The sequence below is a fragment of the Caballeronia sp. LjRoot34 genome (assembly GCF_964253815.1).
Classification (GTDB): domain Bacteria; phylum Pseudomonadota; class Gammaproteobacteria; order Burkholderiales; family Burkholderiaceae; genus Caballeronia.
Window position 1 is genome coordinate 288,358 of the sequence record NZ_CAXUSB020000002.1, and the last position, 222,430, is coordinate 510,787.

Sequence of the window (222,430 nt, forward strand, 5' to 3'; positions counted from 1 at the left end):
TCGTGCAAGAAGACGGCGACAGGAGCACCGGGCTGGCCGGCATTCAACCATTGATACTCGAGACGAAGCGATTCCCGGTCGCCCGTTGCGGGCAGATCGGCCAGGCGGATTGCAGGGATGTGCTGATCTAATCGGTCCATGACTCGCAGCCAGGCAATGGAGAGGGCGGAGAGGGGCATTCAGGCATCAAGGGCCGGCTCGCGTGATTTAAACCTCTGGATTTTATCAGTCGCGGTTTTCGGCAGGTCTTCGGCGACCAGGATCTCGCAGCGCCGCAGTACTGGCCGTATCGGCGATGTCGGTCCCCTGCGCTTACGCGCAGAGCAGCGTTACGCTGGTCGGCATTATCGACGCTGGTATCACGTACTTCAGCAATTTGAATGGGCACGGGACCTTCGTGGCGAACGACGGCTCGATCCAGTCGAATCGCTGGGGTGGTCAGGCAGCGAAGATCCTGGCGGCGGTATCGGGCGGCGCGGCGGCTGTGTCTCTCGGCGGTGCCCCGGCACCCGTATTTTCCAACGGGCTATATGTCGGATCGGGAGATTCGTCGACGGCAATCCAGATCGGCATGCGCACGAGGCCTGAAGCCGATGCAATAAAGCTCGCGCATTGAAGCCGGCGCAGCAAAGCGCTTCAAGGAAGGGGCTTTCGTCAAATCGATGATTCTCGATCAACGAAGGCCCTTGGATTTTTCCGGGTCAGTCGGCCGGCCGTCTGTCGGCGAGCGCGCGCTTGCATTCATCGAGGACGCGCAACACCAGCTCCGATTGATAATTGAGGTCGTCGCTGTCCAGAATCTCTTCCACGGCATCGCGGGCCCAGTCGGCATCCACGAGTTCCGAGTGGCGCTGGGCGAGGTCGGCTGCAATGGCTGACAGCTTCGCGATGGCGAGCCATTCAGCCTGGCGCTTATGCCTGTCCAGCCACTTGTGAGCCGCTTGTACGTGAAAAGCCGCAGTGGGCCAGGAGCCGTTCAGATAATAAGCGCCGAGGCTTCCGCAGGTAAGCCAGCAGAGCAATTCCACGCGGTCGGTCGGGCTGAGATTGTGGCGTACATCGTTCATGGCGGAGCTCACGAAGATGATTGACGTGTGCCGGACGTTCTGATTCCGGCATGAAAACGATAGCACGCTACGGTGCAATGCGGAATCCTCCATTTCCGCCGGGCGTTCGCCGGCGAACAGGCGCGGCAGCGAGCTTGCTCCCGGCCGAGGGGGCGCCGAGCCATCTCAGCCGGCTTTTGCGTGGCGGTGCCGGGAAAGGTGCTTGAGCGGGGCGCCTTCGTCGACGCATGGAGGATCGTGTCTCCACTCCCCCGGTCATACGCCTGTTCTTGCCGATGTAACGTCCGCAAGCAACGCCGGGCGACGCTTCAGGATGCCATCGCCGCAGTCATTTCTCCATAGGACGACTGCAGCCGGTCGATCTTTTCCCGCAGGTCGTCGAGCCGGTACGTGGCTTTGTTGGCCAGTTCCCGTACGCTTTCCAATAGATGCTCGCACAAGGCGGAATGCCGGGCCGCCATTGAATCGAACATCAGTGCCTCCACGCCTTCTGATTGACCCGCTGCCGTCGTGACGTGGACCGGAAGCGCCACTCTCTGGGCCGTCCTCATACGTTCGGTCACGGCGGCGAATTTCTCGACGGGACCGATGGCCGTGAGAAGGGAGGCATCGACTTCATCGAGCGCCGCTTTCAGGTCGAGCGCGTTCTCTTCTATCGAGAGGGTTAGTCCTTCCACCTTTTGCGGCGTCATATAACCTCGCCTGGCGAGGGTTTCACTTGCATTGACAATCGCGGCTGTAATTGCCGATACCGCCACTCGCTCCGTCTCAACACGGCTTTTGAGGTCGGTGCATTCCGCAATGACCTCATGGAAGGCATTAAGGTGTGTTTCGATCACTGGAGTAGTTAGCATAGTGATAATCAAAAGTGGACAAAAAATGACAAAAAACTGTTTCATGCGCCAAGGTAAGCATGCAACGTGCCAATCACGACAGTGAGATTTATCGAGAGCCGTTGCTAGATTCGACGCTATCGCGCAGAGGCAGGCAGGAGAAGGAAACAATGCGTCTGAATAGATACCATTTCGGACGATCCGATAATTTCGGTCAATTTTGCTTATTCGGGAGCCTGTAGCTTCCATCGAAACGAGAAAATTTCCGGTCCGATTGGCAGTAACGTTTACTGCGTCGAAATAGATTTTTTATGCGTTGCAGTTTATAAACTGCCTGCGCTCACGGCCGGATACGGGATTTGATAATCCTCAAGCCGGGTTCGAGAAAAGAAACCGATATCTGGATTTTGAAAGTGCGTAAATTATTCACAGATGCCATGAAGGTTCTTCAAAATGGAAACAATTAAAACGTTTGCATGTTTTCGACAGGTATTTCGTCTAATGACCAGAAGAATCAAACCGGCAAGTTATCCCAGACCGTCGCGCATTTTGACCCATCTCGAGAAATGGTGCAGGGATCGCTATGGATTGGCCGGCACCTGCTACGCCGGCGGGGATATGCATTCGCGGTTGAAAAAGGCCGCACGAAGCGGTCTTCACGGATTTTAACGCGCGGCGGTATATGTCGTGATTTAAGCCCGATCGGTATATTAGTACACATATTGTGAAACGCGGCGCAATCCATGGCATGGGTCGTCCTCTCGTGTAATGAGGCCTGTGTGAAAAACTGTTGATTAAAAATAGAAATTTGAAACAATACCGTGAATTGATAATGTGCCCGGAAGCCGTGTTTAAAACGTTTAGATAATCAACGTGTTCTGTTTAGCGTCACAATTACGTTATCCGTGATGAATGGCCGCTTGAGCCGCATGCTGGAGAATTAGTTTTTGGACCGCGCTGGCTTGCAAGCAGCTCGTCGATGAATGCAGCAGATCGCCCAGCCTGCGTTCGACGCGCCAGCCCGTTCTGTTCTATCTTGTGTGACGTTGTTCAAGCCGCCGGTAGCCTGAGCGTTATCCATGAGAGATCTCCAAACGCTTGCGCGACCAACGTGAATTGCGCAAGGATTATTCTCTTGAGGTCTAACTCGTGCGGGCGCCCCTGCCTTCCACTCTATCGACCTCACCCAAGGAGCGAAAAATCAGCTATTCGAGCATGTGCCGGGTGAACCCATGACGCAGCGCGTGCGCGCAATCTGGCGCCTCGCGACGCTGTTCGTGCGGGAAAGCCGCGCAAAGTCCGCCGCCGATGCCCCTATCCATCGCGTCTTGCGCTCGTTTGCCGCCGGCGTGCGTAGCCGTGGCGCCACCAGTCTGGCCCAGCGGGTGCCGGTGCTGCAGAACCTGTCCGGTGTGCTGACCATGGCGTCGGGCCTGCTGGCGCAACATCCGGGGTTGGCCGAGACGGCGGTGCGCGTCGCGCTCGCCGAACTGGATACTCTCAAGGCGCCGCTGAAAGACGCGCCGCTGCGCCGGGCTCTGGAGTCTGCGTTGCCGCCCGGACGGGCTGCCGCATTGATCGATGTGGACGCCGAGCCTGAACGCTGTGGAATAGCGCAGCAGACGCATCGTGCGCTGATCATGCTGGATGCGCCCCCTCGCATCAACACGAGCGCACCGCCGGTGGCCGTACGCGTCACGTTGATCCGTATCGATACACGCGCTGAACTGGTGCAAGACCTGGATGTGGCGAACTCGGCGGCGCGTTTGGCCGGGCGTTTTTCACGTGAGGTTCGGGAGCAGAACGTGGGCGCGCTGATCGCACGCCTGACGGAGTCGGTGACCGGGATGCTCGATTTGCGCCAGCGCGCGGCCGATCAAAGCTTTCTCCGCTACCGGTTGCGTGAGGTGAACAACGACTCGCGCGTCGTCGTGCCCGAAGTACTCTGGGATTTTTGCAGCGACACGGCGCTCGTCACGCGCGCCGTGCGCAGCGTGCCGCTTTCGGACGCCGATGCGCTGCGCACCCACGGCCTGGACCCGGCCCAATTGATTGCCACGTGGATCGAGGTTTTTTTCGAGACGGCGCTCAGCGAGGGCGTGTTCCATGCCGGTCTGGAAGCGGCGGGTGCCGCGGTCAGCATCGAACCGGAAACCTTTGGGGCGCTCGTGCTTGACGGAGATTCGCCCCTCACGTTTTTCGCCGCGCACGAGCGCAGTTTCCTCGTTGCCGGGTCGAACGCGTTGTTGCACGGCGATCACAAGGCGGCTGCGCGTGAACACATGCGGCATGGCCGGCCCGACGAACACGAGACGCAGCATGCGGTGCGTGTGGAAGCGACGTATCGGCGGGAGGCGGAGCGTTTTGCCGGCGATGCCCATCGGCATCGGACAGCCGCCGATCTTTTCACCGCGCTGGGCAAAGGACCGCTGGAACACGCCTTTGGCGACGCCCATACGGGCATCGCGTCCCGGGCGGCGTTGCTTGCGCGCTCGGCGCAGAGCATCGAGGAAATGGCGCGGCGGATTGCTCCGGATATCGACGTATGGCCGATCGCGCGCAAAGTGATCATGCGTCTGGCGCTGGATCAGTTCAGTTCGCACGGCCTCGTCGCGCAACTGGCGAAGGAAGCCGTGCACTGGCCGCACGCGTTGCCGCGCGTGCCGAATCTGCTGGCGGATTGGGTGACGCGACAAAACCGCCGCAATGCGGATTCGCGTTCCGAGCGGTAGCTGTGCTTTGATATTCCGGTCGCTCGGAGCGGATAAAAAGCTGGAGAAGCATCACAAGGAACGTCTGTTGCTCGACTGATGGGACCTCAAACCATCAGGATAGGAGCACACAATGACCACGACACAACCGACCACTACGCAACGCGACCTCGATAACAGCAAACCGCTTGAGGACTCCGGCACTGGTGGTGACACACACCAGGCAACGAGGCCATCGAGCGCGAAAGCAGAGCCCGGCGAGCCTGATGGCCGCAATCTCACGCAGGACCCAAAGCAGACTGCCGAAGTCCCGCTCGGCAGCGGCAACACACCCGAAGCGAGTGGCCGCGGTGGGTTCGGATCGCACAGTTCAGAGCCGGAAGGGGTTTCGAAACAGACGTCGGTCGATCCCATGCCCGCGACCAATGACAAGGACGACAAGCCGCCGAAATAACGGAACCGCGCCCGATCCCTGGAGCTGGTCTGAAAATGAGCCGGTCAGGACACAAAAAAACCGGCCGCACTTTTCAGCACGGCCAGCCGTTTTTCACCCAACCTATGGCGCCCAACTTACCGTTGCCGTGCCCAGATCGCGCCGAGCACGAATCCGATTGCACCTGCTACGAGCACGCCATTGATCGGCTTTGCGATGACCGCCTCACGGACTTGGTCGATGGTTTCGCCGTAGTTAAGCTGAATCTTGCCGAGCACCTGGCGCGCTTTGCCTTCAGCCTGCGTCGCCGTGTCGCCGGTCAAACCGCCGACCGCATCCTGCACCTTGCCCACGACGGTTTGCGCCGCGCCTTCTACCTGATCCTGCACCATGGTGCCTCCCGTTCTAGTTGAAGCGGTTTATCGAAGAATCCGGCTAACCGGAGCGTTTGGTTGAGCAGGGATCGTGCCCAGGCGCCGCGCCTCCCTACGCGGATTGCCCTCAGGCCGTGCCGATCAGCCGCGCGACGATTTCGACGAGTTCATCGATGGAAAGCGGCTTCCGATGGAATTCGAGGTGCGGGTGCGTGACCGCCGGCGTGCGCGCGGCGGCGCTGGATAGCACGACGGGAATCTGCGCGAGGGTGTCGTCGGCGGCGAGTGCGTGACATAACGCGACGCCGTCCATGGTCGGCATCATCCAGTCCGTGATGATCAGGTCGGGAGGATTGGCACGCACTGACTCGAGCGCCAACAAGCCGTTTGATGCCGTACTGACCTCGTATCCTTCCATCTGAAGCACAAGCCGCCAGGTGGTCAGCAGGTCAAATTCATCGTCTACGACGAGGATCTTTTTCATGTCCGCGTGCCGGAGTCCGGGTCGGATGGCGTGAACGGGATCGTGCCGCGCGCCGATAACAATGTGGTCTTGCCGATGAAACCGTCCGTGAGACGCAAGCCATTTTCATCGATGACGAAGCGGCGAATGGACGAATCGTGGGCGCTTTCGCGCTGCTTGATAACAGAGATGATCCGGTACAGCGACGTGGTTGTCTCCACGTATCGCATCAACACGATGTTCTCCGTCATCGCCGACGCGCGGATCGAGCCCCCATGCGCCATATCGGCATAAAGCGGCAGCTCCTCGGTGAGCAGCGTCGTGATGCTTTCCTGGCGCAGCCGGTGCGTCAATGCGTTCAGGAACAGCCCGAAACGCTCCATGCGGTTCGCCGAATCGTGGAATCCCTCAATCCCGTCCACCACCAGCCGCGACGCGCCCGCACGCTTCACTACCGCAATCAGCTCGGCCGCCAGTTCGTCGATGGCGAGTTCCACCGACGGCCGCCATTCGACGATCAGACGGCCGTCGGCGACTGCATCGGCAAGATGGATGGACACGGATTCCGCCTTGGCGACCAGCCGCTCCGGCGACTCGTAAAAGCCGAAATACACGCAGCGCTCGCCGTTAGCTACGCCGGCTTCCAGAAATTTCAGCGACAGCAGCGTCTTGCCGATCCCCGATGGCCCGATCAGCGTCGTAGTCGAGCCGTTCACCACGCCGCCGCCGAGCATGGCGTCGAAGTCGGGGAAGCCGAACGCCAGCTTCGACTTCAGGTCCGGCGCTCCTTCAAGCAGCTTCGCGCGTGCTTCCAGGCGTGGGAACGTGACGAGGCCGTCGGCGGTGATCTTGAAGAAGTGGCGTCCCAGCAGATGATCGCGGCCGCGCAATTTATGCACTTCCACTTCGCGCGCGCGCCGCATGCCGGTGGCGAAACGGTTGAGTTCGACCAGGCCGTCCACGAGCGTATGTTCCGGATGCGGCTCGTTGCCCGACAGCGGCGCGAGGATCAGCGTGGTGCAGCCCGCGGCCGTCACGAACGCGCTCAATTCGTGAATGAACTGCGACAATTCCAGCTCGGTGGAACTGAATTCGCGGGCGCTGCGAAAACCGTCGATCACCATGAAACGCGGGCGGCTTGTCTTGATGGTCGACGCGATCAAGGCGAGGAAACCGTTCAGGCCGTCGCGCATCAGTTCGTGGTAGCCGGAGACGAACAGCATTTTGTCCGAGATAGCGTCGGCGTTATAGAACGACAGTCCTTTCAGATGCGACAGCAGCTTCGAATGCGACTCCGCGATCAGCGTGATGTACAGCACCGGGTCACCCTCGGCCACGCGATGAAAACCGATCTGCGTGGACAAGATGGTCTTGCCCGCTCCCGCCATGCCTTCGATCAGATACAACCCGCCCTTGATCAGGCCGCCGCCGAGTATGTCGTCAAGGCCGGGCACGCCGGTTGTCACGGTGTTCCGGTCGGAATCGGTCTGGCTGGATGGAGTGGCTTGGTCGGTCATGGAGATCTCGTGTGCCGTCGCTCGGCTCGTTCGTATGTCGCGTAGAAACGGATTATCGCCGAGATGGCGGGCGATGTCGGAATTTGTAAATTTTCATGGAGGCGTCGATTGAATCGACCGGATTAAATCGACCGGAATCGGGAGTTGAGAGCTTGATCCGAGCCCGTGCCGCATCAGCCTGATTGCGCGCACTTTTCGCGCCCGGTCGCGTTTGTCGAGTTGTGTCGCGCCACCGGCTGGTGATTTGCACTGGCGTGTTCGGGGTGCTATCTGCACGCACGAGCCTCGACGTTTTACGTATCGAAGAGCCCGATGTGCGAGGGTTTGCGCCTGGCGTGGCATCGCATGGCATAGGGACAGCGCGCGTTTTCCAGGTCAGCGACGAAACGGGCGCATTCGCCGGCCTCAGCATGGGCTTGAACGGATTGTTCACGGCATTCGTGATGCCGGTCTTGTTGCCGATGGTTTTGCGCTGGATCAACTGACCCGCGGAGAATTGAAACGATCAAGGCCGTATAGGAGAAATTCGGAACTTCCTCATGGTTCGGACGGCGCGGAGATGGTCTCATCTTGGCTGGTCGCGAGCGCTGTTATCAGGCGCACGCGAGTTCCTCTCCTGTCTCACGCCTGTCACGAGTACGCGGTTCAGCGGTTGTTCGCGCGCAGGCATTTTTTGCGCGAGTCTTTCTCATGTCCTTGCATGTCTGTTCATTTCATTCACATTCATTCCGTTCAGTTTTCACGACTGCCAGCCTGGTCGCGTTGGGTGTTTTGTTCCAGGTCTCGCCGAGCATGGCGGCAAGGTCCGTCGATCCACGCATCTACTCGGGCGCGCCGTTCGCTTTCAAAGCGGATCGAGGAATCTTTTCCGCAGTGCCGACACACCCGGTCGATGCGCGCATCTTCTCGCCCATCAGTTCAGCCGGCGACCAGTACGCTCGAACGGCCGTTCAGGAGCACGCACGCCTGCGTCACGATATATAAAACACGGCGGGAATTCCGCAATGCTTATGCAATGCCCCGTTACATGAATCGCTTCATGAATCGTTTCAAACCGGTAAGTGTTTTCAGGCGATGATGAGACTTTAAAAAGCCTCTTCATGCATTTTCCGCTTTAGCTTTTCTATCTGCCATAATTCCGGTGCTTTCGCATTCTTAATTGCGTTCAACCCGGAAATTCCATGAACTCCAACACTACAACGAGAGGCGGGGCACTGGTCTTGGCATGGTTCGTCCTGTGCGGCGCAGCGTGTGCTGCCGGGCCCGCAGCGCCCATGCTAGGCAATGCCCCGGCGGCCGATGCACTCGGGGACTCAAGCGCGCGCCGCAGTCTTCTGACCAACGGCGCGGCCGACGAACCGCAGGCAACAGTGAATGGCAACATCGCGGAACTGCAGCAAATGATTCGCGACGGAAAGGTGACGGAATTGCGCACCACGTATAACGGCAGCTATGGCGCGAGCATGCTGTTTTACCCCGATGAAATGACGTTTTATATTGCATTGTTTCAGCAAAAGAAATTCTGGCGCGTGGTCAAGACTCAAGTGGATTCGCGTGCGGAAACAATATATGCGGACTTTGCCAAGAACAGCGCGGCGCTCGCCGATACCGAGATCCGCCGGACCAAGCTCGAAGCCGAAAAGAACTTTGCTGACCGGCTGATCGCAGTTCAACAAGGGCGCGCGAATCGTCTGCAGGCGGACCTCGATGTCGCCCGGGCGCAGCAAAGCCAGGTCGCCGATCGGCAGGCCGAGCAACAGGAAGCGATCCGTTCGCTGCGGGCGCAACAGGATGCCGCGCAAGCGCAATTGCGTGCATTGCAAACCAAGGTGCAGGATCTTCAACGCCAGTCGGATGTCGACCTGATGCCGTTGCCAAAGTGAAGCGTGCCTGACGGATCAGGCTTCCTTATCTTGCCTTTTCTGCCTGCGCTTCGATAGCTTGCAGCGCATTTCAAACTGTGAAAAAGCGGCCGCATTCGCGGCCGCTTTTCATTCCCCGCGCAGTAATGATGCGTCAAAAGTTTTCTGATTGTTCACGTTTATGGGTTGTTTCCGAAATCGCTCGAAAGTGTTTCATTAATTAGGAATTATCCAGTTAGGAATGCTAGTTTCTGCGTGCTAACATGCCGCGCGATTTCGGATTCCAGATCATTTTCAAGATCCAGGTCGAAGGCTTGAGGCGAATAAGGTGGCTGTGAAAATCGGGTAACTGTCTGATGGCCCATCCAGTACGCATTTGTCTCGATATTTCAGTCACACGTCAATTTAAGAATGGTAAACAAGATGTCCAATAAACTAATCGCTGCAGGTCTGTTGTCAATCGGCGCGCTCGCTGGCTGCTCTACTGCTTCGGGCCCGACTTTCAACGCCAACGAGATCCAGACGGCCAATGGCGCGCAGGTTTATCGCGTTGAATGTCATGGTTTGTTCGAAGGCGTGGCAGCATGCGTGAAGCAGGCGCAGAAAATTTGCGGCGACAAGCCCGCGTACAAGCTCGAAACCATGGAACGCCTGCGTGCCGCCCCGTCTGAAGACGCGGCCGATCCGCGTATCCTGACGTTCCAGTGTGGCGCGCCCGCGCAGCCGGAAGTCGCACCGGCGCCCGCACCGGCTCCGGTGCCGCAGGCCGCGCCGGAAATGCCCCGCCAGATCGATTTGAGCGGCGACGCGAATTTCGCTACCGACAGCGCCACGCTGACGGAAAAGGCGAGCAACACGCTCGACGAGTTCGTGTCTGCTGCCCAGGGCGTGACGTTGCGCCAGGTCGCAGTGGCGGGCTACACGGATTCGACGGGTTCGGCAACGCATAACCGTCAGTTGTCGCAACGCCGTGCGGAATCGGTGATGCAGTATTTGAAGAGCCATGGCCTGCGTTCGCAAAACTACACGGCGCAAGGGTTTGGCGCGGCGAATCCGGTCGCATCGAACTCGACCGTCGCTGGCCGTGCAAAGAATCGCCGCGTCGAAATTCGCGTCAGCACGCAGCAATAATCGTGTAGCTGTTTCAACGCCCCGGACGCTGTTTCCAGGCGTCCAGAAGCGTAAAACCCCCGCAGGCGCGTTGCGCCTGCGGGGGTTTTTTTGATGCCCATATTCGATCTATCGGTTGCGTTTCAGAACAGGGTGAGTTGCGCGCGTCCCGGGCCGCCTTCAAGGGTCAGCAGATGTTGCTTGCGCTCGACGCCGCCCGCGTAGCCGGTCAGCTCTCCATCGGCGCCTATCACGCGATGACACGGCACGATGATCCCCACGGGATTGCGCCCGTTCGCTCCGCCCACGGCTCGCGACGCCCCCGCGGCCACGCCCATCCGGCGCGCAAGATCTCCATAGGTCCAGGAGGTGCCGAACGGGATCTCTTGCAATGCCGCCCATACACGCTGCTGGAACTCGGTGCCATTGAGCCGCAACGGTACGGAAAACACCGTGCGCTCACCGGCGAAGTACTCGGCGACCTGTTCCTTCGCCGCCATGATCGCGCGTGACTTCGGCGTTCCCGTATCGATGAGACCGGCGGGGAAGTGCTTCTGGCCGACGAAGAACAATCCCGTCAGGCAGTCGTCCTCCGCGCGATACGCGAGGTGGCCCAGCGGACTCGGTGCAATGTGGCATTCGATCAAGATACGTCTCCGGCCAATTTTCTTAACACTCAGATGAACGGATTATCCGTCTTGCCCGCTGGCTTTGGCGGTTCATCGGCGAGTTTCACGGGTAAGCCTGCGTCATTCTGCAAGGCATCGACGATAGCGTTCACCGCCTTTTGCAGCGCAAGCGCGGTACTCAAGCCGGTCTTGTCGCGTGCGATTTCCAGGTCGCCGGAAATGGAGAGGCGCGCGGTGTCGTTGGCTATCACGAGCGCGTCGCCGTTGATGTTGAGCGTATCGGTATCGTTGGCAAATGGCTTAAACACCTTTCAGTCCTCCAATGCGTTGGTCTTTCAGCGTGTCCGGAATGCCTGGAAATTGCAGCCCGCTCATGGCTTCAAGTTCATGGACCGTCTTGACCGTGTATTCGTTCGTCGGCGTGTTGTCGACCACCACGGCGAACGCCAGGTCGCGGCCCGGTAGATACACTACCTTATACAACTGCGTGGGCACGAGCACGTGCGACTCACCAATAGTCTGCAACTGCCGTCCGGAAAACAGGGGCCCTGTGACCACGTAGGCATCGCCGGATTGCTCTACCAGGCGCCGCACGGACTGTTCTATGCGCGACCAGATGCGCCGGTTGTTCGACGGATTTTGCGGGACGACGTTCGCGAGCGAAAACGATTCCGCCATGCTTTGCTTATTCCAGCGATCACCGGCCGGGCTCATGTGGCCGCGATCGTAGCCGCTCTTCTTGTAGTCCGAGAGCGTGGCGCTGTTGCCGGGCGGCAGTTTTTTATCGACGAAAAAACGGTTGGTCCGGGTGTTGTCACGGGCATCGTCCATGTGCTCCGCCGTCAAGTGTTCCGCCGACCACAACGGCCCGTGTGTCACGCCGGAATGCAGGACAGCGAAGTCGGAATAACAGAGTTGCTGCGTCGAGACGCGCATCTTCGCATTGGCGACAATGGGCGCGCGGCCACCGGGGCTGAACTGGGAACAGTCGTTGGCCGCGAAGGCGTTGAGGGACAAGGTAGCGCCGAGCGCGGCCAGTAATGGTGCAACATACGGTGCAAAAAGCGTGAAGCGGATTTTCATGCGGCGTGCGGGGGTTGGGTTTCGTCGAGGCGGGAGTATAAGGCGCTGGGGACCATCACGCGACGATGAGATGGGTGGTATCGACGGTATCCATGCTGTCGGCGGCCAAGACACGCAAAACGCGCACGCGATAAAATTCCCCCGCCGTCGCCGCGCGCATGCGTGCATCGTGGGGCCGCGACGGTCCCATCCGACTTTGCTGGTTTTTCCCTTGTTTTCCATTTGCGAGCTTCCGCGCCCATGACTTCGATTAGCCGCATGCTTTGTGCTGTTTTAGCTTTAGCCGTATCGATTGCATCGCCCGCTTTCGCCGATGACCCCGCGTCCTCGCCATCGGTCGCTTCATCTCCGGCACCGTCCGACAACGACGGGCCTGCGTACGGCCCCGAACTCCAGGGCTTCGACTATCCGTATCCGGTCGGCCGGTTCGCGATTTCATCGCAGCGGCAAATCGTACGCATGGCGTATATGGACGTCGCGTCCAAGCGTCCTAACGGACGGACCGTCGTCCTCCTGCACGGCAAGAACTTTTGCGCGGCGACGTGGAAGGAGAGCATCGATGTGCTCACCGAAGCGGGGTATCGCGTGATTGCGCCGGACCAGATCGGCTTTTGCAAGTCGACCAAGCCGGTGCGGTATCAGTACACGTTCCAGCAACTGGCGCGCAATACGCACGCGTTGCTTGCGGCGCTTGGCGTGAAGAAAGCGACGCTCGTCGCGCATTCCACGGGCGGCATGATTGCGGTGCGATATGCGCTGATGTATCCGCAAGAGACCGAGCAGCTTGTGCTGGTGAATCCGATCGGGCTGGAGGACTGGAAGGCGAAGGGCGTGCCGTCCATTTCGATTGATGACTGGTACGCACGCGAGTTGAAGACCAGCGCAGACAGCATTCGCAAATACGAGCAAGCCACGTATTACGCAGGTCACTGGGACGCACGTTACGAGCCGTGGGTGCAGATGCTGGCGGGAATGTATCGCGGGCCGGGCAAGGACGTGGTCGCCTGGAATTCGGCCTTGCTCTACGACATGATTTATACGCAGCCGGTCGTGTATGAATTCGGGCAGATCAGGACGCCGACGTTATTGCTGATCGGCGATAAGGACACAACCGCGATTGGCAAGGATCTCGCGCCGCCGGAGATCCGGCCGACGCTCGGGCGTTATCCGGAGCTGGCTAAACGCGCGGTGGAGGCGATTCCCGGTGCGAAGCTGGTCGAGTTTGCGGAGTTGGGGCATGCGCCACAGATGCAGGACCCGCGCGCGTTTCATCAGGCGTTGCTCGCCGGGCTGGCTGCGCTTGGTGAGAATGGCAATTGAGCGGGTGCTGATAGAAACCCTCTGTCAATCCCTCATGCACACGAAACCATGAAGACGTTCCTGCTGTATGTCGTGACCGCCATCGCCGAGATAGTGGGCTGCTATTTCCCTTACCGATGGTTGAAGGAGGGCGGTTCGCCCTGGCTTCTTGTCCCCGGTGCGCTGGCGCTCGCACTCTTCGCATGGTTGCTTACCCTGCATGCGAGCGCCGCCGGCCGCGTGTATGCCGCGTACGGCGGCGTGTATATCGCCGTGGCGATCATGTGGCTATGGATCGTCGAACGGATTCGCCCGACAAGCTGGGATCTTGCCGGCGTCGCGATCGCGCTGGCCGGCATGAGCGTGATCGCGTTTCAGCCGCGCGGGTGAGGTCGGGGGCCGGAGCGACGCTAGGCGTCGAACCGGTCAGGCCTCCAGCGCCAGCAACGCAAACGTCGCGAGCCAGTGCTCGCCCATGTAGTCACCCGCCACATGCGCCAGGCCTTCTGCAAGGTGAGCGTTCGCTGTGGCGTCAAGCAAGCCGATACGCACGTCGCCCGCCGGCAGCCCACGTGCGAGTGAACGCTGGCACCACGCGCGGCTGAGATTCAGGCCGTCGAGGTGGGCGAGCTTGCCGTCGCTGCGATCGGTCACGGTGGCCGGCACGAACAACGTCGCGGGTTCGCTCGCATCCAACCGGGGCAGGAAGCGGTCGAACCAGCCGGCGAATTCGGCTGCGGGCAACACTCGGTGCATCAATTCAGCCTCCATCAGCGACGACGATAAAAACTCATCGCCGCCCGGTTCCCACGCCTGACAACCCGCATCGTTCAGATACCAGCGGCGCGCGGTATCGGCGATCAGCGTTTCGAACGCCGTGTCACCCACCTGACGTGCGTAACCGATAGCCAGCGTCAGCGCGAACGCCGTATTGAAATGCGTGCCCACCCGCAGCGGATACGTCAATTTCGGCAGGTACTCCGTGAAACGTTCGACAAACGCGTGCGCAAGCGGCGCCAATGCCACGGACCAGCGTTGGCCTTCTGCTGACTGCATCGAGTGAAGCTGGCCAGCAAGCGAGAGCAGCCACGCCCAGCCGTACGGACGCTCGAAACCACGTGCCTCCGGACGCTGCAAGTACGCGACTTCGGCGGCGACGTTGGTAGCGGTGAAATGCGAGTCGATCAACGCGCGAATTTCCGGTGCTTCCGGTAACGCGGGGAAGCGGTCGACGAGCCGCGCGATCAACCAGTATCCGTGCACGCACGAGTGCCAGTCGAAGCTGCCGTAGAAGATCGGATGGAGGGCGCGCGGGCCTTGTGCATCGGCGGCGCTGCCCATCACGTGGTCGAGCTTGTTCGGGTATTCGCGGGTGAGGTGGCCCAGTGCGAGCCGGGCGAATTTCGATGCCAGGGCGGCATCGAGCGTGTGCTGCGTTTGATGGGACTGCGGGTTCATGCGGTTCTCCAGAAAAACCAGGCGTCCGCAATTATGGCAAAGACTTCGGCTCAGGGGCCGCATGAATGGAGAGCCGCCACACGGTGCCAGGGCACTGTTTTCGGTTACTTAGGGTAATGAATAAATTCTTTCAATTTTGAAAATTGTAAGGTTCGTTCTGAACGTTTCATGCTTCCCATTGGCTGCAAACCGTTGATCCAATGGGAATTCAAAGCTGAAAAAGGTTTTGCGAAATTTCGCTCAATTCGTTTTCTGACAAAAACTTGTTCACCGATGTGCGGTGGGCTTCGTTGGAACGCTCAGGCAACTAACCTGGCTGGCATCGCGTCGAGTGCGGCCACGGTCCTGCGCAGTCCCTCGAAGATACGGTCCGCGACCTTGGCCGGAAAACCCTGCGGCAGCTCAGCCGACACACGCTCGATAACACCGGGCGTCTGTGCAATCAGCCGCTCGATGATCGGCTCCGCATCCTGTCCATACGAGCATCGCGGCGCCATTGCGTTGAAGTGGCGGCGCTGGATATCGCGAAAAGCGTAGTGGCGGTTCTTGCCCGACACAGCCATGGCAAGCCGGGCCCTGAACCACGACCACTGGTTCGCTCCCTTCCCCTCGACCGGCCAGATGGACATGACGTCATAAAGCGGAGTCAGTCGATACCGTCCGCCCGCGAGAAGCCGGATGCTGAAGTTCTTCGCGTGCCCGTCCGGGGCCGCCAGCAGCCAGAAGAGGATCTGCGTGGTCAGCAGCGTTTCAACGTCCTTCCTAGCCGTCTCGGACTGCTGGAGCACTTGCGCCAGATCGATCACGCCCGGGCCGCCTTCGTTCTCATACTTCTTGTGCGAGGGCAGCCCCATCACCTGGCAAAAGTCCTCTTGCGGCAACCTCAAGATCCACTTGCCGCTTGAGTGCATCTGGCGGTCGAAGCGTTTTACGCACAGCACGCGTTGCTTGCCGAAGGTCTTGATCTCCGTTTCAGCGACCGGTACGCCGTAGGCCTGCAGGAGATGCATGCACAGCCATTCGTTTTCCACCGATGTGGTGAGGTCCGCGCGCCGGTTGCCCACCAGGCCGAGTGGAAGCTTCAGGATATGCGTGGTAGGCGTGGCGCCGTGGGGTTTCATCCACTGGCCCTCGTGCCAGAGAAGCGCCGTCTTTTCCTGCGCGCCGGCGAGGGAAATCCGGAAGTCGTCTTCGTCGTCCTGGGGGCCAAAGGTGCCGCTGCCCGCAGTCTGGTTCAGGAGTGTCTCGATTTCCCCTTCACTGAGCGGGGTGCCATCGATCTGTTCGACACCGGTGGGCTGCTCGTCGATGCCCAAAAGCTGGACCGCGCCGACGCAGTCCCGGCCAATGGCCTGCAACAGATCAAATGCATCCAGCGTATCCGTCCGGAATCGCTGGCCGATTCGCTTTCGAATGGCTTCGCTGTCCGGCAGCAGGTTGTCGAAGTAGTTAAGTACGCGCTCGCCTTTGAGCGGGGCGTTATCGAGCGGGATGGGGAGCGACAGCGAAAGGGGGCGGCCAATGTCGGAGGCGGCCCACGCGGGGTTATAGGCGAGTTCCATCGGGCCGCGAGTGGGGATGCGCCAGATGCCCATCCGTACGCCGTTGACCCATACCGAGAGTGCTCGGGAATGTGGCTTGCGTCCTGCCATTACCACTCCAGCGCAGGCGCGGGGGAGGGTGGAGCGGAGGAATCCTTGTCCAGAACGAGGAGTTGCAGCTCGTATGCACCAAAAAGCGTCAGCAACTGATTGAGTGTCAGCGCGCCGGAATCGGTCTCGAGCGTTGATATGCGACTTTGGCTGATGCCAAGCCTCGCGGCCGCTTCGGCTTGGGTGAGGCCCGCGCGCCGGCGGCCAGCCGCGAGAATCTGACCCATCTGATAAGGCGTTGCGATGGTCTGTTGCATGACAATTATCTCTCACACGAATAAACGCAATTTATTCGTTTGGCAGATATTTGTCAATTATTCGTGTGGAAGATATTCGGCAATTATCTGTCACACGCATAATTGTCATTTATTCGTGTGAGAGATATTTTTCACAAGCCGCTCCGACATCGCACGATGCCGAGTGTTGAGCAGACTGAGTGGATCTAGCTTCCGCTTCCTGAGTCCTCAATTCCGCGCACTTCTTTTCACGCGGGGTTGCCCTTAAACCACGCGTTTTGTGTCGATTCTGCGGGTTTTTACCGCCTGCATAGACAAAACGCGCATTATTGAGATAACGGTAAGATTGCGGTCAGATGCCCACCTAGGCGACGCCCCTGATCACGATCCGGCTCGTCGCCGTGATGACGGGCTCGCCAGGACCTAAGCGTCAAGCGCATGTGACCCGCTGCGCGGCGTTTGCGAGTCCGTCTGCTTGGAGACTAGCCCATGGAAGATTTCGATGAAACGCTGTACCTCGTGTGGCAAGCCAACCTGAATGTGCTTGCAGGCTCGCCGGCTGGCGGCGCGAGGATTGCCCGCATGATGAGTTTTTCCCCGTCGTACATGAAACTGATCCTGGCCGGAAGGCGTGATTTCAGTGAGGAGTTCGTGCGCGGGGTGGAAACCGTCACCGGCTTGCCGCCGCGCTGGCTGGACGAGCGCCGCGACCGGCGCGACATTCCGCCCGAGACCCAGCGCGCAATGGATGAGGAAACGCCCGCTGCCGTTTTTCGCGGCAATGCGCACCCGGCGCCCAAGCGGCCCGTCCTGCGTGGGCCGGAGCCGCTCCTCTCTCAGATGGAGGCGACCCGGCGCATCGCCGACCAGGCGCTCCAGCAAGTGGAGACGCATCGGCGGGACCAGATGTTCCGGCGCAACCGCGACCTGTTATTGGCCGACCTGCGGCGCGTGGAGCGACAGCTTTCGATGGTCCAGCTCGATGGCATCAATGCGAAGGCGGAGGATTTGCGCGTGTCGGGAAAACTGGACGACCCGGTGAAGGCCGATCTTGCCGGACGGATCGAGCAGATCGACAAACACCGGGCAATGCTGATGCAGCATGTGGAGAAGCTGGCCCTGCTACTGACCGGTCTGGACGACTAGAGCGGCTAACGCGTCCGCTTGCCGTGGCTGTCGTGATCGTTGCGAGGCTTCGGCTCGGGCGCAGGTTCATGGTCGACCGAGATCGCGACCGGATCACTTGCGGGAAAACTCTCGTCCAGCGCTTCGTCCAGGGCGGCCTCGCGATGATTTGCGTCTACCGGCGCTTCCGGCTTGCTGTGCGGTGGTGTTTTCGCTTGCGGCATGGCAACACTCCTTCAATGGACCGGCAAATTTCACTATAGCAGCGCGACGGTGTGTGCGTTGTCATGCACTGGCGTCGACGCCGGTACGCATGCCGCGATATGCCGCCGGCCGCACCCCCGTCCACTTCCTGAATGCGCGATGAAATGCGCTGGGTTCTGCGAACCCGAGCGCATGCGCGATCTCCCCGATAGTCTGCGTCGTGTCGGCAAGCCGCGCGATGGCGAGATCGCGCCGCAACGCATCGCGGATCGACTGATAGGTCTCGCCCTCTTGTTTCAGGCGGCGTCTCAACGTGGCTTCGGCCATGTTCAGCGCCGCCGCAATGCCTTCGCTATCCGGCCAGTCGATGGGCGGCGCCGACCGCAATTTGCGGCGAATCCGCGCGGCGAGCGAATCGGGATTGCGATATTTCACGATGAAATTGGCCGGCGCCTCGCGCAGGAAAACCTTCAGCGTGGCGGCCGTCTGAACGACTGGCAACATGACGCAGTCCGGCGCGAGATCGACATACGACGCGGGTTGGTCGAAGAACATTGCATCGCAGAACATCAGCCGGTATTCGGCGGCTGCCGCCGGTTCCGGGCAGCGCAGATGCGCGGCCAGCACCGGGATGCGACGGCCGGCCAGCCAGCACAACAAACCATAGATCATGATGAACGCGGTTGCGTAAGCGAACATCGGGCGCGGTGAGCGGGTTTCAATGCCGGTGTCGACGAGGCGAATTCTTACGCGCGTGGGGCCGGTGTCGATTTCGCATCGCAGGTCGTCCAGCACGAGCCGCAGGAAACCCGCGATGCGGGTCAGCGCCTGCCCAGCGTCGCGCGAACCCAGCGCCGCATGACAAAGCAGCGCGAAGCTGCCACGGCGCATCGGATGGCTGTCCTGGCCGAAGAATTCATCGTCGAGCACGTCTGCGACGGCGCTCCACAAGCGGCCGTATTGCGCCGCCGATACGCGGGCGAGCGGTGCCGCGAGCGTGGCGGGGTTGATGCCCGCTCGCTCCAGTAACGCGACGCGTGCCACGCCACGGCGCTCGGCGCACCGCAGCGCTTCTTCGACGAAATCTCCCGCTATGGTTCCGCGTTCGTTGCCTTGGCCGCGTGGCGTCCTGGGAGCGGGCGGAGCCGCGGTCACGGCCGGCCGGGGCCGTTGAACATGCGGGCTTTTCTGTGTTGGGGTAGTCGTTGGGGTAGTCACTAGGTGGCGCATTCGCTCAGGAAGCTTGATCGTTTCAGGCATCGGCAGACGGGCGCGTCGCGCCTAGAATCTGGCGTGAGGCTATTTGCCATCGCTTCACGCTTAAGCGCAGCAGTGTAAGCCCAGTGCGTTTCCCTGTATTTCACACGAGCCAGACCATCATGATCGACAGCTTCCTGACCGATGACCAACGCATGATCCGTGACGCCGCACGCGACTTCGCCACCGAAGTGCTGGCGCCGCACGCGGGCCAGTGGGACCGCGATGCCGCTTTGCCGGACGAAGTGGTGCGGCAACTCGGCGAGCTCGGCTTGCTTGGCATGATCGTGCCCGCGGAGTGGGGCGGTACGTTCACTGATTACGTGGCCTATGCGTTGGCTATCGAAGAAATCGCGGCGGGTTGTGCCTCGTGTTCCACGCTGATGGCCGTGCACAATTCTGTCGGCTGCGGACCGATTCTCGCGTTCGGCACTGAAGCGCAAAAAGCTGAATATCTGCCGAAACTGGCAACCGGCGAGATGATCGGCGCGTTTTGCCTGACCGAGCCGCAAGCCGGATCGGAGGCTAATAATTTGAAGACGCGCGCTATCGAACGCGACGGCCAGTGGGTGCTTTCCGGCGCGAAGCAGTTCACGACGAACGGCGCGCGCGCGGGCATGGCGATCGTGTTCGCCGTTACCGATCCGGAGCTTGGGAAAAAGGGTTTGTCGGCATTCATCGTACCGACGAATACACCGGGCTTTAACGTCGGGCGACCCGAGCACAAGATGGGCATCCGCGCCTCGGACACCTGCCCGATTTCACTCGAGGACTGTACGATTCCTGCGGCCAACCTGCTGGGCGCGCGCGGCGAAGGGTTGAAGATCGCGTTGGCTAATCTCGAGGGTGGGCGAATTGGTATCGCAGCGCAGGCGGTGGGCATTGCGCGCGCGGCCTTCGACGCGGCGCGCGCTTATTCGCATGAGCGCGTGCAGTTCGGCAAGCCGATCAAGGAGCATCAGTCGGTAGCCAACCTTCTCGCCGATATGCAGACCAGCCTGAACGCGGCGCGTCTGCTTGTGTTGCACGCCGCGCGCATGCGCACCGAAGGTTTGCCGTGCCTGAGCGAAGCGTCGCAGGCGAAGCTGTTTGCATCGGAGATGGCGGAGCGGGTTTGCTCGCAGGCTATCCAGATTCACGGCGGTTATGGGTATCTGGAAGACTATCCAGTCGAGCGTCATTATCGCGATGCTCGCATCACGCAGATCTACGAAGGCACGAGCGAAGTGCAGCGCATGGTGATCGCGCGGCAGCTTTAGAGTGCACGGAGATTCAGTGTGACGATGTCCAAACCACGCTGATTGACGCGGTCAGTTCGGACGGTTCGAAAGCGGCGAAGCCTTGTATGAAGGCTTCGCCGCTTTTTATTGCTCCCGGATAGGCTCACCGCTCGCATCCTGCAGGTTCTCACCGGTCGTCGTATTTCGATCCTGGAAAGAAAACGAATGCCCGGGGAGTCGATGATCAAATCCAGAACGAGGATATTTATAAGGATAGCTATCTATTTAACAATCGCCCGCACAATGAAAGAGGCAATCTGTTTCTCGTGACAGCCGGCGGCTGATTTCTTCAGGCTTCGTCCGGAATTGTTCAGACCAGAAGGCGTGAGTGGGAGCAGATTTCTAGGTGTATACCCCAAATCTATTGCATTCAAGTTATCGATATACCGATAATGTTGTCATGGATGTGAAAACTGCAGTGCGCGTCTTTGACGTGATCAACCTGTTTGCCGAAGTCCGGCAGCCGATGATCTACAGCGAGATTGCGCGTCGAACCGAAATCCCTTTGTCGAGTTGTCATGCGCTTTTGCAGACGATGGTGGCGAAGGGTTATCTCTACGCGCCGGGCGTAAAAGCAGGTTATTACCCGACGCAGCGCTTGTTGCATGTCGCCCGCGACATTTGCAGCGAGGACCCGCTGACGCTGCTGTTCCAGCCGTTGCTGACAGCATTGCGTGACGCGACGGGCGAAACAGCTGCGCTCGCGACGCTCGCGGGCACTCGGGTTGTCTATCTCGACGTCATGGAATCACGCCAGAAGATTCGCTACAGCGACGAACCTGGCGGCTTCATGTACGTCCACGCCAGCGCGGCAGGCAAGGCGCTGCTCGGCGCGTTGCCGGTGGATGCACGCCGGCGCCTGCTTGACAATTGCGAGCCGCTGAGCGCATCGACGGACGGTTCGGTGATCGATCGCGCGGCGCTGGAGGTTGAAGTGGAACAGGGCGTGACGCTTGGCTGGCATCGTTCGACCGGGGAGAACGTCGAGGACGTTGCAGGCCTGGCGAAGGGATTCTCGATCCACGGCGAAGCGTTCGCGCTTGTTATCGGCGGCCCGAAGGCGCGCTTGCTGAAGAACCAGGAGCACGCGGTCACGGCGCTCCTCGATATTTTCGACCGGATACCGCAGACGTTGATCGGCTAGCGGCTGTGATGATGTTGGTCGCGCCGACGGCTCAAGACGTCGTGCAAGGAGAAGAACATGCAGGATCAGAGGCGCTGGAAGAACCGGCCTGACGGTTCAAACTGGGGCGATTTCGGCCCCGACGATCAACTCGGACGACCGAACCTGATCACCACGGAACAAGTGCTGAAAGGTGCGCGCGAGATTCGTGCGGGCCTGAGTTTCTGCCTGTCGCTGCCGCTCGATTATCCGGGCGACAGCAAGCTGAATGTGCGTCGCCATCCTCCGGTTTTGCGGCCCACGACCAAGGATGGCCTGTCCTATGTGAACTTTCCGTTCGCGCGCCTGGAGGAGCAGGCGACCGACGTGGTCAGCGACGATCAAGTCCTGATGAGCCTGCAATATTCCACCCAATGGGACTCGCTTGCGCATGTGGGCGCGCTCTTCGACGCCGACGGCGACGGCGTGGCGGAAAGCGTCTACTACAACGGCTACAAGGCGAACACGGACATAGTCGGGCCAATGGAATACCGTCGCGACGACGCGTTTGCGCCGCACGTCTGTGGCAACGAACATAGCCACGCAGAAGCGCTCGGTATTGAAAATCTCGCGGTGAAGGGCATGCAGGGACGCGGCGTTCTTGTCGATCTGGTGGCGCATTACGGGCGCGAGCATCGTACCGTGGGTTACGACGACCTGATGTTCGCCATTGACGCAGACAAGGTACAGATCGATCGCGGCGATATGCTGCTGCTGCGCACCGGGTTCGCTGAACTGGTTCTGGAAATGAACCGTCATCCCGATGAAGCCGTGCTCAACAGTCAGTGCTGCGCACTCGACGGCCGCGACCAGCGGCTGTTGCAGTGGCTGACCGATTCGGGCATTGCCGCGCTGGTGGCGGATAACTATGCGGTCGAACGTTATCCGGCGCGTCCGGCGGAAGGTCACTATCCGCTGATGCCGCTGCATCATCATTGTTTGTTCAAGCTCGGCTTACCGCTCGGCGAGCTCTGGTATTTGCGCGATCTGGCGGCATGGTTGCGTGCCAACGCTCGTTCACACTTCATGCTCACGGCGCCGCCGCTGCGTCTGCCGGGCGCAATGGGTTCGCCCGTGACGCCGATCGCAACCGTCTGATTTCATAAAGCACACGATATGACACGAGAACGAGTTTTGATTACCGGCGGCGCGGCCGGAATCGGTGCGGCCTGCGCCGAACGCTGTGAAGCAGACGGCTTCGAAGCCGTTGTGATTGACCGGGTGGGCAGCGGGTTTATCGCTGATCTTTCGGATACCGAAGCAACCGCGAAGGCACTCGATCAGGCGCTCGCGGGAGGCCCGATCACGCGGTTGGTCAACAATGTCGGCGTGGTGGTACCGGCCGGCGCAGGTGAGCAAAGTCTCGAAGAACTCGAGCTCGCGTGGTCCCTGAACGTGCGTTGCGCCATGCAGTGCATGCAGGCGCTGCTGCCGGGCATGCAGGCCGCGGGTTTTGGCCGTATCGTGAACATGTCTTCGCGCGCGGCGCTGGGCAAGGAACTACGCACTGCATACTCGGCGACCAAGGCCGCGTTGATCGGCATGACACGCGTATGGGCCCTCGAACTCGGCCGTCATGGCATCACGGCGAACGCGATTGGCCCTGGCCCGATCCGCACTGAGCTCTTCGATCGCGCGAACCCGCCGGACAGTCCCCGTACGCGGGCGATTGTGGAAAGCGTGCCGGTGAAACGCGTGGGCACGCCGGAAGATATCGCGCATGCCGTGTCCTATTTCCTCGATGCCCGCAGCGGTTTTGTCACCGGCCAGGTGCTCTATGTATGTGGCGGAATGACGGTCGGCGTGGCGGGAGTCTGAGATGAGCACGGCTGATATCCGGCGTGTGGCGATCGTGGGGGCGGGGAGCATTGGCGTTGCGTTCGCCGTGGTGTTTGCGCGCGCGGGATGGCCCGTTCGCCTGTTCGATCCAGAGGTGTCGCGCCGCGATGCTGCACCGGGAGAGATCGGGCAGCGCCTGAATGAACTAGCGCGTTTTGGATTGCTCGACGAGGCCGCTGACACGGTGGCGGCGCGGGTCCAGATGGCAGCGTCCATAGAAATAGCGGTTGCCGACGCGGATTTCGTGCAGGAGTGCGCACCCGAGCGGGTGGACATCAAGCGTGCGCTGTTTGCGCAACTCGATGCTGCCGCGCCCGCGAAGGCGATCTTCGCCAGCGCTTCATCGGCGTTAACGGCATCCACCTTTGTTGATGACTTGGCCGGCAGGCATCGTTGCCTGATTGCGCATCCGGGCAATCCACCCTACTTGATTCCCGTGATCGAGATTGTGCCCGCGCCTTTTACCGCGCCTGACGTCACGACACGCACGCTGCAGCTTTTCCGCGATGCCGGCCTGCAACCCGTGCTGGTATCGAAAGAAGTCGAGGGGTTCGTCTTCAACCGGCTGCAGGGCGCCGTGCTGCGCGAAGCGTATTGCCTCGTGCGCGACGGCGTTGCGACCGTCGAGGACATCGACACGGTCATGCGTGACGGCCTCGGCTTGCGGTGGTCTGTGATCGGACCATTCGAAACGGTGGACCTGAATACGCGCGGCGGCATCAGTTCGCACGCGCAGAAGATGGGGCCAGCATACGAACGGATGGGCGCGGAACGCGGCCAACACGATCCGTGGACACCGGAGCTGGTCGAGAAGGTGGCTGCGGCAAGGCGCGCAGCGGTGCCGCTTGAACAATGGGAAGAACGCGTGGCATGGCGCGACCGCGCATTGATGGCGCTGGCCCGCCACCGGCGGTTGGCGGCTTCAGGCAACGATACCTGAGAGCCGGGCTACCGGCCTCTTTGCGGCGAGAACGTGACTAAAAATTTCGCTTAACTAAATAATACGATAGAGACATTGCAATGCAGAAAATAACGGGATTCTTCACTGAACTGATGCGCAAGTATTTGCCAGATCCGTTTGTATTTGCGATCGGGCTGACCCTTCTCACCATGATCCTTGCCGTATTGGTGCAGGGTCAGGGCATCGTGGCGCTGACAACAAGCTGGGGCAAGGGCTTCTGGACGTTGCTCGCGTTCACCACGCAAATGGCCGTGATCCTGGCGATGGGTTACGTGCTCGCGACCGCACCGCTGACTGAGCGATTCCTCGATCGCATCGTGATGCGAGTGCATGATCCGCGTATGGCGATCATTGTTGCCACGCTGGTGGGCGGCATCGGCAGTTATCTCAACTGGGGCTTCGGGCTGGTGATCGGCGGCATTGTCGCGCGCAAGCTGGCGCTCAGTGTGAAGGGCGTGCATTACCCTTTGATCATTGCGTCGGCCTATAGCGGTTTCACGCTTTACGGTCTCGGATTATCGGCAAGCATTCCCGTGCTCATCTCAACCAAAGGTCACCCGATGGAAGCGCAGATGGGCGTGATTCCGCTCTCGGAAACCATCTTTTCTCCGACCATGCTCGTGACCAGCTTGGTCGTGCTGATCACGCTGCCCTTGCTCAATGCATGGCTGCATCCGAAGCCGGGCCAGCCTGTGACCGAGATTGACCGCACGCTTGAGGAGCGCACGCGAGCAGCCCAAGCGGCTGTTCCCGCCGACGCCGGCGACGAACACACGTTCGCCAGCCGCCTGAACAACAGCCGCTTGCTGAGCGGCTTGATTGGATTGATCGGCGTGGTCTACGTGGTGCTGTATTTCCACGGCGGCGGCACGATGGATCTGAACCTGATCAACTTCATCATCCTGTTTCTCGGCATCATCTTGCTGGGCACGCCGATCCGTTACGTGGAGAAACTCAACGAAGGCATTCGTACGATCAGCGGCATCATCCTGCAATATCCGTTTTACGCGGGCATCATGGCGATCATGGCGTCGTCGGGACTGGTCAACACGTTTTCGGAGTTCTTCGTCAAGATCGCGACGCCGCATACGTTGCCGTTCTGGGGCCTCATCAGCTCGTTCTTCATCAATTTCTGGATCGTCGGGGGAATCTGTGGGTGAAATCGATGGATTCAGGCGGCGTTGAGGAAACAACATAGCTTTCGGCAGGTGGCATCGAAGAGGCCTTGCTCGCGCTCAGAGCGGTCATCCAGGAGTGGGCCACCGTCTTGCTCGTCGATATACCGTAACAGTATTGAGCGGGCGTCCAGCCTCCTGAGTTCGCGGTAAAGCTGCCGCTCTTCAACGAGACGACCACCGAGCATCCAGATGAAGTCCCGATGCTGGTGCAGGGTTTTTCGGCTGTAACCGCTGTCCAGAAGATGCAGGAGATACGGTGTGAATATCTTGACGAGATCCTGTCCGAACGGAATGTCCTGTTGCTCAAAGCTCCAAGACTTGGGCCAGTTTTGCAGGTCGGGAACGAGTCGTTCAAGAGCGCTTGATTCGGGTGTGACAATGGCGGTATTACCGACGATTTTTCGCTTGCTAGCCATGCTTTTGACCCGCTTGCTCAATTCCTGTCATCATTTCCCCGGTTTCGTTTATGAAGGGGCGCGGCTGTGCGACAGGACGCAGACCATTGAGATTGACGTGCGCCCACGTAAGGGATCCAAACCAGTTTGTTCGTGCTGCAACGAGCGCGCAAGCGGCTACGATACGCTCGGAGAACGTCGCTTCGAGTTCATCCCAATCTGGGGTTTTGCCGTCATTCTGCTGTATTCGATGCGTCGTGTCGATTGCCGTCGGTGTGGCGTAAAGGTTGAGACGGTACCGTGGGCTATCGGCAAGCATACGTTGACCAAGGCATACATGCTTTTTCTGGCCCAGTGGGCTCGTAAGCTGTCGTGGAAAGAAACCGCGCTGAGTTTCCGCACCAGCTGGGAGAAGGTCTTCAATGCCGTGGAATGGGTAGTCGACTGGGGGCTGAATCATCGTGAGCTCGGGACGATTCGCGCTTTCGGCGTTGACGAGATCCAGTATGGCCGAGGGCACCAGTACCTCACGCTCGTCTACCAGATCGAGGCCGGCCGCACGCGACTGCTCTGGGTCGGACAGGAACGTACTAAGGAGAGCTTCGCGAAGTTCTTTGCGATGATCGGCAAGCCGCTGTGCGAGAAGGTCGAATTCGTGTGTTCCGACATGTGGAAGCCCTATCTCGAAATGATAGCGCGTCATTGCCCGAACGCCCTGAATATCCTCGACCGTTTCCACATCGTTGCCAAGATGAACAAAGCGATCGATGAGGTGCGAGCCGATGAGGCCAGGCGCATGTCGCGTGATGGCTATGAGCCTGTTCTCAAAAAATCCCGCTGGTGCCTGCTTGCGCGACGCGAGAACCTTACTGGCAAACAACGCGTTCGCCTGCGTGACCTACTCCAGTACAACTTACGTAGCGTACGTGCCTATCTGCTCAAAGAAGAATTCCAGCAACTCTGGGACTACATCTCTCCTGTCTGGGCGGGCAAGTTCCTCGACCAGTGGTGCAAGCAGGTGATGCGCTCACGCATCGAGCCGATGAAGAAGTTTGCCCGGACCGTGCGCTCGCACCGGGATCTGATCCTCAACTACTTCCGTGCCAGAAAGCAGTTCTCCAGCGGCGTTATCGAGGGGCTGAACAATAAGGCCAAAGTCACTATGAGAAAAGCGTACGGCTTCCGAACCTTCCGAGCCACAGAAATCGCGCTCTATCATGCACTTGGCAAGCTTCCCGAGCCTCCATCCACCCACACTTTTTACTGACGAACCCAATTTCTTCGCACCTTCAGGCGGCGGTCACTGGGTCATCCAGGGGCCGTTCATGATCGAGGCGGCGAAGGCGATTGGCGCGTCCGTGGGGCATACGGCCACTGCGGTCATGCTCGGCAACGCCTGGAACGACCTGATCCAGCCGTTCTGGATCCTGCCGGCGCTCGCGTTGTCGAAGCTCAAGCTGAAGGACATCATGGGTTATACCGTCATCATGATGTTCTGGATCGGTATTGTTTATACCGTCGCGATTCTTTCGTGGGGCTAGGCGGTTCAATCATCTTCCGGAGGTCCGATCATGTTGTTCCTGGTTCATATGGTGGTACAGATTCCCCTCGATGCCGACACCGAGCTCATCGATAGCCTGAAGGCCGACGAGAAAGCGTTCTCGCAAAAACTGCAGCACGAAGGAAAGTGGCGTCACTTGTGGCGCGTGGCTGGGCAGTACGCGAACTACAGCGTCCTCGACGTCGGGTCCAACGACGAGCTCCATACGTTGCTTAGCTCGCTGCCGCTCTTTCCTTACATGGCGATCCAGGTCACGCCGCTTGCGCAGCATCCGTCGGCTATCGCGCAGAACTAGAACCGAGTTCGATAAAAGGAGTGTCATGGCGTTCATTATCGAAACGTGGGACAAGCCCGGTCACGCATCGGTGCGCATTCAAGAGCGCGACGTGCACCTGGCCTATCTCGAAGCGAACAAGGCACTGTTGCTTGCGTGCGGCGCGAAACTCCAGGACGACGGCAGTAACGCGGGCGGCGGCTTGTATGTAGTCGACCTCGAGACGCGTGAGGAAGTCGAACGTTTCATCGCGAACGACCCGTTCGCGCTTGCCGGTTTATTCGAGCGCGTGACGATTACACGCTGGCGCAAGGCCTATGTAGACGGCAAGGGTTATTTATAGGCCGTGCTGCATTGCTTTCATGCGGCTCGCCATGGTTCGACCCGGCAAGCGGCGTGACGCTCGGCAAGTCAAACAATTCTTTCAACATCATTTCTGCTGGCTGACTGTTCCGCGCGTGTTCCCGCCGCTGCGGCTTATCTGTTTCTTGACGCAAGCATCCTGTCCTGGCGGCCGATCTGCCAAGGCGGTGGTACCGACGCGCACACACGCGGGGTGCACGGCAAGAAACCGCGCTTTCCGATACCCTGCAGTATTCGCAGGTAACGACTATCTCACTTCGCTGAGTCCGTTCACCCTTGCTTCAAGGAGCACGAAGCCATGCAGACCAAAACAGTCAGGATTCCCGGCCCCGATCACCCCATCACGATCGAGCCCAACCCGGCGCGCATCACCGTCACGATCGGCGGGCGTGTCGTTGCAGATACCCGCGAGGCACTGACGTTGCGCGAAGCGTCGTACCCGGCGGTTCAGTACATTCCGCGTAAGGACGTCGACATGTCGCTGTTGCAGCGCACCGACCACGCGACCTATTGCCCGTACAAAGGGGACTGCTCGTACTACAGCATCCCGCTGGGTGGCGAACGTTCCGTGAACGCGGTATGGACCTATGAAGACACCTATCCCGCGGTCGCCCAGATCAAGGACCATCTGGCTTTCTATACGGATCGGGTAGACAAGTTCGACGTGCAACCGGCCGGCTGACACAGGCATGCGGCGTCGCCCGCGCGGCCGCATGCATCGGCGATGCCACGCGCCTTCAAAAGGACGAACGACTCACCAAGCCGTCCTTGATTGATAGCCGTTCGTGCACGCTTTTGCCATTCGACGTATTTTATCGATGACGCCACGAGCGCAGCGTTTGCCTTGGCCGTCGAGGCACTCCTATCAACGCTGGAACGAAAATCCCATGACCACGCAACGTCGCTTGCGCCTGGGCGCTTTCATGCGCCCGGCCACCATTCATACTGGAGCCTGGCGCTACCCCGGTGCATTCCCGGACGCCAACTTCAATTTCGCACATCTCAAGCGTTTTGCGCAGACGCTGGAGCGTGGTCGTTTCGACGCCTTCTTCATGGCAGACCACCTAGCCGTGCTCAACATGTCTAGCCAGGCGTTGAGGCGAAGTCACACAGCCACATCGTTCGAGCCGCTGACATTGTTGTCGGCGCTTGCGGCGGTGACCGAGCGCATCGGCCTGATCGCGACAGCGTCCACCACGTTCGACGAGCCTTACCACGTCGCGCGCCGCTTTGCCTCGCTCGACCACTTGAGCGGTGGGCGCGCTGGCTGGAACCTGGTCACCACGGCCAACCCGGACGCAGCGCTCAACTTCGGTCTGGAAGAACATGTGGAGCACGGCGAGCGATATCGGCGGGGCCGGGAGTTCTTCGATGTCGTGACCGGTCTCTGGGATAGCTGGGCTGACGACGCCTTCATTCGCGACGTCGAAAGCGGCATGTTCTTCGACCCCGCCAAGATGCATGTGCTGAACCACAAGGGCGAGAACCTGTCGGTGCGTGGGCCGCTCAATATTGCGCGACCCGTGCAGGGCTGGCCGGTCATCGTGCAGGCGGGGTCGTCGGAAGCGGGGCGGCAGATCGCGGCCGAGACGGCGGAAGCCGTATTTACCGCGCAGACCACGCTGGCAGACGGTCAGCGGTTTTACGCCGATATCAAAGGACGGATGGCGAAACTCGGGAGAAATCCCGAACATCTCAAGATTTTACCGGCGGCGTTCGTCGTGGTCGGTGACTCGTTGGACGAAGCACTAGAAAAGCGGGCGCGCCTCGATAGCCTTGTTCATTACGACAGCGGCATCGCCTCGCTCTCGATCATGCTTGGTCACGATGTCTCAGGCTTCGATCCGGACGGGCCGTTGCCCGAGATACCTGAAACCAATGCAAGCAAAAGTGCCCGTGAGCGCGTGATCGACTGGGCCAGCCGCGACAATCTCACGATCCGCCAGCTTGCGCAGCGGGTCGGCGGTTATTCGGGGCTTGAAATGGTCGGCACGCCCAGGATGATTGCGGACCAGATGGAGCAATGGCTCGTGGAGGACGGATCGGATGGTTTCAACGTGATGTTCCCCTATCTGCCGGGCGGACTCGACGATTTCGTCGACAAGGTCGTGCCCGAACTGCAGGCAAGAGACATCTTTCGACGTGAATATGAAGGCGTCACCCTGCGAGAGAATCTTGGATTACCGAGGCCCGAGAACCGCTTTTTCAAGGCATGAAGAACAGATGACGCTGTCTGGCTGAGGCGTCATCGGGAAACAAACGTTTCTTTTCGCCAATTGTTTCGCATGCCTGAATATGATTCCATCGTACGGTGGAAAATGACGCGAACAGGCAGCGGCGATGAATACTGCGTCGAGCCCGACCGGGCCTGTGCCATTCCAGTTCTGCATTAAGATTGATGTCCCGGGGGTGCCTGTAGGGTGCCTATAGTCACCCCATCACAGGACAAACGAAGGTCATGGGACATTCACAGGCAGAGAAGGCGGCTACGCATCAGCGAATCGTCGATGTGGCGGCACGACGCTTCCGGGAACTTGGGCTGGACGGCATTGGCGTTGCCGACGTCATGAAGGAAGCCGGCATGACAGTCGGCGGTTTCTACAAGCATTTTGAATCGCGCGACGAACTCGTGACCGAGGCGCTCGAGGTTGCATTCAAAAGCCTGGACGTATGGGAAGCACGTGCAGAAAACCTCGCGCAGGCGGTACGCGATTACCTGAGCGAGGCGCATCGGGATGCCCCTGGCCAAGGCTGTGCGCTGGGCGCGTTGCTGGGTGATGTCGGGCGCAGCAATGACGCCACGCGTGAGGTATTCACTGAAAGGGTCAAGCACAATCTCGCATTCTCCGAGGGTTTGCTCGATATCGCGGACCCGGCCGAGCGCCGCGCCCGCGCAATGCTGCAGTTGAGCGCCTGTCTCGGCGCGATCGGGTTGGCGAGAGCGGTCTCTGACCCGGCTTTGTCGAAGGAGATCCTGGACAGCGTCGCAGGGCAACTGATGCCCTTGTTGCCAGGGCCGCCGGCTTGAAGGACACGCGTCGACGCGCGTAGCGCTACAGAAGGGCGTATACCGGTTTAATGGAAACAATTCTTGAAGCGGTGCGTGCATTACATTACATTCGACCCGTTGTCTGCCGGTCGGTCATCGAACATGGATCCGGGTGGCCGGCAATCGAATGCTGAATCGTGCTCTTTGGAGATTGACGATGAAAGTGCTTAACCTGATTTGCGTATCCGCAATCTTGCTTGGCGCGTCCGGCATGGCCGCGGCGCAGGGCAACGGCAACGGTGGTTCAGGCGGCGGCAACGCGCATGGCGCTGCAACGGCCGGTCCGACCACCGGGGGTGACAATAGCTCCACGCCGGGAAGTTCGAGAGGCAAGCCCCACCTCTTCAAGCACAAGAAGAAGCCGGTAACCCCCGCTCAATAACGCCGGACGCTGGAATCCAGGCACCACCCGTGTTAGCCGGTGGCGAACGCAAAAGGCTGTTGCGACTCGGGAAACCGGGCGTGATGGCCTTTTTTAACCTCTTGCGCCGTTCGAATGGCGGATTGCCCGGGAACGCGCGCTCCAGTCGACCGCATGTTCGATGCAGCTCAGCCTGCAGGACTTTTCAGCAATCATCTGCAAGTTGGCCGATGTTGCCCGTCGCACTGCGCGGCGCCGGCCGGCGATAGTTTGTCCGGTTTTGATCTTGTTCGTCTTCAACGGCCACGCCCACTCGATATTCCAGTGGGTTAGTATCGGACATACGAGTGTGGGCGCTTTTATCGGGCTTGCGAATATTCGGAAACTGATTTTTCGTGCGAAATTTGAACTCCCGGGAGCGGCGTTGCTCGAATGGGGGCAAACGGTGCGCGGCGCCGCCCTCTGGCATCATGGTGTTACCGAGCGGCGAGAAACGGTAGCATTCGGTCAGCGCAAGTTGTTTCTCCGGGACTCAATGTGAGTCCGACGGCTGCGCACTGTGTAATGCATCAAGATTCCGGCGGATATCTGCCGGAACAGTCTGAAATACTAACGTCAGGTCGAAAGAGAATGGCTACAGAACCCCAGCAGCAAAGTCAGAGCGACGTGCTTAACGCCGCCCGCAAAGAGCGCAAGCGTGTCGCAATTTTTCTCGTGAACGGGGTACGGCTGGTTGGCCACATCGAATCGTTCGACCAGTATCTGGTCATGCTGAGTTCAGCCGCCGGTATCCAGGCGGTGTACAAGCACTCGATTTCGACCATCCAGGAAGACACCGGCAAAGCATTCACTGCGGGTGCGCCACGCACGGGCGCTCCGCGGGACGCGGACTCAAAGCGTCCCGTCGCTATTTCCCATAAACGGCGCTTGCCGACGAATATGGGCGGCGAATGAAATGCCCGGTTCATGCGCCAGGACGAAACCGGCGTGTGAACCACGGTTGCTACGTAAAAGGCCGGTTCAGGTTCGCTGGACCGGCGGACCGGTGAAGGCTTGGGAAGGATGCACAGGAACGCGGCGAACATTGCTGCGCCGGCCCGAATTTACCGCAGAACATGAAAAAGGCGAAGCCCAATTGGGCTTCGCCTTTTTTCGATTGATTGTCACCATTTTGTCGCCATCTGGCGTGCCGCCCGATGGCGCTTACCTGGTCCGCTCGGACGTTCTCATCGCCCCGAGGACGTTTTCTTGCGCATCACCAGCACTGCACGCCGCCCGGTATGTACGATGTCTTCGCGCTGCTTCTCTTCAGGAGCTGGCCGCGTAGCGAGATCGAGCGCGTTGACAACCGATTCCAGCCGCGTGTCAGCAGCAACTTCAGCGTCGTCCACCTTCGCCCCGGCATCTGCGGCCAGCGCATGCCGCACGTCAACGGTACGGCACCGGACGTCAAAACCGCTCGCGCGGATAAGCGTCTCGCGCGTCTTCCAGAAAACCTCGGCGGAGCGGGTCATCGGTCGCATGGCGACGTATTCAATAATCACGGGATAACCCCGCACCCGCGGGTAAGCCGAGAGTAACTGGCCCGAACGGATGTACTGCGTGTAACGATCGATTTTTTTGGTCAGCAGCGCAAAATGCGTTGCTTCGTCGTCCCAGTCGAGGTCGTCGAAAATGCCGACGTACACGCGCTTGAACAAAATGTTCACGCCGACGTAATCGATAGTGTCCACGTCGAGAAGAGACATGGTATTTCCCCAGCGCCCGATGCCGGGCAAAGATTGCAGGTGCCTATTGTAATGGACTGCGTCATCCTAAATAAGTACGCGGAGCATGATTGCAACAGTGTACGACCTTCAGGCCTGACGACTTCCAACAAGCTCCGAAATTGAGTGTTTTGGTACGCAGATCAAACTCCGATCTTGAAATAGGAGGATACCTAAAAAGAAGTCGGATTGATTGACAGGTCAGGGCAATTGCACTAAAGGTTAAATTTCTATTCATGCCAGCCGAGGAGTTGAGCGAGATAGCGGTCGTTCGCACACGCTTTCAGACGGCGAATCTTCAGCCCCACCTTGGAAGTCGTATCGCGCTTGAGCAGGTTCATCACGATGCGCCGAAGGACAGCGAAGTTCTGCGCGGCGTTGTCCACCCGTACGCGGCACTGATCTTCGCCAAAGGCCATATCCAATACCCAGTGCATCGAATTTTCTATGCGCCAGTGGGAACGTACGGCCTGAGCGATCGTGAGTGCGTTAGGCGGGAGGCTGCTGATGTAATAACGGCGCTCGGTTGAAACGGCACCGTTGATCTCACGCGTGGCCTCGACCATCGCCACTGACCGCAGCTTCGGCCAGCGAGACAGGGCGTCCAGTGCGCAAGGCGTGTACGACAGCGCCACGCAGCGGCGTGTTTCGATGCGCCCGTGATCCTTGCCAATCTCCACATGTTCGTCGCACTCGTAGGCACCCGGCCAGCGCTCCAATGCTGCAAAGGCCTCATGGACCCGGTCCTTGAGTTTGCCCTGGTTTCCCTTGACGGCCAGCACGTAGTCAGCCTCGCCGTCCACGATCTTCTGCGCAATGCGCTGCTGACACCCCATGGCATCGATGGTGACAATCGCACCCTTAAGTAGCAGGGCGTCGAGTAGTTCCGGAATCGCCGTGATTTCGTTACTTTTGTCGGCCGTACGAACCTGCCCGAGCACCACGCCCAGTCCACAACCGTACGCTGATACCAGGTGAATCGCACGCTCACCTGCCCGATGCGAGCCACGCACGGTCTTGCCGTCGATCGCCACGACCTGATCGACAAGCGCCGGACACAGGTGGCTCATCCAGCGGATAAAGCAGGCTTCGAACTGCTTGGAATTAAGCGACGCAAACACCCGCCCGAAGGTGTCGTGAGAGGCAATGCCGTGCTCCAGCGGCACATAGCGGCGCAGCCAGTCCAGTTTTTCTGTGCCCCAAGTCTGGATCGCGACCCAGCTGTCTGCCCCGCTGAGGATCGCACACACCGCAACCATAAGCATCCCGCTCAGATCGTGAGCCGGCGTGCGCCTGCGAGGGTCTTTCAAATCACCAAACGCATCTTCAATACTCAGTGCTTCATCGTGCATCGTTTCGACCTGAAAAAGACGAAAGTAAACGCCTTTCCCGTCGAGTTAACAACCCTCTTTTTCTAACCCTTTGATTGTTAACGAGCCTTCATGCAATCGCCCTGATTGACAGGTCCCATCTCGAAAAACAAACTGGGTTCACTTTATTTAAATAGTTTGTGCGATTAGATCGGGCAGCGCACGAGCGGAACCTTATTTGTCCGGCAGGAGTAACAACATGAAATCGAAGTCAACTAAGTCCCTTTGGTCAATCAAGTCCGCATTGATCGCGGCCGCATCGTCAATGGTAATGATAACGGCAGGCGCGTTTGCCACGACTATCGACGGCACCACGTCAGTGCGTGTTGGCGGGCGCGTACAGTCGGTGGATATGGTTACGCACCAAGTTACGGTCATTAACGCGCAGGGCGGCACGGAAGCGTTCCAGGTCGGCAACAACGTGCCGAACCTCGACAAACTGAAAGCCGGCACGAACGTGGTAGGTTCGGCACAGCGCGCGGTCAGGCTGACAGTGCTTGATGCATCATCGTTGGCGGCCGTGCCTTCGCCGGACGGTAGCCGGGTCGTGGCCAGCGTGGCACGCGTCGACGGCGGGTTGATGACGCTCAAGGACACGCAAGGCGACGTACTGACGGTGCAGGCAAATTCGCCAGCGGCTGCCGCCACGGTTGTTCCGGGTACGCGTGTGCTGGTCGATCTATCGAACCCGAATTCGCTGGGTTCAGGAAAAGCGCTTAACTGAAGCAGTCGGATTCCTCCGATAGCCGGCAATTCGTCGAAACTTCATCATGTGCACTTCGTTGGTGATTCAGATCCCCGCTGGATGACGAACGGCGAATCGCCCGGGTAAAACCGGTTGATTTCGAGCTTCTACGGAAGCGCGGTAACGCGGCAATCAAGGTACCTCCGCGACCACGCGTTATCGCTAAAAAATCCATTCGGCGCAAGCCGGATGGATTTTTTTTAAGCATTGCGCGTAGCCTGCCTCTTGTTTAAAGGGCGTTGCCCAACGATAACCCTTCCATCGAAAGTTATCCTGTCAGCTATGTGGACGATCCCCACAAGATCTCCCGCAACGACAACTTTGTCTCGGTCAACTCGACCATCGAAATGGACCTCTACATGCTGCGCGCGGTGCTGAACGGCAGCGCCGATGAAGTCGTCGAACTCGCGAACACACGCTTCAGGCGAGCACGCCGGGCGCGTTCGGCCGGGGCGCGATAAAGTAACCGGCGAACGCTTGGGCGCAGGCACAGTGCGCTTAAGGCATGTAATCCCGAGACGAGGGCTTTAATGAATAACGACGATGCAACCGGCACTGTGACCGTGATGCAGGCGCTGATGTCGCGCCGCTCCATTCGCGCGTTCCTGCCTGACGTGGTCGACGAAGCCACCCTGCGCCAGATCTTTGATCATGCCCGGCGTGCGCCGTCGGGCAGCAATACACAGCCGTGGAAGGCTTATGTGCTGACCTGCGATGCGCGCGATGCGCTCTCGCGAAAGATCCTTGCCGTGTACAACGATCCCGAGGCGGACAAGCTGCACGAGGAAGAATTCGCTTACTACCCGCGCAAGTGGACCTCGCCGTTTATCGACAGAAGGCGCGAACTCGGCTGGTCGTTGTACTCGCTGCTCGGAATAACGCGCGAGGATAAAACCCGCATGAAGGCCCAGCTTGGCCGCAATTTCGAATTCTTCGGCGCGCCGGTCGGCGTGATTTTCGTCACGGATCGCAGCATGGAGCAGGGTTCATGGCTCGACTACGGCATGTTCCTGCAGAGCGTCATGCTGATGGCGCGCGCGTTCGGGCTGGATACTTGTCCGCAGGCCGCGTTCAACCGCTATCACCGGATCATCGCGGAACATCTGGCACTGCCTGACAACGAGATCGTGGTGTGCGGCATGAGCATCGGTTACGCAGATCTGTCGCAACCTGAGAATGCGCTCGTCAGCAGACGCGAAGAGGTCGACGACTTCGTGCGGTTTTTGACGTAACGGCATGACCGGTATCGAAAAAAACAGGGGTTTTGTGATTTAGTTCTTACGGATGTGCTACACGTTTTTACAAAGAGTTGGTTAAGATATCCACGCGTGTCCGATGGCTCGCGAACAAGGTCGTAAGTGTGGGAATATCTGGCACGTAGCGAAGCATGCAGGTCCAGCACGACAAACGCGGTGGACGCCCATGGCGCTGCCGCACCAAAAAAACCGCTTTTCGTGGAGAATCTCGTTATGTACCGAATCCGCATGGCTGCAATGGCTCTCGTCGTATCAGTATCAATTGCCGGGTTGACCGCCCCCGTCGCGATGGCGCAAACCGCCACTACCGACACGGGTGCTTCCACACCTAAGCAGGTGCAGAAGGCGCAACGCAAGGCTGCCCGCAAGGCCGCCCGCGCCAAGAAGAACGCCGAACTGAAGGATCTGGAAAAGAACGGCTACCAGCCAGGCGGTGACCAGACCAACTATCCGCAAAATATCCAGAATGCGGAGAAAAAGTCGGCGGCTGAGAAAGCCAAGGCAGCTTCTGCGCCCTGAACGCCAAGCTTTGGACGTACTGTGATCGCATGAAAATAACCCGCTGAAAGCGGGTTATTTTTTCCAATGCGTCGAATTCGCGGCACTTCAATTCGTCCGCGTGGGGTTCCTGGCAAAGCGCAGATTCTTTTGCGGTTCCATGCAGTGGCTTGTCATGCTTGCCGCTGTGTTCACGAAGTGCGAGCCTTGCGAATCCTTTATGGCATGCACGTTGCGAGCCTTTTGGCAGCGGCTACGCACCGGCAGATTTTTTGCTGAACCGGTAGAATCGGATGCCGCTTCGGGCCGGGCTTGTTGACGGACGCTCAGACGGTCAAACGTATCGACGTAGCGGGTCGCCGGTCTCAATCTCGGTTCAACCTACCGGCTTTATCTTCCACCAGGCGGTCTATGCGACGTTCCGCGTTTTTTATCCGCGTCATCGGTATCGGGATTCTGTTTCACGTATATATCGGCGTGCGCCTGATTCCGGTTGCACCCGTTGGCGCGCCGCTGCGATGGCTCGCAGTGCTCGCACTCGTAGCTTCCTGCTTGCTGATTCCGCTCGGCATGGCTGCGCGTAATATCAGTCAGCAACCGCTGTCCGATCGTCTGGCGTGGATCGGCCTGCTCACCATGGGGTTCTTCTCCTCACTGTTGGGGCTGACTTTTCTCCGCGATATCGTATTGCTGGTCCTGCACCTGATCAGCAGCGTGCAAAAGGATACGAGCGGCTGGCCTGGTTTCATCGCCTGGAGCGCGCTTGGCGTGCCGCTGCTCGCCGTGCTGGTGACCCTGTTCGGCATCTACAGCGCGCGGCGGCGTGCCGGGGTGAAGAACGTCGATGTGCCTATTGAGAACCTGGCTCCCGCGTTGAATGGCTTCACCATCGTGCAGATCAGCGATATCCACGTGGGCCCGACCATCAAGCGTCATTACGTCGAAAAGATCGTGGCTGCGGTCAATGCGTTGTCGCCAGACCTAATCGCGGTAACAGGCGACGTGGTCGATGGTTCGGTGCCGCATCTTGCCGCGCATACGCGGCCACTTTCCGACCTGAAGGCGCGGCATGGCGCGTTCCTGGTCACCGGCAATCACGAGTATTACGCCGGCGCGGACAAGTGGATTGCTGAATTCCGCCGCCTTGGGCTGAAAGTGCTGCTTAACGAACACGTGATTGTTGATCACGACGGTGCGCGTGCAGTCGTGGCCGGCGTGACCGACTACGGCGCGGGCAGTTTCGACCCGGCCCACAAAAGCGATCCGGCTAAAGCCATGTTCGGCGCACCAGCCGACATCGCGTTTCGTCTGCTGCTGGCCCATCAGCCTCGTAGCGCACCGGCGGCATCGAAGGCAGGGTTTACGCTGCAATTGTCCGGCCACACGCATGGCGGTCAGTTTCTGCCCTGGAATTTCTTCGTCCGGTTACAGCAGCCTTTCGTTGCCGGACTCGAAAAGCTCAACGACTTGTGGGTGTATACCAGCCGCGGCACGGGGTATTGGGGACCGCCAATACGCATTGGCGCCCCGTCTGAAATTACCCGTTTGCGTTTGGTGAACGTGAGTGGCGCGCGTCCTGCCTAAGTCCTGATTACCAGCCAGCTTCAAAGATTCAGGTTTTGCCCGGTGTCCTGAAAAGGACGCGGGTTTTGCATGGAATTCCTGTTGAATTGAAGTGATTGTGATAAAAATTAAAATTAATCCGATCTATTAAATGCTTCACCCGATTACTTGATAATCAGTAATTAATGCGGTTTCGTGGACAGAACTCCGGTGTGCGCGGTATAAATAGCGCTCGCAAATTAATGCGCTGGCGCTTCCAAATAGAATTAATCGTTCGATTCGGTGCGCGATTTAATTTTCCTTCGCCCGGAGAAACTGCATGACCGCAAAATGGACTGTGGCTTTATCGTTTGCCTTATTAACGGTGACAGCGCAGGTTGGCGCGCAAACCGATCAGCAACTTTCCAGTGCCGCAATTCAATCCGCGCTGAATGCCCCGCCAAAGCAGCTTCACGCGCAGATTGTCGGTATCGACGCGGGTGCCAGGACCTTGACGCTAAAAGGCGCGAAGGGCCGGGTGCTACCGGTGGCGGTCGGCAAGGAGGTGACGAACTTCGATGCCTTGAAGATTGGCGATCGTGTGGATGTGCAGGTCAGGGACGCGATGCTGATCAGGGCAACGAAAGCGTCAGCGAAGGGTGACGAATTGCGAAAACGTGTCGATACCGAGGTTTATGCGCCCGCATCCGGTTCTCAGGGTTTCGGCGCAGTCCACGAAACCGAGATTGTCGCAACAGTGCAGAGTGTCAATAGCAAGAATAAAACAATCACCCTGCGTGGCCCATGGCATACAGAGACGTTCGATTTAAGTTCTGAAATAGCCGCATATAAATTGAAGCCGGGCGACACCGTTCACGCCGTATTAATTTCAGCCACGGCTGTGGAGGTCACGCCCACGGCGAAATAATGCGTGGACGTGGTTGAGAATTCGCACTCCACCGTTTAAATGCGGATCAAAACCGCGCCGGCCGTGACGAGTGCACACGCCAGCACGCGCCGCGCGGTCAGCTTTTCTCGCATGAACAGCCAGCCGATCAGAACGGCGAAGATCGAACTAAGCTCGCGCAACGCTGAGACCATCGCAATGGGCAGATAGCGAAAGGCAATGATCACAATGGTGTACGCGACCATTGCGATCGCTCCACCGCTTAAGGCTTGCAGCGAGCGTCGCGGGTCGTCGAGGAACAGGCGGCGCGGGCCGCCGTATCGATAAAAAGCCATCGCGGCGAGGGGCAGGTTGAAGAGGATGTACGCCCACGCGATATATCCGAAGCCGCTACCGGCTACGCGCACGCCGATGCCGTCCACGATTGTGTAAGCGGAGATGAACGCGCCCGTCACGAGCGCGGCCGGCACACTTGCAGTGGCGAAACGGCGCTTGCGGAATGCCAGAGAAATGATACCGATCGACACGAGCGCGACGCCCGCCAGCGCGAGCGGCCGAAGATGTTCGCCCGCGAAGACGAACGCGCCAGCGAACACCAGCAGCGGCGAGAGGCCGCGCGCAATGGGATAAATTTGCCCGAAGTCACCCGCCTTGTAGGCCTTCGCCAACGCCACGCAATAACCGAGCTGCAAAGCCGCCGATGCCGCGATGTACGGCCAGCTTGCACGCGCCGGCGCGGGCACGAACAGCAACACGATCGCCGAACACACGAGGTAGGGGAAAGACATCATGCCGAACTGCCATACACGGTCGCCGCTGGTGTGCAGGAAGGCGTTCCAGGTGGCGTGCAGCAGCGCGGAGAACAGGACGAGCAAGACGATGAAAGGCTGCATCAGGACCGCGGGAAGGGTGCTGGCATGGTGCCGGCGTACGTGGCAATGAAAGGCGTTTGGTGGCGAAAAGTGGCAAACGGCGAAACGCCATTATGTCAGAGAACGCGCGCTGCCGCTGGCCGGACGAGCCGCCCTGTCATGACAGTACCGCTTGACCACCGCCTGCGCGCATTGCGTTCGACCGCGCGGCGCTTTTCTCACCTACCCGTAGCGATGCGAAACCCATGCGCATAGGTCTTGCAGCAGACTGATTACATCACAGCCGGTCAGTGCCTGATTTACCAGAAGCCGTTTGTTTCAATCGTTGCCTCAGTCTTTCAATGAAAATTCAGACAAGGGCCGTAGGGGCGCTTTCGCGTCTCACGCAACGGCTCCTCGCCAGGAAATTGATTCGATTTCGCTTCAGTCCGACAGGGTTTTCCTAATAAACCGCCGCCCATGTCTAGCGTGTTTCGACCGCTGACTCCGCTGCATGGCTGTTGCCGCGAATGTAGTGTTCCAATTGGTGGATCGTGAATTGTTGCTCGACGATCAGGTTCCTGACGAGATCGCCGATTGATACCATGCCGATCAGCAGGCCGCCGTCGATCACCGGAAGATGACGTATGCGGTTTTCAGTCATGATCGTCATGCATTCGTCTGTCGTTTGATTGAGACGAACGTATCGGATGGCTTTCGACATGACATCGCCCACGGGCGTCTCTTTTGACAACCGGTCATGCAGCACGATTTTCCGGGCATAGTCGCGCTCTGTCACGATGCCGGTGATGTGCTCTCCGGACGTGACCACGAGTGCGCCAATCTGTTTATGTGCCATCAGCTTGATGGCGTCGAAGACACTCGCCGACGCCTCAATCGTGTGAAAGGACTGATCTGTTTTTGAACTCAGCAATTGTGCGACTGTTGCCATCATGTGCCTCGATTAAGAAATAGGTTTGAGCTGTTACTCGTGTTGCGCGCATATCCGCGCTTTTCAGCCGACGTTGTCAGCCGAAGTCGAACAGGTCACCGAGAAGCGACTTCTTCTTTTTGTACGGATAACGCCGGTCGCGATACTCATCGTCGCCGTAACCGTGGCGGCGATCGCGGTCGTTGTAATGACGGCCTTCGTCATGCCGGCGCGCGACCGGGGTACTTGCCGCTGCCGCTGCCGCTTGCGCTTGCGGGACAGATTCGTCAGCGGCTCGCCCGATCAGTTTGTCGAGCTCACCCCGATCCAGCCACACGCCGCGACATGTCGGGCAATAATCGACTTCGATTCCCTGGCGGTCCGCCATCAGCAGATCCGGCGTCTTGCACACTGGACATTTCATTACCTTGGCTCCTTCATCAAAACCCTAACGAAGCCTCAATGTAGCGGATGAAAGCGTAATGTAAAATTCGTATTTTTGGCGTCGATACTTCGAGAAAACCGATGTATCCCAGCATCGCCATGGAGGCATGAATGAACTTCAAGCATTTGTATTATTTCTGGGCCGCGGCGCATGCGGGCGGCATTGCGCGTGCCGGCACGCAGTTGCACATCACGCCTCAGACGCTGAGTGGCCAGATCAAACTGCTTGAGGACGCGCTCAATAAAAAGCTCTTTAAAAAGAGCGGCCGCAACCTTGAACTGACCGATGCGGGCCGGCTTGCACTCGATTACGCCGATGAGATCTTCTCGCTCGGCGCCGAGCTGGAAAGCGCGGTCAGGCAGGAGAAGGAAGCCGCGCGGGCGCAACTGCGCGTGGGCGTGGCGGATTCGGTTCCGAAGACGGTGGCTTATCGTCTACTCGAGCCGGCATTGAACCTGTCGGACTCACTGCGGTTGATCTGTCACGAAGGCAAGCTGCATGCGCTGCTTTCGCAATTAGCCGTGCATAAGCTGGACCTGATCATTGCCGACGCCCCTATCCCGCCCGATGTGAACGTCAAGGCGTTCAACCATTCGCTCGGCCGTTCGACGCTGAGTTGCTTCGCATCCAAATCCTTGGCGGCACGCGCCGCAAAGGCTTTCCCCGCATCGCTGAGCGACATGCCGGTGCTGTTGCCCGGCACTGAGTCAGCAGTCCGAAGGAAACTCGATCACTGGCTGAAGTCGCGCACGATCTCGCCGCGCATTGTAGGAGAGTTCGACGACAGCGCGCTGACGCTCGCGTTTGGCCGCGAGGGAAGGGGTGTGCTGTTTGCACCGACGGTGCTGGCGGCACAACTTAAACGAGAGCACGGCTTGATTGCGGTTGGACACATCGAAACAATTGTTGAAGAGTTCTTCGCCATCTCCATTGAACGGCGGATCAGCCATCCCGCCATATCGTCGATCATGAGCGCGGCGCGCAGCAAGCTGTTCAATGCGTAGGTCGTGCCCGAGTCGCATGGGCGCGTCCTCCGCCGACGGACATTTCCATTTCATGGATAAAAATCTCCAACATTACATTTAACCTTCCACTATAACTGTCATACGTGTGGTCTGAAAACCCTCGCGCGCGAGCATTTCGATGAAATCGTCGCGTTCCATGATCGTTCCCCTTCTAGCGGGTCTTGGGTCACCTACTAATATAAGTTGAAACGACGCGGTGCAGGCGAGGATGCTTAGCGCCGCGTTGTGCGGCGAACGTGGTCCTCCGAGCCCCTGGTATGTGAGCGAATTTGAAATTCGCGTAAAATATGAGGATGTACTCATATTTTACGCGTTACCTTCTGTCACGCGTGCCTACAATGATGGAAGCCACTATGCCAAGTCTCGATTTGAACCCTGAACATACCGCGCTTATCTCGATCGATCTGCAAACCAGCAATCTCGCGCGTCAGCTCGCGCCGCATTCCGCCGCCGACGTGCTCGGCAAGACCGTTCAACTTGCCAATGCATTGCGTGCGAAGGGCGGCACGATCGTCTGGGTGCGCGTGGATGTAACGGCATTGCTGAGCCTTCCCGCCGACGCGCCGCTGACGCGTCCGCCGGGTTCGCCGCCACCGCCCGCGAATGCATCGGAGTTGTCGCCGGATCTGGGCGTGCAGAGCGGTGACGTCGTCGTGACCAAGCGTCAATGGGGCGCGTTTTATGGCACGAATCTCGAACAGCAACTGCGCCGCAAGGGTATTCGAACGATCGTCATGAGCGGCATCGCGACGAATTTCGGCGTGGAGTCGACGGCGCGTGCCGCGTTTGATCGCGGTTATGAACTGGTGTTCGCGGAGGACGCCATGACGTCGCTGACAGGCGATGCACACACGTTCGTGACGCGGGAAATTTTCACGCGCATGGGGCGCGTGCGGTCCACGGATGAGGTGGTGACGGGGCTGCAGGAGGGGTAATTGAAATACAGCGAAGGAGGCGACGCATCGCATCGCCCCCAATCAAACTCAGCTCTCCAGCCGCGAACCTTTCGCCAACGCCATCGCTTCAAGATCACGCGTCGATCCTTTCGCCGGCCGCCCGGCCCAGTACCCTGCCAGCAAGGATCCCGACAAGTTGTGCCAAACCGAAAACAGCGCACCCGGGAGCGCTGCGATCGGCGTGAAATACAGCTTGCCCAGCGTGGCAGCGAGTCCCGAGTTTTGCATGCCGACTTCGATTGCCAGCGTGCGGCACACGGCTTCATCGAAACCCAGCAGACGGCCGCCCCAATATCCGCCAAGCAAGCCGATACCGTTATGCAGGATCACGCCCAACATCACCAGCAAGCCGACCGACGCAATACTCTTCTGCGTCCCTGCAACCACGGCCGAGATAATCAGCAGGATTGCGATCATCGAAATGATCGGCAACGCGGGCTCGATTGCGCGCACGGTCTTGTTGAACAACTGATTGATGATCAGCCCCGCCACGATAGGCAATGCGACGATCTGGAGAATGCTCATCAGCATGCCGTGGACATCGACGGCAATCGACGCATCCACGTAAAGGCGCGTCAACAGCGGTGTGGCGAACACGCCGACCAGCGTGGACAGGGCACTGATGGTGACGGACAGCGCCACGTCGCCGCGCGCGAGATAGATCATCACGTTCGACGCCGTGCCGCTGGCAACGCTGCCGACCAGCACCATGCCTGCGGTCAGGTCGGGCGGCATGCGCAGCAATTTGGCGATGCCCCAGGCTGCGAGCGGCATCACCAGATAATGCAAACCGATCCCCGCTATGACCGGCGCCGGCCGGGTGAAAACGCGCCGGAAGTCGGCGAACGAAAGCGTTACGCCCATCGCGAACATGATGATGGTGAGTAGCGTGGTGACGTGCGGCGCAATGCCTGTGAACGTTGCCGGCGAAAAGTACGCGACGACCGAAATGAGAACGGCCCAAAGAGGGAACAAGCGGGTGACGCGCGAAAGCATGGAGAGACGATCCTGGCTGATTGATAGGGGCGTCGCCCGGAGCGCCGGGTGCATCGGGCGCGGGCGATCAGTCACGAAGCAACGAAACGAAAAGAAGGGTGTTCCAGGCTTGACCGACGGTGCTGTCGATAAATGCGGCCGGTGACGCAAGCCGTCACGGGTCCTTGTGGGACCGGCGGGCGGCGAATATGCGTCGACGCGAATTGTAACGTTTCGTCGGAAGAAACCCGCTGGAGCAGATTTCCCGCTTACCTCAGGCGCGCGACCGTCCCTGCGTCCGGCTCGCCGCCGAAATAGGTATTCAGCGCCAGTTCGAACGGCATTTTGTCGGTGGCGGCGTGGGCGAAGAGGGTCATCGACGAATGGAATTTCAGGTCGTCGGGGTAACCGAAAATTTGCTCCACCGAGCGCCCGTCGAGCGCGTTCACGATTTGCGTGAGAATCAGCAGCCGCTCGCCGAGCACGGGATGAGCGAGGTAGGCCCGCGCCTCGTCCACCGATGAAATCGCGTAGCGGCGCGCCATTTCGCTATGACCCAGTCCCTGGATCTGCGGAAACACGAACCACATCCAGTGCGTGCGTTTCTTGCCGGCCTCGAGCTCGGCCGTGATCGTCTGGAACAGCGGATCCTGCGCATCGATAAAACGCTGCAAGTCAAAAGGATCTGGATCGGTCATGCGAGCCTCCGGGGTCTTCCTGGGATATTGCCGCAAACCACGTTCCCGGCGTTTTTCGTGGCTAGACGACCACGCGGCCTCAGATCTAATCCCGGTCATCTGCGAACGATATTCCGCTTTCTGATATCTTCACGGCCATGCAAAACATCATCGAAATTTCGAATCTGTCGAAGAGCTATGCCTCCGGCTTCAAGGCGCTGAAAAACGTCACGCTGAATATCCGCCGTGGCGAAATCTTCGCATTGCTGGGGCCGAACGGCGCCGGTAAAACCACCCTGATCAGCATTGTGTGCGGCATCGTGAATGCCACGGAAGGCACGATCCGGGTCAACGGTCACGGCATTATCTCCGACTACCGCGCCTCCCGCGCGATGATCGGCCTCGTGCCGCAGGAGTTGACCACTGACGCCTTCGAGTCCGTCTGGGCGACTGTTTCATTCAGCCGCGGCCTGTTCGGCAAGCCGCCGAATCCGGCGCACATAGAAAAGGTGCTGAAGTCGCTGTCGCTCTGGGACAAGAAGGACAACAAGCTGGTCACGCTGTCCGGCGGCATGAAACGCCGCGTGCTGATTGCGAAGGCGCTCTCGCACGAACCGGAAATCCTGTTCCTGGACGAGCCGACCGCAGGCGTTGACGTCGAACTGCGCCGCGATATGTGGAATCTCGTGCGCGGCCTGAAGGCGAGCGGCGTAACGATCATCCTGACGACGCACTACATTGACGAAGCCGAGGAAATGGCCGACCGGATTGGTGTGATCAACGGCGGCGAGATCATCCTGGTCGAGGAAAAGGCCGAACTGATGCGCAAGCTCGGCCAGAAGAAACTCGCGCTGCAACTGGAAGACGAGATCGAGCACATTCCCGCCGGCCTGAGTGATTACCGGCTCCACCTGTCGGCCGACGGGAGTGAGCTGACCTACACCTACGACGCGCAGGATGAACCGGGCCGCATCATTGCGCTGCTGAAAGACCTCGCCGATAACGGCGTCAAGTTCAAGGACCTGCAAACGACGCAAAGCTCGCTGGAAGATATTTTCGTGAGCCTGGTCGGAGAGAAAAAATGAATATTCATGCAGTCCGCGCAATCTATCTATTCGAAATGGCGCGCACCTGGCGCACCATCATGGGCAGTATCATCTCGCCGGTGATTTCCACCTCGCTCTATTTCGTCGTGTTCGGCGCCGCGATCGGTTCACGCATTCCCGAAGTGAACGGCGTGAGTTACGGCGCGTTCATCGTGCCGGGGCTCGTCATGTTGTCGTTGCTCACGCAGAGCGTGTCCAACGCGTCGTTCGGCATCTATTTCCCCAGGTTTACGGGGACTATCTACGAACTGCTGTCGGCGCCGGTTTCGTATATGGAGATCGTGCTGAGCTACGTTGGCGCGGCCGCCACCAAGTCGATCATCCTTGGCCTCATCATTCTTGCGACCGCGCGGCTGTTCGTGCCGTTGCACGTCGATCACCCGTTCTGGATGATCGTATTCCTGCTGCTGACGGCGGTGACGTTCAGCTTGCTGGGATTCATCATTGGCATCTGGGCGGACGGGTTCGAGAAGCTGCAGGTGATTCCGCTGCTGATCATCACGCCGCTGACTTTCCTGGGCGGGAGTTTTTATTCCATCGATATCCTGCCGCCGTTCTGGAAAGCCGTCGCGTTGTTCAATCCGGTGGTGTACCTGATCAGCGGGTTTCGCTGGAGTTTCTACGGCACCGCCGATGTCGGCGTCGAGATCAGCCTTATCATGACGCTGGTGTTCCTCGCGGTGTTTATCGGCGTGGTCGCATGGATCTTCAAGACGGGTTACAGGCTGAAATCATAGGGAGCGTGGCTGATGCGTGACGTGCTGATCGAACGGTTCGGGCTCCAGCCGCACCCTGAGGGCGGGTATTTTCGCGAGACATTTCGCGGCGCGGACAGGGTAGCGCGCGAGCTCACGCGTGATGTTGCGCCCGGCGAGACGCGCTCCGCGTCGACGGCGATCTACTACATGCTTTGCGATGGCGCGCATTCGGCGTGGCATCGAATCCGCTCGGACGAGGTGTGGCACTTTTATGCAGGAGAGCCAATCAACGTTCATGTCATCGATACCGCGGGGCAGTTGCTCACGCATCGCCTGGGTAACGCGCTGACGCATGACGACGCTGTATTCCAGGCGGTCGTTCCGGCGGGGCAGTGGTTTGCGGCGGAGTTATGTGACCCGACGGCGTTCGCGCTGGTGGGCTGCACGGTAGCGCCGGGTTTCGAGTTCAGCGAGTTCGAACTTGCCGATATAACCGCTTTGACAAAAGCGTATCCGCAGCACGAGGCCGTGATCGGAAGGTTGGGTCCGGCGGTAGGGGCGAAGCGCTGAGCGCATGCCGGTGCATGCCACACACTGCATACAACCCATACTTGGGAACAACGTAAAAGCAGAACGAAAAAAAGCGGCGCGCTCATTTCTGAGGCGCCGCTTTTTCATGTTTCTATTATAGATTGGCCCTGACTGCGTCGCGGACGGCATCCATCATGCCGCCGTGATTCAGCGGTATGTCGAGTGAATCACCATAGACGTCCTGATCCGCTTGTGCACGTGCTTCCTGCGATTCGCGGCGTACCGGCGATTCGTAAGCTGTGTCACCTGAACGAATAGTGTCTCTGGCTTCGACGCGCTGCGCTTGATAACTCTTCACGATGAACTCCTTGCAGTGATGGAGCGGCGGGAGACTGCGATCCTACGGAACTGCCATGACAGATTTACGACTCTTGACGCTTTTCGGTGCACGACTGTAACGGCGGCGGACCGCTTGCCTCTGGCCGTGTTGCGCACCCTGCAATGAAAGCGCGGCTCTACAGTTTAATGGCGTTGCGTTACGGGATTCGTACTTCTGGCTTATGAAACGATGGCTGCACTATCAGCGTGCAGCCGCGAGTTTGGGCTTGAAACTTGCGAATGACGCAAGCGTTTGCGGGGAGGCAGGAACACACCGGAGCGGTCGATAAACGTGTCAGGCAGACAGTACGAACCAACCCGGTACTGCATTTATCCGCGTGTGTATTACCGTCGAGGGAAACAGTTAAAGCTGTTTCTCAGAACCGGCGTGTCCGGTGCACGTGTTTCACATAGCGAAAAGCACAACCGCATGATGCAGTCGTGCTTTCGTGCCATTTAACCGGGCTCCGTGGCGCGTTCAGGCGTGCTGGTCCTGCAAATCGGCGTCGCTGGTCTCGTCCTGTGGCATGGAAGCCGCAAGAATCATCGCCGATGCGTTCTGTGGTTTCGGGTCGCGCTGTGACGGCCGGTACACCGAATCGCCTCGATGAATGAGTGCGCCGGTCAGTGCGCAGGCGCCGTCAGACGTGGCCGTGGTCACGCGCCATCCCTGGTAGCCATAGTGGCAGGTTGCCGCGTCGGACCAGTAGACGATCGCCGTCGCGCTGCTCGGCCGCTCGATCACGCGCACCACAGCCTCAGGGAACGGCCGTGGCGATTGCGGCGATGCCGACACAACCCGCGGATGATCACGCTCCCACGCTCGCGTGAGCCGCTCTAGAAACGGGTGCGCGGCCTTTTGCTGCGGGGCAGGTGCTGCCGCGCGGTTGTGGGTCGCTGTCAATGAGCGGACCGTTTGCAGCCACGGGTCCGCGCTTCTCGCTAACGCTGTCATGGTTCGTTCCTGGCATGGTTCAGGGTCGAACTTACGCAATCAGCCTGCCCGGATAAATACCCTTAAGGTGAATACACTGTCTTGTTAGCGCGAATAATCGCAACAACGCTTTATGCAATAAGGCTTTGCCCGGTATCGCAATGCGGCAGAAACGCTGTGTGCGCTTCATTGAACGTTTTAATGGGTTCGATAGTGGGCCCATTTAGCGAGAGCCTCGCGTGCGGAGCGATTCTGATTTGTATGGATTACGTAAGGTGTCAAGTTTCGCCGCATGCCGTGGAATGCGACTTGCTTAGGCCATACTAGCTGTGTACTTACAACGTTGAACGAGGTGTTCGTGAAGAAAGGTCATATTGCTGCTGCAGTACTGTTTGCAAGCCTGGGTCTGACAGCCACGGCGTTTGCCCAAAGCGGCCCCGGCGGCCCGGGTAATCAAGATCGACCGCAAGAGCGTCCGGGTAGCCCCGCTATGCAAGGCCACAACGGCGGCGGTTATCAGAACCAAAGTCAAAACCACGGCCCACAAGGTGGCCCTGGTGCCCAGAACCACAACAACGGCCGTCCGCCCGTGCCCATGCATGCTGACAATGGCCCGGGACGCGCCGGTCCTGGCGGTCCGCGTGCAGAAGGCCCGCGTGATTGGCACAGCGGGGACCGCTTGCCGAGCGACTATCGTGATCGCCAATATGTGGTCGACGATTATCGCGGTTATGGATTGCGTCAGCCCCCGCGCGGTTACCACTGGGTGGGCGTGAACGGCGATTACGTGCTTGCCGCGATCGCGACCGGCGTGATAGCGCAGATCGTGCTGAGCAACGGGCACTAAGCGCTTACTCGCGGTCTTACTTGCGCCCCGCTGCCGTAGCGGACGTATCCGCGAGTCAAATTAACAAGGCCGGTCCAAACTCGCGTTTTGGACCGGCCTTGTTTCATGCCCGCGGCGTGAGCTCTCCACCGCCACCGTTGCGCTACATCCTGGCGGTATCGGTGATCGCTTTCACCACGCGCGCCAGCGACTTCAACGCTACGTCAGGCGATTCTTCAAATTGCGCACCGACTATGGCGCCATCCACCGCCATGGCCAATGCACGCGCGTCGGCCTTCGCGGTTCTCGACGATGCCGGCAAGAGCGTCCTGATAACCGCGGCCATGTCCAGCTTGTGACGCCGTGAAATATCGACCGCTTCGGGCAGGGTCCCGCCCACTTCCACCACCGCGTTGATGAACGCACAGCCGCGATACACATCGCTCTCGAACCATTCCGCCAGCGCCGGCACCAGCGCATCCGCATCTGCGCCGTGACGCTTCACGGCGTCTTCGAACCAGGTCATCCAGTTGCGATGCCTATACTCCAGGAACGCAACGATCAGATCGTTTTTCGCCGGATAGTAGCGATAAAACGTCTTCTTCGCGACGCCCGATTCCGCGATCACACGGTCGATTCCGGTCGCGCGAATGCCATCCCGATAGAACAGCGCGTGGGCCGTGACAAGAATGCGCTCTGCCGGTGACAGCTCGGCCAAAGGCTCTGTATTTGATGAATGATTGTTCATGGCGAGTCATTGTAGACAGGTCTGTCTCCTTGCGCTAGAGTGAAGGTGTAGACAGACCTGTCTACTGCCAGATCATGCTGTCGACCGACAACACAATCGACATTACATCATTCGCCGATCAACTCCCCACGATCAAAAGGAAACGCCATGGAAAGCAAACCGCCGTTCCCGCCATTCGATGCCGACACCGCCCGGCAAAAGGTCCGTCTCGCGGAAGACGGCTGGAATTCCCGCGACCCGAAGCGGGTTGCCCTCGCCTATAGCGAAGACACACGCTGGCGCAACCGCGCAGAATTTGTGTCGGGACGTGCTGAGGTGGAGGCGTTCCTGGCGCGCAAATGGGCGCGTGAACTGGACTATCGGTTGATCAAGGAATTGTGGGCGTTCACCGGATCACGGATTGCGGTGCGCTTTGCTTACGAATGGCACGATGATTCCAAAAACTGGTTCCGGAGCTACGGCAATGAGAACTGGGAGTTCAACGAAGCTGGCTTGATGACGCATCGGCACGCGTGTATCAACGACTTGCCGATCAAGGAGTCCGAGCGCAAATATCACTGGCCGCTCGGCCGCCGTCCCGACGATCATCCTGGCTTGAGCGACCTGGGGTTCTGATCGAAGCTCGGCCGGCAGTCTCTTCGATCATCGATTGCATCGACTGACTGCCGGCATGCTAGCGGCCTCGCCGCCGGTAAAAGGCCCACCATCCCGCCAGAACGGTGAAGGTCGCAACGATCGCCACCATCAGCCAGAACCCGTGTTTGTTGTCGGCCAGCGGCACTCCGCCAACATTCATGCCGAAAATCCCCGCAACTATGTTGATCGGCAGCGCCAGCACGGTAACCAGCGTCAGCGTGAAAAGCGTGCGGTTGCTTTGCTCGTCCGTGCGCGCGGCGATCTCTTCCTGCAGCAGCTTGATGCGTTCTACCAGCCCCGCAAGATCGCCCAACACCAGCGAAAATTCCTCGGTGGCATCGCGAAGATCCTGAAGGTCGAGCGTTTGCAGCCAGCGTGGCGGCCGTGCCAGCAGCCGGAAAATCGATCCCGGTTCAGGCGCGAGCAAACGCTGCAACCTGACGAGCACGCGTCGGGACGCGCCGAGTTCGGAGCGGGTGGCGGGGGACCGCATGGAAAGAAACCGGTCTTCTATCTGGTCGATGTCAATGCTCGTGCGCCGGACGATTTGTACCAGCAGATCGGCCTGGTCGCGCAACAGATGAATGAGCAGTTCGGCCGTCGACCGGAAGACCTCGCCGTTGCGTACCGATTCCCGCAGTGTATCGATGGAACGCAGCGGTTTCAGCCGCGCGGTGATGAGCAGCTTTTCGCGCGTGTAGACCCATAACGTTGCGATTTCGGAGGGTGTTACGTCGAAGTTGAACATCACGTCGTTGATGACGGCGAGCAGCGCGCCCTCCTGATGTTCTATCCGCGTGGAATGCGAGCCGTCGCGCAGGTTCTCGAAGAAGGCGTCGGGAAGCTCGAGCTGCGTGCGCATCCAGCGTTCGCTTGCGCTGTTCGCGAGGTCGAAGTGCAGCCAGACGAAGTCGTTCGAAGCGCGTTCGGCGCTGGATTGCGCCAGCCACTCGAGCGCCCCGGCGGAGTCGATAGCCACGCCCGCCGCGTCCGGGGCGAAACGAAAGCCGCACACGATGCCGGAGAAATCGGAGGCGTAGGGTAGGGCGGTAGTCATGGTGAGTCGGTCATCAGCAACGGCAATTGGAAGGGACTGCGGATTTCGATTGTCCCTGCCGTGCAATTCGAATCAAGCAACGTCCGCCTCGATTTGCGTTATTGTTGGTCAAATGCCGCGTGACACAGAAAGTACTTATGGTTGTCACGCCCTATGGGTAGACTCGCGCGGTGCAAGAGGGCCGTCGGGCGCAGCCCGACCCTTTAAGCTTCATCGGGGAAACACAAATGGAAGATCGCGTCGAGCAGGACGAACCTACGCAAACCACGGCAGACGGACTGACGCGGCTCGCGACGAGCATCGTCGAATTGCTGGGCGAGCAGGCCATCGACAGCCGTCTGGGAGCCAAATTGCTCAAGCGGCTGGAAAAGGAAGCGAAGCTGGTGGAGGAATCGGGGCCGCAGCCGCTGAACAAGGCTCAAAAACGCAGTTTGCGCGACGCGCTGGACGGACTCGAACATGCAGTGCGTCAGGTCGATGCAAACCTGTTGGTATCGGCGAACGCAAAACTACGCTCCACCGACGAATCTTCCAGCAAAAAGGCCAAAACAAAATCCTGAAGCCGCGCCGGCGTCGCCCTGCGAAGCCGGCGCGCCGCCGGTTTTAAGCGCATCCGGCTTTATCGGACAAGCGATCTGGCGGTTTTTTCATCACGTCGACACAAACCGCTTGCAGCAAACGAGCAAGTTGGCGCGGAAAATGCTGCGTTTGCTGCACATGCATAAATCTGAGCGGTCATGGTTTCAGTCTCTTCTACCCCAAGCTGCGTGTTATGGACCGACCGGAACGTCGACGCGGACGCCGGTCGTTGGCGCATTCTGGTTGTCGACGATAACGCCGCCAGCGCCGAGGGCCTCGCTGCGGCGCTGAGCGCGGATGGTTGTGATGCGCGGTATGTGTTGAGCGGCGTTGACGCGCTGCAGGCTATTGACGGCTGGGTGCCGCACATTGTGGTGCTCGACATCAGCATGCCGGAGCACGACGGTTTTGCGACCGCGCGCGTGCTGCGCCGGATTTCCCCCACCCGGAACGCCGGGATCATCGCCTTTACGGCGCTCGGCGAGGATTACGTGCGCTCGAAAGGCCTCCACGCGGGGTTCGACGGCTATTGTCAGAAGGGCAACGCGCCCGGTGTCCTGGTCAGCCTGATCAGCCGGCTGGTCCAGGTTCACTGAACAGTCCCTGAGAATTCAGTGGGGCGATGAGCGTCCGATTTGAATTTTTTTGATTTCGTCGGGTCAGGCCCTCTAAAATCCTGCTTACCGCGACTTCCGGGTGAGCCTTTTACAGGCTCGCCCGCAGCGATTTTCCCCGATTTGGACGTCCTCCCATTATTGGTTTATCCCGAAAAGTGTATTGAACTTTATGGGGATAAAAAGCCGATAGTAGGGGTATACACTGCATTTCATTGACGAAGCAGCTACCGAAATAAGTTTGACCGCTGCGACGCCTTCTGAACCAGTCGAAGTCCAACGTATATCGGAGCTCAGCATGAAAAAGAATCTTCTCGCATCGTTACTCGTCGCCGTTACGGCTTCTATCGCTGTTCCGGCGTTTGCCAGCGGCTACGGCCCGGCACCTTCGTATCGTCCGTCGGTGGGTGCTCCGGCTTCGCAACAAGGCATGAACTTGCAAACCATCGCTGCGCAAAACAACGCTGATGCGAACGGCTACGGTGGCGCACGCACCTCGGTGTCGCAATCGGGCTCGAGCCGCGATCGTACGAACAACGCGCAACCTGTTTTCTCCGGTCAATAATCTCCGGGCTCCTACGTGCACGGCCGGCGCTACCCGCGCCGCCGTGATCGCGCCAAGCCTGATGGCCATGTAGTACAGAAACGCACAAACGCCCGTTGAACGAAAGTTCTGCGGGCGTTTGTGTTTGTGCGTGAAGAACGACCGCTTCAGGTGCCTGTCATTTTGAGCGCATCGCGCATCACCGCCGCCAGTTCTCCCGCGGCAAACTTGGCCACATAAGCGTTCGCGCCTACTTTGCGCACATGCTCCTCGTTCGCCGACCCCGACAGCGACGAGTGGATCACGACCGGAATGGCCTGCATGCCGGCGTTTGCCTTGATACGGCGTGTCAGCGTGAATCCGTCCATTTCCGGCATTTCGAGGTCGGTCAGGACGAGCGCAATTTCGTCCGCGGCGCAACGGCCATGCTTTTCCGCCTTGCTCTGCAAGTCTTCCAGCACGTTCCACGCTTCCTGGCCGCTCTTGGTCATGATGAACGACACGCCCATCGCGGTCAGGCTTTGTTCGATCAGGCTGCGCGCGACGCCGGAGTCGTCGGCGGCGAGCACTTTGGTACCCGGTTTCAGGACCAGCCGGCCAGTGCTTGATTCATTGATCTCCACTTCCGTCGATGGCAGCACGTCGCGCAGAATCTGTTCGACATCCAGTACTTGCGCGAGTCGCGAGCCGTCCACGTTGCCGTCGAGGCGCGCGAAGCTGGTCACCGTTCGTCCGCCCGAATGCGATTCCGCAGACAAAACCTGATTCCATTCCAGCCGCACGATGTCATCGACTTCCTCGACGGCAAAACCTTGCGTCGTGCGTGCGAATTCGGTGACCAGGAGGATCTTGAGACCGTTCTTCGGCCGGCAGCCCGTGACCTGCGCCAGATCGATCACGGGGATGATCTGGCCGCGGATATCGGCTACGCCAAGAATCTCCGGGTTTGCGCCGGCGACCACGGTGATCGGCGGCATGGCGAGGATCTCGCGCACCTTGAACACGTTAATGCCATATAGCTCGCGTTGTTCGGAGTCCGGCGCTTCGCCCAGGCGAAACAGGAGCAGTTCGAACATGTTGTTGCCGGCGAGCCGAACCCGCTGTTCGATATCGTGTTGTGAACTGCTCAAGGTGGTTCTCCTGATTGATTTATGCCGGGCTTCTAATTAGCCGGTTCTTGATTAGCGGCGCAGAGGGGGGAAACTGAAGCACTTTTCGGCGTGTTGTCGCGGGAACGTTTCATGCAGGTCGAGTCGCGCGCGCGGCAGTATCGGGATAGACCCTTGGACGCATAAAAAGCAGTGTTTTCCAGCGTTCACGCGGCAGGTGTCTGGCCTATACTTTTTGAATGGGCTGGGTAATCTGGATGTAAGGCGCTGGATGTACGGCGAATGATTCAACGCGGTGGCTGGGGAGTGTCAGCCGACGTGCCGCGCTCTAAACGCCGGCTATCCAACCATGTGGAACGCCCGCTATCCGGCGGGCGGCGCGCGGTTCAACGGAGGCGTTCGATGGCAACAGTCGCACAAGTTCTTAATTCGAAATCCGATCACACCATCTTCACGATCGCCGATACGGCATCGGTCTACGAGGCCATTGCGATGATGGCGGAGAAGCACATTGGCGCGTTGATCGTGACCCACGGTGAAGCGATCGTCGGCATCATGACCGAGCGTGACTATGCCCGCAAAGTGGTGCTGATGGATCGTGTCTCGCGACAAACTCCCGTGCGCGAGATCATGACCTCGCAAGTGCGTTTCGTGCGTCCCGACCAGACCACGGACGACTGCATGGCCTTGATGACCGAGCGCCGCATGCGGCATTTGCCGGTGATCGATGGCGAAAAGCTGGTGGGCATGATTTCAATCGGCGATCTGGTGGCGAATATTATCTCCGAGCAGCAACTGACGATTCATCAGCTCGAGGGGTATATACGAGGCGAGCACATGTAGCTTGCCGGGGAGGATGCAGCGCGGCGTGAAGACGCCGCGCTGTGTTTTATTTGTTGCCGCTGCGTGGGTATCGTGCTCATGCAGTTCGTGTCATCTCGCGTAGGCCGCCTCCTTCCTTACGTCAAGACTCCCTGCGGCGGTTTCGTTCAACTAATTGTGTTGTAAGCAAGTTGTGAAAATTGTCAGGTGCTGCGCATAGGCCTGATGTTGACGCGTCCAATCCACCGCCGGGTTCTTCCTGGCCCTGAGCTGAAAGGAGCGCTGTTCATAACGTTGCCTGAACTTTCTACGTCACCTTAGGTTATCGGTTCCACTGGCCATGCGCCGCGTGTCATTGCTGCGGGTGCGCCGTTAACTTGGCCTCACGCTGCGGGGCGCGGCAGGCCGGATCAGCGACGCGGACAACGTGATCAGTTTCGCATTCAGGCGCATCACGGTCACTCATCCCTCTAAACGTCAACAGCCTGTGAAAGTTGCGACCCATGGCAAGATAAACTCGATCACCACGCCGCTCGAATTTCGCGTCGCCCCGGAGCCGCTATTCCTGCTCAAGCCCGAGGCGGGCGTGGCCAATGTTAATCGCTCATGACCCTGCTGCTCCAGATTTCAGATCCTCACTTTGGCACCGAACAACCACCGGTCGCTGCAGCGTTGCTACGTCTCGCCAATACGTTGCAACCCGATCTCGTTGTCATGTCCGGCGACATTACGCAGCGCGCCAGGCGTGCGCAATTCAGCGCCGCGCGGGCGTTCGTCGATACGTTCGGTGCAACGCCTTTTGTTGTCGTGCCGGGCAATCATGACATTCCGCTGTTCAACATATTCGCGCGCGTTGCACACCCCTATGCCAATTATCAGCGCGTGTTTGGAGACGATCTCGAACCTGTCTTCGAATCGGCGGAACTGTTGGTAATTGGCGTGAATACTACGCGGGCGTATCGTCGTAAGGATGGCGAAGTATCGGCTCAGCAAGTGGAGCGCGTGGTCCGCCGATTCGAACAAGCGACGGCACGGCAATTGCGGGTTGTCGTTACACATCAGCCTGTTGTGGCTGCGCGTGCCAAAGACATCAGGAACCTGTTGCACGGCCGCGAACATGCGATTGAACGCTGGTCGCAAGCGGGCGTGGATCTGATCCTGGGCGGTCATATCCATCTTCCGTATGTGGTGCCGCTGCATGTTGCGAACAAGGACTTGCCGCATCCGATGTGGGCCGTGCAAGCGGGAACCTCGTTGTCTTCGCGCGTGCGCGGGAACGTGCCCAATTCGGTGAACGTGATTGACTACGATGCGTCGCATACGGGCGCACGCCGTGCGATTGTTGCGCGCTGGGATTTCAATCAGGCGAGCGCATCGTTTGAACCCATCATGCAGCACGAACTCGACCTGGATAGCGAGTCGCTCAAGACTCCATTAGCGACGCTTTTATGAAATAGATCGAAGTGCGGTACACCCGCTTGTTTGAGGAATCGCACGTGGCCGGTGACCATGCACTGATGTTGTTCGTGGCGTCTCTCGTTCTTGCAATGGTCGTGGTATGGGGTGCAGGGTAGCTTGTACAACGCCACAGCTTATTGTTGTCACGACCGCAAGCAGCCGCGTGTTCCTGCGCGTACATGTCGCGGGTATTCGGAATAAGGTGTGGAAACGGGTTCTACTGTGAGGTCTCGGTTCAGGTCCCCACGGCTGACCAAAGCCGGAAATTAGGGTGACGGGAAAGGGGATTCAGCCGCGTCATTACGCTGCCCGTCCACTTGCCTTGATTGTTTCGAAAACCAGCGGCTTTCTGATGCACCTCCGCGGCCTCTACCCGCGAGCGCGTTCTTCAATGACATTCGCTCGTTGACCTTAAGCCGTGCTGCGAACGAAGGCAAGCAGCAACGTGTAGTCACCTTTGTCCGCGGCACGCAGTGCAGTTAGATATAGCGCGCGAGCGTTGTCGGCATTGACGAGCGTGCCTCCACCACCCCACGGAAAATGAGGCTCTTTCATGCTGCGCAAAAGTGCATCAGCCATCATCCGTGAGTGTCGGCCATTGCCGTTTGGAAAGGGGTGAATCCAGACCAGCTCACGGTGAAATCGGGCCGCTATTTCATCCGGCGGGAAGATTTTATTCTCAATCCAGTAGCGCACATTGTCGAAAAGATTTCGCAGCTTGACACTCACCTGCGTCCAATCACATCCGATGTTTTTATCGGACTTCCGGAATGTGCCGGCCCAGGCCCAGGTCTTGTCGAACATTTTTTTGTGCAGGGTGCGGCAGAAATCCTCACTGAGCACGTCTGGCTGACGGGCACGGCGAAGCCATGTCACCGACGCCAGGATGTTCTCCTGCTCCCAGTCGTTAAGCTCACCCTTTGTGGTCAGGTGCGTTGGCTTTAATCCGGCGATTTCGTCGGGGTCGAGAGGCGTTTGCCCCTCCTGTTCATCAAAATCTATCGCCATAGTGCAGACCATCGACCCCGAAGCAACTCTTCGGCTCGCTGCTCAACCTGTTTGCGAAGGCGGGCTGTAGTCGGGCGCTGGTCCTCCAAACTCATGGTGTGCGCTACCCCGCCGACCTCTTGCAGCGCAATGGCGCGCGCCCGCTCCGCGACCACTTGCGTGAGTGGCTTCCGGGGCACTAAAGCATAGACCATCTCGCAGTCCAGCCCCTCTGCCAGCTTACGCAATTGCCCAAGCGTGATTCGTTCATCCGCTTCCGCTTGCTCTGACTTGTGCAAAGTCGGCGCAGAGATACCCAGGCGCTCGGCCTGCTGCCGCTCAGTCAGCCCCAATGATTCTCGAATGAGCTTCAACCAGCCCCGAGGCGGCGCGCGGCGCTTCGCCAGATCCGCATACGCTTCGACCGATGTCTGGACTTGTTCAAGCCTGAGTTGGTTCATTCTCGAATTCATTTGTTTGCCTATAGGCTAACTAAAAACCTTGAAATGATAGCTCATAGGCAAGCATATTGAAAATATTAGATAGCTTATAGTGCAGCTATAGCCAGTTTTTTGCTGCCCTATGACGCATCAAATAATTTCAATATGATAGCCTATAAGCAATCATTTATTCTGAACTTGCTGCACTATAAGCTATTGAAAAAAGCAAAAAAACAGCCCTCTTCGGAGGGCTGTTGAGTATTGGTGACGGCGTAACGATGTGGGTATCCGGAACTTGAAAGTGGGACCCGTTTCCACGCATTATCCCGGATACCCCATTTCGCAAGCGATGTGCTGGCAGGCTTTACGCTGGGAACAGTCAGGCTGGTGACGTGTAACTTGAGCATCGAATTGGCGCGCCGGTATTGGCCGGGGCCAGGGCCGTCGCGACATCAGTCCTGAGGGTGTATCGATAGTTCGGGAAAGCCGGTACGCGGATCCAGATCGCGTGAGAAGCGGACGCCGTCCAAACAAACGATCAGGATTTCCGCCGTCGTCCGCACTATGCATCCCGCCGATACATGGCCGCCGACCACGCGGCCTTCGGCGTTCGAGACCGCCATGTGAAGATGCGCGCCGTCGGCTGAAAGTGAGCCGGCCAGCGTCAGGATTTCGAGGTCACCGGTGAGCCGGGTCGGCTGGTCGATGCCCGAGTAACGCAAGTTCGCCACGCTCAGGCTGCCGATGCCCTGCATCACGAACGCGGCGCCGATGGCCTGGTCCCGCGCGATTGTTTCAAGCGCAACACGCAGGTCGTCGCCGGGCATAAGGCGCACCGGAAGTGTTTGCATGAGTGAAGTCCCAAGGCTACGCGGTGTATCAATGATGGCATGATGATTCCGGCTTCGCACATCGCTTCCCAATCAAACTGACATTTCCCATGACAACCGAACTTCATATACTCGCCTGGACACTTGTCCTTGCCCTTATCCAGGTGCTGCTGCCGTCGGTGGTGCGCAGCCGCGAAACGGGCCTGGGACATAACGGCGGACCGCGTGACCAGCCGGGACCGCCCGTCGGCAAGGTGACTGGCCGTTTGATGCGTGCCCAGAACAACCTGTTCGAGACCTTGCCCGTATTCGCCATCGCCATCCTGATCGCGCATACGGCCGGCCGCGAAGGCACGCTGACGTTGTGGGGCGCGTGGTTGTACATCGTCGCGCGCGTGGTCTACCTGCCCTTGTATGCGGCTGGAGTTCCATTTCTGCGCTCGCTTGTATGGCTCGTTTCGCTTTTCGGCATCATCCTTGTTCTCGTCCCTATTATCTAAAACCATCTGAAACCGGAGTCCAGTCAATGACCGCTTTGCTCACCACCATCGACGTGGAAACCGCGCCGAATCCCGAGTTCGCCGTGATCCTGATGCACGGCCTGGGCGCCGATGCCAACGACTTCATCCCGCTGGTGCCCGAGCTGCGCCTGGGCGATCTGCCCGCTGTGCGTTTCGTCTTTCCGAACGCCACCGAAATGCCGGTTACCGGCAACAACGGTTATGTGATGCGGGCGTGGTACGACATTTTGTCGTTCGAAGGCGTGAACCGCCGGGTCGATGAAGCTGGCCTGAAGGCGTCGTGCGAACGGATTCGCGAACTGATCACGCGTGAGAACGAGCGCGGTATTCCGACTTCGAAGATCTTCCTGGCAGGTTTTTCGCAAGGCGGAGCAATGACCTATACGGCGGGGCTCACGCATCCCGAGAAACTCGCGGGACTGATCGTGCTGTCCGGTTACGTGCCGTCGCCTGGTTTGATTGATGCGGCGTTCAGCGAGGCGAATCGCGACACGCCTATCTTCGCCGCACATGGCACGCAAGACCCTGTGCTGCCGATCGAGTTGGCTATTCAAGGCCGCGACTTCGCGCTCGCGCATGGTTGCAAGCTGGAATGGCATACCTACCCGATGCAGCATTCGGTCTGTGCTGAAGAAGTCGAGGCCTTGCGCGCGTGGCTAGGTGCAAGACTGGGCGGCTAAAGCGCCTTGAACAAGGTGTTTTTATACAACTCGAGCATGCCGGCTGCGTCCACGCCAATGCAGACCGACTGCGCCGGACGGTCATCCCAGTCCGGCGCGGGCACGCGCATGGTCGACGGTTTCTGTATCGTCTGACCGGTCGCGATACCGCTGGTGAGCACACGCACGGGACCCTTGCGCACCGTATAGAGATGCGGAGCCAGCACGTACGCCACCGCCGATGAATCGTGGACATAGATGCCTTCGAGTCCGGCGCTGTCCTGGTGGAACTGCGCGTAATGCCGCGATACGTCCCACACAAAACGGCCGGCCTCGCCTGCGCCATCGCGAATCGATGCAAGCCATGGGTTCGGCATGATCGTGTTTTGCGTGACGTCGAGACCGACGAGCGTGACCGGCCACGCCGCGCCGAGCACGAGATCCGCTGCATCGGGGTCGCACAGGATGTTGGCTTCGGCTGCTGGCGACACGTTGCCAAGCACGCCGGCCGTACCGAACGCGCCGCCCATGATGACAACCTGCTTCACCAGCCCGGCGATACCCGGGTCGGCTTTCAGCGCGTGCGCCAGATTCGTCAAAGGACCGACCGCGATCAGCGTCACTTCACCGGGAAACGCGCGAACCGTATCGATCATGAACTGATGCGCGGGGCGCGCGTCGAGCGTTGTATCGGCGGGCTGGCCCAGTTCGATATTGCCAAGACCGTTGTCGCCGTGAATCCAGCCGAGCGGCGCAGGTGGCAGGCGATGCAACGGCGCCGCCGCGCCGCGCGCCACCGGCACGCCGGGTGCAAAACGCGAGCGCAGGTAGAGCGCGTTAGCCGTGGTCGTTTCTATGGTCGCGTTGCCGAACACGCTCGTGATGCCAAGCAGTTCGATCTCGGGATGCAGCGCCTGGAACACGAGCGCCATGGCGTCGTCGACACCCGGATCGGTGTCGTAGATGACCTTGTGGATTGTCATAGGTAGAACGCGTCGGGCAGTTGTTCGCGGGCGGTAGTGTCGCGGATCGCGCCATTGAGATTGCCGAGGCGAATGCTCAACTCGGGGCCGCCCAGTTCAATGATCACCTGACGGCACGCGCCGCAGGGCGCAATGGGCCCGTCCGTGTCGCCGATGACGGCGAGCGCTGCAAATTGATCACGCGCGTAACCTGCGGCAATCGCGCTGAAAAACGCCGTACGTTCCGCACAATTGCACAGTCCATACGATGCATTCTCGACGTTGCAGCCATCGAATACGCTGCCGTCTTTTGTGAGCAAGGCTGCGCCGACCTTGAACCTTGAATAGGGTGCGTAAGCGCGTTCGCGCGCGTTCTTCGCGCGCTCGAGCAACTCGTCCATTGTCATGATTTTCTCCTTAGTTCAGCGTCAGGAACATGCCTGCGATCGTCGCGCTCATCAGGTTCGAGAGTGTGGCGGCGAGCACGACGCGCAGGCCGTAGCGTGCCACTTCCGCGCGGCGTTCCGGCGCAACCGCGCTGAAGCTGCCGGTGAGCACGGCGATCGACGAGAAGTTCGCGAAGCCGCACAGCGCGAAAGACAAGATCGCTATGGTACGCGGATCGAGCACCTGCAATCCAGCCGCGGCGACGCTGGCGGAGTCCTTCAAATACGGAGACAGCGACGCGTAGGCCACGAACTCGTTGAGAATGAGTTTCTGACCGAGGAAGTTGCCCGCGAGCGCGGCCTGATCCCAGGGCACGCCGATCAGATACGCGAGCGGCGAGAACACGGCGCCGAGCACGGATTGCATCGATACATTGGGGTCGCCGAACCAGCCGCCGATGCCACCCACAATCCCGTTGAGCAACGCGATCAGGCCGACGAACGCAATCAGCATGGCGCCGACCATGACCGCGATCTTCAGGCCGACGGTTGCACCGGAACTGGCCGCTTCGATCACGTTTGCCGGGCGTTTTTCGTCGAAGCTTAGGTTCTCGAGCGTGACGCGACTGGCTTCGCTCGTGGGGTGGATGATCTTGGCGAACAGCAGTCCGCCCGGCACAGCCATGAATGATGCAGCGAGCAGGTATTCGACCTTCACGCCAAGGCCCGCATATCCCGCGAGCACCGAACCGGCGACTGCCGCCATACCGCTCGACATCACGGCGAACAGTTCCGCGTTGGTCATGTCGCGCACGAACGGCTTTACGACTGCCGGCATTTCGCTTTGACCCAGGAAGATGGTGGTGACGGCCGAGAACGATTCGATCTTCGACACCCCGAGCAGCTTCTGGAAGATCGTGCCGAGCACGATCACGATCCAGCGCATGATGCCGAGGTAATAGAGCACCGAGATCAATGCGGTCACGAAGATGATGGCGGGCAGCACGCGAACGGCGAAGACGAAACCGCCGTTGCCGAAGAGTTCGAACATCTTCGATTGAACGAGACCGCCGAACAGGAATTCGATGCCTGCGTTGCCGTAGGCGAGTACGTGGTTGACTCCTGCTGCCGCAGCGGAGAGCACGCTTTTGCCGAAGGGCACGAACAGGATGAACGCGCCGATGCCGACTTGCGCCAGCAACGCGGGCACGACGGTGCGCAGGCGAATGCCGCGGCGATTGGTGGAGAAGATGAAAGCGATGAGCAGCAGTACGGCGATGCCAAGCAGATTGCGCGCGATCAGGGCCATGTCTCGTTGTTTATGTTTGTCGGAGGAATGGGCGGATGCTACGCCATGTGTGGGGTTTGGAGAATAGGGCGGGAGGGTTTGCTGGCGCGGGTGGGGCTTGGGGCGGGGTTGGGTTTAGGCGGTTAAGTGGTCGGGGTTTATGCCGGGGTGCCTGGTTCCGGCGTTAGCGGTCGGGGTCAATGCCGGGTTGGTGCTTTCGGCGTTAGTGGTCTGCGAGAGTCGGATATTCTCTTTATCACTATTAGCCACTGTGCGTGGCGGCACGTCATTTCTTTGTCCAAAGCGACAAAGAAACGAAGCAAAGAAAACGCTTTCAAACCACGCTACCCTAAGTGTCCACAGCGTGCAGTTTTGATTCATAGGTGCCCCAAAAGCACGGTGCTCGCCAGAGCCACGGATGTGTGAACCCCTCCTTCTCGCGAATCCTGACACGAACACGCTTCGCCCCGTACGCTCTCGGGCAAGCACATTTGCCGAGGGACCAGCACGGCCTCACGCGTATTCGCTGCCGCCTTTCTTGGAGCGTTGGTCAAGCGTGCGCTGTTTTTTTGGTGGGCTATACGGCCGAACGCATACTTACGGCTTCATGTTTGGTGGGCTATTGCGCAGCATGCACATTTCTTTTCGCCGGCTACGGCCTCATGCATCCGCGCGGCTCTGTTTCTTGGTGGATTAGCGATGTGGTTCGTTATGCGCACAAAGTTGGAGGGAGGTTATCCGCGGATAGCGCGGGGTGCTCCTTGGGCAGGTTCAATCACTGGTGGCGAAGCGTGTGGGTATCGGTGTTCGGAGAAGGAGGGTTTCACACATCCGTGGCTCTGGCGAGCACCGTGCTTTTGGGGCACCCATGAATCAAAACTGCACGCTGTGGACACTTAGGGTAGAGCGGTTAAAGCGCTTTCTTTGCTTCGTTTCTTTGTCGCTTTGGACAAAGAAATGACGTGCCGCCACGCACAGTGGCTAACAGTGATAAAGAGAAAATCCGACTCTCGCAGACCACTAAGGCCGAAAGCACCAACCCGGCATCAACCCCGACCGCTAACCCTAGAACCTGACCCTGACCAACCCCCCGCAAACCCAACCCCGCCCCCCCGAGTGCGAACGAAAACCAAACCCCTAAGTGAATAACTCCATGACCGGCCAGTTGCGCTCTGCAGCAATCACCCGCAATTTCGCATCGGGATTGGTTGCGACCGGATGGGTGACACGCTCCATCAACGGCACGTCATTGACAGAATCGCTATAGAAATAGCTCGCTTCGAAATCCGCCAGTTTCAATCCCTGGGACGCCAACCATTGCTCGGTGCGAACAATCTTGCCTTCACGGAAAGTCACCACCCCCACCGAGCGACCGGTGTAACGCCCGAGCGGATCATCACCTTCAGTGCCGAGGTCGATTGCCAGCAAATGTTCAACGCCCAGCGCCTTCGCGATGGGTGCAGTAATGAACGCATTGGTCGCGGTAACGATGCAGCACAAGTGCCCCGCGTCAAGATGACGGCGCAGCAACGCAAGCGCTTCAGGGCGGATGGCCGGTTCGATCACCGTCTTCATGAAGGTTGCATGCCACGCGTCAAGTTGCGCTCGCGGATGACGGGCGAGCGGGGCGAGCGTCAGGCCCAGATACTCGTCCATGTCGAGCGTGCCGGCGACGTATTGCTGATAGTACGCGTCGATTTCCTCCGCATGGTCGGCACTGCCCTCGAAACCCAGCGTGGCGTAGAAGCGTGCCCACGACTGATCGCTATCCAGCGGCAGCAACGTGTGATCCAGATCGAACAGCGCCAGAGTACGACTCATCCCACAGCCCTCGATTAAACCCTTGATTACCGGTAGAAAGTGCGCCAGACCATACCCGTCCGGTGCAGGTCACCCAACACGATTCGATCGTAACTTTAAATACCCAAAACTACAACAAAGCAAAATTGTACAACTCATTTGCGTGGCATCATGGCACGAATGGCAGTACAGTCGGAACGAACAACGGACGTAGCCTCATGTTGATTCTCTTGAATATTCTGTCGGGCGTGGCGTTGCTGGTATGGGGCACGCACATTGTCCGGACCGGCATCCTGCGGGTCTTCGGCGCCGAGCTGAGGCGCGTGCTGGGACGCAGTGCGAACAGCCGTTTTCGGGCGTTCGGCGCGGGCTTGTGCGTAACAAGCCTGGTCCAGAGCAGCAACGCGACCGCGGTGCTGGCTTCGTCGTTCGCGGCGCAAGGCCTGCTGCCGCTCGCACCGGGACTGGCGATCATGCTCGGCGCGGACGTCGGCACGGCGCTGATGTCGCGCGTGCTCACACTCGATCTCTCGTGGCTGTCCCCTATCCTGTTGCTCGGCGGCGTGATCGCGTTCCTGTCGTTCAAACAGACACGCACGGGCCAGGTGGGGCGCACGGTCATCGGGCTGGGGCTGATCCTGCTGGCTCTGCACCTGATTGTGGAGGCCGCCCAGCCCGTGATGCAGGGCGAGGGTGTGAAGATCATGTTCGGTGCGCTGACGGGCGACTCCATGCTCGACACGCTGGTCGGCGCGGCCTTCGCCATGATTTCCTACTCCAGTCTTGCAGCGGTCCTGCTGACTGCGACGCTGGCGTCGTCGGGCGTGATTTCGCTGAAGGTGGCGGTGTGTCTCGTGATCGGTGCGAACCTGGGCAGCGGTCTGCTTGCGGTGATTGGCACACTGGGACAAAACCCCGCCGGCCGGCGCCTCTCGCTCGGCAGTGTGCTTTTCAAGCTGGCCGGCGCGTTGATCGTGCTGCCGTTCGCCCCGTGGATCGCGCAGGGAATTGGCGCAGTGATCCCGTATCCGCGCGAGGCAGTGATCACATTCCATCTCGTCTACAACATGGTGCGCTGTGTCTCGTGCATGCCGCTGATCGATCCGGTCTCGCGCCTGTGTTACCGGCTGCTGCCGGACCGGCCCGAAGCGAACCCGGAACTGCGGCCGTTGTATCTCGATCCCGTCGCGCTCTCCACGCCCACGCTCGCGCTGGCGAATGCCGCGCGCGAAGCGCTGAGGATCGGCGACATCATCCGCACCATGCTCGACAACCTGCTCGACCTGATGCGGGCCAACGACCCGGTCAAGGCCCGCTCGACCATCCGCATGGACGACGACGTCGATCAGCTCTATGCGGCGGTAAAGACCTATCTGGCGCGCATCTCACGCGAGCAACTCGACGAAGCGGATAGCCGCCGCTGGACCGACATCATTACGTTGACGATCAACCTGGAACATGCGGGCGACATCATCGAGCGCGTGGTGACCAACATCCAGGAGAAGAAGATCATGCACCGGCTGGCGTTTTCGCCGGAGGGCTTAAGCGAACTGGAGGACCTGCACGCGCGCCTGATCCTCAATCTTCAACTGGGCCTGAGCGTGTTTCTCAATAGCGACTTGCGCAGCGCCGAGCGCTTGCTGGCAGAGAAAGAACGGTTCCGTGATCTCGAACGCAGTTATTCGTACGCGCACCTGGACCGGCTTGCCGGGCAGAGCGCGCGCAGCATCGAGACCAGCGCGCTGCATCTCGACATCATCAGCGACCTCAAGCGCCTCAACTCGCTGTTTTGCTCGACGGCCTACCCGGTACTCGACGCTGCCGGTGCATTGCGCGACACACGGCTGCGCCGCCGCGTGCTCGACGCAACCTACGGTAACGACAGCGTTTAAAACGCTAGGCGAGAATGACTTGCGGCAGCTTCTTGCGCAATGAAAGCAGCGCCGGACCTTCGGCGCCTTTCTTGTTGGTGATCAGCGTATCCACGCGATTGATCGGGCAGAACGCGATTCTGCTGCACTGTCCGATCTTGCTGTAGTCAGCGAGGATCACTACCCGGTCGGCATGCGCGACCATGGCACGGGCCACCTCGGTTTCAGCGTGATCGAAGTTGGTTGCGCCATGCCGGTGGTCGATGGCGACGGGCGAGAGCAGGGCCACGTCGGCGCGGTACCTGAGAATTTCGGAGACAGTCGTGCCGCCCACTGTGGCGAATGCCCGGTCGCTGATCGAGCCGCCGAGCAGGATGATCTCGTTACTTGACTCGGTCTTTTCGCCGGTTGCCCGCATCTTCTGGGCGACGTCTATCGAGTTCGTGATGATGGTCAGGTTGGCCAGCTTGGCGAGTTCTTCGGCTAGGATGGCGGTGGTCGTGCCGGCATCGATGAACAGGGTTTGTCCACTGCTGACCAAGGCGGTCGCTGCGCGTGCAATGGCGTTCTTCGACTTGACGTGCGTGTGGCTGCGCTCGGCGATCGGTGCTTCGTCTGCCGGGCGCGTCACGCCGCCATGCACGCGCCGCAGTTCACCTAGTGCTTCCAGATCTACCAGATCGCGCCGGACCGTCTCGCGCGACACACCGAGTTCGGCCATGATGCGTTCGGTCGACACGCGTTCAAGCGTGGCAAGCAGCGCGCGAATTCTCTGATGCCGATCTTCCTGCCACATGCTGTATTCCTGAGCGTTGAAGTCGAGTGGGTACTGGTGAAAACGAATAGAAAATGACTAGAAGCAACATGGCCGCCGATCCAGTTCAGCAGCCTTAAGTCTTGTGAACGGACTATGTGTCGCCCGTGTGTCGCCAATATTAATTAGTTGTCGAGCGCCACGTGTTACCCGAAAACCCAGTTGAAAGATTAACAAGAACTGGCGCTGCCGAGGTTGCATTTTTTTGGATACTTGCGAATTTGGGTATTTGAACTTAGTCTCTCCGTCACACTCGCGGATAGTTCCCTTGGGTCTTCCGCAGTGCCTGAAAACAGTCCTGGATTGCTGTCTTTTTCACCGTCGTCATTGTTCTTAAACATTTGGCCGCCAGAGTCGCGTGCGCGCCAGATGTGAGTGCGCACTAAAAACAAGTTTCGGACTATGCAGCATGCACGCAGCACGCAACTTTCCAAAAACGTAAGCACGCAGGCAGAGGATGGAAACACCATGAATCAAGACGGGTTGCGAGTGACCACCACATTTCGCCGCTTGAGCGGCAAGGCATCCATTACGGCAGCTATCGCCGCGCTGACCGCGGTCGCGGGGCAGGCCGTGGCGGCGCCGCCGGCATCGCTCATCGCTGCTGCGAAGAAGGAAGGCCAGTTGACCACGATCGCATTGCCGCACGACTGGTGCGGTTATGGCGCGCTGATCGAGGGCTTCAAGGCGAAATACGGCATCACGGTGAACGAGCTGAATCCGGATGCTGGTTCGGGTGACGAAGTCGAAGCCATCAAGGCGAACAAGGGCAATACGGGACCGCAGGCACCGGACGTGATCGACGTCGGTTTGTCGTTTGGACCGACGGCGCAGGCCGCCGGCTTGCTGCAGCCTTACAAGGTGTCGACCTGGGCGTCGATTCCGGATTCGGCCAAGGAGAAGGATGGCTATTGGTACGGCGATTACTACGGCGTGCTGTCGTTTGAAGTGAACACCGACATGATCGACAAGGTCCCGACCGACTGGCCCGATCTGCTCAAGCCCGACTACAAGAACGCCGTTGCACTCGCGGGTGATCCGCGCTCGGCTAACCAGGCCATTCAAGCCGTCTACGCAGCCGGGTTGTCGCAAAGCAAGGGCGATGCATCGAAGGCCGGCGCTGCGGGCCTGAGCTTCTTCAGCACGCTGAACAAGAACGGCAACTTCGTGCCGGTGATCGGCAAGGCGGCGTCGTTGGCGCAAGGCACCACGCCGATCATCGTGCGCTGGGACTACAACGCGCTGGCGGATCGCGATACGCTGAAGGGTAATCCGAAGGTGGCGGTGGTCGTGCCGAAGACCGGCGTCGTGGCCGGCGTCTACGTGCAGGGCATCAGCGCTTACGCTCCGCACCCGAACGCGGCCAAGCTGTGGATGGAATATCTGTATTCGGACGAAGGCCAGATTGGCTGGCTCACCGGCTACTGCCATCCTATCCGCTTCAAGGACCTCGAAGCGAACAAGAAGATCCCGGCAGCGCTGCTCGCCAAGCTGCCGCCGCCATCGGCCTACAAGAACGTGGTGTTCCCGACGCTCGACGAACAAAACGCTTCGAAGGCGCTCATCACGAAGCAATGGGATCAGGTAGTCGGCGCCAACGTGAAGTAACTGCTTGAATTAGTCACATGCAGTAGTCGTACGAAGTAACGTAGTGCACGGGTAGCCGGACCTGAGGTCCGGCTACCCTTCCGGCTCGCGCTTTGTGCCTGGTCCCCAGCGCGGCCTGTCAGTCGAGAGCGACATCATGAGCACTTCATCGAAGATCGCCACGCCCATGTCCGGACATGAGGAGCGCGCGGAACAGTCGAACCCGTCGCTCGGCCCCGGCATGAAGGCGGCGCGACGCGTGTCGCCCGCGTGGAATTATCTCGGCGTCTTACCGTTTTTCGCGTTTGCCGTCTTGTTCCTGCTGCTGCCCACCGCGTGGCTGATGGTCGGCGCGTTCCAGGACCCGCAAGGCCATTTCACGCTTGAGAATTTCCGCCAGTTGCTGCAGCCCAGCGTGCTCGACGCGTACTGGATCAGCTTCAAGGTCAGCGCGGCGTCGGCACTGGGCGGCGGCGTGCTCGGGCTCCTGCTGGCGTGGGCCGCCGTGCAGGGCAAGCTGCCTGTATGGATTCGCCCGACCCTGATGACGTTCTCCGGCGTGGCGTCGAACTTCGCGGGCGTGCCGCTCGCGTTTGCGTTTATCTGCACGCTCGGGCGCGTCGGGCTCGTTACGGTGCTGCTGAAGAAGTATGTGGGCATCAACCTGTATTCCACGGGCTTCAGCATCCTGAGCTTCACGGGGCTGACGCTGACCTACCTGTACTTCCAGATTCCACTGATGGTTCTCATCATCACGCCGGCGCTCGACGGCCTGAAGCGCGAATGGCGTGAAGCCTGCGATTGTCTTGGTGGCAGCGCGTACCACTACTGGATGTTCGTCGCGTTGCCGGTGCTCTGGCCGAGCGTGCTCGGCGCCACGCTGCTGCTCTTCGCCAATGCGTTCGGCGCGGTGGCGACGGCTTATGCGCTTACCGGCAGCTCGCTCAATATCGTGCCGATCGTGCTGTACGCGCAGATTCGCGGCGACGTGCTGCACAACGAAAATCTTGGTTATGCGCTCGCGCTCGGCATGGTCCTCGTGACCGGCTTGTCCAACGGCGGTTATATCTGGTTGCGCTCACGCGCTGAAAGGGGTCGTCGATGAGCACCGTCACCACAGTCACTCCGGTACCGGCCAACAAGGTTCGGGCCCAGACGCGGGCGGGCGCGTGGATCGCGATGGTCATCGGCGCGCTGTACTTCCTGCTGCCGCTGGCGGCAACGGTGGAGTTCAGTCTGAAGATGCGTCGCGATGAATACAGCTTCGATGCCTACCGCGTCGTCCTCTCCGATCCGCATTTCCAGGCGTCGTTCGGCTACTCCATCATGATGGGCGTGTTCGCTATCGTGCTTGGGGTGCTGCTGGTTGTGCCGACCGCCTACTGGGTGCAGTTGCGCTTGCCGAAGCTGCGTCCGCTGATCGAATTCATCACGCTGCTGCCGCTGGTGATACCGGCTATCGTGATCGTGTTCGGCTATCTGCATATCTACAACAGCAGTTCGTTCCTGCCGCTTACCGGCAACGAGCGCGCGACCGACTTCCTGCTGATCTGCGGTTATGTCACGCTGTGTTTGCCCTACATGTACCGCTCGGTCGATGCCGGCCTGCGCGCCGTCGATGTCCGCTCGCTGACCGAAGCGGCCGAATGCCTGGGCGCGAACTGGCCGACCATCCTCTTCAAGATCATCTTTCCGAACGTGCGTTCCGGGATCCTGTCGGGCGCGTTCCTGACGTTCGCGGTGGTGATCGGCGAATTCACGCTGGCGAGCTTGCTCAACCGTCCCGCGTTCGGGCCGTATCTGCAGTTGATTGGCGCGAACCGGGCGTATGAACCTTCGGCGCTTGCAATCATCGCGTTCGCTATTACGTGGGCCTCGATGGGGCTTATTCAGGTCTTCGGCTCGGCGCGCGCTCTCGCCGGACAAAAAATTTAAAGGGCAGGCTTGTCATGGCACTTCTCGAGATCGAAAACCTTTCCAAGACGTTCGGCACCAACACCGTGCTGCATCAGTTCGATATGCAAATCGAGCGCGGCGAATTCATCACCTTCCTTGGACCCTCGGGTTGCGGCAAGACGACGGTGCTGCGAATGATCGCCGGCTTCGAAACGCCCACGCGCGGCACGATCAAGCTCGCCGGTCGCGACGTCACCCATGTGCGCACGCGGCAACGCAAGGTCGGCATGGTATTCCAGTCATACGCGCTGTTTCCGAACATGACGGTGGCGGATAACATCGGCTTCGGGTTGAAGGTGTTGGGGCGCCCGCAGGCCGAGATCAAGGCGCGGGTGAAGGAAATGCTCGAGCTGATCAAGCTGCCTCAGCTTGCCGACCGGTATCCGTGGCAGATGTCCGGTGGTCAGCAGCAACGGGTGGCGCTCGCACGGGCGTTGGCCAATAAACCGCAGGTACTGTTGCTCGACGAACCCCTGTCCGCTCTCGATGCCAAGATTCGCGTCTCGTTGCGTGAGGACATTCGCAGCTTGCAGCGCGAGCTCGGCATTACTTCGATTTTCGTGACGCACGATCAGGAGGAGGCGCTGTCGATTTCCGACCGTATCGTGGTGATGAACGAGGGGCGCGTGGAGCAGATCGGCACGCCGTCGGAGATTTATAACTTTCCGCGTACGCGTTTCGTGGCGTCGTTTGTCGGAACGTTGAACCTGCTGTCGGGACAGGTGGTGGATCCGGCGAGCGGGAAGATCGTGGTCGGCGGCCAGGAATTGCGGACCTCGCACGCGCTCAATTCCGCCGATGCCGGCAAGCAGCGCATGCTCGCGGTCCGGCCCGAGGCAATCGTGCTGGAAGCGCCGGCGAACGGGCGCAATACGCTTGCGGCGACGGTGGAGGAGGTCAATTTCCTCGGCGCGGTGGTGCGGATCAGGACACGCGTGGATCAGTCCGTGATTTCACTCGATGTATTCAACGACCCGAACCGGCGCTTGCCGGAACGCGGACAACCCGTGGCGCTCGGGTTCTCGCATGAGAATTTGCTGGTGCTGGAGGAGGGGGTTTGACCGTTGGCTAGCTGAAGCACTTGATGTAACTGAAGCAACTGACGACAGACGCTGGTTTAAAAGGCCGCTTCGCATCGCGCAGGCGGCCTTTTTGTTGTGCGAACCGGGGCGATTCCATATTTCCGCACCGGTACGACCTCCGTTTTTCCCAACGCCGTCGCCATTCGCTCATCTTTCCCAAAAGCGACGCAATCTCCGCCTCCGTCTCAAAATGTTAAGGTAGGGCTCGGTTTATTTTGAGACGGACAGCAAAAGCGTGATTTTTACCACCCATCTGAAGGTTCTAGGCGTTTCCCTCGCCGCATCGATTCTCGTTCTTGGCGCCTGCGCGCCCCTGCCTCCCGCTGGCGGCGCCACCAGCGCACTGCCGCCACCACCCACCGCGCAGGTCGCCGCCGCCAAACCGCAACCCGCCCCGAGACGTTCCGCACAGGTCGATTCTTCCGGCGCTCCAGGCGCACAACGGATTCAGGTTGGCGGTCCCAGCGGCTACCGGACCGAAGTCTCCATTACGCCACCCCGGCAGGTCTGCGATCTCGACGCCTTCGCCGACGGTGTCCAGTACGGTTATGCCTACACGTGGAATCGCCTCGTGATGGAACAGGCGCGCGACGGCGGCAAGACCACCGGTGCGCCGCAGCCTCAGTTCGATCCCTCAGCCATCCGTTTGCAGGACGAGCAGTACAAGATCGTATGGAACGGCGACCAGCGGGTGAATGCGTGCGCGTCGGATGGTTATCTGATTGGGCGCATCGTGGGTACGCACCAGGCTTACACCGATCTCAAGGGCGGTGCGGGCTGATCGTACTGTGCGTCGTTTAGTCGCACTTGTGGGCGTCGGCCACGTACGCCGACGCGCTGACGATATCGCCGTAAATCGTATATCCCGTGCCGTTCCCCGACGGTTCCGCGTCGATCAGCAACATGGTCTGCCCGTTCGCGCCGTGTACGGTGATCACGTCGCCGTCCGCGTTCGGCGAGTATTCGCCGATCTTCAGCGGCCGCGTGGCCCATTTCGCCTTCACGCATGCAACGAACGGCAGCGTGGCGAGATGCGACGTTCCTGAGCCGACGGGCACCGTCTTGATCAGCGAATCGTATTGGGTCGCGCAGGCACTCAGGGCGAAGGCGGCGACGGAGAGAACCACGGCGGCGGCGAGGCGTTGCGTTTTCATGCGGTAGAACCTTTTTATCGATGATAAATGCGGCGCCCGAAGGCGAGCATCGGAGCCAAGATGCTAACCGCTCGCCCGATCAGGTGTGAAGAAAACCGCCGGAACGCGCACAAAACCGCTGCCGGACTCGTCCGAACGGCATAGACTCCCACACTTTTCTTAAGTCCCGTCAACCTACGCCGTTATACAACCGTTGCTAACCGTAACGTTCTATTCAGGATTTTGAAATCTGAACGAGCGCCGGATAGACGTGCAACGGTCCGGCATCTGCCGATCAGAACCAAGAACCAACAAAACGCCAACAAGCCGCGAGGCCAGAAGGCGTTGGAGCAAGTCCGGTAATCCGCATGTCTCGCAGAAATAGTGTCAGTTCAGTCCCTTTGCTGGAATCGCTGCTTCGTTTGCCCAAAGCGTGGCGGTTGCAGCGTTTCACCGCGCCAGTTCTCGCGTTGGTCGTATGCGCACTGCTGCTGGTGGTTTTCGAGCATCTGTCGCACGCCGTCGACTATAAAACGGTCGTTCACCACTTGCGCGTGCTCCGCTTCGAGGCGTGGGCCGGGGCGCTCGCCGCCACCGTGCTGAGCTACGTGGCGCTGGTCGGCCGCGACGCCGTTGGCCTTCGATACCTCGACACCAAAGTGCCCCGTTCCGTGCTGTGGGTGGGTGCGACGGTCGCATCCGCGCTCGGCAACGCGACCGGTTTTGGTGCGCTGACCGGCGGCGCCGTACGCTGTCGCGTGTATGGCGTCGCGGGTGTCACGCCCGCGCAGGTTGGCCGCCTGACGGTGTTCACGAGCGTCACGCTGGCGCTCGCGCTGGCGTTGATGACGGCGATCGGCATGGTGTGCGCTGCCGATACCCTCGCCGCCATGCTGCATGTATCGCCGGATATCCTGCGATTCATCGGCGGCGCGGTCCTGATCGGATTCGCGGTGATGATCGTGCTGTGCCGCACCGTCCCTCGAACCCTGCAAACGCGCTGGAGCTGGCTCGCCGTCACCATTCCGGCGCGCCGCGACCTGGTTGCGCAACTCCTGCTCGCCACGCTCGACGTATCCGCCGCCGCGCTCGCGCTGTGGGCCGTGCTGCCGCATGCCCAGGTGGGTTTCGGCGAATTCCTCACGGTGTTTTCCGCCGCCATGCTGCTCGGCATGATCGGCCATACGCCCGGTGGAGTCGGCGTGTTCGAGGCCGCGATGGTATTTGCGCTAGGCGCCAGCGTGAAGACACCTGAGATGCTGGCTGCGCTGCTGGCGTATCGCGCGATCTATTTCGGCCTGCCGCTGATCGCGGCCACATTCGTTCTGGCGGCGTTCGAAGGCCGGGCGCTCAAGGGACGCTTCGCGTTTTTGAATCCATCGAATGTGTCGCAGCTCGCACCCGTGTTCCTGAGCGTCGTGACCTTCGTGGTCGGCGGCATGCTCGTGATTTCCGGCGCCACGCCCGCGTTCGGCAAACGCATCGAGGTGCTGCAAGCCGTATTGCCGTTGTGGGTGCTCGAAAGCTCGCAACTGCTGGGAAGCGTGCTGGGCGTGGTTTTGCTCTTCGTTGCGCGCGGTTTGCTGCGCCGGCTTGACGCCGCCTGGTGGCTCGCCATCACGCTCGCGGTGGCCAACCTGGCGCTGTCGATGGCGAAGGGGCTGGCGTTTGTCGAAACGGGCGTGCTCGCGCTGCTGATCGCGTTGCTGCTGGCGACCCGCGACCGCTTTAACCGGCGCTCGTCGCTGCTGGCTGAGCGGTTCACGGCGAGCTGGCTGGTGTCGGTGGCGATCGTGATCGGGCTGGCGGTCTGGATCATGTTGTTCGCCTTCCGCGATGTCAATTACAGCCGCGACCTCTGGTGGCAATTCGCCTTCGACGAACGCGCGCCGCGCGCATTGCGCGCGACGCTCGCGGCGGGCTTGTCCGCCGCGCTGTTCGCCGTGTGGCAATTGCTGCGGCCGGCGGCCGGGCGGTTCGAGAAACCCGCGCCGCAGGATCTGCTCGATGCTGCGCGCATTTTCCGCGCGCAGGAGCGCAGCGACGCCGGCCTCGCGATGATGGGCGACAAGAGTTTCCTGTTCTCGACCTCGCGCGAGGCGTTCCTGATGTACGCGAAACACGGCCGGACCTGGGCGGCGCTGCACGACCCGGTCGGGCCGCGCCGCGAATGGGCGGAACTGATCCGCCGGTTCGTGGAAATGGCGCACGCGCACAGCGGCCGCGCCGCGTTCTACCAGGTTCGCGCTGACGCACTGCCGCTGTATCTCGATGCCGGTCTCACGCTGATGAAACTCGGTGAGGAAGCGCATGTGGTGCTGGAGGATTTCGACCTGAAGGGATCGCATCGCGCCCATTTGCGATACGCGCTGAAGCGCGGTGAACGCGATGGTTTCGACGTAGAAGTCATCGATTCCCGGCAGGTTCCTGAACATATGCCGATCCTGCGCGAGATTTCCGATGCATGGCTTGGAAGCCGCGAGGCGCGCGAAAAGAGTTTCTCGGTCGCGGCCTTCACCGACGATTACCTCGCCGCGCAGTCCGTGTTGCTGGTACGCCAGGAAGGCAAGCCGGTGGCGTTCGTCACGTTCATGACGACCGATCTGAACACCGAGGCCACGGTCGGCGTGATGCGGCATCAGCCTGACGCGTCACCGTACGCAATGGAATATCTGTTCACGAAGCTCGCGCTCCATTTGAAGCAGGCCGGGTTCCAGACCTTGAGCCTGGGCATTGCGCCTTTGTCCGGCATGCAGCCGACACCGCTTGCTTCGCCGTGGCATCGGCTGGCTGGGTTGGTCTGGCGGTTCGGAGGGCGTTTCTATAATTTCCGGGGCTTGCGCGGTTTCAAGAGCAAGTTCCAGCCGCGTTGGGAACCGCGTTATCTCGCGGCATCCGGCTCGGTCGGCGTGTTTTTCACGCTTGCAGATCTCTCGTTGCTGGCGGGAGGCTGGCGTTCATGACATTTTTCAAGAAATTCGCGGTTGTTTCCCTGCTGTCTGCGTTGTCAGTTTCAATGGCCCATGCCGGCACCTTGGCCGGCGGTCGTTATGGCGACGTGACGTTCACGAAACCCGCCGGCCCGATGCGCGGTTTTGTCGTGCTGTTCTCCGATAAAAACTGGACCCCTGCCGACACCCAGACCGCCGATGCGTTAGCCAAAAACGGCGCAATGGTGGTGGGCGTGGACACGGCGCGTTACGCGGCGAAATTGCCGGCGGAGAAGGAGACTTGCCACAACCTGGTCGGCGATGCCGAGTCTGTGAGCCATCAACTTGAACGCGAGGTGCAATCAAGCCGTTATTTCGCGCCGATCCTGATGGGCACGGGGCAGGGCGGTGTGCTGGCCACGAAAATCCTTGCCCAGGCGCCGGACAATACGGTCGCGGGTGCGCTCGCGCTGAATCCCGATCCCCAACTGGACGCGCGTTTCAACCTGTGCCCGCCCGATCCGACCATCACGCACGCGAAGGGCCTGCCCGGTTTCTTCGATAAGACCACGCAGCCCGCCAGCGACTCGCAGGCCGATGCGCTGCTCGCGCTCGCCACGCCGCATCTGAAGGTCGAGCAAATGCGCGACGAAGACGTATCGGATTTGCCGCTCATCGAACTGCCCGCTTCGCGTCCGACGAACCTGCTTGCCATTGTGATTTCCGGCGACGGCGGTTGGCGCGATCTCGACAAAACCGTCGCGGAGTCTTTGCAGAAGGATGGGGTGTCGGTGATCGGCATCGACAGCCTGCGTTACTTCTGGAGCGCTAAAACGCCCGAACAGACGAGCCACGACCTCGCGCGCGTGATCCAGGCTTACAGTGCGCGCTGGCATTCGGAGCACGTCGCGCTGATCGGCTATTCGTTCGGCGCGGACGTGATGCCGTTCGCCTATAACCGGTTGCCGGATTCGGTGCGCGCGAAGGTGTCGTTTGTATCGCTGATGGGCTTTGCGCCCGACGCCGATTTCCAGATTCGCGTCACGGGCTGGCTCGGCATGCCGGCGAGCAAGAATGCGTTGAACGTGCGGCCGGAACTGGCGAAACTGCCGCCGTCGATCGTGCAATGCATCTACGGCGCGGCCGAGAAAGATACGCTGTGTCCCGCGCTGACGCAGACCGGAATAGAAGTGGTGAAGACCACGGGAGATCACCACTTCGGCGGCGATTACAACGTGCTCGCGCGACGCATCCTGGCTAGCTGGCAGAAGCAGATCGCCGCGCGGACCTGAGCCGGGCGGTGGTTGTCTTTCAGCATGTGTCGCGAGTCAGGAGCCGGACGTCACGCCGGCTGGATCGGCCCGAGAAAATCGAGCTTTCCTACCGGCACGCCGAGGTGCCGGAGGATGTCGTAAGCCGTGACAATATGGAAATAGAAGTTCGGCAGCCCGAACTGGAACAAATACTCTGCGCCGCTGAATTTCAGCTCGGTGTCCTTTTGCTTGATGGTTACAACACGCGTGTCACCCCCTTCGAACGTCCCGGCATCAATCCCTTTCAGATAGGCCGTCGTCTTCGCGATGCGCTCCCGCAGTTCCGCGAAGGTCGTTTCGGTATCGTCGAAACGGGGCGCGGCAACGCCTGACAAACGTTCCGCCGATGCCTTCGATGTATCGCTTGCGCGCTGGATCTGAGCCGCGAACGGCAGCATGTCCTCGGCTAGCCGTGCGCTCGTTACGTCGGTGTCGCTCAAGCCCTTTTCTTTTGCGTGGGCGGCGGCTTTATCGAGCAGGGAAACGAGCACGTCGAGGCTACGGACGAAAACCGGAACGGTCGCGCGATATATTGAAACGGACATGATGAGGCTCCTGATTGATCGGGCCACAAGCATACCGGGACGTCGTTGATAGCGCTTTTTCCGCCGCTCGAGCGGCGCGTTCTTTCGGCACTCGCGTGCCATTTTCAAGTTTGCGAAATGGCTGTCGTGCTCGCTGCCAAAGGCGAAAAGACGCGCCGCCGACATTCGGCTCGTGAGAAACTGTGAATTCGAGTTAACGCTAAACACAGCTATCATTGATATTTAAACGGCCGGGACGCCCGTCATGATCTCAGACGACCTTACTCAAGAAAAACAACACATCGACCAAATCGACCGTCAGGCACTGCGCGAATTCATCGACCGGAAGTGGGACGACGAAATTCTCCCCGCGCTCACCGACTACATTGCGGTGCCCGCCAAAAGCCCGATGTTCGACCTCGACTGGGCGCGCAACGGATTCATCGAACGCGTTATTGCGGACGCCGCGCAATGGGCCGAACGACAGCCCGTGCGTGGCCTTAAAGTCGAGATCATCCGTTTGCCCAATCGCACGCCCGTGATCTTTTTCGAAGCACCGGCTACGCGTTCGAACAGCAGCGACACCATCGTCCTGTACGGCCATCTCGACAAACAGCCCGAGTTCGACGGCTGGCGTCGTGATCTTGGGCCGTGGTCACCCAAATACGAAGACGGCAAGCTCTACGGACGCGGCGGCGCGGACGACGGATACGCTACGTACTCGTCGATCAGCGCGATCGCCGCGCTGGACGCGCAAGGCGTCGAACGGCCGCGCTGTGTCGGCATTATCGAAACGTGTGAAGAATCGGGCAGCTATGACTTGCTGCCGTACGTTGATGCGCTGCGTGATCGGCTCGGCAAGGTGAGCCTCGTGATCTGCCTCGATTCCGGTGCGGGTAACTACGATCAGCTCTGGCTGACGACGTCGCTGCGCGGTCTGGTTGCCGGCGACCTGGAAGTGCAGGTGCTCGACGAAGGCATTCACTCGGGCACGAACGGCGGCATTGCGCCGTCCACGTTCCGGATCATGCGCCGCCTGCTGGAACGGCTGGAAGATTCGAGCACGGGCAACCTGCTGCCGAAGGGTTTTCATTGCGATATCCCACCGCGCCGGCTGAGCGAAGCGGAAGCAACGGCACGCATTCTCGGCGATGACGTATGGAAGAAGCTCCCGTGGACCTGCGGCCAGAATGGCGGCACGGTGCTTCCCGTCACAACGGACCCGCGTGAAGCGCTGCTCGATTCCACCTGGCGGCCGTCGCTGGCGGTGACCGGGGCGGAAGGGCTACCATCGCTGATCAATGCGGGCAACGTGCTGCGTCCGCGCACCGCGTTCAAGTTGTCGCTGCGTCTGCCGCCGCTGGTCGAGGCCACGAAGGCGCTTGCGGAACTCAAGGCCATGCTCGAAGACGATCCTCCCTACAACGCGAAGGTCACGTTCAAGCCCGAGCGCGGCGAAGCGACCGGCTGGAGTGCGCCCGAACTATCGCCGTGGCTGGGCGATGCGCTGAACGACGCCTCGCGCCGGCATTTCGGCGCCGATGTCGCGTTTCTTGGTCAGGGCGGTACCATTCCATTGATGAGCACGTTGCAAGAAGGCTTTCCGCGTTCGCAGTTCATGGTGTGCGGCGTACTGGGACCGAGGTCGAACGCGCACGGGCCGAATGAGTTCCTGCATGTGCCTTTCGCGAAGAAACTCACGGCGACGGTAGCCGAGGTGATCGCGGCGACGCCTTGATGGCGGGTGGTCGACATTGACTTTCAGACGGCGCGCAACTTTTGCGCGCCGTTTTATTTGCACGGCGCGGTGATGAACCGGCATGTCGTTAAATTTGGTTGAATTTGATTTAATTGGGTTGAATTTGAAGCGCAGTCCTTTTCCTATCAGGAGACGCAGTCGCATGAGCACTGAAACCACGCGCGAATCGCGCATCGCCCCGGATACCTTGCACGCCTTCGTCAGCGCGATCTGGACCCACGCCGGCAGTACGCCGCGTGAAGCTCAACTGGTGGCCGATCATCTGGTGATGGCGAATCTGTCGGGACACGATTCGCATGGCGTCGGCATGATTCCGCGTTATATGGCGTCGCTCGCGGACGGCCAATTGCAGCTCAATACGCACGCTGAAATTGTCCGCGATGTCGGCGCGGTGCTGACTATCGAAGGCGCCAAGGGTTTCGGCCAGGTCGTGGCGTACGAAGCGATGGAGCACGGCATCGCGCGGGCGAAAAAGCTTGGCGTGTGTGCGGTTGGCTTGCGCAACGCGCATCACATTGGGCGCATCGGGCATTGGGCCGAACAATGTGCGGCGGCCGGCCTGGTGTCGTTTCACTTCGTCAACGTGGCGGGGGACCCGCTGGTTGCGCCGTTTGGTGGTATCGACCGGCGCTTCGGCACGAACCCGTTCTGCGCTGCGTTTCCGCGCGAAGGTAACACGCCGCTGGTGCTCGATTTTGCGACGGCGGGGATTGCCTACGGCAAGACGCGCGTGGCCTATAACAAGGGCGTGAAGGTCGCGCCCGGTTACCTGATCGACCACGCGGGCGTGCCGACCATCGAACCGAAGGTGATGCACGAAGCACCGTTCGGTTCGCTGACGGCGATGGGCGCGCACAAAGGATACGGCCTCGCCGCCATGTGCGAGATTTTCGGCGGCGCGCTGTCGGGCGGCTTCACCACGCACGCGGACACCTTGGACACGACCAACGCGATCATCAATTGCATGACATCGGTGATCGTGGACCCGAATGCCTTCGATGCCCCCAACGCTCAGGCCGAAGCCGATGCGTTCGTCGAGTGGGTGAAGGCGTCGCCGCTCGCGGCCGGTACGGACAAGATCATGGTGCCGGGTGAACCGGAACAGGCGCGGCGGGCCGATCTCAACTTGAACGGCATTCCCATCGATCCCACCACGTGGCAGCAAATCCGCGATGCCGCCGTGCAATCGGGCATGCCGGCGGGCGCGATCGAGGAGTTTGTGCAAGCGTTGAAGTGAGCTTCGGGTGTCGTTTTGCGTGAGGCGCGCAGGCTTCAGAATCGCCGCGCGAGCGAGGGTGCATGTGCAGCCCCGCCCGCGCGGTGTAACGCCAGCGCGTTGTAAAACATGCCCGCTAGCGTGTTCGCTTCCAAAGCACCCGGGTTACTTAGTCTGCAGCATTTCGTTGCTGATCCAGTCGGTCACCGACGTCCGCTTCGGCTCCCAGCCCAGCAATTCCCGCGCGTGTTTGCCGCGCACCCGGCTATTCGATCCCAGCCCGTAAGACGCCATTTCGTAGCCCCATTCCTTCTTGGCTTCTTCGAGCGGCCAGTCTTGCGGCGCACCGAGGCCGAGGGCTTTAGCCATTGCCGTCGTCATATCGCGGAAGGCCGCTTCGCCGCTTTCGACGAAATAGAACGTACCAGCCGGGGATTTTTCGAGCGCACGCGCGTACAAGTCGGCGACATCGTCGATATGCACGTTCGACCAGATATTGCGTCCCGGTCCCACGTGCCGCACGATGCCGCTCTTTTTCGCCTGAGCCAGCAAGCGCGGCAACTGCACGCTTTTCGCGTTCGCCATGGCGCCGTGGCCGTAGATCAGCGTGTTGCAGAACACGGAAGCGCGCACGCCGCGTTTGGCTGCGCCGAGCACGAGGTTGTCGATGGCTACGCGCGGTGCTTTATCGGCGGTCGGTTCGGGCAGCTTGTCCTCGTAGTAGATCGTGTCTGTTCCTTCGCCGCCGGATGCATCGCCGACAATGCTCGATCCGCTCGTGTGCAACAGCGGTTTGTTCGAGCCCGCAAGCCCTTCGATCAACGCCTCGACCGCGCCGCGATGGTCGCTGCTGGCGGCGTTGATGACGCCATCGGCTGCTTTTGCCTGCGCGATCAGCAACGCCCGGTCGTCGAGGCTGCCGATCACGGGTTCAATGCCCAATGCCTTGAGTTCGTCCGCCTGTTCCGGGCGACGGATGAGGCCGCTGACCTGATGGCCGTCGCGAACCAGACGCGCCGCAATCGAACCGCCGATAAAACCGCCTGCGCCAGTCAAAAAAATCTTCATGGTTGTTCTCCGTTAAATCGTGTGTTGGCCGGAGTTAAAGCAGAGCGGTTTACTCCGGTCCCATTGAGTCGATGCATGCAGTATCCCCGTCTTCGACTTTCGCAAAAACAGTGTTAGTCTCAAATCAATCTTGATTCCAGGTCAACAATGGATAGATGAAAACGACCATTGAAGAACTGCTGGCGTTCGTGACCGTGATCGACAGCGGCTCGATCACGGCGGCCGCCGAGACATTGCAGCAAACCGTTTCCGGCGTGAGCCGGGCGTTGACGCGGCTGGAGCGCAAGCTCGACGCCACGCTGGTGCGGCGGACTACGCGCCGCTTGCAACTCACCGACGAAGGCGAGCTTTTCCTCGTGCGCGCCCGCGCCATCCTCGCCGCGATGGAAGATGCGGAGGAGTCGATCGCCCGGCAACGCGAGCGGCCGGCGGGGCGGTTGCGCGTAGATGCGGCGTCGCCGTTCATGCTGCATTGCATCGTGCCGCACGTGCAAGCGTTCGCCGCGGCGTATCCGGAGATCGTGCTGGAACTGAGCAGCAATGAGCGGATTGTCGACTTGATGGAACAGCGCGTGGATATCGCGATCCGGATCGGTGCGCTGCAGGATTCCACGCTGCACGCGCGTTCGCTCGGCAGCAGCCGGCTGCGCATCCTGGCGAGTCCCGCGTATCTCGCGCAACGCGGGGAGCCGCGTACGGTAGCGGAATTGCGTCGGCATCGCCTGATCGGTTTTACAGCGCCTGAGAGCCTGAACGACTGGCCGTTGATCGATGACGATTCAGCAAACCGGGATACGGGCGCGCGCTTTCGGATCGTGCCGGAGATCGCTGCATCGAGTGGCGAGACCATGCGGCAACTTGCGCTGGCGGGCGGCGGAATCGTCTGCCTTGCCGCGTACATGACCAGCGCCGACGTGGCCAGTGGACGCCTGCAAACCGTGATGGAGCCCGTTCTGCTCGATGTCCGGCAACCGATCAGCGCGGTGTTTTACCAGAGCGCATCGATGGCGGGACGGGCGAGAGCCTTCCTCGATTTCCTCGCCGGACGGTTGGTGCTTTAAAGCGCCCGACGTATGCTGCCGGTTTCCCTTTTCCGATTCGTGAACCATTCGTCAATATTCATATGCCCATTGAACCCATCAACGCGCCAGGTCTTCCGGTTCCAGCAGGCCACTACAGCCACGCCACCCGCGCGGGTAATCTCGTTTGCGTGTCGGGCCAGCTGCCGATGCGTCCCGACGGCACGCATACCGGCGACTTGCCGTTCGAACAACAGGCCCAGCAGGCGCTGGACAATGTCAGCACCGTGCTGGCGGCGGCCGGCGCGGGGTTGAAGGACGTGATCGAAGTGACGGTTTACCTGGTCGGCGTGGATCACTGGAAAACTTTCAACGAGATCTACGCGTGCCATTTCGGTGACTGGAAACCCGCGCGGGCAGTCGTTCCCGTGGGCGCGCTGCATTATGGTTATCTGCTGGAAATCGCGGCGCGGGCCTGGGTGGAACCGGCTTGAGTTGTTGTTTGAGTGAGTGGTAAGTATGGATCGGGGCGGGCGCACAGGCGTTCGAATCCGGTTGGAGTAATGCGGCAGCGCTTTTATCATGGCGAGGTCGTGTCCTCACAGGTGACCTCATGATCCAACTCGTGCTGCTTCTGCTGGGCGTGGACTACCTGCGCCGCCGTTGGCTTACGCTGGCCCTGGCGGGCGGCATCTGGCTGGTGATCGGGGTGTCGGTGTTTATCGACGCTCTCGACGGCGTCCTGTATTTTCCTATCCACGTCTTCGCCTGGCTGCTTCTCGTCGAAGGTCTTGCGACCCTTGCTGTTGCGGGCATTGGCGTGGGCGGCCAGCGCACGCTGCGTTACGTGAAAGGTGGCGCGTTCACCCTCGCTGCGCTGCTGATCATGGCGGGCAATCATCACGGCAACTTCGTTCTGTCGATGATCTTCGGCACGCTTTTTCTCGCCGATGGCTTGCTGCAGAGCGTGTCGGCTGTCGTGGTGCGCTATAGCCGATGGAGGATCGTGCTGGCGCTGGCTATTGTCGAAATCCTGCTCGCGATCTTTTTCTTCGAACCGTATCCGACCCATTATGTTGGCACAGCGCCTTACGCGATCGGGCTCGGACTCGCATTCGGCGGTTGGAACATCCTGTGGATCGCGTTTCGCGTACGCCGTATGGAAAGCCTGCCGCCTGAAAACGAGAAGGCGCTGGCGCTTTCCGATGACGTAATCGCCGACTCCACCCTCGCTGAAAAGTCCGCTACGGCAAAGGCCGCTGCGGGCGCGGCGGCGACCGAGGCCGACGGCCCGTTCGAATGGGACGGTCCCCCCTCCGCCGATGAAAAAGCGCTCACCGTGCATGTGTGGACGCCCGTCGGGTCCGCGCGGGCGCAGGCCAACCGGCGCCTGATCGTGGACCGCTACATTGCCGCCATCGACGCGAACGGCGTCATCTCGACGGGCCACGCAGCGCTCGAGTCACCCGAGGGCATTTACATCAGTCTGTATCCGGGTGTGGAAATCGACCGTTCGCCGGACGAGTTCGGGCGCATCTTGCGTGCGACCCGCGAGAACAACGTGCCGGGCACTTTCCAGCCGGATTACGTGACGGAATCGAAGGCGTGGTGCGAATCCACGACCCGCGTGCGTATTCGTAATTACCGGCCGGATCGGTTGCAGGCATTCTGGGAGAAATATCGGCAGGATCAGACGTATAACCTGACCTACCGGAATTGTTCCAGCACTGTTTCCAAGGCGCTGGAAGCAGCGCTCGAAGGGTCAGTGGGCACCTTTCATGGCCACGATACGGGTTGGCGCGCGTTCCTGCGCCTGATCGTCACGCCGGAGCTATGGGTGGCCGCGCAGATCCGCAAACGCGCGGCCACCATGGCCTGGACTCCGGGCCTGACGCTCGACTACGCGCGGGCGCTCAGCATGCTGGCCGACCCCAGGCCGTTTGGTTATCTCAAGATGGCGCGGCTCGCGGTGCGCAAGATGCTGCGCTCGCGGCGCGAATGGCGACAGGAAGCGTCCGATGCCGCCGACGCCCGCGCAGGCCGGATGGACGGCTCGAGCGTTTCATAGGTGGCGTGAGGTAGCGCGGTGCGACTCATCGGTGCGCCGCGGTCGTCCATTCGCCAGTTGTTTCGCCCGTTGTTGTTGGCAGCTCAGGCGTTGGCAACCCAAGCGTCCGCAGTTCGGGCACTTGCAACTCAAGCGTGTGCAACTCATGCGAGATCGAGCGTCCCCGTCATGTCCCCTAGCGGCGCTTCGCCGTTTGCCGCGAATGCCCGGTCGCGCGCGACCACGCCGTCAAGCGGCACCAGGTCGTGGACGCGCGTGATGAAACGCAGGATGGAGTTCGTGTCGTAGACCGTATGGTCGACGAGCCCCTTCTTCGCGAACGGCGCAATCACCAGGGCTGGAATGCGCGACCCGGGTCCCCATCGATCTCCTTTCGGCGGCGGCACGTGATCCCACCAACCACCGTTCTCGTCGTGCGTGATGATGACGACCGTGCTTTCCCATTGGGGGCCGCGCTGGATTCGCTCGACTATGTTGGCGAGATGCCGGTCACCCGATTCGACATCCGCATAACCCGCATGCATATTCAGATTGCCTTGCGGTTTGTAGAACGTCACAGTCGGCAGTTGGCCCGCGTCAATGTCCGCAATGAGTTTGTTGGTTGACGCATCGTCGCCCAGACCGGCGTCGCGCAAGTGTTGCGTGCGAGCTTGCGTGCCGGGCGCAAAGCTGCGGAAATAATTGAACGGCTGGTGGTGATACTGGAAATCGGGAACCATGCCCGTGTCGCGATGCGTGAGCGCATAGTCCCAGCCGCCGCTATACCACGCCCAGTCCACGCCTTTGTCCGATAACCGGTCGCCGATGGTGGCGTAACTCTGCGGCGGCAGCACGCGATAATTCGACGGGTCCGCCAGCGCCGGATCGCCGCCTTCCGCCGGGCGGACGTTACTCGGCTGATACGGCGGCGCCATTGTGTTGACCGCGTAGCCGTCGGCTGTAAGCGCGCCGTCGTTGACGTAGGACGGGGGGCCATCGAGGGCCGATGCCGGTGAATCGGCCGCGAGTTTCAGGCGCGTGCCCAGCGGATCGTCTCCATCCAGGACAGACAAGAGCTTTTTCGCCGGACCGTTATGTGCATCCGGATAAAACGGAGCCTGTGCCGAAATCAGATAAATATGATTGAGCCAGGAACCCCCGAATGCGGCCATGAAGAAGTTGTCACACAGCACGTTTTGCCGGGCGACGTTCCATAGTTTCAGCGAGTCCGCCGAATTGCGGTAATGCCCCATGACCAGGCCGCCGGAATCGCCCCATGCGGCGAACTGGTTATTGCGGCCCGCGTTGATCTGCATCTGGTTCTGATAGAAACGGTGCACGAGGTCGCGCGTGATGACGCCGTTCGGCAGCGGTTGCCCCTGCGCGTCGACAAGATGGAACGGTCCGTTCGGCACGCCGTCGATCTGCTTTTCCGAAATCATGTAGCGCTTGCCATCCACTTCCTGCGCTTGCGGCACGAGGCCGCCCCAGATTTTCGGCAGCACAGGCATGGGCGTGCGCCCGTCGCGGTCCAGCTGGACGTAGCGCGACGCAGGCACGGCTTCCAGGGGATATTGCACGCCGGGATAGTTACCCCAGAGGTTGCTGAAGCTTCGATTCTCCGCGTAGATCACGACAATATGACGGACCTGTGCTTGCAGCGTTTTGTCGAGCGCAATATCAGCGGCCGTCTTGGGCGTAGCCGGGCGCGAGTCAAAGAGATTGCAGCCGCTCAACGACAATCCGGTAAGGCTGGCCAGGCCGACCCCAGCCGCAAGCAGGCGGCGGCGCACGGGATCGTGGGGCAGGTCGGACGCGGGTTGCTCGTCGCGGGGATCGTCAGTGTGGCTCATCGCTGCTCCTGGATGTCTAGCGGCTCATCAATGTGCTTATTGATGTAGCTAAATAATGTGACTCAATGATGTAGCTAAATAATGTGGCTCGTCAAAGTGATCCAATCTTGAGGCTGACTATTCTGAATCAAAGCATTGAATCAAAGCATTGAATCAAACCCGCGATTCAAGGCAATGCCCGAGCACAGGACGGCTACCCGGCCACATATGGCGAAGAGCGCCTGCGCGTTGTTTCATCGCCCTTCGTCTATCTGAATCTTGCCCGGAAATGCACGGTTGCCGATAGCTGACCGAACGGCCTATGCGCCCAAAGAATAGGTCGGCCCAGACGTCATAGGCCGTTCGGCCGACTGGAAAGCGTCACGCTGGGCGACTACTATCGTTCGAACTGCCCGGGAATCAACTGAGTACCAGTTTCACGCCGACAATCACCAGCGTGGCGGCCAGCACGTTGCGCAGCAGCACCTCCGGCGCCCGGGAGGAAAGCATGCTGCCCAGCACGATCCCTGGCAGCGAACCCACGAGCAGGGACAGCAGCAGGTCCCAGTTGACGGAACCGAGCAGCCAGTGGCCGGTCCCCGCAATTAGCGTAAGCGGAACCGCGTGCGCAATATCCGACCCGACTATTCGCGCAGTCGGCAAACGCGGGTAGAGGAGCAACAGGACGGTCACGCCAATGGCGCCCGCGCCGACCGAGGTGATCGACACCAGCACGCCCAGGATTGCGCCGGTCAGCACGGTCCAGGCCACGGTGCGGGTTTCACGGCTCGCCGCTCCTGATTTTCCGCTTGCCTCGCGGGCCATCCCGGTCTTGTAGGCCAGGCGCGCGAGTTGTGGGCGGAACACGAGCGAGACAGCGGTAACAAGTAGCGCGGAGCCCAGCACGAGCTGGATCACCCGGGCGGCGGCGGGGGTGTTCAAACCGTATCGGTTGAGCAGGACCAGGGTGATCGCCGCTGCAGGGATGCTTCCCGCCGCAAGCCGGCCGGTGATACGCCAGTCCACGGACCCCCTGATGCCGTGGACCAGGGTGCCGGCTGTCTTGGTCGCGGCCGCGTAGAGCAGGTCCGTGCCGACCGCGGTGGCCGGGTGGATGCCGAACAGGAGCACCAGCAGCGGCGTCATCAGAGAGCCGCCGCCCACGCCGGTCAGGCCCACGAGGAAGCCGACAGCCAGGCCGGATGCTGAATACAGTAAGTCGATGTGCGGAAAAGACATGCGGCGGGGAGAACCGGTTGAATGAGCGTCGGTCGAAAAACGGTCGATGATAGCGGGTCCACGGTGTGCTTGCCTCCGGTCCGCGAAAATTGATTCGCAGGCTCCGGCCGTACAATCGGCCGGGTGTCCAGGCAACTCTTTCAGGAAGGTGTAATGGAAACGAAGGAACAACAGCAAGCAAAGCAGGCGCTCAGCGACCGGCACGCCAGTGATATCGCTCGCGACCCTGCCCATGACGCCGCTCATGACGACATGCCCGACCCGATCCGCAGTACGGCCGGCGTTCGCGAGGTTCCTCCGTCGACGCCCGTCGACAACACGGACGGCGCATTTATCGCGACCGAACATACGAACTACGCGAACGAGCGCCAGTTCGTGCTCAAGGCCGGCAACACCTTCGTGGTCAACGACGCAAACGGCGACATCCGCGGCAATGACGACGGTCTTTTCGTGAACGACACCCGCGTGTTGTCGCAGTTGCGCCTGACCTTCGGCGGACGCTCGCCGTCGCTCCTGTCCGGCAGTGTGTCCAGCGACAACGCCGTCTTTACCGCGCATCTGACCAACCGGCCGCTGCCGCCTATCGGCGGGGCGACCACGCCCGAGGGCGTGATCCACGTCGAGCGCCGCCGGGTGTTGTCGCGGCACGTGCTGCACGAAGCCATTGTGTTGACCAACTACGGAACCGAACCGGCCACCGTGCCGCTTTCGATCAATTTCGCCGCCGACTTCCACGACATGTTCGAGGTGCGCGGATCCACGCGCCCGAAACGAGGGGCAATGCGCGAGCCGTGCATCGAAGATGGCGAAGTCGTGTTGCGCTATACGGGTCTGGATGAAGTCGAGCGGACCGCGCGCATCCAGTTTTCGCCTGCACCGCATTCGCTCTCGGTCAATCGTGCGGATTACGTGCTGCGGATACAGTCGGAAACGGCCATGTCGATCTACTTGTCGATCACGGCCGTTACGCACGCGTTGAGCGACGCGAGCGCGGAGAGCAAGAAGATCGCAGAGGAAGGCGCTGAATGCGCGCCGGAATCGGGGCGCCCGGCCATTCGCGAGGCACTTGTCGATGCCCATCGGCGCATGCGCGAACGGCGGCGTTCGGTGGCGCGCGTGCGTTCGAGCAATCCATTGTTCAGCGAATGGATCGATCGTTCGCTCGCCGATCTCGGTTTGCTGACGACTGATCTCGAAACCGGACCGTATCCGTACGCAGGCATTCCATGGTTTTCCACGGCTTTCGGCCGCGACGCCATCATTACTTCGCTGCAGATGTTATGGATCGATCCGTCGCTTGCCCGTGGCGTGCTGCGGTTTCTCGCGGCACATCAGGCCCGCGAAGACTCCGCATTTCGCGATGCGGAAGTGGGCAAGATCATGCACGAGACCCGCAATAGCGAAATGGCTGCTACGGGCGAAGTGCCGTTTGCGATGTACTACGGCGGGGTCGACAGCACGCCGCTGTTCGTCGCGCTGGCCGGCGCATACGCCGAGCGAACGGGCGACACGGCGCTGATCGACGAATTGTGGCCCGCGTTGCAGCTCGCCGCGCAATGGATCGCACGTCATTGCGACAAGAACGAATTCGGCTTGTTGAGCTACCAGCGCGCAACGGAAGCGGGGCTCGCCAACCAGGGCTGGAAAGATAGCGGCGACTCCGTGTTCCACGCTGACGGCAGTTTCCCGGTCGGACCGATCTCGCTGGTTGAAGTCCAGGCTTACGCATCCACCGCGTTTGCCACCATGGCCCGCTTCGCGAGGCAGCGCAACGCACCGGACCAGGCATCGGACTTCGAGCAGCGCGCGCAAAACATCCGCGAACGCGTGGAGACAATGTTCTGGATGCCCGAGTCGGAGTTCTACGGTATCGCGCTCGACGGTAAGGGGGAACTGTGCAAGGTGTTGGCGTCGAATGCGGGACACTTGCTCGCCTTTGACCTGGTCGAACGCAGCCGCGGCGAAGCCGTCGCGCGCCAGCTTGAGTCGACCTTGTTCAACACCGGCTGGGGCGTCCGCACGCTGGCAGCAGGCCAGCCACGCTTCAATCCCATGTCGTATCACAACGGCTCCGTGTGGCCGCATGACAGCGCCATGTGCGCTCGCGGGCTCGCTCGCTACGGTGACCGCGGCGGTGCAGTGCGCCTGTTGCAGGCACTGTTCGAAGCGGCCGTCACGTTCGATATGCGCCTGCCCGAGCTGTTCTGCGGCTTCACCCGGCAACGTGGCGAACGGCCGATCGGCTATCCGGTCGCGTGCTTGCCGCAAGCCTGGGCGGCCGGATCGCCGTTCATGATCCTGGAGGCCTGTCTCGGGGTCACGATCGACGCCGAGCACGAGGAGGTGCGTATCGACCGGCCGCAGTTGCCTGATGGCATCGATTGGCTGGAGATTGGCGAACTGAGGGTCGGGAACAAAACCGTGTCTATAACCTTTCGGCGAGTTGGAGGGCAAGTCGTGCCGTCTATCGAAGGCGATATCCGGGTGGTCGCGGTGCTTTAACCGCACCGCGAACGCTTGACCATCGCTTAGCCGCTTAGCGCACTGGCGAGGTATCGCGCAAAGGCTATATCTGGAATGGGGATAAAGGTCCTGGGCGGCCCTGTCCACTTCCAGGCGAGACCGTTCGCCCGGTGAACGCGTTCGTGCCGGACGGTACTGCCGGCGGAATTGCCCTAAAGCGGCAGCCTACCCACATGCGCCGCTAGCCGGAGCCAACGATCATCCACCGCTCTCCTGGGTCCGTTGCTTGCTGAAACCCGGTCTTCCATCATCGTTTTTAGGGAGACCGCACATGGCCCAGATTTCATATCCCAAACCACCCTTCCCGGAACAGCACCAGGACTGGCAACCCGGCCACAGCGCGCCGATGAATCCCCCGCCCGATTACGGCGAGAAAACCTATAAGGGCTCGGGCAAGCTTGCCGGCAAAATCGCCCTGATCACGGGTGCGGACAGCGGCATTGGCCGCGCGGTGGCAATCGCGTTTGCTCGTGAAGGCGCGGACGTCGCAATCGTCTACCTGAACGAGCACGAGGACGCGAAGGAAACGGCGCGCTGGGTCGAGGAAGCGGGCCGGAAATCGCTGCTGCTGCCCGGCGATATCACCGACCCCTCGTTTTGCCGCGAACTGGTCGCGAAGACAGTGGAGTCGTTCGGGCGCGTCGATGTGCTCGTCAACAATGCCGCTTACCAGATGGTCTACGACAGTCTTGAGGACATCAGCGACGAAGAATGGGACAAGACCTTTTCGACGAACATCGGCGCGATGTTCCGGATCACGAAGGCCGCCGTGCCGCACATGAAACCGGGCAGTGCGCTCGTCAACACGACGTCGGTGAACGCGGACAGCCCGAATCCCGGGTTGATCGCGTATGCGGCCACGAAAGGCGCCATCCAGAACTTCACCGGCGGCCTCGCGCAGTTGCTGGCTGAGAAGGGCATTCGCGCAAACGGCGTGGCGCCGGGGCCGATCTGGACGCCGCTGATTCCATCGACGATGAAGCCGGAGCAGGTCAGGAATTTCGGCTCGCAAGTGCCGATGAAACGTCCCGGGCAACCAGCCGAACTGGCTGCGGCGTATGTGATGCTGGCGTCCGATGAAGCGAGTTATATCTCCGGCGCGACCATCGCGGTGACGGGCGGCAAGCCGATCATCTAGACGCGAGGCTTGGGGCAAACGGGGCTTGGAGCGGACGCGCCGTGCGTGCGAAACTGGCGCTTTAACGCCAGCAATCACGACGCGCCGCTCAAGGTACCCACGCTCATGCCCATGCCATTCACCATCCGCCGTCTGACTGCCGCCGACGCCAGTGCGTATCGCGATATCAGGCTCGAAGGGCTCGCCCGACACCCCGATGGTTTCGGCTCGGCGTGGGAAGATGAAGCTGAACAGCCGCTCGCGTGGTTCGAACAACGGATCGTGAATGCTGCCGTGTTCGGCGGGGTCTTAAACAACGAAAGCGAGTTGGCGGGCGTGGCCGGCCTGATGGTGCCGCAAGCCGCGAAACAGCGGCACAAGGGCGCGCTGGTGGGCATGTACGTCCGCCCGGCCGCTCGCGGAACGGGATTGGGGCTTGCCCTCTTGCAAGCCGTCCTGAGTCACGCGCGCACCGTGGTGGAAGAGGTCCAGCTGACGGTTGCGCCGCATAACGAAGCGGCGCAACGGCTGTATCGCTCGGTCGGATTCGTTGAGTACGCGCGTGAACCGCGGTCGCTGAAGATAAACGGCAAGTATCAGGAGTCGGTACTCATGACCTTGCCGTTTCAAACCATCGTTAGCTAACCGGCCAACTAACAACTAACAACCAACTAACAACTAGCCGCCGCTCGATTCCCGCAGCTGATTCAAGCGATATTCGCCCTGGCGAGCAAACATCCAGCCCGGATATTCGCTAGCGAGTTGGCTGACTTCATCGAGTGCGGCGAGTTCGTCGTCGTTCAGTTTGACTTGCGTCGCCGCAATGTTGTCGTCGAGTTGCTCGACCCGTTTCGCGCCGATAATCACGCTCGTCACCGCCTTCTGGTGCAACAGCCACGCCAGCGCGATTTGCGCCACGGTGACGCCCTTGGCTTCGGCCATCTGGGTCATGGCGTCGATGCAATCGAACGCGCGATCCATGTTCACCGGCGGAAACGAGAAGTTCGTGCGCCGGCCCGGTTCCGTCGAACTGCCGTCGCGCTTGTACTTGCCGCTCAGCAAACCGCCCGCGAGTGGACTCCACACCATCAGGCCCAAGTTTTCGCTTTTGAGCATCGGGACGATTTCACGTTCGAGGTCGCGCCCGGCAATCGTGTAATACGCCTGCAACGACTCGAAACGCGCGAGGCCGAGCCGCTCCGAAATGCCAAGCGCCTTGGCGATCTGCCACGCCGCCCAGTTCGATACGCCGATATAGCGGACATGGCCATGCTGCACGAGGTTGTCGAGTGCGCGTAGCGCTTCTTCGATTGGCGTGGCGGTATCGAACCCATGCAGCTGATACAAATCGATGTGATCGAGTTGCAGGCGTTTCAAGCTCGCCTTCACGCCGTCAATGATGTGATACCGCGACGCGCCGCGTGAATTGATGCCTTTCGTGCCGGTTTCGCCGTGGATTTTGGTGGCGACCACCACGTTTTCGCGAGGCACCTTCAGGTTCTTGAGCGCCTGGCCGGTGATGACCTCCGACGTGCCGTCGGCGTAGACGTCGGCGGTATCGATGAAATTGATGCCCGCATCCAGCGCCCGGCCGACGAGTTTGTCCGCGTCCGCCTGTTGCAGGCCGCCAATATTGGTCCACATGCCGCCTTCGCCGAAGGTCATGGTACCGAGGCACAATTCCGAAACGAACAAGCCGGTATTGCCGAATTTTTTGTTACGCATGCTGGGTTCCTTAGAATTCGTCCTTGGACTGGCGGCCTCTAGACTTCACCGTCGGCCGCTTCACGGCGGAACGACCGAACGCCCGTTCGGTGTTTCAGCAACGCCGCGATTCAAGCAGTATCTGCCTATGCCGCTGCGCCCGGCTAGCCTGATCCTGTCGGATCATTGCCCGATCCTGCAAAGGCCGCGCATGGCTCTGGGCGAAAATATGCAGGCGCGAGTAAGCTGAGTGCCATACGTCGGCAGCGTGCGGTTACGTGTAATTGCGTGTAGTTGATCGCGATTGGCATCTGGCTGACGGCAACCCTTCTCCATCCTTGCAAGACTGTGACCGTTCCTGGGCAGCAGCCGCGCAAACTCACCCACTGCGAATCATGGCCCTGAATGAGACGGCGGATTCCGCCATCGACCCTTTGAACCACGCTGACCACGCTATCAACGGCGGTGCGCCTGCACCGCTTGATCCGGGCCTCGATCACGCCCGGCTCGATCTCGTCGCGTTGCTGGACCGCTTCACCGCTGACACTACTGGCACGTGCCAGACAGCGGTGCACGGTTTGTTCCTGCATCGCGTCGTGCATTGCGGCGGCCCAAGCCATGGCATCCAGACGCCGGCGCTTGGCGTGATCGCGCAAGGGTCGAAGCGGATCATGGTAGGGGACGAACTGTATGTGTACGACCCCATGCACTATCTGGTTTCATCGGTGGATTTGCCGGTGATGGGGCAGGTGACAGGCGCGACCGAGGACAAACCGTATCTGGGCATGCGGCTTGACCTCGATGTCGAGGAAATCACCAAATTGATCGGCGATGAAAGCCTGCCGCCGTCGACGCCCGCGGACGCCTCGCGCGGTCTCTATGTCAACCGGCTCGGCACGTCTATGCTGGACGCCGTATTGCGTTTGCTGCGCTTGCTCGATACACCCGAGGACATTCCGATTCTCGCGCCGCTGGTCAAGCGCGAGATCTTGTATCGGTTGTTAATGAACGGTCCTGGCGCCCGCTTGCGCCAGATCGCGCTGCAGGACAGCCAGACACAGCGCATTGCGAAGGCGATCATGCTGCTGCGCCAGCACTTCGATCAGCCGCTGCGCGTAGAGTCGATCGCCCGCGACGTGCATATGAGCGTCTCGTCATTGCACCATCATTTCAAGGCCGTCACGGCGATGAGCCCGCTGCAATACCAGAAGCAGTTGAGGCTTCAGGAAGCGCGGCGCCTGATGCTGATCGACATGACCGATGCAGCGACAGCGGCGCATCGCGTGGGATACGAGAGCGCATCGCAATTCAGCCGCGAGTACAGCCGCCTGTTTGGTGCGCCGCCGTTGCGCGATACCCGCAAATGGCGCGAAACTGCGGGCGCTTGATCAAGGTTCGGCGCGCCGCATTCACGCGGCTGAAAACGGAAAAAGCCAGGGACGTCCCTGGCTTTTTCGTCTTTAACGCCTGCGCGACCGGTCAATAGTAACGATTCGGAGGGCCGTAGTAACGCGGCGCGTGATGGCGTTCCCACTCGCGCCTTTCCCAGTAGCGATGCCCGTCGTAATACCGGTCGCCGTGCCAGCCGCGGCTGTCGACATGAACGTAACCGGGGTGGAAGTGGTCGTCGGCGGACGCGGTGTTCGTGAAGCCGAGACTCGTTGCTGCCGCCACCGCGAGCGATGCAGCTGCCAGGCCTTTTCTGACTGTCAACATGATGGTTTCCTTCGCGCTTGTTGTTCGGCGTGTTCCGCGGTTTAGTAGCGGCCGTAGTAGTCGTGATGGTGGTATCCGCCATCCGGCACGACGATACAACCACCCAGGGTGCTGCCGAGGAGTACTGCGAGCGTGACTAGAATCGCTAATCGTTTCATGGGTTTCTCCAAATGAAATCCGTGAAATCAATGTAGCGATTAGCTAAATGACAAGCCGTTTGCGTTTGTAAGGAAAAGTGTGGCTGGAAATATTCGGGAGAGGCAGCGAAGGCCTGATCCCTTAGCGCTGTTACCGAACGATCCTGGGCCTTACATTTGGGGTGAGCGAAACACCGACCACACGGCCGTCGCGCACGCCGCAGCTGCTGTCAACGCGCGTCCATTGCGACTTTCCGCGAATTTTGGCGAACGCGCGCATGGCGATTACTTCGTCTACGGGAATGGGATTGTCCGCGCTGAAGATAGGGGTGTCGTTATCGATCTTCGCACGCAGTACACGCCGGTCGGGGACCATGAACGTGTCGTACCTGGGCGTCAACGCCACCCATCGATCGAACGCCGCCACGCAGCGGATCACCGGTTCAGGGACGTGCATGCGGGTCAGGTAAGCGTAGTCTTCCTGCGGGGAGGCAGGCGATTCCTGAGCGTGACTGAGTTGACTGAATGGACCGAATTGACACAGCGACGCGCAGAGGATCAAGCCGAAAACAAGAGGTAAAGATTTCATGCGGGGAAAGGTAAAGGTACGGGCACGGGGCGGTTGACGGGTAACGTTGAAAGACGGCATCGGACCGTGGCTCGAAGTGTACCGCGTGAGCGGTCGCACGATGCGTTTCAATATTGACGCGGACTACGCGCCGTGGTCACCAGAATGGCGGGTTGATCGCGATTGCCACTTCCGGACGCGACAACCACCATAATATCGGTCACACGCAACTTTGCCGGATAACCGCGAATGACTGACATCAAGCTGAATGCAACCCCGTCGCCCCGATTGACCAGCCTGTCCCACGGCGGCGGCTGTGGCTGCAAGATCGCGCCGGGCGTCCTTGCCGACCTGTTGAAACGCAGCGTGCCATTGCCGTTCTTTCCCGACTTGCTGGTCGGTAACGACACCGCCGACGACGCGGCGGTTTATCGTTTGAACGACGAGCAGGCGATTGTTGCAACCACCGACTTCTTCATGCCGATCGTCGATGACCCGTTCGACTTCGGCCGTATCGCGGCGGCCAACGCACTCTCCGATGTCTACGCCATGGGCGGCAAACCGATCCTCGCGCTCGCGCTCGTCGGCATGCCGATCAACGTGCTGCCGCACGAGGTGATCGCGGCCGTGCTGAAGGGCGGCGAGTCGATCTGCGCCGAAGCGGGCATCCCCGTCGCGGGTGGTCATTCCATTGATTCCGTGGAGCCTATTTATGGCCTGGCGGCAATCGGCATCGTGCATCCGAAGCGCGTGAAACGTAACGCGTCGGCTCGCCCCGGCGACGTGCTGATCCTCGGCAAGCCGCTCGGCGTGGGCGTGTTGTCGGCGGCGCTGAAAAAGGATCAACTCGATGCCGCCGGCTACGCCGCGATGATCGCCGCCACGACCAAGCTGAACCGCCCGGGCGCGGATCTGGCCGCACTCGACGCCGTACACGCGCTCACCGACGTAACCGGCTTCGGCCTGCTGGGCCACACGCTGGAACTCAGCCGTGGCGCCGGGCTGACGGCACGCCTGCGATACGCCGACTTGCCATGGCTGCCCGGCGTGGAGGCATTCGCGAAAGCGGGCGTGGTCACGGGGGCATCGGGCCGCAACTGGACCGCCTACGGGCAGCACGTCACGCTGGCGTCGTCATTGCACGATGTGGCACGAAGCCTGCTCACCGACCCGCAGACTTCAGGCGGCTTGCTGGTGTCATGCGCGCCGGAGGCGGTTGACGAAGTGCTCGCCATCTTCCGTGCGGACGGCTTCGATCAGGCGGCGGTGATCGGAGAAATGATCGATGGCGAAAGCCGCGTGGAAGTCGTTTAGCGCATTTGTGGTTGGTTCATTGTTGATGTCCGTAGAGCGTCCCTGACCCGCTTCCGACTTCCGCCAGGAGCACGATGAAAGAAGAATCGCCGAAAGCCATTTTCTACGCGCTCGCCGCCAACTTTGGCATCGCCGTCTGCAAGTTCGGGGCGGCTGCGTTCACCGGCTCCGGCTCCATGTTTGCCGAAGCCATCCACTCCACCGCCGATTGCGGCAACCAACTGTTGTTGCTGGTGGGACTCAAGCGTTCACAAGCCCCCGCCGACGTGTTGCATCCGCTCGGCTCGGGCCGCGAGATTTACTTCTATTCCATGCTCGTCGCGCTGCTGCTGTTTTTCGTCGGCGGCGCGTTTTCCGTGTACGAAGGTGTGCATCGGATCGCCCGGCATGAAGTGGTGAGTAACCCCATTGTCGCGCTTGTCGTGCTGGGGATATCGGTCGTGCTCGAGTCGTTTTCTCTGGCCGGCGCGTTGCGCGGGATCCGCAAGACATCGGGGAAAAAGTCTCTCTGGCGATGGTTTCGCGAGACGCGCGAGTCCGAACTGATCGTGGTCACAGGCGAAGATGTCGCAGCCCTGGCGGGTCTTGCCATTGCGTTTTGCGCCGTGCTCATGACCATGATCACCGGCAATCCCGTCTACGACGCAGCGGGGTCGATCGGCGTCGGCCTGCTGCTCATGGTGATCGCGTACCTGGTCGCCCGTGAAGTGAAGTCGATGATCGTCGGGGAATCGGCGAGTCCGGAAGTGCGCCGGGCTATCGATGCGCACTTGCGCGCGCGCCCGGAAATTGTCCGCGTGATCAACCTGATTACGCTGCAGTGGGGCAAGCAGATCGTGGTGGCCGTGCAAGCGGAGATGGTGGACTACGACAGCGGCCGCGCAATGGTCGATGCCATCAATGTGATTGAAGCGGACCTGCAGCGCGCGTTTCCCCAGGCACGCTGGGTCTTCTTCGAGCCGGATATTCCCCGCGTGGCCGAGGCGCGTGCTTGAGCGCCGGTGAGCGTCGCGATAAGCCGTCCAACCATGGTTCCACTAAACTGCACGACGTCGCACAGAATCCTTGCATCACGGCAAATGAGCGGGTGGCCGATCATAGTGCGGTCGCGGGGTATCGGGTGTCGCGGGAAGCTGGGTGTCGCCGCTGGCGGGAAGTTGCGTGGTGCCTTCGTCCGGCGGCGCGACGCTGTCTACGTGCTTGGTAACCTTCGCAGCCGAGGGCGGGATGGGCTTCGCGGCGCGCTCAAGGTTGGCGTGTTCAGCGGCGCATACCCGCCCGGGCGCAAGAAGTGCTAACAGCAGTCCGGTCGCCGACAGCAACATGGCGGCGCCGGACAGGGCAACTCGCAAGGATCGCGTAATTTGGACGTGCATGCCCATATCCCGTAGTTTTGATCTGATGTTTGTTGCACGAACCATTCCAGCTTGAGAGTGAACACCGCAGGTTCAATCGCGCCGCAGGCCGGGCGCATCCGTGGCGGTTTCCCTAACCGAGTTCGTCATCCTCGCCTATGCGCAAAATTGTTCTCGTCGTCTTTCTTTTTGTCCTGAGCGTTCTGAGCGGCACGCTTGCATCTGCCGCGAATGCGGCCGCCGGCGCGGCCAGTCCAGCCCTTGGCTCATCGGGCGTCACCCTGACGCCCGAACAGGCGCGTGCCGCTCTGGCGGTCCTCAACGACCCTGCACGCCGCAGCCAGGTCGAGGACACGCTACGGGCCGTCGCGGCTGCCGGAGCGCTCTCTACGCCTGTGCAGGCCGCCTCAGGCAGCTCGGCCCCGGCGGCGGCCGCTTCGGCTGCGAGCGGTGCATCGGGCGCGGCGAGCGTGCTGGCCAAGTCGCTGACGAGCAACGGGCTGGCATCGCAGATCTCGCATGAGGCGGGTTACTGGCTCGTGGAGCTCAGCAGCGGCCTGCGCCGTTCCGTAACCGCGCTGCTCGACTACGGCTCGGTCATGCAGTGGTGGCACGAGCGCGCCGCCACTGCCAGCGGCCGCGATCTGATCGGCCAGGTGATCTGGTCGATCTCGATCTCGTTGTTGCCCGCACTCTTGCTGGAATACCTGAGCTCGCGATGGCTGCGCCGGCCGCGCGAGCGGATCGCTGCCCGCGGGATCGTGGATGTCGATGCAGCCCAGCCGGAACTGGCGAAGGAAGAGCAGGCGGCAGTGCACGCCGAAGCCGTGGCCGAGCGTTCGGGCAACGAGGCGGCTATCGAGGTCGCCGAGCACAAGACCGATACCGCCCGCGGCGTGCGTCATGCAGCGCGGCACTGGACTTTGTTGCAACGGCTGCCAAGCGCCATTCTTCATAGCTTGCTCACGTTGCTGCCGCTGCTCGTATTCGTGATCGCCACGACTGTGCTGATGTCTGTTTTCATCGACGACAGCACGCCGCAAGGCCGTTCCGTCGGCGCGCTGATCGACGCGTACCTGGTGTGCCGCGGCATTGTGATCGCGTGCGGGTTCTTCATCGCGCCTCGCGCGCCGGGCCTGCGCCTGATCCAGATCAGCGACGACGCCGCCCGCTTCGCACAACGCTGGCTGGTGCGGCTTGTGTGGGTGGCGGGAGCGGGCTCGGCGTTCGCTGAGGCGGCGGCGCCGCTGGGCATGACCGACACCGCTCATGACTCGATCCTGAAGGTGGTCGCGCTGGTCGTCCACGTGCTAATCGCTATCGTGATCCTCAAATGCCGCGTGCCGGTTGCGGTCTGGATTCGCGAGAGCGTCAAGGGACGTCGATCATTCGTACTGCTGGGCAATTGGATTGCTGATGCCTGGGCCGGGCTCGCGGTATTTTTCGTGCTGGCGCTGTGGTTCGTCTGGGCGCTCGATGTACGCAACGGGTATCGCACATTGTTTCATCTGTTCGGCATCTCGGTGCTCGTGCTGGTCGCGGCGCGCGTGGTCGCAATTGTTGCGTTCGGTGCGCTCGGCCGTATTTTCCATACGGCCGGCGGCGAGGAGGACCTGTCGAACAAGTCGATCGTGCATCGGCACGCTTACCGCTATTACCCGCTGCTGCGGCGTGTCGTGCGGACGGTTATCGTCGTGGTTACCTTGCTGACGCTGCTGCAGGTCTGGGGGCTTCACGTCCTGACGCTGTTCTCGTCGGGCGGGGTGGGCCATCGGCTTGCATCCGCGCTGATTACCATCGGGGTCGCCGCGGCGTTCGCCGTCATCGTGTGGGAAGGCGCGAACGTGATGGTCGAGCAACGTCTGGAAACGTGGACCACGAGTGGCGACAGCTTGCGGGCCGCGCGTCTTCGAACGCTGCTGCCAATGATGCGCAGCGCGCTCTTTATCGTGATCGCGATGGTCGTCGTGATGACGGGATTAAGCGAGATCGGTGTCAACACCGCGCCGCTGCTCGCGAGCGCGAGCATCTTCGGCGTGGCGCTTGGTTTCGGTTCGCAAAAGCTCGTGCAGGATCTGATCACCGGCATCTTCCTGTTGATGGAGAACGCGATGCAGGTCGGCGACTCGGTCACGCTCGCGGGGGTCTCCGGGACAGTCGAGTATCTGTCGATCCGCACGGTGCGTTTGCGAGGCAGCGACGGCTCGCTGTTCACGGTGCCGTTCAGTTCGGTATCGACGGTGAACAACACGAATCGCGGCATTGGCAACGCCGCGGTACGCGTGAGCATCGCGCTTGGACAGGACGTGAACCTGGCGGCGGATACGCTTAACGAGATCGGGGCGTCGCTGCGTGAAGATGATGCGTTCAAGGACGGCATTCTCTCCGACTTCAGCCTGTGGGGTGTAGATGCGGTAGATGGGTCGAGCGTCACGCTCGCCGGTCAGATCCAATGCCGCGACAGCGCACGCTGGGGCGTGCAGCGTGAATTCAACCGGCGCATTGTGGACCGCTTCACGGAACGGGGCATTGAGATAGCGAATCCGCAGCGCAATTTCGTGATCGTGAAGGGCGGCGATGCGGGTGAACTGGCTGCAGCCTTCAAGGGAGATCAGCGTGGCGATTGCTCAACCGATACAACCGATACGGCTGTGAACGTGAATGCGAACGCCAATGGCGATCAACGCGGCGAGCGCACCATCACCGGCGAGCCTTCGAACTTGCCGCCCGAGCGTTCGAAGCCCGACCGGCCATAAAATGCTTCGAGCGCGGCGCTGTCGGGTGCGGCGTGATCGATGGAAGGCGCGGCGGGGCCTTCTCCTTTCTGCGTGAGTGGCCGTGGCACGAGTGAAAGCATGACCCCGTGTCTATCCGCCAGCGCGACCAGTCGGTCCATGGCCACGCGTGCATGTCCCCGATGGTGTTCTCCTTCGGACCACAGGGCCTCTAGCGCGACGGCGCAGTCGCCGGTAGCCTCGAGCCACATCTCGACGTGCTGGCGGTCCTCGACATGGCTGGCGTGAAATGCATCGATCATTCGTGAAGCGGCGGTGTCGGACATGGGCGCCTTGCAGGGAAGTGGACTCAACAACGAGCAAGCGAAACAGCAAGACGAGTGCTTGATGGCCGTTACCGGAACATTTTATGCTGCTTACAACGGCGTCCTTCGTCCTTCTATAATGCGCTCAACACACGCACGCACGGTCGTCCGGCGGTGGCACGGACGAGACGGGCGTGTTGTCCCGTCCGGCATCTTGCCCGTGTGTTTCACCTCGCGTCCTCCTTCCACTTACGGTGCCGCCCAGATGAAATCGATCGTCCGTTCCACGCTCGGCCTGCTCCTTCGTTCTACCCGTAGCCGTACTCGCACCGTTACTCAGATTCCTACTCAGATCCCCTCACGAATCCCCGCGTTGAGCTTGATGGCCGCGATGGCTACGCTCTTGTTCAGCGCGTGTGAGCCAACGTTTGCGCAGGGCCCGGATAGCTCCCAACGTAGCGCCAATGGCAGTGGCCGCGGCCAGCCCGTCAAGGTCATGATCATTTCCATGTTCGGCCCTGAGGCCCAGGTCTGGCTCGACAAGCTCGGGCCCTGGAAGGCCATTCGCGTGGCTGGTCTGTCTCCGGACTATCCCGTTGTGAACTGCAACCGCCAGGAGGTCTGCGTGATGACCACCGGCATGGGGCATGCGAACGCGGCTGCTTCGCTGATGGCGCTCACGTTCTCCGACAGATTAGATCTGCGCCGCACCTATTTCATGATCGCGGGAATCGCGGGCATCGACCCGATGCAAGGCACGCTCGGGTCCGCCGCGTGGGCGAAGTATCTCGTCGACTTCGGTATCCAATGGGAGCTCGATGCGCGCGAAAAACCCGATAGCTGGCCGAGCGGTTATCTCGGCATCAATACGAAAAGCCCGGCCGATAACCCCCCGCTTGATTACAAGACCGAGGTGTTCCGGCTGAATCCGGATCTGGCCGATGCGGCCTATGCGTTGTCGAAGAACGTGGTGATGTCCGACAACCCCGAAGCGCAGGCCGCGCGCGCCAGGTTCAGCTATGCGCCGGCGAACCAGCCGCCCAAGGTGATCCAGTGCGACACGCTGGCGAGTGATACGTGGTGGTCGGGCAAGGTCATCGGCGAGCGGGCGCGCGACTGGACGAAGCTCGTGACTGACGGCCAGGGCGTGTATTGCACGACGCAGCAGGAGGACAACGCGACTTACGAGGCACTGTCGCGTGCGGCGAGCGTGCATCGCGTGGATTTGAACCGGGTCGCGGCCCTACGTTCAGGCTCGGATTTTGATCGGCCCCATGACGGGCAATCCGCCTCCGATAATCTCCTCAATTACGCCGCCCAGGGCGGTTTCGCGCCGGCTATCGACAATTTGTATCGGGCGGGGAATCCGCTGGTACAGGAGATTGCAACGCACTGGGCCGAATGGCGCGACGGCGTACCGCAACACTAGCGGCGCGAAACCCGCAGCCCACCGCCCGTCCTCCGCATCAGCGCTCTACGGGACGAGCGGCGGCACGGAAGAAGGATTTTCTATCGATACACTTGCCTTCATAGCTTCCGCAGACGCTGTTACAACTCGGTGCAACATATTCCTTCCGGCGGTCATTCGGACGTTCCGTTAGTCAAATTTCCGCATCAAAAATGTAAGCAGGGTGACAGTTTTTATCCAAGGGTTTTCCTGCGCCGCAATTCCGGAGGTTCACTGACCGGCTGTTACAACTCCGCCATTCCTCGCAATCCGGTTAATTCATCGGGCATATCAACCGACTATTCCGCGCATCCGTTTTTTCCCCACGAAATCAATCGTCAAGAAAACCCTCTGTCAATTGATCCGGCCCATTTCGCTTCAAAATAGTTGCCATGAACCGGTCACATTTTCCTGTTACATCCTCGGGAAAAAATTACCGTTTCTCTTTGTTGTTTTATGGAAATTTATTATTGAGATGTTCTTGATTTCCCGCAGCGTGGTACTTACAATCCGTTTCACAGTGTTGTTACAAGATGTAACTCAGTGAAACAAAGTTTAAACGTAGCCCGACAGAACAAACGTTTGGCTAGGCAAAAAAGATAGCCGGCAAGAATGCCGGCAGGGTGCTCGGGGTTTATATCGAACGCAGGAAAATCATGAACGGTCGCGAAACGCTGGACTCGATTCGAGAAATCAACTTGTCGTACATCATGCTCGCGCAGCGCATGCTGCGAGAGGACCGTGCCATCGGGATGTTTCGACTGGGTTTGTCTAAGGAACTCGCCGACCTTCTGTCCGGGCTGACGCTCGCGCAGGTTGTCAAACTGGCGGCTTCAGACCAGTTGCTGTGTTTTTTCCGTTTCAACGATCACACCATGCTGGCTGCACTCACGTCGCCCGCGAAGCATGCGGATATCGCGCCGACGCACGCAGCCATCTTGCTGGCCGGCCAGCCAGCAGAACAGTTCCTCTAAGCACGAGAGCGCGCCATGCTTAAGAAGAGCCTCACCGAAGATGCACTGGAAGTTTTCCGCGCGATCGCATTGATCGAACTCGGGGCGCGGATGCAGGTGCTCGAAAGTGAACTGACACTGTCGCGTGACCGGATGATCCGGTTGTATCGCGAGGTGAAGGGCGTATCGCCACCGAAGGGCATGCTGCCTTTCTCGGCTGACTGGTATATGACGTGGCTCGCGAACATCCACGCTTCGCTCTTCTACAACACGTATGCGTTCCTGAAGAAAGAAGCAGGTTGCTCGCACCTCGATGCTCTGACGAAGGGGTATCGGTTGTATCTCGAACATTGCAGGAATAGCGATGTCGAGGCGGTACTTGATTTAACGCGGGCCTGGACCCTTGTGCGCTTTTTCGATGCGGGCATGCTGCAGCTCACGAAATGCTGCCGCTGCACTGGAAAGTTCATTGCGCACAAACATGATTTGCAAGAAAACGTGGTGTGCGGGGCCTGCCAGCCGCCGTCACGCGCGGGGAAGACCAAGAAAGCGGCGGCCGCCCGTCAGGCGAGCCTTGAGACCGCGCTGGTGGAGTTGAGTAGGGTATCGACTAACGAAGTGCCGGAACCGACGGTGCTCGAACACGTGGCGATGTTACAGCCGCGCACAGAAAGCCTGATTGCACAGGCTGCTTAGGCGGTAGTGGACCGGTGGCCCCGAGGACCATCATTCGATGGGGTGGCCGCAGGACCCGCTGCTGTTTTTTAAGGTTTTAAAGGGGTGTTGGATTTTTTGGGGCTACCGAGGTTGGTAGCCCTTTTACTTTTCCAGGGGACGCGGTGCGCTCCAACCCCTATGCCGACAACAACGACCCTGTCCTGTATGCAGTCGCACTGGCGACGCGAGCCACCTCCATCCCCGCGGTAGCAAACCGTGCAATCTGCCGCGCATACAACATGCCGGAGGTCGTGCAATTCAAAGGCGTAACGGTATCGGTCAGCGGATCGACTACATCGGCAATTGCATCGCCGGCCTTGACCAATGCCCCGACCTTCGCGCGAAACACCAGCACGCCGCTCACAGGCGCAACAATAGGTTCGGCGCCGGCAAGCGGCGTAGCCGGATAGGAAAGCGCCGGCATGGCGGGCGCAGCCGCATCGATCACGCCACGATGCATCAGGTAGTTGATGATGCCCTGCGCGTCAGCATCGGCGAATTCATACGACACGTCGTGCTGGCTGCGCAGTTCCACCGTCACCGAAATGCCGCCATTGGGCACCGGGAAACGATCGCCAAACCTGGCTCGCAGGTCCGACCAGCAGAAACTGTGAATCTCGTCGAACGGGTTACCCACCGAATTCAACGCCAGCAGCGACGCCTTCGAATCCAGATATCGCGCAAGCGGCTCGACTTCGTCCCAGATATCGGGGTTGGTGTAGAGGTGGAGCGCCGCGTCGAGGTCACAATGCAGGTCGAGCACGACATCGGCATCGTAAGAGAGCTTTTGCAACGCAAGGCGTTGCGACTCGAGCTCGGTTTGCGGTTTTTGCTCGTCCAATGCATCACGCATCGCGCGGCGCACAGCAAGCTTGTTGGCATTGCTGTCCCCAGACAGCCGGCCTTCTATACGCGGTGCGATCAGCGCGGCCAGGTCGTGGAAATTGCGGTTGAAGTTGTGGCCGCTGTTCAGCTCGAAACGCCCGAGCAACGTGCCATGCATGTTCTGGTTCAACCCGATCGGGTTCGATACCGGCACGATCACCACTTCGCCGTGCAGCTTGCCTGCCGCTTCGAACTCGGCCAGAAGGCGCCGCAGACGCCAGGCGACCAGCATGCCGGGAAGTTCGTCGGCATGCAGCGAGGACTGGATATAGATCTTTTCGCCGCCGCCCGGGCCGTAGTGAAAGCTCAGGATATTGCGGGTGGTGCCGATAGACGGCGAAATCAGGGTGTGCGTTTTGGTTTGCATGATTGTCGGTGCACGGCGCTCGGATACGCGTCGCGCTTGGGAAAAGTGTCGGCGTGTTCAGGAGAGCGGGGCGGAACGTTCGCGACGGCCACCGGGTTTTGCTGCGCGCCCGTGGCGCCGGTTATTACCTGCGAGTAGCTGCGGCGCCGCCTGCCCCAGACGCACGATCTTAGCTGAAAACGACAGCATTGCCGCGCCAGGAGAAAAAGACGCCGAAAACAAAACGGGCTCCGCGTTTGTCGCGGAGCCCGTTTTCTCAAGCGCTCAACCTGTGTCCGGAACGCGTTCCGGACACAGGTTCAGGGACTGCTTAGCTGCCGTACACGTCGAAGTCGAAGTACTTCTTCTCAAGCTTCTTGTACGTGCCGTCCTTGATGATCGAGGCAATTGCCTTGTCGATCTGTGCCTTCAGGTCGGTGTCTTCCTTGCGCAGGCCGATACCCGCGCCGTTGCCAAGGATGGTCGGATCGACCAGATCCTTGCCCACGAACTCGTAACCCGTACCGCGCGGCGTCTTCAGGAAGCCAACTTCAGCTTGCACGGCGTCTTGCAGCGCTGCATCGAGGCGTCCAGCTTGCAAGTCGGCGTAGACGCCATCCTGGTTCTGGTACGGCGTAACCGTTACACCCTTCGGCGCCCAGTAGGTCTTGGCGTAGGTTTCCTGGATCGTGCCTTGTTCCACACCGACCGTCTTGCCCTTCAGGCCATCGGCTGTCGGCAGGATGCCGCTGCCCTTCTTGGCGATCAGGCGGGTCGGCGTGTTGAACAGCTTGCTCGAGAACGCAATCTGTTCGGCGCGTTGCGGCGTCATGGACATCGACGACAGCACGCCGTCGAACTTCTTCGCCTTCAAGGCCGGGATCATGCCGTCGAAATCGTTTTCCACCCATACGCACTTCGCATGCAGGCGCGCGCAGATTTCATTGCCGAGGTCGATATCGAAGCCGACCAGCTTGCCATCCGGACCTTTCGATTCGAACGGGGCGTAAGAGGCATCGACGCCGAAACGGATGGTCGAGTAATCCTTCGCATTGGCGGTGACGGAAGTGATCGATGTGACGGCGAGCAAGGAAATCGTCAAAGCCGCGAGCAGTTTTTTCACTGTTTTTACTCCATAGGTGGTCAGTACATCCCGGATAGGTCAGTACCCGGGTTCGTCCGGCGTGAGGCCCCTCGGCACCGGACAGCGAGCATTCCGCGGATTGTGTCCGCAATAGAACCGCAGCAGGTTACCAAGCCAAAAAAATAAGGGAGTTGGTGAAAATCCCGATAGCTAATCTTGCAACCCTTGTGCGGTCAGGCATTTGAGCCTGTGCAGGCAATTGAATCAATTTTCGTGCAACGCGATTGTAAGTCCGATTCGTGAATCAGATGATGAGTCTCGTCATGAAACGTGCGTAGCGCATCTAGTGCGAGTGCGGTGGGCAAGGCATCGCAAGCCCTTTGCTTGAGCGACACCTCGTACGCCAGGCTGCTACGAGGTCAGGTCTTCTATCGGCGTGCCCGTCAATGAAACGATGAAGTCGAAAAACGCCCTCACTTTGGCCGGCAGATGATGGCGCGACGGATAGGCAGCATAGAGAGGAAAGGTCTCGTCGGGCCAATCGGGAAACAGGTCCACCAACCGGCCGCTGGCCAGCAATTGCTCGGCGCCAAGCGCGAGGACTTGCGCGACCCCGTGTCCTGCGAGACAAACGCCGTGCATTGTCCCGACGTCGTTCGCGCTCAGGCGTCCCCGGGCGGCAATAAGGACTTTCTTCTTGCCGCGATGAAATTCCCACTGGAAGGGGCGCCCGGTTTCGGGATCGCGGAAATGGATGCACGTATGCGGCTCGCGTTCGAGATCGGCCGGGACGAGCGGGCGGCCATGTTTCTTGATGTACCCCGGCGACGCCACGGTAATGACGCGTGTATCCAGCAACTTGCGCGCGATCAGCGTGGATTCACGCGGCTGGCCAAAGCGAACGGCGAGGTCGAAACCGTCCGCGACCATGTCGCCAAGCTGATCGCGCGTGATCAGGTCGAGTTGCAGTTCGGGGTATTTTTCGACGAACGCACCAAGCCGAGGCCCAAGGAACAGACGCGAAAAGAACGGATCGATATTCACGCGCAAGCGTCCGCGCACCGCGGTCGCTCCTTGCGACGCGGACGCCGCCGCTTCTTCAAGTCCGCTTAGCAGCGGCACGATCTGCTCGTAGAAACGCCGCCCTTCGTCCGTGAGCTTGACTGAGCGCGTAGTACGGTCGAATAGCCGGATACCCAGCCGGGCTTCGAGTCGCGCCACCGAGCGGCTCACGCCGGATTGCGACATATCCAGCGCTTCGCTGGCGGCGGCAAAACTGCCGCTGTCGACGATCGCACTCAACACGCCCATGCCGTTCAGCATCCGTTCGTCGAAGCTCATGCACATGCTCTCCTGTCATTAATCGGCTGGAGCTCATGCTATCGTGAAATGAGTGCAATGGTGACGGAGTGGGCGATCGGACACGCAGCGTAGTCGACGAGTCACATGCCTGCCGACAGTCAAACCTTTTCGGGAACCTTGGTCTGCCTAAGCAAGGTTCCTGGACTCGACATATCGCTCGAACGGAAACGCTGCCGGTATTCCATCGGGCTGATATGAAGACGCTTGCTAAAGGTTCGCCTGAGCGTGTCGGCGCTTTCGAATCCACATCGGCGCGCGATGCTTGAAACCGGATGGTCGGTGCTTTCCAGATATCGCCGGGCGGCATCGATGCGTGCGTCATTGAGAAAGGTCATCAGGCTGACGCCGCACTCCTTGCTAAAGACACGGGACAGGTTGCGCGCGCTCATGTTCAGCCGCTGCGCAAGAGACGCCACGGTGTGCGGCCGATGGAGATTATCGAGCAGGTACTGCTGAACCGGCTGGATCTGTGAATCGGCGGCAGCCTGCGTTTCCAGGAGCGGACTGAATTGCGATTGCCCACCCGCGCGCCGCACATACACAATCAGGTACTTCGCTACGTCCAGCGCCATCTTCCTGCCGAAATCTTCCTCGATCATGACAAGTGCGAGGTCGATGCCCGCCGTCACGCCGGCGGTCGTGTAAAGACCGCCGTCTTTCACATAGATCTGATCCGGTTCGACTTTCGCTTTCGGAAACATGGCGGCGAGTCTTGCCGCATCCATCCAGTGGGTCGTCACGGTCTTGTGATCGATCATGCCGGCCGAACCGAAGGCGAATACTCCGTTGCAAATGGCGGCAATACGACGGCTGATGCGACGTTGCTTCAGCAGCCATTCGCTGAGCGTGGAGTCTTCCAGGACCTCAAAAATGCCGAGACCGCCCGGGATGATCACTGTATCGAATTCAGGGCAGGGGTCGAAGATCGTCCTGTCCGGCACGACCGTCAAACCGCTGGACGAGAGCACGGATCCGCGCGTCGTGCCAACGGTCAGCATTTCGTACTCACACTGCCCCTGGCTCAGGATACGGACCTCGGCGAACGCATCTTTCGGCCCGGCGATATCGAGCAACTGGAAGCCGGGAAACAACACCATGGCGACGGTGATCTTGCGCATATGCGGGTCCGATGAATTCGGGGTCCGGGCAGGCGGAGCTTGGCGCCGGCGCGGCACCCGTTCACGCGATGAAACCACGCCGGAAATCAGGCTGACCCCGGGCGACGCCAGGAACAATTATTCTAAGTTGGCAAAATTTCGATGACCAGCGGGACGTGACGCCAATTGATCAGCACGGACCCGGCGCACTTGGATTGCGCCGTGCCGCGCTGTTTTAACAAAGTGCTTAGACAGCTTGGTGAAGTGAACGCCCATTCGCCGTTCGGGAACGGGCATGCAGGCTACGCTGTGCCAGGTTGCCGAACAGCAAACCCAACGTGGTCCACATGATCACTTGCATGCCGATGGCAGCAACCCGGAATTTCCAGAGCAGCACGGCAGGAAAAGCGGCTGGGACCTCGTTGATCGCCGGCATGCCAATCTGCACGGCGGCAATGATCACGACAAACACCGCTGCGCCGGCAATGGACGCATTCCATGATCCGACGTAGGCAATTGCCGCCCGGCGAATCTTTAGCGAAAACACCATGGTGGCTAGCGAGATCACGATCATCAGAAAATACAGGCCGGTGCGATAGCCTATGGTCGCCGGGTCTCCAACCGAAGGTGGATTGGCGGGGTACTTGAGGTTCGGCACGATCACTAAAGCAATGAATCCCGCAATGGCCAGCCACGCCGACAAAGCATTGGCGCTGAGCTTGCCGACCCGGCCGACCATTGCCGAGAAGGTCAGTGCGAACAGGCCGCCGATAGCCGCGCTGTAAGCCATTACGCCCGTGAGCAAGCCGAGCCCTGCCTGCGTGTGACGGCTGACGAGTTCCGGTTCGGGCACTTCGCCTTTTGCCGCATCCGCCTTTTCCTCGAACGAAATCGCCTGATCGACTCGAGGCTCGCCGACTATTTTCGCAAAACTGAACGTGAGCAGTCCGGCTGCAATGCCCGCGAGCATGCCGCGCACCAATAATTTGCCGACCATGGGAGTCTCCGGATCAATGGCAAGGGAAGCCGAGCAGGTGCCGGCCATCGTGTACAAATTCATGCACGTACATGCCGGGAATCAGCGATGTCGCGCCTTCTTCCGCACCCACGAAATAGATCGCGAGCAGCATCAGCAAGCCACCGAAAATCATCCACGGCATAAGCTCGCGAACGGGAAGCGGTAACGGCATGACGGTTGAATCCAGAACAGCGTCGATCATAAGGATCTCCAAAGGGCGTTAGCCCGGACAGGTGGACATTGAGAAAAATACGACCCGGTTCAAGCGTGAGCGGTGACGGCTACAGCGTCGATAGCGGCTATTTCCGCCGCCGACAGCACGCCGGCTTCGACCAGGGTCTTCTTGAGCGCGAGAAAGAAACGTTCGTAATAGTCCCAGCGCGGTTGGCCCGCGCAATAGCCGTCCTCCCATTCGGCAATCGATTCGATCAGGTTCTGCCGGAAGGCTTCCCATTCGAAATATCCGGCCTTCGATAACGACAGCGCGAGGCCGAAGACATCGCGTTCCCAAGGTTTGTCGAAGAGAAATTTGCCTTGGCTGCGCGGCGGTGAATCGGGTTGACCCAGCATGCTTGATGCAGCGTATTCCTCGAAGCGCGTGAACATGATCAGCCCGCGGCGAGTGATGTGGGTGATGCCGGTGACATCGATGATGGCGGGGGCACCAGCGCAACGCCCATCATCGCCTCTGGCGTGATGAGTGCGGCCAGTGCCTCTTCGCTCATGCCGTCCGTTCCCGCTGGACGTTCCGGTACGACGAACCACCGAATCTGCGCACTGCTGTCCCACACCTTGACCTCGGTGTCAGCCGTTACAGGCACGCCGAATTCGCGCAGCACCGCACGCGGTTCACGCACGCCGCGCGCGCGAAATACGGGGTCTTTGTACCAATACGGCGGCAGACCGAGTACCGGCCATGGATAACACGAGCACAGCGTACAGATGATCAGGTTATGCACACCGTCGCCGTTCGCGACTGCGGCCATGTGTTCGCCTTCCGCGCCGTCCATGCCTTGCGGCAAGTCCATTGTCGCGATGGCTCTGGGCGTGTCTTCGATCAAAAGCTGCTTGAACGCGGGATCGACCCACGCGCGCGCGACAATGCGCGCGCCGTTGAACGGGCCCGCCACAGTTTCGAAATGGCCGAGCACGGTATCCACCGAGTCGCTGCCCAGCACGCCTTTCTCGATCAACAGCGCTTCCAGAGCGCGTACTTTTGCGGCGCTGGCCGCTTCGCGCTCATCGTCGTATTTAAATAGGTCGCTCATGGTCGTGGTTCCTGGCATGGATCAGTTGGCTGCAAGCAGATAGGTGTCGAAGAGATCGGCGTAGACGGTCGTATTGGGCTCGCTCTTCTCCTCGCCCCAGATGTCGGCGGCATTGAACGCCACGCGATACACGGGCATGGCCTGACCGATGCCATCAGGTCCCGTCGAAACGAAATATGAAAATGCACCGGGATAAACAAGGTCCACCGTGCCGCGTTTGTTACGAAGATATCCGGGCAAGCGCGTGTGCTCGACAGCATCGGGGTCCGCCACGCACACTGGCGCGCCCTTCGAAAAACGCGGCGCCTGTTCGAATGCGTGAAAGCCGGAATCGCCGTTGACCAGGTACGCGTTGATCTGCGCGGCAACCACGGGATTAGGCATGGCTGGAAGCGCCGCTTGCGGATCAGCGCGGTAATGGCGGGTCTTTTCGTCGAGCTCATCAGCCGACAGATATCCCTCGTCGATAAAGAACTGCGAGATGCCCATCAACCATTTTTCGTAATAGCGGTACTTGAAATACTCGAACGGCTGCATGCCTTCGGCACCCGTGCGCAACGACGCCCAGGTCCATGTATTCCTGAATGTAGTGGGCAGGTCGGCCATGGGATAACGCGGCAATGCATCGGCCAGATGCGTGCTCTCGGCCATCATCACCGTATGGATGCCGAAGATGCGTTTCTCCCACGGCTCGACGAACACTTGCGTGTCCACATTTACCGGACCGAGATTTTCCAGTCCACCCAAGTTGTGCTGTAGTTTCATTCGATGTTCCCGGACGAAAGTGAGTTGAGGTTCAGTTGAAGTTCAGTTGAAGTTCAGTTGAGCTGCGGCTCGGGTTTGCGGGTCAGGGCGTCGCCGAGGACTTCGGACACGATCCCAAACAGCGCGCCCGTGATCAGCGCCGCCGCTGCAACGAGTGCGGGGTTATGAATGCCGGCCGTGGTGATGGCTCGGCCGGTGGCCACCGTCGTACCCACGGTCGACGCAAAACCCCACACGACCGCCGGCAGCACGTTCAGCAACTTGACCTTCGACGCCTGCACCATTGCCGCACTGCCGACGCCCACGCAAATTGCCGCGATGGCGGGCGTCTGCGCCGAACTTGCAATGGCCAGCAACGACAGCGACGCAATCACCAGGCCCGTGAGATTCGAGGCAACGCTTTGCACGAATCCGGCCGAGCCGCCACCGACCACGAAGAACGATGCCCATGCGATAAATGTCACCCAGACGGGGACGGGAAATACCGTGGCGGTGATGTAGGTATCGACTACGGCCAACACACCGATGCTGAGGGTAAAGGCTTCAGACTTTTTCATTGCAGGCTCCTTGAGGGTGGGGATTCAGGGCTGATGCAGGCAATCGAGGAAAGCTTCGCGCAGGCGCGGTATGTCGAGGTCGCGGCCGATGAATACGAACTTGCTGTCACGTGTTTCATCGGTGCGCCACGCGCGTCCGGGACGTGCTTCGAGCAGCATGTGGACGCTATGAAAATGGAACTGCCGCGGCTCGGACTGGAAGTGCAGCACGCCCTTCATCCGCATGAGTTGCGGGCCGGACTGCTGCACCAGCTGGTTGATCCAGCGATTGAAGCGATTCGGATCGAGGGCGCCGCTTTCGACCAGCGCACACGATTGAATCGATGAATCGTGCTCGTGGTCATGGGCATTTTCATCGAGCAGATCGGGCTCGATTTCAAGCAGCGCGGGCAACGAAAAACGCCGTACGCCAAGCAGCGAATCGGCTGGGACTCGCGAATGGCTCGCAGTGGTGATGGCCGCGGTCCGGTTCAGTGCACGCACCTGCGTTTCGAGCTGATCCAGCGCGTGAGCGTCGATGAGATCGACCTTGTTGATGACGACGATATCAGCGAACGCTACCTGCTCGCGCACGATCTCGTCCTGGAGTTGTTGAGCGAAATGATGTGCATCGACAACGGTCACCACGGCTTCGAGTTCGACCGCTGCGCGCAAATCCGGGTCCGCAAGGAAGGTCTGCAACACCGGCGCAGGATCGGCGAGTCCGGATGTCTCGACGATCAGGCGATCAAGCCTTTCGTGCGTGCTGCCTTGCGTGCGCGTCAGCAATTCCTTGACGCTCGCCACCAGGTCGGCGCGCACCGTGCAGCACACACAACCGTTGTTGATTTCGATCAATGCCTCTGCTTCGGCGACGATCAACTGGCCGTCGATACCGACCTCGCCGAACTCGTTCACGACAACGCCGATGCGCCCGGCCGTGCTGTGCTGCATCAGGTGATTGACCAGCGTGGTCTTGCCGGCGCCTAGAAAGCCTGAAATCACGGTGACGGGAATCTTGCGTCGCGGATTGGATTGAGCTTGGTGCATGGCTGATCTCGACAAAGGCGTGATGGATTTGGCCTTGTAAAGAGCGAGTACCAGGCCCGGTTTTGCCAGACGGCTTGAGTGAAACGCGCTCTGTCTCGATTGCCCCGCTCTTATGGCCGTATTGGTATAAGCGGTCGATAACGGACAAAATTCAGATATGACCGGCTTTAGGCTCAAGACGGGAAATGGTGCAGCCACGGGCAGGCGTGCTCACATTGGGTGCGCGATGTGCTTTGATTAGTGGAGCTGGGTTTGAGAGAAGAGCGACGAGCGATGATTCAAGCCGCTGCGCACTAGGCGACCATTCAGCGCGTAGGGGTGAACAATCGCAAGAACAGACGTCAGCGATAATGCGTGAAGCGACGCCGCCTTCCCGCGCGTCGACCTATGAAGGAGTGACGGCGTGGTCGATTCATCCGCAGTCCTGGCTGTTTTGTCTGTCTATATTGCGGGCGTGGTTATTCCCGGACCGAACTTTGTCGCGGTTGCGCACAAGGCGGCTTCGTCGACGCGTTCCGAGGCCCTGGCGGTCGTCGCGGGCATTGTCCTGGTCAGCCTGTTCTGGGCGACGTGCGCCATTCTCGGCGTCGGAATTGTGTTCGCTGCGTTCCCGTGGATGGCGCTGGTCGTCAAGATTGGCGGCGCGGCGTATCTCATGTGGTTCGGCTGCCGGCTGATCTTCAAGGCGCGAGCCGGCGAGTCGGGCATGGCTGCGGCGAGCGTGTCTGGCGGATTGCGCAAGGCATTCGTGCAAGGCTTCGCGACCAATATCACGAACCCGAAGTCGGTAGCGTTTTTCGCCGCCATCTTTGCTTCCGCCACGCCCGCGCATATGTCGCCGGTCACCTTCGCGGCCATGCTTGCGATGGTCGCTCTGGTTGCAACGACGTGGTACGGCTTCGTCGCACTCGTCCTCTCACACGCGGGGATTGCGTCAGGCTACCGTGGGTATCGGGCATGGATCGACCGGGTCTGCGGCGGGTTGATCGTGGCGCTGGGCGTTCGCCAGCTACTGACTCGATGAAACCCGCTTGACGAAGAAGACGGCGGCGACGGGCGGCGACGGACGCTACGGAGGCTCTTCGCTTACGGATGCGAATACGCACCCTTGTCGGCAGTATGTCGCGTCTGCTTGTGCTTCTTATGTTTGGGCGGCGGCGCGTGCCGCGAAGCACCGCCGGATCCCGACACCGACGACTGTCCCTCGCCGAAGTGATAAGTCTCCGCCAATGCGGCGGTCGAGATAAAAGCAAAGGCGCTGAGGGTCGAGGCGATCACTATGTGCGTAAGCTTCATTGCGTGGACGTTCCAAAGTTAAAGTGCGTCAGCTTAAACCAAAGCGCCGCTGCCGCACTTCATTCCCCCCGTCCTCGCCCTTACTTGCGAAGCGGCTGGTCCTGCATCAACCAGGACAACGCGAACGCAAGCAGGACGACCGAACCTGCCACAAGAAACACGAGATGCATCGATCCCGAGAACGCGTTGAGATAGGTATCGCGCAAAGCGGCGGGAAGATGCTGGACCATCGTGGGTCCCATCGATCGCGGTAACTCCGCACCCGGCGGCATGGCATCTGCCAGACGCGAATGCAGACTGTTCGTAAAGATTGCACCGAACGTGGCTACCCCCACCGAACCGCCAATCGACCTGAATAGTGTCGCGCCGGATGTCGCCACGCCCACGTTCTTGAACGGCACCGCATTTTGCACGGCGAGCACCAGCACCTGCATGACCATGCCGAGTCCAAGTCCCAGCAGCAGCATGAACAGGTACATGGTGCGAAGCGGGGTATCCAGTTGCAGCGTGGACAGCAGGAACATGCCGCAGGCCACGAGCGCGGTACCGCAGATCGGGAACCAGCGATATTTGCCGATTCTGCTGATCAAGCGGCCGCTGATGATGGAGGTGGACAGTATGCCGGCCATCATCGGCAAGATTTGCAGGCCGGCTTGCGAGGGTGTTGAACCCTTCGCCACTTGCAGGTACAGCGGCAGGAACGTGATCGCGCCGAACAGCGAAAATCCGATGATGAAACCGATCAGCCCGCTCAGCACGAACGTGCGCTCCCTGAAAAGCTCGAGCGGCATAATCGGTTCATCCGCGAGCCGTTCTTCGTAGATAAAGCCGCCCAGCGTAATAAGTCCGAGCGCCAGTGTGAACCAAAGCTGCGGCGAACTCCACGGCAGCAGCGTGCCGCCCTGGCTGGTAAAAAGGATGATACAAGTGAGCGAAGCGGCTAAAAACGCGGCGCCCATGTAATCGATTTTATGTTTTACATGCGCCACATGCGGTTTGAACACGAGTCCGATCACGATCAACGCCAGCACGCCCAGCGGCACGTTGATATAGAAGATCCAGCGCCACGAAAGATGCTCGACGATAAACCCGCCCAGTAGTGGTCCGACCACCGTCGCGAGTCCGAATACGCCGCCGAACAAGCCCTGGTAGCGGCCGCGTTCGGCGGGCGGAATGACGTCGGCGATGGCGGCCATGGTCACGACCATCAAGCCGCCGCCGCCGAGCCCCTGCAACGCGCGTAACACGATCAACTGGGTCATGTCCTGCGCGACGCCGCACAGGATCGAGCCGGCGAGAAAAATGAGGATTGACGCCTGGATGACGACTTTGCGGCCGAACAGATCGCCGAATTTGCCGTACAGCGGCACCACGATAGTCGACGTCAGCAGGTATGACGTCACGACCCACGACAGGCTTTCGAGCCCGCCCAGCTCGCCCACGATAGTGGGCAGCGCCGTCGAAACGATGGTCTGGTCGAGCGCGCCGAGCAGCATCACGAGCAGCAGCGCCGTGAAAAGCAGCCGGATTGGAGGTCGCTCTTCAATGGTGGGAAGTGCGACAGAGGGTTGCAGGGATTCCATTCAGCCGCCCGATGAGATAAATTAATGTTGGAGTTAATATTAGGCGACACCGTCCCCGGGGTCAATTGCGACTATGACTAAAAATGTAACCGCTCCATCCGACCATTCTGTTCCTTCCGTCCCCGCCGAGCCGCCAAAGGCTGGGCGCCGGCCCGGGCGGCCGACTGGCGCGCAACACGGCGAGCCGCGGGCGTTGCTGCTGGATGTTGCGCTGGTTTTATTTGCGCGCCAGGGAATCATGGAGACCACGCTCGGCGCGATCGCGCGCGAGGCGGGCGTGACGCCGGCCATGGTCCATTACTATTTCAAGACGCGCGATCAACTGCTGGACGTGTTAATCGATGAGCGATTTGTGCCGTTGCGTGCCGAGCTTGGCCGCGCGTTCGCGGACTCGGATGCGGAACCGGCGGATGCGTTGCGCGCGTTCGCGGAGGGTCTCGTCGCGGTGGCGGAGCGGCATCCGTGGTTTGCGACGCTGTGGGTTCGCGAGGTCATCAGTGAAGGGGGGTTGCTGCGCCAGCGTATTGCCGAGCGTTTCGGCGATGCGAATAAGAAGGCATCGATTGCACGCATCGCGCAATGGCAGAAGGAGGGCAAGCTCAACCCGCACCTGGAGCCATCGCTCTTGTTTGTGTCGTTGTTCGGATTGACGTTGTTGCCGTTGGCGGTGACTTATACGTGGGCTGAGGAGAGCGGGGGCCGTGCGCCCAGGCGGGATCAGATTGCGCGGCACGCGGTGGCGTTGCTGATGCACGGGGTTGGACCGTTGGTTGGGCCGTTTTGAGCGGTTGATTTTCGCTCGCGCCGGTGGACGGGGTTTGGGGTGGAGTGGTCGGGGGCAGTGCTGGGTTGGTCGGTTCTGGGGGGGCGGTCAGGGTTAGTGCAGGGTTGGTCGGTTCTGGGGTTAGCGGTCGGAGTCTATGCCGGGTTGGTGCTTTCAGCGTTAGTGGTCTGCGAGAGTCGGATATTCTCTTTATCACTATTAGCCACTGTGCGTGGCGGCACGTCATTTCTTTGTCCAAAGCGACAAAGAAACGAAGCAAAGAAAACGCTTTAACCGCTCTACCCTAAGTGTCCACAGCGTGCAGTTTTGATTCATAGGTGCCCCAAAAGCACGGTGCTCGCCAGAGCGAAGGATGTGTGAAACCCTCCTTCTCCGAACACCGATACCCACACGCTTCGCCACCAGTGATTGAACCTGCCCAAGGGGCACCCCGCGCTATCCGCGGACGACCGACCACCAATTTGTATGCACGACCAACTACCTTGCCAACCTACGTTGAAACGAGGCCGCGGGATGCGTGAGGCCGTAACCGACGAATTCCATGCAACCGACCAGCCGACTCGCCAAAGGTTGAAGCGGTAAATACACATCAGGCTGTGATTGGCGAAGCTGGTCACGGGGGCCCTCCAGCGCAAGCCATTCACCCAACCTACCAAGAAACGAAGCCTTAAATGCGGGTGGGGTCGAGCGGGTTGCCGGGCGAATGGTGCTTGCCCGAGAGCGTACGGGGCGAAGCGTGTTCGTGTCAGGATTCGCGAGAAGGAGGGGTTCAAACATCCGTGGTTCTGGCGAGCACCGTGCTTTTGGGGCACCCATGAATGAAAACTGCACGCTGTGGACACTTAGGGTAGCGTGGTTTAAAAGCGTTTTCTTTGCTTCGTTTCTTTGTCGCTTTGGACAAAGAAATGACGTGCCGCCACGCACAGTGGCTAATAGTGGTAAAGAAAAAATCCGACTCTCGCAGACCACTAACGCTGAAAGCAGCAACCCGGCATAGACTCCGACCGCTAACCTCCGAGCCTAGCAACCCGGCATCGACCCCGACCGCTAACCCCAGAACCGACCAAACCCAGCATCGACCCCGCCCGCTACCCCCACCCCCCAAAAAAAGCATCTCAAACCGGCACCACGACGGGCGCGTAATCCCGTCCCCCATCGAGCATACGAACAGCAAACCCATAACACCGCTCGATCAAATCGGGCCGCATCACCTCCCGTGATGCACCTTGCGCGATGATCGCGCCGTCAGCCAGCAGGGCAATGGTATCGGCGTGCCGCCCGGCGAGATTCGGATCATGCACGATAGCCAGCGCGCCGATATGCCAGTTCCGCGTCAAGTCGCGCACCGTCATCAGCAGCCGGTGCTGATGCGCAAGATCGAGCGCGGCGGTTGGTTCATCGAGCAGAAGGTAACGCGGCGTTGCATGGGTCGAACCATTCGCGTTGGCCGCGTCGGGCCATAGCTGCGCCAGCACCCGTGCGAACTGCACGCGCGCAAGCTCACCGCCCGAAAGCGTCGTGATCTCGCGGCCCGCAAGGTCATTGGCGCCGGCCAGCATCAAGGCATCGGCGACAATGCCCCGGTCATGGCGCGACGGCACACCACCACGCAGATGCGGATATCGCCCGAGCAGCACGATTTCCTCCACGCTGAATGGAAACGCCGCTTGCGACGCTTGCGGAAGCACCGCGCGCAGCAGCGCAAGCCGCCGTGGCGAGATCGTATCCAGCGGCTCGCCGTTGAGCGTGGTCGTGCCGCAATGACGCGCCCCCCGCGCTGGTCCGCTGGTTTGGAAATCCCCGGCCAGCGCCTTGAGCAAGGTGCTCTTACCCGCACCGTTGCGCCCCAGCAGCGCGGTCAGCGTCCCCGGTTTTATGGTCAATGAGAGGTCGCGCAAAATCGGTGTCGCGCCATGTGCCACGCAGAGGTTGCTCGTCATCAGCATCGGTTGGTGCTCTCCATCGATATCAAACGCTTACAGGCCGAGCTGGCTGCGACTTCGCCACAACAGCATCAGGAAAATCGGCGCGCCGAGCAGCGCGGTCAGGATGCCGAGCGGCACTTCGGCGGGCGAGGCCACGGTCCGCGCGGCAAGATCAGCGAGTACGGTAAGGACGGCTCCCAGCAGCATCGCGCCGGGCATCACCACGCGTTGATCCGAACCGCACGCAAGCCGCACGCAATGCGGGGCGACCAGCCCGATAAAGCCAATCACGCCCGTGCAAGACACCAACGCGCCCACGCTCAGCGCTGACGCAACCAGCATGGTGCGTTTGACCGCTTGCGTGGGCACGCCGAGATGCTGTGCTTCGGTTTCGCCCAGTTGCAGAGCATTTAACGCGTGCGAATGGCGCGCGATCAGCACGACGCCCAGCAACACGAACGGCAGCACCGCGCCGAGCACGGGCCACTGCGCACCGCCAAGACTGCCGAGGCTCCAGAACGTGAGCGAGCGCAATTGCGCGTCGTCGGCTATGTAGGTCAGCAGACCGATCGCCGCGCCCACGAGCGCATTGATCGCGATGCCCGCCAGCAGCAGAAGCGGCAACGCGAGCCGCCCGCGTGCCGCCGCGAGCCGATAGACCAGCGCGGATACCGCCAGTGCACCGGCGAACGCGGCTATCGGCAGGAAGTAGAGGTTCACCATTCCGACGGACCCGCCCAACAACGGCCCAAGCACGATCAGCGTCGATGCACCGAGTGCCGCACCGCTCGAGATGCCGATCAGGCCCGGATCGGCGAGCGGGTTGCGAAATAGCGCCTGCAATGCGCTGCCCGCCGCGCCGAACCCCGCGCCCACTAGCAGCGCCAGCAACACACGCGGCAGCCGTATGTTAAGGAGTACAGCATGAGCCTGCTGGAGGGCGGGATCGGATGCGATCAAGTCACCATTTGCGCTCAGCGCCGACCAGACCAATGACGGTGTCATGCGGTAAGCACCCACGCAGATCGCAACCAACGTCGCCAGGAAGAGGGCTACTGCCAGCCCCGCTAGCATCAGCGTTGCTACGCGACGTCTGCGATCGACCATCTCCATGGGTGCGACCGACGCTGCGGCAGAGGTGTTCATCAGACCTGCCCCAGACGCTGGTTGAGTGCCGTCACGGCAGCTGGCAGACGCGGTCCGAACCCGAGCAGGAATAGCGCGTCGAGCGAGACCACGCGCTTCGCGCGGCCAGCGGGCGTGGCACCAAAACCCGGGCTCGCGAGCAGCGCGGCTGGGCCGCCGACTGCGCTCAAACCTTCATCGGTAATCAACACGATGTCAGGCGCAGCGCTGACCAACGCTTCCGCCGACAACGGCCGATAACCGTTGAATCCCTGCATCGCGTTCCGTGCGCCGGCATAAGCGAGCATGGCGTCGGCCGCCGTGTTCTGACCCGCGGCCAGCGCCTGATTACCCGTGTGATTCAGCACGAACAGGATGCGCGGCGGCGACCCGCTTCGACCGAGCGCCGACGCCTCCACCGCTCGACGTGCGCTCTGCCATTCGTTATCGAATTGCGCCCGAAGCGCATTGCCGGCAGTGGTTGCATCGAGTGCACCGGCAATGCCCGTGATCTTGCCGCGCACGGTGTCCACGTCGTGACGCTCCGGAAATGAGACCACTTCCACGCCCGCTTTCTGCACCTGACTCAGCACGCCCGGTGGCCCGGCTTCGGCGGACGCGAGAATCAGGTCGGGTCGCAACGACAACAAGCCTTCAGCCGAAAGCGCACGTTGATAACCGACCTTCGGCAACTCGCGCGCGGCGGCGGGATAGGTACAGGTGGTATCGGTTGCAACCAGTGTTCCGTGCGCACCGGCTTGCGCGCCGAGCGCATACACGACTTCCGCGAGCGCACCGCCAACGACGATCACCCGTCGTTGCGGCTGCGCCAGCGCACGGCCCTGCAGCACGCCCGTTACCAGCATTGCACCGCCGCCTATGAGAAGCTTTCGACGCTGGCCGTTGAAGCGTTCACGGTTCATGCCGAAACCTCATTTTGCAACGGAGCGATGCCTGCAATCAGTTCACGCCAGCCCTCGAGTTCCGGCGTGCCGGGTTTGCGCGCACCGAACAGCATCGCGATGTTTTCACCATCGGCATCGAACAATTCAAGCGATGTGACGATACCGTCGCTCGTCGGCTTGCGCACGACCCATGCGTTGGCGATGAGATCCGCGCGCAAATGCAGGTTGAAATCCGGATCGAGCACGTTGAGCCACGGCCCCATCGCGCGAATGGTCTTGACCGGTCCCGTATGGATCTGGATCATGCCGCGGTTTCCCACGAATACCATGATCGGCAATTCGGTCTCTGCGGCCCTTTCCAGCAGGCCCTGCAGTGCGTCTACCCCGACCGGTTGCGCATAACGCCGGTCGGCCAGCCGCAACGCCTGCGTCCGCGCAAGGCTGAACTTACGCAGGATACCGAAGAACTGATGCGTGTCGGTCATCGCATTCCATGCAGTGTGGAAGGCCGGTACGTCGATGTCACTGTCCGGCAGCACCGCGGGCGGCGGCGCGATCTCGCCGAGCGTCAGGCCAGGTATCTGGTCGCGCATCTGCCAGCGTTCGACCAAGGCATCGAACGCTGCGTGATTGCTATGCTCGCGCAGAAATACCTTATGCACGGCATGACCTTGCGGATCGAAGAATTGCAGGCTCTTTTGCAGGCCGTGCGATGTTTCTTCACGCACGGCAAAACCCGACGCCCAGTTCCGATAGAACACGCGCAGGTCAATCTTGCTGCCCAGCACTAGGCCGACGGAACCGTCATGGCTCATGTCTTCGAACGTGCCGTCTTTCTCATGGACAGCGGCTTCGTTGCGAGTCAGTACCATGACGGCACCGAGTTGCGGCATCTGCTCGAACAACTCGACAAAGCTCGGTTCCAGCCGCACCACATGTTCACCGGTGAACGCGGCCAGCGCTTCGCCCTCGCTGATACCGAGTGCATGCGCCGCTTCGCGGTTGCGCAGTTTTTGCGTGGTCTTGAGAGTAAGAAAGTCATGGCGCAATTGATGCAGCTTCGCAGCGTCCGGGCGGGTGGTATTCAACATGTCGCGGGTCCTCTAAATGCTGTGTGGCGGGTGGAAAATAGTCAGCATCAGAAATCAACCTTCATGCTGACCGAGACGTTTCTTCCGGGCGCGGTGTACGCGTCCTTGATCGGCGATGAATCGGCAATGCCGCGCACGTCCGACCAGTTCCAGTATTTGCGATCGAAGAGATTGAACACGCCGAGATACGCGACGACGTGCTTGTTGAAGCGATACCCGCCGCGTAGATCGACGACAAACGACGAGGGCGGCGCAAAGCAGGTCGCCGAGGTGCAGCTCTTGGGCGTGATATCGCTGGATTTCTTCGCAGCCTGGAACAGCAGGTCGGCTTGCGCGAACCAGCGTTCGCTAGGCTCGTAACGCACGCCGAACACGGCCGAGAACGGATTGATCGTGTCGAGCGGCTGGCTGGCGCTGCCGTTGTTGTCGACGCTGCCTTTTGTGAACGCCATCGCCGTCTTCAATGAAAAGCCGGCCGGAAGGAACCATTCCGCACGTCCTTCGAAGCCGTGGATATAAGCCTTCGAATAGTTGACGTACTGGAACACGAGCGGATCGGTGGGACGTCCGGTGCCGCCCACTGTCTGCTGTGAAATAAAGTCCCGATACCGTCCGGCAAATGCCGCCGCGCTATAAGTCAGCGGACCAAGGCCCGTGCCAAGCTTGCCGCGCAAACCGGCTTCTATGGTGTCGCTGGTCTCCGGCTTAAGATTAGGATTGCCAATCGACGTATAGCCGTAAAGCGGGTTAGCAAAGCTGTTGTTCACCTGATCCGGCGATGGCGCGCGGAATCCGTGCGCATATTGCGTATAGGGAATCAAGGCGGGCGATATCTCGTACAGCACCGCCAGGCGCGGCGAGAGCGCGTTATCGCTCGATGAAACCGGCGTGCCGGTGTACTGCGGATCACCGGTCTTCGCACTCAGCCTGTATGTATCGAAGCGCAGGCCGGGCGTGACGGTCAGCTTGCCGTAGCTGATCTGATCCTGTACGAAGGCCCCGAGCAGCGTGTAGTCGGTGTCCGGGAATGCCTTGTTCGGGAATGGCGATTCACCGGTCCCCGGGATCGTGCCGTTGCGCAGGTTCGTGATGTGATCGATGCTGCCGTCGCCGCCATAGAGCAGCTTGTGCGTCAGGATGCCGGTGTGGAAGGTGCTTTCCGCAAACGCCGATCCGCCGATCATGCGCTCGCCATAACTGCTGTCGCGGGTGCGCGAGGGTTGCGAACCGCGCGTTTCGTACGAGTACTGATCCTGTGACGAATCCTGGTAATAAACCTGCACGTGCGCGGTCTGGAAGAAACGCGCGGCTTCATTGCTGAAGTCGTAATCGAGGCTGTAGCGATTGCGTTCCAGCCGGTCGTTACCCGTCAACCCCAACGTGGTGGGCGGATTGATCGCGGAAAGCACATTCGTATCGATGCGCTGACGCACCGTTTCGGCAGTGAACTTGAACGTGTCGTGCGCGGTTGGTTTCACAACGAGCTTGCCCAACAGCGTCTCGGAGTACGTGTCCTGCGGGTTCGGTGTCGTGCGGTTTGTGCCGGACGAATCGTTCGAGCCTTTGTTGTCGAGTTCGTGGCCGCGCCGGCCGTCGGCTATCACCATGCCCTGGATCATGTCGTTGCCGCCGGCGGCCTGCACCGTCGCGCCAAAACTGCGATCCGTGGAGTCATAGCTCGGGCGCAGCGAGAAATACGTCTTCTTGCCATAGATATCGAGGAGGTCCTGCGGGTCCTTCGTGATGAAGTTGACCGCGCCGGTGAGTCCGTCGCTGCCGTACAGCGCCGAGGCCGGTCCGCGCAAGACCTCGATGCGCTTCAGCGTGCCGAGGTCCGCATAGTCGCCGCGTCCCGCTTCAAGTGGTCCGAACGAGAACGAGTTGGGCAAGCGGATACCGTCTTCCATCAACAGGATGCGGTTCCCTTCGAGGCCGCGAATATTGATGCTCGAGTCGCCGTCGCGGCCGCCTCCCATCGCGGCTGACGACGGCCGGTACGGCGCTCGGCGTACGGTGACGCCGGGTTCGTATCGAAGCGCGTCCTTGATGTTTTCTGCTTGCTGCTCTTCCAGGTCCTCGGCCGTGATGACCGAGACGCTGGCCGCCGTATGGCTCGCGGCGGTGGCGGTGCGCGTGGCCGTGACGGTGATGGGGTCCAGCAGGTTGGAGGTGGTGCGTGGTTCCGCGTGTTGCGCAGCGCTGTCCTGAGGCGGCACGACGGGTGTGTCGGCTGCTGCGCGGACTTCGGTGGTCCAGAGTCCGGCAACCCCGAAGATGCCGGCCAGCATGGCGGACAGCGGACGTCGCGCCAGATGAATGTGATGCACGTGAGTTCTCCCGATCAAACAAGCCCGTAAGCTGGCTGGGTGACTGAGAGCACCTGGCTGGCAGCACGCATCGATGTGCGGACTGTGTGTTGGTTAAGTTAAGTGATGGTTATGATTGTTAGCTTCGGTAACACGACTGTAAGCTTGATGAATTTATTGTAAATAAGAATCATTGTCAATGATGATCGGGAAGAATGTTCCGATGTCTGCAACAAATTTGCAGATACGCCGTTAAAATGCGCGCCGGGCAAGCTGCCCGGGCGCTCGACAAAATGGCGCGTTACTGGCGGGAAAACAGGCCCCGACAAGGAGACATAAATCGATGACAACCGCTCAGGACCCAGCGCTTTCCCGATCTGATCACGACCATGCATCGGACGCGGCATCGGACGTATTAAGCGCGGGCACGATCTCCGCACGGCTCGATCGCCTGCCTGCGACCCGCTCGATGTGGGTACTCGTCGTCTTGCTGAGCCTCGGGTTCTTCTTCGAACTCTACGATTTGCTGTACTCCGGCTACGTTGCGCCGGGGCTGGTCAGGAGCGGCATTCTCACGTCTACCACCGTCGGCCTGTTCGGCATGACGGGCGTCGCGAGTTTTATCGCGTCGCTGTTCCTTGGCTTGTTCATCGGCACGATTGCTTGCGGTTTTCTCGCCGATCGTTTCGGGCGCCGCGCGATCTTCACTTACTCGCTGCTCTGGTACACGGCCGCGAACGTGATCATGGCTTTCCAGGACACAGCCGGCGGCCTCAACTTCTGGCGCTTCATGGCGGGGTTGGGCATTGGCGTGGAACTGGTGACGATCGGCACGTACATCTCCGAACTGGTGCCCAAACACATTCGAGGCCGCGCCTTCGCGTGCGAGCAAGCGGTGGGTTTCGCAGCCGTGCCGGTGGTCGCATTCCTCTCGTACGCGCTGGTGCCGAACAAGCCCTTCGGTTTCGATGGCTGGCGCTGGGTCGTATTGATCGGTGCACATGGCGCGCTGTTCGTGTGGTTCATCCGGCGCGCGTTGCCTGAGAGCCCGCGCTGGCTGGCGCAAAAAGGGCGCCTCGCGGAAGCGGACGCGGTGATGACGGCGCTGGAAGCGAAGGTCGAGAAAGAATATGGGCGGCCGTTGCCGCCGCCCGCCGCGCCGGAACCCGTCAGCACGCGCGGAAGCTTCCGCGACATGTGGGTCGCGCCGTACGGCAAACGCGCGACCATGATGATCATCTTCAACGTCTTCCAGACGGTCGGTTTCTACGGCTTCGCCAACTGGGTGCCGACCCTCCTGATTCATCAGGGCATCACGATCACGACGAGCCTGATGTACTCGACGATCATTGCAATTGCCGCGCCGGTCGGGCCGATCATCGGCTTGTTCATCGCCGATAAATTCGAGCGCAAGAGCGTGATTGTCGTGATGGCGGGCTTGATCGTGGTCTGCGGGCTGGTCTTCAGCCAGGTCTCGGGCGCGGCCCTTTTGGTCTGCATGGGCGTAGGGCTCACGCTCGCCAGCAACATCATGTCGTATAGCTTCCACGCGTATCAGACCGAGCTTTTCCCCACCAGCATCCGGGCGCGCGCGGTCGGCTTCGTGTATTCGTGGAGCCGCTTTTCGGCCATTTTCACGTCGTTCTTTATCGCGGGCGTGTTGAAGGCGTTCGGCACGACCGGGGTATTTATGTTTATCGCCGGGGCGATGGTGGTGGTGATGCTGGCTATTGGACTGATGGGGCCGAAGACGCGGGACCTGGCGCTGGAACAAATCTCGCATTGAGTTTTCAATCACGCCTGTGAGCGTGATTTCGCCGTGATCTCGTCGCGATTTCGTCGTTATAGGACGCTATACGGCCTGGCGGCTGCGGCGGGCCAACGCGGCAGAAGCACGCGCGTTATGCCAAAATCTGCATAACGCGATTAATTCTCCCGTTACGCCATGTCCGACACGCTCACGCCTGCCGAAGCCGACTACGCGATGCGTCACTGGACGTATCGATCCACCGGCCAGATCAAGATTGGCTCCGCACAACATAAACGCATGTTCTGCGAGATGCTGCTCACTACTCACAACCCCTACAAACCCGCGGTCATCGACTGGCCGATGCTCGCGCCCGCCGTGCTCAAACGCGTCACGTCGCTGCCTATCTGGGATATTGCGGTGCAGACCGAAGGCCGCGCGTCGATTCGCGTGTCGACCTATGCGCGCGGTATCGAAGACCCGCTGCTGCGTGAAGCCGTCACCATGAACGGCGCCGAGGAGGCGCGTCACAAGATCGTACTGTCCCGGCTGGTCCAGGCATATGGCATCGAACTCTCGCCCGAACCGCCGTATCCCGCCCCGAAGGACGCGTTGCGCGCGTGGATGCTCACGGGTTACAGCGAATGCATCGATAGTTTCTTCGCCTTCGGTTTGTTCGAAGCTGCGCGCCAGTCGGGTTATTTCCCCGAAGAACTGGTTGAAACCTTCGAGCCGGTGATTCAGGAAGAAGCGCGCCATATCCTGTTCTTCGCGAACTGGGTGGCGTGGTACCGGCGCAGCCTGCCGTGGTACCGGCGGCCCTGGTTCTTCATGAAGACCGCCGGCGTTTGGTTCTCGCTGATTCGCGACCGGATATCGCTGGCACGCGGAATTGACACCAGCGGCGCCGCGCAGGACATGAATTTTCCCGCGAATGTGGGTGATTCGGTGGGCGGCGGGGTATCGGCGAGGGCGCTGATCGATTTGTGCCTGACCGAAAACGAGCGCCGCATGGGCGGTTACGACGTCCGCCTTTTGCGGCCCGTGACAGTGCCCTGGCTCGCTCGGATAGCGCGGCGGTTCATTAAATAGCAACTAACTGTCTGCCGGTTTCTGCCCCGTGGATTGGCGGGGCTTATGATTGGTTTTTTTACGTGGATTTGCAACTAACTGTCGGCCGTACTCGCGTCCGCGAGTTTCCGCCACTTCACTTCTCCCGGCTCGCCGCTGCTTCGAACCGTCGCGATGCTTCTTCCACGTCCCGTCTGAACTGCGCAAGCGCAGTCAGGCTGGCAGCGGGGGGCTGTAGCGCGGTCCACAGCACGTCGATGAGTTCATCGGCGGTCGTATCGATCTGAGCCTGACTCAGATGCCGCTTCGCAAGCGCCGCGTCCCACAGCACGTGCTCCATTGGCCCGAAGACCAGCGAGCGCATCAGCCGCAACGGCAAGTCGGCTCGCACCTGGCCGACTGTCTGGCCATGAGCGAGCACGTTCATCAGCGGCGCGGTATAGCGGCGTTGAAGGTCGGTGAGCGTGTCGCTGAGGTCATGATGTTTCGAGCGCCCCTCCGATAAAACCAGCGCACACAGCCCCGTCCCGTTCACCAGCATCAGCCGCAAATGCGTCCTGACGATAAACGCAAACTGCTGGCGCACGCTGCCGTCGCGAGGCAATCCGGATTCGAATGCATCGATGATCTCGTCATACCAATCCGAGATCACGCGCGCGCACAACTCCCGCTTGCCACTGAAATAGCTGAACACGGTTGCCTCTGAAATCCCGGCACGCTGGGCGATTTCGGCGCTCGTGGCGGCGTCGTAGCCTTTCTCGGCGAAGACTTCACGCCCGGCCTGAAGAATGTCCTTCACGCGCTGCTGCGACTTGACCCCGGCGGGCGTGCGGCGATTTCCGATGACAGGGGGAGAGGACATAGAAGGCGTACGCGATGATGAACCAGATGTGAGCGTAGCTCAAATCCCTATTGACGGGAAGTGGTCTTCGGCGTGAAACTGCCGTCCATCATGGAAATTACTGAGTGTGAGTGCGACTCATAGTTGGGTCGATCATTTGATCCTGCAAGCACCACGCTGCCGACCTCGAGCCGATACACCGAAGAAGGAGACCCGCATGAACGACGTACCTGGTCTGAATTTCGCCTTGGGCGAAGACATCGACATGTTGCGCGACTCGCTCGCCAATTTCGCCGCGAAGGAGATTGCGCCGCGCGCCGCTGAAATCGATAAAACCGATCAGTTCCCAATGGACCTCTGGAAGAAATTCGGCGATCTGGGCGTGCTCGGCATGACGGTGTCGGAAGAGTACGGCGGCGCGAACATGGGCTACACGGCGCACATGGTCGCGATGGAGGAGATTTCGCGGGCGTCGGCGTCGGTGGGCTTGTCGTATGGCGCGCATTCCAACTTGTGCGTGAACCAGATTCATCGCAACGGCACAGAAGCGCAGAAGCGCAAATATCTGCCGGGGCTCGTCTCGGGCGAGCATATTGGCGCGCTGGCAATGAGCGAGCCGAACGCTGGATCGGACGTGGTGAGCATGAAGCTGCGCGCCGATGAAAAAGGCGATCACTACGTCCTCAACGGCACGAAGATGTGGATCACCAACGGGCCGGATTGCGACACGCTCGTGGTGTACGCGAAGACGGATATTGAAGCCGGCGCGAAGGGCATTACGGCGTTTATCGTCGAGAAGGGCATGAAGGGGTTTTCTGTCGCGCAGAAGCTCGACAAGCTCGGCATGCGCGGCTCGCATACTGGCGAACTCGTGTTCGAGAACGTGGAAGTGCCCAAGGAAAATATCCTTGGGGCATTGAACGGCGGCGTGAAGGTGCTGATGAGCGGCCTCGACTATGAACGCGCGGTGTTGGCGGGCGGCCCGACGGGCATCATGGTCGCGTGCATGGACGCGGTCGTGCCGTACATCCACGACCGCAAGCAGTTCGGTCAGGCGATCGGCGAATTCCAGTTGATTCAAGGCAAGGTCGCCGATCTTTATACGACCTTGCAGGCGTGCCGCGCGTATCTCTACGCAGTGGGACGTCAACTCGATACGCTCGGTGCCGGTCATGGCCGCCAGGTCCGCAAGGATTGCGCGGGCGTGATTCTTTACACGGCCGAAAAAGCGACGTGGATGGCTGGCGAAGCGATCCAGATTCTCGGTGGTAACGGCTATATCAACGAGTATCCGGTGGGCCGCCTGTGGCGCGATGCTAAGCTCTACGAAATCGGTGCAGGCACCAGTGAAATTCGGCGCATGTTGATCGGCCGCGAACTGTTCGCTGAAACAGCTTGAGCGAGCGAACAAATCTATGCCGATCATCGAATCGAAACTGAATCCACGCAGCGACGAATTTCGCGCCAACGCGGCGGCGCTCGAAGCGCTCGTCGCCGATCTGAAGGAAAAGGTCGCGAAGATCGCGCTAGGCGGCGGACAAGCGGCTCGCGACAAACACGTGTCGCGCGGCAAGCTGCTGCCGCGCGATCGCATCGCGCAATTGCTTGATCCGGGCACGCCATTTCTCGAGTTGTCGCAACTGGCCGCGTACGGCATGTATAACGACGACGCCCCCGGCGCCGGCGTGATCACGGGCATCGGCAGGATTGCGGGCCAAGAGTGCGTGATCGTCTGTAACGACGCAACCGTGAAGGGCGGCACGTACTATCCGGTGACGGTGAAGAAGCATCTTCGGGCGCAAGAGATTGCGGAAGAGAACCGCTTGCCGTGCGTGTATCTCGTCGATTCCGGGGGGGCGAATCTCCCCAATCAGGACGATGTATTTCCCGATCGCGATCACTTCGGCCGCATCTTTTATAACCAGGCGAACATGTCGGCGAAGGGCATCTCGCAGATCGCCGTGGTGATGGGATCGTGCACCGCAGGCGGTGCGTATGTGCCTGCAATGAGCGATGAATCGATCATCGTGAAGAATCAGGGCACGATTTTTCTGGGCGGTCCGCCGCTGGTGAAAGCTGCAACAGGCGAAGAAGTCAGCGCTGAGGATCTGGGCGGTGGTGACGTACATACGCGCTTGTCAGGCGTTGTCGATCACCTCGCCCAAAACGACGCCCACGCGCTGGGAATTGCGCGCAGCATTGTCGGCAATCTGAATCGCGTGAAGGTCTCGCCGCTGGCGCTTAAAGAACCGCTGCCGCCGCGTCATGATCCGCATAGCTTGTACGGCGTGATTCCGTCGGACACCCGCAAGCCGTTCGACATCCGCGAAGTGATCGCGCGCATTGTCGACGACTCCGCTTTCGATGAATTCAAGGCCCGTTATGGCACGACGCTCGTATGCGGTTTTGCGCATATCTGGGGCCATCCGGTCGGCATCATTGCGAACAACGGCATCCTGTTTTCGGAGTCGGCGTTAAAGGGCGCCCACTTCATTGAACTGTGTTGCCAGCGCAAGATTCCGCTCGTGTTCCTGCAGAACATCACGGGCTTCATGGTCGGGCGCAAGTATGAAAACGAAGGCATTGCGCGTAATGGCGCAAAGATGGTGACGGCCGTTGCAACGGCGAAGGTGCCGAAGTTCACGGTGATTATCGGCGGCTCGTTTGGCGCGGGAAATTACGGCATGTGCGGCCGCGCTTATTCACCCCGTTTCCTTTGGATGTGGCCGAATGCGCGCATCTCCGTGATGGGTGGCGAGCAGGCCGCGTCCGTGCTCGCGACCGTGCGCCGCGATGGCATAGAGGGCAAGGGCGGTACGTGGTCGAAGGAAGAAGAAGAAGCCTTCAAGTCGCCGATTCGCGAGCAGTACGAAATACAGGGGCATCCGTATTACGCGAGTGCACGCCTGTGGGACGACGGCGTGATAGACCCGGCGCAGACGCGCGATGTGTTGGGGCTTGGGTTGGCGGCTTCCATGAATGCGCCTATCGAGGACACGCGTTTCGGCGTGTTCCGGATGTGACGGCAGCACTTAGCGCTTTAGCGCTTAGTGCTGCCCCATGCTTCGCGGACGGCAGGACTTGGCGCTTTAGCGCTTAGTCCCCGTCCCCTGCAAAGCTGACCTCTTCCTACCAGGCTTCGTCATGTTCAACAAAATACTGATTGCGAATCGCGGCGAGATTGCGTGCCGGGTGGCTGCAACCTGCAAACGATTAGGCGTGGGCAGCGTGGCGGTCTATTCGGACGCAGACGCCCAGGCGAAGCACGTTGCCGTCTGCGATGAAGCCGTGCACGTAGGCGGCGCGGCTGCGTCCGAGAGTTATCTTCGGATCGAAAAGATCATCAACGCTGCGTTGGAAACCGGTGCGCAGGCCGTGCATCCGGGGTATGGGTTCTTATCGGAGAACGAGGACTTTGCGCGGGCTTGCGAGAAGGTTGGGCTAGTGTTCATAGGGCCGCCCGTCGAGGCCATCTCCGCGATGGGATCGAAGGCGGCGGCCAAGGCGCTGATGCAATCGGCGTCGGTGCCATCGGTGCCGGGGTATCACGGCGACAGCCAGGACCCCGCGTTGTTGCAAAAGGAAGCGGATGGAATCGGCTACCCCGTGCTGCTGAAAGCAAGCGCGGGTGGCGGGGGCAAGGGCATGCGCGTGGTCGAGAAAAGCGCGGATTTTGCGTCGGCGCTGTTGTCATGCAAGCGTGAAGCCGCGAGCAGTTTTGGCAACGATCGTGTGCTGATCGAAAAATATTTGCAGCGTCCGCGGCATGTGGAGGTCCAGGTATTCGCAGATCAGCATGGCAACGCCGTGTATCTTTTCGATCGCGATTGCTCGGTGCAGCGCCGCCATCAAAAGGTGTTGGAAGAGGCACCGGCTCCTGGCCTCTCGGATGAGGTGCGTAAAGCCATGGGCGAAGCCGCGGTCGCGGCCGCGCGCGCGGTGAATTACGTTGGGGCAGGCACGGTCGAGTTCATCATGACCGGTGACGGCCAGTTCTATTTCATGGAGATGAACACGCGGCTACAAGTCGAACATCCGGTGACTGAAATGGTGACGGGCCTCGACTTGGTCGAGTGGCAACTACGCGTGGCGAGTGGTGAACCGTTGCCGTTGTTGCAGGATCAGTTGAAGGTGAACGGTCACGCGATCGAAGCGCGTATCTACGCGGAGAATCCATCGCGCGGATTCTTGCCGTCGACGGGAACGCTGAAGCATTTGCGTCTGCCTGACGCGGTCGAGTTCCAGTTGAACGGCAACGTGCGCATTGATAGCGGCGTGCGTGAAGGCGATACCATCACCCCGTTTTACGATCCGATGATCGCCAAGCTGATTGTGCATGGCCGCGATCGTAACGATGCGCTGCTGCGCATGGCGCTTGCATTGAAACAATGCGAGGTGGTGGGGCCGTCGACGAATATCGAGTTCCTGCATCGGATTGTGGTTAGCGTTCCCTTCTCGGCGGCCGATCTCGATACGGGTCTGATCGAGCGTCATCACGATACATTGTTCGCGCCATCGACAGTGCCAAAAACGCACGCGCTCGCGTTGGCTTGCGCTGCGTTGCTCGCGCGTGAAGGCGGCGAGGCGCATGGCGTGTCGCCGTGGGATGCGTTGTCCCACTGGCGGATGAGCGGTGGCTACACGCAGGCGTTGAACTGGCGCCTCGCGGGTTCGGACGATGAAATCCTGGCCGTCTTTACACGCGATTCAACATCAGGCCGTGCCGATAACAAACAACTCGAACTGCTCGGCGAAACGCTCACGTTCGACTGGTCGCATGGGGATGAGCCACATGCGTTCGTAGTGCTGATCGACGATAAGCGGATCAAGGGCCGTGTGTTTATCGACGGCGATGTGTTCCATGTGTTCTACGCCGGTGCGTCGCTGGCGTTCGAATGGCAGAACCTGCTGGCGCATGCCGCCGATGCCGAGCATGGCGAGGGCCGCTTGACGGCGCCGATGCCGGGCAAGGTGATTGCGGTGCTGGTGGAGGCGGGCGCGGTGGTCGAGAAGGGTGCGCCGCTGCTGGTAATGGAAGCCATGAAAATGGAGCACACCATTGTTGCGCCAGCGGGCGGCACGGTGGGCGAGATTTTGTTCAGCGTGGGCGATCAGGTTACCGATGGCGCCCAGCTATTGGTGATGGAAGTGCAGCCCGCGAAATGACGCGAAGCGTCATTTCGTCTTGAAGCTCCCCAATAGCGTTTCTTCAGTTTCCGTCTTCACGATAATCTCCACGCGCCGGTTCAACGCGCGCCCTTCGGGCGTGTCGTTGGTCGCGATCGGTTCCAGGAATGCGATCCCTTTTGTCTTGATGCGCGCAGCAGGAACGCCGCGTGCGACTAGCGCATCGCCCACGGCATTGGCACGCGCCGTGGACAGCGCCTGGTTGTAGTCGAACGCGCCGACGTTGTCCGTGTGTCCTTCGACCATGATCGGGCGCGTGCTGCGCTTGAGGAGCACGGCTGCACGATTGAGCACGGCGATGCTTTCGGGGCGCATCGAGGCTTCGTCGAAGTCGAATAGCGCCGATTCCTGAAGACGCAGCTCCACGCCCTCGCGCACCGGATGGACGACGATGCCGACCTTCTGGTTGAGCGCTTCTTCCTTCGACCGGTTCAGACCGGAAGCGCAGCCAGCGAGCAAGGCCGTGGTTGCGCACGCGTTCACAATCGTTTGAATGGCTTTCACTGCATGTCTCTTGAACGGATGCCGGGACGGGGGTTCCGATTATAGGGAAACGAAAATGGCCAAGTGTGAAATTAGAACAACATCCGGAAAGCCCGTTGAAAGCGCTCCGGCCTTGATTCTGGCCGATACCGGCCCGACTTACAATGCAGGGTTGGTACTCAGTTGGAAGTCTCCGTGAGACAGGGTTTGAAGCGGTTTGCGGGCTTTCACCCAAAGAAGAAATAACAAGGGCGTTTTATATGATTCCACGCGATCAAACCTCTGCGGACGAAAAGGACCGCACGCGGCGTCTGCAACGAACCGCGTCGGGGTTGCTGTACGCGGTGCTCGTCGCCGTTGCGATCTGGATGATCCGCGACTTCATTCCTGCTGTGGTGTGGGCAACGGTCATCGCCATTGCGTTATGGCCGTTGCTGACCTGGCTCGAACAGCGGCCGATGTTCAGGGAGCACCGAACTTGGCTTGCGGTGGGATTGACCGTCGTGATCGGGCTGGTGTTCGTAGTGCCCTTTATTCTGGTCGCGGCGCAGGCGGGAAGCGAAGCCCGTGACTTGATGCGCTGGTTCCATGAATCGCTGAGCACGGGTATTCCCATGCCTGATCTCGTCAACCATCTGCCTGCGGGGTCGAAACAGATATCGGCGTGGTGGCAGGAGAATCTTGCTACGCCGCTGGGTTCATCGCCGGCCGTGAAGCACTTTCATAGTGCGACGGTGGTTGCCATGACGCGGCACTTCGGCGGTCGGGTGGCGCACGGGCTGGTCGTGTTCGGCTTCATGCTCGTTACGCTGTTTTTCCTGTTCAAGGCGGGGTCGAAACTCGGGGAGCAGTTGCTTGAAGCGTCGAGGCGCGGGTTCGGTTCGGATGGCGCATCGCTCGTGCGGCGTATGGCCGACTCGGTTCGCAGCACGGTGACCGGACTGGTGGTGGTGGGGCTGGGCGAGGGTGCACTGCTTGGCGTGGCTTATGTCGTGACTGGCGTGCCGCACGCCACGTTGCTCGGCATGCTGACCGCCATCGCCGCGATGTTGCCGTTCTGTGCACCAATTGTCTTCATTGGCGCGGCATTGTGGCTGCTTGCTCAGGGCTCAATGGTGGCGGCGGTCTGTGTCGCGGTGTTCGGGTTTATTGTTGTGTTCGTGGCCGAGCACGCTGTGCGGCCAGTGCTGATCGGCGGCGCGGCGAGGTTGCCGTTTTTGCTGGTGCTGTTCGGGATTCTGGGTGGAGCGGAAACGTTCGGTCTGGTGGGGCTGTTTATCGGGCCGGCATTGATGACGATCCTGGTCGTGCTTTGGAATGACTGGGTGCATTGATGGGGGGTGTTGAGGAATGCGGAAGAACATGCAATGCTTATTCGTCGACGCAATGAGCCATGCAGCGTTTATTGAAGGCCGTTCCATCAACTCGCGTTGGAACGGCCTTCTCTCACGACAGGCTAGCGCGTCCTGCCTTGCTCAAATCACGTACAAATCTACATATTCATTGACCGGCATTGCTTCGAGCGTTGCCTGATCCAGCGATACCGCGAGGATTGCCTCTTGCTGCTTGGCTGGGAAACGCCGTGCGAGGTTGGTCCTGAACTTCTCGACCAGAAGGGGGATGCCGTCTTCCCGGCGACGCTTGTGTCCAATCGGATATTCGACGACCACCTCGTCGAATTTCGAGCCGTCGTTAAACTCGACCGTGAGCGCGTTAGCGATCGAACGTTTCTCCGGATCGTGATAATCCTTCGTGAATTGCGGGTCTTCCACGCATTCCATCTTCGCGCGCAAGGTGTCGATACGTTGATCCTTCGCTATGCCGTCCTCGTAATCCGAAGCGGTCAGGCGACCATGGATCAACGGCACGGCGATCATGTATTGAATGCAGTGATCGCGGTCGGCGGGGTTATCGAGCGGACCCTTTTTATCGATGATACGAATCGCCGCTTCATGCGTGCGGATCGTGATCTTCTTGATGTCTTCAACTTTTTTGCGGGTTTCCGCGAGCTTGGCGTGCAAGGTCATTGCCGCTTCCACCGCCGTTTGCGAGTGGAATTCAGCCGGGAATGAGATCTTGAACAGCACGTTCTCCATCACGTACGAGCCGTATGGACGCTGGAATTTGAACTCGTTGCCCTTGAAGAGCACGTCGTAAAAACCCCATGTTTTAGCGGTCAGAACCGATGGATATCCCATCTCGCCCGTCTTCGCGATCAACGCGAGACGCACGGCGCGCGAGGTCGCATCGCCGGCGGCCCACGACTTGCGCGAGCCCGTGTTCGGCGCATGACGATACGTGCGCAGCGAATGACCATCCACAAAAGCCAGCGATACCGCATTGATCAACTCATCGCGCGTGAGGCCGATCATCTGACCGACCACTGCAGTGGATGCCAGTTTCACCAATAAAACGTGATCAAGCCCAACCTTGTTGAACGAGTTTTCCAGCGCGATACAGCCTTGAATTTCGTGCGCCTTGATCATCGCGATCAGGACGTCTTTCATCGACAGAGGCTTCTTGCCGGTAGCCACCGCGTTACGCGAAAGCCAGTCGGCCGTTGCCAGGATGCCGCCGAGATTGTCCGACGGATGGCCCCATTCGGCAGCGAGCCATGTGTCGTTGAAGTCGAGCCAGCGGATCATCGCGCCAATGTTGAACGCTGCCTGAACCGGGTCGAGCTGGAAAGAGGTGCCGGGCACCTTGGCGCCGTTGGGGACAATCGTGCCGGGCACGATGGGTCCCATCAGCTTGGTGCAGGCAGGATAGGTCAGTGCTTCGAGTCCGCAGCCGAGCGTGTCGATCAGGCAGTTGCGCGCGGTGTCGAGCGCGAGCGTGCTGTCGACTTGAAAGTTGAGAACGTAGTCGACGATATCGACTAATACTCGATCCGGCTCGGGCCGGACGTTGGAAATATGGCTCATGTGTTTAACAGGTCTCCGTAATTTATTTGCGTTTGTTCAACGGCTCGAACTTCAGGTCGTCCGGGCCCGTGTAATTTGCACTCGGCCGAATGATCTTGTTGTCGATACGCTGTTCGATGATGTGAGCGCTCCAGCCCGAGGTCCGCGAGATCACGAACAACGGCGTGAACATGGCCGTGGGCACGCCCATCGCGTGATATGAAACGGCGCTGAACCAGTCCAGGTTCGGGAACATCTTCTTTGCGTCCCACATCGTTGTTTCCAGGCGCTCGGCGATGTCGTAGAGCTTCGTGTCGCCGGCTTCCTTGGAAAGCTTTTTCGCGATTTCCTTGATCACCTTGTTGCGCGGATCGGAGATCGTATACACCGGATGACCGAAGCCGATTACGACTTCCTTCGCTTCCACGCGACGACGGATATCGGCTTCCGCTTCGTCGGGCGTCTGATAACGCGATTGGATATCGAACGCGGCTTCATTCGCGCCGCCATGCTTCGGACCACGCAACGCGCCAATGCCACCGGTAATGGCCGAGTACATGTCCGAGCCCGTGCCGGCAATCACGCGACAGGTGAACGTCGATGCATTGAATTCATGCTCGGCGTACAAGATCAGCGACGCGTGCATCGCATCGACCCATGACTTCGACGGCGGAACACCATGCAGCAAATGCAGGAAATGCCCGCCGATGGAATCGTCATCGGTCTCGGTTTCAATGCGCCGGCCGTTATGAGAATAGTGGTACCAGTACAGCAGAATCGAGCCGAGCGAGGCCATCAGGCGGTCGGCAATATCCTTGGCGCCGGAGATGTTGTGGTCTTCCTTCTCGGGCAGCACGGTGCCAAGCACGGAGACGCCGGTGCGCATCACGTCCATTGGGTGAGCGGATGCGGGAATCCATTCCAGCGCGGCTTTCAGGTTCGCGGGCAAGCCACGCAAACCCTTGAGCTTGGCCTTGTAGGTCTTGAGTTCAGCGACGGTCGGCAGCTTGCCATGCACGAGCAGATACGCGATCTCCTCGAACTCGGACGTCCCGGCAATATCGAGGATGTCGTAGCCGCGATAATGCAAGTCATTGCCCGTCTTGCCGACGGTGCACAGCGCGGTATTGCCCGCCGTCACGCCTGACAGTGCGACCGATTTCTTCGGTTTGAAGCCGCCGGTGGCGGGTGCTTCTTTCGCTAACGTATCGCTCATTTGTGTCTCTCTCCTGATAGGGTTGACGCGTTACTTCGCCTGATTGAACAGGGCGTCGAGCTTGTCTTCGAACTCGTGATAACCAATGCTCGCGTACAGTTCCTCGCGCGTCTGCATGGTGTCGAGCACGTTGCTTTGCGTGCCGTCGGTGCGGATCGCGCGATACACGTTCTCCGCGGCCTTGTTCATCGCGCGGAACGCTGAAAGCGGATACAGCACGATCGATACATCCACGCTGCGCAGTTCTTCAACGGTGAAAAGCGGCGTTGATCCGAACTCCGTAATGTTCGCGAGGACCGGCACCTTCACGGCATCGACGAATTGCTTGTACATCTTCAGGTCCGTCATGGCTTCCGGGAAAATCATGTCGGCGCCAGCTTCGACGCAAGCACGTGCCCGTTCAATCGCCGCTTCCAGACCTTCCACCGCCAGCGCATCCGTGCGTGCCATCACGACAAAATTCTCGTCGGTGCGGGCATCGACTGCGGCCTTCACGCGATCCGCCATTTCCTGCTGCGAGACGATCGCCTTGCCCGGCCGATGTCCACAACGCTTGGCGCCCACCTGATCTTCGATATGCATCGCGCCCGCACCCGCCTTGATCAGCGACTTCACCGTGCGTGCAATGTTGAAGGCGCTCGGACCGAAGCCCGTATCGACATCGACCATCAGTGGCAGATCGCAGACATCGGTGATGCGGCGAACGTCGGTCAGGACGTCGTCGAGTGTGGAAATGCCGAGGTCGGGCAAGCCCAGCGAGCCCGCGGACACGCCGCCGCCCGACAGGTAGATCGCCTTGAAGCCGGCACGTTTGGCGAGCAGCGCGTGATTCGCATTGATCGCGCCGACAAGCTGAAGGGGCTTTTCAGCCGCGACCGCGGCGCGAAATTTCGCGCCGGCGCTGAGTGTTGCAGTTGAGCTCATAGATGTGTCTCCGTTGACCCGTCGATACAGCGCAAGTTGCCTGCCAGATTCCAAGGTTCTGATTTTTAAGAGATTAGACCTTCTTCACAGCACCACGAAATTTCATTAATGAAATCGTGGATTGCAAAAATGGCGTTAAACTTCACAATCCCTCGTTCAGCCATAAGTCATGAATCCTCCTCCACGCATCTGGGCAGTCGGTATCAGCAAGTTGCGCGACCTGTATCGCGACATAGCGGCGGAGTACGACGGCATTGCGGATCTGCGCATCGTGCCGCTGGGGTATGAGGACGCAGTGCACGAGGTCGAGAACGCAGGCGATGCGCGTCCAGACGTGGTTGTTTCGGCGGGATCGAACGGGAGCTACCTGAAGGCGCGGATCAGCGTGCCGGTCGTACTCGTGAATCCGACCGGCTTCGACGTGATGCATGCGTTGGCGCGGGCGCGTCGTGAGGGCGACTCGGTCGGTCTCGTGATGCACGGCGAGACGCCGTCCGAGCTCAAACGGTTCTTCCGGGCCTTTGGTGTTGCGGTGGAATGCGCTTCGTATCTGTCGGCGGAAGACGCGGAGGCCTGCGTGCTCGATCTGCGCGACCGGGGTGTGCAAGCCATTGTGGGGCCGGGGCTCGTGACGGAACTGGCCGAGAAGGCGGGCATGAAGTCGGTGTTTTTATACTCGCGTGCGTCGGTTCAGGGCGCCTTCGAAAACGCGCTGGAAGTCGCACGTGCCACGCTCGCGGAAACGCAGCGTCGTCGACGGCTGGATCAAGTCCTGCAGCATCTGCGTGACGGCGTGATCGCGCTGACCGCCGATGGCCGCATAGAAGCGCTGAGCGGCAAGATGGCCGACATGCTGCGGCTTGCGCCATCGCAAGCAGTGGGCAAGCGGTTGGCCGATCTCGCGCCGGAGGTGGCCAGCGCGGTGCCGAAGGAGCCGGGTGAATCGCTGGAGACGGTACGCGGGGCGAGTTATGTGGTGCATCGGAATGCATGGGGCGATGCGTCGACGTCGGCGGCTTCCGGTTCCATCATCACCTTCCAGGAGTCGGTGGCGTTGCAGCGCATGGACCGCTCCGTGCGGGCGCGGCAACGTGCGCCGCAACTGGTGGCGCGGTATCGGATTGAGGATCTGAGCGGGACGAGCGAGGCGATAGAACAAGTGCGGCAGCGCGCCCGGCGTTATGCGCGAACGGACGCCACCGTGCTTATCCGGGGCGAAAGCGGCACGGGCAAGGAACTGGTTGCGCAAGGCATCCATACCGAGAGCGCGCGACGCGAATTCGCGTTCGTCGCCCTCAATTGCGGCGCGTTCCCGGAGACCTTGCTGGAAAGCGAATTGTTCGGCTACGAGGAAGGCGCGTTCACTGGCGCGCGACGTGGGGGGAAAGCGGGACTGATTGAATCGGCGCATCGCGGCACGCTTTTCCTCGATGAAATCGGCGAGATGCCGATGCCCTTGCAAAGCCGTTTGCTGCGCGTGTTGCAGGAGCGTGAAGTGGTGCGTTTGGGTTCGACGGAACCACTGCAGGTCGATGTGCGCGTGGTCGCTGCGACGCATCGCGGGCTGAGCGAGCGCGTGAAGGCGGGGCAGTTTCGGGCTGATCTTTATTATCGGCTGAATATCTTGAATCTTGCTTTGCCGCCGCTGCGGGAGCGGTCATCCGATATTGCCGGGCTTGCCGCGCGGTTGCTGTGGCAGACGGGGCGCGTTGGGTCGGTCGATGCGGCGCACGGGGTGCTTGAACCGGCCATGCCATTGCTGGCGGCGTACCGATGGCCCGGGAACGTGCGCGAATTGCAGAACGTGATTGAACGGATTGCGGTGGAGCTGGACGAGATGCCGGGGATGCGAGTCACGCCTGAATTACTGAAGTCGATCGCGCCGGAACTTCAGGAAGACGAAACCGCTTCGGGCCCGGAAACGCTGAAGCAGCGCAGCCGCAAAGTCGAAGCCGATGAGATCCGCGCGATGCTGGATTCGTTCGGGGGAAATCGCGAGGAGGTCGCCCGGGCGCTTGGCATCAGCAAGACTACGCTTTGGCGGAAGTTGGCGGGGCGGTGAAGGGGCCTCAGCGAACCCTCACCCACGCTCCTGCACACAAACCCACGGCGACACCACCACAGCCCACAGTTCGGGATTCCGCGCAGCAAGATCCTCCGCCACCGGAGGCTCGACGCGCTCGAGCAATCCTGCCGACAACCACTCGGCGACCTGCTTCGCATCGTCACTGGCGACGGCTTCGGCCACACTCACCAGATCGATATCGCGAGCCACTTTCAACAACACGCCGCGCGCAAAAAACCGCTGCAGTTCAGACCATTCGATCTGCGCGGTTTCGGCGAAAAGTTTGAGATACAACGGACTGGCGGACTGAGCGTTTTTCATAGGGGAATCACAGGCAAGTTCGAGCGACCGACATCATAAACCATCGCGCCGGACGCTCTGCCTGGCTGCCAGCGACGGCTCAAAGATCGAAGAAAACCGTTTCCTTGGGTCCTTGCAAATGAATATCGAAGCGATAAATCGTATTCGATGTACCCGCTTCGCGTTGGGCGATCAGCGTGCTGCGCCGCTCCGCAGGAACGAGTGCAAGGACGTCATCGCGTGCATTGGCTGCGGTTTCATCGTCGAAATAAATGCGCGTATAGGCGTGCAGCAACATGCCGCGCATCAACACGATCACATCGATATGCGGCGCCGAATCACTTCCCGTACTACCCGGTTTGACCGTGTCCACGACAAAGCGCAACGCCGGGTCCGTCCCCGTGCCCACCCGTGCGAAACCACGAAAACCCGACTCGCGCGTCTCGGCCAGCGTGCTCACATAGCGGCCGGTGGAATCGGCCTGAGTCATTTCGATCACGGCGTCGCCGACTACTTTCCCGTCACCGTCGAACACTTGCCCCACGATGCTGATGTGCGTTCCCGCCGATTCCCGATCCGCGATCGACGGCGTGAACAAGCTCTTCAGGTCGAAGTTGTATTGCTCGGGACACAGGCCATAAGCGAAATACGGTCCGACTGTTTGCGACGGCGTTTGTTTGTAGATGGTCATGTTCAAGCCTCCGTCGGGGTCTGGTTCGCGCCGCGCAGCACGATGTCGAACTCATAACCGAGCGCATACCCTTCCTCGGTCGTATCGATGGAAAAGCGCGAAATCAACCGGTTGCGCGCACGTTCCGGCGTGCCCTGGAAGATCGGATCGAGATCGAGCAGCGGGTCGCCGGGGAAATACATCTGCGTGACAAGGCGCGAGCCGAAGTAGTCGCCGAACAGCGAGAAGTGGATGTGATTGGGACGCCACGCGTTCGAATGATTGCCCCACGGGTAAGCACCCGGCTTGATCGTGAGAAATCGATACCGTCCTTCGTTATCGGTCAGGCAACGGCCCGCGCCCAAGAAGTTCGGATCGAGCGGCGCCGCGTGCTGATCGGCTTTGTGAACGTAACGCCCGGCGGCGTTCGCCTGCCAGATCTCCACCAGCGTATTGCGCACCGGCCGGCCGCTTTCGTCGAGCACGCGCCCCGTCACGATAATGCGTTCGCCCAGCGGCTCGCCATTCTTTGCGGCGTTGCGCGTGAGGTCATGATCGAGTTTGCCGAGGTCGTCGGCGCCATACACGGGCACGCGCCGGTCCTTCAGGTTCTCTTTCAGCGGGATCAGCGGGCGCGACGGGCTACGCAGCACGGAGGACTTGTAGCCCGGATGGCAATAAGGCGGGTGGGAATCCCAGTCGCGCGGCGTCAGGATGAGGGAGGGGGCAGTCATTTTTTTCTGTCTCGGATTTTTAAAATGTGAATCAACACTTTATCGAAGCCGTGAAGTTATGGAAAATGACGTTTTATGCATTCAGACATAACTGATCGTCATGGATACCGACCCCACATTGCCCGGCGCACCTGTCCCGGCGGGTGCGCTAAATAAGCCGACCAAGCTGGGTAAACCCGTCACGCCGCTCGCCAACCTGACTAGCGGCCGGATCAAGTTCCGGCACCTGCAGTGTTTCCTGGCGGTGACGCAATTCGGCAGCGTGCAACGCGCCGCCGATAGCCTCTCGATCACGCAACCGGCGGTATCGAAGACGATTGGCGAGCTGGAATCCATTCTGGGCGTCCGGCTGTTCGAACGGGGCCGCCGAGGCGCCGCGCCCACGCGCGAGGGCCGACTGTTTGCGCCGCACGCCGCAGCCTGCGTAGGGGCTTTGCGGGAAGGCGTGGATGAGTTGTCGCGGCACGGTATCGAGATGCCCGGTACGGTCGCGCTAGGCGTCCTGCCCACCGTCGCGCCTGCGTTGCTGCCGCCCACGCTTGCCGCGTTTCGGGCGCATTGGCCGGATGTCTCCGTGCGAGTATGGACCGGGTCGAACTCACAGTTGCTCGAACGCCTGAAATCTGCCGATACCGACCTGGTCATCGGCCGTCTGTCCGAACCTGAAGGCATGGTGGGGATGACCTTCGAGCAGTTGTACCGTGAGCCATTGACGGTCGTCGTGCGCCGTGATCATCCACTCGCGTACGAAAGCAATATCACGGCGTCGGTGCTTGCCCGTTTTCCGGTAGTCGTGCCGCCGTTTGGAACACTGATCCGCCAGTCCGCCGAAAGCGTGTTGACGGCGTTCGGCGCACAGGCGCTGAGTTCGCTGATTGAAACCTTGTCGGTGTCGCTGGGGCGCGCTCTTGCATTGCACAACGACGCGGTATGGTTCGTCCCGTCGAGCGTGGTGGAACATGACATCGAATTGAAGCTGCTTGCCCGCTTGCCCATGCCCTTCGCGAGCACCGATGAACCCATCGGCCTGATACTCCGCCATGACCGCGTCCGCTCGCCTGCGCTGGACAGCCTGATCGATGCAATCCGGGAAGCGGGGAGGCAGCGGGAGGCGGTTCGTATCGGTATGAAATAGCTTGGAGAGAGGCTTGCCGCAGGCACTTGTTACCGCAAATGCGGGATGGGCAAAACCCCATTAGCATACGTTCGATAAAAGCTATATAAGTGGGCCAGACGGCGGGCTAGGCAGTGTTCAAGGCACGTGCAATGCTGCCACCCAAAGCAGGCTCGAAGCGGACTCCGCGAGCAGCGGATGAGCACTGCAAACAACCGTACTGTAAGCAAGCGCAACAGAATTTGCGTGCAACCAAAGTTCGCTCTGTGCTGTCTGACTCCGCAGCTCTTCCATCACCGGGATACCCATCAAAGCCGCCAGCAAGATGAAAACCGTATTGCTCGTCGACGACGACCCCGCCACCCTCGAAGCCTGGACCTTGTGCATGCAGTCACCGGACTGCACGGTGCTGTCCGCGTTCGACGGTAACGGCGCGCTTGTATTATTGGGCGAGCACAGCGTGGATATCGTGGTGTCCGACTGGATGATGCCGGGGCTCGGCGGCGCGCTGTTATGCCAGACGATGAAGACCAACTCGGCCTTTGCACACATTCCCTTCCTGATGATCTCGGGCCATCCGCACCCGCCGGCTTTCGTTCACTACGACGGCTACTTACAGAAGCCCGTCGCGACGGAAGCGTTGTTGTCGGCGGTGGACCGGTTGTGCGCAGCGAAGCGCCGCCGGCCGTTCTGAACCTGCGCACCGCGGTTTCATTTACCCCGTGCTACCGTGCTTATTGCGCGTAGCCGCGCGCGGTTCAGGCGAGCCGCGCCAGCTCCTTCTCCATCCGGTCTTGCGCAAGCCGGTTCAACTCTTGAGGCACCACGCAATCGGCCGGCAGGGGCGGCAGCACGATCACGCGGATATGCCCGGGCTGATCGGGCCAGCCTTTTGCCGGCCAGTATTTGCCGGCGTTATGCACGACCGGCACGGCGGGCACTTGCGTCGAACACGCAAGCCTCACGCCGCCCGATGCAAGCTTGAGCGGGGCATCGTGCGCCACTCGCGTGCCTTCGGGAAAGATCACCACCACGTCGCCCAGTGCGAGCTTTTCCGCGCATTCGCGAGTAACAGCCTGATGCGCCTGACGAGGCGAACCGCGATCCAGGCTGACCATGTCCAGGCCCTTCAGCACCCAACCGAAGAACGGGATGCGCTTGAGGTCGCTCTTGAATACGAAGCTGATACGACGCGGAAACAGCGCCATGAACGCGAGTGTTTCCCATGTCGACTCGTGCCGGCACAGCATGATGAACGGCTCGTTCGGCAGGTTCTCCAGTCCTTCGACCGAACACGATACGCCCGTGATCACGCGCATCATCCTGACCATCGCGCGGCACCATTGTTTGGCGAGCCAATAACGGCCGCTGCGGCCGACGAACGGAAACAGCGGCAGAATCAGGATCGACCACACCGTACCGCTGCCAAGCAGGTAGGTCGCGAACAGCCACTTGACGAAGGTTCGATGCATTAAGAAATGGACGGTGGTAAAAAGGTGCGAAAGGAGTGCGGCGGGTTGCAAGGCGTCCAGGGGTACGGTGACCCCCCGACGTTTGAGCCCGGCGAGCGAAACCCGAAGGATAGCGTGTGCGGCGGCGCATGTCCCAAACCCGATGCTGGGTGCGCGCACGCTGCCCGCCCGATGACAGTCAGGGAGACACCGGTCTCTCTTAAACGGAGTTGCAATGACGGACGAAGCAAACAGCGAAGTGAAGGGCGAGTTGACGAACGACAAAACCGCCAGGCAAGCCGGCGAGCCGACGCCGGCTTTCGACGATGGTCTGCTGGATGTCGGCGATGGCCACGCCGTTTACTGGCGTGCGCAAGGACCCAAGGACGCCCCCGTGATGCTGATTGTCCACGGCGGCCCCGGCGGCGCGATGAATCTCAAATGGGCGGATGTGCTCGATTCATCGAAGTGGCGCATGGTCTTCTTCGATCAACGCGGCTGCGGCAAATCCACGCCCTTCGGCAAGCTGGAGCACAACGGCACGAATGATCTTATCGGCGATATGGAGAAGCTGCGGGTGGCCCTCGGCATCGAGAAGTGGGCGCTGTTCGGCGGTTCGTGGGGCACGACGCTCGCGCTCAGCTATGGCGTGACGCATCCCGAGCGCTGTCTCGGCTTTTTGCTGCGCGGGATTTTCCTCGCGCGCAAGGAGGACATCGACTGGTTCCTGTGGGACGTGCAGCGCGTGTTTCCGGATGCGCACCGGGCGTTTCTGGATGCCATCGAGACCGCGAGCGGCCAGCGTCCGCGCAATGCCGCCGAGATCCTGACGCTCACCGGCGCGCCGCTGGCCCGTTTCGATGACGCCGGCATCAAGCTCGCCCGTGCATGGTCGGGCTTTGAGGCGACGTTATCGGTGGTGAACAAGCCCGCGCCGAAGAAGGGTGCCGACCAGGCGCAGAAGGACGAATCGAAAGGAGAGGCTTCGACCTTGGCGGCTCAAACCGATGCCGCGCAAGCCACCGCCGCGCTGCCCGAAGCGCCCCAGGCTGATCCAGCTCAAGCTGAGCCGGCATCCCCCGAAGCGACCCGCGAGGCCAACGCCGCTGCGATCTCGATGTCGCTGCTGGAGCATCACTACATGGCGCATGAGTTGCCGCCGGAGCCGTTGTTGCCGCGTATCGGCAGGATCGCGCATCTGCCGTGCGTGCTCGTGCACGGCCGCTTCGACATGGTGTGTCCCGCCGATCAGGTGCAGGCTCTCGCCGACGTTTGGCCGGGCGCGCAGCTATCCATCGTCGATGCGGCGGGCCACTGGACCTTCGAACCCGGCAACGTGACAGCGTTGAAAGCCGGCGGTGAGTATCTTGCGCGAACGCTGGCCGCGAAGCCAACGCCGACCTCAACGTCAACGCTAGCCTGAAGGCGGCAGCAACCCGGCCGCCGACACGGCGAGACGCTCCCAGTTGAGATCCGTGCCGAACACGAGAGGATCGCCACGATAGTTGATGAAGATGGACAGCGTCACGCTGAGTCCGGTGCCGGTCGCCGATAAATACGGAGCGCTTACCATCAGCCGCTGCGGATGCGCGAGGGCGTCGACGAAATACGGCCGGTTGTCCCAGCGGCCGATCGACGGCTTGCTCAGCGGCGCGAGGCGAGGAGCGATCGGGGCCGTGCCGGCGCCGTCGATCATTGGGATACATTCGCGGCCGCCCTGATCGAGGAAAAAGCAACCTACCGTGCACGGCAGCGCCCGCAGATCCTCGCAGGCCCGCTCCGGCAATGCGCCGGCGCACATTCGCTCGGCCGCCTCCGCGAAGCGCGTCCGATACGGCATCAGCAGCAAATCGATGCCAAGCTCGCGGGTCTGGCGCGTGTGGGCGAGGGTATCGAAGACGGTTTCGATTTGCTGCGTCGCGGCTTCCTCGGGCGACTCCCCGGGACCCGGCTGGCCAAACAGGAAGCCCTGCACGAAGTCCACCCCCGAGCGCGCCGCCAGCAGCAAGTCCTCCTCGGTCTCGATCCCTTCGGCCACCACCAGCATGCCTGCCTCGTGCAACAGGCTCACCAGCTTCGGCATGACCGACTCGCGCAAGTCTGGCTGATGCGCATGGATGAGGCTGCGATCCAGTTTCACGATGTCCGGCCGCAGGGTCAGCAACCGGTCCAGATTCGAGTGCCCGGCGCCGAAGTCGTCCACCGCGACCAGAAAGCCTTGCGACCGGAACGCCTGAGTTGCGTGGGCGAACGCGCAGACGTCGTTGCCGCCCGATTCCAGCAACTCGATCACGATTTCTTCCGGCAGGACACCCGATTCCCGCGCGATGTCGGCGAGTTGCCGCGCATAACCCGGATCGATGAAGCTTGCCGGCGTCACGTTCAGGAACAGCCAGGTCTGGCCGGGCAGCCATCTGGCGGCGTTGTGCAAATGAGTGACATGACTCAGGCGGTCGAGTGCGCCGGTCGAGCTCTCCACAATCGCCTTTGCGAACAGTTCGAACGGCTCCAGCAAACCGCCCGTTGATGCAACGCCGCGCAACAAGGCCTCGTAACCGACCTGGCGCTGATGGGCCAGACTGTAGATCGGCTGGAAGTGCGAGCAGAGCACGATGCCGTCGAACGTGGCAGGCGGGTGAGGTTTCCCGAGTTTCCCGAGCGTGCGCCGCATCAGGAAGCTGCTGCCTGGAGACGGGCATTGCCGGTCGGCGCAGCCATGCCGGCTACTGCAACACATCTTGCGACGAATAGTGAAAAGGCGCGCAGGATGGACAGCGTCAACCGTGCGGGCAGCGATGTCAGCTCCGCCGTGCCACGACGGCGAACTCGCCCGGTCAGATCGGCTGCACAAACGCGAGCCAGGAACAGTTCGAACATGATGTTGGTCTGCGCGGGTGGTGAATAGGACGGTAGGACTGTAGGACGAATGCGACGAGTGGGCCGCGGCTCGGCAACGCTTGAGGACGGACAACATCTTATCGGATCAAATGGCGGCCGACTTGAGCGTGAAGCCATCATGCCACGCGTTGGCGAGACGCCGGCAGCTTTGATGGGCGGGCGTTTGCGGGATGCTAAAAATTCCGTGGAAGGCCTGTCGGACGGTAAATTTGGGACAGGAATGGTACGATCGCGCCTTGCAAGCCGGCGCGCGATGCTCGTCGAATAGTGAATCAAGTTACGGAGGCGAACCGATGGCCCAACAGAAAACCAACCCGAAGCTGGAGCAGGCGCTGACGCGCGGCGACCTCGCGATTCGCCAGGCCAACTCCGGCCGCGCAACGGCCGTGCTGCGCGCGCTTGGCAAGATGATTGTGGAGGCTTCGGCGACCATTGGTGTGGAAGCGTTTGTCGTGATTCATGACGGCGACAAGATCTACGATCCCGCCGACGGCATGTGGCCGCAACAACTGCTGGTGTCGCTCGATGGCCCGGTGGAAGACGCGGACCCGGACGAACTGCGCACCGTGACCTTGATGGCCGACACTCCCGCAACCGTGTTTCGATGCGAATGGCAACGTGCGGACGGCAAGATCGGCCGTCAGGAAGGGCGTCCGCTCGCAATGGTGGCGTTCATCACCGACGTGGACATTCCCTGGCTCGACGACGAAGACTGAAGAGCCCCGGCCTTATTCTGAAAAAACCGGCGGATGCGCCTTGCATCCGCTGTCCCCGGGCTTCTTCATCCGGTACGGCCGGCACCTGGTTTGCGCTTCAGGCGGAATTCTCTTCTTTTCCTAAAGCGCAAACGCGTAGCGCCCTCGAATTGCTTCTGCTTTACATATCGAATTCCATAGTGCCCCAAGGGCTTATTCGCAGCAGACTCTATTCATCAGTTTAATAGGTCTCACTTATTGTGAGCGGGTCATTTTTTCCGCTTCGCCAATCCAGCCGTTTCGTTTGCCCGCTATTCACCCTCGATATAAAGTCGGCGACAGAAAATCCGTTATATAAGCATGAGCACCCGAACGGTGCAGCACCGGAGATAGCGGAGGCCAAAACATGGCTTTAGAATATTTCTAACCATAATTAATGGCAAAAAAGAGTCGCGCTTCACGTGTACGACACATACTTGCCTCCGCATAATTTTTCATGATACGAAATGCGGGGAGATGATTTGAGGCGTCGAACACGAAAAGCGCTGAAAATGCATATTTTTTTTAAATTTCTCTAAAGATTTATTTGGTAGCGCGCACCTCATCAATTGCCTTTGGGCGAGACTAAATCCGTCGTGTGATTCGTTTGCGTGAAGTCAAACGTTCCGCGGCGTCCTCCTTCTCGCCAAAAATGGGGTAGCACAAATGGAACAGCTTAATAACGCAGGTCAAAGCAGCGTTTTTCGCAACGGACATATTGAACACGGTGAACGTGCAGGGCGGCTCGAGCGGGCGGTTGTCCAGGCTCAGGAGAAGCGCGAGTCCATGCCGTTCACGATCCGTATTGTTCGCGAAAACGCCGACCTTGAAAAAGTCGTTGAGATGCGGCGCATGGCTTATGGTCGGCATTTGCCGGTTTTTGCCCAGAAACTGGGCATTGAGGAATGCGATCGGGACCCGGGTGTGGCAGTGCTGCTTGCGGAATCGAAGCTGGATGGCGCGCCGCTGGGTACTATGCGTATTCAAACCAATGAATATGCGCCGCTGGCAGTGGAACAATCGGTGCGCCTGCCTGACTGGCTGGCCAGCAGCCGTTTGGCGGAAGCCACCCGGCTGGGTGTGGCGGGCGGTGGCGTGGGCCGTGTCGTCAAGGTAATGCTTTGCAAGGCCCTGTGGCTTTATTGCGAGCAGCAACTGGTCGACTATATGGTTATTACCGCGCGTGCGCCGCTCGACCGGGAATATGAAGGCATGTTGTTCGAAGATGTATTTGAAGAAAGAGAATTCCTGCCGATGGCTCATGTTGGCGGATTGCCGCACCGGGTACTTGCAAAAGACGTGATGGCGGCTCGGCGCCGCTGGGAGGAAGCGAAGCATCCGTTATTCCAGTTCATGGTGCATACGCATCATCCGGATCTGGATTTACGGACGTCTGATTTATCTTTCCAGCAGGAACCGGTACGATGCCCGGAGGTACCGCAAGTTGCTTACGGCAGGTAATAAAAGATAGCCCGGCCGTTCATTGACCGAGGCCACAAAAAGACGGTGGCGATTCACTGGGGTTTCGCCACCGTCGGCGCGACATCTGTCGTGCATCACGGGGGATTAAAAGGTATGGCGTCGGTTGCCTTATTTTCGCGGGCGAAGTCCGGATATACCGGGTCGAATATGGACCGGTTTCTGTACGCGTTCGCCGTTTATATCGTCCCGACACTGATTGCTCTCGGCACCCTTGCCACCCTGGTGTGGGGAACGCCCCAATTCGATTCGAGGGGCGGTCTCACCCTGCCCCTCCACGTCCTGAAAGACCCGTCTGGAACGCTCGATCCTGCTACCGCGCTTGAGCGGATGCCTACGGCTGTCTTGTCGAACCGGTTCAACACGCAGCTCGCCGAAACGCCATTCTGGTTCGAATTCGCCGTGCCCAACATGAGTCAGGAGCAATCGACTTACGCCGAATTACCGTCGCGTCACGCGCAAACGCTTTCGTGCTGGATTGCGTCAACCATGCAGCCGCTCGGCAGCGCCGATCGCCTGACCACGACCAACGAATTTACCCCCATCAAGGCGGGTTTCGCGCTCCAACTCGGCCACCTCGCGGAGCCGGTCAATGTGCTGTGCCGCGGCACGTTTTCCGGCCCGGCACAAATTACCGCGCTCGGTTGGAGCGGTCCGATGTTGCAAAAAAGCGCGCTCGACTTCCAGGAGAGTTCGGGGTTGATCGCGGGCGGATTGTTGACACTGGCCGTCTTTGTTTTCGTCACGGCAATGATCAACCGCGAGTGGACCTATGTGATCTTCGCGGTCTGGCTTGTCGGCAACCTGCGGTTGTGCGCGAACGCCATGGGCTGGGACATGGAGTGGCTTGGTCGCGTGATCCCGCCGGATTACCTGCAGATCATCCGGCAACTGACGTTCGCAGCCTATTACCTTTTGACGGCCGCTTTGTTCAGTTCGCTGTTCCGGCGCGAGCTGAAGGTCATTGGTTATAAATGGCTCCTGAGGATCGTGCATTACGTCGGCCTCGTGCTGTTTGGCGCGGCGATCGTGTTGCCCTATGCACGCTTTATCCCGACGCTCTGGGTAACCACCGGGTTCGGCGTGTTCGTGCTGATCTTCCTGCTGGCTCGTCTCGTCTGGATGACCCGCTCGCGCACGGTGATGTGGTATGTGGGCTCGCTGGCAATCGTGCTGTTCGCGACATTTTCTGAAGTCATGGGCGCAGCGTTCGGCATCAAGCTGCTGGTCGGCGGCGTCAATACGGTGATGGCCGCATTGTCGTCGAGCATGATGGCCGCCTTCGCTATTGCCGAACAGATGCGTGCCGAACGTGAGCACCGGCGGCAGGCCCAAACCGAATTGCGCAACACGTATGACGTGACACCCATTGGCCTGTTCACGCTCGACAGCGCCGGTCATTTCGTGCGCGCGAATCCCGCGTTGCGGACCATGCTGTCGCTGCAGAAAACCGAGTACAGGGTGCGGCACTGGAACGACTACTTCGAATCGGGCGCCTGGGGCGCTTTGCAGGCGCTGGCATCGAAGGGAAGTGAAGGCGAACTGGAGATGGGGGGCGCGGCATCGCGGGGCAATGGCGAGCGCCGTTTCCTGCTCAAGGCTACGCGCTCGAACGGCTGGATCGAGGGCTCGCTGCAGGATGTGACCGAACGTTCGAAAGCCATAGAACGACTGCGGTTCCTGGCTGAACACGACCCGCTCACAGGGTCGCTCAACCGGCGCGGCGTGGAAAAGGCTATAGCGGCACAAAGCGAAGAAGGGACGTCCTGGGCGCTCGCGTACGTGGATCTGGATCGCTTCAAGCTCGTCAACGATCTGTTCGGCCATCGTGCCGGCGACGAAGTCCTGAAGCAGGTCGCCACGCGCACGCGGGCGTTATTTTCAGCCGGGTTTCCGTTCGGGCGGATTGGCGGTGACGAGTTCGTCTGCGTGATGGGTGGCATGTCCATAGACGAAGCCATCGACTGTTGTCATCACCTGATCAGTGCGTTGAGTGATGCGCCGTATCAGGTCGGCAACCGTGCGTTCCAGGTGAAGGCATCGGTAGGGCTGGTGGAGTGTTCGCACGGCGTGCGTGTGCAGGATGCGCTCTCGCATGCGGACCGTGCGTGCCGTGAGGCCAAGAAGAGTTCGAATGCGCGGATGGTGACGTATCGCAAGGGTGCGGCGGCGTTCGAGGAGCGGGCAGAGGAATTGAAGCTGGTTGAAACGCTGGGCCGCAATCGATTGCCTCCGGGTCTTTTTCTTGTGATGCAGCCGATCATGTCGCTGTCTGCGCCCACAGAGTCGCTTAATTTCGAGGTGCTGCTGCGCATGCGCGCGCCCGATGGTGCAACGCTGCCTGCCGGCAAGGTGATTGTGGCGGCGGAGGAATCCGGCAACATTGCGGCTATCGATAAATGGGTGATTACCACGTTGCTTGAGTGGATCGAGAAACATCAGGCGTCGCTCACGAATACGCGTTTTATTTGCGTCAATCTCAGTGGGGGTTCGTTGAATGACGAGCAGTTCATGGAAGACGTCTTTGCGTTGTTCGCGCGTTTCCGGCATATCGTTCCTTATCTTTGTCTTGAGATTACCGAGAGCGTCGCGTTGCATGATCTTGGCAATACGCAACGCTTTATTGCACGGGTTCATGAGATGGGTGGCAAGATCGCACTTGATGATTTTGGTGCGGGGTATACATCGTTTAAATATCTCAAGGATCTTTCCGCCGATGCACTCAAGATTGACGGCGAGTTTATTCGGACGATGTGTGCGCATCCGGCTGATATAGCCATTGTTGAAGCTATTGTTGCGCTCGCTCGCAATCTTGGAATGCGTAGTGTTGCCGAGTGGGTTGAGGATGTGGGGACGCTGCGCGCGCTGAAGGAAATTGGCGTGGATTACGTGCAGGGATATCTTATTGCCAAGCCGCAGGAAAGCGGTGCGATTCTTGCCGCTTCGTCGGCGGCGAGTTTTGTGAAGGATTTAGAGGTGGTGCAGTTTATTGATAGTATTGTTGTGCAGGATAAGGCTCTTGCCTTTACTTTCGATGTGGCGGCTAAAGCTGGTTTGCACTGAGAGAGGCGGGGGCGGTGTTATGCGGGGTTGGTCGGTTTTGAGGTTAGCGGTCGGGGTTGATGCCGGGTTGCTGCTTTCGGCCGTGGTGGTCTGCGAGAGTTGGATATTCTCTTTATCACTATTAGCCACTGTGCGTGGCGGCACGTCATTTCTTTGTCCAAAGCGACAAAGAAACGAAGCAAAGAAAACGCTTTAACCGCTCTACCCTAAGTGTCCACAGCGTGCAGTTTTGATTCATAGGTGCCCCAAAAGCACGGTGCTCGCCAGAACCACCGATGTTTGAACCCCTCCTTCTCGCGAATCCTGACACGAACACGCTTCGCCCCGTACGCTCTCGGGCAAGCACACTTGCTAAGGAACCCGCACGGCCTTACAGGTATTTACGGCTGCGGTTTTTTGACAGGTTAGCTACCTGGTCTGTGTGACCGTATTCATAGGTCACAGCTTGATGCGTGTTTGTGGTTACTGCTTCAGTTCTTTGTGAATTGGCTGCGCGTTCTGTACAGCTATTTTCGTCGGTTACGGCCACCCGCATCTTCGCGGCCTCGTTTCTCGGCGGGTTGGCGACGAGGTTCGAGGCGCGTACACATTGGTGGTTGGTGTCCGCGGATAGCGCGGGGTGCCCCTTTGGGGCAGGTTCAATCACGGGTGGCGAAGCGTGTGGCCGTGCGGGTCCCTTGGCGAACTGTGCTTGCCCGAGAGCGTACGGGGCGAAGCGTGTTCGTGTCAGGATTCGCGAGAAGGAGGGGTTCAAACATCGGTGGTTCTGGCGAGCACCGTGCTTTTGGGGCACCTATGAATGAAAACTGCACGCTGTGGACACTTAGGGTAGCGTGGTTTAAAAGCGCTTTCTTTGCTTCGTTTCTTTGTCGCTTTGGACAAAGAAATGACGTGCCGCCACGCACAGTGGCTAATAGTGATAAAGAGAATATCCAACTCTTGCAGACCACTAACGCTGAAAGCAGCAACCCAGCATTGACCCCGACCACTAACCCCAGAACCTAGCAACCCCGAGCACTGACCCCACCCGAGCCCACCAAAACCGGTCCACCGGCGCGAGCGAAACCCTTACACCCTAAGTTGTTTTCATCCCGTTCAGGATCTTTGTCGCGGCAATCGGAATACGCGTGTCATCCCATTGCGCCAGCCATTGCACTTCCTTCGTCGTGAAAAACCCAGGCTGGTTACGCAATGCAAACTGCAACGAATCCACAATGTGATCTCGGATGATCTGGGGCGAATCTTCGTCGGTGACGATCGCGTGAAGGGCTTCGAGTGCGCTCATGGTGCAGGAGACCAAAATGGTAGGTTGGCAAGAATGCTGGTAAACCATAACCCGATAAAAATCCGGAAAACAATTCAATTCAACGCTTTTTTAAACCCCTTTCCCACCCGTTAGTGTTTTTACGTAGACGCGACGCAACAATCGCTGCTTGCATAACCTGATTGATCTTCAAAGCGATCTAATCGACCTCGTGCTGCGCTGCACCGTTTGTATGTCATTCCATTTTCTTGACTTGTCTCCATGTCGCTGTTGTACTAAATAAAGTCAATTGATTTAGTCGGCGAACGCGTCCGGTGCGCTTCATCTTCTCGAAGTCGCGGGCGAATAAAAATCTATGGAGCGAGACATGAAAAATCTTCGGCGTGCTGTCGCACGTGCGTCCTTCCTCGGACTTGCAGTTGCGTCGCTGATGAGTTCAGGCGCGGCAACGGCGGCTGACCAGATCGCGATCGGCCTGATTACCAAGACCGACACCAATCCGTTCTTCGTCAAGATGAAACAGGGCGCCGAAGAAGCCGCCTCGAAAGGCGGTGTCAAACTGATCACAGCAGCCGGCAAGTTCGACGGCGACAACGCAACCCAGGTGACGGCGGTCGAGAACATGATGACGGCCGGTGTGAAAGCCATCCTCATCACGCCGAGCGATACCAAGGCCATCGTGCCGACGCTCAAGAAAGCACGCGCGGCGGGCATTCTCGTGATCGCGCTCGACACGCCGACCGATCCGCAAGATGCCACCGACGCGCTGTTCGCCACCGATAACTTCAAGGCCGGCGTGCTGATCGGCGAATACGCAAAAGCCTCGTTTGCCGGCAAGCCCGCGAAGATCGCTACGCTCGACCTCGCGCCCGGCGTGACCGTCGGTGTCCTGCGTCATAACGGCTTCCTGCAGGGCTTCGGCGTGAAAGAGGGCGACCCGTCCGTGGTATGCAGCCAGGACACTCGCGGTGACCAGTCGAAGGGCCAGACGGCGATGGAAAACTGCCTGCAGAAGGAGCCGGGCATCAACCTCGTTTATACGATCAACGAACCCGCGGCGGCCGGTGCGTATCGTGCGCTCAAAGCAGCGGGCAAGGATAAGGACGTGATGATCGTGTCCATCGACGGCGGCTGTGAAGGCGTGCGCAACGTGAAGGCGGGCAGTTTCGCCGCCACCTCGCAGCAGTACCCGTTGCTGATGGCGCAGCAAGGTGTGCAGGCGGGGATCGAATACGCGAAGACGGGCAAGAAGGCGACCGGCTATCACGACACCGGCGTCACGCTCATCACCGATAAACCCGTGTCCGGCGTCGCGGCCAAGGACACGAAGTTCGGGCTGGATAACTGTTGGGGCAACAAGTAAGCCGTCGCGCCGCATTTGAACCCGCGGCCCGGGCTTGAGCCTCAAGGCGTTTCAAGCCCGGGTTGCGCGAGCGGCGCATTTTTTCGATGTTGCTGTCGAGGTCCCGAGTCATGACGCAATCCACCTCTCCCACGGCCGGCCGCGCGACGTTCTCTGATCGTCTGCCATCGCTTGCCGATATCGGTCCGCTAGTGGCGCTCGTGATCGCATGCGCTTTCTTCATCTGGCAAAGCGACCGGTTTTTATCGATACAAAATCTCTCGCTGATTCTTCAGCAGACCATGGTCGTAGCGGTGATCGCGATCGGCCAGACGCTGATCGTGATCACCGGCGGAATCGATTTGTCGTGCGGCATGCTCATGGCATTCGGTTCCATCGTGATGACGAAGTTCGCCGTCACGCTGGGCGTACCCCCCGTGATTGCCATTGTATGTGGCGTGGCGGCAAGCACATTGTTCGGATTACTGAACGGTACGCTAATCACGAAGATCAAGTTGCCCGCGTTCATCGTCACGCTGGGGACGCTGAACATAGCGTTCGCGCTGACGCAGGTGTACTCGAATGCCGAGAGCATCTCGAACCTGCCGGACGCCATGATGTTCTTCGGCAACACCTTCCATCTCGGCGGCGCGGAGGTCACGTATGGCACCGTGCTGACCTTGTTGATGTACCTCGTGGTCTGGTTCGTGTTGCGCGATACGGTGCCCGGCCGCCATCTCTACGCACTCGGGAACAATGCCGAAGCTGCGCGGCTGATGGGACTTTCGTCGCAGAAAATCCTGATCACCGTGTATACGCTCGCGGGATTTTTCTATGGCATTGCGGCGCTGCTGTCGGTGGCGCGAACCGGTGTGGGCGATCCACAGGCGGGCCAGACCGAGAACCTCGACAGCATTACGGCCGTCGTGCTCGGCGGCACGAGTCTCTTCGGCGGACGCGGCACGATTGTCGGGACCTTGCTGGGCGCTTTGATTGTCGGCGTGTTTCGCAACGGCCTGACGCTGATCGGGGTGTCGTCGGTTTATCAGATTCTGATCACCGGCATCCTGGTGATTCTCGCGGTCGCCGCCGATAAACTCGCGCGTCCCCGCGCCTGAGGAGCCAAGCTTATGAACGACACACTCAAACCCGTTCTGGAAGCGCGCGGCGTCAGCAAGCGCTACGGTTCCGTGACCGCACTCGATGGCGTCGATTTCGAACTGTTGCCCGGCGAGATCATGGCGGTCATCGGCGATAACGGGGCAGGCAAATCGTCGCTGATCAAGGCGCTTTCCGGTGCGCTGGTGCCCGACGAAGGGCAGATCCTGCTGGACGGAAAACCCGTGCATTTTCGCAGTCCGCTCGATGCACGCTCGCAAGGCATTGAAACCGTCTATCAGGACCTCGCGGTCGCGCCGGCGATGAGCATCGCGGAGAACCTTTTTCTCGGGCGTGAGTTGCGGCGTCCCGGCATCCTCGGCTCCGTGTTCATGATGATCGACAAGCGGCGCATGCTGCAGGAAGCCATCGCGCATATGGAGGGATTGCAGATCGGCATCCGTTCGATGAAGCAGGCGGTCGAAACGCTTTCCGGCGGTCAGCGACAGGGCGTGGCGGTGGCGCGCAGCGCGGCGTTCGCGCGACATGTGGTGATCCTCGATGAACCCACCGCCGCGCTCGGCGTGAAGGAATCGAACATGGTGCTGGAGTTGATCCGGCGCGTGCGTGATCGCGGGTTGCCCGTGATTCTCATCAGCCACAACATGCCGCATGTGTTCGAGATTGCGGACCGCATTCATATCCAGCGGCTTGGGCGACGCGCGGCGCTGGTCAATACGAAGGACATCCATATGTCGGAAGCCGTGGCCATCATGACCGGTGCAAAGCAGGCCGACGTGCAGGCGATCGCCTGATCCCATATGACGCCTTCAATGTCCGCAAGCACGGCAACGCCGAAGCCGGCCGGCATGCGGCAGATGAACGAGCGCATTGTGCTACAGGCGGTGCGTGTCCACGGTCCGCTGCCAAAGTCCGAGATCGCGCGCCTGACGCATTTGAGCACGCAGACGACGTCGCTGATCGTGGATCGTCTGATAGACGATGGCTTGCTCGCCCGCGAGGCCAGGACGCGCGTGCGGGGACGCATGGGGCAGCCGTCGGTGCCGATCTCGCTGCGGGCGGATGGGGCGTTTTCCATCGGCGTGAAAGTGGGGCGCCGGAGTCTTGATGTGCTGACCATGGATTTCGCGGGGCAGGTGCATGCGCGTGATGTGATCGAGTATGCGTATCCCGATCCGCGTACGGTGTTCGCTTTGCTGAGCGGGAAGATTGACCAGATGATGGTCGCGCTCGGCAATGACGCTACGAAGGTGGTTGGAATTGGCGTGGCGGCGCCGTTGTGGCTTGGTGGCTGGCGCAATTTCTTCGATACTCCGCCGGACGTTTTCGCCGCGTGGAACGAGATCGATATCAGCGCGCGAGTCCAGGCGCTGACCACGTTGCCGGTGGAGTTCGCGAAGGACACCACCGCTGCGTGCGCTGCTGAATTGCTGATGGGGCAAGGGCGCGGATTGAGCGATTTTCTTTATGTGTTTATCGGCACGTTCATTGGCGGCGGGCTGGTCATTGATGGACGGCTGCATGCCGGGCCGAAGGGGAATGCCGGTGCTATCGGGTCGTTTCCGCTGATGAGCGAAGGCACGCCGCAGTTGCTCAATGTGGCGTCAGTGTATGTGCTGGAAAAGCGCTTCATCGATGCCGGTTTTCCTGCTGCTGCTGCTCACGATCAACGGGCGCTGTCGGCGCAATTGTGGCCTTTGTGCGAGGCGTGGCTCGAAGCCGCGTGCCCGGCGCTCGCCACGGCTATTGCAACGGCGGCGGCGCTGGTCGACGTCGACGCGATCGTGATCGATGGGGAACTGGATCGCCAGTTGTTGCGGGAGGTGTTGAGCCGGACCAATTCGGCGCTCGATGCCTTCGACTGGCAGGGGATGGTGCGGCCGAGACTGGTTGAAGGGGAGATAGGCGCTGATGCCCGGGCAATGGGGGGGGCAATCCTGCCGTTGTATGCGCATTTCGCGCCCCGTTATGTGTTGTTTCTGAAGTCGGGGTTGAGTGGGTGATTGGGGGAGGGGTTACTAGGTTTTTTGGGGGGGGTGGTCGGTCGGGGTCTATGCCGGGTTGGTCGGTTTTGGGGTTAGTGGTCGGGGTCAATGCCGGGTTGGTGCTTTCGGCCGTGGTGGTCTGCGAGAGTCGGATTTTCTCTTTATCACTATTAGCCACTGTGCGTGGCGGCACGTCATTTCTTTGTCCAAAGCGACAAAGAAACGAAGCAAAGAAAACGCTTTAACCGCTCTACCCTAAGTGTCCACAGCGTGCAGTTTCTATTCATAGGTGCCCCAAAAGCACGGTGCTCGCCAGAGCCACGGATGTGTGAAACCCTCCTTCTCCGAACACCGATACCCACACGCTTCGCCACCAGTGATTGAACCTGCCCAAGGGGCACCCCGCGCTATCCGCGGACGACCACCCTCCAAATGTGTACGCACCTTGAACCTCGTCGCCAACCCTGCTGGAAACGAGGCCGCAACGGTGCATGGGGCCGTAGCTGGTGAAAAGAATCGTGCGGGCCGCGCAACGACCCACCAAACATGAAGCCGTAAATATGCGTTCGGCCGTGTAGCCCACCCAAAAAAAGCAGCGCACGCTCGGCCAACGCACCAAGAAACGCGGCAGCGAATGCGCGTGAGGCCGTGCTCATTCGTGGGCGTTCGTGCTTGCCCGAGAGCGTACGGGGCGAAGCGTGTTCGTGTCAGGATTCGCGAGAAGGAGGGTTTCACACATCCGTGGTTCTGGCGAGCACCGTGCTTTTGGGGCACCCATGAATGAAAACTGCACGCTGTGGACACTTAGGGTAGCGTGGTTTGAAAGCGTTTTCTTTGCTTCGTTTCTTTGTCGCTTTGGACGTAACTAGTCAGCACTTGTAAACTGCTGCGAAGCTCGGCATGATTCGGAGATGACATTAGTGCCTAACCTTAAAAATCTAACGGACGAGCAGAAGGACGCACTCATCATTGAGTTGGTGAGACGTCTGAATGAGATTGAAGCGAAGCTGGAGAAGGACAGCCACAACTCAAGCAAGCCACCGTCCTCGGATGGCTTGAAGCGCAAACCCAAACCCAAGTCGCAGCGCACGGTGAGCGGAGCCGCGCCAGGCGCTCAGCCAGGTCATGAGGGCAAGACACTCAAACGCGTGGCGCAGCCAGATCACGTTGAGATTCATCGCGTGAGTCGGGTATGTGATAACTGCGGGAAAGAAATCATGCCCGATCGCATTTCAGTGCTGGCCGAAGAGCGCCAGGTCATCGATTTGCCGGTGATCCGGTTTGAGGTGACAGCCCATCGCGTGGAGCGGGCGCAATGCGGCTGCGGCCAATTACATCGGGCCGAGTTTCCCAAAGGCGTAAGCCAGGCGGTGCAGTACGGCAGCCAGATCCAGGCGGCGGCGGTCTATCTGACGCAATATCAGCAGTTGCCCCTGGAGCGTACCTCGCAGGCGTTGCGCGACCTGTTTGGCCTGAGCATGAGTTCGGGCACGGTGCAAAACTGCATCACGCAAGCGGCACGGATGTTGAGTCCGGCCGTTGAACTCATTGGGCAAGCGCTGCAAAGCGCGCCGGTCGTGCATTTCGATGAAACCGGCATGCGCGTGGGACGTACCCTGCACTGGCTGCACACGGCCTCGACCCAGGCGCTGACGTGGTATGGCTCGCACCGCACGCGTGGGCGCGAAGCACTGGACAGTTTCGGTATCCTACCCTCATTTACCGGGATCGCAGTGCACGATGGCTGGGTGCCTTACTCCTACTATGAGTGCGAGCATGCGTTATGCAATGCGCATCATCTGCGCGAGTTGATCGGGGTGTGGGAGTCGACCCAGCAGCCCTGGGCCGAACACATGCTCAAGCTGCTGCGCCAGGCCAAGCGCGAGGTCGATGACAGCATTGCCTGCGGCCGTACGGGCTTGAGCCGCACGCGCACCAACTACTATCGGCGACGCAGCCGCGCCCTGATCAGAGAAGGCCGCAAGCTCAACCCGCAGCAAGCGCGCGACCCCACGCGTGAAGATGTGCGCGGCAGAATCAAACAAAGCGAAGCCTACAATCTGCTGGGGCGCCTGGAGCGTCATACCGCGCAAGTGTGGCGTTTCGTGGCCGACCATCGCGTGCCGTTCGACAATAACCAGGCCGAACGCGATATCCGCATGCCCAAGCTCAAACAAAAAGTCTCGGGATGCTTCCGCACAGCGAGCGGACTTCAGGCGTTTTGCACCATCCGATCGTATCTGGCTACCCTGCGCAAACAACGCCGCCCACTCATGGCCGCGCTCGCTCTTAGCTTCGCTGGCCACGTCCCTTCGCCTTTAGCGGCTGACTAGTTACCTTTGGACAAAGAAATGACGTGCCGCCACGCACAGTGGCTAATAGTGATAAAGAGAAAATCCGACTCTCGCAGACCACTAAGGCCGAAAGCACCAACCCGGCATCAACCCCGAACCGCTAACCCCGGAACCCCAGCATCGCCCCCCCACCAACCCCACCAAAACCCCGTCCACCGGCGCGAGCGAACTTCTCAATCACGACTAGCTTCAATCAGGGCTTTCAGCCTGGCGCGTTCTTCCGCCACACCCTGCGGCGTTTGCGGCCAATCGAGAACAACGCCGCTGTTCATCGCTTCCCGCGTGAGGGCGGCATAACGTGATTTGCTGATCTTGTCTTCTTTCATCGACTCGCTCAGTTCGTGCTTGATGCCCTGCGGGAATTGCGGATAAGCCTCGGCGAGAGACGCATATTGGCGCGCATCGATCTCGGTCGATTCTTTCGTGATCGCCCACGAGGCAACGAGCACGATCGCCACGAACGGGACCAGGGTGTATCGGAGGAAAAATTGGATTGGCTTCATGGTTGCGGCTGATTCGTCAGCCGTTATTGTAGAGCGTCGCGGTTTTTTTACCTGTGTCACTCCTCCGCCGGACAAAATGAAAAGGCTGTTCCAACTTTCGTTGGAACAGCCTTTTCATTCAACCCGCAAGCTTCATACGCGCAAATCGGGTCTCACATGTTTCAGACCCGGCGGCGCACGACCAGCCCCCAGACGAACAGCAGGACGATAGCGCCGACCACAGAGGCAATCCACCCCGCAGCCTGTCCTTCGTGATACCAGCCGAGTGCGCGGCCGGCATAGCCCGCCACGAGCGAGCCGGCAATGCCCAGCAGAATGGTCATGATCCAGCCGATGCTGTTGTCGCCCGGTTTGATTGCCCGGGCGATCAAACCAATAATGCCGCCGATGATGATGGTGCCGATAAGTGAAAGCATGAAGATTCCTTCGTAGTGTTGGCAAAACGCCCGGCATTCCGGGCGCGCGCCGGCGCACCCTTTGCACGCGACACTTCTGTAACAAAAAGACGGGCGGTGCGCAAAGTGCCCGTCGAGTAGACCGATCAGCCAGCGTGTGGGCATTTTCGACGATGCCGGGGCTTCATGCAGGTTAAAATTCGTCGCTTAAGCACGGTGCAACACCCGCGCGCTTCCACACCGTTTCATGCAACTCGAGCTTCTTATCCCCATGACCGATTCAGACCCCGATCTCCAACCCGCCGAAGACACCACGCTCCACGAAGACCGCCTCTGGCGTGACGACGGCTGGACCGCAAGGGTGATCAAGAACGAGGATGACGACGGCTGGGCGGTCCAGATGATCAAGGACGGCGAAGCCGAACCTGCACTCACCGGCCCCTGGACCATGGGCCGTGACAAGAAGAACCCCAAGCCGCTCGATCCGAACGCGTTCCGCACGCTGGTCAAGACGGCGTCCGAAGTATTGCGTCGGCACGAGCAACAGCGCCACGCCATGCTTCACAAGGATTTTACGGTTCGCACGGACGGCGAGGATGTGACGGTGTCGCTGGATATCGTCCCAGACGAGGACGATCCCTACGCAGACCTGAAAGCGCTCGATTCGTTCGGTGCGCTGCTTGCCCACGTGCGGGTGTCCGCGGGATTCAAGCTCAGCAAGACCAGCGCGCAGGCCTGGGTGGACAACGACTTCCGCAAGCCGGACTGATCGCGGTACGCGCTGACATTGATACTGAGACTGACACGCCTGGGCGGCGTGCAGCACAGGTTCAATAGACGCCGGCTACACCCTCCGGCCGGTGCTTGAAGCGGCGATGCACCCAGTAGTATTGCTCCGGAAAACGCACTATTTGCGATTCCAGGAACTCGTTCATCCGGCGGGCATCGGTTTCGTCGCTTTGCGAGGGAAAGTCGGCGAGCGGCTCGAAAATCGTCATCTTGTAGCCCTTGTAATCGGGCAGCACTTCGGTCACGAACGGCACCACGCGCGCGCCCCCAAGGCGCGCCAGCCGCGACACCGACGTCAGCGTGCAAGCCTGTACGCCGAAGAACGGCACGAATACCGAGTTTTCGATGCCGTGATCCATGTCGGCGGCCAACATCACCGAACCGCCCTTGCGCAGCAGCTTCAGAATGCGACGGGCACTGTCGGCGCGCATCACCATGTCGGCGCCGAAACGGCCTCGCTGCTCCACGGCGAGCGTGTTGAGCCGCTTGCTGGACATCGGCGTATAAAGCGCGGTGATGGGCAGCTTCATGGAGTACAGCATGCAGCCCACTTCAATGGCGACAAAGTGGAAGCCCATGAAAATGGTGGGCGGTGAGTTTTCGTCGTCGAGATCGATACGGCTTTCGAGCTGCACCAGTTTTTCGATAGCGGGAGCCGAACCGAACCACTGCACGCCGCGCTCTACATAACTGCGCACGACGTGACGAAAATGCGAACGTCCGAGCAATTCGTATTCAGCGGCGGTCTTTCCGGGAAAACATAATTGCAGATTGACCTGCACAATATGTTTTCGACGGCTCGGAATGCAATAAAGCAGTGCGCCAAGGCCGCTGCCGAATCGCGCGACCAGGCCATAAGGCAGGCGCGCGAGCGAGCGGAGCAGCGCTACGACGAGCGCGAAACCGATGTTATTCAAACTTGCCCCTTGAAACGGGCGGCGAAATGCGTATGACGAGCGCCGAGTGAATTTAAGCTTCAACGATTGGCGCGCAGCCGGATGTTGAAGAGGAGTAACGGCGAAACCCAGGCGCGGCGAGAGTGATTAACCCTTCAGCCGGGGAACCAAGAGGCGAAAAAGCCGCGGAACAGGCATGTTCCGGAGAGCGTCCGACGCTGCAGGAATCTTGAGCGTTGCGGGTAATTCGCGAACCTGCGCCAAGGTAAAAGTCGAAAGTGCCGCCATGATCGCACACACGGACTCCGGCATACAGTTTTGGCGTGCCTACCAAGTCTTACATGCAAGCCTTACACGCATGTCATATATGCGCTTATTACAATGTGGCACGATGATTCGATTGAGACGCGCACAGCCTCGCCTACAACGGAGACAAAGTTATGCACTTTCTATTGATGTACGAACTGAGCACCGATTATCTCGAACGCCGGGCGGCGCTTCGTGACCGCCATCTGGCGGCGGCCTGGGCATCGGCGGAACGCGGAGAATTATTGCTGGGCGGGGCGCTGGAGGCGCCCATCGACCGGGCGATACTGCTGTTCGAGGCGGATTCGTCCGCCGTGCCGGAGGCGTTCGCGCGGGCCGATCCGTATGTGACCGAAGGGTTGGTCACGCGCTGGGAGGTACGCAAGTGGAATACGGTGGCGGGCGAGGGGGCCACTCAGCCGGTCAGGCCGGCGTGAGTGTTCATGGCGGCGTCACGTAGGGTCATGACTCGCTGGTGGTTTCCTCGTGCGCGTCCTCATCGCGGGCGGTAGCAGCTCTTGATGCCGTCGCCTTCGCGGCAGAGGAAACCGGGCGGCGAGCCGTGCTGAACAGGCGCGTGAGCGTATCGTCCATTTCCTGCGAGCGCTCAAACAATTCCGCCAGCCAGTCCACGAATGCGCTGACCCTCGGCGCGGCTTGCCGGCTCTTGACGAATGCGACCGACACATTCATCGGCATCGACTTCCATTGTGGCAGCACCTCGCGCAGTTCCCCGGAACGCAGGTACGGCAAAGCGGCAATGCGCGGCGGCTGGATCAGCCCAAGTCCTTGCAGGCCGCACGCGAGATACGCGTGTTCGTCGGTGACTTGTACAAACCCCGCCATTTTCACAGCCACTGCTTCGCCATCGACTTCGAAGTCGAAATCACACGGCCGGCCGGTACGAGCCGACACGCAGTTCACCGCGACGTGCTGCGCGAGTTCATCGAGTGTCTTGGGTGTGCCGTGCGCCTCCAGATACGCGGGCGTGGCGCACGTCACGTGCTCAAAGCTGCCGAGCCGTCGTGCGATCAGCCCGGAATCGGGCAGTTCGCCGAGTTGCACGCTGCAATCCACGCCTTCGCCGACCAGATCGACGGCGCGATTGCAAATGCCGATCGACAACTCGATATGCGGATAACGCGCGTGGAAATCGGGCAGCGCGGGTACGACCAAGGCGGTAGCGACCGTATCGGGCAACTCGATGCGCAGACGCCCGCGAAGACGCTCGTCGCGGCCATGAAAGCCTGCTTCCAGGTCGTCGATATCCGCAAGAATGCGCACGCAGCGCTCGTAACACTCGGCCCCTTCGGCCGTGAGATTGAGGCGCCGCGTCGTGCGTGCGAGCAGTTGCACGCCGAGCAGCGCCTCGAGTTGTTGAATGGTCGTCGATACGCTTGCACGCGGCATGCCGAGAGATTCGGCGGCGCGCGAGAAGCTGTTGGTATCGACGACGCGGATGAAAACACGCATGGCATGAACGCGATCGGTCACGGGAGTTTTCCTGTAGAAGCGATAAATGCGATGACCGGCGGGCACCTTCGGGTGATGCAGAAGGAATGCCGGCAAGGTTCACACTTTAGGCATCAGGAAGGTTCGCGTGAATACATAAAAGTCGCAGATTCTTGCCTGCTTCTCCAGCTAGAGCGTGGGCAATTCGCCGCGCAAACGGCCGCTTTCCGCGCTGCCAATGGTGTTTGAGCTGCTTGCGCCGCCGATCCGCCCGCTCACCAGTCCGCTCATGTCGGCACCGGACGGCGCTTGATAGAGCCGCAGGCCCATCTCCGGCAGGATGGACAGCAGGTGGTCGAACACGTCGCCCTGGATGCGCTCGTATTGTGTCCATGCGGTGACGGCGGTGAAACAATACACCTCGACGGGAATGCCTTCCGATTGCGGTTCCATCATCCGCACCATCATCGACATGTCCTGTCTGATCTCCGGATGCCGTTGCAGATACGCGAGCCCATACGCGCGGAAGGTGCCGATATTCGTCAGCCGCCGCCGGTTGGCCGGCTCGCTGGCGAGCGCGCCGAGATTCTTGTTGGCCTGGTCGACTTCGATCTGCTTTTCTTCCAGATAATCGTGCAGCAAGCGGAATTGCTTGAGGCGCGCGGTTTCTTCATCGGTGAGAAAACGCACACAGGTGGCATCTATTCTCAACGTGCGCTTGATGCGTCGCCCGCCCGATTCGAACATTTGCCGATAGTTTCTATAACTCTCCGAGAACAGCTTGTAGGTGGGCACGGTAGTCACCGTGTTGTCCCAGTTCTGCACCTTCACGGTATGCAGCGCGATGTCCTTCACGAAACCATCGGCGTTGGATTGCGGCATCTCGATCCAGTCGCCTATGCGCAGCATGTCATTCGATGTGAGCTGCGTGCTCGCCACCAGCGACAACAACGTGTCCTTGAACACGAGCAGCAGGACGGCGGACAATGCGCCGAGCCCGGACAGCATCCAGAGCGGCGAGCGGTCGATCACAATGGACAGCACCAGCACGCCGCATATCAACGCGAGCGCGAGCTTGCCGATCTGGATGTAGCCTTTGATCGAGCGTGTCTGCGCCTGCATGCTGGCGGCGTAGACGTCCTGCCATGCGCTGAGCGCGCCGCCCATCGCGAAGAAGACGCAGATCCATGCGCCCGCATGCGCTAGCCGCTCGATCACGTCCGCCGCGTGACCAATGTGCGGCACATCGCCTATACCGAGCGCCACCGTCGCGAACGGCACGGCATACCAAAGCTGGTGATACGCGCGATGCCGGGCGAGGGCCTTGTCCCACGCTTCGCGTTCGGTCAGCACGAGCAGGCGGTGCGCGAAATACAGCACGATGCGCGCAACGACCCACTGCGCGAACAGCGCCGCCAGAACGAGCATCAGCAGACCGAGCGCGAATTGCGCCCAGTGGTGGGTGGGGTAGTGCTGTTGCACGGTATCTGCAACAGTGTCTATCAGATTGTCCAAATTCAAAATCATGCGGGCCGGGTGAAACATGAAAAGGCGAACTCGACTACAACAAACGAAGCGACCCGTATTGTGCATGAAAGGCGGCTTTACGCTCTCAGTGCTTTCTCGCATTCTGTATTGGGTTCGTCACGCACTCCATTATGATTACGCCTTTATGCATTCCCGCGCGCGAGCGCAACGCCCATGCGAACCGTCAAGCTGGAACATAACGACGACACCGTTCTCGATCCCGCCGATCCTCAACTGGTCAAACGCGGCTCCCTGCTGCTGGACGGCCATGAATGCGGCGGCTGGGAACAGCGGCGCGACGGCACGTGGATTGCGCGGCTTACAAGGTCCGGCGAGATGGTCGTCGCGGCGAGCCGTGAGCAGCTCATCGAGCGTCTAACGCTCATTCCTCTCTGATCTTCTGCCTTCGCTCATGTATCTGTCGATTCTGGCTGTAGGTATTGGCGGCGCGCTCGGTTCCCTGTTTCGATGGGTCCTCGGCCTGCGCCTGAACGCGTTGTTCCCCAATCTGCCGCTTGGGACGCTCGCGGCGAACGTCATCGCAGGCTATGTGATTGGCGTGGCGGTGGCGTGGTTCGCGCGTTTCCCCGGGGTATCGATGGAATGGCGGCTATTCGTCATTACCGGCTTGATGGGCGGCCTGTCCACCTTCTCGACGTTCTCGGCCGAAGTCGTCGCGCATCTGCAGCAAGGACGCTACGGCTGGGCGGCGGGCGAGATCGCGATTCACGTGACGGCGTCGGTCGTGATGACCATTTTGGGTATCGCGACGGTGTCGCTGACGCGCTAAAGAACCCGTGCATTCGTCGATGCAACCCGTCATCCGGCGTTATGAAGCCGCCGATCTGGACGCGGTTATCAGTGTGTTTCTGCGCTCGGTGCGGGGAGTGGCGTCTCGTGATTACGATGCCGGCCAGATCGCGGCGTGGGCGCAGGTGGACCGCGATGTGTGGTCGCGTCGCCGGCTTGACCGGCCTACGTGGGTTGGGTTGATCGATGGTGTTATTGCGGGTTTCATCGATCTGGAAAGCAGCGGACACATCGACATGTTGTTCGTTGATCCGGCCAGCCAGCGTAGAGGCGTGGCTAGCGCGCTGCTTGATGCGGTGGAAAACGCGGCTCGTATGCAAAGGCTCGCGGTCCTCGATACCGACGCGAGCATTACCGCGCGGCCGTTCTTCGAAAGGCATGGTTTTCGGGTCATCCGCTCGCAAGATGTAGTGCTGCGCGGCCAGTGGTTGACGAACTTCCGGATGGAAAAGCAACTTCTCGCTGTATAGACAACCGACCGAAAAAATAACCGGACGGATCCCTGAAAACGCCAATTAGGTGTTTTCAGGCCTTGTTTTGGGGGATTTGTTTGTTTAGACTGGGCCGAAACTTGTATAGACAGGACTTGCGATGATCGAATTGACCCCCGGCCACCTCACGCTGGCGCACTTGCGCCAGATCGCCCGCGGCTCTGACGCCTTAACCCTCGATCCGGCCAGCTTCGCCGCCATCGACGCTTCCGCGCAAACCGTTGCCGACATCGCCGCCAAGGGCGAGCCGGCCTACGGCATCAACACGGGTTTCGGCCGTCTGGCGAGCACCCACATTCCCGCGGATCAGCTCGAACTGTTGCAGCGCAATCTGGTGTTGTCGCACGCGGTGGGTGTCGGCGAACCCATGTCGCGCCCGGTCGTGCGGCTGCTGATCGCGTTGAAGGTGTCGAGCCTGGGACGCGGACATTCGGGCATCCGCCGTGAGGTGATCAATGCGCTGATCACCCTTTTCAACGCCGATGTCCTGCCGGTAATCCCTGTCAAGGGGTCAGTTGGCGCATCGGGTGATCTGGCGCCGCTTGCGCATATGTCGACGGCGTTGCTCGGTATCGGCGAAGTCACCATCCGTGGCGAGCGCGCGAGTGCGCTGGACGGGTTGCGCGTGGCCGGTCTTGAACCGCTGACATTGCAGGCTAAAGAAGGGCTTGCGCTGCTTAACGGCACGCAGGCTTCCACGGCGCTCGCGTTGTACAACATGTTCGCGATCGAAGACCTGTATCGCACGGGGCTGGTGTCGGGCGCGCTGTCGGTGGACGCCGCGATGGGTTCCGTCGTTCCCTTCGATGCCCGCATTCACACGCTGCGCGGTCACGCCGGACAGATCGATGCCGCTGCGGCGTATCGCACGTTGCTGGAAGGCTCCGCGATCAACTTGTCGCATCAGGATTGCGACAAGGTGCAGGACCCGTACAGCCTGCGTTGCCAGCCGCAAGTCATGGGCGCGTGCCTCGACCAGATGCGTCATGCAGCCAATGTATTGCTGATCGAAGCGAATGCGGTATCGGACAATCCGCTGATTTTCCCGGACACCGGCGAAGTACTGTCGGGCGGTAATTTCCACGCGGAACCCGTTGCGTTCGCCGCCGATAACCTCGCCATTGCCGCTGCGGAAATCGGTGCGTTAGCGGAGCGCCGGATTGCGTTGTTGATCGATGCGACGCTCTCCGGTTTGCCACCGTTTCTCGTTCGCGATGGCGGCGTGAATTCGGGTTTCATGATCGCGCATGTGACGGCGGCGGCGCTGGCGTCGGAGAACAAGACCTACGCGCATCCGGCATCGGTTGACTCGTTGCCGACATCGGCGAATCAGGAAGATCACGTCTCCATGGCGACGTTCGCGGCCCGCAAGCTTGGATATATTGCGGAGAACGTCGCGCATATTCTCGCTATCGAGTTGCTGGCGGCGGCGCAAGGCGTGGACCTGCGCGCGCCGCATCAAACCAGCCCGCGGCTCGCCGAAGTGATGAAGACGCTGCGCTCGGAAGTCGCGCATTACGATCTCGATCATTATTTCGCACCGGATATCGCGGCGATCGCGAAGCAGGTGGTCAGCGGTGAAATTGCGAAACATTGCCCGCTTTCGTTTGTTTCAGAAGTTCAATCCCACGTTCAACCGGACGCCACACGCCCAGCATGAGCACGCCCGCGTATCAGGAAATCAAGGATCACATTCTCACGCGCATTCATGCCGGGGAGTGGAAGGAAGGCGATCAGGTGCCTTCCGAAAACGAACTGGCGCGTGAGTTCAAGGTCGCGCGCATGACGGTCAATCGCGCGTTGCGCGAACTGACCGCCGAGCAGATCCTGACACGCGTGCAGGGCGCGGGCACGTTCGTGGCGCAACCGAAATACGCATCGACGCTCGTGGAAATCCGCAGTATCTCCGACGAAATCACCGGACGCGGTCATGTGCATCGGGCAGAAGTGATGCACTTGGGCGCATCCGTACTGGACGAACGCCTCGCGCTGGAAATGCAACTCACCGAGGGCAGTCCGGTGTTTCATTCGAGGGTGCTGCACTTCGAAAACGACTTGCCGATCCAGTTGGAAGAGCGCTGGGTCAATCCCGCGCTTGCGCCGGAATATGCGCGCCAGGATTTCACCAGGATCACGCCGAATCAATACCTGATGGTCGCCGCGCCTTTGCAGCGCGTTGAATACAGGATTGAAGCAGCGCTTCCCGATGAAAGCACGGGCCTCGCGCTCTCCATGAAAGCGGGTGAGCCGTGCCTCATGCTGCATCGGCGGACGTGGTCGCGCGACGCGGTGGCTTCAGTGGTGAACCTCTGGCATCCCGGCGATCGATATCAATTCACGGGTCATTTCTAGGCCCCGTATCTCGCCGAACCCATGCCGCGGTTCGGCGGGATTATTGTGGAAGCCGCAATATAGTTCACCGTACGCGGGTTATTCTTCAAATTTAGCCGCGTTCTCCGTCTTTTTTCAGCAATAAATCCCGAAATACCTCCTCCAATTCCGCTTGCGTGGCCATTTCCATTCGATTGTTGCGATCTCAACAATGATGTTTCGCGTAAATAAGGGTTTTCCCTCAGAGTATCGAAGCATAGACTCCTTACATCCGAAACAAATTCAGAAAACGCTTATGTCCCTCTGAGATTGTTTCGAGACCACATACAAAATACTGGAGGTTTTCCCATGTTCAAGTCACTTATTCCCGCTGTGGTTATCGTGTCGGCATTGGCAGCTCCGACGTTCGTGTTTGCGCAGAGCGCTGACAACAATGGTCCGCTGACGCGTGCTGAAGTCAAGGCGCAACTGGTTCGACTGGAAAAGGCTGGGTACAACCCCGCTGGCGACGACGTAGACTACCCGGCGAACATCCAGGCCGCTGAGGCTCGTGTGGCTGCACAAAACGCTCAGGCAGCAACGGCGTATGGTCCTTCGACCAGCGGCACCTCGGCAACGGGCGTGCGTAGCTCGGCTGCAGCGGCGCAAAACGGTGCCGATTAAGCGTCCTTCTGTTGCTAATTCGACGTTGTGAAGATTTGAAGTGGACTTGGCTGGATCAGGTCCGGTGCAAGACTCGATTGGGTGTTAATCGTCCTTTTTGGGTGTTGTGCTAAATGAAAAACTCGCCATTCGTGTTTAAGCGGAGGGCGAGTTTTTTTTCGCTCGCGCCGGTGGACGGGTTTGGGGTTTTTGGCGGGCTTGGAGTCGCGGGGGGGGGGGTATGCTGGGGTGGTGGTTTCCCGGGGGGCGGTCGGTCGGGGTCAATGCCGGGGTGGTCGGTTCTGGGGTTAGTGGTCGGAGTTAATGCCGGGTTGGTGCTTTCAGTGTTAGCGGTCTGCGAGAGTCGGATTTTCTCTTTATCACTATTAGCCACTGTGCGTGGCGGCACGTCATTTCTTTGTCCAAAGCGACAAAGAAACGAAGCAAAGAAAACGCTTTTAAACCACGCTACCCTAAGTGTCCACAGCGTGCAGTTTTGATTCATAGGTGCCCCAAAAGCACGGTGCTCGCCAGAGCGAAGGATGTTTGAACCCCTCCTTCTCGCGAATCCTGACACGAACACGCTTCGCCCCGTACGCTCTCGGGCAAGCACCATTGCCAATGAACCCGCACGGCCTTACGGGTATTTACGGTTGTGGTTCTTCGCTGGTTAGTGGCTAATAGTGATAAAGAGAAAATCCGACTCATGCAGACCACTAACACTGAAAGCAGCAACCCGGCATCAACCCCGACCACTAACCCCAAAACCGACCAACCCAGCATCGACCCCTGACCACCAAGCGCCAGCAGACCTCATCCACCCCGAGTGCGAACGAAAACCAATTTCCTAGCAACCTCTAAGGAAAAGTGGCAGCGGCTCAATGACCAGCCGCCCGACGTGGAACCGCGCTTAGTTTTCTTTGGAAGTCGGCGCGGCAAACGCAGCACTCAGGCGATCCTTGTTATCGACCGGCCTCGAAATGGCCGAGAATCGCGCCCGGATGCGCTTGCGAAGGGGCTCTTCGTAAAACGTGAAGATCAGCAGGCTCGCCACGACGGCGAACACCATCGCGATCCAGCCATTCGATTGCCTGAACCCCGCTATGTACGCGAGATAGGCAATCGGCACGTGAATCAGATACAGCGAATAACTTGCCTCACCCAGCTTGATAAATGCCCGCCGGTTCAAGACATTGATCACCGGCCGCTCAAGTAGCGCGAGCCCCAGGATCAACGCGGCGAACCACGGCGAGGCGAGATAGAACGCAGGAGAAACCGGCCGCCAGAGCCCAAGAACCGTTAGCGCGATCAACGCGATGCCGACGAGCTTGATGCCCAACGCGTGGCGGCTCACGCCTTGTTCGCGCAACTGGTGAAACAGAATGGCGGCGTAGATGCCAAGGACGAATTCGAACAGGCGCGTCAGCGGCAGGCCAACGACAAGAAAGCCGCTGCGCGATAGCGGCAGGAAGGTTTGCAGGAACACGATCCAGAGCCCCTGCATCAGGAAGAAGCCGATGCAAGCGATTGTCAGCCACGCCAAACGCATGGACATCATTTTTCGCAGCATGAGCGGAAACATCAGATAGAAAAACGCTTCGCATGAAACGCTGTCGGATGGTCCGTTCCAGGGCTGGTTGACCGCAGCAAACGGGAACCACGCATTCAGCAACAATAACTGGCACGCGAGACTCACGCCGAGCGACAGGTACACGTGGTTCTTCAGCGCATACCATCGCGTGAGCAAGGTCGGATCGTTGCCGTTCAGCAGGTACAGCGTGGTCGGCACGCACAACGCCAGGCCAAGCAATATGCCTGGATAGATACGTGCAAACCGCGCCTGATAGAAGGGCCGCGGGCCCTTGACCGGCAGTTGATCGCGGTAGGTAAAGGTGAGAATAAATCCGGATAGCACGAAGAACAGGGAAACGGCGGGACGACCCCCATCGACGAAATCGAAGATCTGCGACGGGAGAGGGAGCAGACCAAGTTCTGAGTAATGCGAAACAACTACCGTGATTGCCGCAAGAAAACGGACGCTGGTCAGCGCAGGTAGAGAACCGCCAGACTGGTTTATCGGCGCATGCAAAGTGTTCTCCCGTTTCCCCGCTGTTTTAGCACTTCGGCAGGTTATCACCGTGCGGGCGGGATCAATGTCCGGGAACGCTCACACAGCGAAATTGGCGGACCATTGCGTAACTTTGGCGGCATTCAACGCCATCATGGTGCCCGGCGAACGAGCACTCGAACAGGGCTATGATTGTCCTCGGATAATTCGATTGCAGCATGACCGCTGCATTACTCGCCGGTCCGGCGCATCGCCATCACGATGGCGACAGGCAACGTCCCGGCGTCGGCGCAGCTTGACCGATCAACCCGAAGATGGCGTCACGGGTCGTGTGTGGCGCTAAAAAGGAGACCCTGCAATGAGCAGCATGGATGTTGTACAGACAGAGCGTGCGAGCGAAATAGCCAAGCGTGTGGAAGAGTTCGTGCGCACGGTAGTGGTTCCATACGAACGCGATCCGCGTTGCGGCAGTCACGGCCCGAGCGAGGAACTGGTGCGCGAACTGCGCGGCAAGGCGCGCGCTGCGGGCGTTCTCACGCCGCATATCCTCGCCGGAGGCGATCATCTCACGCAGCTCGAAACCGCAACCGTCCTGAAACGCTCAGGCTTGTCGCCGCTTGGCCCGGTCGCTGTAAATACCGCAGCGCCGGACGAAGGCAACATGTACCTGATCGGCAAGATCGGCACCGCGGCGCAGAAAGAACGGTTTCTCGCGCCGCTTGTAGCGGGCGATGCACGCTCCGCTTTCTTCATGACGGAACCCGCATCCGATGGCGGCGCGGGCTCCGATCCCTCCATGCTTCAGACCACGGCCAGACACGACGGCGAGCACTGGGTTATCGACGGTACGAAGGCCTTCATTACCGGTGCCGAAGGGGCATCGGTCGGCATTGTGATGGCGCGCAGCAACACGGGCGAAGACGGAGACCAGAAGGACGGCAAGGTCAGGGCGACCATGTTTCTTGTCGACTTGCCGCATCCCGCCGTTCACCTTGAGCGAATTCTCGACACCATCGACAGTTCAATGCCCGGCGGCCACGCGGTGGTCCGTATCAACGGGTTGCGCGTGCCCGAGAGTCAGGTGCTGGGTGAAGTGCACGAAGGCTTTAAATATGCGCAGATCAGGCTGTCGCCCTCGCGGCTGTCGCATTGCATGCGCTGGCATGGCGCGACCACGCGCGCGCATGAGATCGCGACACACTACGCCTGCACGCGCCGCGCATTCGGCAAGTTGCTGATCGATCACGAAGGCGTGGGGTTCATGCTCGCGGAGAACGTGATCGATTTGCAGCAGGCGGAACTGATGATCGACTGGTGCGCGGCGGTACTCGATGGCGGCTCGCTAGGCACATCCGAAAGTTCGATGGCAAAGGTCGCCGTGGCCGACGCGCTGTTCCGCGTGGCCGACCGCTGCGTGCAGGTCATGGGCGGCACCGGCGTGTCGCGAGACACGGTAGTCGAGCAAGTGTTCCGTGAGATTCGCGCGTTTCGTATCTACGATGGCCCCACGGAAGTACACAAATGGTCGATCGCCAAGAAGATCAAACGCGACACCCTTTCAGGGCTTAACAGGACGCTTAACAGGACTTAAGGAAACTAACATGCGCTGAAATCGCCATGAGTCTGCCGCCGCCCAAGCAGGGTGTCCATGCCCGCGCCAGATCAGCCGAACAACGCGCGCGCCTGCGAATAGCCGAGCGCGCGATGCGACTCCCACTGGACATCGTCGAAGAACTGGTCAGCGGTTGTTTCATGCGGGAAGTCGGGACTGGTGTTCTTATATTGACGTACGTCGTGAGGGGCGGCCGCGGTCAGGCGGGGTTTGATCGCGACGATCTGACCGGTGCGCCCGTCCGGAAACGCAACCATCAGGCGAATCGCGAGATAGTCGGGACCTTTTGCAAAAGCATCAAACGATTTGGCAATCAGGCTCGTGTTCAGCCGCAGGCCGTCGGGCGAAGAGATCTTGCACGATGACTCGAAAATTTCGATGCCGAAGTCGACGCGAACACGCCGCATCAGGTTGGCCAGGTCGTCGAACACATAATCCGGATCGCACCCGTTGTCGAAGATGACAATGAACGCCAACTGGCGGCGCAGCAATTCGTATGCGCCGGTGTTCTCGAAATGGCCGCCGTCGGTCAGATACCAGCGCCGGCCTCGCGGCCCGTCGAACTGCCCGAGCAGTTCGCTGGTCAGGCAGAACTGCGTGCCGAATACCTTCTCGCGAAAAATACGCTTTGGGTCCTTGTCGTCCGGAAGCGGTACACGTGCGCGCGGGCTGCTTTTCGTGCCGTGGCGAAACGGCGCAGAGTACGTGTCCCACCAGTAACCAAGGCGAATGTTGGCAATGCCCAGCAGCAGCGAATAACCCGGACGCGTCATTTGTCCAAGTCCGGTGCTCACCGCCGCGCCCGAGATCGCGATCCAGTCGCCCAGCGTCAGCGACTCGAGCCAGATGTCCGGCGTCGGGTGGCCGGACAGGATGTGCGTAGCGCGCGTGGAGATGTCGTTCGCGTGGTCCCATTCGCATTTCAACACGCCTAGTTTTGCGCCCACGGTCATGCCGGCTGGCCCGATGCTCATGATCATGCCGCGCGCGCCGCGCTGCACCAGCGACGAATTCCAGTCGATGGTCTTGTTGATCGTCGTGTTGATCAGATGCACCGGCGCGCAACTCTCGCCGTGGTAATAGTGGCCCATCGCAATGTTGTCGCCGGGGACGAGTGACGTGACGTCGCGGCGGTTCGCATGATCGAGCCGGACGCGGTTCGTCGCGCCAATAAACGCGCGCGTCAGGCGCGTGCTATAGAAGCGCTGGTAGGTCGAGAGATTGAGAAACTGGATGCAAAGGCCATCGACGACTGCGAGTATCAGGATGACGAAACAGGTAAGTCCAAGGAATAGCAGGCCGCCGTGATTGGCATCCCGCCAAGTGCCCGATAAGCCGTCGAGGAGCGCGGTCTTGCTCGCATAGTGCCTTAACGCGGTGTCGGCGGCGCGCGCGGCGATCGACCAGAATGTCAGCGTAATCAACGCGGCAAGTATGGCGGCGACCGAGGCGAGCACGATCTTCGGCACCCTCATGATCTGATCCTTGACGGTGCTGCCCTCGGACAAAAGGAACTTGGCCGCCGCCCAGATCGCCGCGCCGGAACCCGCCAGCACGCCGAGCGAAGCGGGCACGGAAGAGGTATCGGCAGAGGCGGCGGCAGAGGTGGCGGCGGTGGCTGCGGCATCGTTCGATGCCAAGAGCATGCACATGTGGCCGGAAAGGACCGGCGCGCATGCATAGCCTATTTGACCGAGAGCATCGATCGCCGCGATGGCGGCAGCCCAGATCATGACCTGGACGGGACCGGAGAAGAATCGATGCCGGCCGATGCGAAGCGGCGTGGTGTACGCGTTCGTCAATGCGTTGCGCAAGCGGTCCGCGAACGCGCGGCTATCGAGGCGGGATGCGGGGCTCGCTCTCGGACCGGCGCGCCACGCAATGCCCGACGTGCCCGGCGAGGCATTGCGGTTCACAAAGGCCCATGCAATAGCGAATGCGATGACGGCAAGAATCTCGGTCAGGATAACGAACCATGAGCCTATTCCAACAAACGAGTAATTAATCGGGGACGATGAGACAGTCGTGGAATGCACCGGAAAAATTGTCCCCGGACGATTGATTTCCACGCTGATCACCGCGATCAAGGTCACCAGGATCAGCGAGGCGGCCGGCAATACTTTGTAGGCCGAGCGGGTTCCCTGGGCGAGATTTTGCGTGAGCCAGTATGCGCGGCTCAAAGGTGAAATGAGCAAGATGGAAATGCCTATTGCGAGGAGGCCCGGAACGGATTTGAGCAACGGATGCCAATGGTAGGCGAAGCGTGCGAAATGAAAGATCGTTTGATTCGCGAGACTGATCCACAGCAGGACGGTCAGCAGCGATACACCAATGACGTATTGCAACGCGAACCAGTTGCGCAGCGAGAACGCAACGGATTGCAGCAGGTCGCTCATACCGTTCGGCACGAGGTAGTTGCAGTTATCGCGCAGGTACCCAATCGGCGTGACCGAGGCGGGCGTGGCCGGGCCTGTCTTTGGGGCGAGCGTAGCGGCTGCCCTCTGTGCGCGCGTTTCGAACTCGCTAGCGGGTGTTTGCGCTTCGCCGCTGCGCAACGTATCGGGAACAAAGAGGCTGCCATAGAACGCGCCGATGTAGCTGCCGCCCGATACCGTCGATACATAGCCGAAGTGCTTCAGCACTTGTTGATCCGCCATGGCTTGAAGGAGGCCGAGCGAGAAGACCGCGCTGCGAATACCGCCGCCCGAGATGGCGAGGCCGGGTATGCCGGCGGCATCGTGCGAGTTGTCGGGATGGTCGTGAGGCAACGGGTCGAGCCCGACCGCTCGCCGATGACGCCGCGCTTGCGCAATTTCGATGCCAATGAAGTCCCGCGGCAGCGTGGAGGACGTATCGTTTTCGGCGTTAGCGGCAGAGGGTGCCGATGCAAGCAAGGCCCGGCGCTTTGCAAGCAGGTGGCGTCCGAACAAACAGGCGATGAGCTTCAGCATGGCGGATTTTCCCGAAAAACTTTCGTGAGTCGGACGCTCTAATGCTTTGACGTGTATTCGGTGTTCGTACGGCGCAGACAGGTAAACCGTTGCCATGGCGCGCAATTGTCTGAACAATAACCAGGCTGTTTGCTGTTATTGCGGCGCTTGTCGAATGTACTGCAAAGTGTTTTACGTGGGAAAGGTTTCACGATGACGCGGTAGTACGTCAATCGATATTGAGCGAATAGCGAGGGGTGATGGCGAGGTTTGGTTCAAGCCAGGACTCGCCGCCGCGAGCCGGAGCTTGAACCTTGGTTGAAGCTGTACCGTTCTAGCCGTTCTGCGTGCTGCTTTTGTAGCTTCCCGTGCTGGCGAATCCCTTGAGGATCAGCATCAGGTGGAAGTAGAGCCGTTTGCTGAGCCCGTGGTTGTACGCGTACAGATGCGCAAGGGCGATGCTCAGGGCCTGCATGGGTTGATGGTTGCGTGCATACACCGACACGACAATTGGCACGATCCGCTTGAGCGCCAGTTCACGCGCCGGCTCAAGGCTGCTGTCAAGCTTCAGCGACTTAAGAAAGTCGTACGCCAATACAGCCGCGGCGGTGGTCGAGCGCGCCGTGGTCTTGGACATGGATACGTCGGTCTTTCGATAAAACGACACGTACTCCTTGAGGTAATACACCTTCCGGGCTGCAATGCAAATCTGCGCGCCGAACACGAATTCACAGCCGATGCCGTATTGTTTCCTATAGCTGATTTTCTTGACCAGATCCGCATTGGCGAGCCAGCCATTGTTCGGCATCATCTGGATCAGGCCAGTGCGTCCGGGATTGGCTTGCAGGCCAACCACGGCTTCCGTGCGGTGGTAATCCGTATTGAGCTTACGGCTGGCTTCCAGGTCGACGTGGCCGTTATCGTCCATTTGATATTGATCGCCGAATGCAATTTCCAGATCCGGATAGAGGTTCCAGACCGACAGCAGACGTTCTATGCAATCGGGAGCGAGGGCATCGTCATCGTGAATCAGGAGGATTTTATCGCCCGTCGCCCGTTCGAAAAGGCTGGCGATATTGTCCGCCTGCCCGAGCGGTGGTTCATTCTTGACGTAGGAGATGCGCATTTCGTGCAAATACGTTGTATCGATCAGGTTACGCGTGCGGTTATCGCTGGAATCATCACCAATGACTATTTCAATGCTCGCGTGGGTTTGAGCAAGACACGAGGTCAGCGATTCCATCAGCAGTTCGGGGCGGTTGCACGTTGGCAGGCAAATCGAGATTTTGGTCTGTCGCATGATGTCTTCACCGTGGGCTGAATGATTGGATCGACCGGGCGCATTCGGGCTAAGCTAAACCAGGAATAGCGGCGTCGGATGATGGAAAGACTGCGCAAGGACGGGCGGCGTTGATGGTTTTATACGGTTGCGCATTTATTTCGTCAACGCGATTAAATGGCGATAAAACCCGGACTGATTTATTTTTATTTTTTTACCCAACAAACGCTTAAAAATCTTTCATATTTTCTCGTACACGTGAATGAGCGCTCGAACGGAGGAGCATTCGAGCGTCCGTGCCGGCGCGATGGCGTTTATTCGCCTTCCAGGTTGTAACCGCTGAACCCCATCAGCGCGGACAAGCGTCCGGTCATCTCGCCGACCATCCTGCAGACCTCGTCGAACTCGGGATTGATCTTTTTATCGATACGTTCGAGATACGGCACGTTGACCGCTGCCACGGCGTCGCCGGCGCTTCCGATCACCGGGAATGCCACGTTGGTCACGCCGCGCATTTGCCGGCTGGGCACGATCTCATGTCCGGCTGCGCGAATCTCGTCGAGCAATGCCAGCAAGACTGCCGGTTCCACGTCGTTTTCGCCTTCCACGCGGGTATGCGCGGCAAGCATTCGCTCCCGCTCGGCGAGATCGCGGAAAGCGAGCAGCACGTGGCCTGACGAGGTATCGGTGAGGCCCATCACCGCGCCGACTTTCAAGCCGAAGGACCATCGCTCGGGACTATCGACTTGCGCGATAACCGCTACGCGGCCGCTGTGATAGATCGACAAATGACACGACTGCCGCGTCACGTTCGCCAGATCGCGTAACAGCGGCAGCGCCATGGCGGTCAGCGATCGAATCGGCTGTTGCCGGTGCGCCATCTCGAACAGCTTGAGTGTCAGCGTATAGCGGTCGTTACGATCACCTTGCACATAACCGCGGCGCTCGAGCGTCACGACCATGCGAAAGATTTCACTCACGGTGCGGCCGAGTTTCACGGACAGTTCGTTGAGCGTGTAACCCTCGGCGGTGTCCACGAGCACGTCGAGAATATCGAGTCCTTTTTCGAGGGCGGGCGCGGCGTAGCGCGGGCCGTCGGTGCTCTCGTCGGACGCGTTCCGGGAAGGTTTTAGAACTGTATTCATGGCAATGTCTTGAGCGAAAGGGAGCGCATCGTCATCAAGCTGAGTGAGATCATCAAAGCGCTTGATCGCGGTTGGCAATACGAGCGGGCAAGCCGAACAGGATCAGCAGGGCCGCGAGGATCAGGACCGCCGCGATAGCGTACAGGCCGCCTGACGGTACGCCTGTCATATCCACCACCTTGCCGACCAGATACGGGCTGATGATGCCGCCCAGATTGCCAATGGAATTGATCAGCGCAATCCCGCCGGCCGCTGCCGTGCCGCTCAGGAACGCAGGCGGCAAGGTCCAGAACACCGGAAGGCAACCGATCGCACCCACTGCGGCAATCACGAGCGAGATCATGGCAAGCGTGGTGTCATGGGCGAAATACGCACTCAGCATGTAACCGATGCCGCCCACGCCGACCGCCAGCCCGAGGTGCCAGCGGCGCTCGCCATGCCGGTCCGAACTCCTGCCGAGCGCCACCATGCCAATGCCCGCTGCCGCATACGGAATCGCGGTCAGCAAACCGATGGTCATCGGACTGGTGATGCCGGTGTTCTTGATCAGTTGCGGCATCCAGAACGTCAGCCCATAGAGTCCCATCAGCATGAAGAGATAGATCAGCGAGAGCAGCAGCGTGCCGGGCTGGCGCATGGCGTCGATGAATTTGTGCGACGTGCCGTGGTCCTCGCGATCCAGATTGGCTTGCAGTACAGCCTTCTCTTCAGCGCTGAGCCACTTCGCGCTGGCAATGCGGTCATCGAGAATGGCCAGCACCAGCAAGCCGAGCAGGGCGGTCGGCAAACCTTCGAGCAGGAACAGCCACTGCCAGCCCGCCAATCCGCCGAGTCCGGCAAAACGGGTCATGATGAAGCCCGACAACGGGCCGCCGATCACGCCCGAGATGGAGATCGACGTCATGAAAAGCGCATTGATACGCGCTCGCCGCTTGGCGGGGAACCAGTACGTGAAGTACAGGATGATGCCCGGCAGAAACCCTGCTTCGGTCGCGCCAATCACGAAGCGCAGCACGTAGAACCACGTTTCCGATGTCACGAACATCATCGCGGCCGAGGCGATGCCCCACGAGATCATGATGCGCGCGATCCAGACGCGCGCGCCTACCCGGCTCAGGATCAGGTTGCTGGGAATCTCGAAGATGAAATAGCCCACGAAGAAGATGCTGGCGCCAAAACCGTACGCCGCGTTCGAGAGGCCCAGGTCGCCCTGCATCTGCAGCTTGGCGAAGCTGATGTTGACGCGATCGAAGTAGGCAAAGATGAAGCAGACGATCAGCAACGGCACGATCCGCCACACCGCCTTGCGATACGCATTTTCTTCAAGCGCAGCGGCGGTTTCCGGGCTCGCCGCCAGCGGAATAGATCCTGACATGAAGGCCTTCTCTTTTTATATTGATAAGCTATACGAATCAATCAGGCTTAATTCGACCAGCCGCCGTCGATCATGTGAATCGTACCGGTGGTGAAGGCGGATTCATCGGAGGCGAGGTAGGTCACCAGCGCCGCGACTTCTTCCGCTCGCCCAACCCGTCCAATAGGCTGACGTGCGACGAACGCAGCGCGGACCTGCTCCTCGTCCAGATGCGACGCCGCCGCCTGACTCGCGATCCGGCCTCGCAGCGACGGCGACTCGATGGTGCCGGGACAAATCGCGTTGCAACGAATGGCCTGGCCGACGAAATCGGCGGCCACGGACTTGGTCAAACCGATCACGGCTGCTTTCGATGCGCCATAAACGAAGCGATTCGGCACGCCTTTCACGCTCGACGCCGCCGAGGCCATGTTGATGATCGATGCCCCCTTGCCTGCGTCGATCATGGCCGGGAGGAACGCGCGAATGGTCCGGTACATGGCTTTGACGTTCAGGTCGAAGCTGAAATCCCAGTCCTTGTCCTCGCACTTGAGGATGTTGCCGTCGTGGACGTAGCCGGCGCAGTTGAACAGTACGTCGAGCGGACCGGTTGTCGCGGCGAACGCCTCGACATCGGCGGAATCCAGCACGTTCAGGCGCGCGGTGCGCAACGTGGAGCCAGCGCCCGCGTCGCGAGCGAGTTCGGCGAGGGCGTTTTCGTCGATATCGGTCGCCCAGACATGGGCGCCTTCGGCGGCGAGCATGAGCGCGGAAGCTCGTCCGATGCCTTTGCCGGCAGCCGTCACCACGATGTTTTTGCCTTCGACACGCTTGACCATTGATGCTCCTTTTTCGGTGGTTGGTCCCGTCGATGCGGTTTCCCGCATGGGTTTCGTGTCCAATTTTCACATATGAAAAGAATTTTTATAAGTGAAGGTAAACGCGGAGAGTTATTGCAGGAGGGGGTTTTCCGCCTGGGCCGGCAGACGGGATAGGGCGTTCAGCCGATGCGGGCAACAAGCGGCGCCAACGAAAACGACCGCGCGTGATACCGTTCCCCTTTTTCCAGCCAGGAGACGGCCATGCCGACCGGACGAGTAAAGTGGTTCAGCGATGCAAAGGGTTTTGGTTTCATCACGCCGGACGATGGCAGCGAAGAGTTGTTCGCCCATTTCTCGGAGATCAAGACTGAAGGTTTCAAGTCATTGCTCGAGAACCAGAAAGTAAGTTTCGATATTGGCCAGGGCCCAAAGGGCAAGCAGGCGTCGAACATTCAGCCTGCCTGAAACTTCTTGAAGCCCCTTGGAACTCTGCTGAATCCGCCGGCGCGGCTGTTCAGCGTCGTGCCGAGCTGCTAGCTCAACCGACGCCGCACGCTTATCCTGCGTGCCGCTCCGGATGCCGCAGCCGCGAGTTATTGCGTCCATATGAGAAGTAGATCACGAGCCCGATCACCAGCCAGACCACTAGCCGCATCCACGTGACGAGTGGCAAGCCGGTCATGAGCAGCACGCAAAAGAGGATGCCGAGAATCGGTACGACCGGCACGCCTGGCACGCGAAACGGCCGGTTCGCGCCGGAGTCGCTGCGCCGCAGATAGATCACCGCGCCGCACACCAGGACAAAGGCGAACAGCGTGCCGATGCTCACCATTTCACCCAGCACGCTGATTGGCGTGAACGCCGCGACGATCGCAACAACAGCACCAATCATGGTCTGGCTGAGGTGGGGCGTCTTCAAACGCGGATGAACCCGAGCGAACAATCCCGGCAGCAAGCCATCCTGCGACATCGTGAAGAAGATGCGGCTTTGCCCATACAACAGCACTAGGATCACGGTCGTCAAACCGGTCAGCGCGCCGATCTTGATGAGGATGGAAAACCAGGTAAGGCCAATCACGTCCACGCCCTTCGCAATGGGATCGGGCACGTTCAATTCGCCATAAGGCACGAGTCCGGTGAGCACCCCCGCCACCGCTATATACAGGATCGTGCAGATCACCAGTGACCCGAGAATGCCGACCGGCATGTCGCGCTGCGGTCTTTTGGCTTCCTGAGCGCAGGTAGACACCGCATCGAAACCGATGAACGCAAAGAACACGACCGCGGAGCCGCGCAGGATTCCGCTCATGCCGAAGTTGCCGAACTCGCCGGTGTTCGCCGGAATGAATGGATGCCAGTTCCCGGGATGCACGAAGAACACGCCCAGCGCGAGAAACGCCACCACGACAACCAGCTTGATCGCGACCATGATGTTGTTGAGCCGCGCTGACTCCTTGGTCCCCATCACCAGCATGAGCGTAAGGGCGGCGACGATGAAGACGGCCGGCAGATTAACCATTCCCGCCACCGACGTGCCGTTGGCAAGCTTCACCATGGTGCCGGGAGCAGCTGCCAGTTGGGGTGGAAAGGCAATCCCCACGTTACGCAGGAGGCTGACGATATAACCCGACCATCCGACCGCGACGGTGGCCGCGCCCATTGCATATTCGAGGATCAGGTCCCAGCCTATGATCCACGCAAACACTTCGCCCAGCGTGGCATACGTGTAGGTGTAGCTGCTGCCGCAGACGGGCAGCATGGCCGCAAGTTCGGAATAACACAGGCCGACAAACGCGCACGCAATACCGCCCAGTATGAATGACAGGATGATGGCTGGTCCCGCGAACTGCGCGGCGGCCGTGCCTGTCAGCACGAAGATGCCGGCGCCGATGATGGCGCCAATGCCCATTGCCGTGATGCTGAGTGCGCCCAGTGTCTTCGCTAGCGGGCGCTCGCCGCCGTCAGCACTCTTGACGATATCGGCAACGGATTTACGCGCCATGTAACTCGTGTCAGCCATGATGTGTCGCCTCGGTCGTACGTTGGTGGGCACGAATTGAACGGGACGCATTGCCCGGATCAACTTGCGGATCACTACGAAAAACGCTTGATGCAAGACGACTCGCGACCCTCACTGCAATGAGTGAATGACGCTGACGGATTAAGTCTATGCCTAATGAAATTTAATGTGAAGCAACGCAATAACCCTATCTTGCACGGGTGAGGGTGCAAGACAGGTGTGGCATGCGCAGTGCTACGCGGGAGAGTTGGTCATCGCGTGAGCACGCGATGTGTTTGCGGCAACGCAGCGTTCCACGAAGCCAGGGGAGCTTCGTGGTGAGTCCGTATCAGTGCTTGCGGCGCTCACGTACTGCAGCAGCGAGCGTTTGCAATACCGGTTCGGTTTGCGTCCAGGCGAGGCATGCATCGGTAATGGAGACACCGCGGCGCAGCGGTACACCCGGTTTCAGATCTTGCCGGCCTTCTTCCAGGTGGCTTTCGATCATCACGCCAATAATGCGCTTGTCACCGCCGTTCAGTTGCCGCGCGATGTCCTGACCTACCTCGATCTGGCGAAGATGCGACTTGCCCGAATTCGCATGCGAGCAATCGATCATCACCTGCTCGCGAAGTCCGACTTCCTTGAGTGCGGCACAGGCGGCAGCGACCCCTTCGCTATCGTAGTTCGGTCCCGTCTTGCCGCCGCGCAGGATCACGTGCGCGTCCGCGTTGCCGCGGGTTTCGAAGATGGCAGCCATGCCCATCTTGGTCATGCCCATGAACGCATGGCTCGCATGGGCCGCAACAATGGCGTCTGCCGCGATCTGCACGCCGCCGTCGGTGCCGTTCTTGAAACCGATCGGGCAGCTTAGTCCCGAAGCCAGTTGCCGATGGCTCTGGCTCTCCGTCGTCCGCGCGCCAATAGCGCCCCAGGCAATCAGGTCCGCAATGTACTGCGGGCTTAGCAAGTCGAGAAACTCGGTGCCCGTTGGCAAGCCGATGCCGCTGATGTCGAGCAGCAACTGGCGTGCGCGTCGCAGGCCTTCGTTGATACGAAACGTGCCGTCCAGAAGCGGGTCGTTGATGTAACCCTTCCAGCCCACCGTGGTACGTGGTTTTTCGAAGTACACGCGCATTACGATCAGCAGGTCGTCGCGCAGTTCGTCAGCGGTGGCCTTCAGCAAGTGCGCGTATTCAAGCGCCTGGTCATGGTCGTGAATCGAGCACGGTCCGACGACAACGACCAGCCTGTCGTCGCGGCCTTGAATAACGTCGGCAATTTCAACGCGGCTTTTTTCAACCAGCGTCTGCACTGAAAGTGGTACAGGCAGGTCGTCTTGCAGCAGCGCAGGGGAAATCAGCGGACGGACGGCGCCGATGCGGACGTCGTCGATGCGGGTCGTATCTTGCGTCGAGTCGGCACGGCCGGCCTCCTGGTCGTGAAACGGGTTGTCGAGGCGGCTCATGGGATGGTTCTCCGGAAACAGGGTGACAGCCCGGGATTATCGCATTCGGGCCGCGCTTTGGGCGGCAGCCAGGACTGGAACAGTGGCTCGTGCGAGGGGTCGGACTTGCTGAAATCTGGTATGTCCGTGAGCGCGAGTGAAATAATCGGCTGGCTGGATCCTGATTCCGTCCAGACCTGTTTCGATAACAACCTCGCAGGTTTACCCTCAATTTAGTCATACTATTTGGAGCTTTTTGCCCTCGTGCTTATGCTATGCGTACGTCGGCCGAGACCGAGGCATCTTTCACTGAACATGGACTATCGACATCTCCAGCAAGGCAAAAGCATGCACGGGCGCATCGTGCAGAACCTCGGCATGGATATCGTCGGCGGCAAGGTTGCGCCCGGCGAACGCCTGCCCGCCGAAGTGCTGCTGTGCGAAACCTATGGCGTGAGCCGCCCGGTCTTGAGGGAAGCAACGCGTGTGCTTGTGGCAAAGGGACTGGTGGTGTCGAAGCCGCGGGTAGGCAGTGTCGTCAGGCCACGGGCCGACTGGCACATGCTTGATCCCGACGTGCTCTACTGGACGCTCAGCAGCGTGCCCGAAGGTGAGTTCTTCCGGTCGCTGCTCACCGTGCGGCGGATCATCGAACCGGCTGCTGCGGCGCTCGCGGCGACAAGCGGCAGCGGCGAGGATCTCGCCCGGATCGAAGCCGCTTACATGCGCATGGAAGCGGCCGCGACCGCGCCCGAATTGCTCGAACCGGATCTGGAGTTTCATCGCGCGATCATGGCCGCCACGCACAACGACATGCTGGCGTACATCGGCAATATGTTGTCGCTTGCCTTGTCCGAATCCATTCGCCTGACCAGCCGTCATCCCGATACTCACGCGCTCTCCTTGCCGCGGCACAAGGCGATTCTCACGGCCATTCAAAGCCGCGATCCGCTGGGCGCGCGTCAGGCGAGTCTGGTGCAACTCGAAAGCGCGCGGGTCGATGCGGACAGCGTGCTTGAAGAGGGCGGTACACGCCGGGCTTGAGTCGTTGCGTCAGTCGTCATTGCGTCAGTCTCCATTTAGTGGGAAATATAGTAAGACTATTTAACGGCCGGCCCGGGTTTACTCCGCTGCCTCCCGGAATCGTTGCGAAATATAGTGTGACTATTAAAAACCCCTAAAAAGGGCGTCCATTCGACGGCGCCCATTGGCATAGACGAGGAGACGGATGTGGCTGACAAGCTCGTATCCCCCGCTGAAGTTGCAACCGGCACCGGCATGAATTTTCGCTGGACCGTGCTGATATGGCTGGTGGCGGGCGGCATCATCAATTACATCGATCGCGCCAGTCTCTCCATCGCGGCGCCGGAAATGATTCGCGAACTCGGGTTGTCGCGAACGCAGATCGGTTTGCTCGGCACCGTGTTCGCATGGACCTACGCTGTGATGCAATTGCCGGCGGGATGGGTGATCGACCGCTTCGGCGCGAAGAAGGCCTACGCCGTCGCCATGATCTGGTGGAGTGTCGCGACCTACATGACCGGCGTGGTCGGATCGGTCAGCGCGCTGCTCGTGATGCGCGCGCTGCTCGCCGTCGGCGAAGCGCCGTGCTGGCCAACCTCGGCGAAGATCACAGCCGCGTGGTTCCCGACCAAGGAGCGCGGGTTCGCGACGGGCATCTGGGATTCGTCATCGAAATGGGGCCCCGCGCTTGCGCCCGCTGTGCTCGTTGCGTTGATGGTTGCGTTTGGATGGCGTTCGCTATTTCATGTGGCGGGGTTTGTCGGCATCGCGTTCGCCATTGTGTTTCTCTTTCTTTATCGAAATCCCGAGCAGAGCAAGCGGCTTTCGAAGGAAGAGTTTGCTTATATAGAAGCGGGCGGAGGCGGCCGTGAGCGGTCGATCAGCAATTCAACCCACGAGTGGCGCGGACTGTTCACGCACCGCAGCGTGTGGGGCATGATCCTCGGCTACTTCTGCGCGATCTGGCTGTGGAACCTGTTCCTCGTGTTCCTGCCGCTGTATTTGCTTGATCGCTTTCACATATCGTTCGTACAACTGGGTATCTACGCGAGCATTCCGTGGATCGGCGGCGCGCTGGGCGAGATTATCGTGGGGTATCTGACGAAGAAGATGGTTGATCGCGGAATGGCGACGCCCATTGATGCCAAACGCATGTGGATCGTGATCTGCGCGATCGGCGCGGCGGTTTCGGCGGTGGCGATTCCTTTCGTTGACTCATTGGGTGTCACCATCACGCTGATGACGCTGGGCCTGGCGTTCCTCGCGGCGATTATTGGCGCTGCATGGGCGCTGGCGTCGGACGTTGCGCCCAAGTCGATGGTCGCGTCCGTCAGCGCGATCCAGAATTTCGGCGGGTATTTCGGCGGCGCGTTCTCGCCGGTGGTGGCAGGGTTTATCGTCGATAAAACCGGCTCGTATTCGAGCGCGTTGATTTCAGGCGGGTTGATTGCGGGATGCTCGGCGCTGTTTTACTGGTTCATGGTGCGGCGGGTGGTGCCGGAGCGGGGAATGGTTGTTTAACGACGCGGACGAGCCTTCTGATTGCCTGCAATTGTGAATCGCGGCCGAGGTATGTCTTGGCTTAGATGCTGAGTAATCTCAGGTTGAGGGTCTCCTCCAGATCCTGGGTTTGTCCGCAGATCACATGGATAAATATCTGATCGCCTGCAATTTCGTAAATGATGCGTTGCTGATTGGTCAAGACTTGTCTGTATCGATCTGGATAGCCGAGCAGTTCCGGAGGACATGCGCCCGACAAGGGGAAATCTTCAATCTGGAAAATTTTGCTTTGGAGTTGGGTCTTGATCTCGCTCCAGGTTCCCTTCGGTTTGTGTCTGGCGATGTAATCCCGCAGATCAGCCAAGTCTCTTTTGGCCGAGTCGAGGATGGTGAGATTCATTCCCTATCCTTTTCGTCAAGGCAATCCAGCTCGGCAAAAACATCAGTTGCAGATGAAAACTTACCCTCAGCAATCTCTTTTTGGCCCAATGCCAAGATGCGAAGCAGGGCGTTCGTTTGCCGCTGTCGCTCGAATGTATGGATGTCTTGCACCACCAGTTTCGCTTCCCCATTTTGAGTAATGATCAAAGGCTCATGTGTTTCCATAAGTTCCGTCACAATCCTCGCCGCATCACTCTTGAGGTAACTGATGGGTTTGATATTCGAGAGCTTCATATTGGGTCTCAACGATTTTTGCATGAGTCTAAATATAGACTAAATTTAGTCTCATGTTGATCGGTCTTCGCTAAACGCATTGCCCGACAAGCTGTTTTGTCCTCGATTGATCACGCAAGAAGGCAGTCTCAACGCAGATTGAGACTGCCTTCGCTCTTGCTTCGCTTAAGGCATGCGCTGCAAGGGAGAGAGACTTGATCACGCTCACTGCAACGGCTTTTAGGGGAGCCTACGCGGTCCGCAGCGTACCGGATTTTCCCTGATCACGAGCGCCGCGCTGTTAGACCCTCAAACCGCCGTCGCTTTCCCCGATCCAAGATCGGCGCCGGTCGTCGGATCCGAACTCTTGTCCGATGCCGTGCGCGTGGCCATTGCCTGTAAAACATCCACCTCTTCCGCTGACACTCCCACGGTCGCGAGTCCATCTCCGCCATCCACGGCGGGTTGCGGATCTTCCACGAACCTCCAGTCGCCGCCTTCGTTCCACGGTCCGCGCACTGCCGACTCGTTGCCTTGCGACATGTTGTAGTAGACGCTTGTAAATTCCGGCACCCCCGGTAATTTGCCTTGCGGGAAATTCGGCTGGATGGAATGCAGCGCTTTCTCGAACGACTTCTGATGCGCAATTTCACGCGTCATGAGGAACCCGAGCGCTTCCTGGATACCAGGGTCGTCGGTGACATTGATCAGGCGCTCGTACACGATCTTGGCGCGCGCTTCGGCTGCAATATTGGAGCGCAGGTCGGCAGTCGGCTCGCCAATGGTGTCAATATAGGCCGCCGTCCACGGCACGCCTGCCGAATTCGTGAGCGCAGGACCACCGCCGTAGAGAAGGGCGGTGGTGTGAGAGTCGTTGCCGCCAGAAGTCATCGACCGATACAACTCCGCCTCCTGCTCGACCGCTTCGGCTAGTTGACCCTTTGCGCCTTTGTTCAGCATAGCGACGATTGAACCGATGATTTCCAGATGGCTCAGCTCCTCCGTGGCGATATCGAACAACATGTCCTTGCGGCCCGGATCGTCTTCCCCTACGGCTTGGGTGAAGTAGCGACAGGCTGCGGCGAGCTCGCCCTGCGGGCCGCCGAACTGTTCGAGCAGCAGGTTGGCGAGACCCGGATTCGGCGCGGCGACACGGACGGTGTATTGCAGGCGTTTGTTATGGACAAACATAGGTAGTACTCCTTTAATAGTTTATCGTTCGGATTTTTTTAAGCGCGCAAAAGGCGTGCAGAAGCACGCGAAATCGTCGCGATAAAAACAGAACGAAGGTGGCGAATTGCTCCGGACAGCAACGCGATACAAAAACCGCGTCACACCCAACCCTGGGCGCCCGGGTCTCAGAGCGGCGAAATGCTCTGGCGTACAAGCGGCAATTTCGCCGCGAGGGAAAAGGGACTGCGATGACAACTTCAGCATGGCCCGTTCCTGAGGCGCCGCGGCCCGATTTCCGGCTTCTCCAGACCATGGTGAGTTGGCTAAAAACCTTGACGCACTGCAAAAACCAGCCTATAACCATCTCATTGGATGGTAATGGGATGTTTTTGATGATTCAAAAAATTGAAGTGCTCAGGCCGAAGGGCGGTGAGACGGAAAAAATCACGATCAACCTGGGCCCTGTGGATCTAGGGCAGATCGACCTGCTGGTGGAAGAGGGTTTTTATTCCAACCGCACGGACCTGATTCGCACGGCTATCCGGAATCAACTGGCGACGCACTCTCAGGTGGTGAACGAAACGGTGACACGGCGCGCGCTGGTGCTGGGCATGCAGCATTTTTCCAGGCGCGATCTTGAAGCGGCGCGCGCGGCGGGCGAACGGTTCGACATTCAAGTGCTGGGACTCGCGAGCATTGCTGCCGACGTGTCCGCTGAACTGGCGCTCGAAACCATCGCATCGATCGTCGTGCTCGGCGCCTTTCATGCCTCGCCTGCGGTGAAAACGGCGCTGGCCGGCCGGATTGCCTAGTGATGCGGGTAGGGCGTAATAGCAGGGAACAACGGGAAAGATAATGAAAATCAACGAAGCATTCCTGCATTCGATGCAGGATGCAATGAAGCTGCTGCGCGCACGCGGCCCGAAGGAAGCGACGGCGGCGCTGCAGCGTGCACTTGGGGCGCACGCTCAGCCAACGCCTCAATCGAATACAGACGTCCCGGCTGTCAAGTATCCGGGAACGTTCACGACTCATACGTTCGCGAACGCCGCAGGTCATCGGAACTACAAGCTCTATGTGCCGAAGCAGCACAGCGGCCAGCCGCTGCCGCTGGTGGTGATGCTGCATGGCTGCACGCAGGACGCCGACGACTTCGCTGCCGGCACGCAAATGAACGCGCTGGCGGAGCGGGACAGATGCATCGTGGTGTATCCGGTGCAGCCGCAGGGGGCGAACGCATCGAAGTGCTGGAACTGGTTCAAGCCCGCCGATCAACGGCGCGACAGCGGCGAGCCGGCACTGATTGCAGGCATCACGCGCGAAGTGATGTCAAAGCACGCCGTGGATTCGTCGCGCGTATTCGTGGCGGGTTTATCGGCGGGTGGGGCGATGGCCGCCGTCATGATCCAGGCGTATCCGGATCTTTATGCCGCTGCGTGCGTGCATTCGGGGCTGGCAGTCGGGGCGGCCCATGATTTGCAATCGGCGCTGGCGGCCATGCGAGGCGGAAAGTCATCGGGCGCTCGTCGCGCGGCGGCACCGAAGCGACCGCTGATCGTGTTTCACGGCGATGCCGACACAACCGTGCATCCATCAAACGCGGCTGATTTGTTGCGCGGCTTCAGCGCTCAGGCCGTTGTCTTCGACGAGACTTCCCATGTAGAAGCGGGCAAGCGTACGAGCACGGTGGAACGGCTGAAATCAGTGGATGGAGTTGACGCCGAGTTGTGGCTCATTCATGGCGCGCCGCACGCCTGGGCAGGTGGGAGTGGAAATGGTTCGTACACCGATGCAACGGGTCCGGATGCGAGCACGATCATGATGCGATTTTTCCTCGATCATCCATTTAAAATTTGACCGTAGCATCTTTTAAAAAAGGGGGAACGAGAGCATGCACGAACACGCAAGCGAACGCGATATGGCGCTGTTGCGCGAGGTTATCGCGTTATCGGAGAAGTCAAAACGCGATGGACGGCATCCGTTCGCCGCGCTGATAGCCGATGAAAACGGCCACGTAGTTGCAAGCGCAGGAAACAATTCGATGCCCCCGCTCGGCGATCCGACCCAGCACGCCGAACTGCGCGCCGCGGCTCAGGCAGCGAAAGATCTGACGCCGGAGCAATTGCTGACGTGCACGCTTTATACGAATGCCGAGCCGTGTTGCATGTGCTCGGGCGCGATCTATTGGTGCAACATCGGGCGCGTGGTGTATGCCATGTCCGAGCGGCGCTTGCTGGAGATCACCGGCGATCACCCCGAGAACCCGACGTTCTCGTTACCTTGCCGCGAAGTTTTTGCGCGAGGGCAGAGGACGGTGAGTGTGGTTGGACCGCTTATTGAAGATGAAGCGGCGGTCGTGCACGAGGGATTCTGGACGCGCGAATGACGTGCAATCAGAAACGCGTGCAATAGAAAAGTCTTGTTGATGCAAGACGAAAGGGCCATGCGAATGGCCCTTTCGTTCATTTGCAAAACTCAACCCGGCAGCGAAAAGCTCCCGATCGCTTCACGCAGCACATCGACCTGATCCTTCAGCGAATGCGCCGCTGCCGCCGCTTCTTCCACCAGCGCCGCGTTCTGCTGCGTCACCTGATCCATTTCACCCACTGCGCGATTCACCTGTTCAATGCCCGCGCTTTGCTCATTCGAAGCGTGGCTGATTTCATCGAGGATCTCGTTCACGCGGCGTACCGAACTCACGATCTCGCCCATCGTCGCGCCTGCGTTCGACACCAGCGACGCACCTTCCTTCACCGTCTCCGTCGATGTTCCGATCAGCGCCTTGATCTCCTTCGCCGCCGTGGCCGAGCGCTGTGCGAGACTGCGCACTTCCGCCGCCACCACGGCAAACCCACGTCCCTGTTCGCCGGCACGCGCAGCTTCCACGGCGGCGTTCAGCGCCAGGATGTTGGTCTGGAACGCGATGCCATCAATCACGCCGATGATGTCGCCAATCTGCTTCGAGCTTTCCGTAATGCGCGTCATGGTGTGAATGACTTGCTCGACTACACCGCTGCCCCGTTGGGCCACGTCGGCGGCTTCGCCGGCCAGCTTGGCGGCTTGCGTCGCGCTGTTGGCGTTCTGCTTCACGTTCGCTGTCATCTCGTCCATGCTCGACGCGGTCTGTACCAAGGCGGCGGCCTGCTGCTCGGTGCGTTGTGACAGGTCGGTATTGCCCGCTGCAATCTCCGATGCCCCCACGTTGATGTTCTCGGTCCCGGTGCGCACCCGCGTGACGGTTTCCACCAGGCCGCTTTGCATCTCGCTCAGCGCGAACATCAGGCTATGCGAATCGCCGATGGCAAGCGGCACGTGCGTGGTCAGGTCGCCGCGCGCAATGCGCTGCGCCGCGCCGACAGCAATCGACGGATCACCGCCGAGTTCACGCTTGATGCTGCGCAACACCAGCAGCATGGCCAGCGAAGCGAGCACGCCGAGCACGGCGGTAATCGCGAACCAGCGCAATGCGCTGGCGTAGAACGCGGCCTCGATGTCGTCGGTGTACATGCCGGTCACGATGTACCAGTCCCACGGGACAAAGTGCTGGGAGAAGCTGAGCTTGGGCACGGGTTTGTCGCTGCCGGGCTTCGACCACAGATAGCTGACAAAGCCACCCTCGGGCGTCGAATTACCGGCGCTCACAATATCGACGAAAAGTCTGTTGCCCGCCGGGTCGGTAAACCCCGCCATGTTCTGGCCATTCATGGACTTCTTGATCGGATGCATGATCATCACCGGGCGCGAGTCGTTGACCGAGATGTATCCGTCTGTACCGTAGCGCATGGCGGCAAGTACTTCCAGCGCCCGCGTTTTGGCTTCTTCTTCCGTGATCGTTTTAGCCGCGGCGAGGCTCTGGAAATGGGCCGTCATGCTCGCGCCCTGGGCAACCAGGGCTTTCAATTGATCACGACGATCGTCCATAGTCGATGAACGGCTTTGCCATGCCCCTATAAATCCGATCGCGACCAGTCCGAGCCATAGCACGGCGATCATCGATCCGAGCTTCTGATTCAATGTCATCTTCTTCATGTTTCCGCCGTTGCCTAGTGTTGAGCCGTCTGATTGAATTTGCGGCGTCGGGCGTTGCCGAACGCTATGCCTGACTTCTTTACGGCAAAGCGGTGGCGGAATGTAGGGGTGGGATAACCCGTACCAAGAGAAATAATCGGTCTGTTCTGGACGTGTGCGCGTCAGGTTATTCATCAGACAATAAGCATCGTGCGGCGCGTTTAGTCGCGTGTCCGGTCGCACGGCCTCATCAAGCAACCGGACACGTATCGTCTTAACGCTCAGTGGTCAGACGTCGAATCAAAAACTGCTGCGAATCCCCACTCGGCCAACCGCCTGCTTCTGATTGCTTGAAGGATTGAAGCCTGCGATCTGAGCGGCCTGTGCGTCGCCGGCAGCTTTCTGGAATACGCCCAGCGCATACACCGACGTCCGCTTCGACAACGCATACTCGGCCGTCAGGTTGAACTGGTTGTATTTGGGCTGTGCGCCGGTCGCGTGGTCGCGGCCGGTGGTGTAGGTGTAACCCGCGCCTACCGTCACGTCCGGGGTTGGATTAAACAGGCCCGACAACTCGTAGTTCTGGAACGTCGCATCATGTCCGGCGCTGCCTTGCTGGAAAATCGTGTTCGTAAAATCGGCAAGCACGCGCAGCGACGCCAGCACCTGATACGAAGCCCCTACGCCCAGTACCTTCTGCGCCCGCGCTGCGGCGAGGAAGTCGCCATAGACCGCGTTCGTGAAGCCCGGATAGTTCTGGTAGCCCTGTGTGGAGACACCCGGATCGTTGATGCGCAGATATCCCACGCCCGCGCTGACCGGTCCAGCGGCATAGGTCGCTCCCGCGCTGAACGTGGCGTTGTTCGAGAACTGCCCAGCGATGCCGCCTAGTGAATACAGTCCACCGAACGTGAACCCGGCAAAGGTGGGGCTGCGATATTTGATCGCGTTCGAGATAGGGAAACCGTTGTCGGTGTTGTCCATGTCGTTCGGGTGGGCGAAATAATAACCGCCGACGTTGCCGTTGAGCGTATACGGCTCGACGAAATCCACAACGGAGTCCCATTGGCGTCCGAGCGTCACCGTACCGGCCTGTTCGCTCTGAAGACCCACATAAGCATTGCGTGAGAACGCGAGACCGCTGCCAAGGCGTCCCGAGTTGAGGTTGAAGCCGCTTTCAAGGCGGAAGAGGGTTGAAAGGCCGCCACCCAGATCCTCGGTGCCGCGCACGCCCCAGCGGCTGCCTGCGGTCACACCGGATGCAAGCTGGACGAGATGGCTACCCTGCACGTTGCTGACGATATCGATACCGTCCTCCACGATCCCGTATAACGTGACCGAACTCTGTGCGTGCGCCACGGAGGCAGTGGCCATGATCGGGATGATTGCGGCAAGTTTTTTAATCATATGAACGCCCGTTTATAAAGTTCGACGATGGATTTATTTCGAGGGCATACACTTAGTACAACAAATCTGAAAAAGCGAGCGAATGGCGTGTCAAATTTCGTCCATTCGTTAATTCAAGAGTTGCGTGTTAAGATCGCGAAATTTTATTTCGGATAACTTATGTACTGGGGTATAAGAAAACTCTGAGTTTCCGCTCGACGTTCTTTTGTGAGCGCTCAAACGTGTTCCATCACCAGGCTAGACGCGGCAAACCTCGCGAACACCGGCAATGCCCCGTTGCAGTCCTGCATCGGTCAGCGCGAGCGTCGCGCCAACGCAGGCGCCGAGCGTGGTGCTCGCAACGTGACGGGTATTACGAATGTGGCGAATGGCTGGGAGCTCACGCTTGCGGTTTCATCGACCTGGCGAGCCATTCCCGGCCCTTCAACATGCCGTTCCAGTAGAGCCATGGAAAGACGGCAGTTTTCAGGTACCACGCGAGGGCACGTGGCACGGTCGGGTCGAGCGGGAAGGTCGGCAGCAGCTTGCCGCCATAGCCGAATTCCGCCAGTACAACCTTGCCTTTTTCAACCGTCAGCGGACATGCGCCGTAGCCGTCGTAGTGGGCGGGTAGAGGCTTTTGCTCCCGCGCGGCCAGCAGGTTTTCCGCCACCACGACAATCTGCTTGCGAACGGCCGCGGCCGTTTTTGCGTTAGGCGCTGAACAGGCGTCGCCGAGCGCAAAGATGTCCGGATAACGGGGGGTGAATGAGCGTGGCGTGATCGACTTCGCACCAGCCGGCCTTGTCGGCGAGCACGCTCTTGCTGATTACGTCCGGCGGAAGCTGGGGCGGGACGACGTGCAGCATGTCGAACGGTTTGTCGATACGAACTACGTTGCCGGCATTGTCTTTGACGTTGAACGAAGCGACCCGGCGAGCGCCGTCGACGCTCACCAGGTTCGATCCGAACGCAAGCGACGCGCGATACCGCTCGACATATTTCATCAACGACGGCACGAACGCAGCGACCCCGAAAAGGACATCGCCGGCAAGGTTGAACTCGACATCGATATGATCGAGCACGCCTTGCTTGAGCCAGTTATCGCAAGACAGGTACAGCGCTTTTTGTGGCGCACCGGCGCATTTGATCGGCATGGCCGGCTGCGTAAAGAGCGCCTTGCCACGCTTGAGTTCATTGACCAGCTTCCACGTGTACGGCGCAAGATCGAATCGATAATTCGACGTCACGCCGTTCTTGCCCAGTGTGTCTTCCAGACCTTCAATTTTCTCCCATGCGAGCCGCAAGCCGGGACAGACGATCAGGTGCCGATAACTGGCGGTTTGCCCATTGTCGAGTCGGACAAGATGCTGCTCGGGCTCAATCGCGCTCGCACTGGCCCGCAGCCAGTGCGCTTTCTTCGGCATGACCGACGACGTCAGCCGCATGGTGTCGTCTATGTTGAAAGCGCCGCCGCCGACCAGCGTCCACGCGGGCTGATAGAAATGCCGGTCACTCGGCTCGATGACCGCGATGCGAAGATCGGGCCGTCGGCGCAGCAAGCTCGCCGTCACGCCGATACCCGCAGCGCCGCCGCCAATGACCACCACGTCGAAGGTCTCTGTGTTGCCTGAAGATGCTGCATTCGTGCTCATTGCGGTATTCCTGCTTCCAAGTTCATTTTCTTACCCTGCCCGACTGCCTTAAAACGTGTTCAGCGGAAATTTCAGATAACTTACGCCGTTGGATTCGGCCGGCGGAAAAGCACCCGCGCGGATGTTCAGTTGAATCGAGGGGATGATCAGCGCCGGTGGACCAAGCGTCGCGTCGCGGGCCGTGCGCATGGCGACGAATTCGCTGACAGTGATGCCATCGCGGACGTGGATGTTTGCTGCGCGCTGATCAGCGACCGTGGTTTCCCAGCGCGTTTCACGGCCATCGGGCGGATAGTCATGGCATGCAAACAGACGCGTTTGTGGCGGCAAGCCAAGCAGTTTCCCGATTGATTCGTATAACGTGCCGGCGTCGCCACCGGGAAAATCGCAGCGCGCCGTGCCGACGTCCGGCATGAACAAGGTGTCGCCCATGAACGCCATGTTGTCGAACACGTAGGCGACATCGGCCGGCGTGTGACCGGGAACGTGCATCACACGGCCGGTCAGCGCGCCGACCTGGAACGTGTCGCCGTCAGCAAACAAGTGGTCGAAAGGCGCGGGGCCGGGCGATATTGACGACATCGGCGGCTCAAGGTTAAAAAGCCGTTCGAACACGACCTGCACCGACCGGATATGTTCGCCGATGGCAATGGCGCCACCCAGTTGTTTCCGGAGATATGCCGCAGCCGAAATGTGGTCGGCATGGGCGTGCGTCTCGAGCAGCCATTGCACCTGCAGGTCCTGCTCGTTCACGAAACGGATCACGCGATCCGCCGAATGTGTCGAAGTGCGGCCGGATTGCGGTTCATAGTCGAGCACCGCGTCGATGATCGCGCAGGGTGAACCGGCTGCCTCATACACCACGTAGGTGATGGTTGAGGTCACCGGGTCCGGGAATGCTTCAACGCATGGCGTCATGACATGCTCCAAAAATTAACAAAAATCGGCCGGGTAACTGTGCAGCAAGGTCGCCGCCGCCCGGAAATCCGGCGTCAGCGGCGGGTCGCGATCGAAGAACGCAAGCTTTCCGGGCAGCGCAATGTAGAGGCCCGCAGTGGCCGGCGACAGCGTGAAGACCGGTTGCTGCTGGCGGCGCAAATCGATGGCCTGGTCCGCGTGAATCCGCTCGATATCCAGCAGCGTGAACCGGTTGTCGATCTGCTGTCGCACCCGTTCCACCACACGCAACGCATTGGCCACCATGTTCTCGATGTCACCCGCCGCCGGCAGGTAGTCCACGGATACCGGCATGGCCAGTTCCTTGTTTTCCATGGCCAGCGCGACCGGCGATTTTTCCATCGCGCCGAACGCGTGCCGGGTTTGATCGATGCCGAGGAAGCGCGACAAGCCGGTCATATGCGGATCGTTCAGCTTGATGATACGTTGCGCCGACGCCAACGAGTTATGAGCAAGGACAAGGCCCGTCTCTTCGAACGACGATACCCACGGCAACGGCTCGAAATTCGCGCTGGGCAGCGCCGCCCTGGTTACGCCAATGACCCTCACATAGCCGCGCGATTCCTGTGCACGTGCCGAAGTGCGGCGTGACGCCTAGGGCGACGCCGGGGGTGTGGGCTGACGAGTTGAGTTGGACGTCGAGCAGCGTAGGCGATGCCACGCGCGTTTTTGTATCAAACCATTCGCGAGCTGGATGCAGTGCCGGCGCGTGCCCGGACGATAACAAGCGGGCATGAGCCCGTAGCGTTCACCAACTGTGAATCCCGCCGCCGCGAGTGTGCTCCTTGAGCGGCATCTGCCAACTGTTTCTCTGGCCGAATCCTTCGGATGCGCGAAGACAAACACCCGGCTCCCGAGTAATCCGGCGGGAGCCATTGGCGTATTGGAAAACCGTTTTTAACTCTGTCGCCGCTGCCGTCACAGCGTAATGTCACGCCACTTCGCCGATACTGGCTGACCGTTGCCTACACGGCGGCCTCACCCATCTGAAAAACGTCCGCGGCATCGATCGCCGACACTCAAGTCCGAATCCCCCTGTGCCGATAAACAAACATGGCAAGCCGTCGCCGATTTAAACAGCCATTGCAAAGCCATGGCGATCAATCCGGCGCTTTCCCCTTTGCGACAAAGTGTTGCGATTTTGCCGACAACCCGCCCAAACGGGCGATCCAGGCATACAGTTAAAGTGTTTTATCAAGTTCAGGTTGCAGTGCGGGAGGTGTGCCATGAAGCGCAGGACAGCTAGACAACTTGTTGCTCAACTTGCAGATTTAAGGTATTCCGCGCGGTGCAGCGCACTGAGAGCGGCGGCGCTCAGCAGGACGATAGCTCAAAGCCCGGATGAAGAAATGGGGCGGAAAGCGGACAGCGTCAAGCAGGAATCGTTTGCCGGAGCAGCACATGAAATCCACGCATGAATATTCGCTACGTACTCAGGTCGACAAATGGCTGGCTCCCGGCCTTTCGACACCGGTTCGTGTCACTGAGTTCAGCCGCACGCGCTTGGGTGGAAGGCGGTATGTCTGCGTAGAAACCGCATTGCCGCCTGGATCGCGCGCGCTGCTTTTCTTTCGACACGACGATGGCTGCTGGTGCGTATTCCCACCGGCGTTGGATAGGCCTAATATGAGTATGGGACGTTTCATAGAACATTGACCGGCGTTGCAGAGATTGAGGGGCGCCAATAGTTCGGGATGCTTATTTCGTTAGACCGTTGGTATAGAGATCGTTGGCCACCAGACGGTGGCAACTAACCGGCTAACTGGCTAACAAAGCGAAAGGCTGATAAGCGGAAAGAAGGAGGATTATGCAGAAACGACAACAACTATATACGCCAACCCCCTTAATTAGCGGAAGCGAATAAGCCCATGTCGCCGCGCGAATGCGCGTTCGAACCCCGAGCTGCCGACTTTCCGTGAACTCAAAAGTCCAACGTTGGGAGAGTCACCATGTACATCGGGCTGCTGGTCTCGCAGGTTCGGCAGGTTCAGGAAGTTCACTACCATCCTGACGAAGCATTGTTGATCGATGTCCCGCCCCCGCACCGGCTCGCGTTCTGGCAAAGAATCAGACGTTTGTTCGCGTGAAGCTTGTCTGCGGGAGCGTCATCTAACGAGTACTAAAGCGTCGCAGCGATGCTTGCAAAAGCCGTTTCAGCCACCGGGAAGAAACGCATTCGCTGCGGCGTTCGGTTGCGGCGTCCGGTTTACCGGGCCAAGTTCCACGTTCGAAGTTTTCATTTCAACCCCCGCCAGCGCATTGACGTACGAAACAGTCAGCGAGTCGCCAGAAACACGCAGGGTTGGCGACGCAAGAGATTCGGCATGGTCCGGTCGACCGCAAAAACGCGCGACGCCGGATTAGCGGACGTCTCCATTGGAGATGGGTTCGACAATCGATCGATCCGCCGCCTTGCGCTCGCCATTGGCGGCCGGCGATTGCTGCGGGTGGTCCCGTTCATATTTCTCGTTCTGTTGAACCACGCGGTCCAGCGCTCTTGGGCCGTCGGCTTGGGCGGCAAACGATACAGCGGGCAGAATCACGACCGAAGCGGCGATGACCACGGACATAAGCTGTTTCATGATGGGCTCCCGGACCGCGCGTTTCATGCAAAGCGTTGCACGAGTCGATAACGACCCGGCCACTCTCGCACTTCCAACCTATACAAGAGAAATAGCCATTCAGAACATTGAGCGATCTCATTGTTCACGATGACGTCTGTGTACGGCTGTTATGACAAGAGTAGACGGAAATACTTAAAAAACCTTGCAAATATCCGGTGAGTCGAACGAATGCGCCGCTCGTGAATGGACAAGCTGCCGGGCTGGTTATCCGGCGTTCTCGGCATTCTCGGCGAGCTCAGGCCGCAGCATGGCGCGGCCCAGTAGCTTGCGGGCCTGATCGGTCTGGACATGCTCAAAGGCATCCTCGAAGTCATCGAGCTCCTGAGCGCCAAGTCCGACGTCCGGCGTAACGGCCACTTGCCGCCAGTCCATTACCGCGTCCAGGACTTCCCCAAGGATCCCCTTGGCCTGAGCGTCGGTCAGCGAAAAGTAGGCGCACGTATCCAGAAGCATCTGGACCGATTCAATGGGGCCCGCATCTTCAGTGAGCCACGTCTTGGACTCTCGTACCTTGCCGGGCATCGGGTTCACGTCGAACGCCGGTGAGATGCGCCACAGGCCGTTGCCGTCGTATAGAAAACCGAGGTTCTGCAGATGGTCGTCGGTGTTCGTGATGAGCAGGTTGAACATCAGGCGACGCCATAACTCTCGCGCGTCGTCGTCCGGATGCGAGCACTTTTGCTGCATGACATCGACGATCTCGGTGTACGCGTGGACATTCTGCCGCGAGGCCTGAAGCATGGACGCAGCCGAGAGATAAGGGACGCGCAGGTCGCCGTCCTCCCGGTCAAATCGTTCGATGATCGCGACTGGCGTGTCATTGAGGGTGACGCACCGGGCGTTGGCCGTCGTAATGCCGGCCTGGCGCGCGAGCTTGAGCGCCAGCACTTCGGCCCGCGTGACATTGATGGTGTCATTGACGCTTGGAAACTTGCCGATGGCGAGCTTGCCGTTTTTATCCAGTACGGTGCATTTGGGCCGCATCCCGCCGAGCGAGGTGCCTTTGCCTTGCAAGTAGCGCAGGTCCTCGGTGGTTTCCCTGGTCGTCTCGACGGCGCGCGTGGCCTTGTACATGCGTTCGAGCTCGATCATTGGCGGCGTTGTGCGCCGGCCTTCATCAACTGTCCTCAGATAGATCCCTTCCTTGCAAAGGCGAAGCGCGCCGATGCGGCTGAAATCGTCCACTGCACACAGGTAGTCGAGTTCGTTCAGGGGGAGCAGGCGAGGATTGTCCTTGCGGGCCCGCGCGTGGATCCGGTTGATGACACGACGCCCCCATGCGTCAGGCGCCGTGTCGGCCAGTGCGAAGTGAAACACCGAGTCCACGGGGTTGGGCGCTCGACGTGGCTGATAGCCAGGTTCGAGAGGCAGGTCGGGCGAAACGTCAAACCGGTCGGGGTTGGTCAGCCACGTCTCGTCATAAGCAAACTGCGACACTTCGCGCCGCCCCTGGCTTACGTAGTTCAGATGGCCGACAAGCGTACCTGTGGCCCCGAGGTGAACCTCCAGGGCGGTACTGATTCCGGGCTTGCCGGACCTGGAAGGTTTGGTTTTCATTCACTTATGCCGTTAGAACGCTTTGGTGGTTTTCTTGGCGGTTCGTACCCGCTGCGGTAGCTTTTCATCCATCAATGCGAGACCGATATCATCCTGGCCGCTGTCGAGGAGGTCATTGAGCCGCTGCAGCTCACCGAAAAAATGGAGCGCTCGCACGAGGAAATGCAACTGCACGTGCGGATCACCGTTCTCCATGCGCTTGACGGTATTGAGTCCCGCACCGATGCGCGCGGCGAGCGCTTGCTGCGTCAGCCCTCTGCGGCGGCGCGCTCGATTGAGGTCTTCGCCCAGCTTTGCGAGTGACCGCTGCACTGGAATGGGAAGCGGTTTACCGGCTTTACGGACTCCAGCAGGGCTTTTAAGAGGTTTAGTAGACTCCATGTGGGCCATTATAGCAATTTAAAGTGAGTGTCATGAGATCTTGCGTTTAAAGAACCCCACATGGGCTTTTAAAGGATTTTGTGGCCCTTATGAGGGTCTTTATAGGGATTCTGGTACTTGGCAGCAAGTTCTTCGTTTCCGGTGGTTTTCTCACCGTTTCGACACGCCCAGGCAGAGGAGATCAGACTCTCGCATTCGCCTCCATCGGCCCGTTGGCACAGACACGCCAACGCCTTGCACGATTGCAGGCGCTTGCGAACGATCCGCTCTCGTTGCTAATCGCCAGATCGGTTTCGTTTATCCCGGAAGAGGTTTCGTTAGTCTGCAACCAAAAGAAAACGTCATTGAAAAAAACGTGAGCGCGTGTTTAAGTGCCCGCTGAACGTCGTTTTTCTCGCTCGCCACGAGCGTCACGCGACGGACCTTGGCCGCCAACGTGAATTTCAATGAACGCCGTATTCAAGACTTTTCTCGCGCTGATCCGTCTTCCCGGTTATCCCGGCATTTCCCTCGCAATGTTCCTGTCAGGCATCGCGTCCTCATTCGCGGTGCCGTACACGTCGCTGTTCGGCGCGACCGAGGCGCACATGACGCCGGTTCGGCTAGGCATCTTCATGACGCTGACCGCGGTGAGCAGTGTGCTCGTGAGTACCTATCTCGGACGTATCGCCGATCGCCGGACCGATAAAAAACGCATTGTGTTGCTATCCATCGCGGGGTCGGCGCTGGGTTACGCATTGCTGTGCGTCACACGCAACTACGTGTTGCTGACGATCTTCGGCTGTGTATTCCTGAGCATCGGCGCGGCGGTGTTCCCGCAACTTTTCACGTTCGGCAAAGCGAGGCTGCACGCGGAAGGCATCGAACATACCGAACTGCCGATGGCCACCTTGCGCACCACACTGTCCTGCGCGTGGGTGTTCGGCCCGGCGGTGGGCGCGATCGTACTGGGGGTGTCGGGATTTAACGGACTGTTCTTGTCGGCGGCGGGCGCGTTCGCGGTGGCTGGTTTCATCGTGCTGTGCATGCGTGAACCCAAGGCCTATGACACCTTTGAAGCCGCCGATAAAACCACCAGCGAAATTCCGCCGCAAGCCAAAAACGCACATGTATATGCAGCGCTGGTGAGTTTTACGCTGATCGGCATGGGCTCGGCGATCGCGACCATCATGCTGCCGGTGCTGATTGTCGATCAGTTGCACGGCACGACCGCGCACGTCGCGCAGATGGTCGGCCTTGGCGCGTTCGCCGAGATTCCGATGATGCTTTTTCTCGGCGGCGCGTCCCGACGCATCAACAAGGCGAACATGATCGCGTTCGCGTCGCTGTCGCATATCGTGTATTTCGCGGGCATCGCGCTCGCGCCCAACCTGTGGGTGCTCGTGCCGCTACAGATTCTTAACGCCGTCGTGGTCGCGGTGACGTCATGTCTTGGCATGTCGTATTTTCAGGAACTGATGCCTGGCGCGCTGGCCCGGGCGACCACGCTGTTTTTCAACACCATGCGCACCGGCTCCGTGCTGGCGGGCGTTGCGTCGGGATTCGTGGCAGCAACGTGGGGTTATCGCGCGGTGTTCATGTTTTGCGTGTTGCTGGCATCTACCGCGTCGATTGTGCTGTTCATTTTTAACTATCAACGCGGTGCGAAGATTTTCTTCAATCCCACCCGGGAATCTGCCGCCGAAGGCAACGCGGTCACCTCGGTGGTCGCCGTCGGCGACCAAAACGGAAGCCGCGTCATAACAATGGTAGATAACGAGTCTATTTAGATAGGATGCCCATCCGGTGGCGCGTCGGGATGCTGTGGCTCATCAGGCCGATGTCCGGGCGATGGCGGCGACAGCGGGTCTGCCTCGGGATCGCGGTTTGGATCGGCGAGCGGGTCGGGGATCGGGTTGGTCTGCATGTCGTATCTCGGGTACTGGAAGTTGTTCACGTGGTTCATGAGTGGGCCTCGGTTTGTTCTGTCGTCGATAGTGAATGCCGTGTCCTCCAGCATAGACGCATGCGGACTGAAAGGCAGGTCCGCAAATTCCGGCCTTGCACGTTAAACACGGCCGGGCACCATGCGGGCAACGGTTCACGCCTGATGGCTCGCGTCCCGCAGCCCGATGACAATTAAAGGAGTGCCGCTTTCATCCCCGGGACGTCCCTCTAGCTACTACCTTCAGGCCGCCATTTTCCGCAGGCGCACAGGGATCGCCTTGGCCGCCGGCACCTTGCTGCGTTTCGCGTGATGCGACACCGGTATCAGACGATTGCACTCCGGGTAATAGCCCATCACGCAGCCGGCGGGGATGTCGAACGCATGCACGCGCAGACCGCCCAGCTCGCGCAATACCTCATCCTGCGCGACTGTGATTGCCGTGACCGCGTCGTTTTCAGCGAAGCCGAGCCGGGTCATATCGGCTTGGTTCATCAGCAGCACGTCACGCGTGTCATACACGCCGCGGAAACGGTCGTCGAGTGAATACACAGTCGTATTGAACTGGCTGTCGCCGCGTGTGGTCATCAGGCGCAGCGTGCGTTCGCCGTCGAATTCCATGTCCGGGTCTTCACCGAAACCATCCGGCACGATGAAATTCGCCTTGCCGGTTTTTGTTTTCCACTCGCGTTTCGCAGCCGGCAACGGCCGATGAAAACCGCCAGGCTGCGTCATGCGCCGGTTGAAATCCTTGAACTGCTCGGGGTAGGTGCGCTCGATGGCATCACGAACCAGCCCGTAATTGCCTACCCACGCATCCCAGTCGACATTCGGATTCGGCGGCAGGATCGCCTTCGCCATCCCGGCGACAATAGCCGGCTCCGACAGCAAGTGTTCACTCGCCGGCTCAGCCATTCCCTTCGATGCGTGAATGCACGCCGTGCTGTCCTCCACGGTCACCGTCTGCTCGCCGCTCGCCTGCCGGTCCACCTCGATCCGGCCAATACACGGCAGCAAATATGCCGCGCGCCCGTGCACGATATGGCTGCGGTTCAGCTTGGTCGCGATCTGCACGGTGAGCGGCAGTCGCATCCACGCCGGCTCCATTACGCCCTGATCGGGAGTTGCGCGCGCGAAATTGCCACCGAGCCCGATAAACGCGTCGAGATTGCCGTCCCTGACGGCCTCGCAGGTATCCACGGTGGTCAAGCCGGTTTCCTGGGGCGGCTCGAATTGATACAGCTCCCTGAGCTTGTCCATGGGGACGAGCTCAGGTTTTTCGGTGATACCAACGGTTCGCTGCCCCTGCACGTTCGAGTGGCCGCGAATCGGGCAGATCCCGGCTCCCTTCTTGCCGATATTGCCGCCAAGCAGCATCAGGTTCGTGAGCATCTGCACGGCAAGCACGCCTTCCCGATGCTGTGTGATGCCCATGCCGTACAAGATGATCACGGCCTTCGCGCGCGCATATTCGGCCGCGGCCGCTTCGAGTGCGGAGCGGGTTAGCGCTGACATCGACTCGATCTCTTTCCAGTCGGCGGCCCGCATGGCGTCGGCGAACGCGTCGAAACCGTGCGTATGTTCCGCGATGAAACCCGCATCCAGCACGCGCGGTTCGTCGGCTGCACGGGCTTGGTCGTCGGCTTCTATCAACGACTTGCAAATGCCCGTGATCGCCGCTATGTCGCCGCCGATCTTCACCTGATGGTATTGCGTGCTGATGCAGGTTTGCTCGGTCGAGAGCATTTCCTTTGGCGACTGCGGGTTCGCGAAGCTCACCAGCCCGCGCTCGCGCAATGGATTGAACGTGATGATCTGCGCATTGCGTTTTCGCGCTTCTTGCAGCGGATGCAGCATGCGAGGCGCGTTTGTGCCGGTGTTGTGGCCGAAGAAAAACAGGCAGTCAGTGTGCTCGAAGTCTTCGAGCGTCACTGTTCCAACCGGCACGCCGATGGTGTCGGGCAACGCCACCGACGTACTCTCGTGGCACATGTTCGAACTGTCCGGCAGGTTATTGCAACCGTATAAACGGGCAAGCAGTGCGTACATGTAGGAGGTTTCCAACGACGCGCGGCCCGATGCGTAGAAAACCACGCGGTTCGGATCGAAGCTGCGAAGCTTTTCGCCGATCTCATCGAAGGCTTGTTGCCACGGGATGGGCTGATAGCGATCGGTCGCGGCGTCGTAGCGCATGGGGTGGGTCAGCCGGCCTTGCGACTCGAGCTCGAAATCGCTCCAGGTTTCCAGCGCGGCCAAGGTGTGGTGGTCGAAGAACTCGGGCGTCGCGCGTTTGGTCGTGATTTCCCAGGCGGTGGCTTTTGCGCCGTTTTCGCAGAACTCGAACAGATGCGGATCGGCTGGTTTAGCCCACGAGCAACTCACGCACGCAAAACCGTCCGGCTTGTTCTGCTTGAATAGCACCCGCGTGCCGTTCACGGCGACGTGCTCTCGCATAAGTATCGATGAAACGGCTTTGACCGAGCCCCAGCCGCCGGCCGGATGGTCGTATTGCTCGATGCGAGGTTGTTTGCTCATGGCTGTGTCGCTCCGCGGGTGAACAGGGCGAACGACGGGAATGCGTTCGCGGACGCAATTCATCCAGCAAAAAACAGACTCGGCGCGCGAACATAAAAATGAAAGCCGCCGGCCCGCGAATGCGGGGCGGCGGCTTTCAAATTCGTTCACATCCGGATTTTCACCCGGTAAACGGTGATTTTTTTGCGATGTCCTTCGCCGCGGTTTATCCGGCGAAACGCGCGACGATCAGCTTTCTGCCGGTTCCAGACCTTCGGCTTGCGGTTTGAATGCATCGGCGCGACGGCGAATTTCTTCCGCTTCCACGGTCACGAACGTCCGGTTGTCGGCGGCGAGGGCGTTTTGATACGAGACGCCTTCCGGGACACGATGCAGCAGCGCGCGCAGTTCACCCTGGGTGGTCTGTTCGACGGGTTCGTAGTTGTAGAGCCGCAGCGTGAGTTCCGTGCGCTCATGCAGCAGGAACAGGCACGCCGCAAACACCGCCGCGCCGACCACTTCCTGGGCACCGAAACTGAAGTCGTCGGGGATGGACGAGAACGGCAGCATGGCGACGACGATCACACCCAAGATAGCCAGCGCGATGGTCGCATGGAGGAAAAACTGCGCGCGCCCGACGATGCGGTCGTGTTCCGCCTTGAGTTGCCCGGCGGATCTCGGAACGAGCGCCGCGTGGCCTTGTTTTTGTCGACGTTGCTGGAGGGCTGAAAGCGGAAGGGCGGCCATGGAGTCGGTTGCCTTGAAAATCGTCGCCAGGATTGGCGCTGTCCACGGGTTAACGCCAAGCTTTCAGGAAAGTTGACTCTGGTTACGTGTTGTTTCAGTTGGATCTCAAAATGTTTCGGGCGGTTTTACTCGTTAGCCATTCGGACAGCTATCAGAGGTCGACTGCTCGTGTGTAATATTTACCACGTCGGGATGCTTATTTCGCCGATAGTTGTTAGCAACCTTCGCGCAAACAAGGGAGAATAAAATCGATGAAAGTGGGTCAATATAAGGGGAGGCGAATCGCTGTGCTCACAAGAGACGAGCATTGTCCGCCGCATGTGCATCTGGATGGCGGCGACTGGTCCGCACGGTTTGAATTTTCGTTCTGGCACAACGGGGTGAGTCTGTTGGACGTCATTCCGGATACCGCCAGGGTGCCTTCTCAAGTGAAAAGTGACGTCATCGCCATTGTCAAAGGTCGCTTGCCCGTGGCCAGGGAAAGTTGGATGGAAGCTATAAAAAACACCTGCCTGGAAAATCAGGCGTGGGACGACGCAAAACAGTACGTTGTGAAGCCGAATCTGGCGGGAAGGACGCTGGTCAACATCCAGGCGGGAACGTACGATCCCGCCGAGCGTCTGACCGTGCTGCACTTGGCAGACCGCACGCAAGTAGGGATCAAGTTATGAAAATCATCAACGCGCCTGACGAGAAACCTGTCGATCTCGACGAGGGAAGCAACACGCTTTTCGTTTTGGAGCGTCGCCCGGTTGGCGCAGTGTTCAAGCTCAACGCTGCTTTGGAGACCATCCAGAGCGCCTTGCATGGCGCTCGTTCCGGTGCTTTCCCTAGTATTGCGGACGGTGTGAAATATCTCCCGGAGCAGGCCGTGATCATGATCCATTTCCCGCGTGGAAAGAGTGTCGTGATCCCGGTGAACCAGATATCAGAACTGGATAACGTCCCGGCTGACGCGCTCTCGTCACTTGCACTGTCCTTTGCTGGTACGGCGCTCACCCTGATAGATCACAATATCGACATATCCGTACAGGGGCTAATGAAGTCCCGTCAAGGTACGGATGGCTCAGGATTGCCGGAAGATCGGTTCAATGGAAACGCCGCTAAGCACTTCGGTTGAGGCGCAAGCCTGCAAACCTCGGCGGCAGTAGCAACATGGTAAAAGTCCAAAGTCGAATGCTTCCACGGTGGTTAGGGTCGAGCTAAGGGCTGCCAACAAGTTTCACGATCAAATGGCCGATTGAGCCGCCCGATGCTGTTTTCTGCGAAAACGGCCTTCTCGTGGAACAGGCGAAGCCGGCCCACTCGCTGCTTTGTTTTCCGAGTGCGTGTGTACTCCAGGCACGCCTGTGCCATCCCATCCCAGTATTGTCCGCGATTCAAACGTCTACCCCTTCCAATGTTCGCTTGCCCACATTTCGCCTGGGTGCCGGCAGACCTTTCAATTCACTGGGAATAGCCATTGCTGTGTCCTTCGGCAACCGTGTCCGGGCAATCTGGACGCCAAAAATGCGAAGGGAGAAAACAACATGCTTGGCATCGTCATTCCCGCTCATAACGAAGGGGCACATATCGGGGCGTGCGTAAGCGCGGCAAAACGCGCGGCGAATCATCATGAATTGCTGGGGGAGGACGTGCGCGTGATCGTGGTCGTCGATCATTGCACCGACGATACCGCCGCTATCGCTGCCTCGCTGGGGGCCGACGTGCTCAGTGTGAGCGCGCGCAATGTAGGCGTGGCGCGGGCGGAGGGGGCGCACCGTGCGTTGTCGCTGGGCGCGCGCTGGCTGGCGTTCACCGATGCAGACAGCGTCGTCGCCGATGACTGGCTGGTGCGGCAACTCGATTGCCGCGCCGATGCGGTGTGCGGTGTGATCGCCGTCCACGACTGGTCGCCGCATCTGGCGGCCGTGCGGGAGCATTTCGCGCGCACTTATACCGATGCCGACGGTCATCGGCACATTCATGGCGCGAACATGGGGGTATCGGCGGAAGCGTATGTGCGGGTAGGCGGCTTCGCGCCGCTCGAGCACAGCGAGGACGTGGCGCTGGTGGAAGCGTTGATTGCGGACGGGGCATCGATCGCATGGAGCGCTTTACCGAGAGTGGTCACGAGTGCGCGCACGGATTTCCGCGCGCTGAAGGGGTTTGGCGCGACGCTGGTGGATGTGAGTCGGCGATGTTTTTTGGCGGAGACAGACGAGGATGGGGCGTTGGCGGCTTGAGAGATTGGGGATCGGATGCGCGAGTCAATGTGATTCGCGTCTTGCCGACAGCGTGACTGTTGCGGCATTTTTATCGCAATGGAGCAATCGGATCTCCCGTGAAGTCCGGTTCCGCGTGCTATATGAACGGATAGCGCCCGATCGCTTCAACATCTCAATGCAACTGCAAATCCTCCGGTAAATCCACATCGCGCAAAATGTTCGCGTCTTCAACGTCGATACGCTGAACCGCTTCCGACATAAACAACGCCCTCGCGCCGGCATCGCCGTCGAGCGCGCTGAGCGCGTCAAGATGCATGGCGCCAAATCCCGCCGGATGTCCCCTTTGCCCGCGATAAAACGGCGCAACAATCGAGGCCCCCGCGTCCAGCGATCGCGCCACCGCCTCGACCGTCCCGGGCTCGATCCACGGCATATCGCCAAGCGTGACCAGCCAGCCGTCCGCGTCCTGCGTCGCGCGGACCGCAGCGGCAAGGGTCGCGCCCATGCCGCGCTCGGCATCGATGGAAAACATCACGTCGCAGCCCGCTTCGTTCAACACCTCCGCCAGCTTCTCCGACCCCGGCCGAACCACTGCTACCACCCGCGACACCGCCGACAGCAACCGTCGAGCGGACTGAAATACAACCGGCGTGCCGTCCGGAAGCGTGGCGAGAAGTTTGTTGTGAAGACCGCTTGGATCGAAGCGGGAACCGTAACCGGCTGCAAGCAGAATGCCGGTCGCACTCGATGAATAACTCATGGCCGGCTTCCTGATAGTAAGAAGCGTCGATTTTGACAAGCACCACGATACACCGCAAGCACGAAAAAAAGCCGCGCGGCAAGCGCCGGAGCACAGCCGCGCGGTTTTCCCGGCAAAAACGTCACACCGTTGTTTTCGGCATCACCTTGTCGAGCGTGATCGGCAAATCGCGCACCCGCACGCCAGTCGCGTGATACACGGCATTTGCTATCGATCCCGCCGCCCCTGTAATACCGATCTCGCCAATCCCGCGCGCGCCGAGCGGGTTGATATGCGGATCGGATTTGCCCAGCAAGGTGATGTCGAGCAACCCGATATCGGCGTTCACCGGCACGTGATACTCGGCAAGGTTGGCATTGGTGTAGCGGCCATAGCGCGTATCGAGTTCGCTCTTCTCGGTCAACGCCGAGCCGATGCCCCACACGAGACCGCCCATCAACTGGCTATGAGCGGTCTTTTCGTTGAGCAGGCTGCCGACGTCGTACACCGCCACAATGCGCGGCACGCGGATCGTGCCCAGGTCTGCATCGACGTGAACTTCCGTGAACACTGCGCCGAACGAGTGAAACGCGAACTGCTGTTTCTCATCGCCGGGCTTGGTGGTCGCCAAGGCTTCGATCGGTTTGCCGCCGTTGCGTGCGATCACCGCGGCAGCCGGATCACGCTTCGATGGATCGGCGCGACTGATGACCCAGCCGTTGTTGATGGTGACGTCGTCGATGGAACCTCCGCTCAGTGGCGACCCTGAATCCGCTATTGCCATGGCAATCAACTTGGCGCGTGCCTGCGACGCCGCTTCACGTACCGCGGGCGACACGCTCGCCGCCGACTGCGAACCGCCCGACACCGGCGCGTGCGGCAGCGACGAATCGCCGAGCGCGAAGTTGACCTTGTCTACCGGAAAGCCTAATGCGTCGGCGGCGACTTGCGTCATCACGGTATAGGTGCCGGTGCCGAGATCCTGCGTACCCGACGCGACCATCGCCGTGCCGTCCGGCAAGATGCGCGCAATAGCGGATGCCTCGCTGCGGTTCGCCGGATACGTTGCGGTCGCCATGCCGAAACCGATCAGCGTGTTGCCGTCGCGCATGGAACGCGGCTTGGGATTACGCCGCGACCAGCCGAATTTATCGGCGCCGATTTGATAACACTCGCGCAGTGATTTCTCCGACCACGGCTTCTTTTCCTGCGGTTCCATCTCGGCATAGTTCTTCAGCCGGAATGCGAGCGGGTCCATGTTCAGCTGGTAGGCCATTTCGTCCATCGCGGATTCGAGCGCGAATGAGCCGCTCGTTTCGCCGGGCGCGCGCATGAACGTCGGTGTGCCGACATCGAGTTTCACCAGTTTGTGCGTGGTCGCCTGGTTCGGCACGGCATACAGCATGCGCGTGAGGATGGCCGAGCTTTCGTTCCAGTCTTCAAACGTCGATGTGGTCGAGATCACATCATGGCGCATGCCGGTGAGCGTGCCGTCGTCGCGGGCCGAGAGCTGGATGTGCTGATCGGTGAACGGCCGGTTGCCGACCATGCCGAACATTTGCGGACGCTCCAGCACGAGCCGAACCGGGCGGCCGGCTTGCTTCGCGGCCATGGCGGCAAGCACGACGTGCGACCACGCCGAGCCCTTGCATCCAAAACCGCCACCAACGAACGGGCAGAGCACCCGCACGTTTTCTTCCTTGATGCCGAGCGTTTTCGCCACCGCGCCGCGTGCGCCGGAGACGCCTTGGGTTGCATCGTAGAGGGTGAGGTTTGGGCCATCCCAGCGGGCAAGCGTGGCGTGCGGCTCCATCGGATTATGGTGTTCGTTCGGCGTGGTGTAGACCACGTCGAGGCTCGTCGTGCCCTGACGCAGGCCGGCTGCGACATCGCCGCGCTGGGTGTTGATCGGCCGCCCCATCATTTTTTCCGGCTGGTAAGCGGTGCCTTTCGCGCGCTGATAGTCCGCGTTGGGCGTCGCGGCTTCGTATCGAATCGATGCCTGGAGTTTGCGGGCGCCATCGGTTGCGCGTTCCAGCGTATCAGCAACGACTACGGCCACCGGCTCGTTGCTGTAGCGCACTTCGTCGGTTTGCAGGAGCGACAACCGGCGCACGGCCGGCGGCTCGGCATTCGGTTTGCCGCCATTGGGCAGGCGCATGGCGGTTTCGTGCGTCATCACGAGCAGCACGCCGGGCATGGCCTGTATGCGCACGGTATCCATTGAAGCCACCCTGCCATGCGCGATCGTGCTTGTCACCAGCACCGCATGCGCGAGCTTGGCTTCTGGGTTATCGGCGGCATATTTTGCCTGGCCCGTGACTTTCAGAAGACCGTCGGTGCGGTCGAGCGGTTGTCCAAGAACACTCATGCCACACCTCCTGCAGTCGACACCGCGCGGATAATCGCGCGCTGCGCCAGTTCGATCTTGAAGCCATTCTCGCGATAACTCCGCGCGTCGCGAACGGCAAGCGCCGCGGCGCTACGCAACGTGTCGCGTGATAACGGCTGGCCAGTGAGCGCTTGCTCGGTCGCCGTGGCACGCCACGGTTTGTGCGCGACGCCGCCCAGCGCGATACGCGCTGTCCTCACTGTGTTGCCGTCCATCTGCAACGCGGCGGCCACCGACACAAGCGCGAATGCGTAGCTCGCGCGGTCGCGTACCTTCAGATAATGCGAGTGCTGTGCAAAGAGCGGCGGTGGCAGATCGACGGACGTGATCAGTTCGCCGGGTTGCAGCGTGGTATCGACTTCAGGATGATCGCCCGGCAAACGATGAAACTCTGCGAACGCAATCGTGCGTTCACCCTGGGGACCGTTCACGTGCACCAGGGCATCGAGTGCGGCGAGCGCCACGTTCATATCGGATGGGTTCGTCGCAATGCATTGCGCGCTCGCACCCAAAATTGCGTGGATGCGGCTGTTGCCTTCTATCGCCGCACAGCCGCTTCCGGGCGTGCGTTTGTTGCATTGGGGAAAGCCGGTGTCGTAGAAGTAATAACAGCGTGTGCGTTGCATCAGGTTGCCGCCGACGGTGGCCATGTTGCGCAACTGCGCCGATGCACCCGCGAGGAACGCCTGCGACAGCAGCGGATAACGCCCGCGAATCCATGCATGATTCGCGGCGTCGCTGTTGCGGACCAGCGCACCGATCCGCAGGCCGCCGTCGGGCAGTTCGCTCACCGTGTTCAAGCCGGCTATATGGGTGATGTCGACAAGCTTCATTGGCCTTGCGACGCCGCCTTTCATCAGGTCGAGCAGATTCGTTCCGCCGCCGATAAACGCGACACCCGGCTGCTGCGCTGCCTTGATCGCCGCGCTTACGTCAGTGGCGCGTTCGTAGGAAATAGCATCCATTTTGCGCTCCTAAGCTTTATTGATCGCGACGGTTTTCACCGCCGCGACAATGTTCGGATACGCACCACAGCGACAGATATTGCCGCTCATGCGTTCGCGGATTTCATCGTCGGAGAGTTGGGGCGGACGGTAGCGGACATCGGCGGTCGCGGCGCTGGCGTCGCCGGCCCGGAATTCATCGATCAGCGCGGTGGCCGAACACAGTTGGCCGGGCGTACAGAAACCGCACTGGAAGGCGTCGTGATCGATGAAAGCCTTTTGTATCGGACTGAGACTGAGCGTTTGCGCGTTGGCGAGTCCTTCCACGGTCACGATCGATTCCCCCTCGTGCATGACGGCGAGCGTCAGGCACGAGTTGATGCGGCGGCCGTTCGCGATGACCGTGCACGCGCCGCACTGGCCCCGGTCGCAGCCTTTCTTCGTGCCGGTGAGGCTCGCGTATTCGCGCAATGCGTCGAGCAGGGTCGTGCGTGCTTCGAGTTGCATTTCGTAAGCATGGCCGTTGATGGTCAGCTTCACGGGCATGAGCGGCGCGGCGGTGGTGGGCGTTGGCGGCGGTGGTGCGGAAGTCGCCGCCGGTTGCTGCGCATGGGCGAGCGGCGCGGCGGTGACGGCTGCCGCGGCTGCTGCGGCTGCTGCGGATTGCAGGAACCTGCGCCGGGACGGTTTTATTGCTTCGGATGATTCGGGGTCCGCGTTGCTGTTACGGGGGACGTTGATGTGGCGCATGGCGATATGAAGCTCCTCGCTCGGTCGAGTTGGCGCTGCGTTGGCTGGACGCGTCTGGGGTGGCGGCGTGTCTGGCTGGAAAAGAAACTGACGACATTCGCGTCAATGATGCAGGACGCAATACGATGACGCGAATGAAGATGAACGGCAGCCAGCAAATCCAGTGCCATCGACGCGCGCCGCGCCCCTACGGTGTTTGCCGTTCAGGATTGCAGGTAAGGGCTACATTCATCGGTAAATCGCGAAGCGGGAAAGATTGGGGTTCTCTGCGCTTACTGTGCGTTGGCAGGTTCGATGTCCGTTTCCCGGTTCCATCCGATCACTCATTTGATGGCGCGAAAGTGACCTGGAAGTGCCGCAGAAGTGGCGCCTTTGTCATATCGGAAAATCGGCCAACACACCCTTGCAATCAAAATAACCAAATAGGTTATTTTGATTGCAAGGAAAAAGGCGTCCCGCACTGCAAACTGTCTCTCATTATCGCCTTGATCGAAGCGGGTAAAGTCCGCTCAACTTTGTCGGCACTCGCCGGCGGAGCTGCGCTGGGCTTTGACTTCGAGGGAGTCATCGGCGTAGTCAAAGCGCTGGTCTCAACCGACTTTTACAAAAGCATGACCACGCACGCCGATCACCGTGTCTGGCAGGACGTGTATCAACCGACTACGCCCGCAGGACCGGTCTATCTGAAATTGACGGTCATTGATGACGTGCTCGTCGTGTCCTTCAAGGAGCTATGAACATGAAGTGTCCAATTTGCGCGGCGGCAGAGCTGGTGCATGACACGCGCGACGTGCCATACACATACAAGGGCGAGTCGACCGTCATTCCAGATGTGACCGGTGATTTCTGCCCCGCATGTAGCGAGGCTATTTTTGATTTATCCGAGTCGACGCGCGTCAGCGCGGCAATGCTTGAATTCAACAAACAAGTGAATGCATCGATTGTCGATCCGGCTTTTATTGCAGGCGTCCGTAAGAAGCTTGCACTGGATCAACGCGAAGCTGCTGAAATATTCGGCGGTGGCGTCAACGCGTTTTCGCGCTACGAGAACGGTAAGACCAAACCGCCGTTGGCCTTGGTCAAGCTATTGAAGATACTGGATCACCACCCTGATTTGCTCGACGAGGTAAGGGCGGCTTAAAGTTGATCTCGGTACCACCACAACCAGAAATGCAAACTGCCACCTCGCGGTGGCAGTTTCACATCGACAACACTGAGCTTGCTTACAAATCGCTCGGATACGGCGCTTTGAGCCACTTCGTCGAGAGCTTGTTCAGCGTGCCGTCGTTCTTCGCTTTCAGCACAGCCCCATCCACTTCCTTCAGCAGGCGTGTCTCGCCTTTGTTCACGGCAACATGGTCGGGTGAACTAAAAAGCTGGAATTTCTGCTCGGGCGCGATCGGCGGATTACGCGCGATGATCGTTGCGCCGACGTCGTTACCCACCACCAACAACTGAACCTGCCCCGACAGAAACGCCGAAATGGCGCCATTGGGATCGTCGAAACGCTTGATGGTCGCGTCCGGCGGCGCGACCTTCGTCACGCTCAAATCTTCCAGCGTGCCGCGCGCCACCGAGATCGTCTTGCCTGCGAGATCCTTTTCGCTTTTCACCGGCAACGACTTCGGTCCGAACACCGCGAGATAGTACGGCGCATACGGCCGCGAAAAATCGAGCACCTTGTCGCGCTCCGGCGTCTGGCCCACGCTCAACAGCACGTCGGCCTTGCCGGTGGCGAGATAGGCAATGCGGTTTTCGCCGGTGATGGGTACAAGGTCGACCTTAACCTTCATCGTCTTGGCCAGATAGTCGGCCATCTCGATGTCATAACCCTGGGGTTTCATGTCCGGACCGATAGAGCCGAACGGCGGATAGTCCATGAATACGCCAACCCGGAGCACGCCGTTTTTCTGGACGGTATCGAGGGCATCCGCGTGGGCGAAGGTGGCCGTGGCCGCCAAGGGCACGGCGAAAGCCGCAGCCACGAAGAGGCGCCGGGCGAGGCGGGAAAGGCGAGTCGTCATGATGGTGGCCTTGGGCAGAAAAGTCGGAGAGCGGGAAATCGGCATCTACTCGCGGTATTGACTCGCAGTATCCACTCGACATCCCGGAGCGCTACGTGACCGTACGCGTGCAAGCACTCTAGGCAGGCCAAAAACCCGCAACAATCGAAATCTGCTCATGCCAGCCATGACTGGCGTGCATGGCTCGCGGCGCATTTCCCGATGCTATTTGATCAGCGCCAATGCGTCCTTGAAACGCGGATGCCGGCAGCTTCCCAACCAGCCGAAGATCGCGGTTTCCGTGGTGGTAGGAAGCGCGCCCTCGCGCTGCGCTCGAGCCAGCGCGATTGCCTTATTCTCCGGGGCGCGTGAGCCGACCGCATCGGCGATCAGTTCCACCGTATAGCCCAGTTTCAGCAAGCCGGTCACGGTCAGCAACACGCACACATGCGCTTCGCAACCGGCCACGAACAGCACAGTTTCCTTCGACGGCAACGCTGCCACGAAGTCCGGGCACAGCGTGGCGTCGAAGGTGTCCTTCTCGATCGCGCGCTGCCGCTCGCCAATCAGGCCATCGACGCACGCGCCAAGGCGGAGCGGATTCTGCTCGGTGACAAGGACCGGGATATCGAGCAAACCGGCTGCTTTCACGAGCGTTAAACAACGCTTCAGCACAGCCGCGCCGTTATCGATATGCGGCAACAATTTCGCCTGCATATCGATGACAACAAGCACCGGATCAGGCTTCACTTTCCATGATCCGGTCGATCAGCCGCGCGTTTTCCCCCGCCGACCCAATGCCTTCGTGCTTGGCCATCGGGATGAAAAAATGCATCTTTACGTTCGGCAGGTTTGCATGATCCAGCCATTGCGTCAGATGCCGGGTGAGCCTTTGCGCGGGCGCGTCGACCTCGGCGCGCAATGCGGGCGGCAACTGACTGAGATAACGCGCCTCGGTCTGATAGGGCTCGGGCGCGACGCATAACGCATCGGGACGCCCATCGGGGTCTGCCGGCAGGCGTTGCAACGCCTCACGCAGCAACGCGACCCCCAAGCCCTGGCCGCGCCACGGTTTCCTCACTTCCCACGTGCTGATATACACCACCCGATGCGTATTGAACACGCTGCACAGGCGCTCGGCCCCAAGCGCTTCGGTGGCGGCGAGCGCGAGAGACAGCATCTCGCCGGAGTAGGTATCGAGGACATAAACGAGGTCCGCGCTGCTCTGGATGGGCGGCACTTTTACGAGTTTCAGCTCGAGCGCCGCCGCGACGATATCCGTGCCCGCCTCGTGAAACACCGCGAACGCGGTGCCGAGTCGTTCGTCGTCCACCTGCGGATATTCATGCCGATAGGTCATGGTCAACAGGAACGGGCCGATCTTTTCACCGGCTTTTTCACCGGCTTTTTCACGATACGCCAACGGCTTGTCGACGTCGTAATCGCTTGTGCCCTGCAGCCCGTAGGGGTCGTAGTCCTGCGTGGCCGATGCCGGCGCCAGATCCGCAGCCGCTTTCAGCACCACGGCCGGCCGGCGCGACTTGGGCACCAGGTCTTCCGGCAAACCTTCCCAGCTCATGCGAAGAAATTCGCGAGCGCCGCGATAGTGCGTTTCGAATAACGACGCAACCGGCGCCGCTTCGAACGGCGCAAGAATGCGTTCCGCGGATTCGAGCGCACGGTCCATCAATTGATCGGCTTCTGCGGGATCGGGTACGTGCCGCGTGTCATCGCTGTCTGCGCCACCATTGGCCGCATGCTGTTCGCGCGCGAGTTCGAGCCATTCGTCGGCGGCCCGTTCAGCGAGAAATCCGGCCGCAAGCTGGTAACCCGACAGCACGATCGACTTGCCGGTTTCTCCGAGCGGGAACACGTATTCGTCGGTCAAGACATCCGCGACGTGCACGTTTTTGTAATCCTTGCGCGCAGACGGCGCGTTAACGGCCGCGTCATAGCGTTCGTGCGACAGCACGTAGGCCGCGAGATCGGACGCGGCCGGTGTCGCGTACGGCCCGCTCGCTGCGGTAACCGTTGCGCCGGAGGGGAGCAGAGCCAGCAGGGATACGTGCTTCATGAGTGCCATCTCCGTCTCGTGGGGTGTCATCGTAGCAAAACCGCACTTTTTTGCACGTCGCAAAGCCGATGCGGCGCGCAGGTTGCTACCACGCGGATTGCTACTAAGATTGTTGCCATGGCCGCCGCTGCCAGCGGTGTCAGGGTCCTGCATGCCAGTAGATAACAGATACCAGATTATAGGGAGGCTGCGATGAACGACATGATTCAGAACACGGATCAGGAAGTTCGACATGAAGGGGGCTGCGCGTGCGGTGCGTGGCGTTTTACGGCGACGGCCGCGCCGGATCGCGTCGGACTTTGCCATTGCATGACATGCCGACGCGTGCATGGTTCGGCGTTTGGCGCGTACGCGGTGTATGCGGAGGAGCAGGTCACCATGTCGGGTGTGACCAAAGCCTGGCAAAGCTCCGCCGATGCCCGCCGTCACTTCTGTCCGGTATGCGGGTCGGTCGCCTACATGGCGTATGTCAACAATGACGAAATCGACTTGCCGATTGGCGCCTTCGACGAAACCGGTTTTCTCGACCCGTCCTATGAACTCTGGTGCATCCGTCGCGAGCCGTGGCTGTCCGGCGGTGGACGGCGGGAATATCTGGAAGACCGGTCCTGACGGGTGCATTGGATGGCCGGACCAATCGACCGCCAGATGAACGGGCCTTTTTTCACCATTGGTCATTCGACGCGTCCGCTGGCGGAATTTACTGCCTTGCTGAAAGAAAGCGAGATTGAAATGCTGGTCGATATCCGCAGCATTCCGAGATCGCGGACCAATCCGCAATTCAACCTGGACACGCTGCCGGCTTCGCTCCGTGCAGAGGGTGTTGCCTACGTGCATATGACAGCGCTGGGCGGCCGGCGCAGCAAGCGCGACACGGACCAACCGTCGCCGAACACCTACTGGACCCATCCGGCGTTCCGCAATTACGCCGACTACGCACTGGGCGACCCTTTCCGCGAAGCGCTGGAAGAATTGCTAGACCTTGGCCACGCGCGGCGGTGCGCGGTCATGTGCTCGGAAGCCGTGTGGTGGCGGTGTCATCGGCGGATTGTGGCGGATTATCTGCTTGCGCGAGGCGAGACCGTGCTGCACATCATGGGCCCTCATCAGGTCAGGCCCGCGACGCTTACGCCGCAGGCTTTACCCCAGCCCGACGGCACCGTGATCTACCCCGAATCAAGCGCAAAACCGGGGGCGACGCCGAATTGACAGTCTCCCTGCAACCGATGCATAAGCAGAAGGCAATCGTTTGCGTATGCTGGAACTGCGCCCGTCGCGCCGTGTCGGATAACAGGCTGAAGCAGGCAAAGATCACCTGGAATCGAGGCGATCGCTGGCAAGTCATCTCGAACTCCGAATCCGCGCGACATGAATTTTTCCGTACCAGCAAGGAGCCACAAGCCATGAGCAAGCATCCGATAACCGGTAGTGACAAGTCGCAACCCGAAGGCGCACGTTGCATCGGCGCATGCAATCC

The 222,430-nt window shown here is 60.0% G+C and carries 219 protein-coding genes and 5 pseudogenes (2 of these 224 running past the window's edge); 114 read left to right on the forward strand and 110 right to left on the reverse strand.

Annotated features, from left to right (window positions below):
- On the reverse strand, window positions 1-140 hold the beginning of the coding sequence (locus ACSQ36_RS20670) for an alpha/beta fold hydrolase (protein ID WP_436183396.1). 697 nt of this gene lie to the left of the window's left edge; only the first 140 of its 837 coding nucleotides appear in the window; its start codon is at window positions 138-140; its stop codon lies beyond the left edge, outside the window.
- A 155-nt stretch (window positions 141-295) separates the two neighbouring features.
- Here ACSQ36_RS20670 and ACSQ36_RS20675 point away from each other — a divergent pair, with 155 nt between their 5' ends.
- Window positions 296-616 carry a hypothetical protein gene (locus ACSQ36_RS20675; RefSeq protein ID WP_436183397.1) on the forward strand — a complete coding sequence of 107 codons (321 nt, stop codon included), beginning with the start codon at window positions 296-298 and terminating at the stop codon, window positions 614-616.
- A gap of 85 nt (window positions 617-701) precedes the next feature.
- Here ACSQ36_RS20675 and ACSQ36_RS20680 read toward each other — a convergent pair whose 3' ends face one another.
- A complete protein-coding gene (locus ACSQ36_RS20680) occupies window positions 702-1,067 on the reverse strand; it encodes a hypothetical protein (RefSeq protein WP_213767959.1) in 366 nt (121 codons plus the stop codon).
- Window positions 1,068-1,375: 308 nt separating this feature from the next.
- Window positions 1,376-1,966, reverse strand: a complete 591-nt coding sequence (locus ACSQ36_RS20685) for a hypothetical protein (RefSeq protein WP_436183398.1) — start codon at window positions 1,964-1,966, stop codon at window positions 1,376-1,378.
- Between the two features lie 1,166 nt (window positions 1,967-3,132).
- Here ACSQ36_RS20685 and ACSQ36_RS20690 point away from each other — a divergent pair.
- Together ACSQ36_RS20690 and ACSQ36_RS20695 are read left to right on the forward strand one after the other, a co-directional pair.
- Window positions 3,133-4,632 (forward strand): AarF/UbiB family protein, encoded by a 1,500-nt coding sequence (locus ACSQ36_RS20690; RefSeq protein ID WP_436183399.1) that lies wholly within the window; start codon window positions 3,133-3,135, stop codon window positions 4,630-4,632.
- Window positions 4,633-4,744: 112 nt separating this feature from the next.
- A complete protein-coding gene (locus ACSQ36_RS20695) occupies window positions 4,745-5,065 on the forward strand; it encodes a hypothetical protein (RefSeq protein ID WP_436183400.1) in 321 nt (106 codons plus the stop codon).
- 116 nt (window positions 5,066-5,181) lie between these two features.
- Here ACSQ36_RS20695 and ACSQ36_RS20700 read toward each other — a convergent pair whose 3' ends face one another.
- The 3 genes from ACSQ36_RS20700 to ACSQ36_RS20710 all read right to left on the reverse strand — a co-directional run bounded on the left by ACSQ36_RS20700 (window position 5,182) and on the right by ACSQ36_RS20710 (window position 7,398).
- Entirely contained in the window at window positions 5,182-5,436 is a 255-nt protein-coding gene (locus tag ACSQ36_RS20700) for a CsbD family protein (RefSeq protein ID WP_213767963.1), read from the reverse strand.
- A gap of 109 nt (window positions 5,437-5,545) precedes the next feature.
- Window positions 5,546-5,902 carry a response regulator gene (locus ACSQ36_RS20705; protein WP_436183401.1) on the reverse strand — a complete coding sequence of 119 codons (357 nt, stop codon included), beginning with the start codon at window positions 5,900-5,902 and terminating at the stop codon, window positions 5,546-5,548.
- Window positions 5,899-7,398 carry an RAD55 family ATPase gene (locus ACSQ36_RS20710; protein WP_436183402.1) on the reverse strand — a complete coding sequence of 500 codons (1,500 nt, stop codon included), beginning with the start codon at window positions 7,396-7,398 and terminating at the stop codon, window positions 5,899-5,901. The genes ACSQ36_RS20705 and ACSQ36_RS20710 overlap by 4 nt, the downstream gene beginning before the upstream one ends.
- A 236-nt stretch (window positions 7,399-7,634) precedes the next feature.
- On the opposite strand from ACSQ36_RS20710, the pseudogene ACSQ36_RS20715 reads away from it, so the two are divergent.
- The 3 genes and pseudogenes from ACSQ36_RS20715 to ACSQ36_RS20725 form a co-directional block, all read left to right on the forward strand.
- Window positions 7,635-7,883 (forward strand): annotated as a pseudogene (locus ACSQ36_RS20715) (LrgB family protein); the annotation flags it as partial.
- Window positions 7,884-8,579: 696 nt separating this feature from the next.
- Window positions 8,580-9,281, forward strand: coding sequence for a DUF2968 domain-containing protein (locus tag ACSQ36_RS20720; RefSeq protein ID WP_436183403.1), 702 nt, complete (start codon window positions 8,580-8,582; stop codon window positions 9,279-9,281).
- A 402-nt stretch (window positions 9,282-9,683) separates the two neighbouring features.
- Window positions 9,684-10,391, forward strand: coding sequence for an OmpA family protein (locus ACSQ36_RS20725; RefSeq protein WP_436183404.1), 708 nt, complete (start codon window positions 9,684-9,686; stop codon window positions 10,389-10,391).
- Window positions 10,392-10,513: 122 nt separating this feature from the next.
- On the opposite strand, the gene ACSQ36_RS20730 is transcribed toward ACSQ36_RS20725, so the two are convergent.
- From ACSQ36_RS20730 to ACSQ36_RS20745, 4 genes are read right to left on the reverse strand one after another with little or no spacing between them, the layout of a single operon-like run.
- On the reverse strand, window positions 10,514-11,017 hold the full coding sequence (locus tag ACSQ36_RS20730) for a methylated-DNA--[protein]-cysteine S-methyltransferase (RefSeq protein ID WP_436183405.1): 504 nt from the start codon (window positions 11,015-11,017) through the stop codon (window positions 10,514-10,516).
- A gap of 29 nt (window positions 11,018-11,046) precedes the next feature.
- Window positions 11,047-11,307, reverse strand: a complete 261-nt coding sequence (locus tag ACSQ36_RS20735; RefSeq protein ID WP_213767968.1) for a hypothetical protein — start codon at window positions 11,305-11,307, stop codon at window positions 11,047-11,049.
- Window positions 11,300-12,082, reverse strand: a complete 783-nt coding sequence (locus ACSQ36_RS20740) for a DNA/RNA non-specific endonuclease (RefSeq protein ID WP_213767969.1) — start codon at window positions 12,080-12,082, stop codon at window positions 11,300-11,302. Before ACSQ36_RS20740 ends, ACSQ36_RS20735 begins: the two co-directional genes overlap by 8 nt.
- A gap of 55 nt (window positions 12,083-12,137) precedes the next feature.
- Window positions 12,138-12,272, reverse strand: coding sequence for a hypothetical protein (locus tag ACSQ36_RS20745; RefSeq protein ID WP_436183406.1), 135 nt, complete (start codon window positions 12,270-12,272; stop codon window positions 12,138-12,140).
- 50 nt (window positions 12,273-12,322) lie between these two features.
- Here ACSQ36_RS20745 and ACSQ36_RS20750 point away from each other — a divergent pair, with 50 nt between their 5' ends.
- Window positions 12,323-13,402 carry an alpha/beta fold hydrolase gene (locus ACSQ36_RS20750; protein ID WP_436183407.1) on the forward strand — a complete coding sequence of 360 codons (1,080 nt, stop codon included), beginning with the start codon at window positions 12,323-12,325 and terminating at the stop codon, window positions 13,400-13,402.
- Window positions 13,403-13,450: 48 nt separating this feature from the next.
- A complete protein-coding gene (locus ACSQ36_RS20755; RefSeq protein ID WP_436183408.1) occupies window positions 13,451-13,771 on the forward strand; it encodes a YnfA family protein in 321 nt (106 codons plus the stop codon).
- 36 nt (window positions 13,772-13,807) lie between these two features.
- Here ACSQ36_RS20755 and ACSQ36_RS20760 read toward each other — a convergent pair whose 3' ends face one another.
- The 3 genes from ACSQ36_RS20760 to ACSQ36_RS20770 all read right to left on the reverse strand — a co-directional run bounded on the left by ACSQ36_RS20760 (window position 13,808) and on the right by ACSQ36_RS20770 (window position 16,748).
- A complete protein-coding gene (locus ACSQ36_RS20760) occupies window positions 13,808-14,839 on the reverse strand; it encodes a DUF2891 domain-containing protein (protein WP_213767971.1) in 1,032 nt (343 codons plus the stop codon).
- 299 nt (window positions 14,840-15,138) lie between these two features.
- Complete coding sequence (locus ACSQ36_RS20765) at window positions 15,139-16,491, reverse strand: type II toxin-antitoxin system HipA family toxin (RefSeq protein ID WP_436183409.1); 1,353 nt, start codon at window positions 16,489-16,491, stop codon at window positions 15,139-15,141.
- On the reverse strand, window positions 16,491-16,748 hold the full coding sequence (locus tag ACSQ36_RS20770; protein WP_213767973.1) for a helix-turn-helix domain-containing protein: 258 nt from the start codon (window positions 16,746-16,748) through the stop codon (window positions 16,491-16,493). The genes ACSQ36_RS20765 and ACSQ36_RS20770 overlap by 1 nt, the downstream gene beginning before the upstream one ends.
- A 468-nt stretch (window positions 16,749-17,216) precedes the next feature.
- Here ACSQ36_RS20770 and ACSQ36_RS20775 point away from each other — a divergent pair, with 468 nt between their 5' ends.
- Entirely contained in the window at window positions 17,217-17,873 is a 657-nt protein-coding gene (locus ACSQ36_RS20775) for a hypothetical protein (RefSeq protein ID WP_213767974.1), read from the forward strand.
- Between the two features lie 5 nt (window positions 17,874-17,878).
- On the opposite strand, the gene ACSQ36_RS20780 is transcribed toward ACSQ36_RS20775, so the two are convergent.
- Together ACSQ36_RS20780 and ACSQ36_RS20785 are read right to left on the reverse strand one after the other, a co-directional pair.
- Window positions 17,879-18,076, reverse strand: a complete 198-nt coding sequence (locus ACSQ36_RS20780) for a hypothetical protein (protein ID WP_213767975.1) — start codon at window positions 18,074-18,076, stop codon at window positions 17,879-17,881.
- A 61-nt stretch (window positions 18,077-18,137) separates the two neighbouring features.
- Window positions 18,138-19,211 (reverse strand): AraC family transcriptional regulator, encoded by a 1,074-nt coding sequence (locus ACSQ36_RS20785; RefSeq protein ID WP_346730631.1) that lies wholly within the window; start codon window positions 19,209-19,211, stop codon window positions 18,138-18,140.
- Window positions 19,212-19,438: 227 nt separating this feature from the next.
- On the opposite strand from ACSQ36_RS20785, the gene ACSQ36_RS20790 reads away from it, so the two are divergent.
- The 6 genes and pseudogenes from ACSQ36_RS20790 to ACSQ36_RS20815 all read left to right on the forward strand — a co-directional run.
- A complete protein-coding gene (locus tag ACSQ36_RS20790; RefSeq protein ID WP_436184903.1) occupies window positions 19,439-20,572 on the forward strand; it encodes an acyl-CoA dehydrogenase family protein in 1,134 nt (377 codons plus the stop codon).
- Between the two features lie 421 nt (window positions 20,573-20,993).
- On the forward strand, window positions 20,994-21,737 hold the full coding sequence (locus ACSQ36_RS20795) for an IclR family transcriptional regulator (protein ID WP_213767977.1): 744 nt from the start codon (window positions 20,994-20,996) through the stop codon (window positions 21,735-21,737).
- 57 nt (window positions 21,738-21,794) lie between these two features.
- Window positions 21,795-22,853, forward strand: coding sequence for a cyclase family protein (locus tag ACSQ36_RS20800; RefSeq protein ID WP_213767978.1), 1,059 nt, complete (start codon window positions 21,795-21,797; stop codon window positions 22,851-22,853).
- Between the two features lie 18 nt (window positions 22,854-22,871).
- Complete coding sequence (locus tag ACSQ36_RS20805) at window positions 22,872-23,573, forward strand: SDR family oxidoreductase (protein WP_213767979.1); 702 nt, start codon at window positions 22,872-22,874, stop codon at window positions 23,571-23,573.
- A gap of 1 nt (window position 23,574) precedes the next feature.
- Window positions 23,575-24,534 (forward strand): 3-hydroxyacyl-CoA dehydrogenase, encoded by a 960-nt coding sequence (locus ACSQ36_RS20810; protein ID WP_436183410.1) that lies wholly within the window; start codon window positions 23,575-23,577, stop codon window positions 24,532-24,534.
- Window positions 24,535-24,614: 80 nt separating this feature from the next.
- A pseudogene (locus tag ACSQ36_RS20815) lies at window positions 24,615-25,703 on the forward strand (TIGR00366 family protein); the annotation flags it as partial.
- Window positions 25,704-25,726: 23 nt separating this feature from the next.
- On the opposite strand, the gene ACSQ36_RS20820 reads toward ACSQ36_RS20815, so the two are convergent.
- On the reverse strand, window positions 25,727-26,149 hold the full coding sequence (locus ACSQ36_RS20820; protein WP_436181452.1) for a hypothetical protein: 423 nt from the start codon (window positions 26,147-26,149) through the stop codon (window positions 25,727-25,729).
- Between ACSQ36_RS20820 and ACSQ36_RS20825 the strand changes: the two genes are divergently transcribed.
- The 9 genes and pseudogenes from ACSQ36_RS20825 to hfq all read left to right on the forward strand — a co-directional run bounded on the left by ACSQ36_RS20825 (window position 26,148) and on the right by hfq (window position 32,690).
- Entirely contained in the window at window positions 26,148-27,395 is a 1,248-nt protein-coding gene (locus ACSQ36_RS20825) for an ISL3 family transposase (RefSeq protein WP_436181453.1), read from the forward strand. The genes ACSQ36_RS20820 and ACSQ36_RS20825 overlap by 2 nt on opposite strands.
- A gap of 7 nt (window positions 27,396-27,402) precedes the next feature.
- Window positions 27,403-27,669, forward strand: a pseudogene (locus ACSQ36_RS20830) (TIGR00366 family protein); the annotation flags it as partial.
- Between the two features lie 30 nt (window positions 27,670-27,699).
- A complete protein-coding gene (catC, locus tag ACSQ36_RS20835) occupies window positions 27,700-27,984 on the forward strand; it encodes a muconolactone Delta-isomerase (RefSeq protein WP_213767982.1) in 285 nt (94 codons plus the stop codon).
- 25 nt (window positions 27,985-28,009) lie between these two features.
- On the forward strand, window positions 28,010-28,306 hold the full coding sequence (locus tag ACSQ36_RS20840) for a YciI family protein (RefSeq protein WP_213767983.1): 297 nt from the start codon (window positions 28,010-28,012) through the stop codon (window positions 28,304-28,306).
- Between the two features lie 318 nt (window positions 28,307-28,624).
- Window positions 28,625-29,008, forward strand: a complete 384-nt coding sequence (locus ACSQ36_RS20845) for a DUF427 domain-containing protein (RefSeq protein WP_436183411.1) — start codon at window positions 28,625-28,627, stop codon at window positions 29,006-29,008.
- A 205-nt stretch (window positions 29,009-29,213) separates the two neighbouring features.
- Window positions 29,214-30,542, forward strand: coding sequence for an LLM class flavin-dependent oxidoreductase (locus ACSQ36_RS20850; RefSeq protein WP_436183412.1), 1,329 nt, complete (start codon window positions 29,214-29,216; stop codon window positions 30,540-30,542).
- Window positions 30,543-30,784: 242 nt separating this feature from the next.
- On the forward strand, window positions 30,785-31,354 hold the full coding sequence (locus tag ACSQ36_RS20855) for a TetR/AcrR family transcriptional regulator (RefSeq protein WP_436183413.1): 570 nt from the start codon (window positions 30,785-30,787) through the stop codon (window positions 31,352-31,354).
- A 178-nt stretch (window positions 31,355-31,532) separates the two neighbouring features.
- The gene (locus tag ACSQ36_RS20860; RefSeq protein WP_436183414.1) at window positions 31,533-31,757 is read left to right on the forward strand and encodes a hypothetical protein; all 225 of its coding nucleotides are present in this window, start codon (window positions 31,533-31,535) and stop codon (window positions 31,755-31,757) included.
- 609 nt (window positions 31,758-32,366) lie between these two features.
- Entirely contained in the window at window positions 32,367-32,690 is a 324-nt protein-coding gene (gene hfq / locus ACSQ36_RS20865) for an RNA chaperone Hfq (protein WP_436183415.1), read from the forward strand.
- 272 nt (window positions 32,691-32,962) lie between these two features.
- Here the strand turns inward: hfq and ACSQ36_RS20870 are convergent, their stop codons facing one another.
- Complete coding sequence (locus ACSQ36_RS20870; protein WP_436183416.1) at window positions 32,963-33,484, reverse strand: DUF6572 domain-containing protein; 522 nt, start codon at window positions 33,482-33,484, stop codon at window positions 32,963-32,965.
- Window positions 33,485-33,732: 248 nt separating this feature from the next.
- Complete coding sequence (locus tag ACSQ36_RS20875) at window positions 33,733-34,854, reverse strand: ISAs1 family transposase (protein WP_436181154.1); 1,122 nt, start codon at window positions 34,852-34,854, stop codon at window positions 33,733-33,735.
- 217 nt (window positions 34,855-35,071) lie between these two features.
- Here ACSQ36_RS20875 and ACSQ36_RS20880 point away from each other — a divergent pair, with 217 nt between their 5' ends.
- From ACSQ36_RS20880 to ACSQ36_RS20905, 6 genes and pseudogenes are all read left to right on the forward strand, one after another.
- On the forward strand, window positions 35,072-35,596 hold the full coding sequence (locus tag ACSQ36_RS20880) for a hypothetical protein (protein ID WP_436183417.1): 525 nt from the start codon (window positions 35,072-35,074) through the stop codon (window positions 35,594-35,596).
- 266 nt (window positions 35,597-35,862) lie between these two features.
- Window positions 35,863-35,973: pseudogene (locus tag ACSQ36_RS20885) on the forward strand (acetyl-CoA hydrolase/transferase C-terminal domain-containing protein); the annotation flags it as partial.
- A 174-nt stretch (window positions 35,974-36,147) separates the two neighbouring features.
- Window positions 36,148-36,849, forward strand: coding sequence for a nitroreductase (locus tag ACSQ36_RS20890; RefSeq protein ID WP_436183418.1), 702 nt, complete (start codon window positions 36,148-36,150; stop codon window positions 36,847-36,849).
- Window positions 36,850-37,086: 237 nt separating this feature from the next.
- Window positions 37,087-37,392 (forward strand): DUF4148 domain-containing protein, encoded by a 306-nt coding sequence (locus ACSQ36_RS20895; protein ID WP_213767994.1) that lies wholly within the window; start codon window positions 37,087-37,089, stop codon window positions 37,390-37,392.
- A 390-nt stretch (window positions 37,393-37,782) separates the two neighbouring features.
- Window positions 37,783-38,955, forward strand: a complete 1,173-nt coding sequence (locus ACSQ36_RS20900; RefSeq protein WP_213767995.1) for a metallophosphoesterase — start codon at window positions 37,783-37,785, stop codon at window positions 38,953-38,955.
- Between the two features lie 298 nt (window positions 38,956-39,253).
- Entirely contained in the window at window positions 39,254-39,841 is a 588-nt protein-coding gene (locus ACSQ36_RS20905; protein ID WP_213767997.1) for a hypothetical protein, read from the forward strand.
- Window positions 39,842-39,876: 35 nt separating this feature from the next.
- On the opposite strand, the gene ACSQ36_RS20910 is transcribed toward ACSQ36_RS20905, so the two are convergent.
- The 3 genes from ACSQ36_RS20910 to ACSQ36_RS20920 form a co-directional block, all read right to left on the reverse strand.
- Entirely contained in the window at window positions 39,877-40,713 is an 837-nt protein-coding gene (locus ACSQ36_RS20910) for a DMT family transporter (protein WP_213767998.1), read from the reverse strand.
- 442 nt (window positions 40,714-41,155) lie between these two features.
- On the reverse strand, window positions 41,156-41,623 hold the full coding sequence (locus ACSQ36_RS20915; protein WP_436184904.1) for a CBS domain-containing protein: 468 nt from the start codon (window positions 41,621-41,623) through the stop codon (window positions 41,156-41,158).
- A gap of 76 nt (window positions 41,624-41,699) precedes the next feature.
- Entirely contained in the window at window positions 41,700-42,026 is a 327-nt protein-coding gene (locus tag ACSQ36_RS20920; protein WP_436183419.1) for a zf-TFIIB domain-containing protein, read from the reverse strand.
- A 131-nt stretch (window positions 42,027-42,157) separates the two neighbouring features.
- Here ACSQ36_RS20920 and nhaR point away from each other — a divergent pair, with 131 nt between their 5' ends.
- Both nhaR and ACSQ36_RS20930 read left to right on the forward strand, forming a co-directional pair.
- A complete protein-coding gene (gene nhaR, locus ACSQ36_RS20925; RefSeq protein WP_436183420.1) occupies window positions 42,158-43,051 on the forward strand; it encodes a transcriptional activator NhaR in 894 nt (297 codons plus the stop codon).
- Between the two features lie 374 nt (window positions 43,052-43,425).
- Window positions 43,426-44,007 (forward strand): isochorismatase family protein, encoded by a 582-nt coding sequence (locus tag ACSQ36_RS20930; RefSeq protein WP_436183421.1) that lies wholly within the window; start codon window positions 43,426-43,428, stop codon window positions 44,005-44,007.
- Between the two features lie 48 nt (window positions 44,008-44,055).
- Here ACSQ36_RS20930 and panS read toward each other — a convergent pair whose 3' ends face one another.
- On the reverse strand, window positions 44,056-45,024 hold the full coding sequence (panS, locus tag ACSQ36_RS20935) for a ketopantoate/pantoate/pantothenate transporter PanS (protein WP_213768003.1): 969 nt from the start codon (window positions 45,022-45,024) through the stop codon (window positions 44,056-44,058).
- 248 nt (window positions 45,025-45,272) lie between these two features.
- Window positions 45,273-45,701, reverse strand: coding sequence for a DUF1810 domain-containing protein (locus ACSQ36_RS20940; protein WP_436183422.1), 429 nt, complete (start codon window positions 45,699-45,701; stop codon window positions 45,273-45,275).
- 137 nt (window positions 45,702-45,838) lie between these two features.
- On the opposite strand from ACSQ36_RS20940, the gene ACSQ36_RS20945 reads away from it, so the two are divergent.
- From ACSQ36_RS20945 to ACSQ36_RS20955, 3 genes are read left to right on the forward strand one after another with little or no spacing between them, the layout of a single operon-like run.
- Window positions 45,839-46,765: an ABC transporter ATP-binding protein gene (locus ACSQ36_RS20945; RefSeq protein ID WP_213768005.1), complete on the forward strand. Its 927-nt coding sequence runs from the start codon at window positions 45,839-45,841 to the stop codon at window positions 46,763-46,765.
- On the forward strand, window positions 46,762-47,523 hold the full coding sequence (locus ACSQ36_RS20950) for an ABC transporter permease (RefSeq protein WP_213768006.1): 762 nt from the start codon (window positions 46,762-46,764) through the stop codon (window positions 47,521-47,523). Before ACSQ36_RS20945 ends, ACSQ36_RS20950 begins: the two co-directional genes overlap by 4 nt.
- A 12-nt stretch (window positions 47,524-47,535) precedes the next feature.
- Window positions 47,536-48,054, forward strand: a complete 519-nt coding sequence (locus tag ACSQ36_RS20955; protein WP_436183423.1) for a cupin domain-containing protein — start codon at window positions 47,536-47,538, stop codon at window positions 48,052-48,054.
- A gap of 115 nt (window positions 48,055-48,169) precedes the next feature.
- Here ACSQ36_RS20955 and ACSQ36_RS20960 read toward each other — a convergent pair whose 3' ends face one another.
- Both ACSQ36_RS20960 and ACSQ36_RS20965 read right to left on the reverse strand, forming a co-directional pair.
- Window positions 48,170-48,373 (reverse strand): hypothetical protein, encoded by a 204-nt coding sequence (locus ACSQ36_RS20960; RefSeq protein ID WP_213768008.1) that lies wholly within the window; start codon window positions 48,371-48,373, stop codon window positions 48,170-48,172.
- Window positions 48,374-48,871: 498 nt separating this feature from the next.
- Complete coding sequence (locus ACSQ36_RS20965; protein WP_436183424.1) at window positions 48,872-49,348, reverse strand: DUF3331 domain-containing protein; 477 nt, start codon at window positions 49,346-49,348, stop codon at window positions 48,872-48,874.
- A 337-nt stretch (window positions 49,349-49,685) separates the two neighbouring features.
- Between ACSQ36_RS20965 and ACSQ36_RS20970 the strand changes: the two genes are divergently transcribed.
- Window positions 49,686-50,174, forward strand: a complete 489-nt coding sequence (locus ACSQ36_RS20970) for an RcnB family protein (RefSeq protein WP_436183425.1) — start codon at window positions 49,686-49,688, stop codon at window positions 50,172-50,174.
- A gap of 142 nt (window positions 50,175-50,316) precedes the next feature.
- Here the strand turns inward: ACSQ36_RS20970 and ACSQ36_RS20975 are convergent, their stop codons facing one another.
- Window positions 50,317-50,901, reverse strand: coding sequence for a TetR/AcrR family transcriptional regulator (locus tag ACSQ36_RS20975; protein WP_436183426.1), 585 nt, complete (start codon window positions 50,899-50,901; stop codon window positions 50,317-50,319).
- A 147-nt stretch (window positions 50,902-51,048) separates the two neighbouring features.
- On the opposite strand from ACSQ36_RS20975, the gene ACSQ36_RS20980 reads away from it, so the two are divergent.
- Window positions 51,049-51,516 (forward strand): DUF1348 family protein, encoded by a 468-nt coding sequence (locus ACSQ36_RS20980; protein WP_165102754.1) that lies wholly within the window; start codon window positions 51,049-51,051, stop codon window positions 51,514-51,516.
- Between the two features lie 58 nt (window positions 51,517-51,574).
- On the opposite strand, the gene ACSQ36_RS20985 is transcribed toward ACSQ36_RS20980, so the two are convergent.
- Complete coding sequence (locus ACSQ36_RS20985; RefSeq protein WP_436183427.1) at window positions 51,575-52,594, reverse strand: transporter; 1,020 nt, start codon at window positions 52,592-52,594, stop codon at window positions 51,575-51,577.
- 227 nt (window positions 52,595-52,821) lie between these two features.
- Between ACSQ36_RS20985 and ACSQ36_RS20990 the strand changes: the two genes are divergently transcribed.
- From ACSQ36_RS20990 to ACSQ36_RS21000, 3 genes are all read left to right on the forward strand, one after another.
- Window positions 52,822-53,154 carry a hypothetical protein gene (locus ACSQ36_RS20990; protein ID WP_213768014.1) on the forward strand — a complete coding sequence of 111 codons (333 nt, stop codon included), beginning with the start codon at window positions 52,822-52,824 and terminating at the stop codon, window positions 53,152-53,154.
- Between the two features lie 177 nt (window positions 53,155-53,331).
- Window positions 53,332-53,769: a response regulator gene (locus tag ACSQ36_RS20995; protein WP_213768015.1), complete on the forward strand. Its 438-nt coding sequence runs from the start codon at window positions 53,332-53,334 to the stop codon at window positions 53,767-53,769.
- A 316-nt stretch (window positions 53,770-54,085) separates the two neighbouring features.
- Window positions 54,086-54,352 (forward strand): hypothetical protein, encoded by a 267-nt coding sequence (locus ACSQ36_RS21000; RefSeq protein WP_213768016.1) that lies wholly within the window; start codon window positions 54,086-54,088, stop codon window positions 54,350-54,352.
- A gap of 146 nt (window positions 54,353-54,498) precedes the next feature.
- Here the strand turns inward: ACSQ36_RS21000 and ACSQ36_RS21005 are convergent, their stop codons facing one another.
- A complete protein-coding gene (locus ACSQ36_RS21005) occupies window positions 54,499-55,461 on the reverse strand; it encodes a chemotaxis protein (RefSeq protein WP_436183428.1) in 963 nt (320 codons plus the stop codon).
- 381 nt (window positions 55,462-55,842) lie between these two features.
- On the opposite strand from ACSQ36_RS21005, the gene ACSQ36_RS21010 reads away from it, so the two are divergent.
- The 3 genes from ACSQ36_RS21010 to ACSQ36_RS21020 all read left to right on the forward strand — a co-directional run bounded on the left by ACSQ36_RS21010 (window position 55,843) and on the right by ACSQ36_RS21020 (window position 57,714).
- Window positions 55,843-56,283 (forward strand): CBS domain-containing protein, encoded by a 441-nt coding sequence (locus ACSQ36_RS21010; RefSeq protein ID WP_213768018.1) that lies wholly within the window; start codon window positions 55,843-55,845, stop codon window positions 56,281-56,283.
- 406 nt (window positions 56,284-56,689) lie between these two features.
- Window positions 56,690-56,872: a hypothetical protein gene (locus ACSQ36_RS21015; protein WP_436183429.1), complete on the forward strand. Its 183-nt coding sequence runs from the start codon at window positions 56,690-56,692 to the stop codon at window positions 56,870-56,872.
- Complete coding sequence (locus ACSQ36_RS21020; protein WP_436183430.1) at window positions 56,869-57,714, forward strand: metallophosphoesterase family protein; 846 nt, start codon at window positions 56,869-56,871, stop codon at window positions 57,712-57,714. The genes ACSQ36_RS21015 and ACSQ36_RS21020 overlap by 4 nt, the downstream gene beginning before the upstream one ends.
- Window positions 57,715-58,131: 417 nt before the next feature.
- Here the strand turns inward: ACSQ36_RS21020 and ACSQ36_RS21025 are convergent, their stop codons facing one another.
- From ACSQ36_RS21025 to ACSQ36_RS21035, 3 genes are all read right to left on the reverse strand, one after another.
- Complete coding sequence (locus ACSQ36_RS21025; RefSeq protein WP_436183431.1) at window positions 58,132-58,728, reverse strand: mobile mystery protein B; 597 nt, start codon at window positions 58,726-58,728, stop codon at window positions 58,132-58,134.
- Entirely contained in the window at window positions 58,719-59,168 is a 450-nt protein-coding gene (locus ACSQ36_RS21030) for a mobile mystery protein A (RefSeq protein ID WP_436183432.1), read from the reverse strand. Before ACSQ36_RS21030 ends, ACSQ36_RS21025 begins: the two co-directional genes overlap by 10 nt.
- Before the next feature lie 431 nt (window positions 59,169-59,599).
- The gene (locus ACSQ36_RS21035; protein ID WP_436183433.1) at window positions 59,600-59,998 is read right to left on the reverse strand and encodes a PPC domain-containing DNA-binding protein; all 399 of its coding nucleotides are present in this window, start codon (window positions 59,996-59,998) and stop codon (window positions 59,600-59,602) included.
- A gap of 89 nt (window positions 59,999-60,087) precedes the next feature.
- Between ACSQ36_RS21035 and ACSQ36_RS21040 the strand changes: the two genes are divergently transcribed.
- The gene (locus tag ACSQ36_RS21040) at window positions 60,088-60,477 is read left to right on the forward strand and encodes an MAPEG family protein (RefSeq protein WP_436183434.1); all 390 of its coding nucleotides are present in this window, start codon (window positions 60,088-60,090) and stop codon (window positions 60,475-60,477) included.
- 26 nt (window positions 60,478-60,503) lie between these two features.
- Window positions 60,504-61,178, forward strand: a complete 675-nt coding sequence (locus tag ACSQ36_RS21045) for an alpha/beta hydrolase (protein ID WP_436183435.1) — start codon at window positions 60,504-60,506, stop codon at window positions 61,176-61,178.
- Here the strand turns inward: ACSQ36_RS21045 and ACSQ36_RS21050 are convergent.
- From ACSQ36_RS21050 to ACSQ36_RS21065, 4 genes are all read right to left on the reverse strand, one after another.
- A complete protein-coding gene (locus ACSQ36_RS21050) occupies window positions 61,175-62,140 on the reverse strand; it encodes a nucleoside hydrolase (protein ID WP_436183436.1) in 966 nt (321 codons plus the stop codon). The genes ACSQ36_RS21045 and ACSQ36_RS21050 overlap by 4 nt on opposite strands.
- Window positions 62,137-62,526 (reverse strand): cytidine deaminase, encoded by a 390-nt coding sequence (locus ACSQ36_RS21055; protein ID WP_213768027.1) that lies wholly within the window; start codon window positions 62,524-62,526, stop codon window positions 62,137-62,139. Before ACSQ36_RS21055 ends, ACSQ36_RS21050 begins: the two co-directional genes overlap by 4 nt.
- A gap of 10 nt (window positions 62,527-62,536) precedes the next feature.
- On the reverse strand, window positions 62,537-63,814 hold the full coding sequence (locus ACSQ36_RS21060) for a NupC/NupG family nucleoside CNT transporter (RefSeq protein ID WP_436183437.1): 1,278 nt from the start codon (window positions 63,812-63,814) through the stop codon (window positions 62,537-62,539).
- A gap of 1,116 nt (window positions 63,815-64,930) precedes the next feature.
- Entirely contained in the window at window positions 64,931-65,614 is a 684-nt protein-coding gene (locus ACSQ36_RS21065; RefSeq protein ID WP_436183438.1) for an HAD family hydrolase, read from the reverse strand.
- 197 nt (window positions 65,615-65,811) lie between these two features.
- Between ACSQ36_RS21065 and ACSQ36_RS21070 the strand changes: the two genes are divergently transcribed.
- On the forward strand, window positions 65,812-67,485 hold the full coding sequence (locus tag ACSQ36_RS21070; protein ID WP_436183439.1) for a Na/Pi cotransporter family protein: 1,674 nt from the start codon (window positions 65,812-65,814) through the stop codon (window positions 67,483-67,485).
- A 4-nt stretch (window positions 67,486-67,489) separates the two neighbouring features.
- Here ACSQ36_RS21070 and ACSQ36_RS21075 read toward each other — a convergent pair whose 3' ends face one another.
- On the reverse strand, window positions 67,490-68,260 hold the full coding sequence (locus ACSQ36_RS21075) for a DeoR/GlpR family DNA-binding transcription regulator (protein WP_436183440.1): 771 nt from the start codon (window positions 68,258-68,260) through the stop codon (window positions 67,490-67,492).
- 486 nt (window positions 68,261-68,746) lie between these two features.
- Between ACSQ36_RS21075 and ACSQ36_RS21080 the strand changes: the two genes are divergently transcribed.
- The 5 genes from ACSQ36_RS21080 (at window position 68,747) to ACSQ36_RS21100 (ending at window position 73,684) form a co-directional block, all read left to right on the forward strand.
- Window positions 68,747-69,886, forward strand: a complete 1,140-nt coding sequence (locus tag ACSQ36_RS21080; protein ID WP_213764395.1) for an ABC transporter substrate-binding protein — start codon at window positions 68,747-68,749, stop codon at window positions 69,884-69,886.
- A 220-nt stretch (window positions 69,887-70,106) separates the two neighbouring features.
- A complete protein-coding gene (locus tag ACSQ36_RS21085; protein ID WP_231937196.1) occupies window positions 70,107-70,970 on the forward strand; it encodes an ABC transporter permease in 864 nt (287 codons plus the stop codon).
- The gene (locus ACSQ36_RS21090) at window positions 70,967-71,800 is read left to right on the forward strand and encodes an ABC transporter permease (protein ID WP_436183441.1); all 834 of its coding nucleotides are present in this window, start codon (window positions 70,967-70,969) and stop codon (window positions 71,798-71,800) included. Before ACSQ36_RS21085 ends, ACSQ36_RS21090 begins: the two co-directional genes overlap by 4 nt.
- Window positions 71,801-71,814: 14 nt before the next feature.
- Window positions 71,815-72,882 (forward strand): ABC transporter ATP-binding protein, encoded by a 1,068-nt coding sequence (locus ACSQ36_RS21095; RefSeq protein WP_436183442.1) that lies wholly within the window; start codon window positions 71,815-71,817, stop codon window positions 72,880-72,882.
- A 256-nt stretch (window positions 72,883-73,138) separates the two neighbouring features.
- Complete coding sequence (locus ACSQ36_RS21100) at window positions 73,139-73,684, forward strand: hypothetical protein (RefSeq protein WP_436183443.1); 546 nt, start codon at window positions 73,139-73,141, stop codon at window positions 73,682-73,684.
- A 16-nt stretch (window positions 73,685-73,700) separates the two neighbouring features.
- On the opposite strand, the gene ACSQ36_RS21105 is transcribed toward ACSQ36_RS21100, so the two are convergent.
- Window positions 73,701-74,057 (reverse strand): hypothetical protein, encoded by a 357-nt coding sequence (locus tag ACSQ36_RS21105; protein WP_436183444.1) that lies wholly within the window; start codon window positions 74,055-74,057, stop codon window positions 73,701-73,703.
- 347 nt (window positions 74,058-74,404) lie between these two features.
- Here ACSQ36_RS21105 and mprF point away from each other — a divergent pair, with 347 nt between their 5' ends.
- Entirely contained in the window at window positions 74,405-76,999 is a 2,595-nt protein-coding gene (gene mprF / locus ACSQ36_RS21110; protein WP_436183445.1) for a bifunctional lysylphosphatidylglycerol flippase/synthetase MprF, read from the forward strand.
- Window positions 76,996-78,258, forward strand: a complete 1,263-nt coding sequence (locus tag ACSQ36_RS21115; RefSeq protein WP_436183446.1) for a virulence factor family protein — start codon at window positions 76,996-76,998, stop codon at window positions 78,256-78,258. Before mprF ends, ACSQ36_RS21115 begins: the two co-directional genes overlap by 4 nt.
- Window positions 78,259-78,308: 50 nt before the next feature.
- On the opposite strand, the gene ACSQ36_RS21120 is transcribed toward ACSQ36_RS21115, so the two are convergent.
- A complete protein-coding gene (locus ACSQ36_RS21120) occupies window positions 78,309-78,824 on the reverse strand; it encodes a DUF1993 domain-containing protein (protein ID WP_436183447.1) in 516 nt (171 codons plus the stop codon).
- A 244-nt stretch (window positions 78,825-79,068) separates the two neighbouring features.
- On the opposite strand from ACSQ36_RS21120, the gene ACSQ36_RS21125 reads away from it, so the two are divergent.
- The gene (locus tag ACSQ36_RS21125) at window positions 79,069-80,541 is read left to right on the forward strand and encodes a M20 family metallopeptidase (RefSeq protein ID WP_213764402.1); all 1,473 of its coding nucleotides are present in this window, start codon (window positions 79,069-79,071) and stop codon (window positions 80,539-80,541) included.
- 163 nt (window positions 80,542-80,704) lie between these two features.
- On the forward strand, window positions 80,705-81,799 hold the full coding sequence (locus ACSQ36_RS21130; protein WP_436183448.1) for a malate/lactate/ureidoglycolate dehydrogenase: 1,095 nt from the start codon (window positions 80,705-80,707) through the stop codon (window positions 81,797-81,799).
- Window positions 81,800-81,943: 144 nt separating this feature from the next.
- Here the strand turns inward: ACSQ36_RS21130 and ACSQ36_RS21135 are convergent, their stop codons facing one another.
- Window positions 81,944-82,846, reverse strand: coding sequence for an NAD-dependent epimerase/dehydratase family protein (locus ACSQ36_RS21135; protein WP_436183449.1), 903 nt, complete (start codon window positions 82,844-82,846; stop codon window positions 81,944-81,946).
- Window positions 82,847-83,001: 155 nt separating this feature from the next.
- On the opposite strand from ACSQ36_RS21135, the gene ACSQ36_RS21140 reads away from it, so the two are divergent.
- The 3 genes from ACSQ36_RS21140 to ACSQ36_RS21150 all read left to right on the forward strand — a co-directional run bounded on the left by ACSQ36_RS21140 (window position 83,002) and on the right by ACSQ36_RS21150 (window position 85,933).
- The gene (locus ACSQ36_RS21140) at window positions 83,002-83,907 is read left to right on the forward strand and encodes a LysR family transcriptional regulator (RefSeq protein ID WP_436183450.1); all 906 of its coding nucleotides are present in this window, start codon (window positions 83,002-83,004) and stop codon (window positions 83,905-83,907) included.
- A 62-nt stretch (window positions 83,908-83,969) separates the two neighbouring features.
- Entirely contained in the window at window positions 83,970-84,359 is a 390-nt protein-coding gene (locus ACSQ36_RS21145) for a RidA family protein (protein WP_436183451.1), read from the forward strand.
- 119 nt (window positions 84,360-84,478) lie between these two features.
- Window positions 84,479-85,933: an HdeD family acid-resistance protein gene (locus ACSQ36_RS21150; RefSeq protein WP_436183452.1), complete on the forward strand. Its 1,455-nt coding sequence runs from the start codon at window positions 84,479-84,481 to the stop codon at window positions 85,931-85,933.
- A 143-nt stretch (window positions 85,934-86,076) separates the two neighbouring features.
- Here the strand turns inward: ACSQ36_RS21150 and ACSQ36_RS21155 are convergent, their stop codons facing one another.
- Together ACSQ36_RS21155 and ACSQ36_RS21160 are read right to left on the reverse strand one after the other, a co-directional pair.
- Entirely contained in the window at window positions 86,077-87,765 is a 1,689-nt protein-coding gene (locus tag ACSQ36_RS21155) for an acid phosphatase (protein WP_436183453.1), read from the reverse strand.
- 399 nt (window positions 87,766-88,164) lie between these two features.
- Window positions 88,165-88,983, reverse strand: a complete 819-nt coding sequence (locus ACSQ36_RS21160) for a sulfite exporter TauE/SafE family protein (RefSeq protein ID WP_436184905.1) — start codon at window positions 88,981-88,983, stop codon at window positions 88,165-88,167.
- Between the two features lie 252 nt (window positions 88,984-89,235).
- On the opposite strand from ACSQ36_RS21160, the gene ACSQ36_RS21165 reads away from it, so the two are divergent.
- From ACSQ36_RS21165 to ACSQ36_RS21175, 3 genes are all read left to right on the forward strand, one after another.
- Entirely contained in the window at window positions 89,236-91,485 is a 2,250-nt protein-coding gene (locus ACSQ36_RS21165) for an amylo-alpha-1,6-glucosidase (RefSeq protein ID WP_436184906.1), read from the forward strand.
- 292 nt (window positions 91,486-91,777) lie between these two features.
- Window positions 91,778-92,644, forward strand: a complete 867-nt coding sequence (locus ACSQ36_RS21170; protein ID WP_436183454.1) for a glucose 1-dehydrogenase — start codon at window positions 91,778-91,780, stop codon at window positions 92,642-92,644.
- 45 nt (window positions 92,645-92,689) lie between these two features.
- Window positions 92,690-93,268: a GNAT family N-acetyltransferase gene (locus ACSQ36_RS21175; RefSeq protein WP_346730497.1), complete on the forward strand. Its 579-nt coding sequence runs from the start codon at window positions 92,690-92,692 to the stop codon at window positions 93,266-93,268.
- A 33-nt stretch (window positions 93,269-93,301) separates the two neighbouring features.
- On the opposite strand, the gene ACSQ36_RS21180 is transcribed toward ACSQ36_RS21175, so the two are convergent.
- The gene (locus ACSQ36_RS21180; protein WP_213764410.1) at window positions 93,302-94,348 is read right to left on the reverse strand and encodes an aldo/keto reductase; all 1,047 of its coding nucleotides are present in this window, start codon (window positions 94,346-94,348) and stop codon (window positions 93,302-93,304) included.
- 374 nt (window positions 94,349-94,722) lie between these two features.
- On the opposite strand from ACSQ36_RS21180, the gene ACSQ36_RS21185 reads away from it, so the two are divergent.
- Window positions 94,723-95,715 (forward strand): AraC family transcriptional regulator N-terminal domain-containing protein, encoded by a 993-nt coding sequence (locus ACSQ36_RS21185; protein WP_436183455.1) that lies wholly within the window; start codon window positions 94,723-94,725, stop codon window positions 95,713-95,715.
- 91 nt (window positions 95,716-95,806) lie between these two features.
- On the opposite strand, the gene ACSQ36_RS21190 is transcribed toward ACSQ36_RS21185, so the two are convergent.
- A complete protein-coding gene (locus ACSQ36_RS21190; RefSeq protein ID WP_213764412.1) occupies window positions 95,807-96,043 on the reverse strand; it encodes a hypothetical protein in 237 nt (78 codons plus the stop codon).
- Between the two features lie 288 nt (window positions 96,044-96,331).
- A complete protein-coding gene (locus ACSQ36_RS21195) occupies window positions 96,332-96,769 on the reverse strand; it encodes a BspC domain-containing protein (protein WP_436183456.1) in 438 nt (145 codons plus the stop codon).
- 228 nt (window positions 96,770-96,997) lie between these two features.
- On the opposite strand from ACSQ36_RS21195, the gene selD reads away from it, so the two are divergent.
- A complete protein-coding gene (selD, locus tag ACSQ36_RS21200) occupies window positions 96,998-98,062 on the forward strand; it encodes a selenide, water dikinase SelD (RefSeq protein ID WP_213764414.1) in 1,065 nt (354 codons plus the stop codon).
- A gap of 74 nt (window positions 98,063-98,136) precedes the next feature.
- Complete coding sequence (locus tag ACSQ36_RS21205) at window positions 98,137-99,057, forward strand: cation diffusion facilitator family transporter (protein ID WP_436183457.1); 921 nt, start codon at window positions 98,137-98,139, stop codon at window positions 99,055-99,057.
- Between the two features lie 75 nt (window positions 99,058-99,132).
- Here the strand turns inward: ACSQ36_RS21205 and ACSQ36_RS21210 are convergent, their stop codons facing one another.
- Window positions 99,133-99,438: a hypothetical protein gene (locus ACSQ36_RS21210; RefSeq protein WP_436183458.1), complete on the reverse strand. Its 306-nt coding sequence runs from the start codon at window positions 99,436-99,438 to the stop codon at window positions 99,133-99,135.
- Window positions 99,439-99,575: 137 nt separating this feature from the next.
- On the opposite strand from ACSQ36_RS21210, the gene ACSQ36_RS21215 reads away from it, so the two are divergent.
- Window positions 99,576-102,173, forward strand: a complete 2,598-nt coding sequence (locus ACSQ36_RS21215; protein WP_436183459.1) for a mechanosensitive ion channel family protein — start codon at window positions 99,576-99,578, stop codon at window positions 102,171-102,173.
- On the opposite strand, the gene ACSQ36_RS21220 is transcribed toward ACSQ36_RS21215, so the two are convergent.
- Window positions 102,098-102,478 (reverse strand): hypothetical protein, encoded by a 381-nt coding sequence (locus ACSQ36_RS21220; RefSeq protein ID WP_436183460.1) that lies wholly within the window; start codon window positions 102,476-102,478, stop codon window positions 102,098-102,100. The genes ACSQ36_RS21215 and ACSQ36_RS21220 overlap by 76 nt on opposite strands.
- Window positions 102,479-102,839: 361 nt before the next feature.
- On the opposite strand from ACSQ36_RS21220, the gene ACSQ36_RS21225 reads away from it, so the two are divergent.
- From ACSQ36_RS21225 to flhC, 3 genes are all read left to right on the forward strand, one after another.
- On the forward strand, window positions 102,840-103,886 hold the full coding sequence (locus ACSQ36_RS21225; protein WP_436184907.1) for a purine-nucleoside phosphorylase: 1,047 nt from the start codon (window positions 102,840-102,842) through the stop codon (window positions 103,884-103,886).
- Between the two features lie 674 nt (window positions 103,887-104,560).
- Window positions 104,561-104,878: a flagellar transcriptional regulator FlhD gene (gene flhD, locus ACSQ36_RS21230; protein WP_047845882.1), complete on the forward strand. Its 318-nt coding sequence runs from the start codon at window positions 104,561-104,563 to the stop codon at window positions 104,876-104,878.
- Window positions 104,879-104,893: 15 nt separating this feature from the next.
- A complete protein-coding gene (gene flhC / locus ACSQ36_RS21235; protein ID WP_213764419.1) occupies window positions 104,894-105,553 on the forward strand; it encodes a flagellar transcriptional regulator FlhC in 660 nt (219 codons plus the stop codon).
- A gap of 157 nt (window positions 105,554-105,710) precedes the next feature.
- On the opposite strand, the gene ACSQ36_RS21240 is transcribed toward flhC, so the two are convergent.
- The 11 genes from ACSQ36_RS21240 to ACSQ36_RS21290 form a co-directional block, all read right to left on the reverse strand.
- A complete protein-coding gene (locus tag ACSQ36_RS21240; protein WP_436183461.1) occupies window positions 105,711-106,826 on the reverse strand; it encodes a succinylglutamate desuccinylase in 1,116 nt (371 codons plus the stop codon).
- A 310-nt stretch (window positions 106,827-107,136) separates the two neighbouring features.
- Window positions 107,137-107,928 carry an ABC transporter substrate-binding protein gene (locus ACSQ36_RS21245; RefSeq protein WP_213764421.1) on the reverse strand — a complete coding sequence of 264 codons (792 nt, stop codon included), beginning with the start codon at window positions 107,926-107,928 and terminating at the stop codon, window positions 107,137-107,139.
- A gap of 372 nt (window positions 107,929-108,300) precedes the next feature.
- A complete protein-coding gene (locus tag ACSQ36_RS21250; RefSeq protein WP_436183462.1) occupies window positions 108,301-109,230 on the reverse strand; it encodes a LysR family transcriptional regulator in 930 nt (309 codons plus the stop codon).
- Window positions 109,231-109,349: 119 nt separating this feature from the next.
- Window positions 109,350-110,369, reverse strand: coding sequence for a GlxA family transcriptional regulator (locus ACSQ36_RS21255; protein ID WP_213764423.1), 1,020 nt, complete (start codon window positions 110,367-110,369; stop codon window positions 109,350-109,352).
- Window positions 110,370-110,595: 226 nt separating this feature from the next.
- Entirely contained in the window at window positions 110,596-111,345 is a 750-nt protein-coding gene (locus tag ACSQ36_RS21260; protein WP_436183463.1) for a CbtA family protein, read from the reverse strand.
- A 13-nt stretch (window positions 111,346-111,358) separates the two neighbouring features.
- A complete protein-coding gene (locus ACSQ36_RS21265; protein ID WP_213764425.1) occupies window positions 111,359-111,568 on the reverse strand; it encodes a CbtB domain-containing protein in 210 nt (69 codons plus the stop codon).
- Window positions 111,569-111,627: 59 nt separating this feature from the next.
- Complete coding sequence (locus ACSQ36_RS21270; RefSeq protein WP_436183464.1) at window positions 111,628-111,972, reverse strand: nitrile hydratase accessory protein; 345 nt, start codon at window positions 111,970-111,972, stop codon at window positions 111,628-111,630.
- Window positions 111,973-111,974: 2 nt separating this feature from the next.
- Window positions 111,975-112,634: a nitrile hydratase subunit alpha gene (nthA, locus tag ACSQ36_RS21275; protein ID WP_436183465.1), complete on the reverse strand. Its 660-nt coding sequence runs from the start codon at window positions 112,632-112,634 to the stop codon at window positions 111,975-111,977.
- Window positions 112,635-112,655: 21 nt separating this feature from the next.
- Window positions 112,656-113,399, reverse strand: a complete 744-nt coding sequence (gene nthB / locus ACSQ36_RS21280) for a nitrile hydratase subunit beta (protein WP_436183466.1) — start codon at window positions 113,397-113,399, stop codon at window positions 112,656-112,658.
- 53 nt (window positions 113,400-113,452) lie between these two features.
- Window positions 113,453-113,956 (reverse strand): DUF1097 domain-containing protein, encoded by a 504-nt coding sequence (locus tag ACSQ36_RS21285; RefSeq protein WP_213764429.1) that lies wholly within the window; start codon window positions 113,954-113,956, stop codon window positions 113,453-113,455.
- Window positions 113,957-113,980: 24 nt separating this feature from the next.
- Window positions 113,981-114,985, reverse strand: coding sequence for a CobW family GTP-binding protein (locus ACSQ36_RS21290; RefSeq protein ID WP_436183467.1), 1,005 nt, complete (start codon window positions 114,983-114,985; stop codon window positions 113,981-113,983).
- A 403-nt stretch (window positions 114,986-115,388) separates the two neighbouring features.
- Here ACSQ36_RS21290 and ACSQ36_RS21295 point away from each other — a divergent pair, with 403 nt between their 5' ends.
- Window positions 115,389-116,009 carry a LysE family translocator gene (locus ACSQ36_RS21295; RefSeq protein ID WP_213764431.1) on the forward strand — a complete coding sequence of 207 codons (621 nt, stop codon included), beginning with the start codon at window positions 115,389-115,391 and terminating at the stop codon, window positions 116,007-116,009.
- Window positions 116,010-116,071: 62 nt separating this feature from the next.
- On the opposite strand, the gene ACSQ36_RS21300 is transcribed toward ACSQ36_RS21295, so the two are convergent.
- Both ACSQ36_RS21300 and ACSQ36_RS21305 read right to left on the reverse strand, forming a co-directional pair.
- Window positions 116,072-116,281 carry a hypothetical protein gene (locus ACSQ36_RS21300; protein WP_213764432.1) on the reverse strand — a complete coding sequence of 70 codons (210 nt, stop codon included), beginning with the start codon at window positions 116,279-116,281 and terminating at the stop codon, window positions 116,072-116,074.
- A gap of 80 nt (window positions 116,282-116,361) precedes the next feature.
- Entirely contained in the window at window positions 116,362-117,864 is a 1,503-nt protein-coding gene (locus ACSQ36_RS21305; RefSeq protein ID WP_436183468.1) for an MDR family MFS transporter, read from the reverse strand.
- A 73-nt stretch (window positions 117,865-117,937) separates the two neighbouring features.
- On the opposite strand from ACSQ36_RS21305, the gene ACSQ36_RS21310 reads away from it, so the two are divergent.
- The gene (locus ACSQ36_RS21310; RefSeq protein ID WP_213764434.1) at window positions 117,938-118,648 is read left to right on the forward strand and encodes a TetR/AcrR family transcriptional regulator; all 711 of its coding nucleotides are present in this window, start codon (window positions 117,938-117,940) and stop codon (window positions 118,646-118,648) included.
- 1,115 nt (window positions 118,649-119,763) lie between these two features.
- Here ACSQ36_RS21310 and ACSQ36_RS21315 read toward each other — a convergent pair.
- Genes ACSQ36_RS21315 through ACSQ36_RS21335 form a run of 5 tightly spaced genes read right to left on the reverse strand, consistent with a single transcriptional unit; the run spans window position 119,764 to window position 126,006 of the window.
- The gene (locus ACSQ36_RS21315; RefSeq protein ID WP_436183469.1) at window positions 119,764-120,594 is read right to left on the reverse strand and encodes a heme ABC transporter ATP-binding protein; all 831 of its coding nucleotides are present in this window, start codon (window positions 120,592-120,594) and stop codon (window positions 119,764-119,766) included.
- Between the two features lie 30 nt (window positions 120,595-120,624).
- A complete protein-coding gene (locus ACSQ36_RS21320) occupies window positions 120,625-121,719 on the reverse strand; it encodes a FecCD family ABC transporter permease (RefSeq protein WP_436183470.1) in 1,095 nt (364 codons plus the stop codon).
- Window positions 121,719-122,621, reverse strand: a complete 903-nt coding sequence (locus tag ACSQ36_RS21325; RefSeq protein WP_436183471.1) for a heme/hemin ABC transporter substrate-binding protein — start codon at window positions 122,619-122,621, stop codon at window positions 121,719-121,721. Before ACSQ36_RS21325 ends, ACSQ36_RS21320 begins: the two co-directional genes overlap by 1 nt.
- Window positions 122,618-123,694 (reverse strand): hemin-degrading factor, encoded by a 1,077-nt coding sequence (locus ACSQ36_RS21330; protein ID WP_436183472.1) that lies wholly within the window; start codon window positions 123,692-123,694, stop codon window positions 122,618-122,620. Before ACSQ36_RS21330 ends, ACSQ36_RS21325 begins: the two co-directional genes overlap by 4 nt.
- Before the next feature lie 47 nt (window positions 123,695-123,741).
- Window positions 123,742-126,006: a TonB-dependent hemoglobin/transferrin/lactoferrin family receptor gene (locus ACSQ36_RS21335; RefSeq protein ID WP_436184908.1), complete on the reverse strand. Its 2,265-nt coding sequence runs from the start codon at window positions 126,004-126,006 to the stop codon at window positions 123,742-123,744.
- 337 nt (window positions 126,007-126,343) lie between these two features.
- On the opposite strand from ACSQ36_RS21335, the gene ACSQ36_RS21340 reads away from it, so the two are divergent.
- Window positions 126,344-127,786 (forward strand): MFS transporter, encoded by a 1,443-nt coding sequence (locus ACSQ36_RS21340; protein ID WP_436183473.1) that lies wholly within the window; start codon window positions 126,344-126,346, stop codon window positions 127,784-127,786.
- A gap of 159 nt (window positions 127,787-127,945) precedes the next feature.
- The gene (locus ACSQ36_RS21345) at window positions 127,946-128,839 is read left to right on the forward strand and encodes a ferritin-like domain-containing protein (RefSeq protein WP_436183474.1); all 894 of its coding nucleotides are present in this window, start codon (window positions 127,946-127,948) and stop codon (window positions 128,837-128,839) included.
- A 115-nt stretch (window positions 128,840-128,954) separates the two neighbouring features.
- Here ACSQ36_RS21345 and ACSQ36_RS21350 read toward each other — a convergent pair whose 3' ends face one another.
- Window positions 128,955-129,680, reverse strand: coding sequence for a TetR/AcrR family transcriptional regulator (locus ACSQ36_RS21350; protein WP_436183475.1), 726 nt, complete (start codon window positions 129,678-129,680; stop codon window positions 128,955-128,957).
- A 196-nt stretch (window positions 129,681-129,876) separates the two neighbouring features.
- On the opposite strand from ACSQ36_RS21350, the gene ACSQ36_RS21355 reads away from it, so the two are divergent.
- The 3 genes from ACSQ36_RS21355 to ACSQ36_RS21365 all read left to right on the forward strand — a co-directional run bounded on the left by ACSQ36_RS21355 (window position 129,877) and on the right by ACSQ36_RS21365 (window position 134,825).
- Window positions 129,877-131,058 carry an isovaleryl-CoA dehydrogenase gene (locus ACSQ36_RS21355; RefSeq protein ID WP_436183476.1) on the forward strand — a complete coding sequence of 394 codons (1,182 nt, stop codon included), beginning with the start codon at window positions 129,877-129,879 and terminating at the stop codon, window positions 131,056-131,058.
- Between the two features lie 16 nt (window positions 131,059-131,074).
- The gene (locus ACSQ36_RS21360) at window positions 131,075-132,682 is read left to right on the forward strand and encodes a carboxyl transferase domain-containing protein (protein ID WP_436183477.1); all 1,608 of its coding nucleotides are present in this window, start codon (window positions 131,075-131,077) and stop codon (window positions 132,680-132,682) included.
- A gap of 121 nt (window positions 132,683-132,803) precedes the next feature.
- Window positions 132,804-134,825 carry an acetyl/propionyl/methylcrotonyl-CoA carboxylase subunit alpha gene (locus ACSQ36_RS21365; protein ID WP_436183478.1) on the forward strand — a complete coding sequence of 674 codons (2,022 nt, stop codon included), beginning with the start codon at window positions 132,804-132,806 and terminating at the stop codon, window positions 134,823-134,825.
- A 9-nt stretch (window positions 134,826-134,834) separates the two neighbouring features.
- Here ACSQ36_RS21365 and ACSQ36_RS21370 read toward each other — a convergent pair whose 3' ends face one another.
- Window positions 134,835-135,350, reverse strand: coding sequence for an OmpA family protein (locus tag ACSQ36_RS21370; protein WP_436183479.1), 516 nt, complete (start codon window positions 135,348-135,350; stop codon window positions 134,835-134,837).
- A 239-nt stretch (window positions 135,351-135,589) separates the two neighbouring features.
- On the opposite strand from ACSQ36_RS21370, the gene ACSQ36_RS21375 reads away from it, so the two are divergent.
- Entirely contained in the window at window positions 135,590-136,663 is a 1,074-nt protein-coding gene (locus ACSQ36_RS21375) for an AI-2E family transporter (RefSeq protein WP_213764446.1), read from the forward strand.
- 141 nt (window positions 136,664-136,804) lie between these two features.
- Here ACSQ36_RS21375 and ACSQ36_RS21380 read toward each other — a convergent pair whose 3' ends face one another.
- The 3 genes from ACSQ36_RS21380 to prpB are packed head-to-tail and all read right to left on the reverse strand — an operon-like array spanning window position 136,805 to window position 140,372.
- Entirely contained in the window at window positions 136,805-138,253 is a 1,449-nt protein-coding gene (locus tag ACSQ36_RS21380; RefSeq protein ID WP_213764447.1) for a bifunctional 2-methylcitrate dehydratase/aconitate hydratase, read from the reverse strand.
- 22 nt (window positions 138,254-138,275) lie between these two features.
- Window positions 138,276-139,448 (reverse strand): bifunctional 2-methylcitrate synthase/citrate synthase, encoded by a 1,173-nt coding sequence (prpC, locus tag ACSQ36_RS21385; RefSeq protein WP_213764448.1) that lies wholly within the window; start codon window positions 139,446-139,448, stop codon window positions 138,276-138,278.
- A gap of 30 nt (window positions 139,449-139,478) precedes the next feature.
- Window positions 139,479-140,372 (reverse strand): methylisocitrate lyase, encoded by an 894-nt coding sequence (gene prpB, locus ACSQ36_RS21390; RefSeq protein WP_436183480.1) that lies wholly within the window; start codon window positions 140,370-140,372, stop codon window positions 139,479-139,481.
- A gap of 169 nt (window positions 140,373-140,541) precedes the next feature.
- Between prpB and prpR the strand changes: the two genes are divergently transcribed.
- A complete protein-coding gene (gene prpR, locus ACSQ36_RS21395; protein WP_436183481.1) occupies window positions 140,542-142,434 on the forward strand; it encodes a propionate catabolism operon regulatory protein PrpR in 1,893 nt (630 codons plus the stop codon).
- Window positions 142,435-142,452: 18 nt separating this feature from the next.
- On the opposite strand, the gene ACSQ36_RS21400 is transcribed toward prpR, so the two are convergent.
- The 3 genes from ACSQ36_RS21400 to pcaH all read right to left on the reverse strand — a co-directional run bounded on the left by ACSQ36_RS21400 (window position 142,453) and on the right by pcaH (window position 144,141).
- Window positions 142,453-142,758, reverse strand: coding sequence for a DUF2288 domain-containing protein (locus ACSQ36_RS21400; protein ID WP_436183482.1), 306 nt, complete (start codon window positions 142,756-142,758; stop codon window positions 142,453-142,455).
- A 79-nt stretch (window positions 142,759-142,837) separates the two neighbouring features.
- Complete coding sequence (gene pcaG / locus ACSQ36_RS21405) at window positions 142,838-143,428, reverse strand: protocatechuate 3,4-dioxygenase subunit alpha (RefSeq protein ID WP_436183483.1); 591 nt, start codon at window positions 143,426-143,428, stop codon at window positions 142,838-142,840.
- A 2-nt stretch (window positions 143,429-143,430) separates the two neighbouring features.
- The gene (gene pcaH / locus ACSQ36_RS21410) at window positions 143,431-144,141 is read right to left on the reverse strand and encodes a protocatechuate 3,4-dioxygenase subunit beta (RefSeq protein WP_213764453.1); all 711 of its coding nucleotides are present in this window, start codon (window positions 144,139-144,141) and stop codon (window positions 143,431-143,433) included.
- 100 nt (window positions 144,142-144,241) lie between these two features.
- On the opposite strand from pcaH, the gene pcaQ reads away from it, so the two are divergent.
- Window positions 144,242-145,276, forward strand: coding sequence for a pca operon transcription factor PcaQ (pcaQ, locus tag ACSQ36_RS21415; protein ID WP_436183484.1), 1,035 nt, complete (start codon window positions 144,242-144,244; stop codon window positions 145,274-145,276).
- Window positions 145,277-145,580: 304 nt separating this feature from the next.
- The gene (locus ACSQ36_RS21420; protein WP_213764455.1) at window positions 145,581-145,949 is read left to right on the forward strand and encodes a response regulator; all 369 of its coding nucleotides are present in this window, start codon (window positions 145,581-145,583) and stop codon (window positions 145,947-145,949) included.
- Window positions 145,950-146,013: 64 nt separating this feature from the next.
- On the opposite strand, the gene ACSQ36_RS21425 is transcribed toward ACSQ36_RS21420, so the two are convergent.
- Complete coding sequence (locus ACSQ36_RS21425; RefSeq protein WP_436183485.1) at window positions 146,014-146,727, reverse strand: lysophospholipid acyltransferase family protein; 714 nt, start codon at window positions 146,725-146,727, stop codon at window positions 146,014-146,016.
- A gap of 214 nt (window positions 146,728-146,941) precedes the next feature.
- Between ACSQ36_RS21425 and ACSQ36_RS21430 the strand changes: the two genes are divergently transcribed.
- Window positions 146,942-148,129: an alpha/beta fold hydrolase gene (locus ACSQ36_RS21430; RefSeq protein ID WP_436183486.1), complete on the forward strand. Its 1,188-nt coding sequence runs from the start codon at window positions 146,942-146,944 to the stop codon at window positions 148,127-148,129.
- Here ACSQ36_RS21430 and ACSQ36_RS21435 read toward each other — a convergent pair.
- Together ACSQ36_RS21435 and ACSQ36_RS21440 are read right to left on the reverse strand one after the other, a co-directional pair.
- Window positions 148,121-149,377: an EAL domain-containing protein gene (locus tag ACSQ36_RS21435; RefSeq protein WP_436183487.1), complete on the reverse strand. Its 1,257-nt coding sequence runs from the start codon at window positions 149,375-149,377 to the stop codon at window positions 148,121-148,123. The two genes, ACSQ36_RS21430 and ACSQ36_RS21435, sit on opposite strands and share 9 nt — an antisense overlap.
- Complete coding sequence (locus ACSQ36_RS21440; RefSeq protein WP_436183488.1) at window positions 149,377-149,583, reverse strand: hypothetical protein; 207 nt, start codon at window positions 149,581-149,583, stop codon at window positions 149,377-149,379. Before ACSQ36_RS21440 ends, ACSQ36_RS21435 begins: the two co-directional genes overlap by 1 nt.
- A 314-nt stretch (window positions 149,584-149,897) precedes the next feature.
- Between ACSQ36_RS21440 and ACSQ36_RS21445 the strand changes: the two genes are divergently transcribed.
- From ACSQ36_RS21445 to ACSQ36_RS21455, 3 genes are all read left to right on the forward strand, one after another.
- Complete coding sequence (locus tag ACSQ36_RS21445; protein WP_031357205.1) at window positions 149,898-150,320, forward strand: hypothetical protein; 423 nt, start codon at window positions 149,898-149,900, stop codon at window positions 150,318-150,320.
- Between the two features lie 804 nt (window positions 150,321-151,124).
- The gene (locus tag ACSQ36_RS21450) at window positions 151,125-151,799 is read left to right on the forward strand and encodes a hypothetical protein (protein ID WP_436183489.1); all 675 of its coding nucleotides are present in this window, start codon (window positions 151,125-151,127) and stop codon (window positions 151,797-151,799) included.
- A gap of 114 nt (window positions 151,800-151,913) precedes the next feature.
- Window positions 151,914-154,880 carry an EAL domain-containing protein gene (locus tag ACSQ36_RS21455; RefSeq protein ID WP_436183490.1) on the forward strand — a complete coding sequence of 989 codons (2,967 nt, stop codon included), beginning with the start codon at window positions 151,914-151,916 and terminating at the stop codon, window positions 154,878-154,880.
- Between the two features lie 1,075 nt (window positions 154,881-155,955).
- Here ACSQ36_RS21455 and ACSQ36_RS21460 read toward each other — a convergent pair.
- On the reverse strand, window positions 155,956-156,165 hold the full coding sequence (locus ACSQ36_RS21460) for a hypothetical protein (protein WP_213764462.1): 210 nt from the start codon (window positions 156,163-156,165) through the stop codon (window positions 155,956-155,958).
- Between the two features lie 409 nt (window positions 156,166-156,574).
- Here ACSQ36_RS21460 and ACSQ36_RS21465 point away from each other — a divergent pair, with 409 nt between their 5' ends.
- The 5 genes from ACSQ36_RS21465 to tnpC all read left to right on the forward strand — a co-directional run bounded on the left by ACSQ36_RS21465 (window position 156,575) and on the right by tnpC (window position 162,923).
- A complete protein-coding gene (locus tag ACSQ36_RS21465; protein WP_436184909.1) occupies window positions 156,575-157,507 on the forward strand; it encodes a sugar ABC transporter substrate-binding protein in 933 nt (310 codons plus the stop codon).
- A 110-nt stretch (window positions 157,508-157,617) separates the two neighbouring features.
- On the forward strand, window positions 157,618-158,604 hold the full coding sequence (locus ACSQ36_RS21470) for an ABC transporter permease (RefSeq protein ID WP_436183491.1): 987 nt from the start codon (window positions 157,618-157,620) through the stop codon (window positions 158,602-158,604).
- 12 nt (window positions 158,605-158,616) lie between these two features.
- The gene (locus ACSQ36_RS21475) at window positions 158,617-159,399 is read left to right on the forward strand and encodes an ATP-binding cassette domain-containing protein (protein ID WP_213764465.1); all 783 of its coding nucleotides are present in this window, start codon (window positions 158,617-158,619) and stop codon (window positions 159,397-159,399) included.
- Window positions 159,400-159,417: 18 nt separating this feature from the next.
- Window positions 159,418-160,608: an ROK family transcriptional regulator gene (locus ACSQ36_RS21480; RefSeq protein ID WP_436183492.1), complete on the forward strand. Its 1,191-nt coding sequence runs from the start codon at window positions 159,418-159,420 to the stop codon at window positions 160,606-160,608.
- Between the two features lie 902 nt (window positions 160,609-161,510).
- Window positions 161,511-162,923, forward strand: a complete 1,413-nt coding sequence (tnpC, locus tag ACSQ36_RS21485) for an IS66 family transposase (RefSeq protein WP_436181325.1) — start codon at window positions 161,511-161,513, stop codon at window positions 162,921-162,923.
- Window positions 162,924-163,117: 194 nt separating this feature from the next.
- Here tnpC and ACSQ36_RS21490 read toward each other — a convergent pair whose 3' ends face one another.
- Complete coding sequence (locus tag ACSQ36_RS21490) at window positions 163,118-163,402, reverse strand: hypothetical protein (RefSeq protein ID WP_436183493.1); 285 nt, start codon at window positions 163,400-163,402, stop codon at window positions 163,118-163,120.
- Between the two features lie 206 nt (window positions 163,403-163,608).
- On the reverse strand, window positions 163,609-163,863 hold the full coding sequence (locus ACSQ36_RS21495; protein ID WP_213764467.1) for a GlsB/YeaQ/YmgE family stress response membrane protein: 255 nt from the start codon (window positions 163,861-163,863) through the stop codon (window positions 163,609-163,611).
- Window positions 163,864-164,113: 250 nt separating this feature from the next.
- Between ACSQ36_RS21495 and ACSQ36_RS21500 the strand changes: the two genes are divergently transcribed.
- A complete protein-coding gene (locus ACSQ36_RS21500; RefSeq protein WP_436183494.1) occupies window positions 164,114-164,611 on the forward strand; it encodes a hypothetical protein in 498 nt (165 codons plus the stop codon).
- 61 nt (window positions 164,612-164,672) lie between these two features.
- Here the strand turns inward: ACSQ36_RS21500 and ACSQ36_RS21505 are convergent, their stop codons facing one another.
- A complete protein-coding gene (locus tag ACSQ36_RS21505) occupies window positions 164,673-165,548 on the reverse strand; it encodes a lipid A biosynthesis lauroyl acyltransferase (protein WP_213764469.1) in 876 nt (291 codons plus the stop codon).
- A gap of 419 nt (window positions 165,549-165,967) precedes the next feature.
- On the opposite strand from ACSQ36_RS21505, the gene ACSQ36_RS21510 reads away from it, so the two are divergent.
- Window positions 165,968-166,270 (forward strand): YciI-like protein, encoded by a 303-nt coding sequence (locus ACSQ36_RS21510; RefSeq protein WP_436183495.1) that lies wholly within the window; start codon window positions 165,968-165,970, stop codon window positions 166,268-166,270.
- Between the two features lie 25 nt (window positions 166,271-166,295).
- Here the strand turns inward: ACSQ36_RS21510 and ACSQ36_RS21515 are convergent, their stop codons facing one another.
- A complete protein-coding gene (locus tag ACSQ36_RS21515) occupies window positions 166,296-167,306 on the reverse strand; it encodes a LysR family transcriptional regulator (RefSeq protein ID WP_436184910.1) in 1,011 nt (336 codons plus the stop codon).
- A gap of 168 nt (window positions 167,307-167,474) precedes the next feature.
- Entirely contained in the window at window positions 167,475-168,812 is a 1,338-nt protein-coding gene (locus ACSQ36_RS21520) for a mechanosensitive ion channel family protein (RefSeq protein ID WP_436183496.1), read from the reverse strand.
- Between the two features lie 174 nt (window positions 168,813-168,986).
- On the opposite strand from ACSQ36_RS21520, the gene ACSQ36_RS21525 reads away from it, so the two are divergent.
- The 6 genes from ACSQ36_RS21525 (at window position 168,987) to ACSQ36_RS21550 (ending at window position 173,107) form a co-directional block, all read left to right on the forward strand.
- The gene (locus tag ACSQ36_RS21525; protein ID WP_213764473.1) at window positions 168,987-169,208 is read left to right on the forward strand and encodes a hypothetical protein; all 222 of its coding nucleotides are present in this window, start codon (window positions 168,987-168,989) and stop codon (window positions 169,206-169,208) included.
- A 16-nt stretch (window positions 169,209-169,224) separates the two neighbouring features.
- Window positions 169,225-169,602, forward strand: coding sequence for a fluoride efflux transporter CrcB (gene crcB / locus ACSQ36_RS21530; RefSeq protein WP_165104547.1), 378 nt, complete (start codon window positions 169,225-169,227; stop codon window positions 169,600-169,602).
- A gap of 19 nt (window positions 169,603-169,621) precedes the next feature.
- On the forward strand, window positions 169,622-170,092 hold the full coding sequence (locus ACSQ36_RS21535) for a GNAT family N-acetyltransferase (protein ID WP_436183497.1): 471 nt from the start codon (window positions 169,622-169,624) through the stop codon (window positions 170,090-170,092).
- 121 nt (window positions 170,093-170,213) lie between these two features.
- Entirely contained in the window at window positions 170,214-171,773 is a 1,560-nt protein-coding gene (gene hutH / locus ACSQ36_RS21540; protein ID WP_436183498.1) for a histidine ammonia-lyase, read from the forward strand.
- Window positions 171,770-172,465 carry a histidine utilization repressor gene (gene hutC, locus ACSQ36_RS21545; RefSeq protein ID WP_213764475.1) on the forward strand — a complete coding sequence of 232 codons (696 nt, stop codon included), beginning with the start codon at window positions 171,770-171,772 and terminating at the stop codon, window positions 172,463-172,465. Before hutH ends, hutC begins: the two co-directional genes overlap by 4 nt.
- A 327-nt stretch (window positions 172,466-172,792) precedes the next feature.
- A complete protein-coding gene (locus ACSQ36_RS21550) occupies window positions 172,793-173,107 on the forward strand; it encodes a DUF4148 domain-containing protein (protein ID WP_436183499.1) in 315 nt (104 codons plus the stop codon).
- An 889-nt stretch (window positions 173,108-173,996) separates the two neighbouring features.
- On the opposite strand, the gene ACSQ36_RS21555 is transcribed toward ACSQ36_RS21550, so the two are convergent.
- Window positions 173,997-175,175, reverse strand: coding sequence for an acyltransferase family protein (locus ACSQ36_RS21555; protein WP_436183500.1), 1,179 nt, complete (start codon window positions 175,173-175,175; stop codon window positions 173,997-173,999).
- Between the two features lie 346 nt (window positions 175,176-175,521).
- Here ACSQ36_RS21555 and ACSQ36_RS21560 point away from each other — a divergent pair, with 346 nt between their 5' ends.
- A complete protein-coding gene (locus ACSQ36_RS21560) occupies window positions 175,522-176,745 on the forward strand; it encodes an acyl-CoA dehydrogenase family protein (RefSeq protein WP_436184911.1) in 1,224 nt (407 codons plus the stop codon).
- A gap of 71 nt (window positions 176,746-176,816) precedes the next feature.
- On the opposite strand, the gene ACSQ36_RS21565 is transcribed toward ACSQ36_RS21560, so the two are convergent.
- The 5 genes from ACSQ36_RS21565 to ACSQ36_RS21585 all read right to left on the reverse strand — a co-directional run bounded on the left by ACSQ36_RS21565 (window position 176,817) and on the right by ACSQ36_RS21585 (window position 184,313).
- Entirely contained in the window at window positions 176,817-179,717 is a 2,901-nt protein-coding gene (locus ACSQ36_RS21565; protein WP_436183501.1) for a patatin-like phospholipase family protein, read from the reverse strand.
- A 313-nt stretch (window positions 179,718-180,030) separates the two neighbouring features.
- Entirely contained in the window at window positions 180,031-180,996 is a 966-nt protein-coding gene (locus ACSQ36_RS21570; protein WP_436183502.1) for a glycosyltransferase family 2 protein, read from the reverse strand.
- Window positions 180,997-181,289: 293 nt separating this feature from the next.
- The gene (locus ACSQ36_RS21575) at window positions 181,290-182,120 is read right to left on the reverse strand and encodes an IclR family transcriptional regulator (protein WP_436183503.1); all 831 of its coding nucleotides are present in this window, start codon (window positions 182,118-182,120) and stop codon (window positions 181,290-181,292) included.
- Between the two features lie 52 nt (window positions 182,121-182,172).
- The gene (locus ACSQ36_RS21580) at window positions 182,173-183,495 is read right to left on the reverse strand and encodes an MFS transporter (protein ID WP_436183504.1); all 1,323 of its coding nucleotides are present in this window, start codon (window positions 183,493-183,495) and stop codon (window positions 182,173-182,175) included.
- A gap of 47 nt (window positions 183,496-183,542) precedes the next feature.
- Entirely contained in the window at window positions 183,543-184,313 is a 771-nt protein-coding gene (locus ACSQ36_RS21585; protein WP_436183505.1) for an SDR family oxidoreductase, read from the reverse strand.
- A 243-nt stretch (window positions 184,314-184,556) separates the two neighbouring features.
- Here ACSQ36_RS21585 and ACSQ36_RS21590 point away from each other — a divergent pair, with 243 nt between their 5' ends.
- Window positions 184,557-184,760 carry a cold-shock protein gene (locus ACSQ36_RS21590; RefSeq protein WP_031363642.1) on the forward strand — a complete coding sequence of 68 codons (204 nt, stop codon included), beginning with the start codon at window positions 184,557-184,559 and terminating at the stop codon, window positions 184,758-184,760.
- 91 nt (window positions 184,761-184,851) lie between these two features.
- Here the strand turns inward: ACSQ36_RS21590 and ACSQ36_RS21595 are convergent, their stop codons facing one another.
- Both ACSQ36_RS21595 and ACSQ36_RS21600 read right to left on the reverse strand, forming a co-directional pair.
- Window positions 184,852-186,315, reverse strand: coding sequence for an amino acid permease (locus tag ACSQ36_RS21595; protein ID WP_436183506.1), 1,464 nt, complete (start codon window positions 186,313-186,315; stop codon window positions 184,852-184,854).
- A 328-nt stretch (window positions 186,316-186,643) separates the two neighbouring features.
- A complete protein-coding gene (locus ACSQ36_RS21600; RefSeq protein ID WP_213766119.1) occupies window positions 186,644-187,762 on the reverse strand; it encodes a 3-deoxy-7-phosphoheptulonate synthase in 1,119 nt (372 codons plus the stop codon).
- Window positions 187,763-188,056: 294 nt separating this feature from the next.
- Here ACSQ36_RS21600 and ACSQ36_RS21605 point away from each other — a divergent pair, with 294 nt between their 5' ends.
- Together ACSQ36_RS21605 and ACSQ36_RS21610 are read left to right on the forward strand one after the other, a co-directional pair.
- Complete coding sequence (locus ACSQ36_RS21605; RefSeq protein ID WP_436183507.1) at window positions 188,057-188,785, forward strand: FadR/GntR family transcriptional regulator; 729 nt, start codon at window positions 188,057-188,059, stop codon at window positions 188,783-188,785.
- Between the two features lie 186 nt (window positions 188,786-188,971).
- Window positions 188,972-190,285: an MFS transporter gene (locus tag ACSQ36_RS21610; RefSeq protein WP_436183508.1), complete on the forward strand. Its 1,314-nt coding sequence runs from the start codon at window positions 188,972-188,974 to the stop codon at window positions 190,283-190,285.
- Window positions 190,286-190,346: 61 nt separating this feature from the next.
- Here ACSQ36_RS21610 and ACSQ36_RS21615 read toward each other — a convergent pair whose 3' ends face one another.
- The 3 genes from ACSQ36_RS21615 to ACSQ36_RS21625 all read right to left on the reverse strand — a co-directional run bounded on the left by ACSQ36_RS21615 (window position 190,347) and on the right by ACSQ36_RS21625 (window position 192,109).
- On the reverse strand, window positions 190,347-190,664 hold the full coding sequence (locus tag ACSQ36_RS21615; protein ID WP_213766121.1) for a type II toxin-antitoxin system RelE/ParE family toxin: 318 nt from the start codon (window positions 190,662-190,664) through the stop codon (window positions 190,347-190,349).
- The gene (locus ACSQ36_RS21620) at window positions 190,661-190,939 is read right to left on the reverse strand and encodes a type II toxin-antitoxin system Phd/YefM family antitoxin (RefSeq protein WP_436183509.1); all 279 of its coding nucleotides are present in this window, start codon (window positions 190,937-190,939) and stop codon (window positions 190,661-190,663) included. The genes ACSQ36_RS21615 and ACSQ36_RS21620 overlap by 4 nt, the downstream gene beginning before the upstream one ends.
- A 288-nt stretch (window positions 190,940-191,227) precedes the next feature.
- Window positions 191,228-192,109 carry a manganese catalase family protein gene (locus ACSQ36_RS21625; protein WP_436183510.1) on the reverse strand — a complete coding sequence of 294 codons (882 nt, stop codon included), beginning with the start codon at window positions 192,107-192,109 and terminating at the stop codon, window positions 191,228-191,230.
- 374 nt (window positions 192,110-192,483) lie between these two features.
- Here ACSQ36_RS21625 and ACSQ36_RS21630 point away from each other — a divergent pair, with 374 nt between their 5' ends.
- The 3 genes from ACSQ36_RS21630 to ACSQ36_RS21640 are packed head-to-tail and all read left to right on the forward strand — an operon-like array spanning window position 192,484 to window position 194,477.
- Window positions 192,484-192,903: a CopG family transcriptional regulator gene (locus ACSQ36_RS21630; protein ID WP_436183511.1), complete on the forward strand. Its 420-nt coding sequence runs from the start codon at window positions 192,484-192,486 to the stop codon at window positions 192,901-192,903.
- A gap of 43 nt (window positions 192,904-192,946) precedes the next feature.
- The gene (locus tag ACSQ36_RS21635; protein WP_436183512.1) at window positions 192,947-193,948 is read left to right on the forward strand and encodes an extracellular catalytic domain type 1 short-chain-length polyhydroxyalkanoate depolymerase; all 1,002 of its coding nucleotides are present in this window, start codon (window positions 192,947-192,949) and stop codon (window positions 193,946-193,948) included.
- A 34-nt stretch (window positions 193,949-193,982) separates the two neighbouring features.
- Entirely contained in the window at window positions 193,983-194,477 is a 495-nt protein-coding gene (locus tag ACSQ36_RS21640) for a nucleoside deaminase (RefSeq protein ID WP_213766126.1), read from the forward strand.
- 89 nt (window positions 194,478-194,566) lie between these two features.
- On the opposite strand, the gene ACSQ36_RS21645 is transcribed toward ACSQ36_RS21640, so the two are convergent.
- The 5 genes and pseudogenes from ACSQ36_RS21645 to ACSQ36_RS21665 all read right to left on the reverse strand — a co-directional run bounded on the left by ACSQ36_RS21645 (window position 194,567) and on the right by ACSQ36_RS21665 (window position 200,646).
- Complete coding sequence (locus tag ACSQ36_RS21645) at window positions 194,567-196,111, reverse strand: methyl-accepting chemotaxis protein (protein ID WP_436184912.1); 1,545 nt, start codon at window positions 196,109-196,111, stop codon at window positions 194,567-194,569.
- A 288-nt stretch (window positions 196,112-196,399) separates the two neighbouring features.
- Window positions 196,400-197,506, reverse strand: a complete 1,107-nt coding sequence (locus ACSQ36_RS21650) for a porin (protein ID WP_218627357.1) — start codon at window positions 197,504-197,506, stop codon at window positions 196,400-196,402.
- A 379-nt stretch (window positions 197,507-197,885) separates the two neighbouring features.
- A pseudogene (locus tag ACSQ36_RS21655) lies at window positions 197,886-199,140 on the reverse strand (NAD(P)/FAD-dependent oxidoreductase).
- Between the two features lie 48 nt (window positions 199,141-199,188).
- Window positions 199,189-200,058 carry an MBL fold metallo-hydrolase gene (locus tag ACSQ36_RS21660; RefSeq protein ID WP_436183513.1) on the reverse strand — a complete coding sequence of 290 codons (870 nt, stop codon included), beginning with the start codon at window positions 200,056-200,058 and terminating at the stop codon, window positions 199,189-199,191.
- A gap of 15 nt (window positions 200,059-200,073) precedes the next feature.
- Complete coding sequence (locus ACSQ36_RS21665; protein WP_436183514.1) at window positions 200,074-200,646, reverse strand: aromatic amino acid lyase; 573 nt, start codon at window positions 200,644-200,646, stop codon at window positions 200,074-200,076.
- A gap of 852 nt (window positions 200,647-201,498) precedes the next feature.
- On the opposite strand from ACSQ36_RS21665, the gene ACSQ36_RS21670 reads away from it, so the two are divergent.
- Together ACSQ36_RS21670 and ACSQ36_RS21675 are read left to right on the forward strand one after the other, a co-directional pair.
- Window positions 201,499-201,753 (forward strand): hypothetical protein, encoded by a 255-nt coding sequence (locus ACSQ36_RS21670; protein WP_255631528.1) that lies wholly within the window; start codon window positions 201,499-201,501, stop codon window positions 201,751-201,753.
- Between the two features lie 293 nt (window positions 201,754-202,046).
- Complete coding sequence (locus tag ACSQ36_RS21675; RefSeq protein WP_213766129.1) at window positions 202,047-202,184, forward strand: hypothetical protein; 138 nt, start codon at window positions 202,047-202,049, stop codon at window positions 202,182-202,184.
- A 273-nt stretch (window positions 202,185-202,457) separates the two neighbouring features.
- Here the strand turns inward: ACSQ36_RS21675 and ACSQ36_RS21680 are convergent, their stop codons facing one another.
- From ACSQ36_RS21680 to ACSQ36_RS21690, 3 genes are all read right to left on the reverse strand, one after another.
- Window positions 202,458-202,679 (reverse strand): hypothetical protein, encoded by a 222-nt coding sequence (locus ACSQ36_RS21680; protein ID WP_436183515.1) that lies wholly within the window; start codon window positions 202,677-202,679, stop codon window positions 202,458-202,460.
- A 246-nt stretch (window positions 202,680-202,925) separates the two neighbouring features.
- Complete coding sequence (locus ACSQ36_RS21685) at window positions 202,926-204,278, reverse strand: type II toxin-antitoxin system HipA family toxin (RefSeq protein WP_436183516.1); 1,353 nt, start codon at window positions 204,276-204,278, stop codon at window positions 202,926-202,928.
- Window positions 204,279-204,290: 12 nt separating this feature from the next.
- On the reverse strand, window positions 204,291-204,668 hold the full coding sequence (locus ACSQ36_RS21690) for a helix-turn-helix domain-containing protein (protein ID WP_436183517.1): 378 nt from the start codon (window positions 204,666-204,668) through the stop codon (window positions 204,291-204,293).
- Between the two features lie 437 nt (window positions 204,669-205,105).
- On the opposite strand from ACSQ36_RS21690, the gene ACSQ36_RS21695 reads away from it, so the two are divergent.
- On the forward strand, window positions 205,106-206,428 hold the full coding sequence (locus ACSQ36_RS21695) for a sugar efflux transporter (protein WP_436183518.1): 1,323 nt from the start codon (window positions 205,106-205,108) through the stop codon (window positions 206,426-206,428).
- Here the strand turns inward: ACSQ36_RS21695 and ACSQ36_RS21700 are convergent.
- From ACSQ36_RS21700 to ACSQ36_RS21710, 3 genes are all read right to left on the reverse strand, one after another.
- Window positions 206,425-206,604 carry a hypothetical protein gene (locus ACSQ36_RS21700; RefSeq protein WP_213766176.1) on the reverse strand — a complete coding sequence of 60 codons (180 nt, stop codon included), beginning with the start codon at window positions 206,602-206,604 and terminating at the stop codon, window positions 206,425-206,427. The genes ACSQ36_RS21695 and ACSQ36_RS21700 overlap by 4 nt on opposite strands.
- 222 nt (window positions 206,605-206,826) lie before the next feature.
- Window positions 206,827-209,118, reverse strand: a complete 2,292-nt coding sequence (locus tag ACSQ36_RS21705) for an FdhF/YdeP family oxidoreductase (RefSeq protein WP_436183519.1) — start codon at window positions 209,116-209,118, stop codon at window positions 206,827-206,829.
- A 228-nt stretch (window positions 209,119-209,346) separates the two neighbouring features.
- Entirely contained in the window at window positions 209,347-209,844 is a 498-nt protein-coding gene (locus ACSQ36_RS21710; RefSeq protein ID WP_436183520.1) for a hypothetical protein, read from the reverse strand.
- A 251-nt stretch (window positions 209,845-210,095) separates the two neighbouring features.
- On the opposite strand from ACSQ36_RS21710, the gene ACSQ36_RS21715 reads away from it, so the two are divergent.
- From ACSQ36_RS21715 to ACSQ36_RS21725, 3 genes are all read left to right on the forward strand, one after another.
- The gene (locus tag ACSQ36_RS21715) at window positions 210,096-210,515 is read left to right on the forward strand and encodes a DUF4160 domain-containing protein (protein ID WP_436183521.1); all 420 of its coding nucleotides are present in this window, start codon (window positions 210,096-210,098) and stop codon (window positions 210,513-210,515) included.
- The gene (locus ACSQ36_RS21720; RefSeq protein WP_436183522.1) at window positions 210,512-210,964 is read left to right on the forward strand and encodes a DUF2442 domain-containing protein; all 453 of its coding nucleotides are present in this window, start codon (window positions 210,512-210,514) and stop codon (window positions 210,962-210,964) included. Before ACSQ36_RS21715 ends, ACSQ36_RS21720 begins: the two co-directional genes overlap by 4 nt.
- Window positions 210,965-211,373: 409 nt before the next feature.
- A complete protein-coding gene (locus tag ACSQ36_RS21725; protein WP_436183523.1) occupies window positions 211,374-212,069 on the forward strand; it encodes a glycosyltransferase in 696 nt (231 codons plus the stop codon).
- 154 nt (window positions 212,070-212,223) lie between these two features.
- Here the strand turns inward: ACSQ36_RS21725 and ACSQ36_RS21730 are convergent, their stop codons facing one another.
- The 4 genes from ACSQ36_RS21730 to ACSQ36_RS21745 all read right to left on the reverse strand — a co-directional run bounded on the left by ACSQ36_RS21730 (window position 212,224) and on the right by ACSQ36_RS21745 (window position 216,876).
- Window positions 212,224-212,811 (reverse strand): nucleotidyltransferase family protein, encoded by a 588-nt coding sequence (locus ACSQ36_RS21730; protein ID WP_436183524.1) that lies wholly within the window; start codon window positions 212,809-212,811, stop codon window positions 212,224-212,226.
- A 121-nt stretch (window positions 212,812-212,932) separates the two neighbouring features.
- The gene (locus ACSQ36_RS21735; RefSeq protein WP_436183525.1) at window positions 212,933-215,161 is read right to left on the reverse strand and encodes a xanthine dehydrogenase family protein molybdopterin-binding subunit; all 2,229 of its coding nucleotides are present in this window, start codon (window positions 215,159-215,161) and stop codon (window positions 212,933-212,935) included.
- Window positions 215,158-216,147, reverse strand: coding sequence for an FAD binding domain-containing protein (locus ACSQ36_RS21740; protein WP_213766140.1), 990 nt, complete (start codon window positions 216,145-216,147; stop codon window positions 215,158-215,160). Before ACSQ36_RS21740 ends, ACSQ36_RS21735 begins: the two co-directional genes overlap by 4 nt.
- A 9-nt stretch (window positions 216,148-216,156) precedes the next feature.
- Window positions 216,157-216,876, reverse strand: a complete 720-nt coding sequence (locus ACSQ36_RS21745; RefSeq protein WP_436183526.1) for a 2Fe-2S iron-sulfur cluster-binding protein — start codon at window positions 216,874-216,876, stop codon at window positions 216,157-216,159.
- Between the two features lie 422 nt (window positions 216,877-217,298).
- On the opposite strand from ACSQ36_RS21745, the gene ACSQ36_RS21750 reads away from it, so the two are divergent.
- Both ACSQ36_RS21750 and ACSQ36_RS21755 read left to right on the forward strand, forming a co-directional pair.
- Window positions 217,299-217,613, forward strand: a complete 315-nt coding sequence (locus ACSQ36_RS21750) for a type II toxin-antitoxin system MqsR family toxin (RefSeq protein WP_436184913.1) — start codon at window positions 217,299-217,301, stop codon at window positions 217,611-217,613.
- Between the two features lie 2 nt (window positions 217,614-217,615).
- Entirely contained in the window at window positions 217,616-218,017 is a 402-nt protein-coding gene (locus ACSQ36_RS21755) for a type II toxin-antitoxin system MqsA family antitoxin (protein WP_213766172.1), read from the forward strand.
- An 82-nt stretch (window positions 218,018-218,099) separates the two neighbouring features.
- Here ACSQ36_RS21755 and ACSQ36_RS21760 read toward each other — a convergent pair whose 3' ends face one another.
- The 3 genes from ACSQ36_RS21760 to ACSQ36_RS21770 form a co-directional block, all read right to left on the reverse strand.
- Complete coding sequence (locus ACSQ36_RS21760; RefSeq protein ID WP_436183527.1) at window positions 218,100-218,900, reverse strand: transporter substrate-binding domain-containing protein; 801 nt, start codon at window positions 218,898-218,900, stop codon at window positions 218,100-218,102.
- 204 nt (window positions 218,901-219,104) lie between these two features.
- A complete protein-coding gene (locus ACSQ36_RS21765; RefSeq protein ID WP_436183528.1) occupies window positions 219,105-219,629 on the reverse strand; it encodes an isochorismatase family protein in 525 nt (174 codons plus the stop codon).
- Complete coding sequence (locus ACSQ36_RS21770) at window positions 219,619-220,953, reverse strand: inositol monophosphatase (RefSeq protein WP_436183529.1); 1,335 nt, start codon at window positions 220,951-220,953, stop codon at window positions 219,619-219,621. Before ACSQ36_RS21770 ends, ACSQ36_RS21765 begins: the two co-directional genes overlap by 11 nt.
- 192 nt (window positions 220,954-221,145) lie before the next feature.
- Between ACSQ36_RS21770 and ACSQ36_RS21775 the strand changes: the two genes are divergently transcribed.
- The 3 genes from ACSQ36_RS21775 to ACSQ36_RS21785 form a co-directional block, all read left to right on the forward strand.
- A complete protein-coding gene (locus ACSQ36_RS21775; protein WP_436183530.1) occupies window positions 221,146-221,565 on the forward strand; it encodes a GFA family protein in 420 nt (139 codons plus the stop codon).
- Between the two features lie 36 nt (window positions 221,566-221,601).
- Window positions 221,602-222,162 carry a DUF488 domain-containing protein gene (locus tag ACSQ36_RS21780; protein ID WP_436184914.1) on the forward strand — a complete coding sequence of 187 codons (561 nt, stop codon included), beginning with the start codon at window positions 221,602-221,604 and terminating at the stop codon, window positions 222,160-222,162.
- A 194-nt stretch (window positions 222,163-222,356) separates the two neighbouring features.
- Window positions 222,357-222,430 carry the beginning of a S53 family peptidase gene (locus ACSQ36_RS21785; RefSeq protein WP_436183531.1) on the forward strand. The gene runs 1,492 nt beyond the window's last position, so the window shows 74 of its 1,566 coding nt (coding positions 1-74); its start codon is at window positions 222,357-222,359; its stop codon lies beyond the right edge, outside the window.

What these genes read in the sequence shown, in the direction of transcription:
- ACSQ36_RS21115 (WP_436183446.1), top strand. Translation starts at nt 76,996, where the DNA reads ATGACATTTTTCAAGAAATTCGCGGTTGTTTCCCTGCTGTCTGCGTTG.
- ACSQ36_RS21400 (WP_436183482.1), bottom strand. Translation starts at nt 142,758, where the DNA reads ATGAAAAACGCTCAGTCCGCCAGTCCGTTGTATCTCAAACTTTTCGCC.
- ACSQ36_RS21020 (WP_436183430.1), top strand. Translation starts at nt 56,869, where the DNA reads ATGACCCTGCTGCTCCAGATTTCAGATCCTCACTTTGGCACCGAACAA.
- ACSQ36_RS20705 (WP_436183401.1), bottom strand. Translation starts at nt 5,902, where the DNA reads ATGAAAAAGATCCTCGTCGTAGACGATGAATTTGACCTGCTGACCACC.
- ACSQ36_RS21095 (WP_436183442.1), top strand. Translation starts at nt 71,815, where the DNA reads ATGGCACTTCTCGAGATCGAAAACCTTTCCAAGACGTTCGGCACCAAC.
- ACSQ36_RS21085 (WP_231937196.1), top strand. Translation starts at nt 70,107, where the DNA reads ATGAAGGCGGCGCGACGCGTGTCGCCCGCGTGGAATTATCTCGGCGTC.
- ACSQ36_RS20945 (WP_213768005.1), top strand. Translation starts at nt 45,839, where the DNA reads ATGCAAAACATCATCGAAATTTCGAATCTGTCGAAGAGCTATGCCTCC.
- catC (WP_213767982.1), top strand. Translation starts at nt 27,700, where the DNA reads ATGTTGTTCCTGGTTCATATGGTGGTACAGATTCCCCTCGATGCCGAC.
- ACSQ36_RS20700 (WP_213767963.1), bottom strand. Translation starts at nt 5,436, where the DNA reads ATGGTGCAGGATCAGGTAGAAGGCGCGGCGCAAACCGTCGTGGGCAAG.
- ACSQ36_RS21630 (WP_436183511.1), top strand. Translation starts at nt 192,484, where the DNA reads ATGATTCAAAAAATTGAAGTGCTCAGGCCGAAGGGCGGTGAGACGGAA.
- ACSQ36_RS20805 (WP_213767979.1), top strand. Translation starts at nt 22,872, where the DNA reads ATGACACGAGAACGAGTTTTGATTACCGGCGGCGCGGCCGGAATCGGT.
- ACSQ36_RS20930 (WP_436183421.1), top strand. Translation starts at nt 43,426, where the DNA reads ATGCCAAGTCTCGATTTGAACCCTGAACATACCGCGCTTATCTCGATC.
- ACSQ36_RS21480 (WP_436183492.1), top strand. Translation starts at nt 159,418, where the DNA reads ATGTCCGCAAGCACGGCAACGCCGAAGCCGGCCGGCATGCGGCAGATG.
- ACSQ36_RS21660 (WP_436183513.1), bottom strand. Translation starts at nt 200,058, where the DNA reads ATGACGCCATGCGTTGAAGCATTCCCGGACCCGGTGACCTCAACCATC.
- ACSQ36_RS20850 (WP_436183412.1), top strand. Translation starts at nt 29,214, where the DNA reads ATGACCACGCAACGTCGCTTGCGCCTGGGCGCTTTCATGCGCCCGGCC.
- ACSQ36_RS21690 (WP_436183517.1), bottom strand. Translation starts at nt 204,668, where the DNA reads ATGGCCCACATGGAGTCTACTAAACCTCTTAAAAGCCCTGCTGGAGTC.
- ACSQ36_RS21080 (WP_213764395.1), top strand. Translation starts at nt 68,747, where the DNA reads ATGAATCAAGACGGGTTGCGAGTGACCACCACATTTCGCCGCTTGAGC.
- flhC (WP_213764419.1), top strand. Translation starts at nt 104,894, where the DNA reads ATGCTTAAGAAGAGCCTCACCGAAGATGCACTGGAAGTTTTCCGCGCG.
- ACSQ36_RS21135 (WP_436183449.1), bottom strand. Translation starts at nt 82,846, where the DNA reads ATGAAGATTTTTTTGACTGGCGCAGGCGGTTTTATCGGCGGTTCGATT.
- pcaQ (WP_436183484.1), top strand. Translation starts at nt 144,242, where the DNA reads ATGGATACCGACCCCACATTGCCCGGCGCACCTGTCCCGGCGGGTGCG.
- ACSQ36_RS20860 (WP_436183414.1), top strand. Translation starts at nt 31,533, where the DNA reads ATGAAAGTGCTTAACCTGATTTGCGTATCCGCAATCTTGCTTGGCGCG.
- ACSQ36_RS21525 (WP_213764473.1), top strand. Translation starts at nt 168,987, where the DNA reads ATGCGAACCGTCAAGCTGGAACATAACGACGACACCGTTCTCGATCCC.
- ACSQ36_RS21700 (WP_213766176.1), bottom strand. Translation starts at nt 206,604, where the DNA reads ATGAACCACGTGAACAACTTCCAGTACCCGAGATACGACATGCAGACC.
- ACSQ36_RS20915 (WP_436184904.1), bottom strand. Translation starts at nt 41,623, where the DNA reads ATGGCAACAGTCGCACAATTGCTGAGTTCAAAAACAGATCAGTCCTTT.
- ACSQ36_RS21460 (WP_213764462.1), bottom strand. Translation starts at nt 156,165, where the DNA reads ATGAGCGCACTCGAAGCCCTTCACGCGATCGTCACCGACGAAGATTCG.
- ACSQ36_RS21380 (WP_213764447.1), bottom strand. Translation starts at nt 138,253, where the DNA reads ATGAGCCATATTTCCAACGTCCGGCCCGAGCCGGATCGAGTATTAGTC.
- nhaR (WP_436183420.1), top strand. Translation starts at nt 42,158, where the DNA reads ATGAACTTCAAGCATTTGTATTATTTCTGGGCCGCGGCGCATGCGGGC.
- ACSQ36_RS20905 (WP_213767997.1), top strand. Translation starts at nt 39,254, where the DNA reads ATGACCGCAAAATGGACTGTGGCTTTATCGTTTGCCTTATTAACGGTG.
- ACSQ36_RS21425 (WP_436183485.1), bottom strand. Translation starts at nt 146,727, where the DNA reads ATGCATCGAACCTTCGTCAAGTGGCTGTTCGCGACCTACCTGCTTGGC.
- ACSQ36_RS20990 (WP_213768014.1), top strand. Translation starts at nt 52,822, where the DNA reads ATGGAAGATCGCGTCGAGCAGGACGAACCTACGCAAACCACGGCAGAC.
- ACSQ36_RS20820 (WP_436181452.1), bottom strand. Translation starts at nt 26,149, where the DNA reads ATGGCTAGCAAGCGAAAAATCGTCGGTAATACCGCCATTGTCACACCC.
- ACSQ36_RS20675 (WP_436183397.1), top strand. Translation starts at nt 296, where the DNA reads ATGTCGGTCCCCTGCGCTTACGCGCAGAGCAGCGTTACGCTGGTCGGC.
- ACSQ36_RS21770 (WP_436183529.1), bottom strand. Translation starts at nt 220,953, where the DNA reads ATGAAGCACGTATCCCTGCTGGCTCTGCTCCCCTCCGGCGCAACGGTT.
- ACSQ36_RS21725 (WP_436183523.1), top strand. Translation starts at nt 211,374, where the DNA reads ATGCTTGGCATCGTCATTCCCGCTCATAACGAAGGGGCACATATCGGG.
- ACSQ36_RS21285 (WP_213764429.1), bottom strand. Translation starts at nt 113,956, where the DNA reads ATGAAAAAGTCTGAAGCCTTTACCCTCAGCATCGGTGTGTTGGCCGTA.
- ACSQ36_RS20765 (WP_436183409.1), bottom strand. Translation starts at nt 16,491, where the DNA reads ATGGCAGGACGCAAGCCACATTCCCGAGCACTCTCGGTATGGGTCAAC.
- ACSQ36_RS21600 (WP_213766119.1), bottom strand. Translation starts at nt 187,762, where the DNA reads ATGAGCCGCCTCGACAACCCGTTTCACGACCAGGAGGCCGGCCGTGCC.
- ACSQ36_RS21695 (WP_436183518.1), top strand. Translation starts at nt 205,106, where the DNA reads ATGAACGCCGTATTCAAGACTTTTCTCGCGCTGATCCGTCTTCCCGGT.
- ACSQ36_RS21140 (WP_436183450.1), top strand. Translation starts at nt 83,002, where the DNA reads ATGAAAACGACCATTGAAGAACTGCTGGCGTTCGTGACCGTGATCGAC.
- ACSQ36_RS21170 (WP_436183454.1), top strand. Translation starts at nt 91,778, where the DNA reads ATGGCCCAGATTTCATATCCCAAACCACCCTTCCCGGAACAGCACCAG.
- ACSQ36_RS21685 (WP_436183516.1), bottom strand. Translation starts at nt 204,278, where the DNA reads ATGAAAACCAAACCTTCCAGGTCCGGCAAGCCCGGAATCAGTACCGCC.
- pcaH (WP_213764453.1), bottom strand. Translation starts at nt 144,141, where the DNA reads ATGACTGCCCCCTCCCTCATCCTGACGCCGCGCGACTGGGATTCCCAC.
- ACSQ36_RS21145 (WP_436183451.1), top strand. Translation starts at nt 83,970, where the DNA reads ATGCCCATTGAACCCATCAACGCGCCAGGTCTTCCGGTTCCAGCAGGC.
- prpB (WP_436183480.1), bottom strand. Translation starts at nt 140,372, where the DNA reads ATGAGCTCAACTGCAACACTCAGCGCCGGCGCGAAATTTCGCGCCGCG.
- ACSQ36_RS21420 (WP_213764455.1), top strand. Translation starts at nt 145,581, where the DNA reads ATGAAAACCGTATTGCTCGTCGACGACGACCCCGCCACCCTCGAAGCC.
- ACSQ36_RS21070 (WP_436183439.1), top strand. Translation starts at nt 65,812, where the DNA reads ATGTTGATTCTCTTGAATATTCTGTCGGGCGTGGCGTTGCTGGTATGG.
- ACSQ36_RS21730 (WP_436183524.1), bottom strand. Translation starts at nt 212,811, where the DNA reads ATGAGTTATTCATCGAGTGCGACCGGCATTCTGCTTGCAGCCGGTTAC.
- ACSQ36_RS20740 (WP_213767969.1), bottom strand. Translation starts at nt 12,082, where the DNA reads ATGAAAATCCGCTTCACGCTTTTTGCACCGTATGTTGCACCATTACTG.
- ACSQ36_RS20940 (WP_436183422.1), bottom strand. Translation starts at nt 45,701, where the DNA reads ATGACCGATCCAGATCCTTTTGACTTGCAGCGTTTTATCGATGCGCAG.
- ACSQ36_RS20920 (WP_436183419.1), bottom strand. Translation starts at nt 42,026, where the DNA reads ATGAAATGTCCAGTGTGCAAGACGCCGGATCTGCTGATGGCGGACCGC.
- prpR (WP_436183481.1), top strand. Translation starts at nt 140,542, where the DNA reads ATGAATCCTCCTCCACGCATCTGGGCAGTCGGTATCAGCAAGTTGCGC.
- ACSQ36_RS21060 (WP_436183437.1), bottom strand. Translation starts at nt 63,814, where the DNA reads ATGGCCCTGATCGCGCGCAATCTGCTTGGCATCGCCGTACTGCTGCTC.
- ACSQ36_RS21225 (WP_436184907.1), top strand. Translation starts at nt 102,840, where the DNA reads ATGGCCGCGATGGCTACGCTCTTGTTCAGCGCGTGTGAGCCAACGTTT.
- ACSQ36_RS21560 (WP_436184911.1), top strand. Translation starts at nt 175,522, where the DNA reads ATGGATGTTGTACAGACAGAGCGTGCGAGCGAAATAGCCAAGCGTGTG.
- ACSQ36_RS20750 (WP_436183407.1), top strand. Translation starts at nt 12,323, where the DNA reads ATGACTTCGATTAGCCGCATGCTTTGTGCTGTTTTAGCTTTAGCCGTA.
- selD (WP_213764414.1), top strand. Translation starts at nt 96,998, where the DNA reads ATGACTGACATCAAGCTGAATGCAACCCCGTCGCCCCGATTGACCAGC.
- ACSQ36_RS20880 (WP_436183417.1), top strand. Translation starts at nt 35,072, where the DNA reads ATGAAATCGAAGTCAACTAAGTCCCTTTGGTCAATCAAGTCCGCATTG.
- ACSQ36_RS21445 (WP_031357205.1), top strand. Translation starts at nt 149,898, where the DNA reads ATGGCCCAACAGAAAACCAACCCGAAGCTGGAGCAGGCGCTGACGCGC.
- ACSQ36_RS21585 (WP_436183505.1), bottom strand. Translation starts at nt 184,313, where the DNA reads ATGGTCAAGCGTGTCGAAGGCAAAAACATCGTGGTGACGGCTGCCGGC.
- ACSQ36_RS20690 (WP_436183399.1), top strand. Translation starts at nt 3,133, where the DNA reads ATGACGCAGCGCGTGCGCGCAATCTGGCGCCTCGCGACGCTGTTCGTG.
- ACSQ36_RS21185 (WP_436183455.1), top strand. Translation starts at nt 94,723, where the DNA reads ATGGCCCTGAATGAGACGGCGGATTCCGCCATCGACCCTTTGAACCAC.
- ACSQ36_RS21340 (WP_436183473.1), top strand. Translation starts at nt 126,344, where the DNA reads ATGACAACCGCTCAGGACCCAGCGCTTTCCCGATCTGATCACGACCAT.
- ACSQ36_RS21435 (WP_436183487.1), bottom strand. Translation starts at nt 149,377, where the DNA reads ATGCGGCGCACGCTCGGGAAACTCGGGAAACCTCACCCGCCTGCCACG.
- ACSQ36_RS21270 (WP_436183464.1), bottom strand. Translation starts at nt 111,972, where the DNA reads ATGTTCACGCGCTTCGAGGAATACGCTGCATCAAGCATGCTGGGTCAA.
- ACSQ36_RS21210 (WP_436183458.1), bottom strand. Translation starts at nt 99,438, where the DNA reads ATGCACGTCCAAATTACGCGATCCTTGCGAGTTGCCCTGTCCGGCGCC.
- ACSQ36_RS21160 (WP_436184905.1), bottom strand. Translation starts at nt 88,983, where the DNA reads ATGTCTTTTCCGCACATCGACTTACTGTATTCAGCATCCGGCCTGGCT.
- ACSQ36_RS20980 (WP_165102754.1), top strand. Translation starts at nt 51,049, where the DNA reads ATGGAAAGCAAACCGCCGTTCCCGCCATTCGATGCCGACACCGCCCGG.
- ACSQ36_RS20910 (WP_213767998.1), bottom strand. Translation starts at nt 40,713, where the DNA reads ATGCAGCCTTTCATCGTCTTGCTCGTCCTGTTCTCCGCGCTGCTGCAC.
- ACSQ36_RS21055 (WP_213768027.1), bottom strand. Translation starts at nt 62,526, where the DNA reads ATGACAATGGACGAGTTGCTCGAGCGCGCGAAGAACGCGCGCGAACGC.
- ACSQ36_RS20795 (WP_213767977.1), top strand. Translation starts at nt 20,994, where the DNA reads ATGGATGTGAAAACTGCAGTGCGCGTCTTTGACGTGATCAACCTGTTT.
- ACSQ36_RS21680 (WP_436183515.1), bottom strand. Translation starts at nt 202,679, where the DNA reads ATGAAACAGCTTATGTCCGTGGTCATCGCCGCTTCGGTCGTGATTCTG.
- crcB (WP_165104547.1), top strand. Translation starts at nt 169,225, where the DNA reads ATGTATCTGTCGATTCTGGCTGTAGGTATTGGCGGCGCGCTCGGTTCC.
- ACSQ36_RS21290 (WP_436183467.1), bottom strand. Translation starts at nt 114,985, where the DNA reads ATGCACCAAGCTCAATCCAATCCGCGACGCAAGATTCCCGTCACCGTG.
- ACSQ36_RS21575 (WP_436183503.1), bottom strand. Translation starts at nt 182,120, where the DNA reads ATGAATACAGTTCTAAAACCTTCCCGGAACGCGTCCGACGAGAGCACC.
- ACSQ36_RS21090 (WP_436183441.1), top strand. Translation starts at nt 70,967, where the DNA reads ATGAGCACCGTCACCACAGTCACTCCGGTACCGGCCAACAAGGTTCGG.
- ACSQ36_RS20770 (WP_213767973.1), bottom strand. Translation starts at nt 16,748, where the DNA reads ATGCAACAGACCATCGCAACGCCTTATCAGATGGGTCAGATTCTCGCG.
- ACSQ36_RS21265 (WP_213764425.1), bottom strand. Translation starts at nt 111,568, where the DNA reads ATGATCGACGCTGTTCTGGATTCAACCGTCATGCCGTTACCGCTTCCC.
- ACSQ36_RS21500 (WP_436183494.1), top strand. Translation starts at nt 164,114, where the DNA reads ATGACCGATTCAGACCCCGATCTCCAACCCGCCGAAGACACCACGCTC.
- ACSQ36_RS20965 (WP_436183424.1), bottom strand. Translation starts at nt 49,348, where the DNA reads ATGACAGCGTTAGCGAGAAGCGCGGACCCGTGGCTGCAAACGGTCCGC.
- ACSQ36_RS20870 (WP_436183416.1), bottom strand. Translation starts at nt 33,484, where the DNA reads ATGTCTCTTCTCGACGTGGACACTATCGATTACGTCGGCGTGAACATT.
- ACSQ36_RS21365 (WP_436183478.1), top strand. Translation starts at nt 132,804, where the DNA reads ATGTTCAACAAAATACTGATTGCGAATCGCGGCGAGATTGCGTGCCGG.
- hutH (WP_436183498.1), top strand. Translation starts at nt 170,214, where the DNA reads ATGATCGAATTGACCCCCGGCCACCTCACGCTGGCGCACTTGCGCCAG.
- mprF (WP_436183445.1), top strand. Translation starts at nt 74,405, where the DNA reads ATGTCTCGCAGAAATAGTGTCAGTTCAGTCCCTTTGCTGGAATCGCTG.
- ACSQ36_RS20900 (WP_213767995.1), top strand. Translation starts at nt 37,783, where the DNA reads ATGCGACGTTCCGCGTTTTTTATCCGCGTCATCGGTATCGGGATTCTG.
- ACSQ36_RS21520 (WP_436183496.1), bottom strand. Translation starts at nt 168,812, where the DNA reads ATGATTTTGAATTTGGACAATCTGATAGACACTGTTGCAGATACCGTG.
- ACSQ36_RS20995 (WP_213768015.1), top strand. Translation starts at nt 53,332, where the DNA reads ATGGTTTCAGTCTCTTCTACCCCAAGCTGCGTGTTATGGACCGACCGG.
- nthB (WP_436183466.1), bottom strand. Translation starts at nt 113,399, where the DNA reads ATGAAACTACAGCACAACTTGGGTGGACTGGAAAATCTCGGTCCGGTA.
- ACSQ36_RS20725 (WP_436183404.1), top strand. Translation starts at nt 9,684, where the DNA reads ATGTCCAATAAACTAATCGCTGCAGGTCTGTTGTCAATCGGCGCGCTC.
- ACSQ36_RS21625 (WP_436183510.1), bottom strand. Translation starts at nt 192,109, where the DNA reads ATGTTTGTCCATAACAAACGCCTGCAATACACCGTCCGTGTCGCCGCG.
- ACSQ36_RS21620 (WP_436183509.1), bottom strand. Translation starts at nt 190,939, where the DNA reads ATGAAGCTCTCGAATATCAAACCCATCAGTTACCTCAAGAGTGATGCG.
- ACSQ36_RS20890 (WP_436183418.1), top strand. Translation starts at nt 36,148, where the DNA reads ATGAATAACGACGATGCAACCGGCACTGTGACCGTGATGCAGGCGCTG.
- ACSQ36_RS20680 (WP_213767959.1), bottom strand. Translation starts at nt 1,067, where the DNA reads ATGAACGATGTACGCCACAATCTCAGCCCGACCGACCGCGTGGAATTG.
- ACSQ36_RS21760 (WP_436183527.1), bottom strand. Translation starts at nt 218,900, where the DNA reads ATGACGACTCGCCTTTCCCGCCTCGCCCGGCGCCTCTTCGTGGCTGCG.
- ACSQ36_RS21355 (WP_436183476.1), top strand. Translation starts at nt 129,877, where the DNA reads ATGAACGACGTACCTGGTCTGAATTTCGCCTTGGGCGAAGACATCGAC.
- ACSQ36_RS21260 (WP_436183463.1), bottom strand. Translation starts at nt 111,345, where the DNA reads ATGGTCGGCAAATTATTGGTGCGCGGCATGCTCGCGGGCATTGCAGCC.
- ACSQ36_RS20810 (WP_436183410.1), top strand. Translation starts at nt 23,575, where the DNA reads ATGAGCACGGCTGATATCCGGCGTGTGGCGATCGTGGGGGCGGGGAGC.
- ACSQ36_RS21345 (WP_436183474.1), top strand. Translation starts at nt 127,946, where the DNA reads ATGTCCGACACGCTCACGCCTGCCGAAGCCGACTACGCGATGCGTCAC.
- pcaG (WP_436183483.1), bottom strand. Translation starts at nt 143,428, where the DNA reads ATGACCATCTACAAACAAACGCCGTCGCAAACAGTCGGACCGTATTTC.
- ACSQ36_RS21440 (WP_436183488.1), bottom strand. Translation starts at nt 149,583, where the DNA reads ATGTTCGAACTGTTCCTGGCTCGCGTTTGTGCAGCCGATCTGACCGGG.
- ACSQ36_RS20685 (WP_436183398.1), bottom strand. Translation starts at nt 1,966, where the DNA reads ATGAAACAGTTTTTTGTCATTTTTTGTCCACTTTTGATTATCACTATG.
- ACSQ36_RS21565 (WP_436183501.1), bottom strand. Translation starts at nt 179,717, where the DNA reads ATGCTGAAGCTCATCGCCTGTTTGTTCGGACGCCACCTGCTTGCAAAG.
- ACSQ36_RS20895 (WP_213767994.1), top strand. Translation starts at nt 37,087, where the DNA reads ATGTACCGAATCCGCATGGCTGCAATGGCTCTCGTCGTATCAGTATCA.
- ACSQ36_RS21250 (WP_436183462.1), bottom strand. Translation starts at nt 109,230, where the DNA reads ATGAGCTTCGACGAACGGATGCTGAACGGCATGGGCGTGTTGAGTGCG.
- ACSQ36_RS21430 (WP_436183486.1), top strand. Translation starts at nt 146,942, where the DNA reads ATGACGGACGAAGCAAACAGCGAAGTGAAGGGCGAGTTGACGAACGAC.
- ACSQ36_RS20745 (WP_436183406.1), bottom strand. Translation starts at nt 12,272, where the DNA reads ATGGGACCGTCGCGGCCCCACGATGCACGCATGCGCGCGGCGACGGCG.
- hfq (WP_436183415.1), top strand. Translation starts at nt 32,367, where the DNA reads ATGGCTACAGAACCCCAGCAGCAAAGTCAGAGCGACGTGCTTAACGCC.
- ACSQ36_RS21570 (WP_436183502.1), bottom strand. Translation starts at nt 180,996, where the DNA reads ATGCGACAGACCAAAATCTCGATTTGCCTGCCAACGTGCAACCGCCCC.
- ACSQ36_RS21595 (WP_436183506.1), bottom strand. Translation starts at nt 186,315, where the DNA reads ATGGCTGACACGAGTTACATGGCGCGTAAATCCGTTGCCGATATCGTC.
- ACSQ36_RS21775 (WP_436183530.1), top strand. Translation starts at nt 221,146, where the DNA reads ATGAACGACATGATTCAGAACACGGATCAGGAAGTTCGACATGAAGGG.
- ACSQ36_RS21325 (WP_436183471.1), bottom strand. Translation starts at nt 122,621, where the DNA reads ATGAACCGTGAACGCTTCAACGGCCAGCGTCGAAAGCTTCTCATAGGC.
- ACSQ36_RS21360 (WP_436183477.1), top strand. Translation starts at nt 131,075, where the DNA reads ATGCCGATCATCGAATCGAAACTGAATCCACGCAGCGACGAATTTCGC.
- nthA (WP_436183465.1), bottom strand. Translation starts at nt 112,634, where the DNA reads ATGAGCGACCTATTTAAATACGACGATGAGCGCGAAGCGGCCAGCGCC.
- ACSQ36_RS21615 (WP_213766121.1), bottom strand. Translation starts at nt 190,664, where the DNA reads ATGAATCTCACCATCCTCGACTCGGCCAAAAGAGACTTGGCTGATCTG.
- ACSQ36_RS21605 (WP_436183507.1), top strand. Translation starts at nt 188,057, where the DNA reads ATGGACTATCGACATCTCCAGCAAGGCAAAAGCATGCACGGGCGCATC.
- ACSQ36_RS21515 (WP_436184910.1), bottom strand. Translation starts at nt 167,306, where the DNA reads ATGCGTGTTTTCATCCGCGTCGTCGATACCAACAGCTTCTCGCGCGCC.
- ACSQ36_RS20760 (WP_213767971.1), bottom strand. Translation starts at nt 14,839, where the DNA reads ATGAACCCGCAGTCCCATCAAACGCAGCACACGCTCGATGCCGCCCTG.
- ACSQ36_RS21720 (WP_436183522.1), top strand. Translation starts at nt 210,512, where the DNA reads ATGAAAATCATCAACGCGCCTGACGAGAAACCTGTCGATCTCGACGAG.
- ACSQ36_RS21375 (WP_213764446.1), top strand. Translation starts at nt 135,590, where the DNA reads ATGATTCCACGCGATCAAACCTCTGCGGACGAAAAGGACCGCACGCGG.
- ACSQ36_RS21495 (WP_213764467.1), bottom strand. Translation starts at nt 163,863, where the DNA reads ATGCTTTCACTTATCGGCACCATCATCATCGGCGGCATTATTGGTTTG.
- ACSQ36_RS20755 (WP_436183408.1), top strand. Translation starts at nt 13,451, where the DNA reads ATGAAGACGTTCCTGCTGTATGTCGTGACCGCCATCGCCGAGATAGTG.
- ACSQ36_RS21535 (WP_436183497.1), top strand. Translation starts at nt 169,622, where the DNA reads ATGCAACCCGTCATCCGGCGTTATGAAGCCGCCGATCTGGACGCGGTT.
- ACSQ36_RS21705 (WP_436183519.1), bottom strand. Translation starts at nt 209,118, where the DNA reads ATGAGCAAACAACCTCGCATCGAGCAATACGACCATCCGGCCGGCGGC.
- ACSQ36_RS21320 (WP_436183470.1), bottom strand. Translation starts at nt 121,719, where the DNA reads ATGAACACCTCTGCCGCAGCGTCGGTCGCACCCATGGAGATGGTCGAT.
- ACSQ36_RS21075 (WP_436183440.1), bottom strand. Translation starts at nt 68,260, where the DNA reads ATGTGGCAGGAAGATCGGCATCAGAGAATTCGCGCGCTGCTTGCCACG.
- ACSQ36_RS20975 (WP_436183426.1), bottom strand. Translation starts at nt 50,901, where the DNA reads ATGAACAATCATTCATCAAATACAGAGCCTTTGGCCGAGCTGTCACCG.
- ACSQ36_RS20825 (WP_436181453.1), top strand. Translation starts at nt 26,148, where the DNA reads ATGCTTTTGACCCGCTTGCTCAATTCCTGTCATCATTTCCCCGGTTTC.
- ACSQ36_RS21120 (WP_436183447.1), bottom strand. Translation starts at nt 78,824, where the DNA reads ATGTCCGTTTCAATATATCGCGCGACCGTTCCGGTTTTCGTCCGTAGC.
- ACSQ36_RS21675 (WP_213766129.1), top strand. Translation starts at nt 202,047, where the DNA reads ATGTACATCGGGCTGCTGGTCTCGCAGGTTCGGCAGGTTCAGGAAGTT.
- ACSQ36_RS21000 (WP_213768016.1), top strand. Translation starts at nt 54,086, where the DNA reads ATGAAAAAGAATCTTCTCGCATCGTTACTCGTCGCCGTTACGGCTTCT.
- ACSQ36_RS21045 (WP_436183435.1), top strand. Translation starts at nt 60,504, where the DNA reads ATGACCGCTTTGCTCACCACCATCGACGTGGAAACCGCGCCGAATCCC.
- ACSQ36_RS21315 (WP_436183469.1), bottom strand. Translation starts at nt 120,594, where the DNA reads ATGCTGATGACGAGCAACCTCTGCGTGGCACATGGCGCGACACCGATT.
- ACSQ36_RS21715 (WP_436183521.1), top strand. Translation starts at nt 210,096, where the DNA reads ATGAAAGTGGGTCAATATAAGGGGAGGCGAATCGCTGTGCTCACAAGA.
- ACSQ36_RS20780 (WP_213767975.1), bottom strand. Translation starts at nt 18,076, where the DNA reads ATGCCGCAAGCGAAAACACCACCGCACAGCAAGCCGGAAGCGCCGGTA.
- flhD (WP_047845882.1), top strand. Translation starts at nt 104,561, where the DNA reads ATGAACGGTCGCGAAACGCTGGACTCGATTCGAGAAATCAACTTGTCG.
- ACSQ36_RS21745 (WP_436183526.1), bottom strand. Translation starts at nt 216,876, where the DNA reads ATGCGCCACATCAACGTCCCCCGTAACAGCAACGCGGACCCCGAATCA.
- ACSQ36_RS20845 (WP_436183411.1), top strand. Translation starts at nt 28,625, where the DNA reads ATGCAGACCAAAACAGTCAGGATTCCCGGCCCCGATCACCCCATCACG.
- ACSQ36_RS21450 (WP_436183489.1), top strand. Translation starts at nt 151,125, where the DNA reads ATGCCGTTCACGATCCGTATTGTTCGCGAAAACGCCGACCTTGAAAAA.
- ACSQ36_RS20720 (WP_436183403.1), top strand. Translation starts at nt 8,580, where the DNA reads ATGAACTCCAACACTACAACGAGAGGCGGGGCACTGGTCTTGGCATGG.
- ACSQ36_RS21550 (WP_436183499.1), top strand. Translation starts at nt 172,793, where the DNA reads ATGTTCAAGTCACTTATTCCCGCTGTGGTTATCGTGTCGGCATTGGCA.
- ACSQ36_RS21240 (WP_436183461.1), bottom strand. Translation starts at nt 106,826, where the DNA reads ATGCAAACCAAAACGCACACCCTGATTTCGCCGTCTATCGGCACCACC.
- ACSQ36_RS21780 (WP_436184914.1), top strand. Translation starts at nt 221,602, where the DNA reads ATGAACGGGCCTTTTTTCACCATTGGTCATTCGACGCGTCCGCTGGCG.
- ACSQ36_RS21710 (WP_436183520.1), bottom strand. Translation starts at nt 209,844, where the DNA reads ATGGCCGCCCTTCCGCTTTCAGCCCTCCAGCAACGTCGACAAAAACAA.
- ACSQ36_RS21180 (WP_213764410.1), bottom strand. Translation starts at nt 94,348, where the DNA reads ATGCGTAACAAAAAATTCGGCAATACCGGCTTGTTCGTTTCGGAATTG.
- ACSQ36_RS21010 (WP_213768018.1), top strand. Translation starts at nt 55,843, where the DNA reads ATGGCAACAGTCGCACAAGTTCTTAATTCGAAATCCGATCACACCATC.
- ACSQ36_RS21350 (WP_436183475.1), bottom strand. Translation starts at nt 129,680, where the DNA reads ATGTCCTCTCCCCCTGTCATCGGAAATCGCCGCACGCCCGCCGGGGTC.
- ACSQ36_RS21215 (WP_436183459.1), top strand. Translation starts at nt 99,576, where the DNA reads ATGCGCAAAATTGTTCTCGTCGTCTTTCTTTTTGTCCTGAGCGTTCTG.
- ACSQ36_RS21735 (WP_436183525.1), bottom strand. Translation starts at nt 215,161, where the DNA reads ATGAGTGTTCTTGGACAACCGCTCGACCGCACCGACGGTCTTCTGAAA.
- ACSQ36_RS21035 (WP_436183433.1), bottom strand. Translation starts at nt 59,998, where the DNA reads ATGCAAACACTTCCGGTGCGCCTTATGCCCGGCGACGACCTGCGTGTT.
- ACSQ36_RS20985 (WP_436183427.1), bottom strand. Translation starts at nt 52,594, where the DNA reads ATGACTACCGCCCTACCCTACGCCTCCGATTTCTCCGGCATCGTGTGC.
- ACSQ36_RS20955 (WP_436183423.1), top strand. Translation starts at nt 47,536, where the DNA reads ATGCGTGACGTGCTGATCGAACGGTTCGGGCTCCAGCCGCACCCTGAG.
- ACSQ36_RS21105 (WP_436183444.1), bottom strand. Translation starts at nt 74,057, where the DNA reads ATGAAAACGCAACGCCTCGCCGCCGCCGTGGTTCTCTCCGTCGCCGCC.
- ACSQ36_RS21640 (WP_213766126.1), top strand. Translation starts at nt 193,983, where the DNA reads ATGCACGAACACGCAAGCGAACGCGATATGGCGCTGTTGCGCGAGGTT.
- ACSQ36_RS21155 (WP_436183453.1), bottom strand. Translation starts at nt 87,765, where the DNA reads ATGAGCCACACTGACGATCCCCGCGACGAGCAACCCGCGTCCGACCTG.
- ACSQ36_RS21205 (WP_436183457.1), top strand. Translation starts at nt 98,137, where the DNA reads ATGAAAGAAGAATCGCCGAAAGCCATTTTCTACGCGCTCGCCGCCAAC.
- ACSQ36_RS20950 (WP_213768006.1), top strand. Translation starts at nt 46,762, where the DNA reads ATGAATATTCATGCAGTCCGCGCAATCTATCTATTCGAAATGGCGCGC.
- ACSQ36_RS21755 (WP_213766172.1), top strand. Translation starts at nt 217,616, where the DNA reads ATGAAGTGTCCAATTTGCGCGGCGGCAGAGCTGGTGCATGACACGCGC.
- ACSQ36_RS20875 (WP_436181154.1), bottom strand. Translation starts at nt 34,854, where the DNA reads ATGCACGATGAAGCACTGAGTATTGAAGATGCGTTTGGTGATTTGAAA.
- ACSQ36_RS21475 (WP_213764465.1), top strand. Translation starts at nt 158,617, where the DNA reads ATGAACGACACACTCAAACCCGTTCTGGAAGCGCGCGGCGTCAGCAAG.
- ACSQ36_RS21590 (WP_031363642.1), top strand. Translation starts at nt 184,557, where the DNA reads ATGCCGACCGGACGAGTAAAGTGGTTCAGCGATGCAAAGGGTTTTGGT.
- ACSQ36_RS21465 (WP_436184909.1), top strand. Translation starts at nt 156,575, where the DNA reads ATGAGTTCAGGCGCGGCAACGGCGGCTGACCAGATCGCGATCGGCCTG.
- ACSQ36_RS21255 (WP_213764423.1), bottom strand. Translation starts at nt 110,369, where the DNA reads ATGCGCAAGATCACCGTCGCCATGGTGTTGTTTCCCGGCTTCCAGTTG.
- ACSQ36_RS21740 (WP_213766140.1), bottom strand. Translation starts at nt 216,147, where the DNA reads ATGGATGCTATTTCCTACGAACGCGCCACTGACGTAAGCGCGGCGATC.
- ACSQ36_RS21030 (WP_436183432.1), bottom strand. Translation starts at nt 59,168, where the DNA reads ATGAACCAACTCAGGCTTGAACAAGTCCAGACATCGGTCGAAGCGTAT.
- ACSQ36_RS21650 (WP_218627357.1), bottom strand. Translation starts at nt 197,506, where the DNA reads ATGATTAAAAAACTTGCCGCAATCATCCCGATCATGGCCACTGCCTCC.
- prpC (WP_213764448.1), bottom strand. Translation starts at nt 139,448, where the DNA reads ATGAGCGATACGTTAGCGAAAGAAGCACCCGCCACCGGCGGCTTCAAA.
- ACSQ36_RS21025 (WP_436183431.1), bottom strand. Translation starts at nt 58,728, where the DNA reads ATGGCGATAGATTTTGATGAACAGGAGGGGCAAACGCCTCTCGACCCC.
- ACSQ36_RS20710 (WP_436183402.1), bottom strand. Translation starts at nt 7,398, where the DNA reads ATGACCGACCAAGCCACTCCATCCAGCCAGACCGATTCCGACCGGAAC.
- ACSQ36_RS20855 (WP_436183413.1), top strand. Translation starts at nt 30,785, where the DNA reads ATGGGACATTCACAGGCAGAGAAGGCGGCTACGCATCAGCGAATCGTC.
- hutC (WP_213764475.1), top strand. Translation starts at nt 171,770, where the DNA reads ATGAGCACGCCCGCGTATCAGGAAATCAAGGATCACATTCTCACGCGC.
- ACSQ36_RS21670 (WP_255631528.1), top strand. Translation starts at nt 201,499, where the DNA reads ATGAAATCCACGCATGAATATTCGCTACGTACTCAGGTCGACAAATGG.
- ACSQ36_RS21455 (WP_436183490.1), top strand. Translation starts at nt 151,914, where the DNA reads ATGGCGTCGGTTGCCTTATTTTCGCGGGCGAAGTCCGGATATACCGGG.
- ACSQ36_RS21645 (WP_436184912.1), bottom strand. Translation starts at nt 196,111, where the DNA reads ATGACATTGAATCAGAAGCTCGGATCGATGATCGCCGTGCTATGGCTC.
- panS (WP_213768003.1), bottom strand. Translation starts at nt 45,024, where the DNA reads ATGCTTTCGCGCGTCACCCGCTTGTTCCCTCTTTGGGCCGTTCTCATT.
- ACSQ36_RS21040 (WP_436183434.1), top strand. Translation starts at nt 60,088, where the DNA reads ATGACAACCGAACTTCATATACTCGCCTGGACACTTGTCCTTGCCCTT.
- ACSQ36_RS21130 (WP_436183448.1), top strand. Translation starts at nt 80,705, where the DNA reads ATGAGCACTGAAACCACGCGCGAATCGCGCATCGCCCCGGATACCTTG.
- ACSQ36_RS21305 (WP_436183468.1), bottom strand. Translation starts at nt 117,864, where the DNA reads ATGGAATCCCTGCAACCCTCTGTCGCACTTCCCACCATTGAAGAGCGA.
- ACSQ36_RS21125 (WP_213764402.1), top strand. Translation starts at nt 79,069, where the DNA reads ATGATCTCAGACGACCTTACTCAAGAAAAACAACACATCGACCAAATC.
- ACSQ36_RS21470 (WP_436183491.1), top strand. Translation starts at nt 157,618, where the DNA reads ATGACGCAATCCACCTCTCCCACGGCCGGCCGCGCGACGTTCTCTGAT.
- ACSQ36_RS21330 (WP_436183472.1), bottom strand. Translation starts at nt 123,694, where the DNA reads ATGTTGAATACCACCCGCCCGGACGCTGCGAAGCTGCATCAATTGCGC.
- ACSQ36_RS21190 (WP_213764412.1), bottom strand. Translation starts at nt 96,043, where the DNA reads ATGTTGACAGTCAGAAAAGGCCTGGCAGCTGCATCGCTCGCGGTGGCG.
- ACSQ36_RS21195 (WP_436183456.1), bottom strand. Translation starts at nt 96,769, where the DNA reads ATGAAATCTTTACCTCTTGTTTTCGGCTTGATCCTCTGCGCGTCGCTG.
- ACSQ36_RS20840 (WP_213767983.1), top strand. Translation starts at nt 28,010, where the DNA reads ATGGCGTTCATTATCGAAACGTGGGACAAGCCCGGTCACGCATCGGTG.
- ACSQ36_RS20695 (WP_436183400.1), top strand. Translation starts at nt 4,745, where the DNA reads ATGACCACGACACAACCGACCACTACGCAACGCGACCTCGATAACAGC.
- ACSQ36_RS21510 (WP_436183495.1), top strand. Translation starts at nt 165,968, where the DNA reads ATGCACTTTCTATTGATGTACGAACTGAGCACCGATTATCTCGAACGC.
- ACSQ36_RS21065 (WP_436183438.1), bottom strand. Translation starts at nt 65,614, where the DNA reads ATGAGTCGTACTCTGGCGCTGTTCGATCTGGATCACACGTTGCTGCCG.
- ACSQ36_RS21580 (WP_436183504.1), bottom strand. Translation starts at nt 183,495, where the DNA reads ATGTCAGGATCTATTCCGCTGGCGGCGAGCCCGGAAACCGCCGCTGCG.
- ACSQ36_RS21050 (WP_436183436.1), bottom strand. Translation starts at nt 62,140, where the DNA reads ATGACAATCCACAAGGTCATCTACGACACCGATCCGGGTGTCGACGAC.
- ACSQ36_RS20775 (WP_213767974.1), top strand. Translation starts at nt 17,217, where the DNA reads ATGGAAGATTTCGATGAAACGCTGTACCTCGTGTGGCAAGCCAACCTG.
- ACSQ36_RS21220 (WP_436183460.1), bottom strand. Translation starts at nt 102,478, where the DNA reads ATGTCCGACACCGCCGCTTCACGAATGATCGATGCATTTCACGCCAGC.
- ACSQ36_RS21635 (WP_436183512.1), top strand. Translation starts at nt 192,947, where the DNA reads ATGAAAATCAACGAAGCATTCCTGCATTCGATGCAGGATGCAATGAAG.
- ACSQ36_RS21150 (WP_436183452.1), top strand. Translation starts at nt 84,479, where the DNA reads ATGATCCAACTCGTGCTGCTTCTGCTGGGCGTGGACTACCTGCGCCGC.
- ACSQ36_RS21310 (WP_213764434.1), top strand. Translation starts at nt 117,938, where the DNA reads ATGACTAAAAATGTAACCGCTCCATCCGACCATTCTGTTCCTTCCGTC.
- ACSQ36_RS20800 (WP_213767978.1), top strand. Translation starts at nt 21,795, where the DNA reads ATGCAGGATCAGAGGCGCTGGAAGAACCGGCCTGACGGTTCAAACTGG.
- ACSQ36_RS21165 (WP_436184906.1), top strand. Translation starts at nt 89,236, where the DNA reads ATGCCCGACCCGATCCGCAGTACGGCCGGCGTTCGCGAGGTTCCTCCG.
- ACSQ36_RS21300 (WP_213764432.1), bottom strand. Translation starts at nt 116,281, where the DNA reads ATGAAGCTTACGCACATAGTGATCGCCTCGACCCTCAGCGCCTTTGCT.